This window comes from Paraburkholderia sp. RHO2, assembly GCF_050955445.1.
GTDB lineage: Bacteria > Actinomycetota > Actinomycetes > Mycobacteriales > Mycobacteriaceae > Prescottella > Prescottella agglutinans_A.
Window position 1 is genome coordinate 917,936 of record NZ_CP162617.1, and the last position, 226,909, is coordinate 1,144,844.

Annotated in this window: 224 protein-coding genes, 6 tRNA genes, 4 pseudogenes and 2 riboswitches (2 of these 236 cut by a window edge); of the genes and pseudogenes, 122 read left to right on the forward strand and 112 right to left on the reverse strand. The window is 68.3% G+C overall.

The features are described from left to right. A protein-coding gene (locus ABTV10_RS04085; protein WP_499032739.1) for an ABC transporter permease crosses the window boundary here: on the forward strand, positions 1–232 show its 3' portion. 998 nt of this gene lie to the left of the window's left edge; only the last 232 of its 1,230 coding nucleotides appear in the window; its start codon lies off the left edge, out of view; it ends in the stop codon at positions 230–232. Here the strand turns inward: ABTV10_RS04085 and ABTV10_RS04090 are convergent. The 4 genes from ABTV10_RS04090 to ABTV10_RS04105 form a co-directional block, all read right to left on the reverse strand. After that, positions 222–1,334, reverse strand: a complete 1,113-nt coding sequence (locus ABTV10_RS04090; RefSeq protein ID WP_499032741.1) for a sensor histidine kinase — start codon at positions 1,332–1,334, stop codon at positions 222–224. The genes ABTV10_RS04085 and ABTV10_RS04090 overlap by 11 nt on opposite strands. A 10-nt stretch (positions 1,335–1,344) precedes the next feature. Further along, positions 1,345–2,040, reverse strand: coding sequence for a response regulator transcription factor (locus ABTV10_RS04095; protein WP_499032742.1), 696 nt, complete (start codon positions 2,038–2,040; stop codon positions 1,345–1,347). A gap of 91 nt (positions 2,041–2,131) precedes the next feature. Beyond that, positions 2,132–2,722: a M15 family metallopeptidase gene (locus ABTV10_RS04100; protein ID WP_499032744.1), complete on the reverse strand. Its 591-nt coding sequence runs from the start codon at positions 2,720–2,722 to the stop codon at positions 2,132–2,134. Between the two features lie 210 nt (positions 2,723–2,932). Next, positions 2,933–3,367 carry a MarR family winged helix-turn-helix transcriptional regulator gene (locus ABTV10_RS04105; RefSeq protein WP_499032745.1) on the reverse strand — a complete coding sequence of 145 codons (435 nt, stop codon included), beginning with the start codon at positions 3,365–3,367 and terminating at the stop codon, positions 2,933–2,935. Positions 3,368–3,456: 89 nt separating this feature from the next. On the opposite strand from ABTV10_RS04105, the gene ABTV10_RS04110 reads away from it, so the two are divergent. After that, complete coding sequence (locus tag ABTV10_RS04110) at positions 3,457–5,406, forward strand: ABC transporter ATP-binding protein (RefSeq protein ID WP_499032746.1); 1,950 nt, start codon at positions 3,457–3,459, stop codon at positions 5,404–5,406. Here the strand turns inward: ABTV10_RS04110 and ABTV10_RS04115 are convergent. Further along, positions 5,323–6,765, reverse strand: a pseudogene (locus tag ABTV10_RS04115) (FAD-dependent oxidoreductase); the annotation flags it as partial. The gene ABTV10_RS04110 and the pseudogene ABTV10_RS04115 overlap by 84 nt on opposite strands. A gap of 112 nt (positions 6,766–6,877) precedes the next feature. Then, the gene (locus tag ABTV10_RS04120) at positions 6,878–8,107 is read right to left on the reverse strand and encodes a cytochrome P450 (RefSeq protein ID WP_499032747.1); all 1,230 of its coding nucleotides are present in this window, start codon (positions 8,105–8,107) and stop codon (positions 6,878–6,880) included. A gap of 238 nt (positions 8,108–8,345) precedes the next feature. Here ABTV10_RS04120 and ABTV10_RS04125 point away from each other — a divergent pair, with 238 nt between their 5' ends. From ABTV10_RS04125 to ABTV10_RS04140, 4 genes are all read left to right on the forward strand, one after another. Next, a complete protein-coding gene (locus tag ABTV10_RS04125) occupies positions 8,346–8,900 on the forward strand; it encodes a TetR/AcrR family transcriptional regulator (protein WP_499032749.1) in 555 nt (184 codons plus the stop codon). An 11-nt stretch (positions 8,901–8,911) separates the two neighbouring features. Then, on the forward strand, positions 8,912–9,340 hold the full coding sequence (locus ABTV10_RS04130) for an HIT family protein (protein WP_499032750.1): 429 nt from the start codon (positions 8,912–8,914) through the stop codon (positions 9,338–9,340). Position 9,341: 1 nt separating this feature from the next. Continuing rightward, positions 9,342–10,349 (forward strand): 1-aminocyclopropane-1-carboxylate deaminase/D-cysteine desulfhydrase, encoded by a 1,008-nt coding sequence (locus ABTV10_RS04135; protein ID WP_499032751.1) that lies wholly within the window; start codon positions 9,342–9,344, stop codon positions 10,347–10,349. A 178-nt stretch (positions 10,350–10,527) separates the two neighbouring features. Further along, entirely contained in the window at positions 10,528–11,319 is a 792-nt protein-coding gene (locus ABTV10_RS04140; protein ID WP_499032752.1) for a phosphatidylethanolamine N-methyltransferase family domain-containing protein, read from the forward strand. A 14-nt stretch (positions 11,320–11,333) separates the two neighbouring features. Here ABTV10_RS04140 and ABTV10_RS04145 read toward each other — a convergent pair whose 3' ends face one another. Beyond that, positions 11,334–11,696, reverse strand: a complete 363-nt coding sequence (locus ABTV10_RS04145; protein ID WP_499032753.1) for a PhlB family protein — start codon at positions 11,694–11,696, stop codon at positions 11,334–11,336. 208 nt (positions 11,697–11,904) lie between these two features. On the opposite strand from ABTV10_RS04145, the gene ABTV10_RS04150 reads away from it, so the two are divergent. Then, the gene (locus ABTV10_RS04150; RefSeq protein ID WP_499032754.1) at positions 11,905–12,861 is read left to right on the forward strand and encodes a helix-turn-helix domain-containing protein; all 957 of its coding nucleotides are present in this window, start codon (positions 11,905–11,907) and stop codon (positions 12,859–12,861) included. Here ABTV10_RS04150 and ABTV10_RS04155 read toward each other — a convergent pair. From ABTV10_RS04155 to ABTV10_RS04195, 9 genes are all read right to left on the reverse strand, one after another. Continuing rightward, positions 12,819–13,073, reverse strand: coding sequence for a hypothetical protein (locus ABTV10_RS04155; RefSeq protein ID WP_499032755.1), 255 nt, complete (start codon positions 13,071–13,073; stop codon positions 12,819–12,821). The two genes, ABTV10_RS04150 and ABTV10_RS04155, sit on opposite strands and share 43 nt — an antisense overlap. Beyond that, positions 13,070–13,576, reverse strand: coding sequence for an AMP-binding protein (locus ABTV10_RS04160; RefSeq protein ID WP_499032756.1), 507 nt, complete (start codon positions 13,574–13,576; stop codon positions 13,070–13,072). The genes ABTV10_RS04155 and ABTV10_RS04160 overlap by 4 nt, the downstream gene beginning before the upstream one ends. A 32-nt stretch (positions 13,577–13,608) precedes the next feature. Continuing rightward, entirely contained in the window at positions 13,609–15,027 is a 1,419-nt protein-coding gene (locus ABTV10_RS04165; RefSeq protein WP_499032757.1) for an aldehyde dehydrogenase family protein, read from the reverse strand. A gap of 148 nt (positions 15,028–15,175) precedes the next feature. Further along, complete coding sequence (locus ABTV10_RS04170) at positions 15,176–15,466, reverse strand: Rdx family protein (protein ID WP_499032758.1); 291 nt, start codon at positions 15,464–15,466, stop codon at positions 15,176–15,178. Then, entirely contained in the window at positions 15,463–16,218 is a 756-nt protein-coding gene (locus ABTV10_RS04175) for a (2Fe-2S) ferredoxin domain-containing protein (protein WP_499032760.1), read from the reverse strand. The genes ABTV10_RS04170 and ABTV10_RS04175 overlap by 4 nt, the downstream gene beginning before the upstream one ends. Beyond that, on the reverse strand, positions 16,215–17,024 hold the full coding sequence (locus tag ABTV10_RS04180; protein ID WP_499032762.1) for an ABC transporter ATP-binding protein: 810 nt from the start codon (positions 17,022–17,024) through the stop codon (positions 16,215–16,217). The genes ABTV10_RS04175 and ABTV10_RS04180 overlap by 4 nt, the downstream gene beginning before the upstream one ends. Next, positions 17,021–18,079, reverse strand: coding sequence for a FecCD family ABC transporter permease (locus tag ABTV10_RS04185; RefSeq protein WP_499032763.1), 1,059 nt, complete (start codon positions 18,077–18,079; stop codon positions 17,021–17,023). Before ABTV10_RS04185 ends, ABTV10_RS04180 begins: the two co-directional genes overlap by 4 nt. Then, positions 18,076–19,062 (reverse strand): ABC transporter substrate-binding protein, encoded by a 987-nt coding sequence (locus ABTV10_RS04190; RefSeq protein WP_499032765.1) that lies wholly within the window; start codon positions 19,060–19,062, stop codon positions 18,076–18,078. The genes ABTV10_RS04185 and ABTV10_RS04190 overlap by 4 nt, the downstream gene beginning before the upstream one ends. A 31-nt stretch (positions 19,063–19,093) precedes the next feature. After that, positions 19,094–19,278: riboswitch (cobalamin riboswitch) on the reverse strand. Between the two features lie 12 nt (positions 19,279–19,290). Beyond that, entirely contained in the window at positions 19,291–20,745 is a 1,455-nt protein-coding gene (locus ABTV10_RS04195) for an MDR family MFS transporter (protein WP_499032766.1), read from the reverse strand. A 206-nt stretch (positions 20,746–20,951) separates the two neighbouring features. Here ABTV10_RS04195 and ABTV10_RS04200 point away from each other — a divergent pair, with 206 nt between their 5' ends. Then, positions 20,952–21,836, forward strand: coding sequence for a phosphoribosylaminoimidazolesuccinocarboxamide synthase (locus ABTV10_RS04200; RefSeq protein ID WP_499032767.1), 885 nt, complete (start codon positions 20,952–20,954; stop codon positions 21,834–21,836). 1 nt (position 21,837) lies between these two features. Next, on the forward strand, positions 21,838–23,955 hold the full coding sequence (locus ABTV10_RS04205) for a S9 family peptidase (protein ID WP_499032768.1): 2,118 nt from the start codon (positions 21,838–21,840) through the stop codon (positions 23,953–23,955). A 64-nt stretch (positions 23,956–24,019) separates the two neighbouring features. Here the strand turns inward: ABTV10_RS04205 and ABTV10_RS04210 are convergent, their stop codons facing one another. The 3 genes from ABTV10_RS04210 to ABTV10_RS04220 form a co-directional block, all read right to left on the reverse strand. Then, positions 24,020–25,384 carry an MFS transporter gene (locus ABTV10_RS04210; protein ID WP_499032770.1) on the reverse strand — a complete coding sequence of 455 codons (1,365 nt, stop codon included), beginning with the start codon at positions 25,382–25,384 and terminating at the stop codon, positions 24,020–24,022. 108 nt (positions 25,385–25,492) lie between these two features. Further along, positions 25,493–26,197 (reverse strand): response regulator, encoded by a 705-nt coding sequence (locus ABTV10_RS04215; protein ID WP_499032771.1) that lies wholly within the window; start codon positions 26,195–26,197, stop codon positions 25,493–25,495. After that, positions 26,194–27,831, reverse strand: coding sequence for a sensor histidine kinase (locus ABTV10_RS04220; RefSeq protein ID WP_499032772.1), 1,638 nt, complete (start codon positions 27,829–27,831; stop codon positions 26,194–26,196). The genes ABTV10_RS04215 and ABTV10_RS04220 overlap by 4 nt, the downstream gene beginning before the upstream one ends. Positions 27,832–27,976: 145 nt before the next feature. Here ABTV10_RS04220 and ABTV10_RS04225 point away from each other — a divergent pair, with 145 nt between their 5' ends. From ABTV10_RS04225 to ABTV10_RS04235, 3 genes are all read left to right on the forward strand, one after another. Further along, complete coding sequence (locus ABTV10_RS04225) at positions 27,977–29,395, forward strand: cation:dicarboxylate symporter family transporter (protein ID WP_499032773.1); 1,419 nt, start codon at positions 27,977–27,979, stop codon at positions 29,393–29,395. Positions 29,396–29,481: 86 nt separating this feature from the next. Then, on the forward strand, positions 29,482–29,976 hold the full coding sequence (locus tag ABTV10_RS04230) for a glutathione peroxidase (RefSeq protein WP_433610094.1): 495 nt from the start codon (positions 29,482–29,484) through the stop codon (positions 29,974–29,976). Between the two features lie 104 nt (positions 29,977–30,080). Further along, positions 30,081–30,785 (forward strand): DUF2334 domain-containing protein, encoded by a 705-nt coding sequence (locus ABTV10_RS04235; RefSeq protein WP_499032775.1) that lies wholly within the window; start codon positions 30,081–30,083, stop codon positions 30,783–30,785. Between the two features lie 10 nt (positions 30,786–30,795). Here the strand turns inward: ABTV10_RS04235 and ABTV10_RS04240 are convergent, their stop codons facing one another. Then, positions 30,796–31,542, reverse strand: coding sequence for a TetR/AcrR family transcriptional regulator (locus tag ABTV10_RS04240; RefSeq protein WP_499032776.1), 747 nt, complete (start codon positions 31,540–31,542; stop codon positions 30,796–30,798). 84 nt (positions 31,543–31,626) lie between these two features. On the opposite strand from ABTV10_RS04240, the gene ABTV10_RS04245 reads away from it, so the two are divergent. Then, positions 31,627–32,004: a VOC family protein gene (locus tag ABTV10_RS04245; RefSeq protein WP_499032777.1), complete on the forward strand. Its 378-nt coding sequence runs from the start codon at positions 31,627–31,629 to the stop codon at positions 32,002–32,004. Between the two features lie 13 nt (positions 32,005–32,017). Here the strand turns inward: ABTV10_RS04245 and ABTV10_RS04250 are convergent, their stop codons facing one another. Continuing rightward, positions 32,018–32,665 (reverse strand): MBL fold metallo-hydrolase, encoded by a 648-nt coding sequence (locus ABTV10_RS04250; protein ID WP_499032778.1) that lies wholly within the window; start codon positions 32,663–32,665, stop codon positions 32,018–32,020. A 142-nt stretch (positions 32,666–32,807) separates the two neighbouring features. On the opposite strand from ABTV10_RS04250, the gene purS reads away from it, so the two are divergent. From purS to ABTV10_RS04285, 7 genes are all read left to right on the forward strand, one after another. Continuing rightward, positions 32,808–33,044 carry a phosphoribosylformylglycinamidine synthase subunit PurS gene (purS, locus tag ABTV10_RS04255; RefSeq protein WP_280760017.1) on the forward strand — a complete coding sequence of 79 codons (237 nt, stop codon included), beginning with the start codon at positions 32,808–32,810 and terminating at the stop codon, positions 33,042–33,044. Next, positions 33,041–33,718, forward strand: a complete 678-nt coding sequence (gene purQ / locus ABTV10_RS04260; protein ID WP_499032779.1) for a phosphoribosylformylglycinamidine synthase subunit PurQ — start codon at positions 33,041–33,043, stop codon at positions 33,716–33,718. Before purS ends, purQ begins: the two co-directional genes overlap by 4 nt. A 118-nt stretch (positions 33,719–33,836) precedes the next feature. Then, complete coding sequence (locus ABTV10_RS04265; protein WP_499032780.1) at positions 33,837–34,964, forward strand: NAD(P)H-dependent amine dehydrogenase family protein; 1,128 nt, start codon at positions 33,837–33,839, stop codon at positions 34,962–34,964. Beyond that, positions 34,961–35,449 carry a carboxymuconolactone decarboxylase family protein gene (locus tag ABTV10_RS04270; protein WP_433610108.1) on the forward strand — a complete coding sequence of 163 codons (489 nt, stop codon included), beginning with the start codon at positions 34,961–34,963 and terminating at the stop codon, positions 35,447–35,449. The genes ABTV10_RS04265 and ABTV10_RS04270 overlap by 4 nt, the downstream gene beginning before the upstream one ends. A 32-nt stretch (positions 35,450–35,481) precedes the next feature. Further along, a complete protein-coding gene (locus ABTV10_RS04275) occupies positions 35,482–35,832 on the forward strand; it encodes a VOC family protein (RefSeq protein WP_433610110.1) in 351 nt (116 codons plus the stop codon). Positions 35,833–35,855: 23 nt separating this feature from the next. After that, positions 35,856–37,148 (forward strand): M18 family aminopeptidase, encoded by a 1,293-nt coding sequence (locus ABTV10_RS04280; RefSeq protein ID WP_499032781.1) that lies wholly within the window; start codon positions 35,856–35,858, stop codon positions 37,146–37,148. 165 nt (positions 37,149–37,313) lie between these two features. Further along, positions 37,314–38,036 (forward strand): hypothetical protein, encoded by a 723-nt coding sequence (locus ABTV10_RS04285; protein ID WP_499032782.1) that lies wholly within the window; start codon positions 37,314–37,316, stop codon positions 38,034–38,036. 139 nt (positions 38,037–38,175) lie between these two features. Here the strand turns inward: ABTV10_RS04285 and ABTV10_RS04290 are convergent, their stop codons facing one another. After that, entirely contained in the window at positions 38,176–39,816 is a 1,641-nt protein-coding gene (locus ABTV10_RS04290; protein ID WP_499032783.1) for a class I adenylate-forming enzyme family protein, read from the reverse strand. Between the two features lie 120 nt (positions 39,817–39,936). On the opposite strand from ABTV10_RS04290, the gene ABTV10_RS04295 reads away from it, so the two are divergent. After that, positions 39,937–40,782, forward strand: coding sequence for a TetR-type transcription factor C-terminal domain-containing protein (locus tag ABTV10_RS04295; protein WP_433610117.1), 846 nt, complete (start codon positions 39,937–39,939; stop codon positions 40,780–40,782). Between the two features lie 21 nt (positions 40,783–40,803). Here ABTV10_RS04295 and ABTV10_RS04300 read toward each other — a convergent pair whose 3' ends face one another. The 3 genes from ABTV10_RS04300 to ABTV10_RS04310 are packed head-to-tail and all read right to left on the reverse strand — an operon-like array spanning position 40,804 to position 44,269. Further along, a complete protein-coding gene (locus tag ABTV10_RS04300; RefSeq protein WP_499032784.1) occupies positions 40,804–41,631 on the reverse strand; it encodes an SDR family oxidoreductase in 828 nt (275 codons plus the stop codon). Continuing rightward, on the reverse strand, positions 41,631–43,307 hold the full coding sequence (locus tag ABTV10_RS04305; protein WP_499032785.1) for a class I adenylate-forming enzyme family protein: 1,677 nt from the start codon (positions 43,305–43,307) through the stop codon (positions 41,631–41,633). The genes ABTV10_RS04300 and ABTV10_RS04305 overlap by 1 nt, the downstream gene beginning before the upstream one ends. Then, complete coding sequence (locus tag ABTV10_RS04310; RefSeq protein WP_499032786.1) at positions 43,304–44,269, reverse strand: cyclase family protein; 966 nt, start codon at positions 44,267–44,269, stop codon at positions 43,304–43,306. The genes ABTV10_RS04305 and ABTV10_RS04310 overlap by 4 nt, the downstream gene beginning before the upstream one ends. 208 nt (positions 44,270–44,477) lie before the next feature. On the opposite strand from ABTV10_RS04310, the gene ABTV10_RS04315 reads away from it, so the two are divergent. Next, entirely contained in the window at positions 44,478–44,945 is a 468-nt protein-coding gene (locus ABTV10_RS04315) for a hypothetical protein (RefSeq protein ID WP_499032787.1), read from the forward strand. After that, positions 44,938–45,258, forward strand: coding sequence for a transcriptional regulator (locus tag ABTV10_RS04320; RefSeq protein ID WP_499032788.1), 321 nt, complete (start codon positions 44,938–44,940; stop codon positions 45,256–45,258). Before ABTV10_RS04315 ends, ABTV10_RS04320 begins: the two co-directional genes overlap by 8 nt. Before the next feature lie 141 nt (positions 45,259–45,399). On the opposite strand, the gene ABTV10_RS04325 is transcribed toward ABTV10_RS04320, so the two are convergent. The 4 genes from ABTV10_RS04325 to ABTV10_RS04340 form a co-directional block, all read right to left on the reverse strand. Next, positions 45,400–45,591, reverse strand: coding sequence for a hypothetical protein (locus ABTV10_RS04325; protein WP_499032789.1), 192 nt, complete (start codon positions 45,589–45,591; stop codon positions 45,400–45,402). Positions 45,592–45,988: 397 nt separating this feature from the next. After that, the gene (locus ABTV10_RS04330; RefSeq protein ID WP_499032790.1) at positions 45,989–46,399 is read right to left on the reverse strand and encodes a TPR repeat domain-containing protein; all 411 of its coding nucleotides are present in this window, start codon (positions 46,397–46,399) and stop codon (positions 45,989–45,991) included. Positions 46,400–46,410: 11 nt separating this feature from the next. Further along, positions 46,411–46,647: a hypothetical protein gene (locus ABTV10_RS04335; protein ID WP_499032791.1), complete on the reverse strand. Its 237-nt coding sequence runs from the start codon at positions 46,645–46,647 to the stop codon at positions 46,411–46,413. Continuing rightward, positions 46,644–46,880, reverse strand: coding sequence for a hypothetical protein (locus ABTV10_RS04340; protein WP_499032793.1), 237 nt, complete (start codon positions 46,878–46,880; stop codon positions 46,644–46,646). Before ABTV10_RS04340 ends, ABTV10_RS04335 begins: the two co-directional genes overlap by 4 nt. A 251-nt stretch (positions 46,881–47,131) precedes the next feature. On the opposite strand from ABTV10_RS04340, the gene purL reads away from it, so the two are divergent. The 3 genes from purL to ABTV10_RS04355 are packed head-to-tail and all read left to right on the forward strand — an operon-like array spanning position 47,132 to position 51,861. Further along, positions 47,132–49,411: a phosphoribosylformylglycinamidine synthase subunit PurL gene (gene purL, locus ABTV10_RS04345; protein WP_499032794.1), complete on the forward strand. Its 2,280-nt coding sequence runs from the start codon at positions 47,132–47,134 to the stop codon at positions 49,409–49,411. 3 nt (positions 49,412–49,414) lie between these two features. After that, positions 49,415–51,199, forward strand: a complete 1,785-nt coding sequence (locus tag ABTV10_RS04350; protein ID WP_499032796.1) for an alpha/beta hydrolase — start codon at positions 49,415–49,417, stop codon at positions 51,197–51,199. Next, positions 51,196–51,861: a CPBP family intramembrane glutamic endopeptidase gene (locus ABTV10_RS04355; RefSeq protein ID WP_499032797.1), complete on the forward strand. Its 666-nt coding sequence runs from the start codon at positions 51,196–51,198 to the stop codon at positions 51,859–51,861. Before ABTV10_RS04350 ends, ABTV10_RS04355 begins: the two co-directional genes overlap by 4 nt. A 6-nt stretch (positions 51,862–51,867) precedes the next feature. Here the strand turns inward: ABTV10_RS04355 and ABTV10_RS04360 are convergent, their stop codons facing one another. Then, entirely contained in the window at positions 51,868–52,320 is a 453-nt protein-coding gene (locus ABTV10_RS04360) for a PPOX class F420-dependent oxidoreductase (protein WP_499032798.1), read from the reverse strand. A gap of 69 nt (positions 52,321–52,389) precedes the next feature. Between ABTV10_RS04360 and ABTV10_RS04365 the strand changes: the two genes are divergently transcribed. The 3 genes from ABTV10_RS04365 to purM all read left to right on the forward strand — a co-directional run bounded on the left by ABTV10_RS04365 (position 52,390) and on the right by purM (position 55,698). Next, a complete protein-coding gene (locus ABTV10_RS04365; protein ID WP_499032799.1) occupies positions 52,390–52,776 on the forward strand; it encodes a sterol carrier family protein in 387 nt (128 codons plus the stop codon). 119 nt (positions 52,777–52,895) lie between these two features. Then, the gene (gene purF, locus ABTV10_RS04370; RefSeq protein WP_499032801.1) at positions 52,896–54,476 is read left to right on the forward strand and encodes an amidophosphoribosyltransferase; all 1,581 of its coding nucleotides are present in this window, start codon (positions 52,896–52,898) and stop codon (positions 54,474–54,476) included. Positions 54,477–54,618: 142 nt separating this feature from the next. Next, complete coding sequence (gene purM, locus ABTV10_RS04375) at positions 54,619–55,698, forward strand: phosphoribosylformylglycinamidine cyclo-ligase (protein ID WP_127918058.1); 1,080 nt, start codon at positions 54,619–54,621, stop codon at positions 55,696–55,698. Between the two features lie 171 nt (positions 55,699–55,869). Here purM and ABTV10_RS04380 read toward each other — a convergent pair whose 3' ends face one another. The 4 genes from ABTV10_RS04380 to ygfZ all read right to left on the reverse strand — a co-directional run bounded on the left by ABTV10_RS04380 (position 55,870) and on the right by ygfZ (position 58,995). Further along, positions 55,870–56,082 (reverse strand): DUF3073 domain-containing protein, encoded by a 213-nt coding sequence (locus tag ABTV10_RS04380; protein WP_433610161.1) that lies wholly within the window; start codon positions 56,080–56,082, stop codon positions 55,870–55,872. A 185-nt stretch (positions 56,083–56,267) separates the two neighbouring features. Next, complete coding sequence (locus tag ABTV10_RS04385) at positions 56,268–57,221, reverse strand: asparaginase (protein ID WP_499032803.1); 954 nt, start codon at positions 57,219–57,221, stop codon at positions 56,268–56,270. Beyond that, positions 57,218–57,838: an MOSC domain-containing protein gene (locus ABTV10_RS04390; RefSeq protein ID WP_499032805.1), complete on the reverse strand. Its 621-nt coding sequence runs from the start codon at positions 57,836–57,838 to the stop codon at positions 57,218–57,220. The genes ABTV10_RS04385 and ABTV10_RS04390 overlap by 4 nt, the downstream gene beginning before the upstream one ends. A 26-nt stretch (positions 57,839–57,864) precedes the next feature. Continuing rightward, the gene (gene ygfZ / locus ABTV10_RS04395; RefSeq protein ID WP_499032806.1) at positions 57,865–58,995 is read right to left on the reverse strand and encodes a CAF17-like 4Fe-4S cluster assembly/insertion protein YgfZ; all 1,131 of its coding nucleotides are present in this window, start codon (positions 58,993–58,995) and stop codon (positions 57,865–57,867) included. 112 nt (positions 58,996–59,107) lie between these two features. Between ygfZ and ABTV10_RS04400 the strand changes: the two genes are divergently transcribed. The 6 genes from ABTV10_RS04400 to ABTV10_RS04425 all read left to right on the forward strand — a co-directional run bounded on the left by ABTV10_RS04400 (position 59,108) and on the right by ABTV10_RS04425 (position 67,216). Next, complete coding sequence (locus ABTV10_RS04400) at positions 59,108–59,968, forward strand: aminodeoxychorismate lyase (protein ID WP_499032807.1); 861 nt, start codon at positions 59,108–59,110, stop codon at positions 59,966–59,968. A 156-nt stretch (positions 59,969–60,124) separates the two neighbouring features. Beyond that, positions 60,125–61,642, forward strand: coding sequence for a cytochrome ubiquinol oxidase subunit I (locus ABTV10_RS04405; RefSeq protein ID WP_499032809.1), 1,518 nt, complete (start codon positions 60,125–60,127; stop codon positions 61,640–61,642). Positions 61,643–61,651: 9 nt separating this feature from the next. Next, the gene (gene cydB / locus ABTV10_RS04410; RefSeq protein ID WP_499032811.1) at positions 61,652–62,689 is read left to right on the forward strand and encodes a cytochrome d ubiquinol oxidase subunit II; all 1,038 of its coding nucleotides are present in this window, start codon (positions 61,652–61,654) and stop codon (positions 62,687–62,689) included. Further along, on the forward strand, positions 62,686–64,422 hold the full coding sequence (cydD, locus tag ABTV10_RS04415; protein WP_499032812.1) for a thiol reductant ABC exporter subunit CydD: 1,737 nt from the start codon (positions 62,686–62,688) through the stop codon (positions 64,420–64,422). Before cydB ends, cydD begins: the two co-directional genes overlap by 4 nt. Further along, on the forward strand, positions 64,419–66,146 hold the full coding sequence (gene cydC, locus ABTV10_RS04420; protein WP_499032814.1) for a thiol reductant ABC exporter subunit CydC: 1,728 nt from the start codon (positions 64,419–64,421) through the stop codon (positions 66,144–66,146). Before cydD ends, cydC begins: the two co-directional genes overlap by 4 nt. A 281-nt stretch (positions 66,147–66,427) precedes the next feature. Continuing rightward, a complete protein-coding gene (locus tag ABTV10_RS04425) occupies positions 66,428–67,216 on the forward strand; it encodes a hypothetical protein (protein WP_499032815.1) in 789 nt (262 codons plus the stop codon). Between the two features lie 451 nt (positions 67,217–67,667). Here ABTV10_RS04425 and ABTV10_RS04430 read toward each other — a convergent pair whose 3' ends face one another. Next, entirely contained in the window at positions 67,668–68,375 is a 708-nt protein-coding gene (locus tag ABTV10_RS04430) for a heme-binding beta-barrel domain-containing protein (RefSeq protein WP_499032816.1), read from the reverse strand. 262 nt (positions 68,376–68,637) lie between these two features. Between ABTV10_RS04430 and ABTV10_RS04435 the strand changes: the two genes are divergently transcribed. Continuing rightward, positions 68,638–69,939 carry a cutinase family protein gene (locus ABTV10_RS04435; protein WP_499032817.1) on the forward strand — a complete coding sequence of 434 codons (1,302 nt, stop codon included), beginning with the start codon at positions 68,638–68,640 and terminating at the stop codon, positions 69,937–69,939. 60 nt (positions 69,940–69,999) lie between these two features. Here ABTV10_RS04435 and ABTV10_RS04440 read toward each other — a convergent pair whose 3' ends face one another. The 6 genes from ABTV10_RS04440 to ABTV10_RS04465 all read right to left on the reverse strand — a co-directional run bounded on the left by ABTV10_RS04440 (position 70,000) and on the right by ABTV10_RS04465 (position 73,212). Beyond that, a complete protein-coding gene (locus tag ABTV10_RS04440) occupies positions 70,000–70,305 on the reverse strand; it encodes a DUF1416 domain-containing protein (protein ID WP_280760049.1) in 306 nt (101 codons plus the stop codon). 6 nt (positions 70,306–70,311) lie between these two features. Next, positions 70,312–71,145, reverse strand: a complete 834-nt coding sequence (locus ABTV10_RS04445; protein WP_499032819.1) for a sulfurtransferase — start codon at positions 71,143–71,145, stop codon at positions 70,312–70,314. 95 nt (positions 71,146–71,240) lie between these two features. Further along, on the reverse strand, positions 71,241–71,708 hold the full coding sequence (locus ABTV10_RS04450; protein WP_499032821.1) for a DUF4395 domain-containing protein: 468 nt from the start codon (positions 71,706–71,708) through the stop codon (positions 71,241–71,243). A 142-nt stretch (positions 71,709–71,850) separates the two neighbouring features. Continuing rightward, positions 71,851–71,937: a putative leader peptide gene (locus ABTV10_RS04455; protein WP_350317252.1), complete on the reverse strand. Its 87-nt coding sequence runs from the start codon at positions 71,935–71,937 to the stop codon at positions 71,851–71,853. Between the two features lie 43 nt (positions 71,938–71,980). Continuing rightward, positions 71,981–72,433, reverse strand: a complete 453-nt coding sequence (locus ABTV10_RS04460; protein WP_499032823.1) for a thioredoxin family protein — start codon at positions 72,431–72,433, stop codon at positions 71,981–71,983. Continuing rightward, positions 72,430–73,212 (reverse strand): LmeA family phospholipid-binding protein, encoded by a 783-nt coding sequence (locus ABTV10_RS04465; RefSeq protein WP_433610191.1) that lies wholly within the window; start codon positions 73,210–73,212, stop codon positions 72,430–72,432. The genes ABTV10_RS04460 and ABTV10_RS04465 overlap by 4 nt, the downstream gene beginning before the upstream one ends. Positions 73,213–73,352: 140 nt before the next feature. Between ABTV10_RS04465 and ABTV10_RS04470 the strand changes: the two genes are divergently transcribed. From ABTV10_RS04470 to ABTV10_RS04500, 7 genes are all read left to right on the forward strand, one after another. After that, positions 73,353–74,111, forward strand: coding sequence for a winged helix-turn-helix domain-containing protein (locus tag ABTV10_RS04470; RefSeq protein ID WP_499032826.1), 759 nt, complete (start codon positions 73,353–73,355; stop codon positions 74,109–74,111). Further along, positions 74,111–75,031 carry a mycothiol synthase gene (mshD, locus tag ABTV10_RS04475; RefSeq protein WP_499032827.1) on the forward strand — a complete coding sequence of 307 codons (921 nt, stop codon included), beginning with the start codon at positions 74,111–74,113 and terminating at the stop codon, positions 75,029–75,031. Before ABTV10_RS04470 ends, mshD begins: the two co-directional genes overlap by 1 nt. A 211-nt stretch (positions 75,032–75,242) precedes the next feature. Then, the gene (gene pstS / locus ABTV10_RS04480) at positions 75,243–76,370 is read left to right on the forward strand and encodes a phosphate ABC transporter substrate-binding protein PstS (protein WP_499032830.1); all 1,128 of its coding nucleotides are present in this window, start codon (positions 75,243–75,245) and stop codon (positions 76,368–76,370) included. Positions 76,371–76,427: 57 nt separating this feature from the next. Then, positions 76,428–77,480 (forward strand): phosphate ABC transporter permease subunit PstC, encoded by a 1,053-nt coding sequence (gene pstC / locus ABTV10_RS04485; RefSeq protein WP_499032832.1) that lies wholly within the window; start codon positions 76,428–76,430, stop codon positions 77,478–77,480. A 3-nt stretch (positions 77,481–77,483) separates the two neighbouring features. Next, positions 77,484–78,389 (forward strand): phosphate ABC transporter permease PstA, encoded by a 906-nt coding sequence (gene pstA, locus ABTV10_RS04490; RefSeq protein WP_499032834.1) that lies wholly within the window; start codon positions 77,484–77,486, stop codon positions 78,387–78,389. A gap of 95 nt (positions 78,390–78,484) precedes the next feature. After that, positions 78,485–79,261 carry a phosphate ABC transporter ATP-binding protein PstB gene (pstB, locus tag ABTV10_RS04495; protein ID WP_499032836.1) on the forward strand — a complete coding sequence of 259 codons (777 nt, stop codon included), beginning with the start codon at positions 78,485–78,487 and terminating at the stop codon, positions 79,259–79,261. Between the two features lie 58 nt (positions 79,262–79,319). Further along, positions 79,320–79,928 (forward strand): CHAP domain-containing protein, encoded by a 609-nt coding sequence (locus tag ABTV10_RS04500; protein ID WP_499032838.1) that lies wholly within the window; start codon positions 79,320–79,322, stop codon positions 79,926–79,928. Here ABTV10_RS04500 and ABTV10_RS04505 read toward each other — a convergent pair. Further along, entirely contained in the window at positions 79,913–80,914 is a 1,002-nt protein-coding gene (locus tag ABTV10_RS04505) for an endonuclease/exonuclease/phosphatase family protein (protein ID WP_499032840.1), read from the reverse strand. The genes ABTV10_RS04500 and ABTV10_RS04505 overlap by 16 nt on opposite strands. 273 nt (positions 80,915–81,187) lie before the next feature. Between ABTV10_RS04505 and ABTV10_RS04510 the strand changes: the two genes are divergently transcribed. The 3 genes from ABTV10_RS04510 (at position 81,188) to ABTV10_RS04520 (ending at position 85,953) form a co-directional block, all read left to right on the forward strand. Continuing rightward, positions 81,188–82,411 (forward strand): ABC transporter substrate-binding protein, encoded by a 1,224-nt coding sequence (locus ABTV10_RS04510; RefSeq protein WP_499032843.1) that lies wholly within the window; start codon positions 81,188–81,190, stop codon positions 82,409–82,411. A 69-nt stretch (positions 82,412–82,480) separates the two neighbouring features. Further along, entirely contained in the window at positions 82,481–85,228 is a 2,748-nt protein-coding gene (locus ABTV10_RS04515; protein ID WP_499032845.1) for an ABC transporter permease subunit, read from the forward strand. Continuing rightward, a complete protein-coding gene (locus ABTV10_RS04520; protein ID WP_499032847.1) occupies positions 85,225–85,953 on the forward strand; it encodes an ABC transporter ATP-binding protein in 729 nt (242 codons plus the stop codon). Before ABTV10_RS04515 ends, ABTV10_RS04520 begins: the two co-directional genes overlap by 4 nt. A 51-nt stretch (positions 85,954–86,004) precedes the next feature. Here ABTV10_RS04520 and phoU read toward each other — a convergent pair whose 3' ends face one another. The 6 genes from phoU to ABTV10_RS04550 all read right to left on the reverse strand — a co-directional run bounded on the left by phoU (position 86,005) and on the right by ABTV10_RS04550 (position 93,225). Beyond that, positions 86,005–86,694 carry a phosphate signaling complex protein PhoU gene (gene phoU, locus ABTV10_RS04525; protein WP_433610214.1) on the reverse strand — a complete coding sequence of 230 codons (690 nt, stop codon included), beginning with the start codon at positions 86,692–86,694 and terminating at the stop codon, positions 86,005–86,007. Between the two features lie 81 nt (positions 86,695–86,775). Beyond that, on the reverse strand, positions 86,776–88,755 hold the full coding sequence (locus ABTV10_RS04530) for an LCP family protein (protein ID WP_499032850.1): 1,980 nt from the start codon (positions 88,753–88,755) through the stop codon (positions 86,776–86,778). Positions 88,756–88,894: 139 nt separating this feature from the next. After that, positions 88,895–89,836, reverse strand: a complete 942-nt coding sequence (locus ABTV10_RS04535; protein WP_499032852.1) for a DUF5996 family protein — start codon at positions 89,834–89,836, stop codon at positions 88,895–88,897. Positions 89,837–89,913: 77 nt separating this feature from the next. Beyond that, positions 89,914–91,056 carry a tRNA dihydrouridine synthase DusB gene (dusB, locus tag ABTV10_RS04540; protein WP_499032853.1) on the reverse strand — a complete coding sequence of 381 codons (1,143 nt, stop codon included), beginning with the start codon at positions 91,054–91,056 and terminating at the stop codon, positions 89,914–89,916. 98 nt (positions 91,057–91,154) lie between these two features. Further along, positions 91,155–92,108 carry an acyl-ACP desaturase gene (locus tag ABTV10_RS04545; RefSeq protein WP_499032855.1) on the reverse strand — a complete coding sequence of 318 codons (954 nt, stop codon included), beginning with the start codon at positions 92,106–92,108 and terminating at the stop codon, positions 91,155–91,157. Positions 92,109–92,307: 199 nt separating this feature from the next. Continuing rightward, a complete protein-coding gene (locus ABTV10_RS04550; protein ID WP_499032856.1) occupies positions 92,308–93,225 on the reverse strand; it encodes a LysR family transcriptional regulator in 918 nt (305 codons plus the stop codon). Positions 93,226–93,333: 108 nt separating this feature from the next. On the opposite strand from ABTV10_RS04550, the gene ABTV10_RS04555 reads away from it, so the two are divergent. The 7 genes from ABTV10_RS04555 (at position 93,334) to ABTV10_RS04585 (ending at position 98,127) form a co-directional block, all read left to right on the forward strand. After that, a complete protein-coding gene (locus ABTV10_RS04555) occupies positions 93,334–94,560 on the forward strand; it encodes an MFS transporter (RefSeq protein ID WP_499032857.1) in 1,227 nt (408 codons plus the stop codon). Between the two features lie 158 nt (positions 94,561–94,718). Next, a complete protein-coding gene (locus tag ABTV10_RS04560; RefSeq protein WP_499032859.1) occupies positions 94,719–95,111 on the forward strand; it encodes an MmcQ/YjbR family DNA-binding protein in 393 nt (130 codons plus the stop codon). Then, complete coding sequence (locus ABTV10_RS04565) at positions 95,108–95,707, forward strand: hypothetical protein (protein WP_499032861.1); 600 nt, start codon at positions 95,108–95,110, stop codon at positions 95,705–95,707. Before ABTV10_RS04560 ends, ABTV10_RS04565 begins: the two co-directional genes overlap by 4 nt. A 66-nt stretch (positions 95,708–95,773) precedes the next feature. Beyond that, positions 95,774–96,502, forward strand: coding sequence for an oxygen-binding di-iron domain-containing protein (locus ABTV10_RS04570; RefSeq protein ID WP_499032862.1), 729 nt, complete (start codon positions 95,774–95,776; stop codon positions 96,500–96,502). Positions 96,503–96,884: 382 nt separating this feature from the next. Then, positions 96,885–96,957, forward strand: a tRNA-Lys gene (locus ABTV10_RS04575). 123 nt (positions 96,958–97,080) lie between these two features. Next, complete coding sequence (locus ABTV10_RS04580; RefSeq protein ID WP_499032863.1) at positions 97,081–97,713, forward strand: hypothetical protein; 633 nt, start codon at positions 97,081–97,083, stop codon at positions 97,711–97,713. A 279-nt stretch (positions 97,714–97,992) separates the two neighbouring features. Further along, entirely contained in the window at positions 97,993–98,127 is a 135-nt protein-coding gene (locus ABTV10_RS04585; RefSeq protein WP_499032865.1) for a hypothetical protein, read from the forward strand. 570 nt (positions 98,128–98,697) lie between these two features. On the opposite strand, the gene ABTV10_RS04590 is transcribed toward ABTV10_RS04585, so the two are convergent. Continuing rightward, a complete protein-coding gene (locus ABTV10_RS04590) occupies positions 98,698–100,149 on the reverse strand; it encodes an alkaline phosphatase PhoX (protein ID WP_499032867.1) in 1,452 nt (483 codons plus the stop codon). Between the two features lie 182 nt (positions 100,150–100,331). On the opposite strand from ABTV10_RS04590, the gene ABTV10_RS04595 reads away from it, so the two are divergent. The 7 genes from ABTV10_RS04595 to ABTV10_RS04625 all read left to right on the forward strand — a co-directional run bounded on the left by ABTV10_RS04595 (position 100,332) and on the right by ABTV10_RS04625 (position 103,004). After that, entirely contained in the window at positions 100,332–101,384 is a 1,053-nt protein-coding gene (locus ABTV10_RS04595) for a magnesium transporter CorA family protein (protein WP_499032869.1), read from the forward strand. A 258-nt stretch (positions 101,385–101,642) separates the two neighbouring features. Further along, positions 101,643–102,299: a TetR family transcriptional regulator gene (locus ABTV10_RS04600; protein WP_499032871.1), complete on the forward strand. Its 657-nt coding sequence runs from the start codon at positions 101,643–101,645 to the stop codon at positions 102,297–102,299. A 114-nt stretch (positions 102,300–102,413) separates the two neighbouring features. Continuing rightward, positions 102,414–102,486 (forward strand) — tRNA-Glu (locus ABTV10_RS04605). Between the two features lie 48 nt (positions 102,487–102,534). Further along, a tRNA-Asp gene (locus ABTV10_RS04610) sits at positions 102,535–102,608 on the forward strand. Between the two features lie 55 nt (positions 102,609–102,663). Further along, positions 102,664–102,740, forward strand: a tRNA-Phe gene (locus ABTV10_RS04615). 58 nt (positions 102,741–102,798) lie between these two features. Then, positions 102,799–102,872 (forward strand) — tRNA-Asp (locus ABTV10_RS04620). A 55-nt stretch (positions 102,873–102,927) separates the two neighbouring features. Continuing rightward, a tRNA-Phe gene (locus ABTV10_RS04625) sits at positions 102,928–103,004 on the forward strand. Between the two features lie 82 nt (positions 103,005–103,086). Here ABTV10_RS04625 and ABTV10_RS04630 read toward each other — a convergent pair. After that, the gene (locus tag ABTV10_RS04630; RefSeq protein ID WP_499032872.1) at positions 103,087–103,845 is read right to left on the reverse strand and encodes an IclR family transcriptional regulator; all 759 of its coding nucleotides are present in this window, start codon (positions 103,843–103,845) and stop codon (positions 103,087–103,089) included. A 242-nt stretch (positions 103,846–104,087) separates the two neighbouring features. On the opposite strand from ABTV10_RS04630, the gene ABTV10_RS04635 reads away from it, so the two are divergent. The 4 genes from ABTV10_RS04635 to ABTV10_RS04650 all read left to right on the forward strand — a co-directional run bounded on the left by ABTV10_RS04635 (position 104,088) and on the right by ABTV10_RS04650 (position 108,511). Continuing rightward, entirely contained in the window at positions 104,088–104,714 is a 627-nt protein-coding gene (locus ABTV10_RS04635) for a TetR family transcriptional regulator (RefSeq protein ID WP_499032873.1), read from the forward strand. Between the two features lie 377 nt (positions 104,715–105,091). Further along, positions 105,092–106,267 carry a 3-hydroxy-9,10-secoandrosta-1,3,5(10)-triene-9,17-dione monooxygenase oxygenase subunit gene (gene hsaA / locus ABTV10_RS04640; RefSeq protein WP_499032875.1) on the forward strand — a complete coding sequence of 392 codons (1,176 nt, stop codon included), beginning with the start codon at positions 105,092–105,094 and terminating at the stop codon, positions 106,265–106,267. A 40-nt stretch (positions 106,268–106,307) separates the two neighbouring features. After that, the gene (locus ABTV10_RS04645) at positions 106,308–107,930 is read left to right on the forward strand and encodes an FAD-binding protein (protein ID WP_499032876.1); all 1,623 of its coding nucleotides are present in this window, start codon (positions 106,308–106,310) and stop codon (positions 107,928–107,930) included. Positions 107,931–107,941: 11 nt separating this feature from the next. Next, positions 107,942–108,511, forward strand: a complete 570-nt coding sequence (locus ABTV10_RS04650; protein WP_499032878.1) for a TetR/AcrR family transcriptional regulator — start codon at positions 107,942–107,944, stop codon at positions 108,509–108,511. An 18-nt stretch (positions 108,512–108,529) separates the two neighbouring features. Here the strand turns inward: ABTV10_RS04650 and ABTV10_RS04655 are convergent, their stop codons facing one another. Both ABTV10_RS04655 and ABTV10_RS04660 read right to left on the reverse strand, forming a co-directional pair. Continuing rightward, entirely contained in the window at positions 108,530–109,306 is a 777-nt protein-coding gene (locus tag ABTV10_RS04655) for an SDR family NAD(P)-dependent oxidoreductase (RefSeq protein ID WP_499032879.1), read from the reverse strand. Between the two features lie 108 nt (positions 109,307–109,414). After that, complete coding sequence (locus ABTV10_RS04660) at positions 109,415–110,308, reverse strand: pseudouridine synthase (RefSeq protein ID WP_499032880.1); 894 nt, start codon at positions 110,306–110,308, stop codon at positions 109,415–109,417. Between the two features lie 363 nt (positions 110,309–110,671). Between ABTV10_RS04660 and ABTV10_RS04665 the strand changes: the two genes are divergently transcribed. From ABTV10_RS04665 to ABTV10_RS04675, 3 genes are read left to right on the forward strand one after another with little or no spacing between them, the layout of a single operon-like run. Next, on the forward strand, positions 110,672–111,823 hold the full coding sequence (locus ABTV10_RS04665) for an alpha/beta hydrolase (protein ID WP_499032882.1): 1,152 nt from the start codon (positions 110,672–110,674) through the stop codon (positions 111,821–111,823). Between the two features lie 43 nt (positions 111,824–111,866). Beyond that, positions 111,867–112,748, forward strand: coding sequence for an oxidoreductase (locus ABTV10_RS04670; protein ID WP_499032884.1), 882 nt, complete (start codon positions 111,867–111,869; stop codon positions 112,746–112,748). Positions 112,749–112,753: 5 nt separating this feature from the next. After that, a complete protein-coding gene (locus ABTV10_RS04675) occupies positions 112,754–113,293 on the forward strand; it encodes a VOC family protein (RefSeq protein WP_433610263.1) in 540 nt (179 codons plus the stop codon). Here ABTV10_RS04675 and ABTV10_RS04680 read toward each other — a convergent pair whose 3' ends face one another. Further along, complete coding sequence (locus ABTV10_RS04680) at positions 113,294–114,730, reverse strand: MFS transporter (RefSeq protein WP_499032886.1); 1,437 nt, start codon at positions 114,728–114,730, stop codon at positions 113,294–113,296. A gap of 256 nt (positions 114,731–114,986) precedes the next feature. Between ABTV10_RS04680 and ABTV10_RS04685 the strand changes: the two genes are divergently transcribed. After that, a complete protein-coding gene (locus ABTV10_RS04685; RefSeq protein ID WP_499032888.1) occupies positions 114,987–117,419 on the forward strand; it encodes an ATP-dependent Clp protease ATP-binding subunit in 2,433 nt (810 codons plus the stop codon). Positions 117,420–117,491: 72 nt separating this feature from the next. Here ABTV10_RS04685 and ABTV10_RS04690 read toward each other — a convergent pair whose 3' ends face one another. After that, positions 117,492–118,073 (reverse strand): TetR/AcrR family transcriptional regulator, encoded by a 582-nt coding sequence (locus tag ABTV10_RS04690; RefSeq protein WP_499032889.1) that lies wholly within the window; start codon positions 118,071–118,073, stop codon positions 117,492–117,494. A gap of 174 nt (positions 118,074–118,247) precedes the next feature. Between ABTV10_RS04690 and ABTV10_RS04695 the strand changes: the two genes are divergently transcribed. From ABTV10_RS04695 to ABTV10_RS04705, 3 genes are all read left to right on the forward strand, one after another. Then, complete coding sequence (locus tag ABTV10_RS04695; protein ID WP_499032890.1) at positions 118,248–119,003, forward strand: SDR family NAD(P)-dependent oxidoreductase; 756 nt, start codon at positions 118,248–118,250, stop codon at positions 119,001–119,003. A gap of 103 nt (positions 119,004–119,106) precedes the next feature. Then, the gene (locus tag ABTV10_RS04700) at positions 119,107–119,379 is read left to right on the forward strand and encodes a hypothetical protein (protein WP_433610273.1); all 273 of its coding nucleotides are present in this window, start codon (positions 119,107–119,109) and stop codon (positions 119,377–119,379) included. An 88-nt stretch (positions 119,380–119,467) separates the two neighbouring features. Beyond that, entirely contained in the window at positions 119,468–120,628 is a 1,161-nt protein-coding gene (locus ABTV10_RS04705; RefSeq protein ID WP_499032891.1) for a 3-ketosteroid-9-alpha-monooxygenase, oxygenase component, read from the forward strand. An 87-nt stretch (positions 120,629–120,715) separates the two neighbouring features. On the opposite strand, the gene ABTV10_RS04710 is transcribed toward ABTV10_RS04705, so the two are convergent. Next, positions 120,716–121,486: an IclR family transcriptional regulator gene (locus ABTV10_RS04710; RefSeq protein ID WP_499032893.1), complete on the reverse strand. Its 771-nt coding sequence runs from the start codon at positions 121,484–121,486 to the stop codon at positions 120,716–120,718. A gap of 389 nt (positions 121,487–121,875) precedes the next feature. Here ABTV10_RS04710 and ABTV10_RS04715 point away from each other — a divergent pair, with 389 nt between their 5' ends. Beyond that, positions 121,876–123,318, forward strand: a complete 1,443-nt coding sequence (locus ABTV10_RS04715; RefSeq protein ID WP_499032894.1) for an MFS transporter — start codon at positions 121,876–121,878, stop codon at positions 123,316–123,318. Here ABTV10_RS04715 and ABTV10_RS04720 read toward each other — a convergent pair. Next, positions 123,293–124,726 (reverse strand): aminotransferase-like domain-containing protein, encoded by a 1,434-nt coding sequence (locus ABTV10_RS04720; RefSeq protein WP_499032897.1) that lies wholly within the window; start codon positions 124,724–124,726, stop codon positions 123,293–123,295. The genes ABTV10_RS04715 and ABTV10_RS04720 overlap by 26 nt on opposite strands. Positions 124,727–124,835: 109 nt before the next feature. On the opposite strand from ABTV10_RS04720, the gene ABTV10_RS04725 reads away from it, so the two are divergent. The 4 genes from ABTV10_RS04725 (at position 124,836) to ABTV10_RS04740 (ending at position 129,337) form a co-directional block, all read left to right on the forward strand. Further along, positions 124,836–125,321 carry a PaaI family thioesterase gene (locus ABTV10_RS04725; RefSeq protein WP_499032898.1) on the forward strand — a complete coding sequence of 162 codons (486 nt, stop codon included), beginning with the start codon at positions 124,836–124,838 and terminating at the stop codon, positions 125,319–125,321. Between the two features lie 117 nt (positions 125,322–125,438). After that, the gene (locus ABTV10_RS04730) at positions 125,439–126,425 is read left to right on the forward strand and encodes a DMT family transporter (protein ID WP_499032899.1); all 987 of its coding nucleotides are present in this window, start codon (positions 125,439–125,441) and stop codon (positions 126,423–126,425) included. A gap of 481 nt (positions 126,426–126,906) precedes the next feature. Beyond that, the gene (locus tag ABTV10_RS04735) at positions 126,907–128,349 is read left to right on the forward strand and encodes a DHA2 family efflux MFS transporter permease subunit (RefSeq protein WP_499032901.1); all 1,443 of its coding nucleotides are present in this window, start codon (positions 126,907–126,909) and stop codon (positions 128,347–128,349) included. Positions 128,350–128,449: 100 nt separating this feature from the next. Continuing rightward, the gene (locus tag ABTV10_RS04740; RefSeq protein ID WP_499032903.1) at positions 128,450–129,337 is read left to right on the forward strand and encodes an NAD(P)-dependent oxidoreductase; all 888 of its coding nucleotides are present in this window, start codon (positions 128,450–128,452) and stop codon (positions 129,335–129,337) included. A gap of 71 nt (positions 129,338–129,408) precedes the next feature. Here ABTV10_RS04740 and ABTV10_RS04745 read toward each other — a convergent pair whose 3' ends face one another. Then, positions 129,409–130,371, reverse strand: coding sequence for a YeiH family protein (locus tag ABTV10_RS04745; protein ID WP_499032904.1), 963 nt, complete (start codon positions 130,369–130,371; stop codon positions 129,409–129,411). Positions 130,372–130,562: 191 nt separating this feature from the next. On the opposite strand from ABTV10_RS04745, the gene ABTV10_RS04750 reads away from it, so the two are divergent. Next, complete coding sequence (locus tag ABTV10_RS04750; RefSeq protein WP_499032905.1) at positions 130,563–131,486, forward strand: LysR family transcriptional regulator; 924 nt, start codon at positions 130,563–130,565, stop codon at positions 131,484–131,486. A 27-nt stretch (positions 131,487–131,513) separates the two neighbouring features. Here ABTV10_RS04750 and metE read toward each other — a convergent pair whose 3' ends face one another. From metE to ABTV10_RS04820, 14 genes are all read right to left on the reverse strand, one after another. Beyond that, positions 131,514–133,775, reverse strand: a complete 2,262-nt coding sequence (gene metE / locus ABTV10_RS04755; protein WP_499032907.1) for a 5-methyltetrahydropteroyltriglutamate--homocysteine S-methyltransferase — start codon at positions 133,773–133,775, stop codon at positions 131,514–131,516. A gap of 193 nt (positions 133,776–133,968) precedes the next feature. Further along, the gene (locus ABTV10_RS04760; protein ID WP_499032909.1) at positions 133,969–134,577 is read right to left on the reverse strand and encodes a response regulator; all 609 of its coding nucleotides are present in this window, start codon (positions 134,575–134,577) and stop codon (positions 133,969–133,971) included. Continuing rightward, positions 134,574–135,683, reverse strand: coding sequence for a sensor histidine kinase (locus ABTV10_RS04765; RefSeq protein WP_499032911.1), 1,110 nt, complete (start codon positions 135,681–135,683; stop codon positions 134,574–134,576). The genes ABTV10_RS04760 and ABTV10_RS04765 overlap by 4 nt, the downstream gene beginning before the upstream one ends. Positions 135,684–135,693: 10 nt before the next feature. Then, positions 135,694–136,470 (reverse strand): ABC transporter permease, encoded by a 777-nt coding sequence (locus tag ABTV10_RS04770; RefSeq protein ID WP_499032912.1) that lies wholly within the window; start codon positions 136,468–136,470, stop codon positions 135,694–135,696. Continuing rightward, positions 136,467–137,411, reverse strand: coding sequence for an ABC transporter ATP-binding protein (locus tag ABTV10_RS04775; protein WP_499032913.1), 945 nt, complete (start codon positions 137,409–137,411; stop codon positions 136,467–136,469). The genes ABTV10_RS04770 and ABTV10_RS04775 overlap by 4 nt, the downstream gene beginning before the upstream one ends. Positions 137,412–137,568: 157 nt before the next feature. Further along, complete coding sequence (locus ABTV10_RS04780; RefSeq protein ID WP_499032914.1) at positions 137,569–138,993, reverse strand: NAD(P)(+) transhydrogenase (Re/Si-specific) subunit beta; 1,425 nt, start codon at positions 138,991–138,993, stop codon at positions 137,569–137,571. Next, the gene (locus tag ABTV10_RS04785; protein ID WP_499032915.1) at positions 138,993–139,340 is read right to left on the reverse strand and encodes an NAD(P) transhydrogenase subunit alpha part 2; all 348 of its coding nucleotides are present in this window, start codon (positions 139,338–139,340) and stop codon (positions 138,993–138,995) included. The genes ABTV10_RS04780 and ABTV10_RS04785 overlap by 1 nt, the downstream gene beginning before the upstream one ends. Beyond that, on the reverse strand, positions 139,341–140,408 hold the full coding sequence (locus ABTV10_RS04790; protein ID WP_499032916.1) for an NAD(P) transhydrogenase subunit alpha: 1,068 nt from the start codon (positions 140,406–140,408) through the stop codon (positions 139,341–139,343). Between the two features lie 224 nt (positions 140,409–140,632). Beyond that, positions 140,633–141,466, reverse strand: coding sequence for an SDR family NAD(P)-dependent oxidoreductase (locus ABTV10_RS04795; RefSeq protein WP_499032918.1), 834 nt, complete (start codon positions 141,464–141,466; stop codon positions 140,633–140,635). 6 nt (positions 141,467–141,472) lie between these two features. After that, on the reverse strand, positions 141,473–142,327 hold the full coding sequence (locus tag ABTV10_RS04800; RefSeq protein WP_499032919.1) for an alpha/beta fold hydrolase: 855 nt from the start codon (positions 142,325–142,327) through the stop codon (positions 141,473–141,475). Positions 142,328–142,400: 73 nt separating this feature from the next. Beyond that, complete coding sequence (locus tag ABTV10_RS04805; RefSeq protein ID WP_499032921.1) at positions 142,401–144,269, reverse strand: flavin-containing monooxygenase; 1,869 nt, start codon at positions 144,267–144,269, stop codon at positions 142,401–142,403. Positions 144,270–144,385: 116 nt separating this feature from the next. Continuing rightward, entirely contained in the window at positions 144,386–145,141 is a 756-nt protein-coding gene (locus tag ABTV10_RS04810) for an alpha/beta fold hydrolase (protein WP_499032922.1), read from the reverse strand. A 117-nt stretch (positions 145,142–145,258) separates the two neighbouring features. Next, complete coding sequence (locus ABTV10_RS04815) at positions 145,259–146,089, reverse strand: ABC transporter ATP-binding protein (protein WP_499032923.1); 831 nt, start codon at positions 146,087–146,089, stop codon at positions 145,259–145,261. Between the two features lie 49 nt (positions 146,090–146,138). Further along, the gene (locus tag ABTV10_RS04820) at positions 146,139–147,302 is read right to left on the reverse strand and encodes an ABC transporter substrate-binding protein (RefSeq protein WP_499032924.1); all 1,164 of its coding nucleotides are present in this window, start codon (positions 147,300–147,302) and stop codon (positions 146,139–146,141) included. Between the two features lie 443 nt (positions 147,303–147,745). On the opposite strand from ABTV10_RS04820, the gene ABTV10_RS04825 reads away from it, so the two are divergent. From ABTV10_RS04825 to ABTV10_RS04840, 4 genes are all read left to right on the forward strand, one after another. Then, positions 147,746–148,570 carry an SDR family NAD(P)-dependent oxidoreductase gene (locus ABTV10_RS04825; protein ID WP_499032925.1) on the forward strand — a complete coding sequence of 275 codons (825 nt, stop codon included), beginning with the start codon at positions 147,746–147,748 and terminating at the stop codon, positions 148,568–148,570. Between the two features lie 105 nt (positions 148,571–148,675). Beyond that, the gene (locus tag ABTV10_RS04830; RefSeq protein WP_499032926.1) at positions 148,676–149,506 is read left to right on the forward strand and encodes an ABC transporter permease; all 831 of its coding nucleotides are present in this window, start codon (positions 148,676–148,678) and stop codon (positions 149,504–149,506) included. An 18-nt stretch (positions 149,507–149,524) separates the two neighbouring features. Beyond that, the gene (locus ABTV10_RS04835; protein WP_499032928.1) at positions 149,525–150,223 is read left to right on the forward strand and encodes an SDR family NAD(P)-dependent oxidoreductase; all 699 of its coding nucleotides are present in this window, start codon (positions 149,525–149,527) and stop codon (positions 150,221–150,223) included. A gap of 196 nt (positions 150,224–150,419) precedes the next feature. Next, complete coding sequence (locus ABTV10_RS04840) at positions 150,420–151,322, forward strand: LysR family transcriptional regulator (protein WP_499032929.1); 903 nt, start codon at positions 150,420–150,422, stop codon at positions 151,320–151,322. A 77-nt stretch (positions 151,323–151,399) separates the two neighbouring features. Here ABTV10_RS04840 and ABTV10_RS04845 read toward each other — a convergent pair whose 3' ends face one another. From ABTV10_RS04845 to ABTV10_RS04855, 3 genes are read right to left on the reverse strand one after another with little or no spacing between them, the layout of a single operon-like run. Further along, positions 151,400–152,344 carry a PDR/VanB family oxidoreductase gene (locus tag ABTV10_RS04845; RefSeq protein ID WP_499032930.1) on the reverse strand — a complete coding sequence of 315 codons (945 nt, stop codon included), beginning with the start codon at positions 152,342–152,344 and terminating at the stop codon, positions 151,400–151,402. Positions 152,345–152,400: 56 nt separating this feature from the next. After that, entirely contained in the window at positions 152,401–152,625 is a 225-nt protein-coding gene (locus ABTV10_RS04850) for a ferredoxin (RefSeq protein WP_499035129.1), read from the reverse strand. Positions 152,626–152,680: 55 nt separating this feature from the next. Continuing rightward, entirely contained in the window at positions 152,681–153,532 is an 852-nt protein-coding gene (locus ABTV10_RS04855; protein WP_499032931.1) for a cytochrome P450, read from the reverse strand. 787 nt (positions 153,533–154,319) lie between these two features. Between ABTV10_RS04855 and ABTV10_RS04860 the strand changes: the two genes are divergently transcribed. From ABTV10_RS04860 to ABTV10_RS04870, 3 genes are read left to right on the forward strand one after another with little or no spacing between them, the layout of a single operon-like run. Further along, a complete protein-coding gene (locus tag ABTV10_RS04860) occupies positions 154,320–155,303 on the forward strand; it encodes an ABC transporter substrate-binding protein (protein ID WP_499032932.1) in 984 nt (327 codons plus the stop codon). Further along, positions 155,300–156,097, forward strand: a complete 798-nt coding sequence (locus tag ABTV10_RS04865; protein ID WP_499032933.1) for an ABC transporter ATP-binding protein — start codon at positions 155,300–155,302, stop codon at positions 156,095–156,097. The genes ABTV10_RS04860 and ABTV10_RS04865 overlap by 4 nt, the downstream gene beginning before the upstream one ends. Next, entirely contained in the window at positions 156,094–156,915 is an 822-nt protein-coding gene (locus tag ABTV10_RS04870) for an ABC transporter permease (RefSeq protein ID WP_499032935.1), read from the forward strand. Before ABTV10_RS04865 ends, ABTV10_RS04870 begins: the two co-directional genes overlap by 4 nt. 112 nt (positions 156,916–157,027) lie before the next feature. Here ABTV10_RS04870 and ABTV10_RS04875 read toward each other — a convergent pair whose 3' ends face one another. Beyond that, positions 157,028–157,774, reverse strand: coding sequence for an SDR family NAD(P)-dependent oxidoreductase (locus tag ABTV10_RS04875; RefSeq protein WP_499032936.1), 747 nt, complete (start codon positions 157,772–157,774; stop codon positions 157,028–157,030). Positions 157,775–158,204: 430 nt separating this feature from the next. Between ABTV10_RS04875 and ABTV10_RS04880 the strand changes: the two genes are divergently transcribed. The 10 genes from ABTV10_RS04880 (at position 158,205) to ABTV10_RS04925 (ending at position 170,233) form a co-directional block, all read left to right on the forward strand. Beyond that, on the forward strand, positions 158,205–160,409 hold the full coding sequence (locus ABTV10_RS04880; RefSeq protein ID WP_499032937.1) for an acetate--CoA ligase family protein: 2,205 nt from the start codon (positions 158,205–158,207) through the stop codon (positions 160,407–160,409). Between the two features lie 53 nt (positions 160,410–160,462). Continuing rightward, positions 160,463–162,016 carry an acyl-CoA carboxylase subunit beta gene (locus tag ABTV10_RS04885; RefSeq protein ID WP_499032939.1) on the forward strand — a complete coding sequence of 518 codons (1,554 nt, stop codon included), beginning with the start codon at positions 160,463–160,465 and terminating at the stop codon, positions 162,014–162,016. A gap of 9 nt (positions 162,017–162,025) precedes the next feature. Further along, positions 162,026–163,402, forward strand: coding sequence for an acetyl-CoA carboxylase biotin carboxylase subunit (locus ABTV10_RS04890; RefSeq protein WP_499032940.1), 1,377 nt, complete (start codon positions 162,026–162,028; stop codon positions 163,400–163,402). A 5-nt stretch (positions 163,403–163,407) separates the two neighbouring features. Further along, positions 163,408–163,629, forward strand: coding sequence for an acyl-CoA carboxylase biotin carboxyl carrier protein subunit (locus tag ABTV10_RS04895; protein ID WP_499032941.1), 222 nt, complete (start codon positions 163,408–163,410; stop codon positions 163,627–163,629). Between the two features lie 37 nt (positions 163,630–163,666). Further along, a complete protein-coding gene (locus tag ABTV10_RS04900; protein ID WP_499035130.1) occupies positions 163,667–164,992 on the forward strand; it encodes an MFS transporter in 1,326 nt (441 codons plus the stop codon). A gap of 48 nt (positions 164,993–165,040) precedes the next feature. Then, positions 165,041–166,276: an acyl-CoA dehydrogenase family protein gene (locus ABTV10_RS04905; protein WP_499035131.1), complete on the forward strand. Its 1,236-nt coding sequence runs from the start codon at positions 165,041–165,043 to the stop codon at positions 166,274–166,276. Further along, positions 166,269–167,327 carry a phosphotransferase family protein gene (locus ABTV10_RS04910; protein WP_499032942.1) on the forward strand — a complete coding sequence of 353 codons (1,059 nt, stop codon included), beginning with the start codon at positions 166,269–166,271 and terminating at the stop codon, positions 167,325–167,327. The genes ABTV10_RS04905 and ABTV10_RS04910 overlap by 8 nt, the downstream gene beginning before the upstream one ends. A 56-nt stretch (positions 167,328–167,383) precedes the next feature. After that, positions 167,384–168,367: an NADPH:quinone oxidoreductase family protein gene (locus tag ABTV10_RS04915; protein WP_499032944.1), complete on the forward strand. Its 984-nt coding sequence runs from the start codon at positions 167,384–167,386 to the stop codon at positions 168,365–168,367. 316 nt (positions 168,368–168,683) lie between these two features. Beyond that, positions 168,684–169,760 (forward strand): 3-deoxy-7-phosphoheptulonate synthase, encoded by a 1,077-nt coding sequence (locus ABTV10_RS04920; protein ID WP_433610311.1) that lies wholly within the window; start codon positions 168,684–168,686, stop codon positions 169,758–169,760. Positions 169,761–169,807: 47 nt separating this feature from the next. Next, a complete protein-coding gene (locus ABTV10_RS04925; protein WP_433610313.1) occupies positions 169,808–170,233 on the forward strand; it encodes a VOC family protein in 426 nt (141 codons plus the stop codon). A 6-nt stretch (positions 170,234–170,239) separates the two neighbouring features. Here the strand turns inward: ABTV10_RS04925 and ABTV10_RS04930 are convergent. Next, positions 170,240–171,315 (reverse strand): annotated as a pseudogene (locus ABTV10_RS04930) (alpha/beta hydrolase). Positions 171,316–171,505: 190 nt separating this feature from the next. Here ABTV10_RS04930 and ABTV10_RS04935 point away from each other — a divergent pair. Both ABTV10_RS04935 and ABTV10_RS04940 read left to right on the forward strand, forming a co-directional pair. Next, on the forward strand, positions 171,506–172,117 hold the full coding sequence (locus ABTV10_RS04935) for a TetR/AcrR family transcriptional regulator (protein ID WP_499032945.1): 612 nt from the start codon (positions 171,506–171,508) through the stop codon (positions 172,115–172,117). A 117-nt stretch (positions 172,118–172,234) separates the two neighbouring features. Continuing rightward, entirely contained in the window at positions 172,235–172,600 is a 366-nt protein-coding gene (locus ABTV10_RS04940) for a WhiB family transcriptional regulator (protein WP_499032946.1), read from the forward strand. Here the strand turns inward: ABTV10_RS04940 and ABTV10_RS04945 are convergent. Together ABTV10_RS04945 and ABTV10_RS04950 are read right to left on the reverse strand one after the other, a co-directional pair. Further along, the gene (locus ABTV10_RS04945; protein WP_499032948.1) at positions 172,597–173,613 is read right to left on the reverse strand and encodes an AraC family transcriptional regulator; all 1,017 of its coding nucleotides are present in this window, start codon (positions 173,611–173,613) and stop codon (positions 172,597–172,599) included. The two genes, ABTV10_RS04940 and ABTV10_RS04945, sit on opposite strands and share 4 nt — an antisense overlap. After that, complete coding sequence (locus ABTV10_RS04950) at positions 173,610–174,794, reverse strand: pyridoxal phosphate-dependent aminotransferase (RefSeq protein WP_499032950.1); 1,185 nt, start codon at positions 174,792–174,794, stop codon at positions 173,610–173,612. Before ABTV10_RS04950 ends, ABTV10_RS04945 begins: the two co-directional genes overlap by 4 nt. Positions 174,795–174,926: 132 nt before the next feature. Between ABTV10_RS04950 and ABTV10_RS04955 the strand changes: the two genes are divergently transcribed. Beyond that, positions 174,927–175,520, forward strand: coding sequence for a carboxymuconolactone decarboxylase family protein (locus tag ABTV10_RS04955; protein WP_499032951.1), 594 nt, complete (start codon positions 174,927–174,929; stop codon positions 175,518–175,520). On the opposite strand, the gene ABTV10_RS04960 is transcribed toward ABTV10_RS04955, so the two are convergent. From ABTV10_RS04960 to ABTV10_RS04975, 4 genes are all read right to left on the reverse strand, one after another. After that, on the reverse strand, positions 175,495–176,415 hold the full coding sequence (locus tag ABTV10_RS04960) for a sigma-70 family RNA polymerase sigma factor (RefSeq protein ID WP_499032952.1): 921 nt from the start codon (positions 176,413–176,415) through the stop codon (positions 175,495–175,497). The two genes, ABTV10_RS04955 and ABTV10_RS04960, sit on opposite strands and share 26 nt — an antisense overlap. Positions 176,416–176,468: 53 nt before the next feature. Beyond that, positions 176,469–177,236, reverse strand: coding sequence for a thioesterase family protein (locus ABTV10_RS04965; RefSeq protein ID WP_499032954.1), 768 nt, complete (start codon positions 177,234–177,236; stop codon positions 176,469–176,471). Between the two features lie 161 nt (positions 177,237–177,397). Then, positions 177,398–178,126 (reverse strand): bactofilin family protein, encoded by a 729-nt coding sequence (locus ABTV10_RS04970; RefSeq protein ID WP_499032956.1) that lies wholly within the window; start codon positions 178,124–178,126, stop codon positions 177,398–177,400. A 53-nt stretch (positions 178,127–178,179) separates the two neighbouring features. Then, on the reverse strand, positions 178,180–178,851 hold the full coding sequence (locus ABTV10_RS04975) for a TetR/AcrR family transcriptional regulator (RefSeq protein WP_499035132.1): 672 nt from the start codon (positions 178,849–178,851) through the stop codon (positions 178,180–178,182). Between the two features lie 96 nt (positions 178,852–178,947). Here ABTV10_RS04975 and ABTV10_RS04980 point away from each other — a divergent pair. From ABTV10_RS04980 to ABTV10_RS04990, 3 genes and pseudogenes are all read left to right on the forward strand, one after another. After that, positions 178,948–179,085: pseudogene (locus tag ABTV10_RS04980) on the forward strand (hypothetical protein); the annotation flags it as partial. A gap of 97 nt (positions 179,086–179,182) precedes the next feature. Further along, a complete protein-coding gene (locus ABTV10_RS04985) occupies positions 179,183–179,647 on the forward strand; it encodes an RNA-guided endonuclease InsQ/TnpB family protein (protein ID WP_499032958.1) in 465 nt (154 codons plus the stop codon). Between the two features lie 137 nt (positions 179,648–179,784). Continuing rightward, entirely contained in the window at positions 179,785–180,027 is a 243-nt protein-coding gene (locus ABTV10_RS04990; protein WP_499032959.1) for a hypothetical protein, read from the forward strand. A gap of 415 nt (positions 180,028–180,442) precedes the next feature. Here the strand turns inward: ABTV10_RS04990 and ABTV10_RS04995 are convergent, their stop codons facing one another. From ABTV10_RS04995 to ABTV10_RS05020, 6 genes are all read right to left on the reverse strand, one after another. Continuing rightward, positions 180,443–181,111 carry a DUF3239 domain-containing protein gene (locus ABTV10_RS04995; protein WP_499032962.1) on the reverse strand — a complete coding sequence of 223 codons (669 nt, stop codon included), beginning with the start codon at positions 181,109–181,111 and terminating at the stop codon, positions 180,443–180,445. Positions 181,112–181,123: 12 nt separating this feature from the next. Beyond that, positions 181,124–182,782, reverse strand: a complete 1,659-nt coding sequence (locus ABTV10_RS05000) for a DNA repair helicase XPB (RefSeq protein WP_499032963.1) — start codon at positions 182,780–182,782, stop codon at positions 181,124–181,126. 133 nt (positions 182,783–182,915) lie between these two features. Further along, positions 182,916–183,077 carry a hypothetical protein gene (locus ABTV10_RS05005; protein WP_164877632.1) on the reverse strand — a complete coding sequence of 54 codons (162 nt, stop codon included), beginning with the start codon at positions 183,075–183,077 and terminating at the stop codon, positions 182,916–182,918. Further along, positions 183,074–183,310: a hypothetical protein gene (locus ABTV10_RS05010; RefSeq protein WP_499032964.1), complete on the reverse strand. Its 237-nt coding sequence runs from the start codon at positions 183,308–183,310 to the stop codon at positions 183,074–183,076. The genes ABTV10_RS05005 and ABTV10_RS05010 overlap by 4 nt, the downstream gene beginning before the upstream one ends. An 11-nt stretch (positions 183,311–183,321) precedes the next feature. After that, entirely contained in the window at positions 183,322–183,447 is a 126-nt protein-coding gene (locus ABTV10_RS05015; RefSeq protein ID WP_261340521.1) for a hypothetical protein, read from the reverse strand. Positions 183,448–183,557: 110 nt separating this feature from the next. Then, positions 183,558–185,858: a helicase-associated domain-containing protein gene (locus tag ABTV10_RS05020; RefSeq protein ID WP_499032965.1), complete on the reverse strand. Its 2,301-nt coding sequence runs from the start codon at positions 185,856–185,858 to the stop codon at positions 183,558–183,560. A 60-nt stretch (positions 185,859–185,918) separates the two neighbouring features. Between ABTV10_RS05020 and ABTV10_RS05025 the strand changes: the two genes are divergently transcribed. Then, complete coding sequence (locus ABTV10_RS05025; RefSeq protein WP_031937314.1) at positions 185,919–186,107, forward strand: hypothetical protein; 189 nt, start codon at positions 185,919–185,921, stop codon at positions 186,105–186,107. A gap of 67 nt (positions 186,108–186,174) precedes the next feature. Here the strand turns inward: ABTV10_RS05025 and ABTV10_RS05030 are convergent, their stop codons facing one another. The 3 genes from ABTV10_RS05030 to ABTV10_RS05040 all read right to left on the reverse strand — a co-directional run bounded on the left by ABTV10_RS05030 (position 186,175) and on the right by ABTV10_RS05040 (position 187,963). Further along, complete coding sequence (locus ABTV10_RS05030) at positions 186,175–186,822, reverse strand: transglycosylase family protein (protein ID WP_499032966.1); 648 nt, start codon at positions 186,820–186,822, stop codon at positions 186,175–186,177. 26 nt (positions 186,823–186,848) lie between these two features. Next, a riboswitch (cyclic di-AMP (ydaO/yuaA leader) is annotated at positions 186,849–187,026 on the reverse strand. Positions 187,027–187,307: 281 nt separating this feature from the next. Further along, positions 187,308–187,712 carry a YccF domain-containing protein gene (locus ABTV10_RS05035; protein WP_433610348.1) on the reverse strand — a complete coding sequence of 135 codons (405 nt, stop codon included), beginning with the start codon at positions 187,710–187,712 and terminating at the stop codon, positions 187,308–187,310. 11 nt (positions 187,713–187,723) lie between these two features. Further along, positions 187,724–187,963: a hypothetical protein gene (locus ABTV10_RS05040; protein WP_499032967.1), complete on the reverse strand. Its 240-nt coding sequence runs from the start codon at positions 187,961–187,963 to the stop codon at positions 187,724–187,726. A 114-nt stretch (positions 187,964–188,077) separates the two neighbouring features. On the opposite strand from ABTV10_RS05040, the gene ABTV10_RS05045 reads away from it, so the two are divergent. Further along, complete coding sequence (locus ABTV10_RS05045) at positions 188,078–188,707, forward strand: hypothetical protein (RefSeq protein ID WP_499032969.1); 630 nt, start codon at positions 188,078–188,080, stop codon at positions 188,705–188,707. 297 nt (positions 188,708–189,004) lie between these two features. Here ABTV10_RS05045 and ABTV10_RS05050 read toward each other — a convergent pair whose 3' ends face one another. After that, the gene (locus ABTV10_RS05050; RefSeq protein WP_499032971.1) at positions 189,005–189,601 is read right to left on the reverse strand and encodes an alternate-type signal peptide domain-containing protein; all 597 of its coding nucleotides are present in this window, start codon (positions 189,599–189,601) and stop codon (positions 189,005–189,007) included. 356 nt (positions 189,602–189,957) lie between these two features. On the opposite strand from ABTV10_RS05050, the gene ABTV10_RS05055 reads away from it, so the two are divergent. Continuing rightward, entirely contained in the window at positions 189,958–190,455 is a 498-nt protein-coding gene (locus ABTV10_RS05055) for a hypothetical protein (protein WP_499032972.1), read from the forward strand. 138 nt (positions 190,456–190,593) lie between these two features. Continuing rightward, positions 190,594–190,899, forward strand: a complete 306-nt coding sequence (locus ABTV10_RS05060) for a hypothetical protein (RefSeq protein ID WP_499032973.1) — start codon at positions 190,594–190,596, stop codon at positions 190,897–190,899. Between the two features lie 4 nt (positions 190,900–190,903). Here the strand turns inward: ABTV10_RS05060 and ABTV10_RS05065 are convergent, their stop codons facing one another. The 5 genes from ABTV10_RS05065 to ABTV10_RS05085 are packed head-to-tail and all read right to left on the reverse strand — an operon-like array spanning position 190,904 to position 193,824. Next, on the reverse strand, positions 190,904–191,494 hold the full coding sequence (locus ABTV10_RS05065; RefSeq protein WP_499032974.1) for a signal peptidase I: 591 nt from the start codon (positions 191,492–191,494) through the stop codon (positions 190,904–190,906). A gap of 8 nt (positions 191,495–191,502) precedes the next feature. Continuing rightward, positions 191,503–192,099, reverse strand: coding sequence for a SipW-dependent-type signal peptide-containing protein (locus tag ABTV10_RS05070; protein ID WP_499032975.1), 597 nt, complete (start codon positions 192,097–192,099; stop codon positions 191,503–191,505). 13 nt (positions 192,100–192,112) lie between these two features. Next, positions 192,113–192,751, reverse strand: a complete 639-nt coding sequence (locus tag ABTV10_RS05075; RefSeq protein WP_499032976.1) for a signal peptidase I — start codon at positions 192,749–192,751, stop codon at positions 192,113–192,115. Position 192,752: 1 nt separating this feature from the next. Beyond that, complete coding sequence (locus tag ABTV10_RS05080) at positions 192,753–193,298, reverse strand: hypothetical protein (RefSeq protein ID WP_499032978.1); 546 nt, start codon at positions 193,296–193,298, stop codon at positions 192,753–192,755. A gap of 4 nt (positions 193,299–193,302) precedes the next feature. Next, positions 193,303–193,824, reverse strand: coding sequence for an alternate-type signal peptide domain-containing protein (locus tag ABTV10_RS05085; protein ID WP_499032979.1), 522 nt, complete (start codon positions 193,822–193,824; stop codon positions 193,303–193,305). A 496-nt stretch (positions 193,825–194,320) separates the two neighbouring features. Between ABTV10_RS05085 and ABTV10_RS05090 the strand changes: the two genes are divergently transcribed. Beyond that, on the forward strand, positions 194,321–195,013 hold the full coding sequence (locus ABTV10_RS05090; protein WP_499032981.1) for a DUF6707 family protein: 693 nt from the start codon (positions 194,321–194,323) through the stop codon (positions 195,011–195,013). Between the two features lie 149 nt (positions 195,014–195,162). Continuing rightward, positions 195,163–195,579, forward strand: coding sequence for a cold-shock protein (locus ABTV10_RS05095; RefSeq protein ID WP_433610369.1), 417 nt, complete (start codon positions 195,163–195,165; stop codon positions 195,577–195,579). Positions 195,580–195,651: 72 nt separating this feature from the next. On the opposite strand, the gene ABTV10_RS05100 is transcribed toward ABTV10_RS05095, so the two are convergent. From ABTV10_RS05100 to ABTV10_RS05110, 3 genes are all read right to left on the reverse strand, one after another. Then, positions 195,652–196,152 carry a DUF2771 family protein gene (locus ABTV10_RS05100; RefSeq protein WP_499032984.1) on the reverse strand — a complete coding sequence of 167 codons (501 nt, stop codon included), beginning with the start codon at positions 196,150–196,152 and terminating at the stop codon, positions 195,652–195,654. A 24-nt stretch (positions 196,153–196,176) separates the two neighbouring features. After that, on the reverse strand, positions 196,177–197,865 hold the full coding sequence (locus ABTV10_RS05105; RefSeq protein ID WP_499032985.1) for an MFS transporter: 1,689 nt from the start codon (positions 197,863–197,865) through the stop codon (positions 196,177–196,179). Between the two features lie 89 nt (positions 197,866–197,954). Then, on the reverse strand, positions 197,955–198,773 hold the full coding sequence (locus ABTV10_RS05110) for a glutaminyl-peptide cyclotransferase (RefSeq protein ID WP_499032986.1): 819 nt from the start codon (positions 198,771–198,773) through the stop codon (positions 197,955–197,957). Positions 198,774–198,833: 60 nt separating this feature from the next. On the opposite strand from ABTV10_RS05110, the gene ABTV10_RS05115 reads away from it, so the two are divergent. The 3 genes from ABTV10_RS05115 to ABTV10_RS05125 all read left to right on the forward strand — a co-directional run bounded on the left by ABTV10_RS05115 (position 198,834) and on the right by ABTV10_RS05125 (position 202,998). Then, positions 198,834–199,676, forward strand: coding sequence for a DUF3027 domain-containing protein (locus ABTV10_RS05115; protein WP_499032987.1), 843 nt, complete (start codon positions 198,834–198,836; stop codon positions 199,674–199,676). 128 nt (positions 199,677–199,804) lie between these two features. Further along, positions 199,805–202,438, forward strand: coding sequence for a sacsin N-terminal ATP-binding-like domain-containing protein (locus ABTV10_RS05120; RefSeq protein ID WP_499035133.1), 2,634 nt, complete (start codon positions 199,805–199,807; stop codon positions 202,436–202,438). Then, the gene (locus ABTV10_RS05125; RefSeq protein ID WP_499032988.1) at positions 202,435–202,998 is read left to right on the forward strand and encodes a phosphatase PAP2 family protein; all 564 of its coding nucleotides are present in this window, start codon (positions 202,435–202,437) and stop codon (positions 202,996–202,998) included. The genes ABTV10_RS05120 and ABTV10_RS05125 overlap by 4 nt, the downstream gene beginning before the upstream one ends. Positions 202,999–203,043: 45 nt before the next feature. Here the strand turns inward: ABTV10_RS05125 and ABTV10_RS05130 are convergent, their stop codons facing one another. Continuing rightward, positions 203,044–203,292 (reverse strand): DUF2530 domain-containing protein, encoded by a 249-nt coding sequence (locus ABTV10_RS05130; RefSeq protein ID WP_499032989.1) that lies wholly within the window; start codon positions 203,290–203,292, stop codon positions 203,044–203,046. An 81-nt stretch (positions 203,293–203,373) separates the two neighbouring features. Here ABTV10_RS05130 and ABTV10_RS05135 point away from each other — a divergent pair, with 81 nt between their 5' ends. Beyond that, positions 203,374–204,864, forward strand: coding sequence for an NCS2 family permease (locus ABTV10_RS05135; protein WP_499032990.1), 1,491 nt, complete (start codon positions 203,374–203,376; stop codon positions 204,862–204,864). 35 nt (positions 204,865–204,899) lie between these two features. Beyond that, positions 204,900–205,328, forward strand: a complete 429-nt coding sequence (locus tag ABTV10_RS05140; protein ID WP_433610381.1) for an Rv0880 family HTH-type transcriptional regulator — start codon at positions 204,900–204,902, stop codon at positions 205,326–205,328. Between the two features lie 65 nt (positions 205,329–205,393). Here the strand turns inward: ABTV10_RS05140 and ABTV10_RS05145 are convergent, their stop codons facing one another. Genes ABTV10_RS05145 through ABTV10_RS05155 form a run of 3 tightly spaced genes read right to left on the reverse strand, consistent with a single transcriptional unit; the run spans position 205,394 to position 209,175 of the window. After that, positions 205,394–206,398, reverse strand: a complete 1,005-nt coding sequence (locus ABTV10_RS05145; RefSeq protein ID WP_499032991.1) for a winged helix-turn-helix transcriptional regulator — start codon at positions 206,396–206,398, stop codon at positions 205,394–205,396. Between the two features lie 8 nt (positions 206,399–206,406). Next, entirely contained in the window at positions 206,407–207,939 is a 1,533-nt protein-coding gene (locus tag ABTV10_RS05150) for a carotenoid oxygenase family protein (RefSeq protein ID WP_499032992.1), read from the reverse strand. Between the two features lie 18 nt (positions 207,940–207,957). Beyond that, positions 207,958–209,175 (reverse strand): acetyl-CoA acetyltransferase, encoded by a 1,218-nt coding sequence (locus ABTV10_RS05155; RefSeq protein WP_499032993.1) that lies wholly within the window; start codon positions 209,173–209,175, stop codon positions 207,958–207,960. A gap of 101 nt (positions 209,176–209,276) precedes the next feature. Here ABTV10_RS05155 and ABTV10_RS05160 point away from each other — a divergent pair, with 101 nt between their 5' ends. Beyond that, positions 209,277–210,455 (forward strand): acetyl-CoA C-acyltransferase, encoded by a 1,179-nt coding sequence (locus tag ABTV10_RS05160; RefSeq protein ID WP_499032994.1) that lies wholly within the window; start codon positions 209,277–209,279, stop codon positions 210,453–210,455. A 52-nt stretch (positions 210,456–210,507) separates the two neighbouring features. Continuing rightward, on the forward strand, positions 210,508–212,262 hold the full coding sequence (locus tag ABTV10_RS05165) for a class I adenylate-forming enzyme family protein (RefSeq protein ID WP_499032996.1): 1,755 nt from the start codon (positions 210,508–210,510) through the stop codon (positions 212,260–212,262). Between the two features lie 61 nt (positions 212,263–212,323). Here ABTV10_RS05165 and ABTV10_RS05170 read toward each other — a convergent pair whose 3' ends face one another. Further along, positions 212,324–212,866 (reverse strand): hypothetical protein, encoded by a 543-nt coding sequence (locus ABTV10_RS05170; RefSeq protein ID WP_499032997.1) that lies wholly within the window; start codon positions 212,864–212,866, stop codon positions 212,324–212,326. A 68-nt stretch (positions 212,867–212,934) separates the two neighbouring features. On the opposite strand from ABTV10_RS05170, the gene ABTV10_RS05175 reads away from it, so the two are divergent. From ABTV10_RS05175 to ABTV10_RS05185, 3 genes are read left to right on the forward strand one after another with little or no spacing between them, the layout of a single operon-like run. Next, positions 212,935–213,543 (forward strand): TetR/AcrR family transcriptional regulator, encoded by a 609-nt coding sequence (locus ABTV10_RS05175; RefSeq protein ID WP_499032998.1) that lies wholly within the window; start codon positions 212,935–212,937, stop codon positions 213,541–213,543. 31 nt (positions 213,544–213,574) lie between these two features. Further along, positions 213,575–214,381 carry a TrmH family RNA methyltransferase gene (locus ABTV10_RS05180; RefSeq protein ID WP_499032999.1) on the forward strand — a complete coding sequence of 269 codons (807 nt, stop codon included), beginning with the start codon at positions 213,575–213,577 and terminating at the stop codon, positions 214,379–214,381. Then, positions 214,378–214,653, forward strand: a complete 276-nt coding sequence (locus ABTV10_RS05185; RefSeq protein ID WP_499033000.1) for a DUF2537 domain-containing protein — start codon at positions 214,378–214,380, stop codon at positions 214,651–214,653. Before ABTV10_RS05180 ends, ABTV10_RS05185 begins: the two co-directional genes overlap by 4 nt. 6 nt (positions 214,654–214,659) lie before the next feature. On the opposite strand, the gene ABTV10_RS05190 is transcribed toward ABTV10_RS05185, so the two are convergent. From ABTV10_RS05190 to ABTV10_RS05205, 4 genes are all read right to left on the reverse strand, one after another. Continuing rightward, positions 214,660–215,433 (reverse strand): DUF6928 family protein, encoded by a 774-nt coding sequence (locus ABTV10_RS05190; RefSeq protein WP_499033001.1) that lies wholly within the window; start codon positions 215,431–215,433, stop codon positions 214,660–214,662. Positions 215,434–215,438: 5 nt separating this feature from the next. Next, positions 215,439–216,317 (reverse strand): septation protein SepH, encoded by an 879-nt coding sequence (gene sepH / locus ABTV10_RS05195; protein ID WP_499033003.1) that lies wholly within the window; start codon positions 216,315–216,317, stop codon positions 215,439–215,441. Between the two features lie 243 nt (positions 216,318–216,560). Next, positions 216,561–217,679 (reverse strand): phosphoserine transaminase, encoded by a 1,119-nt coding sequence (gene serC / locus ABTV10_RS05200; RefSeq protein WP_499033005.1) that lies wholly within the window; start codon positions 217,677–217,679, stop codon positions 216,561–216,563. Between the two features lie 44 nt (positions 217,680–217,723). Continuing rightward, the gene (locus tag ABTV10_RS05205) at positions 217,724–218,851 is read right to left on the reverse strand and encodes a citrate synthase 2 (RefSeq protein ID WP_499033006.1); all 1,128 of its coding nucleotides are present in this window, start codon (positions 218,849–218,851) and stop codon (positions 217,724–217,726) included. Between the two features lie 222 nt (positions 218,852–219,073). Here ABTV10_RS05205 and pdxH point away from each other — a divergent pair, with 222 nt between their 5' ends. The 6 genes and pseudogenes from pdxH (at position 219,074) to ABTV10_RS05235 (ending at position 224,089) form a co-directional block, all read left to right on the forward strand. Continuing rightward, positions 219,074–219,775 carry a pyridoxamine 5'-phosphate oxidase gene (gene pdxH / locus ABTV10_RS05210; protein ID WP_499033008.1) on the forward strand — a complete coding sequence of 234 codons (702 nt, stop codon included), beginning with the start codon at positions 219,074–219,076 and terminating at the stop codon, positions 219,773–219,775. Beyond that, positions 219,775–221,055 (forward strand): MFS transporter, encoded by a 1,281-nt coding sequence (locus tag ABTV10_RS05215; protein ID WP_499035134.1) that lies wholly within the window; start codon positions 219,775–219,777, stop codon positions 221,053–221,055. Before pdxH ends, ABTV10_RS05215 begins: the two co-directional genes overlap by 1 nt. After that, a complete protein-coding gene (locus ABTV10_RS05220) occupies positions 221,048–221,968 on the forward strand; it encodes a carbohydrate kinase family protein (RefSeq protein WP_499033009.1) in 921 nt (306 codons plus the stop codon). The genes ABTV10_RS05215 and ABTV10_RS05220 overlap by 8 nt, the downstream gene beginning before the upstream one ends. Before the next feature lie 57 nt (positions 221,969–222,025). Next, a complete protein-coding gene (locus tag ABTV10_RS05225; RefSeq protein WP_433610408.1) occupies positions 222,026–223,324 on the forward strand; it encodes a citrate synthase in 1,299 nt (432 codons plus the stop codon). A 39-nt stretch (positions 223,325–223,363) separates the two neighbouring features. Beyond that, positions 223,364–223,714: pseudogene (locus ABTV10_RS05230) on the forward strand (FKBP-type peptidyl-prolyl cis-trans isomerase); the annotation flags it as partial. A gap of 30 nt (positions 223,715–223,744) precedes the next feature. After that, the gene (locus ABTV10_RS05235; protein ID WP_499035135.1) at positions 223,745–224,089 is read left to right on the forward strand and encodes an FKBP-type peptidyl-prolyl cis-trans isomerase; all 345 of its coding nucleotides are present in this window, start codon (positions 223,745–223,747) and stop codon (positions 224,087–224,089) included. Positions 224,090–224,147: 58 nt separating this feature from the next. Here ABTV10_RS05235 and ABTV10_RS05240 read toward each other — a convergent pair whose 3' ends face one another. From ABTV10_RS05240 to ABTV10_RS05250, 3 genes are all read right to left on the reverse strand, one after another. After that, complete coding sequence (locus tag ABTV10_RS05240; RefSeq protein WP_499033010.1) at positions 224,148–224,543, reverse strand: nitroreductase/quinone reductase family protein; 396 nt, start codon at positions 224,541–224,543, stop codon at positions 224,148–224,150. A gap of 207 nt (positions 224,544–224,750) precedes the next feature. Further along, positions 224,751–225,836, reverse strand: a complete 1,086-nt coding sequence (locus ABTV10_RS05245) for an alpha/beta hydrolase (RefSeq protein ID WP_499033011.1) — start codon at positions 225,834–225,836, stop codon at positions 224,751–224,753. A 154-nt stretch (positions 225,837–225,990) separates the two neighbouring features. After that, positions 225,991–226,909, reverse strand: the 3' portion of a protein-coding gene (locus tag ABTV10_RS05250) for a lysylphosphatidylglycerol synthase domain-containing protein (RefSeq protein ID WP_499033012.1). It continues 1,472 nt past the right edge of the window; 919 of the gene's 2,391 nt are visible here — the last part of the coding sequence; its start codon lies off the right edge, out of view — the gene reads right to left on this strand; it ends in the stop codon at positions 225,991–225,993.

Here is a 226,909-nt window from a genome sequence, read left to right on the forward strand (position 1 = left end):
GCAGTTCCTGACCGAAGCACTGATCTTGTCGGCGCTCGGGGGTGTGGGTGGCGCTGCCTTGGGTAGCGTCGCCACCGCCCTGATTGCGGTCATGAACGGCTGGATCCCCGTCATTCCACCGCTCGCGCTCGCTGCCGGCGTCGGTGCCACCCTCGTCGTCGGTGCCGTGGCCGGTCTCTACCCGGCCGTACGTGCTGCGAGGACGCCCCCGACGGTCGCCCTCAACCTGTGAACGAACGCACCGGCTTCGACGCCTTGGCCGTCGGAGTCGGTGTCGTGGCGGGCAGTGCCACGGTGATGCGGAGGCCACCCGCTGGTCGTGGGGCGATGATGAGTGCTCCGTCGTGCGCCTGCACGATGCTCTTGACGATGGACAGTCCCAGGCCTACGCCGACGTGTTCGTGGGTGCGTATGCGTGCAGTGCCGCGCTGGAATGGTTCGGCGAGTGTCGAGGCCAGCAGCGGGGTGAGTTCCTCGCCGGTGTTCTCGACAGTGAGCGTGGCGGATTCGGGGCCCGCGGTGGTGCTGATCCACACCCACCCTCCGGAGGGAACGTTGTGGACGATCGCGTTCTGCACGAGGTTCATGGTCATCTGCAACAGCAGCGCGGGTGAGCCGAGTACCGGGGTGATGTCGCCGGAGACGCGAATGGCGAGCCTGCGCTCTTCTGAGAGAGGAAGCAGCGTTTCGGCGGCTTCTTCCGCAAGGAGGGACAGGTCGACCGGCTCTTTGGCGAAGGAGCGCTGGTTGGCCTGGCTGAGCAGGAGGAGCGCTTCGGTGAGATCGATCGCTCGGGTGTTCATCTCCTGCAGGCGCACGATGAGTTCGGAGGTGTCCCTGTGCGGGTCGCTGCGGGCCACGTCCAGCATCGCCCGTGAGATCGCTAACGGCGTGCGTAGTTCGTGGGAGGCGTTGGCTGCGAATCTCCGCTGTTCGGCCACGTGAGCTTCGAGGCGAGCGAGCATATCGTCGAAGGCGTCGGCGAGTTCGCGGAACTCGTCGTCCCTGCCTTCCAGCCGGATACGGTGTGAGAGTGTCCCGTTGGCGGCGATTCGTGTGGCGTTCGTGATTCGGGTCAACGGCGTGAGCATGTTCCCGGCGAGGATCCACCCTCCCAGCATTCCGAAGATCAGCAGAAAGACCAGCACTCCGGCAGCTGCCGGGCCGAAGGCTCGCAGGAGGTCGGAGCGGTTGGGGACAGCCCGGTCAGTGGCGTGGATCGTGCTGTCGGGGACGTATCGCAGGAGGAAGACCCACACCGCTGTGAGCAGCAGGGCCCCTGCGAGCATGAGGAACCCGGCGTAGGTGAGGGTGAGTTTGAGGCGGACGCTCAACCCGGGCGCTCTATCCACGATCGCGCTCGACATCTTCGCTGTCTGCTGTGGTGTCGATGCGGTACCCGACTCCGTGCACTGTGGCGATGACCCAGGGTTCGCCGAGTCGTTTGCGCAGTGCCGAGATGGTGATGCGGGGGGCGTTGGTGAACGGGTCCGCGTTCTCGTCCCAGGCCCGCTCGAGGAGCTCTTCGGCACTGACGACACCGCCTTGGGCGGCGACGAGGACTTCGAGCACTGCGAACTGCTTGCGGGTGAGTGCGATGTATCGGCCGTTGCGGTAGAGCTCGCGACGGAACGGGTCCAGCCGCAGGCCCGCGATCTCCCGCACCGGCGGTCTGTGATGAACGCGCCGTCGGTGGAGGGCGCGAAGCCGGAGCACGAGTTCTTTGAGCTCGAATGGTTTCGTGAGGTAGTCGTCCGCGCCGAGTTCGAATCCGGTGGCCTTGTCGTCGAGACGATCGGCGGCGGTGAGCATGAGGATGGGCATCCCGCTACCGGACGCCACAATGCGTCGGGCCACTTCGTCGCCGGAAGGGCCGGGGATGTCGCGATCCAGGATGGCGATGTCGTAGGAGTTGACGCTCAGCAGTTCCAACGCGGACGCGCCGCCGCCGGCGATGTCTGCTGCGATCGCCTCCAGACGGAGGCCGTCACGGATCGCTTCCGCCATGAACGGCTCGTCCTCGACGATCAGCACACGCATGGACTCGATACTACGAGTCGGGGCATATCGTCGGTATATCGAAAATCTTGGGTGCGGAGATCGATCGCGAACGTACCGGGGAAACTGGCTGTCACCGCCACGGAGCGGCCGACGCGTCGGCAACTTGGACCGGGCACGTGCCACCCGGACCCTCCGCCAGTTCGAAGTGCCACATCTCGTTGGCGTAGGTCTGGCACAACCCGTAGTCGGCACCGTGCTGGGAAAGCCAGCTGAGGGCGTCGGTCGGCCCGATATCGACGGCGCGGCCGGAGACGTGTGTCGACCTCTCGGGGGTGTTGACCCACCGCCGCGCTTCGGCCTCGCTGCCGTAGGTCAGGACGGCGTCGTCGAGGAGCTCCTGTTGATAACGCGGGCTGCGCCACCCACTGGTGACGTCCATCCGGACGCCGTCGGCCTCGGCGTCCGCCGCCGCACGCCGGAGTGCGGCGCGCAACGCCGGCTCGAGGTTGGTCAGCGCGGCGTGAGTGTCGTCGAATGGTGACAGCGGCGCGTCGTATCGGATGCGGCCGTCGGCTGCAGCAGTCGGACTGTCACGAAAGGGCATCAGTGGCGTGGCCACGTCGCTCTCCAGCGAACTGCAGGCCGGCAAGGTGGACAGCAGGGCAGCCGCCGTCGTGCCCGCAACGGCGCGGGCAACGAGAGACCGGGAGAACAACGCCATGGACGGACCGCCTTCGCGTGCGCGGCCCGCTGCTCGGGCCTGTCCCGGGCATTCAAACCGGCGTGGTGTCGCGTCGGTATCAGCGGATTTCCACACATTTCGGAAACACGGATCGTCCTGGACTGTGCGGACGGATCCGTCTCCCCGCCGACGCCGGCAAGTGGAGGGTTCGGTCCGTCGACGGATGAACCGAGGCGCACCTCGGCGGCGTCAGCAGGCGGCGTCGGCGGTGAGCTTGTCGAGGATGCGGCTCAGTTCGGCGCGGTCATGCTCGTCGAGCGGAGCGAAGAAGCCGACGGCCCGGGCGTCGCGGGCAGCGGACATCTCGTCCAGAAGCTGGCGACCGGTCTCGGTGAGCCGGACGCACACCGCGCGGCGATCGACGTCGTCGGCGACGCGGTCGACCAGGCCGCGCTTCTCGAGTCGGTCGACCACCTCGGTGGCCGAGCGGGGCGCGATGCGCAGGGCCTTCGCGACGGCGCCGAGCCGGGGACGGCCGTCGGATTCGGTGCCGATGACGCGCAGGGCCCGGAACTCGTGCGGCGACAAATCCCACGGCTCGAGGGCGGCGAACCAGCCCCGACGCAGCGACCGCGACGTCGCCATCACCAGGTCGCGCAGCTCTTCGGCTGATACCTCCCTCATGGTGATGGAGCCTACCTCACTTGACAGCTACCTCATGTTGAGGCAACCTCAGCAATAGGCTTGCCCCGGCATCTGAGAGGGGTGGTTGTATGACAAGCCCTCATTTCGGCGGACCCGGCGGCGGTCCGATGCGTACCCGCAAGGTCGATCCCGCAGACCGCGCCCAGCTCGAGGACTCTCCCGTCAGCCTGCGGCGGATCGGCGCCCTGTTCGCGCCGTACCGCTGGCAGATCGCCGTGGTCGTCGCGCTCATCGTGGCGTCGTCGACGATCTCGCTCGCCAACCCGTTCCTCGTCCGGGAGGTCATCGACCGCGCGATCCCGGAGCAGGACGTGGCGCTGCTGGTGTGGACCGTGGTCGCGATGCTCGCGATCACCGTCGCGACGGCGGTGTTCGGGGTGGTGCAGACATGGATCTCGACAACCGTCGGGCAGCGGATCATGCACAACCTGCGCACCCGGGTATTCACACACCTGCAACGCCAGTCGCTCGGATTCTTCACCCGCACCCGCGGCGGCGAGATCCAGTCCCGCCTCACCAACGACATCGGCGGCATGCAGACGGTGGTGACGTCGACCGCGACGTCGATCGCGTCCAACGTGACGACGGTGGTCGGCACCGCGGTCGCGATGGCGGTCCTCAGCTGGCGGCTGTCGCTGCTCTCACTGATCGTGCTGCCGCCGGCGATCTGGCTCACCCGCAAGGTCGCGCTCATGCGGCGCGAAATCACCACGCGGCGTCAGAAGGCGTTGGCGGACATGCAGACCCAGATCGAGGAGAGCTTATCGATCAGCGGCATCCAACTGGGCAAGACCATCGGGGCCGGGCCGGCGATGTCGGAGCGGTTCGCCGAGACGTCCACGCGCCTGGTCGATCTCGAGGTCCGCTCGCAGCTGTCCGGTCGGTGGCGGATGGCGACGATGAGCATCATCTTCTCGGCGATCCCCGCGCTGCTGTATCTCGCTGCCGGCCTGCCCGCGACGTCGGGCGGCATGACGATCGGCACCCTGGTCGCGTTCACCGGGCTGCAGACGACGCTGTTCCGTCCGCTGATGGGCCTGCTCGACGTCGGTGTGTCCGTGACGAGTTCGCTGGCCCTGTTCAGCCGGATCTTCCAGTACCTCGACCTGCCGGTGGAGATCGACGACCCGGAGCATCCGGTGCCGATGCCGCGGAAGGCCGTCGCCGGTGCGGTGCACTTCGAGCACGTCGGGTTCCGCTACGAGAATGCCGACCGGGACGCCCTGACCGACGTCACGATCGACGTGCCGGCCGGATCGTCGCTGGCGCTGGTCGGCGAAACCGGTTCCGGCAAGACCACTCTGGCGTCCCTCGTCGCCCGGCTGCACGACCCGACGTCCGGCCGGGTGACGATCGACGGTGTCGACCTGCGTGACATCCGGCTCGCCGAGCTGTCCGAACTGGTCGGTGTCGTGTCGCAGGAGACGTACCTGCTGCACGCGACGATCCGGGAGAACCTGCGGCACGCCCGGCCCGACGCGTCGGACGCCGAGATCGAGGACGCGGCACGGGCCGCGCAGGTGCACGAGCTGATCGCGTCGCTGCCCGACGGGTACGACACCGTGGTCGGCGCGCGCGGTCACCGGTTCTCCGGTGGCGAGAAGCAGCGCATCGCGATCGCGCGAACCCTATTGCGGGACCCGCGGATCCTGGTGCTCGACGAGGCCACCAGCGCCCTCGACAACGAGACCGAGCGGGCGGTGCAGGCCGCGCTCGACGTCGTCAGCCGCGGCCGGACGACGATCACGATCGCGCATCGGCTCTCGACGATCCAGGACGCCGATCAGATCGTGGTCCTCGACCGCGGGCGCGGCGCCGAGCGCGGCACCCACGAGGAGCTGCGCGCGCTCGGCGGACGCTATGCCGCGCTACTCGCCCGCGGCGGCGACACCCGCGCGACGGCCGAAGAATGTGCCGTCGCCGAGCGAGGTGCCGCTGATGTAGCCCCACGAGTGCAGGCCCGACGTCGCGCGGCCGGCCGCGAAGAGCCCGGGGATCGCGTTCCCGTCGAGGTCTAGGACCGCGCCGTCGACGGTGGTGCGCAGTCCGCCGATGGTGAACACCTCGGCACCGCCACCACCCGTGCCACCGTCGCCGTACTCCGGCGGGGCCATGCCGCGGCGGACGTCGATCGCCGCGAACGGCGACTGCAGCGGCCGCAGCCAGCGCGCCGACTTGTGGAAGTAGGGGTCCTCGCCCTTCTCCGCGAACCGGTTGTACTCGCCGACCGTGTTCTGCAGCGCGCCCTCCGGCATGCCGATCTCGCGCTCGAGTTCCTCGAGGGTCTCGGCGACGAAATGCGGTTGCACGCCCCAACGCTCCTCGACCGGTACCTCTTCGTACGCCTGCTCGTCGAGGATGACCCACACCTTCAGGTTGTGCTTGAACAGGGCCGCCTGGCCCACCAGTCCGGGGTAGACGTCCTCGTTGATGAACCGGTGGCCGACGCTGTCGACGATCATGCCGCGCACCATCATTCCGGGCACCAGCGAGATCCCGACCTGACCGGCGGACATGTGCTTGACGGCCGCGCCGACGGCCTGCGCGATCACGATGCCGCGGCCGTCGTCGCCGCCGTCGCTGTTGACGCCCAGCCCGACGAGCTGCGGCGCGTGCTGCGCGAGCATCTCCTTGTTGTCGGCGAACCCGCCGGTCGTGATGATCACGCCGCGTCGGGCACGGTAGGTGACGGTGTCGTTGAAATGCCGGGCGACCACGCCGACGACCCGGTCGCCGTCGAGGATCAGCCGCAGTGCGGTGGTGTCGGTGTGGACGGCGACGTCGGTCTTCGTGACGGCCTCGCTGAGCACCGCCATCAGCACCTTGCCGCCGAAACCGTCCGAGGTGACGCGGTGCCCACGGGGCGCCGGTTCGGCGATCTCGTAGAACGGATAGGCGTTCTCGCCCATCCACATCAGGCCGTCGTCGGTCGGCGGCACCCAGGTGGGGGAGTCCCACAGCGACGGCTTGAACGGCACGCCGTGGTCGACGAGCCACCGGTAGTGGGCGACGCTCTCGCGGCTGTAGAGTCCCACCTTCTCCCGGTCGGCGTCCGGGCCGAGCGCGGCGAGCAGGAACTTCTCCATGTCATCGGCGGTGTCGGTGAACCCGCACGCCTCCTGGATGGGCGTGCCGCCGCCCAGGTACATCTCGCCTCCGGACAGCGCCGACGATCCGCCGCCGCCGCTCTGCCGCTCGAGCAGGATCACGTCGGCGCCCGCGGCGTTCGCCTCGAGTGCGGCGGACGCGCCGGCGCAGCCGTAACCGATGATCAGGACGTCGGTCTCGTGGTCGTAGGCGGTTACTTCGGTGGCGTCGATCGGGGTGACCGGTACGCGTGCGCTCATCCGGAACTCCTGTCCTGGGGCTGAACCCATCTGTGGTGTCCGTCACACTAGAGTAGGCGTCCTGGAGTCGGCAGGTGGTTTTCCGGTCAGCGGGACAGCAGGGTGATGTTTCCAATTCGTCTGGGCCGCTGCAGGTCTCCGCTCACGCGGCCGGGACCGTGATCCGCAGTGGCAGGGAGCGGTGCCGGCGCACGAGCAGGCTCGGCACCCACCGGGCACCGTCGGCGATAGTGAACGACGTGGTGCGCTCGAGTAGTGCGGTGATTGCAGCGTGTGCCTCCATCCGTGCGAGTGCCGACCCGACGCAGAAGTGCAGACCCTTGCCGAACGCGAGGTGACCTTTGAGATTCGGGCGGTCCAGCACGACGTCCTCCGGGTTCTCGAACGTGGACGGGTCGCGGTTGGCGGCGCCCCACAGCAGCAGGACGTGGCTGCCGGCGGGCAGGTGCACGCCGCCGAGGGTGGTGTCGGCGACGACATGCCGGTGGTGTCCGCGGAACGGCGATTCCAGCCGGAGTGCCTCGTCGAGGAACGGATCGACCAGCGTCGGGTCGCGGCGTAGCCGTTCCTGCAAGTCGGGTCGGGTGGCGAGGATGCGTGCACCGCCGGCGATCAGGCCGGCCGTCGACTCACCGCCCGCCCCCACCAGTTGGATGAGGACGAGGACCGCGACATCGTCGGTGAGGGCACCCTCGTTGCACGCGTGGGCGAGCACGCCGAGTAGATCGGTCTGCGGATCCGCCTTGGCGGCGGTGAATTTCGCGTGCAGGTATCCGGCGAGTTCGGCGGCGGATGTCACGAGCGCACCGAGTCGCTCGCCGGTCACGATGCCGCCGATCATCTCGGTGCTGTCGTACGCCCACGTCAGCAGTTGCGGGACGTCCTCCTGCGGCAGCCCGATCAGGCTGGCGACCAGCGCGAGCGGCAGCTTGTCGGCCATGGCGCCGGCCCACTCGAACGAACCGTCCGGTCCCAGTCCGCCGTCCCACAGTTCGTCGACGAGCGTGTCGACGGTGGGGCCGAGCGTGCGGATGCGCTTGGCGAGCGCGGCGAGGACGAGCTTGCGGTGCAGCCCGTGCGCGGGATCGTCGGCGGTGGCGAGGACGTGGACGGCCCGGCCGCCGCCGTCCATGTCGAACGTGACGGGTGGACCGTCGGGCTGCTGCACCATCACGCCGGTGAGATTCGACGAGAAGTCCTCCGGTCGCGCCAGCGCCTCCGTCACCAGTGCCCACGACGACACGAGGTGGAAGTCGGTGCCCGGCACCCGGAACACGGGGGCGTGCTCGCGCAGGGTGGCGTACAGCGGATACGGGTCGTCGAGGTGTTCTGGGGCGAAGACGTCGATGCCGTCCACTGGCGTCGTGCTCACTGGCCGATCCTTCCGGGTGGTGGAACGTGTTGCAGTGACTTCACCGTCCCCGGCGTCGGCGATGCGTGTCAAGGCCTCTACGAGAAGTGAGAATCGGCCATCCACCTCGGGTTTCCAGCCGTCTCGGCGTCGTATGCCGTTACGCCCGTCCGCGCTGGTGACCGGGTACATCCGTTGTAGACGAATCGGTACTTGTGTCTCACACTGAGACGAACTGGTGGAGATGATCGGAGGGCGCATGGCCGGGGGAGTGGACGACTGGTTGGCGGGCGGGCGTCGCCGCGCGCTCGCGGTCGAGCGGATCACGGCAGCCGCGACGGAACTGTTTCTCGAGCGCGGGTTCGACCGGGTCAGCGCCCTCGATATCGCAGTGCGCGCGGGGTGTTCGCGGGCGACGCTGTACCGCTACGTCGGAGGCAAGCCCGCGTTGGTGGGGGCGGTCGTCTCGGCAGCCGCGGCGCGGGTAGCCGACCGCGTACTGCGCGCGGTCGACGGGTTGGGCGGCGCGGACCGGGTCGTCGAGGCGATCCTGACGTCGGTGGTTGCGGTTCGCGCGGATCCGACGCTGTCCCACTGGTTCGCGCACACCCGCACCGGCGCGGCCGACGACTACCTCGCGGCCTCACCCGATCTCACCCGGCTCGCCACGACACTTGCCGGAATCGCTGCCGACGACGAGGCGGGGCAGTGGATCGTCCGCGTGGTGCTGATGCTGCTCGCCTGGCCCGCGTCGGACGACGAGGCAGAACGACACATGGTACGAAGCTACGTCGCTCCGGCGTTCGCGACATAACATCGTTCACCATGAGCCACTGCGTCTTCTGCGCCATCATCGCGGGCGAGGCCGAGTCCAGCATCGTGTACGACGACGAACACACGATCGCCTTCATGGACATCCGGCCGTTCACGCCCGGTCATCTGCTCGTGGTGCCCAAGACGCACGCCGCGAACCTGGCCGCGCTCGATCCGGCCGACGGCGGACGCCTGTTCCAGGTGGGACAGCGGATGGCCGCGGCGTTGCGGGCGAGCACGGTGGAGGCGGACGGAATCAACTTCTTCCTCGCCGACGGCGTCGCGGCAGGTCAGGAGGTGTTCCACGTGCACCTGCACGTGGTGCCGCGGACCGCGGGCGACGGGTTCGGGCTGCGGGGTCGGCCCGGTGCGGCGCCGCGGCCCGACCTCGACTACCTGGCCGGTTCGATCCGCGGACGGCTCGGTGTGCAGGATGCGTGACGTGACGACCACACCGCCCCACCTGCATCGGCGCTTCCCGGAACTCGTCGAGTCCCTACCCCATGTCCGCCTCGGCGAATCGCCCACCCCGGTCCGGCGACTCGAAGGGCTCGGAACCCGAAACCGGATCTGGCTCAAGGACGACAGCGTGTACGGCTCCGGCGGCTGGGGCGGCAACAAGGTACGCAAGCTCGAGTGGATCATCCCGGACGTGATCGCCCGCAAGTCCAAGCGGATCATCACCGTCGGTGGTCTCGGCACCAACTGGGGCCTGGCGACGGCGTTGTATGCCAAGCAGTTCGGCATCGAGACGGCCGTCGCGCTGATCGACCAGCCGGTGGACGACCACGTCCGCGCTCAGCTCGGCCGGTTGGAGAGGTCCGGCGCCGCGCTGCACTTCACCCGGAACAAGTTCCGCACGTTCGCGGCCGCGCCGTACCTGATGCTCCGCAATGTCCGCGGTGGCCGACTGCCGTACTACCTGCCGCCGGGTGGTTCCTCCCCGATCGGGGCGGTCGGCTACGTCGAGGTGGGGCTGGAGTTGGCTGCGCAGGTGGAGGCCGGTGACATACCGGAGCCGGCGCAGGTCGTCGCCCCGGTCGGCTCCGGCGGAACCGTCGCCGGCCTGCTGCTGGGGCTGCAACTGGCTGGGCTCCGCACCGGCGTCGTCGCGGTCGTCGTCAACGACACTCTCCCACTCGGTCCGCGCGAGATCCGGGACCTCGCCGGGCGGACCGAGTCCCTGCTGCGTCGCCGCGGGGCGAGATTCGACGACGTCGACCTCGACGCGGCCCAGCTCACGGTGACCCGTGAATACCTCGGTCCCGGATACGGATACGCCACCGCGGAAGGCCGGGCGGCGCAGCGCGTCGGGACCGAGTACGACGTCCCCCTCGATCCCGTCTACACCGCGAAGGCGTTCGCGGGCCTGCTCGAGATCGAAGCGAAGTCGAGGGGTGACGACCGGCCGATCGTCATGCTCGACACCTTCGGGCCGCGGCCGGACTGACGAGCGCGACCGCCGCCGCCTCCGTGCGGACGAAGATGGACGGGTGTTCAGGAAAGCTGCCGAAACCGCCCGGGCATGCGGCGGCTCATGGTAGAACACGTTCCAGTTCGTTGCATGTCCGTGGTGGGTGTGGCCGGTTGGTCAGTGCTGTGCCGACCACGCCCACCGAAGGATCTCGATGCACTGGTACACCGGCAACACCGTCTACGACACCGTCCTGACATGCGCGTTCGCGTTCGCCGCGTTCGTCGTCGTCGGCGGGTTCTTTGCGCAGAGTTCGTACGGGCGCTTCTCGTCGACGAATCTCGGCTTCAATCTGAACCCGAAGCTCGGGTGGTGGCTGATGGAGATCCCCGCGACCGTCGTGTTCGCCATCTTCTATCTCACCGGCCCCAACCGGTTCGAGCCCACGTCGATGGTGCTGGCCGCGGTGTGGCTGCTGCACTACGCAAACCGTGGCTGGTTCTTCCCGCTGTCGATCCGGCAGGTCCCAGGCAAGCGCAGCACGTTCAACGTCTCGGTGATCGCAATGGGCGTCATCGTCACCTCGATGCACGGCTACCTCAACGGCGCGTTCTTCAGCCACGACTACATGCACCAGTACGGCACTGAATGGCTCACCGATCCGCGGTTCCTGATCGGTCTGGTGATCTACCTGTGCGGCTTCGCACTGCTGGTGAGCTCCGAGTCGATCGTCCGCAACCTGCGCGACAAGAACAACCCCGGCGCCGCCGAGTACCGCATCCCGATGGGTGGCGGCTTCCGATTCGTCTCCAGCCCCGCATATCTCGGTGAGCTGATCGCCTGGGCCGGTTTCGCACTGCTGACCTGGTCGCTCGCCGGCGTCGTCATCTTCCTCATCACCGCGGGCAATCTCATTCCCCGGGCGCTGGCCACGCACAAGTGGTACCGGGAGAAGTTTGACGAGTATCCGACCGATCGCAAGGCGCTGATCCCCGGCGTGGTCTGAATCGCATCCGTCGCTCAGCGGAGGCGGAAGACCGGCAGGCCGTCCAGGCCCTGGGACGGTTCGGCCGCCACCCGTGTGGCCGGGGCACAGGCGTCGAAGGTGCAACCGGTGATCCACGCGCAGATCCAGGTGCCGCTCTCGAGTTCCACCACGGCGATCACCTCCGGAAACGAGTCGTCGACCTGTCGACGGGGTGACGTCGGGAGTGTCGGCCGCGCGGAGACGATCGTTCCGGTGTCGAACTCGTAAGTCTCGACGCGGCGAGAGGCGTCCAGGTCGGGGTGGATCGGGTTGATCGGCGGCAGCAGCCTCCGTGCAGGTGCGTCGTAGTGGCAGTCAAAACCGATACGGCTGCGCGACGTGTGAGCCTCGAGCATCGAACTACTTCCCGTGACGTTCCAGTGTGCGTGCAACAACAATCATGGGACAAGGAACGGCTGAGGGATTTGCTTGTGAGCGCCACGTGGTTGTGTTTGAGTGTCAGAAGCGCCTGAACGGCGCAGAACAGACCGGTTGTCTCGTTGCGGTGGAACGATTCTCGATCTGTCTACACGGAATACCACCGAGAAGTGTGAAGCGGTCGCGATGGAGGATCAGGAACTCTCTCTCCGTTCGCCGGCGGACACCCAGAGTGCGTCTGCGGACACTGCAAGTGCGTGGACAGACCTGATTCGCGAATGGTTCGTGTCCGTCGACATCGTCCCCGACGAGCGGGACTCGTGTCGTGGTTACGCCGAGCTCAAGGACATCGGCCACCTGTCCGCAGTCGAGCTGAGGTCCAGTGGGCAGTCGGTAGTCCGGACGAGCCGCATGGTTTCGGCGGCGGAATCGACCCAGCTGTTCCATGTCAGCCTGGTCACGGAAGGCCTCGTGCAGGTCACCCAGGATGGTCGGACCTGCCGGCTCGGCAAGGGCGACTTCGCGGTGTACGAGACCGGACGTCCGTTTCGTTTGGACTTCCCTGGCGCCTGGAACATGACGTGCTTTACCTGGAACCGGGACAGAATCGACTTGGCGGACGGTGAATCAGAGCGTCTCACCGCGCGAACCATGCGCGGCGACTCGGGGCTGACCGGCCTCTTGTCGAGGACGCTGTCCGGGGTCGTCCAGGAGGACGTCGACGTGTCCGCGCGGAACGCGATGCGATTGGCGGATGAACTTGCCGCCCTCACCGTCACAGTGGGGCTCGAGCAGTGCACCGACACCGCGGAGTCGCCGCCACAAGACCTGCTGATGCGGATCCTCCAGTTCATCGAGGAGAACTTGGCGGATCCGCGACTGGGACCCCAGACGATCGCGTCCGAGTTCTACATCTCCACGCGCACCCTGCACCGACTGTTCGCGGGTGAAGGCCACACCGTAGCCCAGTGGGTCCGGGGGCGTCGGTTGGAGCGGTGCCGAGAGGCCTTGATCGCGCGCCCGACGGCGACGATCTCGGAGATCATCCCCCGGTTCGGGTTCGCCGACCTGGCCGCGTTCAGTCGCGCCTTCACCGCCCGCTACGGCATGAGCCCCACGGCGTTCCGTGCCGTCGCGGCGTGAACCGATCGGATCCTCAGCGCGCGTACAGGTGCCTCGATCTCACGTGCGTACTTAGAGTCGATGGGCCCTCGGCGCAGCTTCATCGTCGGTGTGAACTCGTCACCGCCCGGCTCCCAGACCACCGGGAGCAGGGTGAACTTCTTGACCTGTTCGACACGGGAGAGTTGCTCGTTGGACGACGCGACGGCGCGCTCGATCTCCGCGTTTATCAAGGGATTCGACGCGACATCGCCGGGTGAGCCGTCGTCGATGCCGGTGCGGGTCGCGAAGGCGGCCGCGGCGTCGGGGTCCAGCGTGAGCAGGGCGACGACGTAGGCTTGACGGCGGTGCCTTCGACTGCTCTCCGCAGGACAGGCGGGAACTGCTTCTCGCAGAACATGATTCGGTTTCCGGCATTGGTGACCACGTAGTTCAGCTGCTCGGGGGCGAGCGTGTTGTACACCGAGAACGGGGTCGCGCCCGCGTGCAGAGCGCCGGTGTCGACCAGGTGGAACTCGGGCCGGTTGGTCAGCATGATCCCGACGGTGTCGCCGTGGCGGACACCGAGGTTCGCCAGTCCCGCGGCGATCCGGCGGACCCGGTGCGCGTACTGGCGCCACGTGATGACGACGGTGCCGCCGGGGGTGCGGAGCGCAACGGCGTCAGGGTGAGTGGCTGTGGTGGCCTGGAACGCCTCACACAGGGTCCGGGGTGCTGTCGCAGTGCTCGTGGTCATGGATCCTCCTGGATGCGTTGTCGCTGCGCTTCTCAGGCCCGGTACATCCGTCGGATCAACCTGGCGGCTCGCTCCGTGTAGGGAGGGTACGCGAATCGGGGATCGGGCTTGAACGACTTGAGCAGCACACCCTTTCGGTGGCTGAGGGTCTCGAAACCCCACCTGCCGTGGTATCGACCCATCCCACTCGAGCCGACGCCGCCGAACGGGAGTTGGGGCACTAAAAGTTGGTACGAGAGGTGGTTGACCACCGCTCCTCCGGAGCTGACTTCCGACAGCACACGACGGTGAGTCCGTATCGACCTCGTGAAGATGTACGCGGCAAGGGGTTTCGGTCGCGCGTTCACGAAGGCGATCGCGTCGTCCAATGAATCTACGGCGAGCACCGGGAGGATCGGCCCGAAGATCTCCTCCCGCATGACGGGTTCGTCGGGGCTAGGGTCCACGAGCACGGTGGGCTCGAGTGTCAGCGCGGCGGGATCGGAGCCCCCACCGAGCGCAACGGTGGCCTCGGTACTCGTGAGATAGCCGACCAGCCGGTTGAAATGCCGCTCGTCGACTATCCGTATGCCCTGCGCACGCCCCTCGGACTGGAACTCGTTGAGGCTGTGGATGATTTGCCGGACCAGCTCGTCCCGGACCGTGCGTTCGACCAGCACGTAGTCCGCCGCGATGCAGGACTGGCCGGAGTTGACCACCTTCGTCCAGGCGATGCGGCGGGCGGTGACGGCGAGGTCCGCGTCTGCCATGACGATCGCCGGGTTCCTTCCTCCGAGTTCGAGGGTCACCGGCGTCAGCTGCGGCGCGGCACCGGCCAGGATCTTCCGGCCGATCTCGGTGCCGCCGGTAAAGAACACGTGATCGAAGCCGTGCGCGAGCAGGGTCTGGGTGGTGTGCCCGTCACCCTCGATCACGGCGACGGCTTCGGCGTCGAGGTACTCGGGGAGCAGCCGAGCCATCAGCCGCGACGACGCGGGCGCCAGCTCCGACGGCTTGACCACGGCGCAGTTCCCTGCCGAGAGGGCGGCGACGAGCGGTCCCAGGGTGACCGCCAGCGGAGCGTTCCATGCCCCGATGACGAGCACCACCCCGAGCGGCTCGTACTGCACCCATCCCAGAGCGGGCATCTGGTGCAGGGGTAGTGCCTGCGGCCGGCCGCGCATCCACAGGCGCACCCGTTTGCGTGCGTAGGCGGCCTCGAGCTTGGTGACGAGAATGTCGACCAGCCAGGACTCGAAGGAGTCGCGCCCGAGATCCTCGGCGAGGGCACGAGTGATCTCGTCCTCACGCTCGTCGAGCATCCGCTCGAGGCCGCGCAATTGCTCGATCCGCCATCGCGCGGGCTTGGTTCGTCCGCTCGAGTGAGTCGCCTTCATTCTGGCGACGGTGTCGGCGATCGCATCGGTGGTGTCCGAATCGCTTGCGCCGGTTTCTACCTGATCGGTGGTCATGGCTGTCTCAGCTCCATCGTGCAGTCGCACAGCTGTTTCACTGCGGCCGACGCGCGACGGGGGTCGGCCGGTTCACGGGATGTGGTGCACCCGCACATGCCTGTGATCAAGCGTGGTCGCTGGTCGAGCGACCGTCAAGACCTCGAGGTCAGTCGTTACGTGCGCGATCCGCGTGCCCGAGATCGCGGTCCGGTACGACGACGTCGCGCACAAGCTTCTTGAGCGTCACGATGTCGGGAAACCCGCCGTCGCGCTTGCGATCCCATACGAGATTCTCGCCGGCGGTGACCTGGAAGATGCCGCCGGTGCCCGGGACGAGTGCCACCTCGCCGAGGTCGGTTCCGAAGGTGTTCAGCAGTTCCTGCGCCATCCAGCCGGCGCGGAGCAGCCAGTTGCACTGTGTGCAGTAAGTGATGGTGACGCGGGCGGGGGAGGTCATGACTCCAGGATCGCAGATCCGCGCCTGGCGCCGCGCCACTCGGTGATCGACCGACCCGCGACGAGGTGCTCGTCGACGAACCGGTCGACGCGGTCGGCGCTGAGTCCGGCGTACCAGGTGTCGTCCGGGTACACCGCGACGACGGGCGCCTGCGAGCACGGGAACATGCAGCCGGTCTGGGTGACGAGCACGTCGTCGTCGCCCAGGCCGCGTGCCTCGAGTGCGTCGTCCAGGGCCGCCGCGGTTTCCGGGCCGCCGCGGGCCGAGCAGCGCGGACCCCGGCACACCAGGACGTGGCGGGCGAAGCCGGGGACCTCGTCCCAGGCGGGGGAGGTCAGCGGTGCGGTGGTGGTGCGGGCCGGCGTGGTCGGTCCGGTGAGCGCGGCGTCCAGCAGGTCCGTGTAGTTCGCGGTGTCGGTGAGCGGGCCCGCGATCCGGACCTCGGGTGTCGGTCTCCCGGACCGTTCCCGCAGCCAGTGCCCGATGACGCGGCGGAACCACGCGTCGATCTTGCGGTCGAGCACGGTCTGCGCGCTGATCACGACGACCTCGCTCGCCCCCGCGTCGGCCGCCTCGTCGAGGACCACGGCGATCGCGGGCCCGGATCCGCCGAGGACGGCGGTGCGGAACTCGGTGTCCGGGTGACGCTCGCGCAGGGCCTCGAGTGCGGCTCTCAGCTGGTCGCGGGGGTCGTCGCCGCGGTCGGTCGGGGCGGTGAGGATCGCCCACCGGCCGGGTCGAATCGGGTTCATGGCAAAGACCTTTCAGTGTCCGTGGCGGCGCTGCACAGCACCACCAGGGGGCGCCCGGTTCGGGGATGCGTCTGCACCAACGCGTCGAGCCCGTAGACGTCCGCGAGTAGTTCCTCGGTGAGCACGGCTTCGGGTGTGCCCTCGGTGACGACCCGGCCGCGGTGCAGGACCACCAGGTGGTCGCAGTACATCGCCGCCAGGTTCAGGTCGTGCATCGCGGCCACGGTGGTGAGGCCGCGGCGGCGGATCAGGTCGAGGAGATCGAGCGACGCGGAGACGTCGAGGTGGTTGGTGGGCTCGTCGAGGAGCAACACGCAGGGGCGCTGCGCGAACGCTCGTGCGAGCTGTGTCTTCTGCTTCTCGCCACCGGACAGGCTGTGCCACAACCGGTGCCGTAGTTCGGTGATGCCGGCCATGGCAAGGCTCTCGGTGACCACGTCGGCTGTGCCGACCGCGGCCGGTCGGGCCCAGCCGCCGCGGTGCGGAATCACCCCGAGCTCGACGATCTGCTCCACCGTCAGCTCCAGCTCGGTAGCCGAATGCTGTTCCACCAGTGCGACGGTCCGCGCGAACTCGCGACGGTGCATCTCGGCTGCGGGCCGGTCGTCGATCACCACCTGTCCGCGTTCGGGGCGCTCGAGCCGGGCGATCGCGGACAGCAGCGACGTCTTGCCGGAACCGTTCGGGCCGATCAGTCCGGTGAACCGTCTCGACGGCGCACGGCAGGTCACGCCGTCGAGAATCGTGGTTCCGCCCGCCGACCATGTCACGTCCTCGACGCGGATCTCGGGGGAGTGGTGGCTCATGAGCGGGCTCCCCGGCGCCGCAGCAGCAGCACGAACACCGGCACCCCGACGACCGCGGTGACGATGCTGATCGGCAGTTCGCGTCCCGGCACGACGGTGCGCGCCACGATGTCGGCCCACACCAGCAGCAGGGCGCCGAGCAGGGCCACCACCGGAAGCAGGCGCGCGTGCAGGGGACCGACGAGCATCCGCGCGGCGTGGGGCACGACGAGGCCGACGAATCCGATCACCCCGGCCTGCGCGACGAGTGCCGCCGTGCACAGCGACGCGACCGCGTACAGGACCCAGCGCGAGCGTTCGACGTTGGTGCCGAGGCTCGCGGCGGCGCGCTCACCGAATGCGAACGAGTCCAGCACCCGGTTGTGTGCGAGCACGACGGCCAACGTCACGGCGAGGACGATCAGGATTCCGACCAGCCCCGGCCACCGCACGCCGGCCACCGAGCCGAGGGTCCAGGTGAGTACCCGGTGCGCGGCGTCGCGGTCGCCGAACAGCACCAGCGCCGACGTCAGCGCGGCCGCGAGCTGCCCCACCGCGATCCCCGCGAGGACCAGGCGACCGGGCAGAAGCGCACCGGACCGGGACGTCGCGATGACGAACACCAGCAGCAGGCTGCCCAGCGCGCCGAGGAAGGCGGCCGAGGAGACGGCGCCGAAACCGAAGGCGCCCAACGCGCTTGCTCCGGTGCCGAGCGCGATGACCGCCCCCAGTGAGGCGCCCCCGGACATGCCGAGCAGGTAGGGGTCGGCCAACTGGTTACCGGTGAGCGACTGCAGCACGGCGCCGCACACCGCGAGACCCGCGCCGACGGCCGCGGCCGCCAGCACCCGCGGCATCCGCAGGTCGACCACGATGTGCGTGGTCAGCAGATCGGTGCCGGGCCCGATGCCGAGGCGTCCGGCGATGGCGTCGACCACGGTGCCGATCGACAGGTCCGCCGCCCCGATCGCGACCCCGGCCGCGCAGCTCGTCACGAGCAGCGCGGCCAGCACCACCGACCAGCCGGTGGCGGTCGTCGCGGCGCCCCGGAGCGGCGACCGGGCCGGCGCGCTCATGCCCGGCCGCCGCCCAGCTGCTCGCTGACCAGCGTGGCGCCCTCGATCAGGCGCGGGCCGGGCGTGGTGGTCGAGAACGGCACCACGACGAAGGAGTTGTCACGCACCGCCTTCAGATCCTTCAACGCGGGATCGCCCCGAAGGTAGTTCTTCTTCTCCTCCGCGGTATCCCAGGACGCGTCGGCCAGGACAATCACGTCGGGGTCCGCCTTCAGCACCGTCTCCCAGCTGCCGTCCGCCCATGCGCCGTCGAGGTCGGCGAAGACGTTGGTGCCGCCGACCGCGTCGATGATCAACTGCGGTCCGCCGGCGTTGCCGCCGACGAACGGGGTGTCGGTGTTGCTGTCGTACCAGAAGATGCTCTTGCCCCGCGCGGGCGCGGTCGACTCGATGCCGGCGAGCGTCTCGCGCATCTGCGCGACCACCGCATCGGCCTCGGATTCGCGACCGAACAGGGTGCCGTAGTCGGTGATTTCGGTGGCGATCGAATCCCACGCGATCGGCGGGCGCTGCGACTTGTCCTTGCAGCCGAACGGCGAGACATAGGTGGCGACGCCGAGTTCGCCCAGGGACTCCTGCGAGCCGACGGCCTTGTCGTCGAACGCGCTCGAATACGACGACAGCACCAGGTCCGGCTTGGTCTCGAGCAGTGCCTCGCGGCTGGGGTAGTCCTTCTCGTCCAGCGCCGGAACCTGCGCGTACGCGGCCTGCCACTGGGGGGCGATGGTGTCGTCGAGGTACGCGGTGCCGACCATCTGCCCCTCCGCACCTATCGACAGCGCCGACTCGGTGGCGCCCTGGTTGAGGGTGACGGCGCGCTCGGCGGGACCGTCGAGTGTGACGGTGCGTCCGCAGTTCTGCAGGGAGACCGCGGCGGTGTCGGCATCGGAGTTCGACGTCCCGCCGCACGCGGAGAGGAGGAGCGCGGCAGCGATCGAGACCGCCGCGGAGGAGATGACTCGCGGTGCTACTTGGGTGCGCAAAGCGACCCGCCTTCCATGACTCGTGGAAAACGTGCAGGTATGCGTCACGGCCGGTCTCCTGGCTCGGCAGGGATAGCCGCCGACTACGCCTTCCCGGATGCGTGCGCATCCAGTGGCTGGGGCCGAACCCCAGGTAGTCGACGTACCTGCCCACAGTGGCGAGTACCGCGCCGGCTTCTACCGGACTTCCCGAACACCGTGACGACAGTGTGAAGAATAGACGACGGGTTACGCGGCGCGGTGCGCCTTGTCGACCGGCGTCGGGTCCTTGGGCATCAGGGCCGACGACAGCGTCAGCAGCACCGCGACGCCGAGGATGCCGAGGAAGACGAGGTGGATCGCGTCGGCGAGGTCGGCCCGATCCGGCTCGGCGGTGTTGCCGATGCGCGAATTGACGAGGGCGCCGAACACCGCGACACCGATGGCGCTGCCGATCGACCGGGCGAACATGTTGGTCGACGTCACCACGCCGCGTTCGTTCCAGTCGACACTGGACTGTGCCGCGATGAGCGTCGGCGTGGCGATCAGACCCAGGCCGGACCCGATGACGAAGCTGACGGCTCCGACGTGCCACACTGCCGAAGCGGACGACAGCAGCATCAGCAGCACCGATCCGGCGAGTACCAGGACGCTGCCGATCAGCGGGGTGGTGCGGAAACCCACCCGCAGGTACAGCCGTCCGGCCTGGGACGCGGCGAGGGGCCAGCCGACGCTGAGCACCGCCAGTGCGAAGCCCGCGACCAGCGCGCCCGTGCCGAGTGCGCCCTGCACGAAGGTCGGCACATACGACGTCAGGCCCGTCACGATCGCGCCGACCGCCAGCGACGCCAGGCTGCTCGCGACCATCACCCGGCGGGTGAGCATGTGCAGCGGCAGGATCGGATCCGCCGCGCGGCGCTCGACGAGGACGAACGCGACGAGGAGCGCCGCGCCGCCGACGAAGACGCCGATCCCGGCCGGGGACACCCACGCCCAGGCCTGACCGCCCTCGAGCAGACCGAGGATCACCAGCGTGGCGCCGGTCGTGAGCAGGGCCGCGCCGGCGTAGTCGGTCCGCTGCCGGACGCCGGTACCCGATCCGTGCCTCGCGGTCTCGTCGAACCTGCGCTGCAGCGTCCACGCGGCGATCGCGCACAGCGGGAGATTGACCAGGAAGATCCACCGCCAGGACAGGTACTCGGAGAACACCCCGCCGAGCGTCGGGCCCAGCACCGCCGACATGGCCCACACGCTCGCAATGTAGGCCTGAACCTTCGCGCGTTCGGCCACGGTGTAGATGTCGCCGGCGATCGTCATGCTCATCGGCTGCACCGCGCCGGCGCCCAGGCCCTGGATCGCTCGGAACACGATGAGCGCCGGCATGCTCCATGCGACGCCGCACAGCAGCGATCCGACCGCGAACAGCGCGATGCCCAGATGCATGATCGGCTTGCGGCCGAACATGTCGGCGAGCTTGCCGTAGATCGGCACCGACACGGCCTGCGCCAGCAGGTAGATCGAGAACAGCCACGGGAACTGGGTGAACCCGCCCAGGTCGCCGACGATGGTGAGCACCGCGGTCGCGATGATCGTGCTGTCGAGCGCGACCAAGGACGTGCTGAGCATCAGCGACATCAGGATCGGGCCGCGCTCCGAGCGCAATCCCACCGATGCCCGGGCCACGTCGGTCGTGCCGCTCGCCATCCACCCTCCCGCCGATCGATCGCCAACTCTGAACAAGGCTAACTATCTGCGGTCGTCGCGCTGTCGTCGCCACACCCGTCCCGCCGTTTTGCGCACTTGTCGGTCCTCGGGCGGCCCCGCTGCCACCGACAAGTGCGCGAATCGCGAGGGGAAGGCAGCTACATGCTGTGGGGTGCGTCGATTCGCAGGACCGATAGGGTAGCCACGTGCGCCCTTCACTCGAGTCCTACTCCCACCTGGCCGGCGGCAAGGTCCGCGATCTGTACACGATCGACGACGAGCACCTGCTGCTGGTCGCGAGTGACCGGATCTCGGCCTACGACCACGTGCTCTCCACGCCCATCCCGGACAAGGGTCGGGTGCTCACCGCGATGAGCGTGTTCTTCTTCGAGAAGCTCGGCGGCACCAATCACCTCGCGGGCGATCCGCTCGACGAGCGCATCCCCGAGGAGGTCCTCGGACGCGCGCTGGTGGTGCGCAAGCTGAACATGGTCCCGGTCGAGTGCGTGGCCCGCGGCTACCTGACGGGCTCGGGGCTGCAGGACTACCAGGCCACCGGTGCGGTGTGCGGTGTCGCGCTGCCCGAGGGTCTGGTGGAGGCCAGCCAGCTGCCCGAGCCGATCTTCACCCCCGCCAGCAAGGCCGATCTGGGCGATCACGACGAGAACATCGACTTCCAGACCGTCGTCGACAAGGTCGGTCAGGACCTCGCGGTCAAGCTGCGTGACGACACGCTCGACATCTACTTCCGGGCCGCCAGCTTCGCCCGCGACCGCGGGATCATCCTTGCCGACACCAAGTTCGAGTTCGGTCTCGACGCCGACGGCAACCTGGTTCTCGCCGACGAGGTTCTGACGCCGGACTCGTCGCGCTACTGGCCGGCCGACGGCTACGAGCCCGGCAAGGTGCAGCCGAGCTTCGACAAGCAGTTCGTGCGCAACTGGCTCACCAGCGCCGAATCCGGATGGGACCGTGCGTCGGACACCCCGCCGCCGCCGCTGCCGCAGGAGATCGTCGACGCCACGCGCGCCCGGTACATCGAAGCGTACGAACGCATCTCGGGTCTGTCGTTCGAGGATTGGGTGGGCTGAGATGAGCGCGTCGACTCCGCCTGTCGCCAAGCGGGTGCCGTTCGAGCGCACCCATCACGGGGACACCTTCGTCGATCACTACGAGTGGTTGCGGAACAAGGAGGACCCGGAGGTCATCGAGTACCTCGAGGCGGAGAACGCATACACCGCTCAGCAACTCGAGCACCTCGAACCGTTGCGCGAGAAAGTTTTCCAGGAGATCAAGTCGCGCACGCAGGAAACCGACATGTCGGTGCCGACGCGGCTGGGGGAGTGGTGGTACTACTCCCGCACGGTCGAGGGCAAACAGTACGGAGTCCACTGCCGGTGCCCGATCACGGCACCGGACGACTGGACCCCGCCCGAGCTGTCCGCCGACACCGCGATCGACGGCGAGCAGGTCCTCCTCGACGGCAACGCCGAGGCCGAGGGCCACGAGTTCTTCGCGCTCGGTGCGTTCTCGGTGAGCCACGACGGCGCGCTCCTCGCGTACGCGGTGGACGTGATCGGCGACGAGCGGTACACGCTGCGGTTCAAGAATCTCGGCACCGGTGAACTGCTGGCCGACGAGATCCCCAACACCGCACCGGGTGCCACGTGGGCCATCGACCACCGGCACGTCTTCTACCTGACGGTGGACGAATCGTGGCGGCCGGACACGGTGTGGCGGCACAAGCTCGGCACCACCCAGGCCGAGGACGTCCAGGTCTTCCACGAGCCGGACGAGCGCTACTGGGTGTCGGTCGGATCCACCCGCAGCGAGAAGTACCTGATGATCTGGCTCGGGTCGAAGGTCACCACCGAGGGCTGGATCCTCGAGTCGGCGAACCCCGAGGGCGACTTCCGGGTGATCCTGCCGCGACGCGAGGGCGTCGAGTACGCGGCCGAGCACGCCGTGATCGCGGGCGAGGACCGGTTCCTCATCCTGCACAACGACGTCGTCGATGGCGTCAAGGCCGAGAACTTCGTCCTTGCGCAGGCCCCGGTCGCGGATCCGAGCGCGATGGAGATCCTCGTTCCGCACCGCCACGACGTGCGCCTCGAGGACATCGACACGTTCTCCGACCACCTGGTCCTCAGCTACCGCCGCGACGTGCTGACGCGGGTGGCCATCTGGCCGCTCACCCCCGAGGGCTACGGCGAGCTCACCGAGATGGAGTTCGAGGAGGAACTGTTCTCGGTCGGCCTCGGCTCCAACCCGGAGTGGGAGCAGCCGACGCTGCGCATCGGCTACACGTCGTTCATCACGCCGTCGCGGGTGTACGACTACCAGTTGGCGACCGGTGAACTGGTGCTGCGGAAGTCGCAGCCCGTGCTCGGTGGGTTCGATCCGGCCGACTACGAGCAGCACCGCGAGTGGGCCACCGCCGCGGACGGCACCCGCATCCCGCTGTCGGTGGTGCGGCGCAAGGGAATCGGTGAAGACCCCGCACCCACCCTGTTGTACGGGTACGGCTCGTACGAGGCGAGCATGGACCCCGCGTTCTCGGTGGCGCGGCTGTCGCTGCTCGATCGCGGCATGGTGTTCGCGGTCGCGCACGTGCGCGGCGGCGGCGAGATGGGTCGGCACTGGTACGAGAACGGCAAGACGCTCACCAAGAAGAACACCTTCTCCGACTTCGTCGCGTGCGCCCGGCATCTCATCGATGAGGGCCGCACGACGCCGGAGCAGTTGGTCGCCGACGGCGGCAGCGCGGGCGGCCTGCTGGTGGGCGCGGTCGCGAACCTCGCCCCGGAGCTCTTCGCCGGGATCCTCGCGAACGTGCCGTTCGTCGACCCGCTCACGTCGATCCTGGATCCGTCGCTGCCGCTCACGGTGATCGAGTGGGACGAGTGGGGCAACCCGCTCGAGGACCCGGACGTGTACGCGTACATGCGCTCCTACAGCCCGTACGAGAACGTCGAGGCCAAGGACTATCCGGCGATCTTGGCGATCACGAGCATCAACGACACCCGCGTGCTCTACGTCGAACCTGCCAAATGGGTTGCGGCGCTGCGGTCCACCAAGACCGGGGAAGCACCGCTGCTGCTCAAGACGGAGATGAGTGCCGGACACGGCGGCGTCAGCGGACGCTACGAGAAGTGGAAGGAAGTCGCGTTCGAGTACGCGTGGGTGCTCGACACGTCGGGCGCTTCCTGATCGGCGGACACGTTCCGGCGGTGCCACCCGCACCGGATGCGGGCGGCACCGCCGGAATACGTCGTCAGCCGTTGGCGGTCATGCTGTCCACGCCGGTATCCACGGTCTGTGGGCCAGTGGTGCGCCGCCTGTTCAGGGTCTCCTTAGACAGGAAGACCGCGAGAGCGGACACCGCGGTGAGCCCGACGAAGTACCACGCGATGTTGTCGGTGCCGCCGCCGTTGTCCAGGCGGTACAGCCAATTGGCAAGGAGCGGTGCGGTTCCGGCGCCGAGGACCGAGCCGAGCTGGAAGGTCAGCGAGACGCCCGTGTAGCGATCCCGGGTCTCGAACTTCTCCGCGAGGAACGCGCCGATCGGGCCGTACATCGACGCCTGGATGATCGGGTTGCCCACCAGGAAGCCGAGTGCGACCAACCAGTAGCTGTCGGAGTTGAACAGCGCGAACATCGGGAAGACGAGGGCGACGGAGATCGCCGCGCCGGTGAGCATGACCCGTCGGCGCCCGAACCGGTCGGAGAGCGACGCGAAGAACGGAATCGCGAAGATGTGCACGACGCTCGAGAACGTCAGCATGTAGAGCGCGTCCTGGCGGGGGACCACGCCCTGGGCGGCGATGTAGGGAACCATCCACACCGCGAGAAGCGCCTGCATGAACAGCGGTCCGGCGGCCGCGAGAATGCCGTACACGGTGGAGCGGGGGTACTTCCTCAGCACCCGGAGAATCGGTGTGCCGGTATGTACCTCGCCGGCCGCGCGCGCCTTCGCGAAGTCGGGGGATTCGGTGACGCGGTAGCGCAGGAACAGCCCCACGATCACGAGCACCGCGGAGAGCAGGAACGGCACGCGCCATCCCCAGCTGAGGAAGGCGTCGTCGGGAAGCCCGGAGAAGAGGGCGAGAACCAGGGTCGCGAGGACCGATCCGGTCGGCCCGCCGGTGACCGCGATCGAGGCGGCGAACCCGCGTCGTTCCTGGTTCACGTGTTCGGCCGCCATCAGAGTGGCTCCCGCCCACTCGCCGCCGACGGCGAGGCCTTGGACGATGCGCAGCGCGACGAGGATCAGAGGTGCCGCCACACCGATCGTCGCGTAGGTCGGCATCAGGCCGATGACGACGGATACCAGACCCATCATCAGCAACGTGATGACCAGAATGTTCTTGCGGCCGAACTTGTCACCGAAGTGGCCGAAGAGGATGCCGCCGATCGGCCTCGAAATGTATCCGGCGAGCAGGATGACGAACGACAGCGTGGAGCCCAGGACGGGGTCCATCGTGTCGGGGAAGAACAACTTCGGGAAGACCAAGCCTGCCGCGGCGCCGTAGAGCAAGAAGTCGTAGTACTCGACTGTCGATCCCAGGAAGCTGGAGATCAGAGCTCGGCGTGAGTCCTCCGGAGAGGGATCCGGGTGCGTCGTGTTCAGGGGTTGCATTGCGCTCCTTCAGTCGGCGACCACGTCAGTCGCCGACTGAAAGAGTTGATTGTGCCGTGCATCACATCAATCCGGCGTTCCGTACAACGGCACGGTCCACCGCGGCACTCACCGCGGCGCGGACGCCGCCCAGGTGTAGCGCACCTGGGGTCGTCCGGTCCGCCCGTACTGCGTCTCCCGCGCCAGCACGCCGTCGTCGGCCATGCGCTCCAGGTAGCGCCACGCCGTCACCCGCGACACCCCCGCGACGGCGGCCACCTCGGCCGCCGTCACCGGCCCCTCGGCGTCGCGCACGCACGCCCCGATCAGGTCCGCGGTCTGCGGGGCCACACCTTTCGGCGTGGTGGCGCGTTCGTCCGCGCTGCGCAGCACCGCCATCGCCCGATCGATGTCGCGCTGGCTCGCGGCCGACCCGCCCGCGGGCAGCGCGTCCCGGAACTCCCGGTAGTGCTCGAGCTTGTCGCGCAGCGCCGCGAACGTGAACGGCTTGAGCAGATACAGCACCACCCCGCGCGTTACCGCCGTCCGCACGACGTCGAGGTCGCGGGCCGACGTGACGGCGATGACGCCGGGGCTCGGCCGCAGCCCGCTCAGTGCCCCCGCGAGGTCGAGTCCGCTCGCATCCGGGAGGCCGATGTCGAGCAGGACCAGATCGATCGGCTCGTCGGAGCCGGCGGCCTCGGCGACGGCACGCATCGCGTCGCCGGCGGTGTGCGCGACAGTGTGCACCGAGAAGCCCTCGATGCGTTCGACATACGAGCGGTGCGCCTCGGCGATCAACGGTTCGTCCTCGACGATCAGCACGCGGATCATCGGACACCGTCCTTCCCGGCGGCGTCCCGCCGCGTCGCCGTCGGCAGCGGAATCTCGATCACCAGCATGCCCGCCAACGAGGGTTCGGTCCGCAGTCGTCCGCCGTGCCGGGCCACCACCTGGGCCACGAGCGCCAGGCCGAGGCCGCGCTGACGCGCCGGCCGTCCGTCCACCTGCTTGGTCGAGTAGCCCCGGGTGGTCGCCCGCGCGAGCGTCTCGGGATCCATGCCCGGCCCGCTGTCGGCCACGCGGATCACGAGTGTCGAATCCTCCTCCGCCACGGTCACTTCCACCCACGGAGCGTCCTCGTCCGAGGAGCGCGCCGCCTCGATGGCGTTGTCGATCAGATTCCCGACCACGGTCACGAGTTCGAGCGCGCTGAGCGCGCGGGTCGGGCCGAGTGCGGTGTCCTCGGTGACCGTCAGTTCGACGCCCTGCTGTGCCGCCTCGGTCACCTTGCCCAGCAGCAGCGCCGCGAGCGCCGGCTCGTGCACGGCGGCGGTCAGCCGGTCGATCAGCTGCTGCGACGTCGCCAGTTCGGCCGTGGTGAACGCGACCGCGTCGTCGCTGCGACCCAGCTCGACCATCGTCACGATCGTGTGCAGCCGGTTCGCGTACTCGTGGGCCTGCGCCCGCAGCGACTCGGCGACACTGCGGGCGGAATCGAGTTCGCCGAGGGCGCTCTGCAGTTCGGTGTGGTCGCGCAGCGTCACGACCGTGCCGATGCGGCGACCCTCCCACAGCACGGGTGCCTGTCCCACCAGGAGCACCCGGTCCGCCGTCACGTGCACCTCGTCCTGTTCCTCGTCGGCGTCCGGCCCGATGCGACGCAGCGTCTCCGGCAGCTGGTCCGGGGTGATCGGACCGTCCGGCAGCCACAGCAGGCGGCGGGCCTCGTCGTTGATCACGTCCACCCGGACCCGCCCGTCCCGGCCGCGGCCGAACACGATCAAGCCCTCGGAGATCGACCGCAGCACGGCGTCGTGGTGCTCGTAGAGACGACGCAGTTGATCGGGGTCGAGGCCCAGCGTCTGACGCCGCATCCGGTTGCTCACCAGGACCGATCCGACCGCGGCGATCCCCACCGCGATCGCGAACACCCCGATCAGCGGCGGCAGGCCCTTCGCGAACTGCTCGCCGATGCGCTCACGGGTCACCCCGACCGACACGAGACCCAGGAGTTGCCCGTCGGCCTGCACCGGGGCGACCGCGCGGATCGACGGGCCGAGCGAGCCCGAGTACGTCTCGGTGAACGTCTCCCCGGCCAGCGCCCGCTCGATATGGCCCTCGAAGCGCTGCCCGATGAGCGTCGGGTCCGGGTGGGTGTACCGCGTGCGGTCGGGCGCCATGACGACGATGAAATCGGTGCCCGTCGCCTGCCGGATCCTTTCGACCTCCGGCTGCAGGACCGCGGAGGGGTCGGGGGAGCGCAGCGCCGCGATCGTCGAACCGGACAGCGACAGGGTCTCTGCGATGCCGGTCACTTCCCGCCGGGTCGCGTCGTCGGAGTCACGGCGCTCGTCGACGATCGTCAGCGCGGACAGCGCAGTCACGACCAGCGTCAACACCACCAACTGGAGAATCAGCAGCTGCCGCGCGACGCTCAACGGTTTGCGGGACACGGCCCGGGCCATGTCAGTCCTCTCGTGAAACTTATGAACACAAACTTCTCTGGTGCCTGGATCGATACCAACATTCTCTCGGGCGGGACGACGTGATCGCAGTCACTCGACGATCACCGAACTGCCTCCGAGAATCCACCCGACCAGAGGACACCTCATGAGCACGAGTGCAACAGGGACGCCGGGCGCGGTGCAACCTGCCCGGCCCGGGAAACCGCGGGACAAGACGCACTGGCTGTATGTCGGCGTCATCGTCGCCGTGATCGCCGGCGTGCTCGTCGGCTGGCTCGCGCCCGAGGCGGGCAAGTCGCTCGGTGTGCTCGGCACGATGTTCGTGGATCTGATCAAGATGATGATCAGCCCCGTCATCTTCTGCACCATCGTCCTCGGCATCGGATCGGTGCGCGCCGCCGCGAGCGTCGGCAAGGTCGGCGGGCTCGCGCTCGCGTACTTCATCGGCATGTCGACCGTCGCGCTCGGCATCGGTCTGGTCGTCGGCAACCTGCTCGATCCCGGCAGCGGTCTCGAGATCAGTGCCGACGCCGCCAACACCGGTGCGGCCCTTGCCGAGAAGGCCCACGCAGCCGGCGGCACCATGGACTTCATCGCGTCGATCATCCCCACCACGATGCTGTCGTCGCTGACCTCCGGCAGTGTCCTGCAGACCCTGTTCGTCGCGCTGCTCGTCGGGTTCGGCCTGCAGGCGATGGGCAAGCAGGGCGAGCCGGTGCTCCGCGGGATCGGACACGTGCAGAAGCTCGTGTTCAAGGTGCTGTCGATGATCCTGTGGCTGGCCCCGATCGGCGCCTTCGGCGCGATCGCCAACGTCGTCGGCCAGACCGGGCTCGGCGCCGTCGTCCAACTCGGCGCGCTCATGCTCGGCTTCTACCTGACCTGCCTGATCTTCGTCTTCGGCGTGCTCGGAAGCATCCTGCGTGCGGTCGCCGGGGTCTCGATCTTCAAGCTCGTGCGCTACCTGGCCCGCGAATACCTGCTGATCTTCGCGACGTCGTCGTCCGAGTCGGCCCTGCCGCGGCTCATCGCGAAGATGGAGCACATCGGCGTCGAGCGCACCACCGTCGGCGTCGTCGTGCCCACCGGCTACTCGTTCAACCTGGACGGCACCGCGATCTACCTGACGATGGCGTCGATCTTCATCGCGGACGCGATGGGGCAGCCGCTGTCGTTGCCCGAGCAGGCGTCGCTGCTGGTCTTCATGATCATCGCGTCGAAGGGTGCGGCCGGCGTCAGCGGCGCCGGGCTCGCGACGCTCGCAGGTGGCCTGCAGAGCCACCGACCCGAGCTGCTCGACGGTGTCGGTCTGATCGTGGGCATCGACCGGTTCATGTCCGAGGCGCGTGCGGTCACCAACTTCTCCGGCAACGCCGTTGCCACGCTGCTGGTCGGCACCTGGACCAAGTCCGTGGACACCGAGCGCGTCCGCGCGGTCCTCGCCGGTGAACTTCCGTTCGACGAGACGACCATGGTCGACGATCCGCACGCGCCGAGCGAGGCGCCGGACAGACCGGCACCGGCGCCCGCGAAGCCCGTCGAGCGAGAGTTGGTGGAGGCCTGATGTTCGTGGGACGGATGGGATTTCCGACGGACGGAGCCCGCGCATGGGACAAGCACGAGTCCGACGCCTTGGCTAGGTTGGTGCGCATGACGACTCCGCTGCAAGACATCGCGATCAACACCCTCGGCGGCGTGCCGACCAGCCTGGGCGAGTACGGCGGCCGCGCCGTCCTCGTGGTGAACGTGGCCTCCAAGTGCGGCCTGACCCCGCAGTACACGGCCCTCGAGAAGCTGGCCTCCGAGTACGCCGAGCGTGGTCTGAGCGTCATCGGTGTCCCGTGCAACCAGTTCATGGGCCAGGAGCCGGGCACGCCCGAGGAGATCCAGACCTTCTGCTCCACCACGTACGGCGTCACCTTCCCGCTCATGGAGAAGGTGGACGTCAACGGCGAGAACCGGCATCCGCTGTACGCCGAGCTGACGCAGGCCGCCGACGCCGACGGCGAGGCCGGCGACATCCAGTGGAACTTCGAGAAGTTCCTCGTCGCCCCCGACGGCACGGTCGCGAACCGCTTCCGTCCGCGCACCGAGCCCGACGCCCCCGAGGTGATCGCGGCCATCGAGGCCGTGCTGCCCCGCTGAATCTGTCCCCCTCAGGACACCGGACGGCGCCCGCACACATTCGACCACCGAATGTCCGCGCGGGCGCCGTCTGCTATTCACCTGCGGCTGCCACCCTCGAAGTCATGACCGGACAGGTGATCGTGTCGGTGTCGGGGATCAGGGACGAGACGCGCGACCTCGTCGCCGAGTTCGCGGCGGAGATGGACCGCAGATCCGTTCCGCTCTCGCTGCTCGTCGCCCCACGGCTCAAGGACAAGTACCGCCTCGTCTCGGACCACGGCACGCAGGAATGGCTGCGCGAGCGGCGCGACCGCGGCGACGCGATCGTCCTGCACGGCTACGACCAGGCCGCCACCAAACGCCGCCGCGCCGAGTTCTCGGTGCTGCCCGAACACGAGGCCCGGCTGCGCCTGCTGGCCGCCGACCGCGTCCTCGAGGAGGTGGGCCTGCGCACGCGACTGTTCGCGGCGCCCCGCTGGGTCGCGTCACCGGGCGCCGTGTCGGTGCTGCCGAGCAGCGGGTTCCGCCTGCTCGCCGGCATGACCGCGATCCGCGATCTCGCCCACGACACCAGCGTGCGCAGCCACGTCCTCGGGCTCGGCGACGGCTTCCGCGCCGAACCCTGGCGGTGCCGGTCGGTGGTGCTCAGCGCGTCCCGCGGCGCCCGGCGCGGGCGGCTGGTGCGCCTGGCGATCTCCGCCAAGCAACTCGACCGGACCGGACCGCGCCAGGCCCTGCTCGACGCCGTCGACCTCGCGTTGCACCACGGCGCGCAGCCCACCGTCTACCGCTGGCCGCTCCAGGAGGGCGTGCGCGAGGTGGCGTGAGCCGCCGACCCTAGTCGTCCGCCGGTGCGGTCCCTTCGGTGCGGATGAGGGATTCGAGCGCGTCCAGTACGCGGTTCAGCCCGAAGTCCCAGGCGTGCTTGGGGCTGTAGGCCGCATCCATGGCTTCGCCGGCGGCGGCACCGACGCGCTGTGCCAGCGGAAAACTGTCGCCGAGGTACGCGGCGAGCCGTTCGTTCCACGCCGCCCACACCTGCGCGGTATCGGCGGCACTCGGATCGGGGCGGCGGGAGCGCGCCGAGGCCCGAACGAAGTCCTTCACGAACGTCAGTGCGGCGTCGCGGGCGATGTCGGCCAGACCCGTCCCGTCGAACGCATGCAACTCGTGGTCGTAGGTCGCGATCGTGCCGGGCCCGAACGAGGCCCGCTGGTCGGTAACGTCCAGCAGCCACCAGTGCGCCGTGAACAGGGCCGACTCCGCCTCAGCGACCTGTCGCACGCGACCGCGCCAGTCGCCTCCGGGGTACGGCTCGCACGGGTTCCTGCTGCGCACGGCATCGACCATGAGCACGAGGAGGTCGTCGCGCGAGCCCACGTGGGTGTAGAGGGCCATCGCGGAGATGCCCAGATCGGCAGCAAGTCGCCGTACGGTCACCGCCTCGAGCCCCTCACGGTCGGCGATCGCGACGGCGGCGTCGACGGCCTGCGTCGTCGTGACCTTTGCGCGCGGTCCGCGGGTGCCGCCCCGTGGTGCGTCGGGGTGCTCGCGCCAGAGCAGGTCGATCAGTTCGCGGGCCACCGCGCGCCTCCGAGGGCGGGAACAAATGGATGACAGCTATACGTTATACACTGCATAATGTTTCTCTCGTCGATGGAGGTTCGGATGAAGATCACCAGTACGGCACTGTCCCTGAACGTCGCGGACACGCGGGCCTCGGCCGAATTCGCGAAGACCCACTTCGGCTTCACCGAGGCCATGTCGGACGACGGCTTCGTGTCCCTCGCTCATCCGGATGCGGGGATCAACGTGATCTTCCTGCGCACCGGTCTCGGGACGTTCAAGCCGGCGACCATCGCCGGCCCCGCCGGTCAGGGTCTGCTGATCGTCTTCGTCGTCGAGGACATCGATCGCGAGTTCGCGCGCATCGCCGCCGAGGGCGCCAAGGTTGTCACCGCGCCGGAGACCGAGCCGTGGGGTGAGCGCTACTGCCAGTTCGTCGACCCCAACGGGATCGTCTGGCAGCTGGTGCAGTGGGTCTGAACCGCGTGTCGGCTCAGGACACCTCGACGCTCGACTCCTCGGGAAGGACGCGGAATTCCGTTCCGCCCGGTCCCATTTCGGTGAGCCGGCCGTAGTAGATGCCGCGGGCCTCCTTCGCCACCACGCCCTGGTGGATCGGGACCGCGACGCGCGGGTGCACGGCACGCAGATAGTCGACGGACTCGGAGATCTTCAGCCATGGTGCGGCGGCCGGGACTGCGAGGACGTCGACCTTCTGCTCCGGCACGAACAGCGAGTCGCCCGGGTGCATCAGCTTGGCCGGGTTCTCGGCGTCGCCGAGGAGGTACGCGGTGTTGTCGATCAGCGGGATCTCCGGGTGGATCACCGCGTGCGTGCCACCCGTGCCGGTCACCTGCACCTCGCCGACGTTGAAGACGTCGCCCGGGTACACCGCGGTCCATGCCTCGCCGAGCAGTGCCGTCGTCTGCGGATCCGCGTACAGGCCGGCCCCGGGGTTGGCCTCGACCAGCGCGGGCAGCCGCGCAGGGTCGGCGTGGTCGGGGTGCTGATGGGTGATGAGGATGGCGTCGAGCCCGGTGATTCCCTCGAATCCGTGGGAGAAGTTGCCGGGGTCGAACAGGATCTTTGCGCCGTCGAGTTCCACCAGGACACAGGAATGGCCGAAGTGCGTGAGTCGCATGAATCGAGTATGCGCGATCACACCGGTGAGCGGGGGTGACGTCGGAGGTTCACTCGGTGCGGGAGCGGGCCGGGCTGCCCGGTAAACTCCTGGATGCCCGGTGCGATCCCGGGCGGAAACCAGCCATAGCGAGGAGCAGCACGTGGCCCGTGTCGTTGTCGATGTCATGCCCAAGGCCGAAATTCTCGACCCGCAGGGGCAGGCCATTGTCGGGGCCCTGTCCCGACTCGGTCATGCCGGTGTGTCGGATGTTCGCCAGGGTAAGCGTTTCGAGCTCGAGGTCGACGACAACGTCAGCGACGACGAGCTCGCGACGATCGCCGAGTCGCTGCTGGCGAACACGGTGATCGAGGACTGGAAGGTCACGCGAGTCCAGTGAGCGCGCGCATCGGAGTCATCACGTTCCCGGGCACGCTCGACGACGTCGACGCCGCCCGCGCCGTCCGCCTCGCTGGTGGCGAGGCCGTGAGCCTGTGGCACGGCGACGCCGACCTCAAGGGTGTCGACGCGGTCATCGTGCCCGGCGGCTTCTCCTACGGCGACTACCTGCGCTGCGGCGCCATCGCGCGCTTCGCGCCCGTCATGGGTGAGGTCGTCAAGGCTGCCGAGGGCGGCATGCCCGTGCTCGGCATCTGCAACGGCTTCCAGGTGCTGTGTGAGGCCGGTCTGCTGCCGGGGGCACTGACCCGCAACGCCGGCCTGCACTTCGTCTGCCGCGACCAGTGGCTCAAGGTCGAGTCCAACTCGACGGCGTGGTCGTCGCGCTACGAGGTGGGCGCCGAGATCCTCGTCCCGCTCAAGTCCGGTGAGGGTCGCTACCAGGCCTCCGAGCAGGTGCTCGACGAACTCGAGGGTGAGGGCCGCGTGGTGTTCCGCTACGCCGGGGACAACCCGAACGGTTCGCAGCGTGGCATCGCCGGCATCGCGTCGGCCAACGGCCGCGTGGTCGGCCTCATGCCGCACCCCGAGCACGCCACGGAGGCCCTGACCGGCCCGAGCGACGACGGCTTGGGCATGTTCTACTCCGCACTCGAGAGCGTCCTGACGGCCTGATTCGTCGGAACCCACCGAGACCTGAAGGGACCCTTCGGCCGCTGTCCGCGACCGAAGGGTCCCTTCGTCTGTGCGGAAGTGGGTACGAGAACGCCGCGGGTTCGCTAGCGTGCCGCCCATGATCACCACCGTCGTCTGGGGCACCGGCAACGTCGGCCGCGCGGCAATCCGTGCGGTGCACGCGAATCCCCGCCTGGAACTGTCCGCGGTCCTCGTCCACGACCCTGCCAAGGTCGGCCGGGACGCTGGCGACCTGGGCGACGTCGGCGCACATCTCGGGGTTGCCGCGACCACCGACGTCGACGCGGTCCTCGCCGACCGTCCCGACGCGGTCGTGTACGCGGCGTCCGGCGAGATCCGCCCGGACGATGCGGTCGCCGACATCGTGACGGTTCTGCGCACCGGGGCTGTCGTGGTGACGCCGTCGGTGTACGCGCTGTACGACCACCGCAGCGCCCCGCCCGAGGTCCGCGAGCCGATCGTCGACGCGATCAAGGCCGCGGGCGGGTCGCTCTTCGTGTCCGGGGTCGACCCGGGCTGGGGGAACGACGTGCTGCCGCTGCTGATGAGCGGACTCGGCTCGACCGTCGACGCGATCCGCTGCCAGGAGATCTTCGACTACTCCAGCTACGACCAACCGGATTCGGTGCGGTACCTCGTCGGCATGGGGCAGCCGATGGACTACGAGCCGCCGATGATCGCGCCGACCGTGCCGACGATGGTGTGGGGCGGGCAGATCCGGCTGATGGCGCGGGCGCTCGGCGTCGACCTCGACGAGATCCGCGAGACCGTGCAGCGGCGTCCCCTCGACACGGACGTCACGACCGCAACGATGGGCGAGTTCGCCGCCGGGACGCAGGGCGCACTGCGGTTCGAGGTGCAGGGCATCGTCGGCGGGGAGCCGCGGATCGTCGTCGAACATGTCACCCGCATCCACCCGTCGTGCGCGCCCGACTGGCCGATGCCGCCCGACGGCGGAGCCGGGGCGCACCGCGTCGTCATCGAAGGCCGGCCGCGGATCGAGGTCACCGTCGAGGCCACCGACGAGGGCGGTAGCCGCGCCGCGGGCGGCAACGCCACCGCCGTCGGTCGGCTCGTGGGCGCGATCGACTGGCTCGTCGACGGCGAACCGGGCCTGTACGACGCGCTCGACGTCCCGTTGCGTCCCTCGCCGTCACTGGGATTTTCTGCCCCCGGCGCGGTCGCGGCGGGCACACTGGGGGAGACCGGAAGGATCCAGCAATGAGAATCGACATCCCCGAGGGCAAGGACCCCGTCGGCTACGTGTGGGGTGAACTGGTGCCCGCCATCGGAATTCCCGCGTCCAAGTTGTCGCTGGCGGTGTATGCGGAGTCCACTCTGGGACTGCGCGAGTTCGAGGCGGCGCGGTTGCGTATCGCCCAGATCAACGGCTGCATCGTGTGCATGGACTGGCGCACCGAGCGCGACGGCGAGAAGGTCGAGGACACGTTCTTCGAGGCTGTCGAGAACTGGCGCACCACGGACGCTTTCGACGACCGGACGCGCCTCGCCGCCGAGTACGCGGAACGGTACGCGCTCGACCACCACAATCTCGACGACGAGTTCTGGGCGCGGATGGGCGAGCATTACAGCCAGCGCGAGATCGTCGAGTTGAGCATGTGCATCGGGTCGTGGATCGCCTCCGGACGCCTCAACCACGTTCTCGGTCTCGACTCGGTGTGCGCGCTGCCGCCGCTGCCGGAACGCTGACGGCTGTCGTACCCACGCGCTAGCGTCCGGTCATGGCACTGACACTCGGCATGATCACGATCGACTCGACCGACCCCGGCCCGCTGGCGCAGTGGTGGGCCGACCTCACCGGCGGCACGATCGAGCAGGAGAACGACGGCTGGTTCTACATGGTCGGGATCCCCGGCTGGGGCCACAAGCTCGGCTTCCAGAAGGTGGGCGACCCGACCCCCGGCAAGAACCGGCAGCACATGGACCTGTCGTCGCCGGACCTCGACGCCGAGGTGGAGCGGGTGCTGGCGGCGGGCGCCACCGAGGTGCACCGCGAGAGCATGGACGGCTTCCGCTGGGTCGTGTTCGCGGACCCGCAGGGCAACCAGTTCTGCGTCTCGGGAGCGCACTGAGTCCGGTACTGCATGATTGTCGTATGTCATCGATTACGCAGGCCGATGCCCAGGGATTGTGCGCGTTCGTCGACGCGTCGCCGTCACCGTTCCACGTGTGTGCGACGGTCGCGGCCGAACTCGGGGAGAACGGTTTCACCGAACTGCGCGAGACCGACGCATGGCCGTCGGCGCCGGGCCGGTACTACCTGATCCGGGGCGGGTCGCTGATCGCATGGAGCACCGAGGGTCCGGCGGGGGACGGCCCGTCCGCCCCCTTCCGGATCGTCGGCGGCCACACCGACAGCCCGAACCTGCGGGTCAAGCAGCATCCCGACCTGACCTCGGCGGGCTGGCAGCTCGTCGGCCTCGAACCGTACGGCGGCGCGTGGCTCAACTCGTGGCTCGACCGCGACCTCGGCATCTCCGGCCGGCTCAGCGTCCGGTCCGGTGACGCGGTCGAGGAGGTGCTCGTGCGGGTCGACCACCCGATCCTGCGGGTGCCGCAGCTGGCGATCCACCTGTCGGAGGACCGCAAGGGCGTCCAGCTGGACCCGCAGCGGCACGTCAACGCGGTGTGGGGGAGCGGCGGCGAACCGCGCTCGTTCATCGCGTTCCTCGCCGGCGAGGCGGGAGTGGACGCGGGCTCGGTGCTCGGCTGGGAACTGATGACACACGACCTGGCGCCGTCCGCGGTGGTCGGTGTGGACTCGTCGCTGGTGAGCGCGCCGCGCCTGGACAACCAGGGCACCTGCTACGCCGGCACCCAGGCGCTGCTCGCGGCCGTCGCCGAACCGGGGGACGGCACGCCGGTGCTCGCGCTGTTCGATCATGAGGAGGTGGGCAGCATGTCCGATCGCGGTGCCTTCTCGGACCTGCTCAATTCGGTGCTCGAGCGCATCGTGCTGCTGCGTGGCGGTGGGCGCGAGGACTTCCTGCGGGCGATGTCGGGTTCGGTGTGCGCGTCGGGCGACATGGCGCACGCGACCCATCCGAACTATCCCGACCGCCACGAGCCCGCGCACCGCATCGAGGTCAACGGCGGTCCGGTGCTCAAGGTCAACCAGAACCTGCGCTACGCGTCCGACGCGAGCGGTGCCGCGGAGTTCGCGCTGGCCTGCGACCGCGCCGGGGTTCCGCTGCAGCGGTACGTCCACCGCGCCGACCTGCCGTGCGGATCGACGATCGGGCCGATCACCGCGTCGCGGACCGGGTTGTCCACGGTCGATGTCGGCGCGCCGCAGTTGGCCATGCACTCGGCGCGAGAGCTGATGGGTGCGGAGGACGTGCGCATGTATGCCGACGCGCTGGCGGCCTTCCTGACGCCGGGGCGGTAGCACGGATTTTCCCGTTCTCCTGCGAAACTGGACGACAGTCCAGTAAAAAGGCCACGGCTGTACTCGCGTCGACTCGCACGGGTCGACCAGGGCTACGCCTGGGCTGACTGCGGGGATGTTCGGCACACGGCGGCGGCCCTTCACGGACCGAAATGGAGAACTTGCATGTCTCGTACTTCCCTGCGCCGCACCGCGGCCGTTGTCGCCTCCGCCGCACTCGTCGCGGGCGGTGTCACGGTCGGGGTCGGCCTCAGCGCCGGAACCGCGGCCGCCGCGCCCGTGTGCCAGCAGTCGTCGAACACGACCAAGAACGACGTGTCGACCTGGGGCGTTACGCACACCTACAGCAAGACCGTGGACGTCACGGAGGCGGCATCCGGCAACGAGGTCACCTACACGACGGTCGTCGGCACCACCGGCATCGGCAACCCGTACGTCAACCGGATCACCGACTACCCGCCGGCCGGCTTCGGCGCGCCCGTGAAGGCGCGGGTGACGGCCTTCCATGCGCTCCCCGGATCGCAGATCACCGAGACCGTGACCCCGACCAAGAACGGCACCGGCTGGGACGCGACCAGCACCGGGTGGTTCGTCAACTCCGGTAACCCGGTCACTCTCGAGATCACCTACGTGGTCCCGGACGGCGTGAAGGCCGGTGACCTGGTCACCAGTGGTGGCATCTCCACCGGTGGCACCGTCGGAGTCGACGCAGACTTCCCGAGCCTGACGTCGTGCTTCACCGGGCGCGGCAAGAACGCCGGTGAGGCCGTGAGCGGCAGCCTCGACACCGCCGGCCTCGGCTCGGCCGACGGCCAGCTGTCGTCGACCGGATCGATCAGCGACGTGCTCGGTGACGCGATCACCCGGGTGCTGGAGAACGGCAGCTAGCACGTCCGCCGTGCGCGACCGAGGGTGGCGCGCCGGCACGTGACGACGAGGACCTCCGGTTCGATGGTCGTGTCCAGGACACGACCGTCGGCCGGAGGTCTTGTCGTTCACGCGACTCGGGGCCGGCGTGCGCGGCGGCTCACAGTCGGTGGCGGAGCAGCTTTCCCGTGACGGTGCGCGGCAGCGCGCCCACGAACTGAATCTCACGCGGGTACTTGAAGGCGGCCATCGAACGGCGACCGTAGTCGATGAGGTCCAGTTCGCTGAGTTCCGCGCCGTCCCGCGCCACGACGAATGCCTTCACCGACTCGCCGCGGTAGTCGTCCGGAATGCCCACCACCGCAGCTTCTTTCACATCGGGGTGGTTCAGGAGCACCTCTTCGACCTCGCGTGGCCAGATCTTGTACCCCGACGCGTTGATGACGTCGTTCTTGCGGTCGAGGACGTAGAACCACCCGTCCCGATCCATGAATCCGACGTCACCGGTCGGGAACGGGGTCGAACCGGCGGCGCTCTCGCCGGTGTCGGCGCTCGGCCAGTAGCCGTGCACCACCTGCGGGCCCGTCGTCACGAGTTCGCCCACGTCGCCCACCGGAACGTCCCGGCCCGCTTCGTCGACCACACGTACATCGGTGTTGTACACCGGAATTCCCACCGAGAGCACCCCGGTCTCGGGATCCACCGGTGCCCGCCGGCCCAGTGGCACGGCGTGCGACGGCGAACTCGTCTCGGTTTGGCCGTACATATTGTGGACGTACTTGCCGAAGGCGGCTTCGAGTCGACTCAGAACGGTGGGGGAGACCGGCGCACCGCCCGAGTAGAGCGCGGACAGCGAGTCGAGATCGGTGGCGTCCGCTCCGGCGTCGGCGAGTGCGATGTAGGCGGTGATCGCGGCCATCGCGAACGTCGGTCGGTGCTCGCGCACGGAATCGAGCATCACCTCCGGGTGGAAGCGGTGCGACAGCACCAGCGGCGAACCCAGGAGGAACCCCACCATCACGTGTCCGACCAGGCCCGAGATGTGGAACAGCGGCGAGAGTCCGAGCACCCGGTCGCCGGCGCCCAGTCGTGCCCAGTCCCGGTACACCTGTGCGCTGAAGACGAGGTTGCGATGAGACAGCATGGCGCCCTTCGGAACGCCGGTGGTTCCGGAGGTGTACATGATGATCGCCAGGTCGTCCGGAGCCGGGCTGTCGGGCATCGTCGGGCGGCGGCCGCGGTCGTGGGCGGCGACTAGTTCGTACAGGTCCGTGGCGCCTGTCGCGGTCCGGCGGCCTGAGGCGAACAGGCGAGGGTCGTTGCGACTCTGGCCGTCGAGCGCGGAAACGGTGACGATGTTCTGGGCGGGGAGTGCATCGTGCGCTGCCCGACCGACGGTCCCGAACACATCGTCGAGGATCAGGAGTGCCGTGGGACGGCAGTCGCTCACGAAATGGGCGAACTCTCGTTCCTTGCACATGGGGCTGAGTGCCACCGACGTGCCGCCCGCTCGCCACGCCGCGACGACACCGATCAGGAATGCCGGGTTGTTCTGCGTGCACAGCGCCAGCCGGTCGCCGCGACCGAACCCGAGTCCGTGGAGGTGGCACGCCAGAGCGTCGGCCGCCGCGCTCAAGTCGCCGTAGGTGACGGTGCCGTCGAAGTAGTGTATAGCGACTTCCTCGGGCGACCGTTGCACGGCGGCATCGAACATCGCCAACGCATTGTCGAACTCGGGAGTGATCGAATCGGGATGCTCGGCGGGGAAACTAGCCAGCCACGGCCTCTTCGGGGACGTCATCTTCTCACCTCTCTCGATCCCGCACCGCTTGCCGCCCCGGAGGGCGCTCGGCGAGACGCACTGAACCCTACGACACGAGACCTGATCGGACCTGGTGATCCGATCGCTACCATGTTCAGCATGGCTGAACAGGCTGCTGTCGCTGTGGGCGCGAACGTGCGCCGCGAGCGAAACCTCGCGGGCTTGACCCTGCGCGGGCTGGCGGCGCGTATCGGCGTGAGCGTCGGAACGATGAGCGCGATCGAGAACGACAAGGTCTCGCCCACGCTGGCGCGCCTGCAGGAGATTGCCGACGAGCTTCGGATTCCGATCAAACGGCTGCTCAGCGAGCCGGCCGGTGCGACGTCGACGGTCGCGGATCCGATCGCGATCGCCGCGGAGACGTGGCGCGAGTTCACACCGTTGTCCGTCGATGCGGTGTTGCGTTCGGCGATAGACGTATTCACGGAGACCGGCTACCACGCCGCGACCATGCGTATGATCGCCGACGGCGCCGGCATCAGTGTGGCGGGCGTCTATCACCACTACCGCAGCAAGCAGAGCCTGTTGGTCGCCATCGTCGACCTGATCATCGTGGAGCTGCGGGCCCGCATGGTCCGCGCCCGCGACGACGGCGGGACGGATCCGGTGGAGCGCTACTCGAACATGGTGGAGGCGCTGTCGCTGTACTACGTGGTGCGCAGCGACATTGCGGTGGTCGGTACCAACGAGACACGCAGCCTCGAGGAACCGGCGGCGGGCCGCATCGTCGCGGAACGCCGTGCGTTGCAGGAACTGATGGACACCGAACTCGACCGGGCGGCCGCCGCGGGTGCCGTCACGCATCCCCGGCCGTACACGACCGCGCGGGCGATCACGACGATGTGCACGGCGTTGCCGCAGTGGTTCGACCCGTCGGGTCCGCTGTCCCCGGAGCAGATCGCGCGAGAGTACGCCGGTCACGCCCGCGCGATGCTGGGCATGTGACCGGCGTACTCCCCGGTCCCGTCAGTCGACTGCGGCGTCGGTGGCGCGTCGGTGGCGCTGCATGCCGGAGATCCAGCGGTCGATGTCGGCGGCCTTCCGCGCGCGGAAGTCGGCGACCTCGGCGTGGGGGAGGACCAGGAACCGATTGTCGGCGACACCGTCGATCGCCTGGCGGGCAACCTCTTCCGGGGTCATCACTTCACCCGCACGGGTGATCGTGGCGGCTGCCGACCGCATCTGTCGGTCCGCCGATTCGGAGGCGTCGCCGATCATCGCGGTCGCGATGCCCATCGGGCACACGCACGTCACCGACACGCCCAGGTCGCCGTACGTGACGGCGAGCCACTCGGCGAATCCCACGACGGCGTGCTTGGTCACCGAGTATGTCGGCGAACCCAGTTGCGTCAGCAGGCCCGCCGCCGAGGCGATGGACACGAAGCGACCGCCGCCGCGCTGCAGCCACGACGGGACGAGCGTGCGGGCAGCGCGGACGTGGGCCTGTACGTTGACCTCCCACGAGGTGGTCCACTGCTCCTCCGAGGCGTCCAGTCCGAAGCCTTGGAAGACACCGGCATTCGCGACGTACAGGTCCACCGGACCGAACGCCGACTCGGCGAGGGCCACCGATCGCACGATGTCGCACTCGTCGGCGGCGTCGCCGGCGATCCATCGGACTCGATCCCCGTGTTCCCGGCCCAGCGTCTCGCCGGCCACCCGCAGACCGTCCTCGTCCCTGTCGGCCAGCACGACGCGGCATCCACGATCCAGCAACTCGCGCCCGAGGGCGAAGCCGAGGCCGTGCGCGGCGCCGGTCACGATGGCGACCGATCCACTCAGTTCGGGTTTCATCACAGTGCTCCCGCCTTCGGAACTCCGTTGTCGCGCATCGCTCGGCGCAGGATCTTCCCGGTAGCGGTCTTCGGCAGCTCGGAGACCACCACGACCGAGCGGGGGTACTTGTACGCGGCCATGCGCTCGCGGCAGAACTCGATCAGCTCCTCCTCGGTCGCCGACGTACCCGGTGCCAGCGACACGAACGCCTTGACGGTCTCGCCGCGGTACTCGTCGGGGATGCCCACCACCGCGGCCTCCCGGACGGCGGGGTGGCCGTACAGCACGTCCTCCACCTCGCGCGGCCATACCTTGTAGCCCGAGGCATTGATCATGTCCTTCTTGCGGTCGACCAGGTAGAACCATCCGTCCGCGTCCATGAACCCGACGTCCCCGGTCCGCAGCTCACCTCCCGGCATGGACTCGGCGGTCGCCTCTGCGTTGTTCCAGTAGCCGGGTGCCACCTGCGGCCCGGTCGTGGCGAACTCCCCGACCTGCCCGGCGGGCAGCTCGTCGCCGTTCTCGTCGAGAACCCGCACGACGGTGTTGAACACGGGCACGCCGACCGAGAGCGCGCCGGAGTCGGCATCCACGGGTGCACGCATCCCCGCGGGCACCGCGTGCGTGGGGGAACTGGTCTCCGTCAGCCCGTAGATGTTGTGGATGTACGTCCCGAACATCGACTCCAGGCGGTCCGCGACCGCCGGTGCCACGGGGGCGCCACCCGAATAGACCGCGCGCAGCGACGAGAAGTCGTCCGGGCAGGCGCCGTCCGCACCGGCCAGCGCGATGAACGCGGTGATCGCGCCGATGGTGAACACCGGGCGGTGCTCCCGGATCGAATCGAGCATGACCGCCGGTTGGAAGCGGTGCGAGAGCACGACCGGTGACGCCGTCAGGAATGCCACCATGATGTGCCCGACCAGCCCGGAGATGTGGAAGAGCGGGGCGATGCCGAGCACCGGATCGCCGTCGCGCAGATGCGCCCAGTCGCGATAGGTCTGGGCATTGAACGCGAAGTTCGCGTGGGTGTTGATCGCGCCCTTGGGCTTGCCGGTGGTTCCCGAGGTGTAGGTGAGGATCGCGAGGTCGGCGCCCGCGAGGGTCACCGGGTCGGGTCGATGTCCATCGTGGTTGCTGATGATGGTGTACAGGTCGTCGGTGGCCAGGCTCCTCCGCGTCAGTCCGGCGAACAGACGACCGTCGTCGCGTCGCTGCCCGTCGAGCGCCGACGTCGTCACGACCAGCTCGACCGATGTCTCCTCCTGCGCGAGTACGGGTTCCGCCACCGACTCGTACAGGTCGTCGAGGACCAGCAAGGCGCGCGCGCCCGAGTCCTGCAGCAGGTGCGTGACCTCGCGTTGCTTGTTCATCGGATTGACGGCGACTCCGGCGCCGCCGCACTTCCATGCGGCCAGCAATCCGATGACGAATGCCGGGTTGTTCTGGACGAAGAGCGCCAGGCGGTCGCCGCGGCCGAAGCCGCCGCGCTGCAGGTGGTTCGCCAGGGCGTCCGAGGCGGTATCGAGTTCGCCGTAGGTCACCGACCCGTCGAAGTACCTGACGGCGGGCCTGTCCGGGGCGCGCAGCACCGCCGACCGGAACATGTCCAGGCAGTTGTGGAACTCGGGGACGATGTCGGGGCTCTGTCCCTCCGGATAGAGGCGCAGCCAGGGGCGGTCCCGGTAGGTCACTTGATCACCACCGGGTTCACCGGCGCGCCGGTGGCCTGATGGATCTTCAGCGGCGCCGCGACGTAGAAGAACTCGTAGGTTCCGTCCTCGGCGCAGTCGGCGGCGAGACGCTCGAGATCGCAGATCTCCGTGAAGGCCACGCCCAGGTTGCGCATCAGGGCGTTGTGGAGGACCAGTGCCATCCCGTTGTCGGGATCGGTGGTCACCTCGTTGGCGATGGTGTCGGTGACGAGATTGGGAATCTCCTTGTCCCGGAACCACTCGACCAACTCGGGGGAGTAGATCAGGCCCGGCTCGCAGAAGTCCGCGTAGAAGGCGTCCCGATCGCGGAAGAACATCTCGAGATGGTTGGTGCGGATGATGATGATGTCGCGGTTGCGGATCTCGATGCCCTGTCGCTTCGCGCAGGCCTCGAGATCCTTGTGGTCGAAGGTCTCCCGCTGGCCGAGGTACTCCTTGCCGAAGTGGCGGGCCATGTCGAGCAGGACCGCCCTGCCGACGACACCGCGCTGCGCGATCGGTTCCACGCTGGCCTTGGACATGCCGCCGACCGTGGTGCGGGCGTCGTAGCCGTTCCAGATCTTGCCGTCGTACCAGACGTGACCGAGGGCGTCGTACTGTGTCGAGCCCTGCAGGAAGGCCTCGATCTTGTCGTCGGCGTAGTGCAGTCCGCCCGGGAAGCAGGGCCCCGAACCGCCCTCGTCCCAATCGGATTCGTCGTAGATCATCTTGCGCTCGGCAGGCGATCGACCGGGCCACACCGGATCGCCCTTCGGATCACCGATCAGCCGCTGGAGCGTGAAGACCGATCCGCGTCGGATCAGCGCCGCACCCGCGATGACCTGCTCCGCCGTCAGATAGTTGAGGCTGCCGACTTCGTCGTCGGCCCCCCACTTGCCCCAGTTGCTGGGTGATCCGTCGAGCAGATCCGTGAGGTCTGACAGTTCGATGTCGGCGGTCATGCGCTTCCCTTCTCCCAGTGAACTGAACCGAGCGATCGTTCGGGCGGTTCAGTCAGAGAGTGGCAGGCGGAAGGCGAGGTCGTCAACCCCCAATTGGGCGTTCGGCCCCGCGTGGCGGGTGGCGTGTTCAGTGAGGCTGAACCGAGGGGGAGGGACTTCGGGCTGGGGTCTCTTGCCGTTCCGGAAAGCGCAGTGTTAACTTGCCATTGTGGAAAGTCATCTTGATGAGTCATCCCCACGGGAAGCGGTCGGCGCGCTCGATGCCCTGCAGGCGGACCGCGATCGACTCGTCGAGAACGCGCGGGTGCCGTGGCCGCTCCTGGCCGCGTTCGGCGGGGTGGGTGCGTGGTGGGTCGCTGCGGCGGCCTCCGCTCGTCCCGGCGAGAACTACGAACCTCAGGCCTCCAGTTGGTTGGCGCTGGTTGCGGTAATCGTCATCGCCCACCTCGTTCGGCGGGAGACCGGAATTCGCTTCCGCGCAATGGGTGCCGCGGCGGCATGGGCGGTGATCGGGATCGTTGCGACGTGCTCGATCCTGTTCAGCGCGTCGTTGGCGCTGGTGTCCCTCGGCCTTCAGTGGGCGGTCGTGCTCACGAGTCTCGGCGCCTTCGTCGTGACGACTCTGCTGTCCGGGGTCGCGTATCGCTCGGCACTTGCGAAGATTCGCCGTGGCTGACGCTGCGTTCGACGAGCTGATCCACGCACCCATCAGACTCCGGATCTGTGGACTGCTGAGACCCGTCGACCGGCTCGATTTCGCGGTGATGCGTGACGCACTGGGCGTCTCGGATGCCACCCTGTCCAAACACCTCAAGGCATTGGTTGCTGCCGGCTACGTGTCGTCGACCAAGGCGGCTTCCCTGAGGCGGGACGACGCTCGACGGCTGACGTGGCTATCGCTGACCTCGACGGGCCGTTCCGCCTTCGGCGCGCACGTTCGCGCCCTCCAGGCGATCATCGGTCAGCCCGACGGGCGCAGTACCGGGTAGCAAGCCTCGAGCGTCGTCGGGGTGTTCCACTGCACGCCAAGCTGATTCGAATGCGCTGAGGTAGAGGTTCTTCAGGAATCCACAAGCGGGTCGACCGCATGGTCTCATACGGTGTGCCGGCGGAGGCATCGCCACCCCGATTCACAGTCCGCCGGTGGGTGTGGGTGGTCCGGTGAGGAACGGGGCGGGTTGGTCAGGGGCGCAAGCCTCGTCGCGCTTGTCGGTGAGCGTGGGTGAGTTGAGGTATAGCCCGTGTCCTGTCAGGAGCCAGCGTGGTTCGGCGGCGGTGGTTCCGTCGGCGTCCGGTGCGGTGGTCCAGGTGAGTTCGTTCATCGATGCCGCGTACTTGATGTCGGGGTCTTGGGGGAAGCGTTCGAGCGTGCCGGCGTCGTTCGGGGTGTAGATGCCGGTTGAGTAGTACTCGCAGACGGTGACGTCGACCGTATCCGGACCAGTGCGTTCCGCGGCGGTAGCGGTGTAGATAACGGCACCGGTTTAGACCGCGATCCACGATCATCTCCTGGAGTGCGTCGGAGGCGATTGTGTTGGGCTCAATGTCCTTTGCGTTCAACAGTATCCCCTCCACCATGAGATGCGGATCGAGGCCACCGGACCGGTAGGCCGCCTGGATGAGCATGTCCGTGACGTCGTTGCGTGCCCTGGTAAGCGGCCGCGGCCGCGTCGTTGGACTCGCTGACGCCGAGTTGATCGGCATAGGTCGCGGCGTTGACTACTTGGAGGTGGAGAACAGCGATGCCGCACCGAGACCGCCGTCGGTCGCCGACCAGTCGTGCCGGACCAGGCCGCTGACCGTGTACGCCGGGTCGTAGCACTCGGGCATCCCGCCGCCGGTGAGGATCGCGTTGGCGGCGTCGTGGTTTCGGCCGGCCGTGTCGGCAAACCTCGCTGCGGCCCAGTCGTACGCCGGCAGGTCCTCGCTCTGCGAGTACCGCATGGCATCGACTGGGATCTGCATCATGTCGCCGGCCTTCTGATACAGCTCCGTGCCGAACTGCGTTCCCGGGGCGAAGGCTGCGTTAGCCTCCCGCACAAGGCTGCCGAACTTCGAGAGGTCCGAGATGTAGTCGGGGTCGGTCTCCGTCGAGAAGGGTCCGTCCCCGGCCCGGGGCCGCGACGACAACAGACGAGTGCCTACGCAACTTCGTGGACTGCGTCGGCGACCCGGGTGCCGTCGGTGCGTTCGTCGTGTGCCCGGTCCACGGCGGCGTCGTACGCGCGCCCGGACCAGTACTGGGACGATTCCGTCATCGTCGAAAAGACGCGATCCAGTCGGTTGCGGAACTCGACGTCCGTGGTGCGGAGCGCGCTCGCGGCCGAGCGCAGCTCACTCGGCCGCCACGACTCCACCTGCGAGCGTGCGACGGTCACGACTGGATCCCCATGCCGTCCATGCGCTCGGCCATCTCGCTCGAGTTGTATGCATAGTCGGTGTCGGACCGGTCGTAGCGGCCGGCGGTCGCCTCCGCCAGTTCCCCCATGTCGCGCAGGCGCTCGGCCACCCGCAGGTAGGCGTCTTCGACCCGCAGACCGATGTCGGCGAGCGCCTGCTGCGTGGTCGATCCCGGCAGCGATCCGCCGAGCATCGACGTCCCGGTGATCACGTCGAGGTCGCGACGTCGTCGCCCAACGTGCGCAGCGTCGATCCCAGCGCCAGCAGCAAATCCTTGCTGACGCGCAACTCGTCCCCCGTGTGGTCCCCCACGTCTCTGCGGTGCGCGCGAAACGGGGGCCAGGTTAACCGACCGGCGAGCACTGGGTGCACGCCGCGTCGGTGCCCCCGGCTAGACTTCGACCTGGCAGCGCGCCGCCCGGCCTGCCGATTCGATCCCAGAGGGAAGGGACCACACGCCCCGTGTCTCCGCAGGTAGATACCGTCACCAACGCTTCCGCGACTCCCGACGTCGCTCAGCCGTTCAAGGAACTGGGCCTCAAGGACGACGAGTACGCCCGCATCAAGGAGATTCTCGGCCGCCGTCCCACCGACGCCGAGCTCGCGATGTACTCGGTGATGTGGAGCGAGCACTGCTCCTACAAGTCCTCGAAGGTGCACCTCAAGTACTTCGGTGAGACCACCACCGACGAGATGCGCGCCTCGATGCTCGCCGGTATCGGCGAGAACGCGGGCGTCGTCGACATCGGCGACGGCTGGGCGGTTACCTTCAAGGTCGAGTCGCACAACCACCCGTCGTACATCGAGCCCTACCAGGGCGCGGCGACCGGCGTCGGCGGCATCGTCCGCGACATCATGGCGATGGGCGCGCGTCCCATCGCGGTCATGGACCAGCTGCGCTTCGGCGCCGCGGACCACGCCGACACCCGTCGCGTCGTCGACGGCGTCGTGCGCGGCATCGGCGGCTACGGCAACTCCCTCGGCCTGCCCAATGTGGGCGGCGAGACCGTGTTCGACGCCTCCTACCAGGGCAACCCGCTCGTGAACGCGCTGTGTGCGGGCGCGATGCGCGTCGAGGACCTGCACCTGGCGTTCGCGTCCGGCGCCGGCAACAAGATCATCCTGTTCGGTGCGCGCACCGGCCTCGACGGCATCGGCGGCGTCTCCGTCCTCGCGTCCGAGACGTTCGACGACAGCGCCGGCGGCCGCCCCAAGAAGCTGCCCGCCGTCCAGGTCGGCGACCCGTTCACCGAGAAGGTGCTCATCGAGTGCTGCCTCGACCTGTACCGCGAGAAGCTCGTCGTCGGTATCCAGGACCTCGGCGGTGCCGGCCTGTCCTGCGCCACGTCCGAGCTGGCCGCGGCCGGTGACGGCGGCATGCACATCGACCTCGACAAGGTTCCGACGCGTGCCACCGGCATGACCCCCGCCGAGGTGCTCTCCAGCGAGTCGCAGGAGCGCATGTGCGCGGTCGTCGCCCCCGAGAACGTCGACGCGTTCATGGAGGTCTGCAAGAAGTGGGACGTCCTCGCCACCGTGATCGGTGAGGTCACCGACGGCGAGCACCTCGTCATCGACTGGCACGGCGAGACCGTCGTCGACGCCCCGGCCAACACCATCGCTCACGAGGGCCCGGTGTACGAGCGCCCCGTCGCACGCCCCGACACGCAGGACGCGCTGATCGCCGACACCACCGCGAACCTGAAGCGTCCCGAGACGGCGGACGAGCTGAAGGCCACGCTGCTGAAGATGATCGCCTCGCCGGCGCTGTGCAGCCGTAAGTGGATCACCGAGCAGTACGACCGCTACGTGCGCGGCAACACCGTGCTCGCCGAGAACGCCGACGGCGGCGTGGTCCGCATCGACGAGGAGACCGGACGCGGCATCGCGCTGGCCACCGACGCGTCGGGCCGCTACACCATGCTCGATCCGTACGCGGGTGCGCAGCTGGCGCTGGCCGAGGCGTACCGCAACGTCGCCGTCACCGGCGCCACCCCGAAGGCCGTCTCCAACTGCCTCAACTTCGGTTCGCCGGAGGACCCGGGCGTGATGTGGCAGTTCCAGCAGGCCGTGCGCGGCCTGGCGGACGGTTGCGCGCAGCTCGGTATCCCGGTCACCGGCGGCAACGTCAGCTTCTACAACCAGACGGGTTCCACCGCGATCCTGCCCACGCCGGTCGTCGCGGTCCTCGGCGTGATCGACGACGTGCACCGTCGCATCCCCACCGGCCTCGGCCTCGAGCCGGGCGAGACGCTGATCCTGTTGGGGGAGACTCGTGACGAGTTCGACGGCTCCATCTGGGCGCAGGTCGAGCACGGTCACCTCGGCGGCGTCCCGCCGAAGGTCGACCTCGAGCGTGAGCGTCTGCTCGCCGACATCCTGCTGGCCGGCTCGCGTGACGGCCTGATCTCCGCCGCGCACGACCTGTCCGAAGGCGGCCTCGCGCAGGCCGTCGTCGAGGCCGCGCTGGCCGGCGAGACCGGATGCCGGATCCTGCTGCCGGAGGACGCCGACCCGTTCGTCACCCTGTTCTCCGAGTCGGCCGGGCGCGTGCTGGTCGCCGTGCCGCGCACCGAGGAGACCCGGTTCACCGGCATGTGCTCGGCGCGCAACCTGCCGTGGGTCCGCATCGGCGTCGTCGACGAGGGCTCCGACTCGGTCGAGGTTCAGGGCCAGTTCTCGGTCACCATGGCCGAGCTGCGCGAGACGTTCGAATCGACCCTCCCGGCACTGTTTGGGTGATGTGTGACGGACGCAGGGGTCGAACGGGAGGCGGTCGCTGAGCTGCGGGAGGACCCGCAGCCGTCGACCCCTGCCGTCGCCCCGAAGTTCGACGAACGGCACCCGTTCGTCGTGTGGGCGTGGAGCCTGCTGCACCTGGACTTCACGGGCATCGCGTTCGGCACACTGTTCTTCTGCTGGTCGCTGACGCCGTCGCTGCTGCCGCGCGACTGGCTGTACCAGGGCCTGATCGGTGGCATCAGCGCCGCGATCGGCTACGCCGTCGGCACCGCGATCGGCTGGCTCGTCTGGGAATTCGGACTGGCCCGCCGATCGTGGTGGCCTCTGCCCGGCCGGATCATGCTCGCCATCAAGGTGGCGGTTCCGGTGCTCTCGGTGCTCGCCGCGCTGATCATGTTGACCTACTCGGCCGGATGGCAGCGCGAACTGGCGGCGCTCATGAACGCCGAGGGCACCACCACCACCGGCTACATCCGCACCCTGGGGCTGACCCTCCTCGTCGCGGCCGCGATCATCTCGCTGTGGCGGGTGCTGCGCGACCTCGTCCGGTTCGTGGCGCGCCAACTCAACCGTTTGCTCAAGATCCCGCCGCCGGCCGCATCGGCCGCCGGCCTCGCCGTCGTGCTGGTGCTGGTGTTCATGCTGGTCGACGGCATCCTGCTGCGCGTCGGCTACGCGGCCGTCAACTCGGCCTTCAGCCTCCAGAACAACGAGACCCGCCCCGGCGCCGTGCAGCCCCTCCTGCCCGAGAAGTCGGGCAGCCCGATGTCGCTGGCCCCGTGGGACACCCTCGGCTTCGAGGGACGCAACTTCGTCTCCGGCGGCATCCACGCCGACGAGTTGACCGCCGCCAACGGTAGGCCCGCGAAGGAACCCATTCGGGTGTACGCCGGTCTCGAGACCGCCGACGACACCGCCGCCCGGATGGACGTCGTGCTCGACGAACTCGAGCGCACCGGCGCCTTCGACCGCAAGACGCTGGTCATCATCCCGACCACCGGCACCGGCTGGGTCAATCCCACCGCCGCGCAGACGATCGAACTCGTCGCGAACGGCGACAGCGCGCTGGTCGCCGCGCAGTACTCGTATCTGCCCAGCTGGATCTCGTTCATCGCCGACCGCGGCAAGGCCGCGGTGGCCGGCGATGCGCTGATCCGCGCGGTGCACGACCGGTGGCTGACCAAGCCCGAGGACACCCGGCCCCAGCTGTACGTGTACGGCGAGAGCCTCGGTACCCAGGCCGGCGAGGGCGCTTTCGACGGTCTCGCCGACATCCGCGAGACCGTCGACGGTGTGCTGTGGGTGGGTCCGCCCAACGCGAACCCGCTGTGGGCGTCGCTCACCGAACGTCGCGACCCGGGCACCCCCGAGGTCCAGCCCGTGTACGCCGACGGGTTGGTCGTGCGGTTCGCGGACGACGCCGCCGCCATTCCCGGGGCTCCGGGACCGTGGCTCGAGCCGCGCATCCTGTACATCCAGCATCCGTCCGACCCGGTGGTGTGGTGGTCTCCCGATCTGATCTTCGCGCGCCCCGACTGGCTGACCGAGCCACCCGGATTCGATCGGCTGCCGTCGATGAAATGGTTCCCCTTCGTGACGTTCTGGCAGGTCAGCGCGGACCTCGCGAATGCGGCCGGTGTCCCCGACGGGCACGGCCACAACTACGGCACCACGATCCTCGACGGCTGGGTCGCGGTCACCCAGCCCGACGGCTGGACACCCGCCGACACCGAACGGGTGCGCGCCAAGCTGGAGGATCTGCGCGGGCACGACGGGCCAGAGAAGTGAGACGGGCCGCGGCGCTGGGCTTCGGGTCGGCGCTGATCGCCTGGAACAACGGGGTGCTGCCCGCCCTAGGACTGTCGTCGCGGAATCGGGCGACCGCCGGAACCATCATGGCGCTGAGCGCGACCGGGGCGGGGTTGGCGAGCGGTCTGCACCGCGACGAGTTGGGGCTCGGCAACATTCGCGCCGGACTGGTGTGGGGGAGCGCCGCCGCCGCGGTCCCCGTCATCGGCTACACGGTCGCGCTGGCGACGCCGTCGCTGCACGGCATGTTCGCCGTGCCCGACGAGGAGCGCCACGACTTCGCCGAATGGGTCGCCGCCCACATCCCGTTCGGCACCGTCATCACGGAGGAACTGCTGTTCCGCGGTGTGCTGACCGCGCTCACCGACCGGGTGTGGCCCGCCCCGGCGGCGACGGCGGCACGCGCCACCGCGTTCGGTCTATGGCACGTGCAGCCGGCGCGCGTCGCGAACGACTCGGTGCCCGGCACCGTCGCCTTCACGGCTGCCGCATCGCTCGTCTTCGACTGGCTGCGCATCCGCAGCGGCAGCGTGCTCGCACCGGCCCTGCTGCACCTGGCCGTCAACGTCGGTGGCGCGCTCCTGCTTCGCCGCATCCAGGTGACCGCCGGCGTCGACGAAGTGCCGCTGCCGCTGGTGTGATCAGCGTCAAGGCCGGGGCAGCGCGGCCATGCCGTACACCCGGTCGGCGCGGACCCGCAGCACCTGGCGGCGCTCCTCGATCATCGCGCGCCGGAACTCGCCCCAATCCTCGTGCTCGTGTCCGGTGGCGGTGCGGTAGGTCTCGACGAGTTCGTCGACGGCGGCGTCGTGCGGATCGGCCGCGACCGCCGACAACTCCGCGTCGCCCTCGACGACGGCGTAGCTCCAGAAGTCGGGGGCGCTCACGTGCAGGGACACCCGCGGGTCCCGCGCGGCGTTGCGGGTCTTGGCGCGGTCCGCGGTCACCGAGACCCGTGCGGTGCGCGTGTCCGGGTCCCACGCGTAGAGGACGTTGGACAGCTGCGGCCTGCCGTCGCGCTTGACCGTCGCGAGAATCGCCTTGTTCTGTGACGCAACGAGTTCGAGAAGCGGACGCTGCGTGTCGGTGTCGGTGCTCATGGCTCATGTAACCGCGGCGCTCGTGGGGGTTGTTCCCGGGGCAGGTCGAGCTCAGTAGATTCACCGTTCATGCCAGCTCGTCGTGCCGTCGATCCAGCCGAACTCCGCAGCGCCCTGCTCGCGGTCGGGCCATGGCTGCGGGGCGAGGACGACGTGAAGCCCGCCCGCGCCGTGTTGGCGGCCGCGGTCCGGCTCAGTGCCCGCACTCTCGAACAGGTGGCCCCGGGGTCGAGCGTCGAGGTGCGGGTGCCGCCGTTCGTGGCGGTGCAGTGCATCGAGGGGCCCCGGCACACCCGCGGCACGCCGCCGAACGTCGTCGAGACCGACCCCTTCACGTGGCTGCTGCTGGCGACCGGGCTGCTCGGATTCGACGACGCCGTCGCCGCCGGGTCACTCGACGCGTCGGGCGGCCGGGCGGGGGAGATCGGCCACTGGTTACCGCTGCTACGCCTGTGACTTCCCTGTGACATGGGTCGCATCCGCGCACTCCGGTGCACCGACCGTCGATCCTGCGCCGAGTGGTAGTTAGAATGGGGCACGCCCCCCGCACCGAATCCCCTTAGGGAGCGCCTGCCGTGACTCGTGCCGAACTGTCGGTCAACAGTCGGAACCTTCTCGCTACGACCGCACCGGACGAGGACGAGAACGAACCCCGTGAGGAGTGTGGCGTCTTCGGCGTCTGGGCGCCGGGCGAGGACGTCGCCAAGCTCACGTACTACGGGCTCTACGCCCTCCAGCACCGTGGCCAGGAGGCGGCCGGCATCGCCGTCGCCGACGGCTCGCAGGTGCTGGTCTTCAAGGATCTCGGCCTGGTCAGCCAGGTGTTCGACGAGCAGACCCTCGGCGCGATGCCGGGGCACGTCGCGGTCGGCCACTGCCGCTACTCGACCACCGGCTCCACGACGTGGGAGAACGCGCAGCCGATCTTCCGCACCACCGCCGCCGGAACCGGTGTCGCGCTGGGCCACAACGGCAACCTCGTCAACACCGCCGAGTTGGCGCAGCGCGCCCGCGAGGCCGGACTGATCAACGAGAAGCGTCCCGGTGCGGCGACGTCGGACTCCGACGTCGTCGGCGCCCTGCTGGCGCACGCCGCCGCCGACAGCACGCTCGAGCAGGCCGCGATGAAGCTGCTGCCGACGCTGCGCGGCGCGTTCTGCCTGACGTTCATGGACGAGCACACGCTGTACGCGGCGCGCGACCCGCACGGCATCCGCCCGCTGTGCCTGGGCCGCCTCGACCGCGGCTGGGTCGTCGCGAGCGAGACCGCCGCCCTCGACATCGTCGGCGCGTCGTTCGTGCGCGAGATCGAGCCCGGCGAGCTGCTGGCGATCGACGCCGACGGTGTCCGCTCCTCGCGGTTCGCGAACCCGGAGCCCAAGGGTTGCGTGTTCGAGTACGTCTACCTGGCCCGCCCGGACAGCGTGATCGCCGGACGATCGGTGCACTCGACCCGTGTCGAGATCGGCCGCCGCCTCGCCAAGGAGCATCCCGCCGAGGGTGACCTGGTGATCCCGGTGCCGGAGTCGGGCACGCCGGCCGCGGTCGGGTACGCGCAGGGCTCGGGCATCCCGTACGGCCAGGGCCTGATGAAGAACGCCTACGTGGGCCGCACCTTCATCCAGCCGTCGCAGACCATCCGCCAGCTCGGTATCCGCCTCAAGCTGAACCCGCTCAAGGAAGTCATCCGCGGCAAGCGTCTGGTCGTCGTCGACGACTCGATCGTGCGCGGCAACACCCAGCGCGCCCTGATCCGCATGCTGCGCGAGGCCGGTGCGCTCGAGATCCACGTCCGGATCGCGTCGCCGCCGGTCAAGTGGCCGTGCTTCTACGGCATCGACTTCGCGTCGCCAGCCGAGCTCATCGCGAACGGTGCCGAGGGCAGCGGCGTGAACGACACGTTCGACGAGATGCTCGAGGGGGTGCGCCGCTCGATCGGCGCCGACTCGCTCGGCTACATCTCGATCGACGGCATGGTCGCCGCCACCGAGCAGCCGTCCTCCCGTCTGTGCAAGGCGTGCTTCGACGGGACCTACCCGATCGCGCTGCCGAGCGAGGGCATGGGCAAGAACGTTCTCGAGGGGATGTTGGAGTCCGCCGCAGGTGCCCAGATCTCGCACGACAACGACAACGCGGACGCGCTGTCGCGTCCCTAGTTCGCAGGACGCTACCGGTGTGCCCCGGGCACTCCGGTAGCGTAAGGGCGCAATCGAGGTGATTGCGCGTGTACACGTATGCGCGACGACGGCTGGCGCCGAAGTCGACATTCACCGAAATCAAGGCTGGAGCCAGAAACCGATGACCGAGGACAGTACCCGCACGCAGGGCGCTTCGTACGCCGCCGCCGGAGTGGACATCGAAGCGGGCGACCGGGCAGTCGAGCTGTTCGCCCCGCTGGCGAAGAAGGCCAGCCGCCCCGAGGTCATGGGTGGCCTCGGCGGGTTCGCCGGTCTGTTCTCGCTCAAGGGCGACTACAAGGAGCCGCTGCTCGCGGCGTCCACCGACGGCGTCGGCACCAAGCTCGCGGTCGCGCAGGCGATGGACAAGCACGACACGGTCGGACTCGACCTCGTCGCGATGGTCGTCGACGACCTCGTCGTGTGTGGCGCCGAGCCGCTGTTCCTGCAGGACTACATCGCGGTCGGCCGCGTCGTGCCGGAGCGCGTCGCGGAGATCGTCGGCGGCATCGCCGAGGGCTGCATCCAGGCCGGCTGCGCGCTGCTCGGCGGCGAGACGGCCGAGCACCCCGGCGTGATGGCGGACGGCGACTACGACCTGTCCGCGACCGGTGTCGGTGTCGTCGAGGCCGACCAGGTGCTGGGCCCGGACCGGGTCCGCCCGGGCGACGTCGTGATCGGCATGGGCGCGTCGGGCCTGCACTCCAACGGCTACTCACTGGCCCGCAAGGTGCTGCTCGAGATCGACCGTATGTCGCTGACGGGTCACGTCGACGAGTTCGGTCGCACTCTGGGCGAGGAACTGCTCGAGCCCACCAAGATCTACGCCAAGGACTGCCTGGCGCTGGCGGCCGAGACGGACGTGCGCACCTTCTGTCACGTCACTGGTGGCGGTCTGGCCAACAACCTCGCGCGTGTGATGCCCAAGGGTCTCGTCGCCGAACTCGACCGCGGAACCTGGAGCCCGGCTCCGATCTTCACGATGATCGCGCAGCGCGGGCGCGTCGAGCGCGCCGAGATGGAGCAGACGTTCAACATGGGCGTCGGCATGGTCGCGATCGTCGCGCCGGAGGACGTGGACCGTGCGCTGGCCGTGCTCACCGCCCGCCACATCGACTGCTGGACGCTCGGCAGCATCAAGAAGGCCTCGGACGCCGACGCGGCACGCGCGCTGCTCCTGGGCGATCACCCGCGCTTCTGAGACCTGCACGAACTGACGACATCGTCCCCGGGATCCACACGGACCCCGGGGACGATGTCGTTATGCGTCAGTTCCCGACAGGGGACGGCGACAGCCGCATACCACGAAATGAGGGGGAGCTGTCGAGCTCCCCCTCATGTCGAGGTATGTCAGGTGTGTCGGTGAGGACAGTCAACGACGCCAGTCGTCGTAGTCGTCCTCATCCCAGCGCGAGCGAGGCTCCTCGTCGGCGCGCTTGTCCGCGATCACTCCGCCGTTGCGGGGCGAGCCCGATCCGCCGTTCGAGAGCTCTCGTTGCAGGCTGTCGAAATCCGTGGACGGCGAGCTGTACTTGAGCTCCCGTGCAACCTTGGTCTGCTTTGCCTTAGCCCGGCCGCGGCCCATGGCTGACCCCCTCGCGCTTTCGCGGGGCGGCCTGGGGAATTTGGCGGCCCCGCGTGAGTGTTGAATGTTTTCCTGCTCAACACTCTAGCGTGGAAAAGTCACTTCCGCTCCCACGTCCCGTCCCCGGCGGTGTCTGATTTGTCTCACAGGTGCCGTGAACTGGTGTGATGCGCAGTTTCTGCAGGCTAGAACACACCGGGAACGGCGCGGACGGTGCCGACGCGAGCGCCGCCGCCGAGGACCGGCTGTGAGGCCAGCGCGGCGTGATCCTCCGACCACGTGACGCCGAGTCGGTGCAGCAGCGCCGCGGTCAGGGGGAGGCGGGCGCGTTCGTGCCCGTCGTCGATCTTGAACGCGAACGCGGTGCCGTCCGGCAGCGCGCCGGCGTGGATGCCGTCGGCGCCGGCCTTGCACAGCAGTCCCGGCACCGCGGGCATGAGCCGGGCGTCGTCGCGGCCGGTCCCCGAGATCACGTGCGGGTGCGCGCGGATCGCGTCGGCGACGGACCGCTCGGCGGAGCCGGGCTCGGCGGTCACGAGTCGCGAGAACGCGCGCGCCAGATTGGTGAGGGACAGCGGGATGATCGGCAGCCCGCAGCCGTCGATGCCCAGTTCGGTCTCCGGTTCGCCGCTGAGTTCGGTGACCGTCTCGATGACCGTCCGCTGCAGCGGATGTCCGGGTTCGAGGTACGTGTCGGTCGGCCAGCCGCTGGCGGTGCACGCGGCCAGCATGGCGGCGTGCTTGCCCGAGCAGTTCATGTAGACCGTCCGCCGGGGATCGCCGGACGCGAGGACCTGCGCCCGGGCCAGCTCGTTCGCGGGCAGGTCGGGCGGGCACTGCAGATGCGTCTCGTCGAGCCCGACGCGGCCCAGGAGGGCCTCCACCAGCTCGACGTGCGCGGCCTCGCCCTCGTGCGACGCCGACGCGATCGCCAGCTCCTCGGTCGACTGCGGGACGAAGCCGCTGTGGAGGAGCGCCACGGCCTGCATCGGCTTGTTCGACGAGCGCGGGTAGATCGGGGTGTGCACCTCGCCGAGCGAGACGGTGGGCGTGCCGTTCGGGGCGAGCACCACCAGCGATCCGCGGTGCACGCACTCCCGGAACCCGGATCGGACCACTTCCACCAGTTCGACGCTCACGACGACACCTGCTCTTCCAGACGGCTCAGGAACTTCCGGGCGCGGGCGTCGGCCCCGCCCGCGAGATCGGGTTGCTCGACGAGGAGACGGCGCAGCCGGTCGGGGTCGTCGCCGGTGAACACGTCGCGGACGGTCACCCCGTGCGACGGCACCGACAGGACCTCCACCGGGTCACCGGCCTGCAGGTGCCCGGGTACGAGCACCCGCAGGTACGCGCCGACGTCGGCGCGCTCGGTGAAACGCTTGACCCACCGCGGCTCGCCGGACCAGTGCGCGAACGTGCCGCACGGCACGCGCGGTTCGGTGACCTCGAGCTCGGTGGTGCCGATCCGCCAGCGGGTGCCGATCACCGCGTCGGTGGTCGGGACCCCGGCCACACGGAGGTTCTCCCCGAACCAGCCGGGTGCCAGCGGGCGGCCGAGTTCGTCGCCCCACCGCTCCGCTTCCTCGGCGGAGTACGCGTAGACGGCCTTGTCGCGGCCGCCGTGGAACTTGGTGTCGCACACGTGGTCGCCGGTGACCCCGCCCGTCTCGACCCGCACCGGGCCGTCGACGGGCCGCTTGTCGATGGCGGTGCGGGGTGACCGCCGGCTCGGGGCGTCACGCTCGGCGAACACGACGCACACTGCGTCGACCCGCCCCGTCACCGGCGGCCGCGCAACCGGTCGACGGCTTCGCGGCCGGCCTGGACCTCGTCGTGCCGGGGGACGGAGTCCTCGTCGATCGACGCGGCGCACGGTCCGGCCACGAGCGCGGTGTCCGCCGGCACGGTCCGCTTCACGAGGGCAAGCGCGATCGGGCCCCACTCGAAGTGGTCGACGACGGTGCCGAGGCGTCCGACGGCGCGACCGTCCGCCGTCACGGCCTCGCCCACGTCGGGGCGACCCTCGGCGGAGCCGTCGAGGTGCAGCATCACCAGGTGCCGCGGCGGCTTGCCGAGGTTGTGCACGCGGGCCACGGTCTCCTGCCCGCGGTAGCAGCCCTTGTCGAGGTGCACGGCGCCGTGCTCGGCGGGGCCGCCGATCCAGCCGGCCTCGTGCGGGATGGTGCGGTCGTCGGTGTCCACGCCCACACGGGGCCGGTACGCGGCCACGCGCAGGGCCTCGAACGCCCACGATCCCGCAGGTCGTGCCCCGGCGTCGGTGAGCGCGGTCCACCACCGGGTGAGCTCCGCGCGCGGCACCAGGAGGTCGAACGAGTCCGCGGTGGGCCACGGCATCCGGCGCAGGAATCCGCCGCCCGCCAGTGGCACCGCGGCGTAGACGCCAGGCAGCTCGGTGACGCCCAGCGCCGCGAGCATCGCGGGCGAGTTCGCGTCGGGCCCGATCAGGCCGAGCACGGCCATGTCGTTGCCGTCCCGGGGTTCGGCCTTGGACCAGAACACCATCTTCTGCAGGAAGCCCAGCAGATCGGGACCGCGGCCGGCCTCGGTGTCGATCCACGTGACGCCGTCGATGTCGGTCTGTACCCAGTGATGCTCGATCCGGCCGTTGATGTCGAGGCTGAGGTTCTCGGCGCTCGTGCGGTCCGGCAGGGCCGCCACGTGCTGGCTGGAGATGGTGTGCAGCCACGTCAGGCGCTCGTCGCCGGTGATCGCGACGACGAACCGGTTGGACCGGTCGACGACGGCGACGGCTCGGGTCGCGGCGCGTTGCTCGGCGAACGGGTCGCCGTAGTGCCAGGCGACGCCGGCGTCGGGTGATCCCTCGGGCGGCGGGACGGCGCCGGGCGTGGAGAGAAGTGGGCTAAGTGCAACGAGCGGATTGTCGGCCACGGCCCCATTCTATGAGGGGTAGTCGGGCATACGTCGCGGGCGGCAACCGGGCATGCCGCGCGAAGCGGCCCTGGAACTGCAGGTAGTGCCAGGTTTTGGCTATGGTGGGCGCATGGCAGAGCAGGTGCTGGTGACGCTGGACGGGCAGGTGCGCGACGCGGGCACGCCGCTCCTGCACGTGGACGACCTTGCCGTGGTTCGCGGCGACGGCGTGTTCGAGACGCTGCTCGTGCGCGACGGCAGGGCGTGCAAACCCGCGCTGCACCTCGACCGGCTGGAGTCGTCGGCGCGGGCCCTCGAGCTGCCGTGGCCGGGACGCGGGCTGTGGTCCCGCGCGATCGACACCGCGGCCCGGGAGTGGGGCGGTGACCACGAGGGGTGGATGCGGCTGGTGCTCAGCCGCGGGCGCGAGGGCGGTGGGCCGCCGACCGCGTTCATCACGGTGGGTCCGGTGGCGGAGCGGGTGTTGCACGCCCGCCGCGACGGCGTCTCGGCGATGACCCTGCACCGCGGCTTCTCGGTCGATCTGTCGGCGACCGCGCCGTGGCAGCTGTTGAGCGCGAAGACCCTGTCGTACGCGACGAACATGGCGGCCCTGCGGCACGCGCAGTCGCACGGCGCCGATGACGTCGTCTTCACGAGCAGCGAAGGCCGGGTCCTGGAGGGTCCGCGCTCCACCGTCGTGATCGCCCGGGGTAAGACGTTGATCACTCCGCCGCCGGAGCAGGGCATCCTCCCCGGCACCACCCAGAAGGCACTGTTCGAGGTGGCCCCGGACAAGGGGTACACGTGCGAGTACGCACCCCTCTTTCCGTCCGATCTCATTGCGGCCGAGGGCGTTTGGTTGATATCGAGTGTCACGCTCGCGGCCCGGGTGCACACCCTGGACGGGCTGAGGTTGCCGGTTCCTCCGGTGGCCGAGGACGTGACCTCGCTCGTGGAGTTGGCGGTGGAGACGGTCGGCTCGAACTGACCCTGGCTAGGTTTCAACCGGGCGGTCTACTACATTCCGTAGTAACAATCCGCTGCGGGGACGTTCGCCCCGCAGTAGCTTTGTGAACAGGGATCGAGCGGACGCCCACGTCTCGACCCCGAAGCCTGTCCTACGGGCCGAGTTTTCGGAGTAGCCATGGATGTCTTGGATCTCTCCCGGTGGCAGTTCGGAATCACCACCGTCTATCACTTCATCTTCGTTCCGCTCACGATCGGACTGGCGCCGCTGGTCGCGATCATGCAGACCATGTGGGTGGTGACCAAGAAGGACCACTGGTATCGCCTCACCAAGTTCTTCGGCAAGTTCTTCCTGATCAACTTCGCGATCGGTGTCGCGACAGGCATCGTGCAGGAATTCCAGTTCGGCATGAACTGGAGCGAGTACTCCCGCTTCGTCGGCGACGTCTTCGGTGCACCACTCGCGCTCGAGGGCCTCGTCGCGTTCTTCCTGGAGTCGACGTTCCTCGGCCTGTGGATCTTCGGTTGGACGCGGCTGCCCAAGGGCATTCACCTCGCGACCATCTGGCTGGCCGCGATCGGCGTGAACGCGTCGGCGTACTTCATCATCGTCGCGAACTCCTTCATGCAGCATCCGGTCGGTGCGCGCTACAACCCCGAGACCGGACGCGCGGAACTCGAGAGCATCTGGGCGTTGCTCAGCAACAACACCGCGATCGCCGCCTACTTCCACGCGGTGGCGGGCGGATTCCTGACCGCGTCGACCTTCGTCGTCGGCATCGCCGGTTGGTGGATGGTGCGCAACATGCGCAAGTCCAAGACCGCCGCGCCGGAGGAGTCCGAGACCCTCGTCCGGGACGCGCGCGGGATGTTCCGGCCCGCGGCGCGGCTCGGCATGCTCGTGATGATCATCGCCGGCATCGGCCTGATCTACACCGGTGACGTCCAGGGCAAGCTCATGTTCCAGCAGCAGCCGATGAAGATGGCGTCGGCGGAGTCGTTGTGCCACACCGAGACCGACCCGGACTTCTCGGTCCTCACGGTCGGCACCCACAACAACTGCGACAGCGTCAACCACGTCATCAAGGTGCCGTACGTGCTGCCGTGGCTCGCCGAGGGCAAGTTCAGCGGTGTGACGTTGCAGGGTGTCGAGGACCTGCAGGCGCAGTACGTCGACAAGTTCGGCCCCGGCAACTACCGCCCCAACCTGTTCGTCACGTACTGGTCCTTCCGTGCGATGATCGGCCTGGCGGCCGGGTCGTTGGCGCTGGCGCTGGCCGGACTGTGGGGCACCCGCGCTGGCCGTGTCCCGGACCAGAAGTGGTTCAAGTGGCTGTGCCTCATCGCGATTCCCACGCCGTTCCTGGCGAACAGCGCGGGCTGGATCTTCACCGAGATGGGCCGCCAACCATGGGTCGTCGTCCCGAATCCGACCGGTGTCGACATGATCCGGCTCACCGTCGACCAGGGCGTCTCGGATCATTCGGCCGGACTGGTCCTGACGTCGCTGATCGTGTTCACGCTGCTGTACGGCGCTCTCGGTGTCGTGTGGTTCTACCTGATCCGCCGGTACGCGATCGAAGGCCCGTCGCCGCACGATCTGCATCCGCCGGTCGAGAAGCCGACCACGAAGGCCGGTGGGCCGGGCGAGCCGGGCGAGCCGGAGCCCGAAGAGCAACTGTCGTTCGCGTACTAGGAGACCGTCATGGGACTGCAGGAATTCTGGTTCATCCTCATCGCGGTGCTCTTCACGGGCTACTTCGTGCTGGAGGGCTTCGACTTCGGTGTCGGCATGCTGATGCCGACCTTGGGTAAGACCGACACCCGTCGCCGCGTGCTCATCAACACGATCGGACCGGTGTGGGACGGGAACGAGGTGTGGCTGATCGTCGGAGGCGGCGCGATGTTCGCGGCCTTCCCGCACTGGTACGCCACACTGTTCTCCGGGTTCTACCTACCGCTTTTGATCATTCTGGTGGCGTTGATTCTTCGGATCGTGGCGATCGAGTGGCGCGGCAAGATCGACGACGACAAGTGGCGCTGGCGGGCCGATCTCGGCATCATGATCGGCTCGTGGGTGCCGGCGGTGCTGTGGGGTGTGGCGTTCGCGAACATCGTGCGCGGTGTCGCGATCAACGCCGACAAGAAGGTCACCGCGAGCTTCTTCGACCTCCTCAACCCGTACGCGCTGCTCGGCGGCATCACCACCGCGCTGGTCTTCGCGTTGCACGGCGCCGTCTTCATCGCCCTCAAGACCGCCGACGACGTCCGCGTCGATGCCGCGGACCTGGCCAAGAAGCTGGCCATCCCGACCGTCCCGATCGCCGGTGGGTTCGTGCTGTGGACCCAGATGGCGTACGGCAAGGGGTGGACGTGGATCCTGGTGGCGATCGCCGCGGTTGCCGTCGTCGCCCTGGTGGCGCTCACCCGGGCGGAACGAGAAGGGCGGGCCTTCGCGCTCACCACGATCGCCATCATCGCGACGGTGGTGCTGCTGTTCGCGTCGCTGTACCCGAACGTGATGCCCTCCACGACGGATCCCGCGTACAGCCTCACGATCGAGAACGCGTCGTCCAGTCCGTACACGCTGAAGGTGATGAGTTGGGCGGCAGTGATTCTCACGCCGATCGTGCTCGTCTACCAGGGCTGGACGTACTGGGTCTTCCGGAAGCGGTTGTCCACGAAGCAGATCCCGCCGTCGATCGGCCTGCCGCGTAAGCCGGGATCGATGAACGCTGTATGAGTGTCGAGGTCGATCGCCCCGCCCGCTCGCGACGACGGGCGGGGCGACGCGCAACAGGATCCAGGGGGCCCGTCGACCCCCGGCTGTGGAAGTACTCGGAATCGGCGCGGGGCTACCTGATCCTCACGGTGGTGCTGTCGGCGGTCAACGTCGCGATGGTGATCGTCTCGGCCGTCCTGATCGGCACGATCCTGGCCGGCGTCATCACCTCGGACCGACGCAGCATCGCGGACTGGCGGACCGACCTGATGTGGCTGGCCGGCGCCGTGGCGGTGCGGGTGCTGGCGTCGTGGCTGCACGCGCGCTACGCGCACCGGTCCGCCAACCGCGTCGTCTCGGAACTCGAGGTCGAGGTCCTGCAGGCCGCGGTCCTGATGCCGCCGCGCACGCTCGATCCGCGGCGCGACGAGATCGCGACCGTGCTCACGCGTGGCGTGCGCGCCATCGCGCCCTACCTCACCGGTTACGTGCCCGCGCTGATCCTGGCGGCCACGCTCACGCCGGCGACGTTCGTGGTGATCGCCTTCCAGGACCTCACCGCCGCGATGATCGTCGTCATCACACTTCCGCTCATCCCGGTGTTCATGATCCTGATCGGGCTGCTCACCAAAGGGAAGTCGGAGCAGACGCTCGCCGCCCTCACCCGGCTGTCGGGGCAATTGCTGGACCTGATCGCCGGCCTGCCGACGCTGCGCGCCCTCGGCCGTGAGCACGGACCGGCCGCGCGGGTTCGTGAACTCGGCGACGCACACCGCAAGACCACGATGTCGTCGCTGCGGGTGGCGTTCCTGTCGTCGATGGTGCTCGAGCTGCTCGCGACGCTGTCGGTGGCGCTCATCGCCGTCAGCATCGGCCTGCGCCTGGTGTTCGGCAACATGGAGCTCGAGCCCGGCATCGTCGCGCTCATCCTCGCCCCGGAGGTGTATCTGCCGCTGCGCATGGTCGGCACACAGTTCCACGCCGCCGAGGACGGGCTGGCCGCCGCCGGCAAGGCTTTCGGTGTGCTCGACGAGGCGCCGCGCCGGGACGCGTCCGGCACCGGCGTGGTCGTGGCGGACGGCGCCGTCGTCGAAATCGCCGGGGTGAGTGTGCGGTCCCGGTCGGGGACGGCCCCGTACCGACTCGACGCGTGCTGCGCGCCCGGTGAGGTGACGGTGCTGACCGGTGCCAACGGGTCGGGGAAATCGACTGCGTTGCAGACGGTCCTGGGGTTGACCGCGCCCGACGAGGGGTCGGTTCGCGTGGCCGGGGTGGACGTCGCGGACCTCGACCCGTCCGGTTGGTGGGCACAGATCGCCTGGCTTCCGCAGCATCCGGTGATCGTTCCGGGAACGCTGGCAGAGAACCTCGCGCTCGCGGGCGACGTCAGTGTCGTTGCTGCCGACTCCGAGTTGGTCCGGCAGGCGTGCCGGGCAACCGGATTCGACGCCGTGCTCGAGGAGTTGTCCCGCGGCTGGGACACCGTGGTCGGCGCCGGGGGACTGGGCCTGTCGCTGGGCCAGCGTCAACGGCTGGCCCTCACCCGTCTGCTCGCGTCGCCGCGGCCGGTGTTGCTGCTCGACGAACCGACCGCACACCTCGACGATGACACCGAACGGACGGTGCTGACGTCGTTGCGGGCACTCGCCCGCACCGGGCGCACGGTCGTCGTGGTGGGTCACCGGCCGAGCGTGCTCGCCGCCGGTGACCGGGTGATCGAGGTCGAGGCCCGTCAGGAAGTCGGTGCCCCATGAATCGTGGTCTGTTGCGGGCGATCCGCCTCCTGGATCTGCAGCCCCGGCGGGTGCTGGCCGCGATCGCGGCCGGTGTCGCGACGCTCGGCAGCGCGCTCGCGCTGGCGGCGCTGTCGGCATGGCTGATCACGCGCGCGTGGCAGATGCCGCCCGTGCTGGACCTGTCGGTCGCGGTGGTCGCGGTGCGCGCCCTCGGCATCTCCCGCGGCATCTTCCGCTACCTCGAGCGCCTGGCGACGCACGACGCGGCGCTGCGCGGCACCACGTCCGCGCGGACGATGATCTACCGCCGCCTCGCCGACGGGGATCCCGCCGCGGCGGCGGGTCTGCGTCGCGGAGACCTGTTGGCGCGCACCGGCGCCGACGTCGACGCACTCGGCGACGTGGTGGTGCGGGCCATCGTCCCGATCGCCGTCTCGCTGATCCTGGCCCTGTCCGCCGTCGTGCTGCTCGGGTTGATTTCCCCGGCCGCCGCGATGGTGCTGGCGGTGGCGCTCGCGGTGTCGGGGGTGCTGGCACCGTGGCTGTCGGCCCGGGCCGCGAGCCTGGCCGAGTCGGAGAGCGCCACGGCGACGGCCCTGTTCAGCGAGACCGCGGTGACCGCCCTCGACCACGCCGCCGAACTGCGGGTGGCCGGGCGGTTGGACGACGTCCTGGCCGGCGCCGAGGCCGCGAACCGGGACGCCGTCCGAGCCACCGACCGGGCCACGATGTCGGCGGCGTTCGCGGCGGCCGCGACGCCGCTCGCGATCGGGGCGAGCGTGCTGGGGTCCCTGCTGATCGGCATCACCCTCTACGGACCGGCCGGCGGGAGCCCCGGGGCGATGACGCCGATGTCGCTGGCGATTCTCGTCCTCGTTCCGCTCGCGGCGTTCGAGGCGACGAGCGTGCTGCCCGCGGCGGCGATCGCGCTGACTCGGGCGCGGATCGCGTCGGGGCGGATTCTCGCCCTGGTCGATCGCGCCGGTGAACCGCAGCCCGGGGGTACCGAGGTGCCGTCCGGGCCCGGTCACCTCCGGGCCCGGGACCTGCGGTGCGGCTGGCCGGGCAGCGACCGGGTGACAGCAGCACTCGACCTCGACGTCGCGCCGGGCAGCCGCACCGCCGTCGTCGGTGCCAGCGGCGCCGGGAAGACGACGCTCCTGATGACCCTGGCCGGGCTGTTGCCGCCGGTCGACGGGACCGTGTCGGTCGACGGTGTGCCGATCGAGCGCAACCGGCCGGACGACCTGCGCCGCCGGATCGGCTTCTTCGCCGAAGACGCCCACGTGTTCGACACGTCGGTGCTCGAGAACCTGCGTGTCGCCCGTGGAGACCTCACCGAGGACGAGGCCATCGACGTCCTGGGGACCGTGGGGTTGGGGGAGTGGGTGTCCCAACTCCCGCGCGGGGTGCACACGTCGCTCGGCGGCGGGGCCCGGGCGATCTCGGGTGGGCAGCGCCGACGGCTGCTGTTGGCGCGCGCGCTGGTCTCGCCGGCGCGGGTGCTCCTGCTCGACGAGCCGACCGAACACCTCGACGCCGTCGACGGTGCGGCGATGCTGCGCGCGCTGCTCGACCGGGACTCCACCCTCGTCGACGCGGACCGCACAGTGGTTCTCGTCACGCATCAACTGCCGCCGACAACCCGCGCCGACTGGGTCGTGACGGTCGGCGACGGCGCGGGCGTACCCGTGGACCGTGTCAGCGAACGTGTCGGGTCCGACTCGGCGCGCCACTCCTGACCACTGCTAACGGGGCAGTCGGTCTCGAACGACTGGACTGTAACGCGTTCTAATTGTTGGCGGCGATCGTACGAATCGCGTCCGGCGTTACATCCGGTGACGGCTGAAATATGGCACTACCTGCTGTCCCGCATCTTTGGACGAACGTCCGAATTGGTGGCATCATGTGATCGCATTCACCGAAATGTGCGTGTTATGCGCAGTTCGGCGAGTCGATTCTGGAACGTGTTCTACCTGATCCTGATTTCCCCCTCGTCAGGACGAACGAAGGAGATTGGTACATGTCTCGACCTCTGTCTCGCCGCATCGCGGCCTCCGTTGCCGCCGCGGCCGTCGTCGCCGGTGGTATCGGCCTCGGAGCGGGTACGGCCTTCGCCGCACCGGCAACCGGTTCGCTCGGTTCGCTCGGTTCCCTCGGTAGTTCGGATGGCGTCGCGCCCGAGACCTATCCGCAGGAAGCCACGCGTGACACGTCCAACATCCGTGTCACGAAGCGCGTTGTCGGCGACGGCACGGTGGCCCCCGGGCAGGTTGTGACCTACCGGACCACGATCTCCACGACCGGTCATCCCGAGCGCTACATCAACAAGATCACCGACTACCACCCGGCCGGGTTCACCTACGTGCAGGGCAGCGCCCAGGTCACCGCGTGGCACCTGTTCGGTGGCCAGACGACCGAGAAGGTCACTCCCCAGGTCGACGCGAACACCAACGCGGTGACGGTGTCCGATACGGGCTGGCTGATCTCGCCCACCGGCAGCAAGACGCTGACCTACGAGGTGTCGTACCTGGTGCCGCGCGATGTCACGGTCGGCAGCGTGCACGACAGCGGTGTCGCGTTCGACGTATCGCTCTTCGGGTCGACGCAGAACTTCAATCCCATCGGCGCCTGGGTCAAGATTCGCTCGCAGAATCCCGGTGAGGCCGTTTCCACTGGTTCGGCGGACCTCGGCTTCGGTTCGTCCAACCCGGAGGGCGGCACGACCGGTTCGGCCGGCTCGGCGATCATCAACGACCCGGCCGGCTTCATCGGCGACATCATCGGCAACGTTCTCAAGAGCGCCAGCTAGTACCGCCGAACGGGAGTTCACGGCACGGTCCGACCGCGAAAACGTGCCGTGAACTCCCGTTCAGGTCATCGCGGCGAGAAATGAGCCCCGTTCTGGAAGTGTCCAGGGCGGGGCTCGTTCGTCCGTGGGTCACTTCCACCCGAAAAACCCGTTGCCGAGTGTTCGGGCCGGGCGTAGCTTCGGGCGTACACGAGGAAGGAGGTGGTCTGAAGTTGAATGACAAACGGACACGTGAGGTGGCTGTCAGCTAGCCACGATGCTCTCGGAATTCGCGTGAGCGGAGCCTGCGGAGTGAGCCCTCGGCTCTGACCGCACCGCGGCTGGCGAATCCCAGGCAGCTACCCGACCCCCGAGCCCTCCGGTCACGTCCAGACCGGAACTCCACAAAACGAAGCCCCCGGGCGTCGTCAGTGGACGGGCCCGGGGGTCGCTGCTGTGTATGGGGTGGTGCTCAGCCGATGTAGCGCTGCAGACGCGCCGAGAAGCGCGGCTCGAGGGGGCCGTCGGCGACGACACGCTCCTCGACGTACGCCAGGTCGCCGCCCTCGACGATGCCGTAGAGGCGCTTGGCGCCACCGATCAGCTCGCCGGACTCGCTGCGGATCACCACGTCGGTCGCGAGTTCCCACGACGACTGCGTGAGCGCCTGGCCGTAGAACAGTTCGACGACGCCGGACGCGTGGGTGAGGAGGAGTTCGACGACCTCTTCGTTGGTGCTGCCGGGGATGCCGTCGCCGGCGACCCGCCAGTAGCCGCTCTCACGCTGATCGGGGCCCACGTACCCGCCGTCGGCGTCGAGGCGCCACGAGCGGGACTCCCAGGTCAGGTAGTTGCCGCCGTCGTGCGAGACGATGATCTGCTGACCGAAGGGGTAGTCGCCGGTTTCCGGATCGTTACCCTCGCCCTCGCCGCGCCACACGCCGACCAGCGGCAGCAGCGCGAGCATGCCGGGGTGCAGGTCGGGCCCGAACCGCAGATTCGCGGTGTCGTCGGGCAGCGGCAGATCGGGCAGGTTCGCGATGTTGCGACCCGCCGTCTCCTTCGCACGCTCTTCGGCCGCCGCGACAGCTCGGTCGCCGCTGCCTCGGGCAACGTGCGACTGGGAGTCGTCAGGCTGCGCAGGCGTCGAATCGGGGCCCGCGTCCGGATCCTGGCTCACGGCTTGTCGGTGACCAGCCGGTACACCACGTACAGCGAGAACCAGGTGATCAGGATGGCGGCAAGGACAAGGAGAACCTCGAAGAAAATGACCACGAGGGTCATCTTAGACCGGACCCCTGGATCGTCCGAAATCGGTGCTTGACCCGGCGATCTCGACGAATGCCGATGGATGCCGCGATCGCGGTAGTACGGTGCTCCCGAAATAACGTGAGAATCGCGAACTGTCACGCCTGCGGGGGTGCGCACGGTCGGAGGTGCCGATGGGTCGTCGTGGGTTGGTGGCCGGACTTGCCGGGGCGGTCGCCGCGGCGTCACTGTTCGTATCGGTGGCGCCCTCGGCCGCCGAGAGCGCCGGCTCGTCGGGCTCGGGTTCGGGTTCGCAGCACGGTCCGGTGAAGAGCCCCGACAACTACGGCGACGGATGCCCCGACATCCTCGTGCTCGCGGTGTCCGGGGCCACCGACTCGAGCGTCGACCGCGACCCCTTCGACGACAAGGAACGGGTGCCGTGGGCCAACTGGCTCTCGAACGTCACCGTTCCGCTCGGCGAGGCCAACCGGGACCAGCCGGGGACCGTCGGCTGGATGTATGTGCCGTACCCGTCGACGTACGGCGTGGGCGTGTTCGCGGACGTGCCCACCTATCAGGACTCGGTGGCGGCGGGCGTGGCGTCGACCAATCACATCCTCGACGAGAAGAAGACGCAGTGCGGCGATGCCACCCGGTTCGTCCTGCTCGGGTACAGCGTCGGCGCCGAGGTCACCGAACGGGTCGCCCGCGAGCTCGGCCATCGAGACGCCTCGGCGACGGTCACCGCCGACGACATCGCAGGAGTGGCCCTCGTCGGCGATCCCTACCGCCCGGCCGGCACCCCGTCGCTGGGGGAGCCGGGACCGCGCGGTGGCGGGTTCATGTCGTCGGAGCCGGTCGACTACGGCGCCCTCGAGGGCAAAATCCTCTACGACTGCCGTCCGTACGACATCGCGTGCGACGCCCCGCCGGACATCGCCGTCCTCGAACTCGCGCTCGGGGTCCTCGGGCAGATGCGGTTCACCCTCCTGAACCCGGTGCAGACCTTCGCCGACTTCGGTCGTGTCGTGTCGGACATGTCGGCGCGGGCGATCGCGCACATCGTCACGCGCGAGGACTGGTTCACGTCCGACGAGTCGCTGCTGGACGTGCTGCGGATGGTCGCCGACCAGACGTATCGCGACGACGCGGCGACGGCCACGGCGACACCGGAACGCATTGCAGCACTGGATGCCTGGGCGCGCGGCCCGGGTGCCGACGTCGTCCGCGCCAAGCTGGCCGCGGAGGGGGTCGGGTTCGTCGAGGACAACCGCGGCATCGTCGACCTGATCCTGGGGCCGTACATCTTCCTGGGTGCTGTCCAGCACCTGTTGTACTGGCTTCCCGGCCCCGAGCCGTTGTTCGGGGACAGCGACAGGCTCGTCGACTGGATCAGCGGTCTCGCACGCGACGACGCCCTGCAGCCGCCGGCCGCAGCCGGTTCGGCAGGATCGACCGGATCGTCCGGCTCGGGCGGCTCGGGCGGCTCCTGACACAACGACGTGGGGCCCACTCCGTATCGGAGTGGGCCCCACGTGTTTTCGAGTGTCGGACTACTTGGCGACCGTCACGTCGACGTTGTGGACGCCGGCGCTCGACGGGTTGATCCGCACGTCGCCGTTGCCGGAGCTGGACAGTGCACGCACCTTCCAGTCGCCGGGGGCGGCGAAGAAGCGGAAGTCGCCGGTCGCGGACGCGACGACCTCGGCCGTGAACTCGTCGGTGCCGTCGAGCAGGCGGACGAACGCGCCGCCGACGGGCTGGCCGTCAGCGGTCAGCACGCGGCCGGTGATGACGGTCTCCTTCTCGACGTCGATGCCGGCAGGCAGGGTCTGGGTCTGAACAGGTGCTCCGCACATAGCTTTTTATGCTCCCAACTCGATCGGTGCGCCGACCAGCGAGCCGTACTCGACCCAGCTGCCGTCGTAGTTCTTCACGTTCTGCTTGCCGAGGATCTCCTGCAGCACGAACCAGGTGTGGCTCGAGCGCTCGCCGATGCGGCAGTAGGCGATCGTCTCCTTGGAGTCGTCGAATCCCTTGTCCGCGTACAGCTTTGCGAGGTCGGCGTCGGACTTGAAGGTGCCGTCCTCGTTCGCAGTGGTGCTCCACGGGATGTTGATCGCGCCGGGGACGTGGCCGCGCTGCTGCGCCTGCTCCTGCGGCAGGTGCGCCGGCGCGAGGATCTTGCCGGAGTACTCGTCGGGGGAGCGCACGTCGACCAGGTTCGCGGAGCCGATCGAGGCGATGACGTCGTCACGGAACGCGCGGATCGAGGTGTCGGGCGCGGCGGCCGTGTACTCGGTGGCCGGGCGGGTGACGGTCTCCTGCGACAGCGGACGGCCGTCGAGTTCCCACTTCTTGCGGCCGCCGTCGATCAGCTTGATGTCCTGGTGGCCGTACAGCTTGAAGTACCAGTAGGCGTAGGCGGCGAACCAGTTGTTGTTGCCGCCGTAGAGCACCACGGTGTCGTCGTTGGCGACGCCCTTCGCGGACAGCAGGGCGGAGAACTGCTCCTGGTTGAGGAAGTCACGGCGGACGCCGTCCTGCAGGTCCTTGCGCCAGTCGAGCTTGATCGCGCCCTCGATGTGGCCGCCGTCGTACGCGGCGGTGTCCTCGTCGACCTCGATGAATACGGTCTTGGGGGCGTTGAGGTTCTGCTCGGCCCAGTCTGCGGAGACCAGGACGTCGGAGCGAGCCATGGGTTGTCCTTTCGGGTTCGTGAACGGCGTGCGAAACGAGCGTGGGAATGCTGCGCGGATGCGGGACCCGTGCGGGTGGAGATGTCGTGGTGCGGTCAGGCCGGGTGCGGCGTCGCGCCGCGGAACCGCGCGACCAGCGGGTAGATCTGGCAGCCGAGGCAGATACCGAATGCGGCGTTGAGCAGTGCCGCGAACAGTGCGAAGCCGGTGGCGACGCCGCCGACCAGGCCGGCGCCCAGGAGAAACGCGACCGTGCCGACGGTCGCGAAGACCAGGCCGACCAGCTGCGCGAACCGCAGCGGCGGGACGGGCTCGCGTTCGACGGTGGGGCCGAGCCGCGGTGCGACGACCCGTGCGAACAGCAGCCCGTACGGGCTGCGACGGGGTCCGGCGACGGCGCCGACGGCGAACATGACGGCCTGGACGGCCAGTAACACCCCGGCCGCGAGGGTGGAGACGGTGGACAGGACCAGCACGACGACGAGGACGGCGGTGGTGATCCACGCGGCGAACCGCGGGCCGCGCACGTCGACCTGCTGAATCTCGAGAGTGGGGCTGGACATGGGAAGTGCTCCTGCGGGTTACCGAGTGCTGTGACATGCCGGCGCGGCGGCGCGGCAAGGACCGGAATTCGGGATTTCACCGACCACGGACGGGCCCGTCAGCGAGAACGCTGATACAGAGAGGAATCGACCGTCTGCGTGATCAACAGCAGGGACAGCAACAACCACCGAGGCGGCACAGGTCGACTGCGCGGCGACGGGTGAGCATCAGCTCATGGTTGGCGTACACGTGGTGCAGCGTACCTGGTTTTCGAGGATTTGGGATGCCCCGGTCAGAGAAGGGGAGCGAGGGCCGACTCGAGGTCCCCGGCCGACGGCACTCCGGAGATGCGGAAGCGTTCGGTCAGCTCCCCGTCGAGGATGAACGTCGTCGGCAGCGACAGCACGCCGAGAGTCTTTGCCAGGGAGGGGTTCTCGTCGATGTCGAGCTCGATCTCGGTGGCCGTGTGACCCTCGGAGCCGTCGGGGGAGTTCGCGGCGAGCTTGGTGAGGACCTGCCCGATCACGCGCCGCACCGCGGCGCACGGACCGCACCAGTCCGCGGAGAAATGGAGCACGATCGGTCGCCCGGTCGCGGTGACACCGGCCTCGGCGAGGTGGGTGAGGCGCTCGTCGTCGACCGTGGCCGGGGCGGACTCCCGGACCTTGCCCGAGCGGTTGCGGAGGGCGAGTCCGACCACGAGCGTGGCGACGAGCGCGACAACCAGGACGACGAGCGCGGTCACAGCTTCGCCTGCAATTCGTCCAGGTTGATGATCACGTTGTCGCCTGTTCCTTCGATCACGATCTGCGAGCCCTCGGCGTACACGTCGGTGGGCATGACCCCGAACGGCAGCGCCTGCGGGTCGATCGTCTTGGTGAAGAGGTCGAGCACACCCTGTTTCAGCGGGGTGGGCACCGTGAAGTCGGCCTCGCCTTCGGGCCCGAAGTAGAAGTCGGTCGCCACGATCATCAACTGCTCACCGCGCAGCACCAGGTCGGCCTGCACGCTGACCGACTTCTGCAGCGGACCCACCGGCACGGTTCCGGTGAACACGATGCCGCCGGTGGTCGGGGAGCCGGATCCGCCGGATCCTCCGGTGCCGTCGGACTTGTCCGCCGGCGGTGCGGAAACCTGCAGATCGGGGATACCGAGGAACTTGCCCAGGTCGGTGGCGTCGATCATCATCCGACCCTCGAGGTGCTCCACCGGAACGTCGCGGACCGACCCGTCGAGCAGCGACGACGCCGGAACGGACACTCCGTTCAGTGTCGCCTCGATCGTCACGTCGCCGATCATCTCCTGCGGCACCTGCCCGGCGCGGACCTCGATGTTGTCGTACTTGCCGTTCCACGCCTGGGTGAGGAACGGGAAGCCGTGGATGGTGACCTCGGGGTCTGCGGGCAGTGAGCCGCCCTCGCGCAGCGCACGCGAGACGCGGTACTCGGAGTAGGCGGCGGCGCCGAAGTCGACGACGACGGCGAGTCCGATGAGGCACACCAGTCCGATGATCAGTTTCCGCACCACACCATTCTTACCGGCCCCGCCCGGTACCGGTGCGGCGGTAAGGTGCGATCTCGCGCTAATCTGTGCGCGAACAAGAACGTCGGTCCACTCGGTGTCGGCCCTTCGCCGGCATTCGCGGCGCAAGAGAGGGAGGTTGAGTGGAGCTGCTGCTTCTGACCTCCGACCCCAATCCGGAGACGGTGCTGCCGTCATTGGCCCTGTTGGCGCATTCCGTGCGCCCGGCGCCGACGGAAGTCTCGTCCCTGCTCGAGGCAGGGTCCGCGGATGTGGCACTCGTCGACGCGCGCGCCGATCTCGCGGCTGCCCGCGGCCTGTGCCGGCTGCTCGGCAGCACCGGCTCCGCCGTGCCGGTCGTCGCAGTGCTCACCGAGGGCGGCCTGGTCGCCGTCAACTCGGACTGGGGTCTCGACGACATCCTGCTTCCGACCACGGGACCGGCCGAACTCGATGCGCGACTGCGGTTGCTGGTCGGCCGCAACGGTGGTGTGGCCAGTCCGGAATCCGCCGGCAAGATCACGCTCGGTGAGCTGGTGATCGACGAGGGGACGTACACCGCACGACTGCGGGGTCGTCCCCTCGATCTGACTTACAAGGAGTTCGAACTCCTCAAGTACCTCGCGCAGCACGCCGGGCGGGTGTTCACCCGTGCGCAGCTGCTGCAGGAGGTGTGGGGCTACGACTTCTTCGGCGGCACCCGCACCGTGGACGTCCACGTGCGACGACTGCGCGCGAAGCTCGGCTCGGAGTACGAGTCGCTCATCGGGACCGTCCGCAACGTCGGATACAAGGCGGTGCGCCCGGCGCGTTCGTCGGGTCGCTCCGGCGGTGCCGTCGAACCGGACGAGACGGATTCGGACGACCCTGACCTGACACCCACCAACGGATCGGCATTTTGATGGATACGCAGCAGCTCGACTGGATCGATTCACCGCCGGTCGAGGCCGTTCGCGGCGTCATCGCACGGGCCGCGACGGCCGACGGCACCGCTCCGGTTTCCGAGCAGGCCGTGCACGCGGTCGCCGGCGCCGGCGCGGCCCGGCACCTCGTGTGCACCGCCCGCGGTTCGGTGGTCGGCTACGCCCAGCTCGAGCCCGGCCACGGCGATCACCCGGCGATGGCGGAGGTCGTCGTGGACCCGGAGGCGCGCGGAGCCGGAATCGGTACCCGGCTCGTGGCGGAGGTGCTGCGGGCCGGCGGGCCGGGGACCCGCGTGTGGGCGCACGGCAACCTGCCCGCGGCAGCCGCCGTCGCGCGACGGCTGGGCCTCGCCGGGGCGCGGGAGCTGCTGCAGCTGCGGCGATCGCTGACGACCCCCGACCTGCCCGACCTCGTGGTGCCCGACGGGGTCACGCTGCGGACGTACCGGGGCCCCGAGGACGACGCGGAACTGTTGCGGGTCAATGCCGCCGCGTTCGAGTGGCACCCGGAGCAGGGCTCGTGGACGCAGCGCGAGATCGACGAGCGCCGCGCCGAGTCGTGGTTCGACCCGCAGGGGTTGTTCCTCGCGTTCCCGTCGGAGGACGCTGCCGCCGGGGACCCGAACCGTCTCCTCGGCTTCCACTGGACCAAGGTGCACGCACCCGAGAACGGCAACCCCGCGCTCGGCGAGGTGTACGTCGTCGGGATCGACCCCGGCGCGCAGGGCCGCGGCCTCGGTCGCGTGCTCACCCTCGCGGGGCTGCACCATCTGCGCGACCGCGGTCTGGGGACCGTGCTGTTGTACGTCGAGGGCGACAACACCGCCGCGCTGCACACGTACGAACGGCTCGGATTCGCACGCTTCCACGTCGACGTCGCGTACGCCGCAGGGGCCTGACCGGTCCCGGTTTCGTCCGGTGTGACCCACACCTCGGGAGATTTCTGCTGGGAGTTCATCTGCCGTTCACCGAACGGGGTCCAGTTGGCTACCGGGCACCCCTACCTTTCTGGCCTGGGTGGCAGAGGGCCACTCGGCGCGACCCGGCAAGGAGCCGCGCCTCCCATGCCGCCCGATCACGGGCGAGACGCTAGAACAGCGGAGGACAAGGGTGAATCTCGAGCGTAAGGGCGCACTGCTCGGAGTGGTGGCCGTAGGTGCCGTGACTGCCATGTCCCTGACGGCATGCGGCAGCGACAACAACGCCGCGTCCTCGACCGTCGACACGTCGGCTTCGACCGCGTCGTGCGAGGGCAAGGACAAGCTCTCCGGCGCAGGCTCGTCCGCCCAGAAGAACGCGATGGACGAGTTCACCTCGACCTACATCGCTGCATGCCAGCAGAAGAGCAAGTCCGTCAACGTCGCGTACAACCCCAGCGGCTCGGGTGACGGACGCACGCAGTTCATCGCGAACCAGATCGACTTCGCCGGCTCCGACTCGGCGATCAAGGGTGACCAGGCCGAGCAGGCCAAGCAGCGCTGCGCCGGCAACGACGCGTGGAACCTGCCGCTCGTGTTCGGCCCCGTCGCGATCGCGTACAACCTCGCCGGCGTCGACGACCTGGTGCTCAACGGCGAGACCACCGCGAAGATCTTCAACGGTGGCATCACCAAGTGGAACGATCCCGCCATCGCGGCACTGAACCCCGGTGCCTCGCTGCCGGACGAGAAGATCAACCCGATCGTGCGTTCGGACTCGTCCGGCACGAGCGACAACTTCCAGCAGTACCTGGAGGCCTCGTCCAACGGTGCGTGGACCCAGGGCGCCGGCTCCGACTTCAAGGGCGGCGTCGGTGAGGGCGCGAAGGGCTCGGCGGGTGTCGCGCAGGCCGTCGCGTCCGCGCCCGGCTCGATCACCTACGTCGAGAAGTCGTTCGCCGATCAGCAGAAGCTGCCGGCCGCGCAGATCGACACCGGTTCCGGACCGGTGGAGCTGTCGCAGGAGACGGCCTCCAAGGCCATCGCGAACGCGTCCTTCAAGGGCTCGGGCACCGGTGACCTCACCCTCGATCTGAAGTCGATCTACGGCACCAAGGAGGCCGGCGCCTACCCGCTGGTCCTGGCGACCTACGAGATCGTCTGCTCCAAGGGCTACGACGCGGACACCTCGGCCGCTGTGAAGTCGTTCCTGACCAGCGCCGCGAACGAGGGCCAGCAGACGCTCGCCGACCAGGGCTACGTGCCGCTGCCGGAGTCGTTCCGCGCCAAGATCAACGAGTCGATCTCCGCGATCGCCTGATCGGACCCATCGCCCTCGGACCGCCCATCTATATTCAGACAGAGAATGTGAGCGCAGATGACTGACGCGAGCACACGGTCGACACCACGCGCCTCCGGCCCCGCGGACGGCGGGGCCGGGGTGGGCGGTCCGAATGGCATTCCGGAGGCCCCGATCACTTCCCCACAGGCAACGAAGAGCAAGACGGTCACTCGTCCGGCGGACCGAATCTTCGGGTCGCTGGCGTCCGGGTCCGCGGTCTTCATCACGCTGCTCGTCGCGGCTGTCGGCATCTTCCTGATCTGGCGCGCGGTTCCCGCGTTGCAGCGCAACGAGGCCAACTTCCTCACCAGTCGGGTGTGGGACACCACCGACATCGACAACATGGCGTTCGGTGTGCTGGACCTGTTCATCACGACGGTGAAGGTCTCGGTGTTCGCGCTGATCCTCGCGATGCCGGTCGCACTGGGCATCGCGATCTTCCTCACCGAGTACGCGCCCAAGCGGTTGGCGCGTCCGCTCGCGTACGTCATCGACCTGCTGGCGGCGGTGCCGTCGATCGTCTACGGCCTGTGGGGCCTGCTGGTATTCGCACCCGCCGCCGCGCCGGTTGCCATGTGGCTCAACGAACATCTCGGCTGGATCCCGTTCTTCGCGGACGGCACCGGCTCGATCCGCGGCGGTGGCACCGTATTCACGGCCGGCATCGTGCTGGCGGTGATGATCCTGCCGGTCATCACGGCGGTCACCCGTGAAGTGTTCGCGCAGACCCCCAAGGCTCACGTCGAGGCGGCGCTCGCGCTCGGCGCGACCCGCTGGGAAGTGGTGCGTACCACGGTCATTCCGTTCGGCAAGTCCGGCTACATCAGTGGTTCGATGCTCGGTCTCGGTCGTGCCCTCGGCGAGACGATGGCGCTCTACATGATCCTGCGGACCACCTCGGCCTCGGCCTCGTGGCTCTCGCTCAACGACTCCGGTTCGACGATCGCGTCGAAGATCGCGCTCGGATACGCCGAGTTCAACAACGACATCCAGGCGGGCGCCTACATCGCCGCCGGTCTGGTCCTCTTCGTGCTCACCTTCGTGGTCAACGCGGCCGCTCGCGCCGCGATCGCCGGAAAGCGGGACTGACCGATGACCAGCGTTCTCGACAAGCCGATCAAGGCGCCCGCCTTCCAGGGCGTCGGGTTCCGCCGCCGTTTCACCGACCTCACCGCGACGGTGCTGGTCACCCTGTCCGTGCTCGTCGCCCTGGTGCCGCTGGTGTGGGTGCTGTGGACGGTGATCTCGAAGGGTCTGCCGGCGATCACGTCGCAGACGTGGTTCACGCACTCGCTCAGCGGACTGTCCGCCTCCGCGGAGGGCGGCGGCATCTACCACGCCCTCATCGGCACGCTCATGCAGGGACTCGTGTGTGCGGTCCTGGCCGTTCCGCTCGGGCTGTTCGTCGCCGTCTACCTCGTCGAGTACGCCGGCAACTCGCGACTCGGCAAGCTCACGACCTTCATGGTCGACATCCTCTCCGGCGTCCCGTCGATCGTCGCGGCGCTGTTCATCTACGCGCTGTGGATCGCGACGTTCGGCTTCCCCAAGTCGGCGTTCGCGGTGTCGCTCGCGCTGGTGCTGCTGATGGTCCCGGTCGTGGTCCGCAGCACGGAGGAGATGCTGCGGATCGTGCCGAACGATCTGCGCGAGGCGTCGTACGCGCTGGGTGTGCCCAAGTGGAAGACCATCGCGCGCATCGTCGTTCCCACCGCGCTGCCCGGCATCATCACCGGCGTCATGCTCGCCCTGGCCCGCGTCCTCGGGGAGACGGCACCGCTGCTCATCCTGGTGGGGTACGCGCCGTTCATCAACTTCAACCTGTTCGGTGGAGAGATGGGCACGCTGCCCGGCGTGATGGTCGCGGAGATGAACAACCCCACCGACGCCGGCTCCAACCGGATCTGGGGTGCGGCGCTGACCCTCATCCTGCTGATCGCGATCCTCAACATCGTCGCGAAGGTGATCGGTCACTTCACCACGGTGCGCAACAAGTGAGCACCGAAAGCGTGGCGATCGACGCAATCACCACACCCCCCGAACCTCGTAAGCAGATACTCGAGCTGACGCTCACACCAGTAGGGAGCCGTTGAATGGCCAAGCGTCTGGATCTCAAGGACGTCAACATCTACTACGGCAAGTTCCACGCCGTCGCCGATGTCGGGCTGTCGGTGCCCCCGCGCAGCGTCACCGCGTTCATCGGGCCGTCGGGCTGCGGTAAGTCCACTGTGCTGCGGTCGCTCAACCGCATGCACGAGGTGACGCCGGGCGCCCGGGTCGAGGGCTCGGTTCTCCTCGACGGCGAGGACATCTACGGCTCCAACGTCGATCCGGTCGGCGTGCGCAAGACCATCGGCATGGTGTTCCAGCGGCCCAACCCCTTCCCCACGATGTCCATCCGCGACAACGTGGTGGCCGGACTCAAGCTGCAGGGCGTGCGCGACAAGAAGAAGCTCGACGAGATCGCGGAGCAGTCGTTGCGCGGCGCGAACCTGTGGAACGAGGTCAAGGATCGACTCGACAAGCCCGGCGGCGGACTGTCGGGTGGTCAGCAGCAGCGTCTGTGCATCGCCCGCGCGATCGCGGTGTCGCCGGACGTGCTGCTGATGGACGAGCCGTGCTCGGCGCTGGACCCGATCTCCACGCTGGCGATCGAGGACCTCATCACCGAACTCAAGCAGGACTTCACGATCGTCATCGTCACGCACAACATGCAGCAGGCAGCGCGTGTGAGCGACCAGACGGCGTTCTTCAACCTCGAGGCGACCGGCAAACCGGGCAAGCTCATCGAGATCGACGACACCGAGAAGATCTTCTCCAACCCCACCCAGAAGGCCACCGAGGACTACATCTCCGGCCGCTTCGGCTGATCGTCCGCGCCGCCGGTCGGTCTACCCTGTCGGGAAGGGTCGATCGGAGGGGTGGGCGATGACGGATCGGGACGGCTCGGCAGGGCTCGCGACGAGGCGGCGACGACGGTCGCTGGGTGTGGCGGCGCTCGCCGCGGTGATTCTCGTCGCCGTCGGCGTGGCGTGGTGGTCGCCGTGGCGCGGCGGGGCGATCGTCGGTACCGAACTGACGTCCTTCCCGGCCGCCGGAACGGATCTCGAACCGACGCAGGAACGAATCCTCGACGTGCTGCGCACCGAATTCGACGCGCAGCCGCCCGGCACCAAGTACGCCGAGGGCGTCCGGGAATCGTGGTGTGCCGACTTCGTCAGCTGGACGCTGCGCGAGGTGGGGGAGCCGCTGTCGAACCCGAACTCGGGATCGTGGCGGATTCCGGGCGTGTACACGCTGCAGGAGTTCTACGAATCAGCCGGGCGGTTCCGGCCCGTCGATTCCGGGTACGTCCCTCGGACCGGGGACGTGGTGCTGTATGCACCGGGTAGCCCGTTCGGTCAGCACACCAACTTCGTGATCGATTACGACGCAGGCACTCTCACCACGGTCGGCGGCAACGAGGCCGACGCGATCAAGGCGCACCGGTTCGCCGTCGCGGACGTGCCGGAGGTCGTCGGCTACGGGGTGCTCTGACCGGCAAAAGGATTCGTCAGCCGGATGTCGACCAGCAGACCGTGGTGGTCGGAGCCGGCGATGTCGATGCGTTCGAGGCTCGTGGCGGCCGCTCCCTTGGTGATCATCCGGTCGATGCCGATCAGCGCGGGGATCCGCCGACCGGCCGGCATCGTGGGCACCAGCCCGGCGCCCAGCTGGTCGGCGACGTCGGCGTATCCGCCGGTGAGCAGCGCCCGGTACTGGCGCTGGCTGTAGCCTGCGTTGAAGTCCCCGCTCGCGACCACGTTGTCCCGCACCGCGCTCGACTCGAGCTCCGAGTGCAGTTCGCGTAGCTCGGCCGCCCACACGGGCGCGGGGAACAGGTACGCGGGTGCGGGATGGACGGCGAAGAGGGCCAAGGGTTCTCGCAGTCCGACATCGAGGTCCGCGGAGAGGTTCGCGGACACGAAGCCGTCGAGAATGCGGGTATTCGACAGTGGGAAACGACTGTAGATCCCGCCGCCCTCGCCGCCGGGCCCGTACGACACGACGAACCGGTGCGGCAGTAGGTCGTCGAGCCCCGCGGCGTGCAGTCCAGCGATGGACTCGTCGGTGAGCTCCTGGACGGTGAGGACGTCGACGTACCGATCGCGAACCGTGCGCACCAGAGCCGACGGATCGGCCTGTCCCACTTTGAGATTGGCCTGCATGACGCGCACGGTCGGTCCGGTTGCGTCGTCGGGTGAGATGTCGGCCGCGCCCGGGATGTAGAGCGGGCTGAGCAGGACGGCGCCCAGCGCGCAGACGACGAGGCATGCGGACTCGGCGATCCACCGCTCGGCGAACGCGGCGACCACGGCGCCGAGCAACGCGATCACGAGCAGCACCGGTGTCTGCGCGGCCAGCAGGACGACGAAGCGGTTCTCCACGTTCGCGCCCGAGGCCGCGAGGCCCGCCGCACCCAGCCCGCAGCAGACCGCGGCGAATACCCAGGCCGTGGTCCGGGCTGTCCGGCGATCGATCACCTCTCGATCATGCCCGTTTCCGGACCGCGGGGCGGGTCTCGTGGGTAGTGAATTGACAGTTAGCCAGTCGGGTGTCAACCAGCGTCTTCCTTGCATGTCGGGGCCGTTTACCCGGACTTTCGCTCGATTGCCGGAATCGCCCAAACTTTGCTCAATCTTTGATTACGCTCCTCCTTCAGGTCGGACGGGACCCTGGGCGACGTCTGGGGGCGTTCCGGCTCGGGCAGTGCCGCTGTCCGGAATGTGCAGCGCCCACCGAGGAGGACACCTCACGTGAAACTGAAGACTCTTGCTCCGGCCATCGCAGCCCTCGCTGCCGTCGGCCTCGTCGCCTCGGGATGCAGCGACGACAGCTCCGCCGACCCGGCCCAGAATCCCGCGACCGGCGAGCCGATCAAGGTCGGTCAGATCCTGTCGATCCAGGCCGGTGGCCTGTCGGTGGCGAACATGGGTGCCGGCATGACCGCGTCGATCGACGCGTTCAACAACCGCGGTGGTGTCAACGGGCGTCCGCTCGAGCTGATCCAGTGCGACACGATGGGCGACCCCAACAAGGAGGTCGACTGCGCCAACAAGATGGTCAGCGAGGGTGTAACCGCCACGCTCGCGGACTTCACCGTCGCCTCACCGGAGTCGGTGTCGCAGATCCTCGCGACGGCCGGCATCCCGCGGGTCGGCATGAACCCGATGAACATGGCCGACTTCACGTCGCCCAACGTGTTCACCCCGTTCGCGGGTTCGCTGCTCACGCTGTTCGCCAACGTGGACGCACTGGTCGCCGAGGGCAAGACCAAGCTGTCGGTGATGCGCCCGGACGTCCCGGTCACCGCGATGCTGACCCAGATGCTCACCCCGGCCGTGCAGGCTAAGGGCGCCGAGATCGTCAACGAGGTGGCGGTGGGTCCAGGCGCCACCGACTACACCCAGTTCGTCGCCGCGGCCGAACGCAACGGTGCGCAGGGCGTGCTCATGGCGTTGACGGCCACCGAATCCAACCAGATCGCGGACGCATTCGAACAGCTCGGCTCGAAGCTGTCCTTCGCCATGCCCGCCACCAATTTCACGCAGGCCGACCTGCAGAACCTGGGGACCTTCGCGACCTCGTCGATCTACACCAGCCCGGTTCCGGCGCCGTCGTCGAGCACCGACCAGTTCCCGGGTCTGGTTCCGTTCCTCGACGACATGTCGGCGTCGGGTCAGGAGGATCTGGAACGCCAGAACCTCAACGGCACGGAGCTGTTCTCCTGGCTGTCGGTTCGGGCGTTCGGTGAGGTCGCCGAGACCCTCAGCGGCACCATCGATGCGCCGGCGGTCATGCAGGGCTTCCAGAACGCCAAGGACATCGACATGGCCGGGCTCGTGCCCGCATGGACGCCGAACGCCGTGCAGCCGGTGGGCATGTTCCAGCGCGTGTCGAACTCGATGATGTACAAGATGACGTTCGACGGTGACGTCGTGGTGACCGATCCGAACATGTTCGACCTGCGCACCCAGTAGTAGTAGTCCCGTCCGTGCGGGGTCCGGCTCCGTCAGCCGGGCCCCGCTTCGGTCTCCCCGGAGGTTCACATGACGGAACTACTGCAGTTCGCCATTCTCGGTCTCGGTGCCGGATCGGCGTATGCGCTGCTCGCGCAGGGCGTCGTCCTCGTCTACCGCGGCTCGGGCGTGGTCAACTTCGCCCAGGGTGCGATCGCGATGGTCGCGGCCTACGTCTGCCTGGAAACCCTCCAGCGCAAGCAACATTGGTCGCTGTTGCCCGCGTTCGTGGTGGCTGTCCTGGTGGCCGCCGCAATCGGATTCCTGTTCCAACAGCTCGTGTTGCGCTGGTTGGCGACGGCAGCCCCGATCGTTCGGCTCGCTGCCACCCTGGGTCTTCTCGTGATCCTGCAGGCCGGAGTCCAGCAGTACTACGGATCGAAATCCATTCGAGTGCGGGCCTTCCTGCCGAACAGCGCCTACCACTGGGGTGACATCGTGGTGCAGCAGGACCGGTTGATCCTGCTCGGCATCGCGGTGGCGACGACGGTGGTGCTGTGGGCGGCCACCCGGTTCACGCGGGTCGGACTGGCGATCACCGCCACCGCCGAGAACGAACGTGCCACCGCCGCTTTGGGCTGGTCGCCGCAGCGACTCGCGTCGCTGACGTGGACGGTCGGCGGCGGCCTCGCGGGTGCCGCGGGCGTCCTCGTCGCGCCGCTCACAGGCCTGACGCCCAACGCGTTCGTCGTCATCGTCACCGTCTCGTCGCTCGCGGCGGCGCTCCTCGGTGGCTTTCGTTCCTTCCCGCTCACCCTGCTCGGGGGACTGGTCCTGGGTGTGGGGGAGAGCGTGGTCGCGCTCTACCAGGACGACATTCGAGACCTGCTGGGGATGGAGACGCTCACCGGCGTCAACCGAGCGGTGCCCTTCCTGGTGATCCTGGTGGTGCTCGTCGTCCGCGGTAAGGGCCTGCCGTTGCGGAGCCACGTCGCCGATCGACTCCCGCGGTTGGGTACCGGCCGCATCGACTGGCCACTGCTCGCCGTCGCGGTCGCTGTGGTCGTGGTGGTGGTGCTCGTCTCCGGTGGCGACTGGCTGAGATCCTTGACGGCCACACTCGCCGCGGCCGTGTTCCTGCTCTCGATCGTGGTCCTGACCGGATTCGCAGGTCAGCTGTCGTTGGCCCAGTACACCGTCGGCGGGCTCGGCGCCCTGGTCGCCGCGAGACTGGTCGGGCAGGCCGGTTGGCCGCTGATCCCGGCCGCCCTCGTGAGCGTCATCGGTGTGACGCTGGTGGGCGTGCTGTTGGCCCTCCCCGCGCTGCGCACCCGGGGGGTGAACCTGGCGGTCGTCACGCTCGGACTCGGATTCACGGTGCAGGAGATGGTGTTCAACAACCCCACCTTCACCGGTGACAAGCTGCAGGGAGCGGTGCGGATCGACGAGGTGAGCCTGCTCGGCCTCGATGTCTCGGCCACCCGCCATCCGGAGCGCTGGGCGTTGCTGTGTCTCGTGGTCCTCGTCGTCGCTGCGTTGATGGTGGCCAACCTGCGGCGGTCGCGTACCGGCCGGCGCCTGATCGCGGTGCGGACCAACGAACGCGCGGCCGCATCGCTGGGCATCAGCGTGTTCGCGGTCAAGCTGTACGCCTTCGCCTTCGCCGCCGGACTCGCAGCGGTTGCGGGAATCCTGTTGGGATTGCGCAACATTGCGGTCACCTACTTCGAATTCAACGTCTTCTCGTCCATCAACGCCGTCGTCCAGGCCGTCACGGGCGGTCTGGGATTCGTCATCGGCGCGGTGGTCGGTGCTCTGCTGGCTCCCGGCGCAGTGCTCAGCCGACTCATGGAGAGTGGTGAGGCAACCGGGGTGATCTCGACGCTGATCGGCGGCGTCGTGTTGATCGTGATCCTGCTGACGAACCAGAACGGCCTCGCGGACATGCTCTCCCGGCTGCGTGGCGCGCTGGCGCGCCGGCTGCGTCCGAACCGGCCGCACCGCCACCGCCGCGCACACGAACTGTCGCCGGTGCGGGACTTCGACCTCGAGCCGGTGCCGGCGCTCGCCCTGTCGGTGCGCGACCTCACCGTGCGGTTCGGCGGTGTGACGGCAGTCGACGGCGTGTGCCTGGACGTGGAACCGGGTCAGGTCGTCGGGCTCATCGGCCCCAACGGCGCCGGTAAGACGACCGTGATCGACGCCGTGACAGGGTTCGTCACCCCGGCGAGTGGCCAGGTGCTGCTGGGCGACGACGACGTCGTCGGATGGAGTGCAGCACGACGGTCCAGGGCGGGACTGCGGCGGTCGTTCCAGTCGCTCGAACTGTTCGAGGACATCACGGTTGCCGAGAACATCCACGCCGGCGCGGACAACGCCGGTTGGCATACGTGGGTGACCGACCTGATCCGCCCGGGACGACATCCGTTCTCGCCGACGGCGTCCGCCGCCGTGACCGACTTCGAGCTGTCCGAGGATCTCGACGCATTCCCGAGCGAACTGTCCTACGGCAGAAGGCGACTCGTCGGCATTGCCAGGACCGTCGCGTCTGGACCGTCGGTGGTGTTGTTGGACGAGCCCGCGGCGGGGCTGGACGAGGTGGAGAGCCGCGAACTGGCGGACGGCATCCGGATGCTCGCCGATCGACGTCGCGCGGGGGTGCTGCTGATCGAGCACGACATGGACCTGGTGATGTCCGCGTGCGACCGGCTCGTGGTCCTGGAGGCCGGCCGTGTGATCGCCGACGGGACGCCGCAGGAGGTGGCCGCCGACGAGCGCGTGCAGGCGGCCTACCTGGGAACGCATGCCGACAGTGCAACGACGGAGGCGACGACGTGACGACGACCGTGCAGACGGATACCGAGAACCGGACGACGGTCCTCGAATACGACGGTGTGAGTGCCGGATACAGCGGCGCCGCGGTGTGCCGGGACCTGAACCTGACGGTTCGGGCGGGCGAGGTGGTGGCATTGATCGGCGCCAACGGGGCCGGGAAATCCACGACGATGCTCACCGCGGCGGGCGAGCTGGCCCCCATCTCCGGGAGCGTCCGAGTGCTCGATCAGCCGAAGCGGATGTCGTTGGCGCAGTTGTCGAAACGTGGACTGAGCTATGTCACCGAGGAGCGTTCGGTGATCATGGGCCTGACGACCGCGGAGAATCTGCGACTGGCCGGAGTGTCCGCGGACGACGCATGCGCTATCTTCCCGGAACTGCGCCGTCTGCTGCGCCGGCAGGCGGGCCTGCTCTCGGGTGGCGAGCAGCAGATGCTCACGCTCGCCCGCGCATTGGCCCGCAAACCGAAACTGCTACTGGCCGACGAGTTGTCACTGGGCCTGGCGCCGCAGATCGTCGCCCGCCTGCTCGAGGTCGTGCGGGACGCCGCGACCACCGACGGTGTCGGAGTGTTGTTGGTGGAGCAGCATGTTCGTCAGGTGCTCGAGGTGGCAGACCGGGTCTACGTCATGCGGCGTGGGCGCGTCATCCTCGAAGGTCCGGCCGCCGACATCGCGGCCGATCTGGACGCCGTGCAGCGCGCGTACCTCTCCGGTGAGGGCGCCTGACACCTCGGGAGCTGGGGTATCGCCGGGGGCGCGCACGCCCCCGGCGAACCGTCACAGCTCGGGGTAGGACGTGAGGTCGTCGGACTCGTTGCGCGGGTCTTCGGGCATCTTGCCGGTGACGAGGAAGATGACCCGGCGCGCGACCTCGACGGTGTGGTCGGCGAAGCGCTCGTAGAAGCGGCCCAGCAGGGTCACGTCGACGGCCGCGGCCACACCGTGCTTCCACTCGCGGTCCATGAGGACGCTGAACAGGTGCCGGTGCAGGTCGTCCATCGCGTCGTCTTCTTCGCGGAGCTTCGCGGCGCGCTCGGGGTCCCGAGTCTCGAGAACCTCCTTGGCACCCGCGCCGAGCGAGACGGCGATGCGACCCATTTCGGCGAAGTAGCCGTTGACTTCCTCGGGGAGGACATGGTTCGGGTGGCGGCGGCGCGTGATCTTGGCGACGTGCAGCGCGAGCGCGCCCATGCGGTCGATGTCGGAGACGATCTGGATGCCGCTGACGACGGAGCGCAGGTCACCGGCGACGGGGGCCTGCAGTGCGAGCAACGCGAAGGCGCGCTCCTCGGCCACCACGCTGAGCTCGGTGATCTTCTCGTGCTCTCCGATCACCTGCTCAGCCAGCTCGAGATCGGCATGCAGGAGCGACTGGGTGGCCTTCTCCATGGCCGCCCCGGCCAAACCCGCCATCTCGCCGAGGAGATCCGCGAGCTCGGTCATCTGTTCGTTGTAAGCGACGCGCATGAGGTCACAGCCTACGGCGTGGCGGAAACCAAGTCACCACGGTCAGATGAACGCCGGGTGAATGCCCGGCGCAGTTCAGGGCTACGCGCAGGGATTGTCGGTCGCGTTTGTCACGGCGAGGTCCGCGGGCAGCTCGACGTCCTCGGCCGCACCGATCCGCGCGGAGCTGATGTCGAGCGGCGAACCGGCTTCGGCGGGGGCCGTCAGCGTGCGGTCGAACTCGCTCCCGAGGACCACCTCGACGATGGTGCCCAGTCCCGACGCCTGCTCGAGCACCGCCCCGGGAATCGACGATGCCACGGTCGCCGCCTCGGCCTCGAGCCCGGGGGCGAACCGCACGATGGTCTGGGTGCTCGTGCCGCTGTAGTTGCCGACGCTGTAGATCTGGAACCCGTACGCGGCGAACCGGTCGGCGGTGGTCGCGGCCAGCCCGGAGACACCCGAGCCGTTCGAGACCTGCACGCTCACCTCTTCGGGGCTCACCGCGGACTGGCTCGGCGCCGCGGGCGGGGGCGGGGTCGACGTGTCCTGCTTGTCGTCGGTCCGCTTCTCTCCCGGCAGCGGTTCGTCGTCGATGATCGCCTGGAAGATGTCCTTGATGTCGTCGAGTCGGGGGATCTCGTTGCCCCAGTCGTTGGTACCGGCCGTCGGGACGGTGATGAAGGTGACGGCGCCGGCGTCGACGTTGCGGAGCGACTGACCGAGCGTGATCAGCGACTTGGTGTCGATGTTCTCGACGAACGTGGACTGGGTGAACGCGTTGATGAAGCTGTTGAGCTTGCCGGGATCGAACAGCACCTTGCTCGACATCGCCTCACGCAGCAGCGCCGACAGGAACAACTGCTGTCGCTTGATCCGGCCGTAGTCGCCGTTCCCCTCCGCCTCGACGTGGCGGGCGCGCACGTAGTCGAGCGCCTTCTTGCCGTCGAGGGTCTGGGTGCCGGCGGTCGGCAGGATCGTGCCGAGTTCGCCGTCGACCAGGGGCTGCGGGACGCACACCTCGACGCCGCCCACGCCGTTGACCATGCTCTCGAAACCGGCGAAGTCCATGCCGACGAAGTGACGGATCTTCACGCCCGACATCTTCTGGATGACCTTCACCAGGCACTTCGGTCCGCCGAGCGCGTAGGTGGCGTTGAGCTTGTCGCCATCGGCCGCCGGATACGTCTCGTCGGTGTACGTGCCGGTCTCGTTGTCCCAGCCCTGACACTCGGGGCGCTCCACGTCGAGGTCTCGCGGGAAGGACACCGCGACGACCCGGCTGCGGTCGGCCGGGATGTGCACCAGCATGACGGTGTCCGAACGGGCGCCCTCGGCGTCCTCGACGGTGCCCGCCCCGACCGCACCGGCCGCGCCGGCACGCGTGTCGGTGCCGACGATCAGATACGTCTCGTCGCCGGTCTGGCCGCCGGGGTCGACGATATCGGTGGAGTCGGTGTCGAGCGCGGCGATCTGCGCGAAGCGGCCCTCGGTCGTGCGCAGGTAGCCCCACACTCCGCCGGTCACGACCAGCGCCATCACCGCGACGAACGCGACCGCGGACCGCCCGATCGTCAGCAGCTTGCGGCGTTTGCGGTCCTTGCTCGCGGCCAGCCGCGTCCGGCTCGGGCTGCCGACGGCCTGCGGTGACGCGGTCACCGCCTCTTCCACCCAGTTCGGTGGGCCGGGTTCGGGCGCGTCGTCGTAGCCGTCGTCGTCGTAGTAATCGTCGGTGACGGCGGGAATGATCTCGGTCGCCGCGTCGGGACCGGTCGGGGGTGGGCCGGCCGCCTCGTACTCGGGCTTGTACCCGTACTCGGGCTCGTACCCCTGTTCGTATCCGTACCCGTATTCGGGCTCGTCGGAGCGTCCGCGCTGGTCGACGGCCGGCGGCACCGGCCGTCCCATCTTCTGCATCAGTTCGGCGACGGACAGGCGTTCGCTGGTGTCGACGGGTTCGGGCTCGGATTCGTGGCGGCCCCGTCGGGCCTGCTCCTCGCGGTAACGACGATCGGCTAGCGGGCGCTCCCAGGGCGCTCGGCCTTCCGGCGCGGCGTGACTGGGATTGTTCTCGTCACCCACCGATTCGCCCTGACCTCTCCGCCTCCAAATAAGTACCGTCGCTCGACGACGTCGCCATGATACTTACCGACGCCCCCGGCGGCATCAGTCTGCGCGCTGGAGAAGTGTTGTCGCACTTCACCCCGTGACGTGTCGCGGGTCACCGCGCGGTGTGCCACCGATGCGGATCGCATTCGAGCGCAGCGCGGTCCCAACCCGCGTTCTGGGCTGCGGCCTCGTAGGTGGACTGCAGGAACCGCAGCAGGGTCGCGTCGGGATCGGGGGCGGTTCGGACCGCCTCGTAGGGGAGCAGGAACTGCCGGAACTCGGCGCTGTAGAACGCTTGTTCGGGCTCGACGGGGTGGGTGGCGAAGCCGTCCGGCTCGGGATAGGCGTACGCGTAGAAGGCGCCCTCCTCGCCGCCTCCCGGCCAGAACCCGCAGCTCGAGAGCTCGTGCGAGTAGCCCTCGATCATCACCCAGTCGCCGCAGTTGGGGGCGCCGCCCGGATGTGCGGGCGCCGTCCGGCCCGAGAACCGGGTGCAGGCCAGGTCGAACGACCCCCAGAAGAAGTGGACCGGGCTCACCTTGCCGATGAAGCGGGACCGGAACTCGTGCAGGACGCGATCGGCCTGGATGAGCTGCTTCCAGAACAGGCTCGCGGCCGACGGGTCGTACGACGCGTGGACGGTGTCCTCGGCGAACGGGATCGCGGTGGCCACCTCGTTGGGCGTCGGCTGGATGTGCGTCTCGATGCCGAGTTCGTCGAGGGACCGCATCACCCGGGCGTGGAAGTCCGCGACCGTCATCGGCTCCAGCGGAAACTCGCGGTGGGCGCCGTTGCTGTCGCGAATCACCAGCTGATGGCCCGACAGGTCGAATTCGATGTCGAAGACGCGAGTGCGGTACGAGATCGCCGATGTCGTGAGCCCCCGTGCGCTCACGTAGAACGGCACCTGCCACCAGTGGTTGATCAGCGGCGCATGGGCCAGACGCACCTTCCCGACCACCTGCGTCCACATGTGCAGGGTGTCGCGCGTCGGTTCCCAATCGGCGACCCGAAGCGTGGGCCAGGTGTCCGAATGGGCTGGTGAAGAGGCCACGGCGTCTCCCTCCGGAAGAATCCTCGAGGAACTGCAGCTTCTTCGGAGTCTAGGCGCGGCCCGCGGTCGGTCCGGTGCTATCCGCCGGAATGCATGATGTCGGCCCCGGCCGGCACGAGAGTGTCCTCGGGATCGTCGAGCCAGCCGTCGGGCAGTGCGACGGTGCCGGGCGAGCCCTGGCGGCCGCGCGGGCCCTCGGCGTCCTTCGGGAACGGCACCGTCGGGTCGAGCTGGTCGAGGAAGCCCTGGAGCTCGGCGAGCGACGACACCCGGGCCATCCCGTTGCGCAGCTCCGAGCCGGCCGGGAATCCGCGCATGTACCACGCGATGTGCTTGCGCATCTCGCGCATGCCGCGGTCCTCGCCGTGGTGGTCGGCCAGCAGCCGGCCGTGCCGCATCATGATCGCGGCGACCTCACCGAGGTTCGGCGGAGTGGGCATCTCCTTGCCGTTGAGGGCGGCGCTGAGCTCGGCGAACAGCCACGGCCGGCCCAGGCAGCCGCGTCCGACGACGACGCCGTCGCAGCCTGTCGCGGCCATCATCTTGGCGGCGTCCTCGGCGGCGAAGATGTCGCCGTTGCCGAGTACCGGGATGTCGGTGACGTGTTCCTTGAGGCGGGCGATTTCGGTCCAGTCCGCGGTACCCGAGTAGCGCTGGGCGGCTGTGCGTCCGTGCAGCGCGACGGCCGCGGCGCCCTCGGCGGCGGCGATGCGGCCCGCGTCGAGGTGGGTGTGGTGGTCGGCGTCGATGCCGATGCGCATCTTGACCGTGACCGGGATGTTCGTGCCCTCGGTCGCCTTGACGGCGGCCGCGACGATCTGCCCGAACAGCCGGCGCTTGTACGGCAGCGCCGACCCGCCGCCCTTGCGGGTGACCTTCGGGACCGGGCAGCCGAAGTTCATGTCGATGTGGTCGGCGAGGTCCTCGTCGACGATCATCTTGGCCGCGGCGTACGTGACCTCCGGGTCCACCGTGTACAGCTGCAGCGACCGCGGCGTCTCGGTGGGGCCGAAGGTGGTCATGTGCATCGTCACCGGGTGGCGCTCGACGAGCGCGCGGGCCGTCACCATCTCGCACACGTACAGACCCGACGTGCTGCCGGCGCGCTCGAGTTCGAGTTCGCGGCACAGCGTGCGGAAGGCGACGTTCGTGATGCCCGCCATGGGGGCGAGAACGACGGGGCTGCCCAGCTCGAGCGAACCGATGCGCAGGGGTGACATGAAGACCTCGGGATAACTTCTTCGGGAGAAAAGACTGTGCCCGGTACCGAATCCGGTACCGGGCACAGGATAGCTGCAACGGGGCAGGTGGCGACCCGTCAGGAGGCCTTCTCGGCGCGCGCGGCGTCGCGGGCGAGCGCGCGGTCGCGCATCTCCTCGAACTTGGTGGCCTGCTTCTCGAGATCCTCGAGGAACGCGGCCAGCTCCTCGCGGATGTTCTCGCCGCGTGCGGTGAAGTCGGTGCGGTCGAACACGTTCCACTTGCGCAGCACCGGCTGCACGACCTCCTCCAAGTGCTGGCGCAGGTCGTAGATGCCGTGCTTGGCCATGAGCACGCCGTTGCGGCGGAAGTTCGGCATGCCGGCGCCGGGCATCTCGAAGTTCTTGATGATGTCGGTGACGGCCTTGAGCGTCTGGTCGGGTGCAATGTCCATCGCCGCCCCGCAGATGTTCCGGTAGAAGATCATGTGCAGGTTCTCGTCGGCGGCGATGCGCTGCAGCATCCGGTCGGCGATCGGGTCCTGGCAGGCCTTGCCGGTGTTGCGGTGCGAGACGCGGGTCGCGAGTTCCTGGAACGTCACGTACGACACGGAGTGCAGCAGTCCCACGCTGTCGCCGACCGGTGAGCTGTAGCCGTTCGTCATGTGGATCATGCGGGCGTTCTCGAGTTCGACCGGGTCGACCCCGCGGGTGACGACGAGGTAGTCGCGCATCACGATGCCGTGGCGGTTCTCCTCGGCCGTCCAGCGGCCCACCCAGGTGCCCCAGGCGCCGTCCCGTGAGAAGTTCTCGGCGATCTCCCGGTGGTACGACGGCAGGTTGTCCTCGGTGAGGAGGTTGGTGATCATCGCGGCCTTCGCGACGTCGTCGAGCTGGGACTGCTCGGGATCCCAGTCCTCGCCGCCCATCGCGGCGAAGTTACGGCCCTCGTCCCACGGAACGTAGTCGTGCGGATGCCAGTCCTTGGCCATGGAGAGATGCCGGTTCACGTTCTCTTCGGCAACAGGCTGCAGCTCCTGCAGCAGCTCGAGCTGAGTGAGATCCCTCGACATCTGTGTGTGCCTCCATGAAAGTCGGTGACGCTGAATGACGTTGATGTGCTCTTCGGGGCGTGCTGCAAACCTACGCTACCGTAGGTTTGAAGATCGAGGGCAGGCTTCGACTGGCGACGCCGCCTCAGGTCCCCCCCAGTCCCCGCTGTCCGCGGGCTCGGCAGTTGCGATGCGCACACCGCGCCGAGTGTGGCGCACGTTACACGTCGGTGACCTTCGGGGGAGCTGTTTCTCCAGGTTCGATCGCCTGTGAATCGGTTGTGAATTTCAGGAAGCGCTCCGCGGCGGGCGGCAGTGTCCGGCCGGTCGCCCAGACGAGGCCGATGTCGCGCCCGGCGCCGCGCAGTGGGACGAGGCTCACGCCGTCGGGCCAGCTGTGAGGCTCCTGCCACGGCATCACCGCAACGCCCAGCGACGCGGACACCAGGCCGCCGATCGTGGCCAGTTCGCTGGACTCGAAGACGACGTTCGGCACGAAGCCCGCCTCGGCGCACAGTTCGTCGAAGATGCGGCGCATCCCGTAGTCCTCGTGCATGACGATGAACGACTCGTTCGCCGCGGCCGCGAGATCGAGCGACGTCCCCTCGCCGAGCGGGTGTCCGGTCGGGACCGCCAGCGCGAGCCACTGGTGCGTGATCGGCTCCCACCGCACCAGTGCGGTGCGGGGGCGGGGGGAGACGAACGCGAGGTCGTCGCGGCCGTCGACGACCCGCTCGACGAGGGCCTGCGCGGCGTCCTGGTACAGCGTGAACGACACTCGCGGCCGCTGCTCCCGATAGGCGCGCAGGACCCGCGGAATCAGCCAGGTTCCGAACGAGTGCAGGAAGCTCAGCCGCACCGTCCCGCGGTCGGGGCTGTCGAAGGACGCGATCTCGTGCTGCGCGGCGGACAGTTCGGCTGATGCACGACGCGCGTGTTCGAGGAGCACGCGGCCACGGTCGTTGAGTTCGAGACGCCGGCCGTGCCGGTCGAACAGTTCCACGCCCAGATCGCGCTCGAGCCGGGCCAATCGCCGCGACAGCGTGGGCTGGGAGATGCGCAGCATGTCCGACGCGGCGGTGACCTGTTCTGTCTCGGCCAGCGCGATGAACCATCGCAGGCCGTCGATCAATTCCACGGTCCCAGCTTATGCACATCGTGCATCAATAGCTGTGTATAGATGCATTTCCTTTCTCTCGGGCGACTCGCAAAGATGGCTGACGGAGGCAGCAGCGGAGGCAATGGCATGAATCGCACAGTCGTCGATCGCGCGGGCGAGGGTCTCGACGAACGGACCACCCGGGGTTCGCGCGCGTACCGCGCCGTCACCGTGGCACTGTTCGCGGCCGGACTCACCACGTTCGTGTCGATGTACTCGGCGCAGGCCCTGCTGCCGGCGCTGACCGACGCATTCGGGGTGGCGCCGGCGGTCGCGGCGCTCGCCGTGTCGGTGACGACCGGGCTGGTGGCGATCGCCATCATCCCGGCGAGTGTGCTGTCCGAACGGTTCGGCCGCACCCGCGTGATGGTCACCTCCGCGGCGGTGTCGAGCATGCTCGGGGTCCTGCTGCCGCTGAGTCCGAACATCGGCGTGCTGCTGGTCGGGCGGGCGCTGCAGGGCATCGCGCTCGCCGGCATCCCGGCGGTCGCGATGGCGTACCTCGCCGAGGAGATCCATTCCCGCGACCTCGGCTCCGCGATGGGTCGCTACGTCGCGGGCACGACGATCGGGGGGCTGGTCGGCAGGCTCGTACCGTCGGCGGTCCTCGACGTCGCCTCGTGGCGCTGGGCGATGGAGGCCGCGTCTATTCTGGCGCTGGTGCTCGCGGTGGTGATGACCCGCACGCTGCCGCCGTCGCGGCACTTCCGACCGCAGCATGTGCACCCGCGCATCGTCGTCGCGAATCTCCTCGGCCACCTGCGGAACCCGGCCCTCGCCACACTGTTCGCGTTGGGCTTCCTGCTGATGGGCGGATTCGTCTCGGCCTACAACTTCCTCGGCTTCCGCCTCCTCGAGGCGCCGTTCTCCCTGCCCGAGGCGCTGGTGGGCCTGGTGTTCCTGATGTACCTCGCCGGCACCTACACCGCGGCGGCGGCGGGATCCGCCGCCGACCGCTTCGGCCGGGCCGTCGTGCTCCTCGGCGCGGTGGTGACGATGGTGCTCGGGTTGACGATCACGCTGGTTCACGTGCTGCCGCTCGTGCTGGTCGGCATGCTGCTCTTCACCGGGGGATTCTTCGCCGCCCACTCGGTCGCCAGCGGCTGGGTGGGCCGGCTCGCGACCGAGCACCGGGCCGAGGCGTCGTCGATGTACCTGTTCGCCTACTACCTCGGTTCGAGTGTCGCGGGCGCGTGTGCCGGTATCGCATACGCCTCGGGCGGGTGGCCGGCGACGGTCGCCTTCATCGGGGCGCTGCTGGGTGTTGCGCTCGTGTCGGCGTCATGGCTGTTCGGCAAGTCGCGCCGCCTGTGACGAGTGCCGCCGCAGCCTCGATGATCGGGGTGACACCTCGGGTTCGGTTGTCGGGGGGGCGCAGGCGCCCGGGTCATCGCACAATCCAAACATCGAAGTTCGTCATCGGCTCGCCGAAAGTCTTGCGGCTGCGGAAGACAGATGCACACAATCGCGCCATGGTCGCCAACATGAGTCGGTTGGAGCGGATCGTCGACGAACTGCCGGAAGCGCAGCGTGTCGACATCGAGGAGTGGGGCGGGCACCCCAGTTTTCGGGTGCGTGGCAAGAACTTCGTGTTCTCGGATGCCGACGCGACCAGTCTGTCCTTCAAACTCACCAAGGACGAGGCGGCGGCGGTCCTCGCGACCGAATCCGGCGCCGAACCGGTCGGCTACGGGCTCGGTCGGCACGGGTGGGTATCGGTGCCGGTGCCGCGCGCCGGGACCGACGACTGGTGGGCGCAACTGCGTGAGTGGATACGGACCTCGTACACCTTGATCGCGCCGAAAACCCTGGCGCGTGTTGTCCTTGCAGAGGACGGAGTGTCCACGACGGGAGGACGACCATGAGCAACGCATCCATGCCCGCAGCACACAGTGCGCCGGCGTCGCAGAAAGCGGGAATGCCGGTTTGGGTGAAGAAGGCGATCTGGGCCGCCGTGATTCTCGTGGCGCTCGTCGTCGGGTACTTCGTGCTCGCCGCGTTCCTGCCGCGGTGGTGGTCGCAACGCGTGGGGTCGCTGTCGTCCGGCAGCTTCTCGCTCGGCATCACGTGGGGTCTGCTCTACGGCATCGCGTGCACGACGATTCCGTTGCTGCTGTTCTATTTTGCGTGGCGGTCGCGTCGGCGCGAGCACGCGAAGGTCTGGGTGATCGGGAGTGTGATCCTCGGCCTCGTCATTGCGATCCCGAATCTGCTGACCCTCTCGGTGGTGCTCGGAACCAACAGCGCCGCCCATGCCGGGGAACGCACCATGGACGTCGACGCACCCGGTTTCCGCGGCGCCTCGCTGTGGGGCGCGATCATCGGTGTGCTGATCTTCGCCGCCGCGGTCTTCCTGCAGCGGCGGTACCGCAAGCGCGGCGAGGAACTGCACCGGCTCCGCAACGATCTTCACCAGCGGGAGCCTCAGTCGCCGGGGGAGTCGCCGGCCCCCGAGATGTGACGGGTCTTGTCACGGCGCCGGATGCCGGCGCACTCTTGGGCAAGGGCTGCATTTCCGAGGTGAACCGTGGACACCGACGTCACAGAGATCGCACCCGACATCTTCCGGCTCTCGACCTTCGTCGCCGAAGCCAACCTGCCGATGAACCAGTTTCTCGTGCTCGGTGAGGAGCCCCTGCTCTTCCACACCGGGATGCCGATGCTGTTCGAGTCCGCCTCCGCTGCGGCATCCCGCCTGATGCCGCTCGACCGGCTGCGCTGGGTCACGTTCGGGCACGTCGAGGCCGACGAGAGCGGAGCGATGAATCGTTGGCTCGCCGCCGCCCCCGCGGCCGAGGTCGCGCACGGGGCGATGGGATGCGTCGTCCAGATCGGGTTCCTGGCCGACCGGCCGCCGCGCCCGCTGCAGGACGGCGAGGTCATCGACATCGGGGGACGCCGGGTGCGGCACATCGACACCCCGCACATTCCGCACGGCTGGGACGCGGGGCTGATGTTCGAGGAAACGACGTCGACACTGCTGTGCGGCGACTTCTTCACGGCGTTCGGCAAACCGCCCGCCGAGACCGATAACGACATCGTCGAACCGGCATTGGACGCGGAGGATCGCGGTCATGCGACCGCCCTCACCCCGGCGCTCGGCGCGACGCTGCGCTCGCTGGCGGACCTGGAACCGAGCGTTCTGGGGCTGATGCACGGGCCGGCGTTCCGTGGTGACTGCCCCGCGGCGCTGCGGGAGCTCGCGGCCGAGTACGACCGGCGCCTGGACGCCGAGCTCGAGCGGTGGCGGCCCTGAGTCGAGATCGTCGGAGAGCGAGGGGACCTTCGTCCTCCGTTCGGAGGCCCTTGCTCCTGACATCGCGTCGAACCCTTTCGCGCGCAGACGCATTGTGGTGATCTGTTGGTGCCTCCTTGCGCGGGGGTGGGCCGTCGGTTCCGGGTGCTGTCGACGGTTCCGCTGGACGCCCCGTCAGTCTGGAGGCGGGGCGTCCACCAAGTTCGTCCGACCGTTCGTCGGGCCCTTCGGGGGAGGGCGGCTGTCGGCGCACCGGTATCACACCCCACCCCTCGCCGGTGCGCCGACGGCCGGACACTCCGGCGAATCCCGGTCCGCGACGGGCGTTGTCGGGGGCGAGGTTTCCACGATCGTCTCGATCCCATTAGACTGCTGGCCGCACGCCCCTATAGCTCAGTTGGTAGAGCTACGGACTTTTAATCCGCAGGTCGTAGGTTCGAGCCCTACTGGGGGCACCGTGCACACCCCCGTCAGGTCCATCCTGGCGGGGGTTTCGCGTTTCCCGAACGTCGAGGTTCGCTTGTCGCCGCGTACCGCTACTCTCCAGCCGACTCCGATCGCCGGGGTCGGACTCGCGGATGAATGGAGCGATGATGGGCGTCCAGGGATGCAACGAGGGCGGAACTCTCAACGGTGGGGGACGGGCGGCCATTCCTGCACCTCTGCTTCGGGATTACCGTCACATCGGGGGAATCGAATCGATCGAGGTCGACGGCACTCGGTACTTCTTCGGGTACGACTACAGCGAAGACCTGGTCCTTTCCCCACTCATCGACGACAACGAACTCATGGCGGCCTTCGCGGAGATCCACATGGAGCAGCGGGACGGCCTTCACGATCGTGCGTACTGGCGGGACCTCGTCGACGTATCACTCGAAGAGTCGGGTTTGGCGGAGCCGGAATCGTGCTCCTTCGAGTCGGAGCAGCTGCGCTCGATCATCGCCTCGCTGAAGAACGTTGCAGAAACCGGGGTGCCGGTGCCTGACTTCGCCTACCCGTACCACCTCAGGTTCCTGCTGGCGTCCGCCGGGCGCTGGGAAGAGCAGTTCACCGCAGCGGACGAGGGCATCAGGGTTATCCGGGGCGCCGAAGGGCCGGCCGGCGAGGCCACGCTCGAGCAGATCGCTCAGGACGTGCTCCGTGAGACCCGGAATGCGTTGAATGTTGCCGGGGGTAACTGGGCGGAGGTCTTCAGCGCCCTGGCCCACTGACACCGCGGGTGTCGCCCGACGTGATGACGAGGTAGCGGGCGTGCCTGAAGTGCGAAACCCTAGTCGTGTACCGACGGTGATCGTCCGATCGAGTTTTACCCGAAATGGAGCAATTCGGCGAATATATCTACAATGGAGGAAATGTCCGACCTGGGCGGATTGGCGGAATAGCGGCAGCGCGGTGTTTATGCATTCGTTATAAAAGTCGGTGATGTGGGGACTGTGTCGGTGTTAGCGTGGCGCAGTCAACATCCATCGAATCTATTTCGGGAGGCTCGAATGTTTAGTCACGACATGAACCTGATCCTCAATCTCCTCAACTTCGCGCACAACAATTTCAGCTCCGAGCTGGACTTCAAGTCCGTGACGGTCGGCAGCCACGAATTCCTCACCTCGGTGGGCAGCTCCAAGTAGGGCGCCCTCCGGTCGTCGAGTTATCCGGCATCTCTGAACTGCGGTGATTCGAGCGACACTCCGCCCTGGCAGCGGACCGACGATCCGTGTGGACCTACTCGATTGGGTCCACACGGATCGTTTTTGCGCGGTATGCATGTCGAATGATGTCCACTCATTCGGTGGTGTGGAATTACATGCTCGAAATTCCATTCGGCAATACGGATCTGGCGGGTGCGGAATGGGGACGCGCGCTCGGGTCGAGGTCCACCTTCCGGTTCGGCAGTCCCGATCGGCGTACCGCCCTGGCCTGCATGTGTGGCAGTGAACTAACGGTCGTATGGCGCGTGTTTCGAAGAGTTTACCTAGGCGATATATGTTGATAGTAAAGAGTGATGCGACGCTTCCGCGACTGATGTCGGGCAATTGACCTGGGCCGTCGCATTCACATTCGCTCGGTCGTTTGTTTCCGACCCGTCCTCGGGGCGGCTCATCGGTGCGCCTCCGAACGCGCGCTCCGGCGTTCCGTCCCGCCCCCGGCATCGAACGTCGTCACCGCCGACATCGGGGGCAGGACGGTCCGGCCCTCTCCTACGAGCCGAAGGGCAAGTTCGCCGAGCCGGACGGCAGGCTCGTCGGACGACGCCACGGTCCGCGGATCGCGAGGGTCAGTCCGGGGGACTGGATGTTCACGTAGAGCGTCTTCCCGTCGGTGCTGAACGCGGGACCGCAGAACTCGCTGTCGTTCATCTCGTTCCGCGCGATCGGGAACGGCTCGCCGTTGTCCGTCACCCCGATCAGGTGGTTGATCCCCTCGCCGTCCTCGGCGAGGATCACGCCGCCGTGCGGCGACACGGTGATGTTGTCGGGGCCGTCGTAGTTGCCGGTGTCGACGGACGGATCCGGGTTGACGCCGAAGAGGGTCTTCAGCTCGATGGTCTGCGCGACCGGGTCGTGGAACCACACCTGTCCGTCGTGTTCGGCCACGCTGCCGTCGCTGGTCCGGGCGTAACTGGCGACGAAGTAGACGCCGCCGTCGCCCCACCACTGCCCTTCGAGCTTGCGACTGCGGGTCACCTGGTCGTTCGTGAACTGCTTGCGCACCGACGTGGTCTGCGCGTCGCGGTCGGGGACGTCGACCCAGCGCACGGTGTAGCGGACGCCCGGCTCGGTTGCCTGCGACAGATCCGGCACGTGCACGTCACCGGCGAAACACGTCATCGCCTGCAGGACGCCGGCCGTGTCGCCGCCCGCCGACTGGGCGAGGGCGTGCAGCGCGCCGGGGCCGCCCTGGAAGCCCGTCGGCGGGGTCCACCGGTAGTACAAGCCGTTCGGGCCGGACGCGTCCTCGGTGAGGTAGATCGCGTTCGACGCCGGGTCGACGGCGACCGCCTCGTGCGCGTACCGACCAAGGAACTTCAGCGGGACCGGGCTCTTGCCGACGTTCGCCGCCGGCCCGGCCGGATCGACCTCGAAGACGTATCCGTGGTCCAGGGTGAAGCCCTTCGACCCGGCGCGGGCCTCGGTCTCCTCGCAGGTGAGCCAGGTGCGCCACGGGGTGGTGCCGCCGGCGCAGTTGTTCACCGTGCCGGCGACACTCACGTACTGGCCCTGACGCGAGCCGTTCGGCGCGATCGTGGTCGTGGTGGTGCCGCCGCGCGCTCCCGGGTCGTAGGTGAGCCCGTCGACGACCGGGACGCCGAAGGGTTCGTCGCTGCCGATCTCGTGGTTGGTCACGATGACCGTCGTGCCGTTGCCGTTCGCGAACACGCCGTTCGCGTCGGGGTCGCCCGGGGCAGGGGAGCCGTCGTCGAGCTTCGACTCTCCCGAACGGGACAGGATCGTGTAGGAGAAGCCGGCGGGCAGCGAGAGGATCCCGTTGGGGTCGGGAACGAGCGGTCCGTAGCCGATGGCCCTGCCGGGCGCTGCGGACGCGAGCGCGGGCCGGAACGGGGTGCCGACACTGCCCGCGAGCGTCACCCCGAGCCCGGCGAGGGCGGTGCGTCCGAGGAACGTGCGGCGATCGAGCGGTGAGCTTGTCACTGTGGATACCTCCGTTGGTGGGCAGGACGCGAGGAGGGTAGGCGCGCAACCACAACGACAGAGCGCCTTCGAATGTCCTGCCGGTGAATCGGTTCGGAACTTCTGCGGTTCCGCGCCGAGTCGGTCGACGGTTAGGCAGACGCTTCCCGCCGCGATGACGGATGTAGGCCATGATCGAGGGCGTGAGTGAGACCGCGCAGCAGGAGGGCGACCGCGTCGATCGGCAGGACCGGGACGCGCAGGTGCGCTGTGCGCACCGCAGCCGGCTCTATCGGGGCGGTGTCCTCGCCGCGTCCGATCTTCCGCTCGTCGAACTGTCGCGGCATCGCGGCGAGCCCGACGCGCTGATCTGGGTGGACCTGCTGGCGCCGACGTCGGCCGATCTGCAGGCGCTCGCACCGCTCGTCGGCGGGGAGGTGGAACTGCATCCGTTGGCGATCGAGAACGCCGCCGCGGGGAGCCAGCGGCCGCGCCTGGTGCGCTATCGCGACCACAACTTGCTGCATGCCCGTGCCGTCCACGTCGATGCCCGGACCGGAACGCTCGTGCCGACACGGGTGGCCGCGTTCATCCTCGACCGGGTGCTGATCACGATCCGCTCGGACGACGGTTTCCCGCTCGAGCCGCTCCTCGCGGAGTGGGACGACATCGGTGCCCTCTCCGAGCGCGGTGTCGGGTTCCTCGTCCACTCGCTGCTGGACCAACTGGTGGACGGGTACTTCGAGGTACTCGACGACCTCGACGAGCGGATCCAGTCGCTCGAGGACGAACTACTCGAGGGGACGGGGCCGACGCGGACCATTCAGCTGCAGAGCTTCGCGCTGCGCAAGGACGTGGTGCAGTTGTCGCGGGTGGTGTTGCCGATGAACGAGGCGCTCAGCGCCCTGCTGCGGCCGGGTGTGCACGGCGCGTACGCCGAGATCGTCCCGTACTACCAGGACGTCTACGACCACGCGTTGCGGGCGACCGAGCGGATCGACGGGTTGCGGGACACGATCGAGTCGATTCTGTCGACGAGTCTGGCCATGCAGGGCAATTCCCTGAACGAGATCATGAAGAAGCTCACCGCGTGGGCTGCGATCATCGCCATCCCGACCGGGGTGACGGGGTACTTCGGGCAGAACATTCCGTTTCCCGGGTACGCGGAGCCGTGGGGTTTCTGGCTCAGCGCGGTGATGCTCGTGGGGCTCGCGTCGGGGCTGTGGGTCAGCTTCAAACGTCGCGGCTGGCTCTGACGAGCACCCGAAATCGGGAGGCCCCGTTAGCCGAGGATGCTCACTCGAAGTGCTGAGGCTCGGGTGCGCACCCCCTGCAGCACACCCGAGCCGCGTAAATATACCACTTGGTGTGTTTTAGTTCGCGCGGTGTCGAAAGTCGAGGTCAGCGCTTTGGTGTTTCGGGGAGTACGACAAGGGGACTAGTCTGGTTTTCGGGCGGGTGGCAGCTGGCCGAGTGATCGGCGAGTGTTACGGCTTTCGGAGGCGACTAGCGCAATGGCACGTCAACAGGAACGTGCGCGTCGGACCCGCGCTGCGATCGTGGAAGCGGCTGCAGTCGAGTTCGGTAAGCGCGGATACGCGGCAGCGTCCGTCAACGCGATCCTCGAGGGGTCGCACGCGACCAAGGGCGCGATGTACTTCCACTTCGAATCGAAGGAGGAACTCGGGCGCGCGGTGCTCGCCGCGGCGCTCGAGAAGTTCAAAGAGGTGACGGAACGGTGGATGTCCCGCACCGACCTCGACCCGTTCGAGATTCTGCACGGGCTCATCGACGACGTCGCCAGGATGTTCCTGTCCGACGCGATCGTCCAGGCCGAGTTCCGTCTGATCATCGAGCCGGAGTTCTACGCGGATGTCCAGAACGGCGGAGCGCGTGTGTGGGGCAGTTCCGCACGTGAGCTGATCCAGCGGGCGGGCCGTGAGGGCTTGGTGCGCGACGGCGTCGACACCGAGAAGTTCACCCGGGTGCTGGCCGCCAGTCTCGCCGGCCAGCGCTACATGTCTGATCTGACGGCGCAGCAGGTCGATCTGCGGGCCCGGTTCGAGGAGTCGCTCGAGGTGGTACTCGCGGGGATGGCCTCGGACGAGTGGCTGGCGAAGTGGCGGCGCGAGGGGTGGCCGGCGCCGCCTGCGGCCACCGAGCCCGAGTGATTCCGCCTTTATGTGCTCTGATCAGGCGATTTGTGGTTTGTGAAATCGGTGCCCTAAGCTATCCAAGCTCCCAACGGAACGCCGTTGAGGGTACTGGCCGGAGCAATTCGGCGGGCCCCCTTCGTCTAGCGGCCTAGGACGCCGCCCTTTCAAGGCGGTAGCGCGGGTTCGAATCCCGTAGGGGGTACGCTTCACTCGTTGAAGTAGCAGTACAGTTTAATAGCAGTAACAGCAAGGCCCTGTGGCGCAGTTGGTTAGCGCGCCGCCCTGTCACGGCGGAGGTCGCGGGTTCGAGTCCCGTCAGGGTCGCTTTGCTTCGCCGGAAACGGTGAAGCGCGATAGGCATTCGGTTCGGGTGCCGTCCGGCCAGGTAGCTCAGTTGGTACGAGCGTCCGCCTGAAAAGCGGAAGGTCGCCGGTTCGATCCCGGCCCTGGCCACCACATGAAGCCGATTCGGCTTCGGTGAAAGCAGTACAAGCTCCACATGTAGTAACAGCAAGGCCCTGTGGCGCAGTTGGTTAGCGCGCCGCCCTGTCACGGCGGAGGTCGCGGGTTCGAGTCCCGTCAGGGTCGCTCTCTCGAGTCGGAAACGTCTCGATGCGACAGGCATTCGGTTCGGGTGCCTTCCGGCCAGGTAGCTCAGTTGGTACGAGCGTCCGCCTGAAAAGCGGAAGGTCGCCGGTTCGATCCCGGCCCTGGCCACCACGGCCCCGATGCCATTTTCCTTCTTCTCGCGCTCTCATCGGCGGCGCCTCCGGCAGGTCCGGCGGGCTCCGGTTCCGTCGCGTCAGTTCTCGGCAAGCCGCTCCGACATCATCCGGGTGGCGCCCGCGAGCAGCGGGATCACCCTGCGCAACTGATCGGTGGGCACCCGGCCGCGCAGCGAGACGCAGCTCAGCTGAATCTGATCGCCCTCCCCGGAACGAACGGCCGCGGCCGCCGACGAGACGCCTCGCGCGTCGGTCTCCCACGTTCGGCCGCTCCGGGTGCGGACCTGCGCAAGCTTCCCGTGGAGATCCGTCATCGACTCGGTGGAAAGTACGTCGCGAAACAGTAGATCGACGTGCTCCGGCGGGACCAACGCGAGCATCGCCCGGCCCTCCGTCGTCAGATCCGCCCGGCTGCGTCCGCCCACCCGCGTCGCGATGGTGTCGGCACACCGCCCGCCGATCTTGTCCAGCCACACGATCTCGCGGCCGTCAAGGACTGCGAGGTGCGCGATGAGGCGGGTGCGGAGATGGAGTTGGTGCAGGTGAGGGGCGGCGACCGCCCGCAGTTCGTCTCGCTCGGTGCTGCGGCCGAGGGCGATCGCACGCCATCCGAGCCGGTACCCGAACCTGTTGTGGCGAAGCCAGTTCAGCTGGGTCAGCTGGTCGAGAATGCGGTGGGTCGTGGACCGCGGGATCCGGGTCAGCTGCACGAGGTCTTCCGCAGTGAGCTGGGTGCCGGCACCGTCGAACTGGTCGAGGATCAGGGTTATCCGCTCGGCCATGGTCGGCGGCACGGCCGCGGCCGCGACGTCCAGGTCGTTGTCGATGACGGTCACCGGCCCTCCAATCCCCGGCGGAGTCGCTGCCGGTCCACTTCGGTTATACCCACCGCACAGCTGCCGCAACAACCCCACGGGGGCGCATCCGAGTGCCGGGTCGACTTACTCACTGGTACGAAGTGGATTCGAAACATGCTTCGAGAAGGTGCCTTTCATCAGGAATGAGAATGATGTTTCCATTCTCTCATCGGCGGTGAACCGCTGCCTCGAAACGGCGGACCCCGGGTATCGTGGTCGCGGTGCGAGCCGGTTGCGACACCCCGAAGGCGATCACGGACATGACCGCGAGTCAGCGGGAACGCCGTGCGGCGCTCACCGACGCGGTGATCGCGATGCTGCACGAGATGGAGCCCGACCGGATCCAGATGCGCGAGGTCTCGGAGCGGTCCCGGGTCGCGCTCGGCACCCTGTATCGGTACTTCCCGACCAAGTCGCACCTGCTCGCTGCGTCGATGGTGGCGTGGAACGATCGGTTGTCGCGGAAGCTCGAGGCGGAGCGGTGCCGCGCCCGGGAGACCGGCGTGGTGGATGGCAGAAGCGTCCGCGACCGCGTGCAGGCGCTGTACCGGCGGCAGCTGAGGGCGTTCCAGCGTGGCCCCAACTTCGCGCGTCTCGATCTCGAACTCACCGCGTCGTCGGACCCCTACGTTCGCGCATCGCTGCAACAGCGTGCCGCGGCCAACCAGGCCGCGGCGCTCGCTCTGATGGACGGCGTGCCGGACGACGTTGCGCGGGTCGCGTTGCTCGCGATCGACGGAACGATGCTCGCGGCGCTTGCGCACTGGACCTCCGGGCGCCTCAGCTATGCAGGGGCGGTGCGCAACGTCGACGACGTCGTCGGGTTGGTGCTCGCCGACTTTGCGTGACGGGAGTGCGGGGGAGGGGCCTGGAAGCCGAGCCGGCGTTGGTCGGCCGGGCGGAGTCTGCTCGGGGGCCGCAGTGCTTCCGAAACTGCCCGACCGGGGCTGACGACTAGAACAGATTCTATCTGTGGTCGGAGGGTGATCGCGGGCGTCGTGGGTGCATCCGCGGCGTGCTGGGTGTTCGGTGGATGAGCGATGCGGGATTGCACCTTTCGGTCACCGGGCGGAGAGGTCTCCCGTTGTGGGCTCCCCGCGGAGGAGGCTCGAGCATCGACAAAATCTGCACCCTGTTCTAATCTCTGCTCGATCGGGATCCGTATGGATCGGGTGGGTGCGGAATCGGCCGTGAGAATTGCTCCTGGCTGGGATAGGGGCGTTCGATGGGCGACCGACGAGTGACGGACGTGCTCGACGACGTCGCGAGCCTGCTGCCGGACGTGCGGAGTCGGGCACGCGACGTCGAGGACGCCCGGCAGGTATCGGTCGGGACCATGCAGGCGCTCATGGAGGCCGGTCACTTCCGGTTGCTGCAGCCCCGGCGCTTCGGGGGATTCGAGGCGGACCCCGCCGACTTCTACAGGTCGGTGCGTCTGCTCGCGAGCGCCTGCGGGTCCACCGGCTGGGTCTCGTCGGTGGTGGGTGTGCACCCGTGGCATCTGGCGCTGTTCGACGTCCGCGCCCAGCAGGAGGTGTGGGGCGACGACCCGGACACGTTGATCTCGTCGGCGTACGCTCCGATGGGCCGCGCCCTCCCGTCGGACGGTGGTTACTTCTTCTCCGGCCGGTGGAGTTATTCGTCGGGATGCGCGCATGCCGACTGGGTCTTCGTCGGTGGTTTCGTCGTCGACGACGCGGGCGATCCGATCGACTTCCGGACGTTCCTGGTGCCGGCCCGGGACTACCGTGTCGAGGACGTGTGGGACACAGTCGGCCTCCGCGGCACGGGCAGCAACGACATCGTGGTCGAGGACGCGTTCGTACCGGAGCACCGGACGCTGAGCTTCGCCGCGACGGTGCAGTGCCGGGGCCCGGGGCAGGACGTGAATACGGCTCCGCTGTATCGGCTCCCGTTCTCGGCGGTGTTCTCGACGGCCATCTCCGCACCCCTGGTCGGGATGGCGGACGGTGCCTACGCCGCGTTCACCGCACACCAGGCCGAGCGGGCGGAGACGGTGAGCGCGTTACGGGTGCCGGACGATCCGTTCATGCACGTCGCGATGGCCGAGTCCGCCCGTGACATCGAACTGGCGTGGACGCAGCTGAACAGGAACCTCGCCGAGATGCTCGAGTCGGCGTCGGCGGATCGGCGCATACCGGTGTCGCTGCGGGTCAAGACCCGCCGTGACCAGGTGAGTGCCTCGGGAATGGCGGTCGCGGCGATCGACCGGCTCTTCGATCACGGCGGTGGCGGCGTCCTTCGGAGTCGCAATCCGATCCAGCGCTTCTGGCGCGACGCGCACGCCGGCCGTGCGCATGTCATCAACGACCCGCACCAGACCCTCGCCCTGTTCGGGCGTAGCGAACTGGGCCACGACATCAGGGACGCCTGGGTGTAGCGTGCCCACCCCGAAATCCGATCGAGGAGGAGACCGACACATGAACTCGCGCAACGGGTCCGAAAACTGGGATGGTGAAGCCGACGTCGTGGTCGTCGGATTCGGTGCGGCCGGCGCAAGCGCCGCCATCGAGGCCGCGGACCACGGCGCGCAGGTGCTGGTGGTCGAACGGTTCGACGGCGGCGGAGCCACGGCGATCAGCGGCGGCATCTACTACGCGGGTGGCGGGACGACGCAGCAGAAGGAGGCCGGCGTCGACTACGACACCCCGTCGGCGATGTTCGACTACCTGAAGCTCGAGACGTCGGGCGTGGTGTCGGACGACCTGCTCGAGGACTTCTGCGATCGCAGTGTCGAGAACCTGCAGTGGCTCGAGGCGCTCGGGGTGCCGTTCGAGGGCAGCATGGCGCCGCGCAAGACGTCGTACCCGACGAACGACTACTACCTGTACTACTCCGGCAACGAACTGGCCCCGCCGTACAAGGACGCGGCGAAGCCGGCCCCGCGCGGGCATCGCACCAAGGGGCGCGGAACCTCTGGCAAGGTGTTCTTCGCGGCCCTCGAAAAGGCCGCCCGCAAGCGTCGGATCGACGTGCGTCGGCAGACGATCGTGACGTCGCTGATCACCGACGACTCCGGCACCGTGATCGGCGTCGAGTGCCGGGAGGTGGATCCGCGGGCGAAGGCGCTGCGGCTCCTGCATCGGGTGCTCGGGTCGTCGAACCGCAAGTGGAACCTCTACTACCGGCCGATCGGCCGGCTCATGGACGCGCCGATCCGCCGGATCGAGAACGGGCACTCGGTGGTGCGGCGGTACCGGGCCCGCAAGGGTGTGATCCTCGCGGCGGGTGGGTTCGTCTTCGACCGGGAGATGCTGAAGCAGCATGCCCCGCGCTACCTGAACGGCACCGGACTCGGCACGATCGGCGACGACGGCAGCGGCATCCGTCTGGGGCAGTCGGTGGGTGGCGCGACCGATCGGATGGAGCGGGTGTCGGCGTGGCGGTTCTTCAACCCGCCGATCGCGATGACCGAGGGGGTGCTCGTCAACAAGGAGGGCGAGCGCATCTGCAACGAGACGTTGTACGGCGCCAAGATCGGTGAACACATCGCCGAGCAGACGGACGTGTCGGCGTATCTCGTCGTCGACTCCCGGGTGCTCGCCGACGCCAAGCGCCAGGTTCCCGAGCAGACGCTGTGGTTCCAGCGCCTGCAGACCACCTATCTGTTCAGCGTCGGCCACAAGAAGGGCGCGACCGCCGAGGAACTCGCGCGGCGCACCGGCATCGATCCGGCGGGCCTCGCCCGCACGCTCGAGCAGTACAACGAGGACCGACGGGCCGGCCGTCCCGACGCGATGGGCAAGGATTCCGCGCATGTGACCCCGTTGGTCGACGGACCGTTCTACGCGATCGACTGCTCGATCCGCATCCAGGCCGGTTTCCCGTGCCCGGTGCTCACCCTCGGCGGGCTGACGGTCGACGAGTGGACGGGCGCGGTGACCGGCGAAGACGGCACCCCGATCCCCGGTCTCTACGCGGCCGGCCGCAACGCGGTGGGCGTCTGTTCGGAGTCGTACGTCAGCGGCCTGTCGATCGCGGACTGCGTGTACTCGGGCCGTCGGGCCGGGGCCGTCGTCTCACGGGATCCGGGAGTCGCGTAGCCTCCGGACATGTGTCTGGCAACTACGAATCGACTCGCCGCCGTCTGACGAGCAAGCAGGCGGAGACGGTGTCGCGGCTGACCCGCTGCGCCGTCGAGGTCCTCCGTGAGAAGGGGTTCGCCGGGCTGACCGTCCGTTTGGTGGCGGCGCAGGCCGGGGTCGCGCCGGCGACCGCGTACACCTACTTCTCGTCGAAGGAGCACCTCGTCGCCGAGGTGTTCTGGCGTCGGCTGTCGGTGATGCCGCACGACGAGGACTCGACGGACGATCGCACCACCCGGGTGGTCGGCGTGCTGCGCAGCGTCGCCCTCCTGGTGTCCGACGAGCCCGAACTGGCGGGCGCGGTCACGACGGCCCTGCTGGGCCGCGATCCCGACGTCGAGCATCTGCGTGCGCGGATCGGTCTCGAGATCCGGCGACGCCTCATCGCGGCGCTCGGCTCCGATTCGCCCGACCAGGACCTGCTCGAGGCCCTCGAGATGCTGTATGCGGGTGCGCTGCTGCGCGCCGGAATGGGCTACGACTCGTACACCCACATCGCGGACCGGCTCGAGCGTTCGGCGCGGATGATCCTGCCGTGACCTCGAGCCGGCATCGGCTCAGACGGTGTATCCGCCGTCGACGTTGAGCTTCTGGCCGGTGACGAAGCCGGCCTTGTCGCTGGCGAGGAAGCACACGGCCTCTGCGATGTCGGCCGCGGTGCCGAACTTCTGCAACGGAATTCGGCTCATCGTGACGTCGAGCGCGCGCTGGTCGAGGTTCTGTGAGCTGATCAGCCGCTCGGCCATCCCGTCGGTGAGCATGCCCGGGCCGACCGCGTTGAAGCGGACGCCGTATCGCCCCTCCTCGGCGGCGAACCCGCGGACGAGCGCCTCCACCGCTCCCTTCGTCCCCGCGGACAGACCGTCGCGCACCGGGTACCGGTCGGTGGCCGCCGTGGTGACCGCGACGACGGATCCCTTCGCTGCGCGCAGTGCGGGAAGGCATGCCTGCGCGACGGTGAAGAACGCGGTGGCCTCGTCGTTCAGATGCTGTGCATACGTGGACGGTTCGACGCGCGACAGGTGCACCATCGGGATGTGCGGGCCGGCCGCGTGCACGAGGACCGACAGGTCACCGAAGTCGCGGGTGGTCGTCTCGACCAGCCCGGCGAGCCCCTCGGCGTCGCACAGGTCGACGGAGTGGGCGGCCCCGCGCCCGCCGAGCTCCTCGACGTCGGTGACCAGCTTCGCGGCGGCCTCCGAGTTGGAACGGTAGGTGAGGACCACATTGTGGCCCTGTGCGGCGAGCTGGCGGACGACGGCGGCGCCGATGCCCCCGGTCCCGCCCGTGACGAGGGCGGTGGTGCGGGCCGTGTTCGAGGATGTGGTGCTCACTGCATGCTCCCTGGGTCGGTCGTTCCGTGCGGAGGTTCGTGGGCAACCTAGCACTTGCTTGGTTGGCTTTGTCGGGGTTCGACCCACGGAGCGGGAAGAACGGACCGATCAGGCCGCGAGCGCACGACGGCTCTCGAACCGGCGCCGCACGCCGGTGAGCGGGTCGTCGAATTCGATGCTGCGCGCGAGGAGTTGCAGCGGCGTCGAGTAGTCGTCGGGGGCCACGTCGTGGAACGTCGGATAGAAGTTGTCGCCCAGGATCGGGATCCCGAGCGAGCTCATGTGCAGACGCAGTTGGTGCGTCTTGCCGGTGCGCGGCAGGAGTCGGTACCGCCCGATACCGTCGCGCACGTCGAGGAGTTCGATCCGGCTCTCCGCGTTCGGGGTGCCCGGAACCTCGATGGCCTGTAAGACGCCGCGCTCCTTGATGATTCGGCTCCGGACGGTACGGGGGAGGGCGAGTGTCGGGTCGTGGGGTGCGAGTGCCTCGTACTCCTTGGTCACCCGGCGCTCGTCGAACAGGGATTGGTACGCGCGGCGTGCCTCCCGCCGGACGGTGAACAGGAGGACGCCGGCGGTGATCCGGTCCAGCCGGTGCGCGGGGGTCAGTTCGGGCAGATCCAGGTCGCGTCGCAGCCGCACCAGTGCCGACTCGACGACGTAGGCCCCGCGCGGCGTGCTGGCGAGGAAGTGCGGCTTGTCCACCACGAGGAGGTCCTCGTCGCGGTGGAGGATGTCGATCTCGAACGGCACCCGCTGTTCGATCGGCGGGTCGCGATAGAGGTACACAAAGCCGTGGGGCCGGTACGGCGTGGCCGCGGTGATCGGGGTGCCGTGCTCGTCGACCACCTCGCGCGCGGCGACTTTCTCGCGGAGCCGGGGGTGGTCGGACGGAAACCGCTCGAGCAGGTACTCGAGGGCGGTCGCCCACGTGCCCGGGTGGGGAAGTCGGAGTCGCGTCGGGTTGAGACCGTCGCGGACGGGCAGCGGAGCAGCGGGCACGTTCCGACGGTACCCGGCGTGTTCCGCGCACGCGTGCGCCGTGAGGCGTTGACGTGCGAACATCCTTACCTTACCCTTCGGTAAGTTACAGCGTCCGCCGCCCTTCGAGGGGTGGGTGGTGGACGCTGTCTTGGTTCCGGGCAAATCGCCCAGGCTGCGTCAAGTTTCTGCGACCGGGCGTGTCGCCCCGGCCGTCCTTCCCGATCGGTGTCCGGCGCTCGTTCGGTGCGCGGGTGGGACCTCTTGTCGACATCGAATCGATTACCGGCCGCCGTCGTTGCTGGTCCCGTCGTCGCGCGACCGACTTCGGCGAACTAGCACGAAAAATGCGTTTCCAGTGAAACTCTCAGAGAACGCTCATAATTGTCGATTTCGAGATATTCGACACACCATTCTCTTGTTAACGGTCCGCCAGGGTTCCGGGATGACATCGATGATCGATTTGACCGCAGAGTCGACCCGAATTCGATGACGGAATTCGTCTGCCGTGGTGCGGTGGCTCGTGTGAAGAAAGAAGTTTCGATGTATTTCTCTGGAGGGCGACAGGGGGTTCGAGCGAACCCGGTGGCGATGGTCCTGGTGGCGGTGATCTCGGCGATGATCGCGTTGCTGGCCGCGCCGGTCGCGTCCGCCGAGGCGGGGACCCCGCGTGCGGTCCCGCGGGGCGGCTACGAGGAACTGTGGGTGCCGTCGTCGATGGGGAACATCAAAGTTCAGGTTCAATGGGCCGCGCGGGGCGGCAGCGCGTCGCTCTACCTGCTCGACGGATTGCGCGCTCGCAACGACTACAACGCGTGGAGTTTCGAGACGAATGCGATGGAGCAGTTCGCTCTCGACAATGTCACCCTGGTGATGCCGGTCGGTGGTGAAGCGAGTTTCTATTCGGACTGGTACAACCCCAGTAACTTCAATGCGCAGCCCATCACCTACAAGTGGGAGACTTTCCTGACCCGGGAACTCCCGGATTTCCTGGCCAATTACGGTGTGGACCGAACGAATACCGGAGTGGTGGGATTGTCGATGGGCGGAACGGCGGCCATGACGCTCGCCGCCTATCATCGGGACCAATTCCGATTCGCGGGATCTCTGTCCGGATACCTCAACACGACGGCTCCCGGAATGCGCGAGGCGATCCGCCTCGCCATGTACGACGCGGGACGCTACAACGCGGATTCGATGTGGGGCTTCCCGTGGGATCCGGCCTGGTTGCGCAACGATCCGTTCGTGTCGGCTCCGCAACTGCGCGGCCTGTCGCTGTACGTCTCGGCCGGCAACGGAATACCCGGTGTGTACGACCGGCCGTCGGATCCGGTCGGGTACTGGAATACCGCTATGGGCATGGGGCTCGAGTTCGTGTCGATGGTGACCACGCGAGCGTTCCAGGTGCGACTGAACACCCTCGGTGTGCCGGCGAATTTCCAGTTCCACAACACCGGGACGCATTCGTGGCCGTACTGGTCGGCGGAACTGTGGCAGGCGCGACCGCAGATCCTGAACGCGCTCAACGCGTGGTGAAAAGCGATCTCGGGAGTCGCCCCGCCTTCCGTACGCTGTGACCATGACCACATGGACGGCGGGGGACATCGTCGATCAGCACGGCCGGACGTACATCGTGACCGGCGCGAACAGTGGCCTGGGGGCGGAAGCCGCCAAGGCGCTGACCAACGCGGGCGCGCACGTGATCCTCGCGTGCCGGAACGTCGACAAGGGCCGCGCGGTGGCCGCGCCCCTGGGCAAGCGAGCCGAGGTGCGCCGGCTCGATCTCGCCGACCTCGCATCGGTGCGTGAGTTCGCCGACTCCGTCGACGCGGTCGACGTGCTCGTCAACAACGCGGGAGTGATGGCGGTGCCGCTGAGTCGCACGGCGGACGGGTTCGAGATGCAGATCGGCACCAACCACCTGGGGCACTTCGCGCTCACCGGACTGTTGCTCGCCAAGGTCACCGACCGCGTGGTGACGATGGCCAGCAACGTGCACAAGATCGGCTCGATCGATCTGGACGACCTGAACTGGGAACGTCGGAAGTATCGGCGCTGGCTCGCGTACGGGCAGTCGAAGCTGGCCAATCTCCTGTTCACGTACGAGTTGCAGCGCCGCCTCGCGGCGTCGGGCTCGAAGGTGAAGGCGCTCGCATCGCATCCGGGATACGCATCGACGAACCTGCAGTCGCACACGGAGTCGATCTCGAGCCGCATCATGGCTCTTGCCGACCCGTTCATCGCGCAGCCGGCTGAGATGGGTGTGCTGCCGGTGCTGTACGCGGCCACCGTGCCCGACGCTGTCGGCGGCAGCTACATCGGCCCGTCCTCGATGTTCGAGATGCGTGGCTATCCCGAAGTGGTTTCCTCGAACCGGAAGTCGCACGACGACAGCGTTGCGCGACAATTGTGGTCGCTGTCGGAACAACTCACCGGCGTCAACTACAACTTCGGAGGCTGACCGCGTTGGCGATCGAGCGACTCAACCACGCCGTCCTGTTCGTGTCCGACCTGCAGCGCAGTCTGGCCTTCTACCAGGACGTGCTCGGGTTCAAGGCGTTGCCGGGCGGGTTCCCCGGCGCCGCGTTCCTGCAGGCGGCGGACTCGGCGAACGATCACGACCTGGGCCTGTTCCAGAGCCCGAACCCCGGCAGCGGAGTCACACCGGGCAACGTCGGGCTGTACCACCTGGCCTGGGAGGTCGACACGCTTGCCGGGCTCGCCGAGATGCGTGACCGCCTGCTCGCGGCCGGCGCGCTGACCGGTGCCAGCAACCACTGCTCCACCAAGGCGCTCTACGGGTGCGACCCCGACGGGATCGAGTTCGAGGTGTGCTGGCTGGTGCCCGACGCGCTCGCGATCGACGAACTGGTTCCGGCCCAGCCGCCGACGCGTCCGCTCGACATCGGTGCCGAGATCGCGCGGTACGGCGCCGAGACCCGTGGTGGTCCGCGTACCGATCGTCATCTCTGGGATCGGGTGCACGCGGCGCGCGCTCGAGGCTGATCAGCCCGCGGTCACCTCCGCGGCGCGACGGGTCGCCCTGTTCGGCCGGGCGTCCCGCTGCGCGCCCCGCCACGCTGTCCACGCGCCGACCAGCGCGAGTGCCGCGAACCCGAACAGCAGCAGCTGCGCCGAGCGCATCTCGGACTGTCCGCCGAGATTGACCAGCACGCCGGCCAACGCGGTGCCGAACGCATTGGCGATCAACTGCACGGTGTTGATCGCGGCGGAGGCGCGGGCGCCCTCGGCGGGACCGGCGGCGGCGTTCATGGCGCCGACCGCCAGGTGTGGCCACGCGACGCCGATGCCCGCGCCGGCGATGATCAGCCCGGCCGCCCAGACCGCGACCCGTGCGGTTCCGGCCTGCTCGGCCAGGGCCACCGCCATGATCGCGAGCCCCGCCGCGACGAGGATCGGTCCGGACCGCACGATCCGGCGGACCACCCGAGGCGCGGCGGCCGATGCGCTCGGGATCTCGCCCACCGTCCAGCCGAATGCCAGTGCGGCACCGAGGAATCCGGCCAGGACGGGGGTCAAACCTGCGAGTTGCTGGCCGAACAGCGGGACGAATGTCTCGACCGTCGACGTCATCGCGAGGACCGCGATGGTCAGGTAGACCCACCTCAGGGTCGACGGGGTGAATGTCGACGGTGGCAGCACCCCGTGCGGGCTGCGCCGGTCCGCCGCGACGAACCACACGACCAGCGCCGTCGCGCCGGTGACGGCGACACCGGCGGTCGCGGCATCGGCCGACAGGCCGGCGACGCTCACCAGCAAGGTGGCCGTTGTGAGGAGCGCCAGTGGGACTACCGGCACGGGCGCGACGACGCTGTCGCGTTCACCCGTGCGCGGTGGCAGGACTATCGGCACGAGGACGGCGACCGCGACGGTGCACACGATCAGCGTGCCGAAGGCCCAACGCCACGCACCGAACTGCGCGAACACCCCGCCGACAGCGGGACCCACCAGGGTGCCGACACCCCACATCGTGGAGACCAGCGCGGTCGCGCGGGTCCAGAGGTGCCGGGGCAAGGTTGAGTTGATCACCGCGTAGCCGAGTCCGGCGAGCAGACCGCCGCCGAAACCCTGCACGGCCCGTCCGGCCAGCAGCACTTCCATCGTCGGGCTCATCGCACACACCGCGGTTCCGAACGCAAAGAGCGCGAGGCCGATCAGATACGCGCCGCGGGGGCCGCGTGCGGCGAGCGTGCGGCTGACGATCATCGAGGAGAACACCGATGCGATGAGGAAGACGGTCGACGTCCAGGCGTAGAAGCGGAGCCCGCCGATGTCGACGATGGCGGTGGGTAGCAGGCTGCTGGTGAGGTAGACGTTGATCGCGTACAAGGCCTCGCCGCCCGCCAACACGGTGGCGACACCGAGGTGTCGTCCGGTCAGCAGCTGACCCCAGGTGCCGGAGGCCTCGGTTCGGGCGTTCATGGGCCCGAAGGTAGAAGCTCGAGTGCGCTCGAGGTCAAGGCGGATGCGTCGCCGCTGTGTCCGGTGTCACAGCGCCCCGCATCGAAGTCGCGGCGGGCGACGAATGTCGAGGTCAGGGCGTCGGGAGGGGTGGGCGCACCGGTGCGCGGGTGAGGTTACGGGGCTGTCTCGGAAAGAAACCTGGACGGTCGGGAATTGAATCCTCCCGAGGCATGTTCCATGAGTCGGTAAGACTCAACTTTGGAGGAGGCTGCGAATGCCGGCATTCTTCGGGCCCGAGGGGCCCGGGCGCATCGATATCACCCGTCTCATGAGCAGCGACACGCAGCAGCTCATGGCCGAGGCTGCGCAGTTCGCGGCCCGACGCGGTGACACGGGCCTGGACGCACTGCACATCCTGCACGTGGCCGCGGTCAAGGACCCGGTGCGCGACATGGTCAAGCGAGTGGGCGGGGACCCGGAGGCGATCTCGAAGGACGCGGAGGCGCACCTGCCCCGCGGTCGCGAAGCGGTCTCGATCGCGCCGACGGTCACGGCCGCCGGACGTCGGACGCTGCTCGACGCACACCAGATCGCGCGCGCACTCGGATCGACCTACATCGATCCCGAACACATCTTCCTGTCGCTGGTCTCGAACGGGGACTCGACGACCGGACGCATCCTCGCGTCGGCCGGCGTCACCCCCGAGTCGATGCAGTCCGCGGTCAATGCGGGTTCCGCAGAGCCGCAGCAGGAGTCGGCCACCCCCACCCTCGACAAGTACGGCACGGACCTGACCGAGCGGGCCCGCTCCGGCGGGGTCGACCCGGTCATCGGCCGTGCCGACGAGATCGAGCAGGCCATCGAGATCCTCGCCCGACGGACCAAGAACAACCCGGTCCTGGTCGGTGAGGCCGGCGTCGGCAAGACCGCCGTCGTGGAGGGGCTGGCGCAGCGGATCGTGGACGGTGACGTTCCGGAGGTGTTGGCGGACAAGAAGATCATCCAGCTGGACCTGGCCGGCATGCTGTCCGGCACCCGCTACCGCGGCGACTTCGAGGAGCGGTTGACCAAGGCCGTCGACGAGATCGTCGCGCAGGACGGCCGGCTGATCGTCTTCATCGACGAGGTGCACACGATCGTCGGTGCGGGCGCCGGTGGCGAGGGCGCGATGGATGCCGGAAACATCCTCAAGCCCAAGCTGGCTCGGGGCGAGCTGCGCATCGTCGGCGCGACCACGCTCGACGAGTACCGCAAGCACATCGAGAAGGACCCCGCGCTCGAGCGGCGGTTCCAGCCGGTGACGGTGAACGAACCCAGCCGCGACGACGCCAAGGCGATCCTGAGCGGGTTGCGCGAGCGGTACGAGGACCATCATCGTGTCCGGTACACCGACGAGGCCATCTCGGCGGCGGTCGAGCTGTCGTCGCGGTACATCGCCGACCGGTACCTGCCGGACAAGGCGATCGACCTGCTCGACCAGGCCGGCGCACGGAAGCGCCTGCAGCTCGGCGCATCCAACCCGGATGCCAAGGCGCTGCAGCAGCGGATCGCGCGGCTGGAGAAGGCCAAGGAAGATGCGGTGAGCGCTGAGGACTACGAGCGCGCGTCGCAGCTGCGTGACGAGATCGCGGGAGCCGAGAAGCGACTCTCCGAGACTCGCGCAGGTGAGCCCGCCGCGGTGGAGACGCCGTCGGTGACCGCCGAGGACATCGCCGAGGTGGTCTCTCGGGCGACCGGTATCCCCGCCAGCCAGATGACGCAGAAGGAGAAGGAGCGTCTGCGTCGACTGGAGGACGAGCTGCACCAACGGGTCGTCGGCCAGGAGGATGCGGTGAAGGCGATCGCACGCGCCGTGCGGCGCAGCCGGACCGGTATGGGCGATCCCCGTCGTCCCGTCGGCAGCTTCCTGTTCCTCGGTCCGACCGGTGTCGGCAAGACGGAACTGGCGAAGGCGTTGGCGCAGTCGCTGTTCGGTGACGAGAGCAAGATGCTGCGGCTCGACATGAGCGAGTTCGGCGAGCGGCACACCGCGAGCCGGCTGGTCGGGGCGCCTCCGGGCTACGTCGGCTACGGCGAGGCCGGTCAGCTCACCGAACAGGTGCGACGCCACCCGTACTCGGTGATCCTGCTCGACGAGATCGAGAAGGCGCACCCGGACGTGTTCAACGTGCTGCTGCAGGTGCTCGACGACGGACGGCTGACCGACGGTCAGGGCCGTACGGTGGACTTCAAGAACACCGTGCTGATCATGACCAGCAACCTCGGCTCGGACATCATCTCGAGCAAGGGCGGGGCGCTGGGCTTCACCACCGGTGACGCCGCGGCGGCCGAGAAGCCGTTGCGCGACAGGGTGATGGGCCGGCTGCGGGAGTCGTTCCGGCCGGAGTTCCTCAACCGGATCGACGAGATCGTGATCTTCCGCAGGCTCGAGGCCGAGCAGTTGCACCGGATCACCGATCTGCTGCTGGGCGAGAGCCGTGACCGGCTGCGCGCGCAGGACATCGACATCGAGTTCACTCCCGATGCGGTGGACTGGATCGCCGAGCACGGGCACCAGCCCGAGTTCGGTGCGCGACCGCTGCGCAGGACCATTGCGCGTGAGGTCGACGACCGGATCGCCGATCTGCTGCTCGACGACGTCCTCGACGCCGGCGGGCGGATCACCGTCAAGGTGACCGACAACGAGCTGGATCTCGTCGTCAGCTGATCCGGCAAGTGTGAAAGGGCGGGGCAGGCGAAATCGATTCGTCTGCCCCGCCCTTCGTCGTGAGCGCGGGAGTCAGCGCACGCGGAGACCGTCGATGTAGATCGACGTGATCTCGTGCGCGAAGTCGGCGTTCGACTTCTTCGGGGACGCGCGGAACCATCGGCTGGTGAGCCACACCGAGTCGCGCATCAACTGGTAGAAGGTGGTGGCGTCGATGTCGGAGCGGAGTTCGCCGTCGGCCTGGGCCTCCGTGATGCACTGCATCCATAATCCCGCCGCGAAGTCGCCCTTGTCGCCGAGACTTGCCTCGAGCATCTTGTCGCGCATGTAGTCGGTCTCGACCTGCCAGATCGCGGTCGCGTGGCGATGGTTCTCGGCCGCGTCGATCGCCACGAGGACGAGGGCCTCGAGTCGCTCGATGGGCGGAAGCTTCCGGTCGATCACCTCGGTGCAGCGTTCGTAGAGCTCGTCCACGTAGACCCGAATGATCTCGGTGACGATGGCGTCCTTGGACGGGAAGTAGTGGTACAGCGTGCCGGAGTACACCCCGCACGCGTCGGCGATCTCCCGCACGGTAGTCGCCGAGATGCCCTTGGTCGCAAAGATTTCGCCGGAACGCTCGAGTATCTGGCGCCGTCGTTCCTGCGGATCCATGTGGATTTCCCCCTGTACCTGGGTCGATTCGGTGGCGCCTCATGCTACCCGCGCCGTTCACCGGCCACCGGTGATGGCAAGGCAATCCTATATTGATTGATCGTTTGCTCAATGCGGTGTCTTGGATCACAATGGTCCGCGTCTTGTCACCGGGAGAGCAGGGGTAGAACAGGCATGGGTGTACTCGAGGGCGACGTGGCGCTGGTGACGGGTGCCGGCCAGGGGATCGGGCGCGGAATCGCCCTGGCGCTGGCCGCGGCGGGAGCGCGCGTCGCGGCGGTCGGACGGACGCTGTCGAAGGTCGCCGACACCGCCGACGAGATCGCCCGCCGGGGCGGCGAGGCCGTCGCGCTGCAGTGTGATGTGACCGATCCCGGGCAGATCGAGGGGGTGGTCGCGGATGTGGTCGGGAAGTACGGAAGTCTGTCGATCCTGGTGAACAACGCGCAGACTCCGGCCCACGGCAGCCTCCTGGACGTCAGCGAGGACGACTATCACGGCAGCATGAACTCGGGGCCCTTGGCAACGTGGCGCCTGATGCGTGCGTGCCATCCGCATCTCAAGGGGCGCGGTTCGATCGTCAATCTCGGCTCCGCGGCCGGAATGAAGTGGGACCCGACGGGAACAGGCGCCTACGCGGCCGCCAAGGAGGCCGTGCGAGTGCTGACCCGGACAGCGGCCTGCGAGTGGGGCGCGGACGGGATCCGGGCGAACGCGATCCTGCCGTTGGCGTCGTCCCCTTTGATGGACGAGTGGGCCGAGCTCAATCCCGAAGCGTACGAGGAGTATCTGAGCACGGTGCCGCTCGGCCGCCTGGGTGACGCCGAGACCGACATCGGACCGGCCGTGGTGTTCCTCTGCAGCCCAGCGGCCAGGTACATCACCGGCCACTCACTCCCGGTCGACGGAGGGCAGGCCTTCCTGAGGTAGCGGCGGGTCCGAATTCTTTACCGCTCAACGGAAATGGGCCAGAAGGAGCGACCGCATTGGTCGTACGCTGGCCGAACACAGTTCCGAACGGAAGGATCGCGCAATGCAGCCGATCGAATGCGGATCGTGCGGTAACCGCGTACTCGTCGAGAAGTACAGCTCGACGCACACCAGTACCCAGTGGCTCGAGGATGCGGAGACGGCGTGCGCCGAATTCCGTGCGGCCGCGGCGAACGGAACGCACAGCATGTATGTGCGGACGTGCAGCGCACTGAACAACAGCATCGATGAGGCCGTCGCCGTGGGGCGGCTCGGCGAGTCGTACCGCACCGTGCCGGTCGCGGGGTCGACCGAGGACGTCCGCCCCTACGCGTAACCGGCGGAGTCAGTTTCTCTGCAGTTCCGGAATTTTCACGCGCTGCCCGCGCAGGGTGGGAAGCGCTCACTTTTTCGAAGGAGGCAAGATGACCGAGATCGCCGACGACGTCGAGGTCCGGGAGATCGTGGCGGGCAGCAACCCCGACCGCTTCGCGCGTGGCTGGCACTGCATCGGCCGGGCGCAGGACTTCCGCGACGGAAGGCCGCACCAGGTCAAGATCTTCGGCACCGACCTGGTCGTGTTCGAGGACAGCAAGGGCGAGCTGCAGGTCCTCGACGCGTTCTGCCGCCACATGGGCGGCAACCTCGCCATGGGCGAGATCAAGGGCGACACCATCGCCTGCCCATTCCACGACTGGCGCTGGAACGGCAAGGGCAAGTGCACCGAGATCCCTTACGCCCGTCGTGTTCCCCCGGTCGCCAAGACCAAGGCGTGGGTCACGCTCGAGCGCAACGGCCTGTTCTTCGTCTACAACGATCCGCAGGGCAACCCGCCGCCGGCCGACGTCACGATCCCCCAGATCGAGGGCTACGACGAGGGCGGTTGGAGTGACTGGAGCTGGAACACCTACGTCGTCGAGGGCTCGCACTGCCGCGAGATCGTCGACAACGTGGTGGACATGGCGCACTTCTTCTACGTGCACTTCCAGATCCCGACGTACTTCAAGAACATCTTCGAGGGTCACGTCGCGACGCAGGTGATGCGCTCGGGTGGCCGTGACGACATCCAAACCGGCGTCCAGCTGGGCATGGCCGAGGCCGAAACGATCTCGGACGCTTCGTACTTCGGTCCGTCCTTCATGCTCGACACCGTCTACACCGTTGCAGGCGACATCAAGGTGGAGACCAAGCTGGCGAACTGCCACTACCCGATCACGAACAACTCGTTCATCCTGCAGTGGGGCACCATCGTCAAGCGGACCGAGGGGCTCTCGGACGAGGAAGCCAAGGCGATGGCGGACCAGTTCACCGAGGGTGTCGAGCACCAGTTCAAGCAGGACATCGCGATCTGGAACCACAAGAGCCGGATCGAGAACCCGCTGCTGACCGAGGAGGACGGTCCGGTCTACCAGCTGCGTCGCTGGTACCAGCAGTTCTACGTGGACGTCGAGGACGTCACCGAGGACATGACCAAGCGCTTCGAGTTCGAGGTCGACACGACCCGTGCGCAGCAGAACTGGCGTGACGTCGTCGCGGACAACGTGGCGAACGGCGTCACGCCCGTCGAACTGGTGGCGGACGTCTGAGTCTGCCGCTGATACGACTGTGCCCCTACCGATCTGTTCGGCAGGGGCACAGTCGTTTTCGCTCCGACCGGTCGTGGGGCGGTCGTGTCAGGCCGGAATCGGGCGCAGCGCGCGGCTGTTGGCCATGTGTCGCCACGTCGCCAGTGCGGCCATCCGCACGGGCGCGGCCAGCGCCGAGCTGTTCATCGCCTTGGTCGGTCCGCACACCGAGATGGCGCCGACGGTGTTCTTGCCGTCGCCGATCGCGGCCGCCACACAAGACACTCCGACGGTCGTCTCGTCCCGGTCGTGGGCGATGCTCTGCTCGCGGATGCGGGCGAGTTCGACGCGCAGCCGGGCGGGGTCGCAGATCGAGTTCTGGGTCGGGCCCACGGTGGGTTCGGGGAGCACCGTCTCGGCGTCCACCCGCGAGTGCGCCAGGAGCGCCTTGCCGATGGCGGTGCGGTACGCGGGCTGTCGTCCGCCCACTCGGGAGGGGACCGCGAGCGTGAATCGGCCACCCAGCTTCTCGAGGTAGACCACATCGGTGCCGTCCAGTACGGCGAGGTGAACGACCAGCCCGGTCGCGTTGTGCAGTTCGTGCAGAACCGGGAGGGCTGCCTGGTGCACCCGGTCGTGGTGCTGGGCCAGGGACCCGAGCTCGAGCATCTTCATGCCGAGCTCGTACGCGTGTCCGTGGCGACGGATCCAGCCGATCCGAACCAGCTGCAGCAGCATCCGGTGCGTCGACGACCGGGGGAACCCGGTGCGGCGTGCCAACTCCGACAGCGTGAGCCGCTCCGCCTCCCGGAACGCGTCCAGCAGGATCGCAACGCGGTCGATGACTGCGATCGGTGAGCTTGCCTCTGTCGTCGTCATGACCTTTCGAACCTCCATTGGTGCGTCGTTCCGATCTGATTGAGCAAGCGTTCAATCAAGTGGTGAGACTGTATCAGCGTGAGCCGCGTCGCTCCAGCACCGGCGAGAATTCGTTTCGGAGGGCGTTGCCTGGCGGAACCTGCGGATCCGTGCAAGGTGATTCGGCCCAGCGGTACGCGGCTGCACGATTCTCGAAAAGCGCTTGCGGGCATCGAGTTTCCGGTCGGCTGACGGCACGCGGCGCCGATCGGTACCCGGGCGAGGCGGGGGTGCGCCGTACGATTCGGGACGGATTTCCGCTCACCGGGAAACGATGGAGGTGAGTCGCGTCTCACCTCCTAATGTGCTTCCGGTCACTGTTGGGCACACGACTGGAATGTAGGTAGGAAATGTCAGTCTCCGTCTCCCAGGGCGACGCGACCCCCGTCCGGGGCACCGGTGATGCCGGCGGTTCGACCGGCTACTGGATCCGGGTCCTGTTGATCCTCGTTCTGCTCACCGAGCAGGCGGCGCTGGCGTTCGCCCTCTTCACCCCGGCGTTGCCGAAGATCGCCGCGAAGTACGAGACAACGCAGGTCGTCTGGGTCATGACGGCACTCGTGCTCGCGGCGGCCATCGCGTCGCCGATCCTCGGCAAGCTGGCCGACGTCTACGGCAAGAAGCGGATCCTGGTGATCACCGCAGCCGTCGCGAGCCTGGGTGCGCTGATCTCCGCGGTCGCGCCGACGTTCCCGATCCTGCTGGTCGGCCGGTTCTTCTCGGGCGTCGGCTTCGCCTTCACGGCGCTGGGCTACTCGCTGATCCGCGACGTCTTCCCGGCGCGCCTGCAGGCGATGTCGATCTCCATCGCCAACACCGGCGTCGGCGTGGTCACCGTGTTGGCGCCGCTGATCTCCGGATACATGCTCGACCACACCGGCGTCTCCTCGGTGTTCTGGTTCTCCTTTGCGTTGTGCGCCGTGGGTGGCCTGCTGACCCTGATCTTCGTGCCTGAAACCCCGGTTCGGGCACGGGTTTCGGTCGACTGGCTGGGGGCCTTCCTGCTCACCGTCGCGCTGTTCACCGTGATGCTCGCGCTGTCGCTCGGCGCCGGCTGGGGCTGGCTGAGCGGCAAGACCGTCGGCACGCTGGCCGTCACCGCCATCTTCGCGGTCGCCTGGGTCGTGTGGGAGCGTCGCTGCCCCGAGCCGCTGATCAGCATCGAGGTGCTGGCCAGCCGCAAGGTTGGCATCACGCTGCTCGCCGGTGGTATCGCCTACGGTGCAACGACGCTCACCGCGACGCTGATCCCGATGCTACTGCAGACGCCGAAGGAGGCCGCCGACTACGGCTTCGGCCTGTCGGTCACCGACATGGCGCTGTGGATGCTGCCCGGTGGCATCCTCATCGTCCTCGGTGGCGTGTTCGTCGGTGCCACGTCGAAGCGAGTCGGCTTCCGCCAGCATCTCATCGGTGGCTCCCTCCTGATCGCCGCCGGTGCCGCGATGCTGGCGACGACACCCGACCAGGCGTGGCTGGTCGTCTTCGCCTACGGCCTCATCGGGTTCGGCTCGATGATCTACGCCGCCATCCCGAACCTGGTGATGATGGCGCTGCCGGAAGACCAGCGCGCGATCGGCGCCAATTTCACCGGCCTGTCGCAGTCTATGTTCGGCGGCATGCTCTCCTCGGTGGGCTTCGCCCTCCTGGCACAGCACGTGCTCGCGGTGGGTCCGGCCGGTCCGGTCTACAGCTCGGACGGATTCTTCGTCGGCTTCATGGTGGCCGCCGGCGCCGCGCTGGTCGGCGCGATCCTCGCCTTCGGTATCACGGTCGGACGCCGCGAGCGCTAGACGGCATGGGTGCCGCAATTCGTTGCGACGAACCGCTCGTCGATCGCGCTCGATTCGGTGAGTCGGCGCTCCCGGTGGGGAGGGCGCCCGAACTGGTGACGGTCGTCCGGAGCAGTGCCAGTGCGTGTGCCAGGTCATCGCGGGTTGGGCCGGCGAGCGCGATGCGCAGCGCGTTGGGGATTTCCGGTGTCACTGCGAAGGCATCGGCCGTGGACACCAGGACGCCCTGGGCCGCGAGTTCCCGCACAATGATGTCGGCTCGGGTGTCAACGGGCAGCTGAATCCAGCCTGAGAACGAGCCGGGATGAGCGCGGTAGTCGAGGCCGGCCAGTTCCCGTCTCGCGATCGCCTGGCGTAGGCGGGCGTCGTCTCGCCGGGCGCGTTCCACGCGGCCGACAGTACCGTCGGCGATCCACCGGGTGACGATGGTGGTCGTGAGGTTCGGCGTACCCCAGCTCGCGGCGCGCAGCGCCCGGACCAGCTGCTGTCGATCTGCTGCCGGTCCGACGACGTAGCCGACACGCAGCCCGGTTGCCAGGTTCTTCGACATGCTGCCGACGTGGAAGGTGCGTTCGGGCGCCAGGTTCTGGAGCGGTGGCGGGGCATGAGGGTCGAGGAACGCGTACGTGGCGTCCTCGACGATGCGGAAGTCGTGCCGGTGTGCGAGTTCGGCTATCCGACAGCGTGCTTCGGCGTCGAGGACGAACCCGAGCGGATTCTGGATCGTCGGCATCAGGTAGACCGACGAGATCGGGCGGTGTCGGCACAGCCACTCGAGATGGTCGACGTCGGTTCCCTCGGCGCCGACACGGATCGGGGCGAGGTCGATGCCGCGAAGGGCAGCAATCGGTTTGATCCCGGGATAGGTGAGCGCGTCGACGGCGACGACCGTCCCGGGCGGAGCGAGCGCCGCGAGAACCACGTCGAGCCCCTGCTGAGCGCCCGAGGTCAGGATCACCCTGTCCGGTGGCACGTCGATTCCCCGGTCCAGCAGGTGGGTTGCCATCGCGGCCCGATCGGCGGTTCGACCACCGGGAGGCTGTTGCGCCAGAAGCGAATCGAGGTCTCCTTCGGCAGCGATCTGCCGCAGCACGTGTCGGAGGGTGTCTCCCTGCTCGGGCGAGAGTGGCTGGTTGAACGACAGGTCCGCCGCGCGCGCACCGCGTGGCATCCGGCGCGGGTCGATGCCGGCGAAGCCGCTCAGCTCGCGAACGAAGGTCCCGCGCCCCGGCTCGCCGACCACGAGTCCGGAGGTTGCCAGCTCGCGGTACACCTTGGTCGCGGTCGCGAGCGCGATGTGGTGTTGTTTCGCGAGTTCGCGATGAGTGGGCAGTCGTGTACCAGCGGGAACGGCACCACTCCGGATCGCCTGGGCGATCTCGTCGGCCACCTGCCTGTACCGGTCCACTCGCACGGCGAAACCTCCTCCGCACAGATCCTGTATCTATGACAATTTGTTGATTGCACCATTATCGCCCCTCTAGCGTCGAGCCGAACCCGATGACAAGGAGGCTCACGTGGTCGATTCCGCACCCTCGTTCCCCGTACTGGATTTCTTGCGGCGCAGGCTCGCCGGCGACTCCGCGCCCGCGGTGGAGATCCATATGCGTTATCCGACAGCGATATCCGAGCTCCTGAACTTCGACATCGCGGCCGTCGGCGAGGGCACGGCCGCGGTGGCCGTCAACGTGGACGCATCCCGGCACGGCAACCAGCAGGGCACTGTGCACGGCGGGTTTCTGGTCGAGTTGGCGGATGCGGCAATCGGTACGGCGCACTCCACGCTCATGCAGCCGGGCGAGACGTTCACCAGCATCGACATCCGGGCGGCGTTCCTCCGTCCGGTGTGGACCGGCACTTTGACCGCGACGGCGAGGCCGAGCCACTCGGGACGGACCATCACGCACTACGAGTGCGACATCGTGCGGGACGACGGCACGAGCGTCGCGTCGGTGACCAGCACCGTGATGACCCTCCGCGACGAGCGTGCCCACGGGCGCTGACGCGCGTCTGCGCGTCAGCTCGACCCGCGGGCCACCGGCACCGCGATAGGCGGAGTCGACTCCCTGTCGGCAACCGTCCCGCCCGAAACGTCACCCACTTCGAAGGGCCCCACGGATATGAACCTCTCGACCTCCGCCCGTGGCGTCATGCTGTGTCTCATTCCGCCCCTGATGTGGGGCGGCATGTTCTCGATCGCGAACGATCTGTCCCGCACGGTCAACGCCTTCCATATGACGCTCGTCCGATACGTGCTGGCGGGTGCAATCCTCGCCGTCGTGCTCCTCTGGACCGAGGGGCCGAGGGCCTTCCGCCCGGAGGGTGCTCTCGTCCGCCTCTTCTTCCTCGGCGCAGCAGGATTCGCCGGCTTCGGTCTGCTCGCGTTCACGGCGTTGAGGTACACCTCCTCTCCGAACGTGAGCCTCGTGATGGCGATGATGCCGGCTATCGGTGCGGTGGTCGGTGCGGTAGCGACACGTCAACTGCCCGCCCCCTACACGGCGGCGTCCATCGTGATCGCCTTCGTCGGTGTCTTGTTGGTCATCACTGACGGTGATTACGGAAAACTGCTCAGCGGCGAGCTGGGTCTGGGGGAGCTGCTGGGGTTCCTCGGGGCGATATGCTGGGTCACCTATACGCGGGGCGCCGCAGGATTCCCCGGGTGGTCCGCCCTGCGCTACACCACCCTCACCACCGCGCTCGGCTGCATCAGTATTTTCATCGCCGTTCTCGTCGCAACCGAGGTCGGCTACGTCACCGCACCGACCGTGAGCGCCGTGGCCCACGGTTGGCCCCACCTTGCGTACCTCATCGTGTTGGCTGGCGTCGTGGCGGTCTTGGCGTGGAACAAGGGAATCGGGCTCCTCGGCTCACTCAACGGAACCTTGTTCATGAATCTTGTTCCCGTGGTGGCATTCTCGATCGCCATGATCCGTGGGTACACCCCGAGCGTCATGGCCCTGATCGGTGCCGCCATTGTGGTCGGTGCACTGTTGACCAACAACTACTTCTCGCGACGTGCCACGGAAAAGTCGAGGCCCAGTGCTGCGCCCGCACCGGAAGCCGTTGCCGAAACGCCTGCCGCGCGCCCTGCAGCCAACGGATGACGATCCGGCCTCCACGAGAGTCCGTCACACTTCCGAAAGAAACCGAACCAGCTACCGCCCAGGTAGGACGCACGCCATACCGCGGTCCGGCCGATCAGGGTGGCCGGGGGCACGCCGAGCGCGGTCGCCGGCGTCAGGCCGGTGAACTCGAACCCAGGGCCGAGCGATCGTCGGCAACTGTTCGAACTCCGAGGTGATGGACTGCTACCTCGACGGACTCGCGACGTCCGGCTGATCCCGCGTGAGGGACCGGCGTGCGGTTCACGCGTCGGGTCGACGCACTCGATCCCGGTGCCGCGAAGCGTCTTCCGAGGTGTGCCAGGTCGTCGTCCATCCGACCACAGTGCAGCCAGGCACCGGTGTGCGGACGGTTCCGTAGTGCCCGCGGCCATCGAACCATGGACATACCCTACCCCCCTAGGGTAATAATCCTTCTGTGTCGATCGATGCCTCATCGATCCGAATGCGATTGGAGGAGAAGATGTCCAACCACGGTTCATCGCCGGCCTCGCGTCGGTGGTTAGGTCTTGCGGTCATCGCCGCCGCTCAGTTCATGGTCATCATGGACACCTCGATCATTGGCGTCGCGTTGCCGCAGATGCGTGATGACCTCGGATTTTCTCAGGAGAACCTGTCGTGGGTGTTCAACGCCTACGTCGTGGCGTTCGGCGGCCTGCTACTCCTGGGCGGCAAGCTGTCCGACCTGTTCGGTGCGCGCAGGATCTTCACGACCGGATGGGTGGTGCTGATCGCCGGCTCGATCGCGGCGGGGGTGGCGTCCAGTGTCGGCGTCGAACTCGCCGGTCGTGCAGTCCAGGGCGCGGGCGCCGCGTTGATCGCCCCGTCGGCCTTGACCCTGTTGATGATGCTCTTCGGCGACAATCCACGCGAACTCACCAAGGCGTTCGCGTTGTACGGTGCGGCCGCGCCCGCAGGAGGAACGGCCGGCGTCTTCCTCGGCGGCCTGATCACGGAGTACGCCAGTTGGCCCTGGGTGTTCTACATCAACATCCCGATAGCGCTGATCATCCTCGCCGTCACCCCCGCGCTGATGCCCGCCGGCGGTCCCGCGACGCGCGGCAGGATCGACGTGCTCGGTGCCGTCACGGTCACCGGAGGTCTGGCCGCGCTCGTCTACGCGATCGTCCAGGCGCCCGAAGTGGGTTGGGCCTCGGCCCGGACGTGGCTCGTCCTCGCGGGTGCAGTCGCACTGCTCGTGGGCTTCTTCGTGTCGCAGGCCGTCCGACGTGACCCACTGGTGCGGCTCGACATCTTCCGGGTTCCGAATTTGGGCGCAGCCAACCTCGCCCAGTTGCTTCTGGGCGGCGCGTGGATCCCCATGTGGTTCTTTCTCAACCTCTACCTGCAGCAAGTCCTCGGATACACGGCCTTCCCCAGTGGCGCGGCCCTGCTGCCCATGACGATCCTCATCATGATCGGGATGGTCGTGCTCGCGCCTCGGGCGATCGCTCGATTCGGGCCGAAAGCCCTGACGGTCGCCGGGTTTCTGCTTCTCGCTGTCGGGATGGCCTGGCTCTCGTTCATCCGTCCCGACGGTTCGTTCGTCGCCGACGTGCTTCCTGCATCCCTCGTCGCGGCCCTGGGCATGTCACTCGCCTTCATTCCGACTCTCGGCACCGCGATCTCGTCGGCTCCACCCGAAGAGGGCGGACTCGCGTCCGGCATCGTCAACACGAGCTATCAGATCGGCTCGGCCGTCGGTCTGGCCGTGATGACGGCCATCGCGGCCGCCTACGGTGCGGACCGGATCGGCAACGCCGTGGCCCTGACCGACGGATTCTCCGCGGCCTTCCTCGGTGCCGCGGCCGTCGCGGTGATCGGTGCGGCCGCCGCCGCACTGCTCCTTCGGGGACCGGCGAAGACGGAGACCGTCGGCGAACCCGCCGAGCACAACCTCGCCTGACGCGCCGCTGGTTGTAGGAGAGGGGAGCGGGTGGCGTCCGTCGGGCGTTACAGTGCATCGAGCCCTGTGACCGCGTTTCTCCGATCGTGAGGAGCCTGCTGTGGACATCGGATTTCTGGGCATGGGCACGATGGGCCGCCCGATGGCGCGCAATCTTGTGCGTTCCGGCTACGACGTGACGGTGTGGAACCGCAGCCCGGGAAAGGCGGCGAGCGTCGTCGACCACGGCGCGTCGGAAACCTCCGACCTCTCCGAGGCGCTGCACAGGTCGGTCGTGTTCAGTTCGCTGGCCGACGATCGTGCATTCGCGGACTCGGTGCTGTCGGCGTCGTCGCTGCAGGCCGCGAAACCCGGATCGGTCCACGTCAATCTGGGCACCGTCAGCCCGGGAGCATCGGCTGCGGCGGAATCGCTCCTGGCCGAGAAGGGTGTCTTCTACGTGGCCGCACCGGTCTTCGGTCGCGCCGAGGTGGCGGAGGCCGGCCAACTCACCGTCCTGGTGGCGGGCGACTCGGGGGCGATCGACGAGGTCGCGCCGCTGCTCGACGTCATCGGACGCCGCACGTGGCGTGTCGGAGACGATCCGAAACAGGCGAACGTCGTGAAGATCCTCGGCAACTACCTGATCGCCAACGCGATCCAGGCGATGGCGGAGGCAACGACGGTGGCGGAGAAGGTCGGTGGTTCGCCCCAGTTGCTCATGGAGATCATGAACGACAGCCTGTTTCCCGGAGGGGTCTACGAGGGGTACGGCAGGATGATCGCGCAGCGCCGCTACGAGCCGGCCGGGTTCCGTCTACCGCTGGGGCTCAAGGACGTCCGGCTCGCGCTGTCGCAGGCCCACGACGTGAACATGGGTCTCCCCTTCGGCAGCGTCCTCGAGGATCTGTTCCTCGACGCGCTCGCGCACGGTCAGGCCGACCAGGACTGGTCCGCGATCACCGAGGCCACCCGGCGTCGTGCCGGACTGGACGAGCACCGCCGGTAGTCGGTGCACGGAAAACGGGCCTGCCACGCGATGGATCGCGTGGCAGGCCCGTGGTTCGCCGCGGGAGTCGCTCAGACCAGCAGGACTCCGACGAGTGCGATCAGTACCACCCAGACCGTCGAGGCCGCGGCCAGGATGAAGGGCCGGATACCGACCTTCTTGATCGTCGCGATGCGAACACCGGCACCAAGGGCGAACATCGCGGCCGTCAACAGCGCGGTCTGCAGCCAACTCGCTACGGAAAGGACTTCTGCCGGAACGATTCCCGTCGAACGGATGACCACGAACCCGAGGAACGCGACGACGAAGAACGGAACCAGCGGGGGCCGCTTGGCGGTGGTGCTCTGTTCGACCGACCGCCGGCGCTGCATCACGCTCAGGACGGCCATCACGGGTGCCAGCATGAGGACGCGGGCCAGCTTGACGATCGTCGCGACGGTCAGGGCCGCGGTACCGATGATCCCGCCGGCGGCGACGACCTGCGCGACCTCGTGGATCGATCCTCCCGCCCACAGTCCCGCCTGCCTCTCGTCGAAGCCGAGGGCGTTCGAGAGCAGGGGGATGGTCGGGATCATCAAGGTGCCGAAGATCACGACGAGCGCCACGGCGGTGAGGACTTCTTCCTCTTCCGCCTCCACGACGCCGTCGGCTGCGGCCACTGCAGCCGCACCGCAGATGGAGAATCCGCAGGCGATGAGCACCCGTTGGGTCCAGGAGAGACCCAGCAGACTGCCCACGAACATGGTGCCGACGATTCCGAGGACGACGATCGCGACGACCATCGCGATGACGCCCCAACCGAGTCCCAGGATGTCGCTCAGGACCAGCTGCAGACCGAGCAGTGCGATCCCGACGCGCAGAAGCTTCTTGGACGAGAACGTGATTCCCGTACTGAAGCTCGCGGGCAAGACAACCAGGTTGGCCACGAGGGCGCCCATCACGATCGCGATCAGGAGCGGGCTCAGCGTCGGGACGAAGTGCCGGATGCCCATCGCGATACCGGCCGCGGCGGCCGACAGTGCAACGCCCGGCACGTAGGCGCGGACTCCGTCCAACCGGGACGCAGCAGGCGGGGGAGGGGGTGTAGCGATTTGTTCGTCTTGCTGCCCCAGTTCGGATTTCACACGACAACGATCCTCCATCGAACGTTTGGCCGGTAGGGCCCGATTGGGCAACACCTCATATCGAATTGATATGATCTTGGCTGCCGCCATACACTCGGTGCATGTCTCCCCGCTCGCTGGACCTCACCGCCCTCGAACTGTTGGTCAATGTCAGTGATTGCGGAAGTCTCAGCGCTGCAAGTCGACTCGTGGGAATGGCTCAGCCCAATGCGAGTCGTTGCATCAAACAGTTGGAACGCCGGTTCGGGATGACGTTGCTGCGGCGCAGCACCACCGGATCGGTCCTGACGCCCAGCGGAACCGTGGTGGCGTACTGGGCTCGAAAGATTCTGGACGACACCGAGAAGCTGCTCGAGGTGGTCGACGGGCTGCGGGCGGAGCGGTCGCGGGGACTACGGGTGAGTGCCAGCATGACCGTCGCCGAGCATCTGATGCCGCTGTGGCTGGGTCGCTTTCGTCAGTCGCATCCGGCGCTGACGATCCATCTCGAGGTGCACAACTCGCTGCGGGTGTTCGAGCAGATTTCCGACGGCTCGTGCGAGCTGGGCTTCGTCGAGTCGCCGACGATTCCGAAGCAGCTCAGAAGTACGCCCGTCGCGCGGGACCGCTTGGTGATCGTCGTCCACCCCGGTCATCCGTGGGTGACCCGCACCAGGCCCGTCACGGCGCCCGAGCTGGCGATGACACCGTTGATCGTGCGCGAGCCCGGTTCCGGCACACGGACGACGCTGGACCTCGCGCTCGAGCCGCACCCGCGTGCCGCGCCGCTCCTGGAACTGGGCAGCTCGGGCGCGATCCGGAGCAGCGTCCTGGCGGGGGTGGGGCCGGCGGTGTTGAGCACTCTCGCCGTCGCGGACAGCGTCGCGTCCGGTGATCTCGCGGTGGTCGAGGTCGAGGGCCTGAAGCTCGATCGGACCCTGCGAGCAGTATGGAGCGCCCAAGGCCCACTGCACCCCGCGGCGGACGAATTGGTGGGGCTGGCCCGCGATTTCGGGAGCCAACGGCCTGTAAAGCGGCGAGCGTGAGACCGGCTGGCGCCCGGTCTCGATCTTCTAGATCTCCGCACGCACCAGGTGTGCGGCCTCGACGAGGTTCCGCAGTGACGCCGCGACTTCGGCATTGCCCCGCGTCTTGAGGCCGCAGTCGGGGTTGACCCACAGCCGCTCGGCAGGGACTGCCTCCAGCGCCGCCCGCAGCGACGCGGCGATCTCGTCGACCGACGGCACCCGCGGCGAGTGGATGTCGTAGACGCCGGGACCGACGCCCAGATCGAAGCCGACGGCATTGAGGTCGTCGAGAATCTCCATGTGTGACCGGGCCGCCTCGATGGACGTGACGTCGGCGTCCAGGCTCGCGATGGCGCCGATCACCTCACCGAACTCCGAATAGCACAGGTGGGTGTGGATCGCGGTCGAGTCGTCGATGCCTGACGTCGCGAGGCGGAAAGCGCCGACGGCCCAGTCCAGGTAGGCCGGCTGGTCTGCAGTCCGCAGCGGCAGCAGCTCCCGCAGCGCCGGCTCGTCCACCTGGATCACTTTCGTGCCGGATGCTTCCAGGTCGATCGTCTCGTCACGGATCGCGAGGGCGACCTGGTCGGCCGAGTCCGCGAGCGGCTGGTCGTCGCGCACGAACGACCACGCCAGGATCGTGACCGGCCCGGTGAGCATGCCCTTGACCGGCTTGTCGGTGAGCGACTGGGCGTACGAGATCCAGTCGACCGTCATCGGCTTCGGGCGCCGTACGTCGCCGAACAGGATCGGCGGGCGGACGCAGCGGCTGCCGTACGACTGCACCCAACCGTTCGCGGTCGCGAAGAACCCGTCGAGCTGCTCGGCGAAGTATTGGACCATGTCGTTGCGTTCGGGCTCACCGTGGACGAGCACGTCCAGACCCAGCTTCTCCTGCAGCGCAATCACATCGGCGATCTCGGCCCGCATGCGGCGCTCGTACTCGGCCTGGTCGATCTCACCCCTGCGCAGCGCGGCGCGCGCCACGCGGATCGCGGTGGTCTGCGGGTAGGAGCCGATCGTGGTGGTCGGCAACGGCGGCAGGGTCAGTTCGGTGGTCTGCACGACGCGTCGTTCCGCCGCCGGAATACGTGTGCGGTCGGCGGTTGTCAGAGCCGCGAGGCGGCCGCGGATCGTGTCGTCGTGCAGGCGCGGATCGGCGGCGCGGGTCGCCGCGGCCGCGCGCGACTCGGACAGCTCGTCGCCGATTACCTCCCGCCCTGCGCGCAGTCCTGTTGCGAGAGTAGCGACCTCGCGGATCTTCTCGGATCCGAACGCCAGCCACGACCGCAGCGCATCGTCGAGTCCGTCCTCGCCGTCGAGGCTGTACGGGGCGTGCAGCAGCGAGCACGACGTCGAAACGGACACGGAACCGGCACGCTCCCGGAGGTTCTCGAGGTCGGCCAGTGATCCGTCGAGATCGTTCCGCCAGACGTTGCGGCCGTCGACGACACCCGCGACGACGTGCTTACTCTCGATCCCCGGCATCGCGACGACGGGGTCGAGGGCACCCGCGACGAGGTCGACCGCGATGCCCTCGACCCCGGTGCCGACGAGTGCCGGCAATGCTTCCCCGATATCACCGAAGTACGACGCGACGAGAATGGCCGGGCGGTTGTCGAGCGTGGCCAACCGGTCGTACACCGAACGGGTCGCGGCCAGTTCGGCGCCGGTGCGGTCGGCGACCAGCGTCGGTTCGTCGATCTGGACCCACTCGATACCGGCGTCGGCGAGCCTGCCCAGCAGGTCCGCGTACAGCGGAACGATGTCGTCGAGCCGGTCCAGCGGCGACTGGTTCTCGAACTTCGAGAGCAGCAGGAAAGTGACCGGCCCGATGACCACCGGGCGGGCCGGAACGCCCAGAGCGCGGGCCTCCGCGACCTCGCCGAGCACCTTCGCCGGGTCGAGCGTGAACGTCGTCGAGGGGGTGATCTCGGGGACGAGGTAGTGGTAGTTGGTGTCGAACCACTTCGTCATCTCGAGAGGAGCCACGTCGGTGTTGCCGCGGGCGGCCGCGAAGTAGCGGTCCAGTTCGTCGGCGATCCCGGCGACCCGCTCGGGCAGCGCCCCGAGCATCACGGCGGTGTCGAGCATCTGGTCGTAGTACGAGAAGACGTTGACCGGGACGGAGTCGATGCCCGCCTCGAGCAGTTCGGTCCACGTCTGCCGGCGCAGTTCCTTGCCTACCGATTCGAGTGCCGAGGCATCGAGGTTCCCCGCCCAGTAGGACTCGACTGCCTTCTTGAGTTCGCGACGGGGCCCGATGCGCGGGGAGCCCAGCACGGTTGCGGTGAAAGCGGATGTCACAGTGTTCTCCAGTGGCTCACGGCGTGGATGGTCACCGCGGGACAGTCCCGGACTTCCATCGGGTTCCCTCTCGCACTCGTCGGCCTCGCGACCGCGAATGCTCCGACGCCGGGGCGCTCTTCGGGGCGGCTCCTCACGACCACGCCAGACGAACAAGCTGCACCGTCCAGCATAGGACGTCCACGGAGAACGTCTAGAGCCAACCGTTGGCGTCCGCTATTCGCACGGCCTCGGTGCGGTTCTCCGCGCCGGTCTTGCCGATCGCGGACGACAGGTGGTTGCGGACCGTACCGGCGGACAGGAACAACGTGGCCGCGATGGACGCGACGGATGCGCCGTCGCGGGCGGCCAGGAGCACCTCGGTCTCGCGGTCGGTGAGCGGTGATTCTCCGCTGACGAGGCTGTCGGCGGCCAGCGCCGGGTCGACCACGCGCAGTCCCGCATGCACGCGCCGTACAGCATCGGCGAGCTGCCTTGCGGGGGTGTCCTTTACGACGAATCCCGATGCGCCGGCCTGCAGCGCGCGTCGGAGATACCCGGGCCGACCGAAGGTCGTCACGATCAGGACTCGGGTGTCCGGCGCGGCTGCTCGCAGTGCAGTGGTCGCCGAGATTCCGTCCATACCTGGCATTTCCACGTCGAGGAGCGCCACGTCGGGGCGGTGCTCGACGGCTGCCGTTGCCACTTCGTCGCCGCGGCCCACCTCGGCGACGACGTCGAGGTCCGGCTCCAGATCCAGCAGGGCGGCAAGGGCGCCGCGTACGAGCGCCTGATCGTCGGCCAGTAGCAGGCGAATCGTCACGGTGCCTCCTCGGCGACGACTTGGACGGAGAATCCCCGAGGCAGCGGATGCGTGACGATCACGCGGGCGCCGACCGCTGCCGCACGCTCCCGGAGTCCGGTGAGCCCGTTGCCCGCGAGCAGTGCGTCGGTGCCCACACCGTCGTCGGCAACCGACACGTGGCGGTCGTCGATCGTCACCGTGCAACGTTGAGCACCGCTGTGCCGCACGACGTTCGTCACCGACTCGCGCACGGTCCAGGCGAACAGCTCCCGCAGCGGGGTGGGGACGGCGTCGGTGCTGTTCGGCAGGTCGGCCTCGATCCCGGCGGCGCGCAGCGCCTCACGGGCGCGGGCGATCTCGACAGGCAGGGACACGCCGCGGAACCCCTCGACTGCGGAGCGGACGTCGGCGAGCGCGTCCCGGGACAGCCGCTCGAGGTCGTCGAGTTCGGTGCGCGCCCTGTCGATGTCGACGTCGAGGAGCCGGTTCGCGAGCTGGGCCTTGACGGTGATGACGGTGAGCGAGTGGCCCAGGATGTCGTGCAGGTCGCGCGCCATGCGGGTGCGCTCCTCCTGCACAGCGCGCCGCTCGTCCTCCTCCCGGCGGTTCAGCAGGTCGATGTTCCGGTTCATCAGGGCGGTGACGCCGGCCATCGCCATCGCGGCCGCGCAGATCGCGAGCGGCAGGCTCGACACGTTCCAGCCGGCGCGCGTCGCCAGTAGTTCGACCACCCCGGCGACGCCGAGGGCCACCGCGCCGCCGGCGATCGTGGGCAGTGACATCACCGCGGTCACCGCGATGAACACGGTGGACGCCAGCCCCGCCTCGCCGAGCGTGATGGTCATGATCACCGCGAGACCGACGAGCACCGCCACGTCGACGATCGCCCGTCGGAGCGGGGGCCGCAGTTCGCGCCGCATTCGGCCGTGCCGGGCCGCGGAGAAGACCCGCAGGAAGTACACCGCGAAGATCAGGGTGGCGGCTGCCCCGATCCAGCCGTTCGGCTGATCCCGCTGATCCCACCCCGCGGCGAGGGGTTCGTACAGGAACACCAGCCAGACGGCGGCGAAGACGATGCCGAAACGGCCCCACCGCTGTACGGCGGGCCGTTCGGTGCTGTTCACGTCGAACACGCTATACGCGGGCGGTGTCGCGCTGGAACCGCCACACGGCTCCGCCGACGAAGATCGCGAGCCACGCGACGATGTTCAGGATCCACCTCCACTGGACGGTGTCGCCCGTCAGCGGGGCGTGCACCAGGTTGCCGATGCCGTACATCGGAGTGAACTGCGCGATCGTCGCCCATACCGAGCCGTCCTGCAGCGGAATGAACAGACCGCCGCCGAACGCGAGCAGCGCCAGCCCGGGTCCCAGGATCTGCATGACGTTCTCGCTCGGCAGCAGGTAGCCCGTGAACAGGCCGAAGGCCGCGAAGATCGACGATCCGAGCCACGCGATGACCGCCGTCGTCACCCACAGCGAGCCGTCCATGTCGGCGGACGTGAACGCACCGACGGCGTACACGACCGCCAGCGCGACGAGTCCGAGCGTCATCGCGACCACGAGCTTCACCGCGATGTACGCGATGGGGGACAGCGGCGTGAGCCGCAACTGCCGGCTCCAGCCGGAGGCCCGCTCCACCGACACCATGGCGCCGCCACTGGTGGTAGCGATCATCGCGCCGTAGAGCGCCATGCTGATCATGATGTATGCGGTGACGTTGCCCCGGCCGGCGCTCTCGTACCGGTAGCCCTGACTCAGACCGAAGATCAGGAAGAACACCACCGGCATCACGAGGGTGAAGATGACGGTCCGCCGGTTCCGGAGCAGGCGGCGCAGCTCGAGTCGCAGCAGCGTGGTGTTGAACCCGCCCCAGCGGACGGTCGGACGGGCGGCAGCGAGAGTGGTCATCGGACCTGTCCTTCGGTGTGGTCGGTGGTGAGGACAATGAAGGCGTCTTCCAGTCCGCGCGAGACGATTTCGAGATCGCGGGCCGCGGTGTGGGTCAGCAGGTGCCGGGCCACGGCATCGGTGTCCGACGAGTGCACGACGAGGGTCTCGCCGCGCAGCTCGACGGCGTCGGCGTGTGGAATGGACTGCAGCAGTTCGGTGTCCGCGCCGGGCACCGTCGCGCGTAGGGTGCGGCCAGCGGACATGGCCTTGACCTCGGCGGTGGTTCCGTCGGCCACGACCTGCCCGCGGCGCACCAGCACGATGCGGTCGGCGTACGCGTCGGCCTCCTCGAGGTAGTGCGTCGCGAACACGACGGTGCGGCCGGCGTCGGCGTCGGCGCGGATCGCCGACCAGAACTCGCGCCGGCCCTCGACGTCCATTCCCGCCGTGGGCTCGTCGAGCAGGAGCAGCGACGGGTCGGGCAGCAGCGCCATCGCGAACCGCAGCCGTTGCTGCTGGCCACCGGAGCACTTTCGGACCGGCCGATCCGCGATCTCGTGGATGCCGGCGCGGCGCAGCGCCTCGTCGACGGGGCATGCGTCCGCGTAGAGGCTCGCGGTGAGCTGCACGGTCTCGCCGACGGTCAGCTCGGGCAGCAGCCCGCCGGTCTGCATCACCGCCGACACCAGACCGCGGCAGATGGCCTCCCGCGGGGACATCCCGAACACCCCGACCGTGCCCGAACTCGGTTGGGAGAGACCGAGGATCATGTCGACGGTGGTGGTCTTGCCGGCACCGTTCGGGCCGAGGAACGCCACCACCTCACCGGGGCGGATCGTCAGATCCAGGCCGCGGACGGCGTGCACCTGACCGAAATGCTTGTGAACCCCGGACAGGAGCACCGCGTCCCTGTTGTGCGGGTCCCGGTGGAGTAGGGGAGTCGGCTGCGCTGTTGTCATGCTTCGAATCTGCCCGCTCGCGGGTCCACTTCCCTCGCCCGTCCGTCACGACCTCGGCATGACAAATGTCAGGGCTGCGGGAGGAGAGCGGAAGGGACCCTTCACGGGCCGTGAGCGCGTGAAGGGTCCCTTCGACTGTCAGTAGTCTCGTCGCGATCTAGAGGGCTTTGAGTTCCTCGGTGACCTCGGAGACCATCTTCTTCGCGTCGCCGAACAGCATGGAGGTCTGGTCGGCGGTGAACAGTGGGTTGTCGATGCCGGCGTAGCCCGAGCTCATGGACCGCTTGAGGACGATGACGGACTTGGACTGGTCGACGTTGAGGATCGGCATCCCGTAGATCGGGGAGCTCGCGTCCTCGCGGGCGGCGGGGTTGGTGACGTCGTTGGCGCCGATGACGACGGTGACGTCGGTGCGGGAGAACTCGCCGTTGATGTCGTCCATCTCCTTCATCGCGTCGTACGCGACGTCGGCCTCGGCGAGCAGGACGTTCATGTGACCGGGCATGCGGCCGGCGACCGGGTGGATCGCGTACTTGACCTCGACACCCTTGTCCTCGAGCAGGGCCGCCATCTCCTTGACCGCGTGCTGGGCCTGCGCGACGGCCAGACCGTAGCCGGGCACCACGATGACCTGGTTCGCGTACGCCATCTGGATCGCCGCATCCGACGCGGAGGTGGCCTTCACAGTCCCGCCGGTGCCTCCGCCTACCGCGGCGCCGGCGTCACCGCCGCCGAACGAGCCGAAGATGATCGCCGGGATCGACCGGTTCATCGCCTTGGCCATCAGGTTCGTCAGGATCGAACCGGACGCGCCGACGATCATGCCGGCGACGATCATCGCCTGATTGTTCAGCGCCAGACCCGCCGCCGCCGCGGACAGACCGGTCAGCGCGTTGAGCAGCGAGATGACGACGGGCATGTCGGCGCCGCCGATCGGCAGCACCACGAACAGGCCCATCACACCCGCGGCGACCAACAATCCGACGATCAGCCACGGGGACTGCGGGTCGCCGTCGGCGCCGATACCGATGTAGACCGCGAGACCGACCGAGACGAGCGCGAGGACGATGTTCGCGAGCTGGAACGCCTTCGCCGCGGCGACGACCTTGCGCTCGAAGCCCTTGTTGAGCAGTTCCTGCAGCTTCGCGAACGCCACCAGCGAGCCCCAGAACGACACCGAACCGATGATCGCCGCGAACAGCGACCCGACGATGAACGGCGCCGACGGCACCGACGCGACCGTGGTGAAGCCGTCGGAGTTGAGGAACTCCGCCCACGCGATCAGCGCGACCGTGCCACCACCGACACCGTTGAACAGGGCGACCAGCTGCGGCATCGCCGTCATCTTCGTCCGCAGCGCCGGCGGCACCCCCAGGACGACGCCCACGGCCAGACCGCCGACGATCAGACCCCAGTTGTCGGTGTCGCGGATGTCGATCAACACCGCGACCACCGCGACGACCATGCCGACCGCGGCGATGTAGTTGCCGCGCACCGCGGTCTTCGGGCCGGTCAGACCCATCAGACCGTAGATGAACATCGCGAACGCGACGATGTAGAGGATCGTGACGAGGTAACTCATCAGGCGTCAGCCCCCTTCTTCACCGCTGCCCCGCTCTTCCGAGCTCCTGCGGCGTCCTTCTTCGGCTTGAACATCGCGAGCATCCGGTCGGTGACCACGAACCCACCGACCACGTTCAAGGTGCCGAACACCAGCGCCACGAACAGGATCACCTTGATCGACCACGGGGCATCCCCGGGCAGATGCCCGAGCACCACCAGCGCGCCGAGCACCACGATGCCGTGGATGGCGTTGGTGCCCGACATCAGCGGCGTGTGCAGCGTGTTCGGCACCTTCGAGATCACCGCGAAACCCACGAACCCGGCCAGCACCAGGATCGCGATGTTCGCCAACAATTCGGTGTACATCTACGAGTTCTCCTTCGATCCGGTCACGCACGCACCGGCGAGGATCTCGTCCGAGAAGTCCGGCGCCAGGGCGCCGTTCTCGTCGAGCATCAGCTCGATCAGGGCCGCAACGTTCTTGGAGTACAGCTCCGAGGCGTGCTCGGGCATCGTCGCCGGCAGGTTCAACGGGCTGCAGATCGTCACACCGTGCTTGACCGCGGTGCGGCCGGGCTCGGTCAGCTCGCAGTTGCCGCCGGTCTCGCCGGCCAGATCGACGATCACCGAGCCGGGCTTCATGCCCTCCACCGCGGCGGCGGTCACCAGCCGCGGCGCCGGACGGCCCGGCACCAGCGCGGTCGTGATCACCACGTCGAAGCCCTTGATCGCGTCCTCGAGCGCCTGCTGCTGCTGGGCGCGCTCGGCGTCGGTCAGCTCACGGGCGTAGCCGCCTTCGCCAGCCGCGTCGATGCCGAGGTCGAGCCACTGCGCACCGACCGAGCGGACCTGGTCGGCCACCTCGGGACGCACGTCGTAGCCGGTGGTGCGGCCGCCGAGACGCTTGGCCGTGGCCAACGCCTGCAGACCCGCGACACCCACGCCGAGGACCAGGACGGTCGCGGGCTTCACGGTGCCGGCCGCGGTGGTCAGCATCGGGAAGAAGCGGGTGGACTCGGACGCCGCGACGAGGACGCCCTTGTAGCCGGCCACGTTCGCCTGCGACGACAACGCATCCATCACCTGCGCACGCGAGATACGCGGGATCGCCTCCACCGCGAACGCGCGCACCCCCGCCGCCGACAGCGCACCGATCTGGTTCTCGGCGTTACGCGGCGCCAAAAACCCGATCAGCGTCTGCCCCGCACGGAGCCTGCCGACCTCGGCGTCCGACGGCGGCGCGACCTTGACGACCACATCCGAGGCCCACGCGTCACCGATCGTCGCGCCGGCCTCCTTGTACAACTCGTCCGGAATCAACGCCCCCAACCCCGCACCGGGCTCGACGACCACGTCGACCCCCTTCGCGGCCAACGACGCCACAACCTTCGGCACCAGCGCCACCCGCCGCTCGCCGTCGCTCGTCTCCCGCACCACACCGATTCGAACCACGTCTCGGCGGCCGCCGGTATCTCTCGAAGTGTCGACTGAACTCACATTCTTACCTCTATAATCATGGGGGACAAAGACTTCCGGGCGACGGGCAACGCAAGTGGCGCACCGTTGTCGACGAAACGAGTCGACAACGGTGCGCTGTGTTCGCTGCTTCGGGCGGACGTCGAGTCGCGCTCAGCTCGAGGGCGTCCCGCCTCGGAACGTCATCGCACTACCTGTGCGAATCCCAGCGGATCTCGTGACGTTGCGCCACCCTCGACGGGGAGGACACTGCCCGTGATGTACCCGGATGCCGGCGTCAGCAGGAACGCCGTGGCGGCGGCCACCTCGTACGGCTGGCCCAACCGCTCGAGCAGCGGCTGCCGCGAGATGGATTCCGTTGCGACGGGACCGACCGCATCGAGGTTCTCGACCATGCGCGGCGACAGGAAGAATCCCGGAGCGACGCCGTTGACCCGCACGCCGGACGGGCCGTACTCCTCGGCGAGCTGCTTGATCCAGATGTTGAGCGCCGCCTTCGCCGGACCGTATCCCGGAGCGGCCTTGCTCGCGTACGCGGACCAGACGCTCGAGACGAAGACGATCGACCCGCTGCCGCTGCGCGCGACCAGGGGCGCGAGCTGCTGGCCGAGCAGGAATGCGTGTCGGGTGTTGACCCGAAAGTCGTCTTCCCAGTCGTCCAATGTGAAGTCGGACAACGGCTTTGCGGTCGTCCTACCGACTACGTCGACGAATCCGTCGATCTCGCCGAACTCGCGCTCGACGAACTCGACGACGCTCGCGACCCCGGATTCGGTGGTCACGTCGGCGTTCAGGTGCGGCGCCGAGAGAGTGCTGCCGATCGACTTCGCGCTCACCTCGTCGAAGTCGACACACAGCAACTCGGCGCCCATCGAGGCCAGCAGGCGACTGGTGTGCTCACCGATGCCCCCGCCGGCTCCGAGCACGACGATCCGCTTCCCGTCCAATCTGAACAGCCGACCGTAATCGACATCGGTCGCCGCCGTGGGTTTGGTGGCTTGGAGTGCTTCGGACATCACTGATCACCTTTCGAGTGAGGTGAGTGAGGCGCCGACATTGGCGAGGAAGCCGGCCAGTGCCTGCCACGTCTCCACCGGATGGGAGATGTTCGGTGCGTGCATGAGCGGCATCGTCACGATCGTTGCGTGGGGGATGAACTCGGCCAGCCGTGTGGACCAGCCACTTTCGACGAGCACGTCCTTCTCGCCCTCGATGAGCAGGATCGGTGTCGTCACGCCCGCCAGGCTCGCGGGGTAGGGGTCCGCCGGCCGCGGCGACTGAGCGGCCTCGGGCACGGGGATGTGCGGTGCGAACATGCACTGGTAGTGCCCGGGCTGGGTCGCCCACTTGTGCCGAAGCTCGACCTGCTGATCGAATCCGGCGAAGTTGTCGCACAGCAGCGTGACGATGCGACGGGCGTCGTCCGTGGTCCCGTCGAAGGAACCGATCTGCTGCATGGTCTCGGTCTTCCACGGCCCACCTGTGCCGTTGATGGTCGTCGCGGACGCGATGCGGTGTGCCACCGCGGGGTCGGTCAGGGCGCGCAACGCGATGGATCCACCGAACGAGTTGCCGACGAGGTGGACCGGGGTGTCGATGCCGAGCTCGTCGAGGAGCCGGAACAGATGGGTAGTGCGGAAGGCGAACGGTGAGGTGTCCAGCGACACCGTCTTCGACGTACCCCCGAAGCCGAGCATGTCGGGCGCGATCACGTGGTAGTCCGCGGCCGCGAGCGGAATCATGTCCGTCCACGTCACATCTGCGCTACCGCCCCACGCCCCGTCGTGCAGAAACACGACGACGGGATTGCCGGGGGTTCCCGCCGACAGGTAGCGCGTGTTGGCTCCATCGACCGTGACGAAGTTCTCGATTGTCATGTCATCCTCTCAATTCGATAGCCAAACAAAGGGTTGTTCGGCAGTGGTGTCCCGTCGTCGGTTTCAGGAACGCTCAGGTCAGTGCGTAGTGCTCGGGTCGGACTGCGCGGGTGCCTTCCCAGTACTCCTTCGTCGTGAAGGGCCACATGATCGGCGATCGACCGTTGGCGTCCTTGTACCAACTGTTGACGCCCGACCACCCCCAGGCGCGCATGCTGTTCGCCTCGTCCATCCTCCGTTGGTAGCGGTCGTAGATCTCCGGACGAAGATTCATCGCGGCGTGCTTGCCCTCGAGTAGCAGTCGAATCGAGTCGGTGAAGTAGGCGGCCTGGCACTCCATGAAGAAGACGACGTTGCCGTGGACGACCAGATTGGTGTTGGGGCCGTACATCAGGAAGAAGTTCGGGAATCCGGGAACCGTGAGGCCCATGAAGGCGCCCGCGTGGCCGTTCCACGTCTCGTGCAGATCTTGGCCGCCGCTTCCCTCGACGGTGATCGTGCTGAGGAAGTCCGACGCGTTGAATCCGGTTCCGAACAGGATGACGTCTGCGTCGATGTACTCGCCTGTGTCGGTCCACACCCCTCCACGGTCGACGCGCGCAACACCACCCTTGACGATGCTCACGTTGTCGCGCTTGAGGGTTCGGATCCACGTGCCGTCGTCGCGGATGATTCGCTTGGCGCCCGGAGGGTAGTCCGGCATGACGTGCTCCACGAGCCAGTCGTCGTCACCGACCTGATCGAGCAGGTACGCCTCGAGCATCCCGCGGACTTCTTCGCCGGGTGCGGAGACCGCACGCTCGGTCGGTGGGTAGTGCGGATCCACGGTGGCCGCGTCGAGCTGGCCGACGACCCGCGGGAGGAAGATCGTCAGACGGTAGTACGCCCGGTACAGCGGAAGGTGTCGGAGCAGCCACCGATGCTCTTCGTCGATGTCGCGGCGCAGTTCCTCGGTGGGCATCAACCACGGGGGAGTCCGCTGGACGATGGTCACGTGCTCGGCGCTCCGCGCGGCCGCCGGACCGAACTGCAGAGCGCTGGCACCTGAACCGATGACGACCACCCGTTTCCCGGTCAGGTCGACCGAGTGATCCCACTCCGCCGAATGGAAGGCGGGGCCCTCGAAAGTATCGATCCCGGGGAGATTCGGAATGCTCGGTCGATTGAGCTGACCCACCGCACTGACGACCGCATTGAACTCTTCGGTGTCGAACTGACCCGACCTGTCCGCGGTGGTGATCGACCAGTGCTGGGCCGTATCGTCCCACCGCGCGCCTTCGACCTGTACGCCGAACCGGATGTGCTCGTAGAGTCCGAAGTGCTTCGCGAAATCCCTGAGGTAGTCGAGAATCACCGACTGCCGGCAGAAGTACGACGGCCAGTCGTACGGGAAGAACGAGTACGCGTAGATGTGGCTGTGCACGTCGGTGCGGCAGTCGGGATACGTGTTCTCGTACCAGGTCCCACCGACTTCGTCACCCTTCTCGAAGATGACGAAGGGAATGTTCGCCTGCTTCATGCGCAGGCCGGCGAGCAGACCCGAGATCCCCGCGCCGATGATCGCAACCCGAAACTCCCTTTCCGGGTCCACGCTGTCGATGGTCCAACTCGGCGCGCGGCGGTCCTCGTGGTCGGTGACGAGCGCCTGGTCGAGCAGTGCGGTGACCTCGTCGCTGAGACCGTCCAACCCCCACGCGCCGATCGCTCGGAGAACTCGCTCACTGGGACGCGGCGGTACGGGTGCGCCACTCGCAGCGAACTCCTCGATCTTGGCCAGGCAGAACTGGCGCACTTCCGATTCTGTTGCCGCGTCGAGGTTTCCCTGCGGAAGCCGATTGGCGTCGGGGCGCCACTCGTCGCGCAACACGTCGACGTCATCCGTCAGGTGCGCCACCGTCATCAGCAGGGCCGGAGTCTCCGCGCTGTCGATGAATGAACGCAATTGTTCGATATTGGGAAGAGTCACAGAACTCTCAGCCATTTGCTTCTCCGATTTCTTGTGTCAAGCACCGCCGCATCCACCACGCGCGGGCGAAGACAAGTTCGTCCACGGCTGACTCAGCCGGTCTTCCCGACGCCGACCTGTCGGCATTCGAGGAATTCGTTCACGAGAGCGGCGACCTGCTCGGGGTTTTCGAAGGCCGTGAGGTGGCCTCCCGGGGTCATGCGCAGCTCCGCCCCGGGGATCGCCGAGGTCAAGGCTTCGATCACCGGTGGGGTGGCGCTCGTATCGCTCTCGCCCCCGATCACCAATGTTGTTGGCGGGGAGTTCCATTCCGGCGATGAACCAATGTAGTCCAATTCGCGCATGGCGTCGAGGAAAGCTCCGTGTACGCCGCCGCGTGTCGCCGCGAGGCTTGCACGCGCGCGTTGTACGTGCGGCCCGTTCTCGGTGATGGTTGCAGCGTCGAACCAACGCTGCAGGGTGGGTTCGAGAAGCTGTTCCATCCCGCCCTCGCTGCGCGCCGTATCGGCCCGCTGTGCCGTGTGCCGGCGTCCCTGATCGTCGAATCCGCCTCCGGTACCGATCAGTACGAGGGACTCCACGCTCTGCCGGTGCAGCGTGGCGAGGGCCTGCGCCACCATGCCTCCGAGGGAGACTCCGAGAACGGCGCTGCTCTGTATGCCGAGCTGATGCCATAGTGCTGCAACATCTTCGGCGAGAAGATCGAGAGTGATCCCGGACGCGCCGTACTCGGTATCGCCGTGCCCGCGGAAGTCCGGGCAGAGGTAGCGCCGGTCCCGACCCAACTCGCCGGCGAGCTGCTCGTACCAGGATCCGTCAAGTGCGAGGGGGTGCAGGCACGTCACCACATCGCTTCCGCGTCCGTAGATTCGGTAGTTGAGCAGTGTGCCGTCGACGGTGTGGACTTTGCCGCGAATCACTAGCCATTCTCCTGTTCAAAGCTACTGCAACGTTTACAGATTGAATCAGCTCGACCGCTCGAGCTCGGCGGCGCGCACGGCGTCCTTCAGTAGATCGGCGAGCTGATTGTAGTAGCCGTGGAACATGTCGGAACCGAGCCGCATCTCCTGGTTCCGGGGACGCTCCAGTTCGATTCGGATATCCGCCACGACCCGGCCGGGCCGGCTCGCCATCAGGAGCACCCGGTCACTCAGAAGGATCGCTTCCTCGAGGTCGTGGGTGACGAACAGGACTGTCGGACGTTCAGCTTCCCACAGTCGGAGAAATTCTTCCTGCTGGATCGCCCTTGTCTGCGCGTCGAGCGCAGCAAAGGGTTCGTCCATCAGGACCACCCGGGGGCTCTGTGCGAGCGTACGGGCGATCGCGACACGCTGCCGCATGCCCTGGGACAGGTGCGTGATGTCGGAATCGGCGAACTCCTCGAGTCGTACGCGACGGAGCCACTCGTCGCTCCGTTTCCGACGTTCGGCACGATCCATGCCTCGGACCTCCAGTCCGAGTTCCACATTCGCTCGCACGCTCCGCCACGGGAGCAGTGCGTCGCGCGCGAACAGGAAGCTGACGTCCTCGGGGGAGGAGGTCACCTCCTGTCCGCCCAGCCGCACCGATCCGCTTCGCGGCCGAACCAGGCCGCCCGTCATCGAGAGTGCGGTCGTCTTACCGCATCCCGAGGGGCCGACGATGCTCACGAACTCGGAGGGTGCGATCGCGAGATCGAAGTTCTCGAGTGCGCGTACCGGGCGGTTGCCGTGGATGAAGCTGTGATTGATGTTGTCGAACTCTACGGATAACCCTGGTTCGACTGTGATGTCCGCAGTCGTGGTCAGCGTTGGCATCGAAAGGACCTCGTTCGGTTCGGAATCGTGGGGTGGGCTGGTGCAGGGCTCAGCTGGCTCGTGCGTAGTCCGGGACCAGGTCTTCGTAGCGGACTGATCCAGCGGGGACGAGCCCCTGCTTCTCGGCAATTCCCACCATCATCTCGATCGACTCCCGGGGGGCCGCGAACATCGGCTTGGTACTCGGGAAGACGGTGTCCCGGAAGAACTGGATCGACTGTTCGGCGGCCTCCTGCATCTTTCCGTCGAAGCTGGTCTTGTTCAGGAGCGTCGCCGCCGCTTCGGGGTTGGCTTCGATCCATGCCTGGCCGTCCCACTGGGCGGCGAGCCAGGCCTTGACGACCTCGGGGTTCGCCGCGGCGAAGTCGTCCCGGACCACGATCGCGCCGACCACCTGCTTGTTGAGCGACGTGGGTGCTGAGGCATCTGCGAAGTTCACGAGAAGTCGACCGTTGGTGGGGGTTGCGACTGCAAGATTCGCGCCGCGGCTGTATCCCACGTAGGCATCGAGTCGGCCGGCCTTGAGTTGCGCGATGGCCGGCGAGATCTGTCCCACCCCGATTCGCGTGACATCCCGCTCGGGTATCCCCGCCGATTCGAGAGCCATGAGGAGCTGATGATCGTTCCCCGCGCCGAGCGCGGTGACACCGATCCGCTTGCCCCGCAAGGCGTTCATCTTCTCGTCGAACGACGCGGTGTCGTCCGGCCAGGAGCCCGGACCGACGACGACCGAGTACGTGTTCGACGGTACCCGCATCCCGACGATGGCGGGACGCTGGCCCGGAGTGGAGTTGGCGAATGCGGTGATCGCGAGGGTGATGTCGGTCATGCAGCCGGTCATGGCACCGGATGCGAGTAGTTGATTGGCCTGAACTGCGCTCGACGGGAAGAGCATGTCCGGCACGTCGAGGTTGTACGCGGCGAACTGGTTCTGTTCCTCGTTCACGACGTCGATCAGGAAGTTGTCGCCGGGCGCGGACCCCACCACGAACTTCGTCTGCTCGGCCAGCGCTCCCGGCGCCAAGTCTGCCGCGGATGCGGCCGTTGCCGCTCCTGAGCCGGCATCGCTGCAGCCGGTGAGCAGCGCGCCCGCGCCCGCGGCCGTCAGTCCGAGACCGGCCATCGCCAGGAACTCGCGCCGATTCGGTCCGGTGCCGGCGGCGGATGCCGGGGAGCGTCGTGCGGATCGGTGCAGTTCGAAGGGGAACTTCATGTATGTGGCTCCTGATTCGGAATCGGGTCGAGCGACGACGGCGTGACGGCATTCGGCGTATCCGGATGAGAAAGCTTCCGGGAGTGCAGGTTCGGGTGGGATAGTTCAGAAACGATCCTCGAAGTGCTGCTCCGACATTCGTGCGGAGAGCATAGGCCCGGGGGGTGTGACCTCCGTTACACAAATACTCACGCCGGACGGACCGCACGTCAAGAAGTGCGACCCCCTGCGCCTGTTATCACCCTGATAGGCGGGCTGCCCTTGTGCTCCGCCTGGGCAAACCCCAGCCTCTTGAGAGCAGCCGTCGAGCTCTGAGTCCGGCCGCCGGCCGCACGCGAGGCGGGAACGAAGCGAGATTCCTGCCCTCGAAGGTGCGGTGCGCTTTTCGAGCGTCTATGCGATGTGCACGGCTGCTCACCATTGGAACAGTGAAGGAACGACACATGCGCCAGTCCCCACATTCGCCCGCCGGAACCGTCCGCTACGACTTCTCGTCCCGTGTCGCCATCGTGACCGGTGCTTCACGAGGCATCGGTGCGCAGGTTGCTCTCTCGCTCGCGGAAGCCGGCGCCAAGGTCGTGCTGCACGGCCGTGATTCCGAGAGTCTCGCCTCGGTCGCCGACCAGGTCCGTGCTCTCGGTAGTGAGGCGGTGACCGTCGCGGGCAACATCCGACTGGAGGAGACCGCAAACGATCTCGTCGCCGCGGCGACGGACGCATTCGGTCGCGTCGACATCCTGATCAACAACGCGGGTGGCAACTTCGCCAAGCGACTGGAGGAGCTCTCCACCAACGCGTGGAACGCGACGGTCGAGACCAACCTCGGCGGTGCATTCCAGTGCGCCAAGGCATGCTGGCCGGTGTTCGCCGCTCAGCAGGGGGGCGTCATCGTCAACATCGGTTCCGTGTCGAGCAGCTACGCGCACCCCCAGCGTGGCGCGTACGCGGCCGCCAAGGCCGGACTGGTGTCGTTGACTCAGACGATGGCCTGGGAATGGGCCGCCCAGAACATTCGAGTCAACTGCGTTGAACCCGGCGCGATCCTGACGGACGCATCCCGGTTCTCCTCGTCGGATACGGCCGACAAGATCGCGGCGTACATTCCCCTGGGTCGACTTGGACACCCGACCGACATCGCCAATGCCTGCATGTTCCTCTGCTCCGACGCCGCCTCGTACATCACGGGGGAGGTCCTCACCGTCGCGGGTGGTCCGTTGGCGTCGTCCCCGGCGGAGCTGCCTCCGAGGCAGCCGCTCGAACGCGTTTGATCTCACCGGTGTTTCGACCCGAAGGTGGTGCGCCAACCGACGGGTAGTCCGATCGCACCCGGCAGACGGGATGCGAACCAACACACTCGAGTCAGGGAGTTGAAGATGACCACTGTGCAGGAGTCGAAACCGCAAGTCCTCGAGATGGAGCGCGAGATCTTCGTCGAGCGGGACCGTGCCCGCCGCAAAGCGTTCTGCGCCACCTGGGGGCTGCGCATCGTGTGGCTCGCGCTGTTCCTGGGCGCGTGGTACCTGGCATCCCACAAGGGCATCGTGGACCCACTCTTCATCTCCACACCGGAGGATGTCGGAGCCGCGTTCGTGGAGCAACTCGGAGACCGCACGTTCTGGATCGACGTGCGAAGCACCTTCGGCGGCGCGATGGCCGGACTCGTGATCGGTGCGACGCTCGGCGTCCTGAGCGGCGTGATCCTGTCGCGGAGCGAGGTGTTGAATCGCGCCGCCGCACCGTTCCTGACGCTCCTGAACAGCCTTCCTCGGCCGGCCCTGGCGCCGATCTTCATCCTCTGGTTCGGGCTCGGGATGGTCCCGAAGGCGATGGTCGCCGCCAGCATCGTGTACTTCGTACTGCTCACCAGTACCGCGAGCGCGCTCCGCGGCATCGACCACGACATCGACCTGTTGTCGCGTTCGATGTCCATGACGCCCTGGCAGCGATTCGTCAAGATCGAGTTCCCGAGCGCACTGCCTGCCATTGCGGGTGGGCTGCGCCTCGCCGCGGTCTACTCGGTGCTCGGTGCCGTACTCTCCGAGATGGTCGGCGCGTACACGGGGCTGGGGCAGCGGCTCGTCACGATGACCAACAACTTCCAGGTCGCCGAGTCTTTCGCCGTGCTCCTGGCGATGGGTTTGATGTCGATGGTGCTCGACGCGGGAATCTCGTTGTTCCAGAGATTCTTCCAGAAGCGTGGATGACGCGGAGAAGGGTGAGTCGTGAATCCTCCGATCGTGATCACCGGTGGTGCGAGCGGCATCGGCGAGGCCTTGTGTGAGGCGCTGGCGGCGGCTCACCCGGTCGTGGTGGTCGATCTCCAGGTCCCGAGCAACCGCGTCGCCGGCGTGACGTACCTCGTCGGTGACGTGGCCACCGAGGAGGGCGTCGGCGACATCGTGGACCAGTTGCGTTTGCGCGGTGTCGACCGCATCCGCGGGCTGATCCACTGTGCTGCGGTCGGTCACTTCGAGCCGTTCGCGCAGACTCCGCGGGCATCGTGGGAGAGGGTCCTCCACATCAATCTGCATGGTGCCCTGGCGATTACACAAGCGCTGATGCCACTGGTCGTCGACGGTGGACGAATCATCCTGTTCTCGTCCGGAACCGTGTTCAAGGGCCCGGGTGCCGCCGCCGTCTACGCCGCGTCGAAGGCCGGGGTCATCGGATTCGCGCGATGCCTGGCCGAGGAGCTCGGCAGCCGCGAAATCACGGTCAACGTCGTCGCGCCGGGCCTCGTCATCACCCCGCTGGCGGCGTCGATCGCGGGCACCGAGCAGCGCAACATCGAAACGCGTGCGATAAAGAGGGCTTCCACCACCGCGGATTTCGTCGAGCCGGTTCGCTTCCTTCTGTCAGCGGGTGCGTCCTTCGTGACTGGTCAGACTCTTGTGGTGGACGGTGGATCGATCCGGCGCTGAGGATTCCTCCGGCCACCGCAGGCAAGAACTGAACAAATGACCAACTGATGTTGTGCCCACCCGGATTTCGACACCGATTTCGCAGGCACTAACCTGACGCCGACCCCTCCGTTGTGTGCCACGACACATCGCGGTGGGGTCGGTGAAGGCTTTCATCCGGCTCCGGCCACGACAATGCGACACGAGGTCCATCGTTATGAGATTCGAGCAGTTGCGGTACCTCGAGGCTGCGGTCCGGACCGGTTCGTTCCGCCAGGCCGCGAAGGAACTCGGCGTGACCCAGCCGACGATCACGACGCAGGTGCAACGCCTCGAGGAGGACCTCGGAGTCGTTCTCGTGCTCCGCGGAGCGCACGGTGTGCGGGCGACGTACGCGGCCGAGCGAATTCTGCCTCACGCGCTCGCTGTGATGAGGGCGGAGAACGCGCTGCGTCAGGAGGCCAGCGCCATAGACAATCTCAAGATCGGCAGCATCAGGCTTGCCGCCGTTTCCACGGCCAGCCTGACCGTGCTCCCGGACGTCGTGAAACTGCTTCACCGCGAACACCCGAACATTCGCTTCGAGGTGACCGAGGGTGGATCCGAAATGGTCCGGCGCGGCGTCTCGACCGGACATTTCGACATGGGGCTGCTCAGTACGCTCAAGAGCGACGATCGAGACTCCGACAGTCTGCAGTACATCGATCTGCTCACGGGCCGGCTCGTTCTGGCGATACCGCAGGACAATCCGTTGGCGTCCAGACAGTCGGTGCACGCGGCCGACCTCGCAGGCCAGCCGTTGATCTTCTTCTCGAAGGGCAGCGTGCTGCGTGACGCGTTCGAGCGGTTGGTCGACGGGATCGAGATTCGTCCGGTCTACTTCACGGACAGCGCCGAGACGTCGATCCGAATGGTCAGGGCTGGGGTGGGCATCGCGATCGCCAATACCCTCGCGCCGTCGACGGTCAGCGGCGACGGAATAGTGCTCTCTCCGATCTCCGCGGAGTGGGCTGAGACGCGACTCGCAGTGGTGGTGCGCAAGGGTGAGATGCGCAGTCCGGTCGTGCAGACGCTCCTGCGGTTGATACGCCAGCAGATCGCCGGGATGCGGAACACGTAGCCACCCGGGCGATCGGACGCTGCCGCGCGGTGGTTCGACGGTCGAAACCCGTCGAACCACCGCACGTGGGCATGGCGCTAGAGATCCAGAACCAGGCGCGAGCCCACCGCTCGCGACACGCAGATCAGCATCGTGGCGTTGGCCTCCCGCTCGCGCTCGGTGAGGACCGAATCGCGATGATCCGGAATGCCTTCGAGTACCGGTACCTCGCATGTCCCGCAGGTGCCCTCCATGCACGAAGACAGGATCGGCACACCCGCATCCTCGACCACGTTCAGGATGCTCTCGCCGGCCTCCACCAGGACGGTCAGCCCGCTTTGGGCGAGTTCGACTTCGAACGCCTCGTCCGCCTCGCCGGACATGACGTCTCGCGGGGCGAAACGCTCGACGTGCAACGCCTCGGCCGGCCACGACGTTCGACACCTCTCCTCGACCGCTGCCAGGAGAGGCTCCGGCCCGCAGCAGTAGATCAGGGTATCGGGATCGGGAGCGCCCAGTGCCGCTGCGAGATCGATGTGCCCGACCTCGTCCTGCGGGTAGAGTCGAACGTCGCCTCCCAGGCTCCGGGCCCGGTCGGTGAACGCCATCGAACGCAGTGAGCGGCCGCCGTAGTGGAGCGACCATCGTGCTCCCGACCTCGCGACGGTCGAGATCATCGGCAGCAGGGGAGTGATTCCGATCCCGCCGCCGATGAAGACGTAGTTGCGGGACTTATGCAGCGGGAACAGGTTTCGAGGCCCGCGCACCGTCACCAGCGCGCCCTCGTGGAGCTCGTCGTGGATGCGGCGCGAGCCTCCCCTGCCGTTCGACTCGCGGAGGACCGCGACCCTCCAACAGCTGCGGTCGCCGGGATCGCCGCACAGCGAGTACTGCCGAACCACATCCCGGGACAGCACGAGGTCGACGTGCGATCCCGGATCCCACGGCGGCAGAGGCGAGCCGTCGGCGTTCCTGAGCTCGAGCTCCACGATCTCGTCGGTGAGCTGTGTCCGCCGGGCCACGACGACGGTCGATTCGCTCACCTCGTGTGAACTACCGTGCATAGGAGTCTGCTTTCTTGCGATGTGCTCAGACTGCATCAATCTTCTTGCACCGCAATTGCACCGGACGGGCAGATGCGTGCCGACTCGAGGACGCCGTCGCGCTGGTGGGGCGAGACGTCGCTCCGGAGCACGCGAACGAGACCGTCGTCCTCGCCTTGATCGAAGATCTCCGGTTCACGCCCGACGCACAGTCCTGCGGCAATACACTTCGCACTGTCGGCCACAACTCGAATCACAACCACTCCTCGTCTTCGTTTCACTGGATCTGTGCGGGTTCGCGTGAGCAATACCCGAAGTTGACTGAATGTCTCTGCGCTACCACGAAACCGGTAGCTCGTGGACGCCGTAGAACGCCGAGTCGTGCTTGAAGCGAAGCTCCTCGACCGGAGTCGCCAACTCGAGCCCCGGCAGGACGTCGAACAGGGTCTCGAAGACGACCTCGAGCTCCATTCGGGCGAGAGCCTGTCCGAGGCACTGATGTGCGCCGTTACCGAAGGTCATGTGTTGGCGGGCTTCCGGCCGGCCGACGTCCAGTACGTCGGGCTCGGGGAAGATCGTCTCGTCCCAGTTCGCGGAGGACACCGCGGCGATGACGCCGTCGCCCGCCGGGATCGTGCGTCCGCCCACTTCGATGTCCTCGGCGGCTACGCGCATCGCATTGCTCTGCGTGATCGACGTGAAGCGGAGCAACTCCTCGATCGCGTTGGTGACCGACACCTCGCCCGACGTCAGCCGTGCCAGCTGCTCCGGATGTTCGAGAAGGACGAGTGTTCCGAGTGCAATCACGTTTGCCGTCGTCTCGTGACCGCCGAGGAGGAGCAGATTCGCATCCATCACCGCCTCGTCCCGCGTCAAAGCGCCGCTCTCGACTTGTTCGGCCAGGAAGCTGATCACGTCGTCGCGCGGGTCACGCGCCCTCTCGTCGAGCAGCCCTCCGAGGTAGTCGAGCAACTTCTCGGTGGCTTCTCCGACCTCTGCGGGGGACGCCGTGCGGGAGATGCGTACTGCGCTCTGGACCTGGAAGAACTCGTGGTCTCGATAGGGCACTCCGAGCAGCGTGCACGCCACCGTCGACGGCACTGCCAACGCGAACTCGTTGTAGAAGTCGACGGGCGCCGTCTTGGCCGACATCCCCTCCAGTAACTCCCTGACCAGTGTTCTCACCATGGGTCGCATCTCTTCGACACGGCGAACGGTGAAGAAGGGGATGACCATCCGGCGATGCCGGCTGTGCTCGACGCCATCCATCCGCTGGAAGGATCCGTCGTGAACCTTGGCGGCCCGATCGGCTTCCGAGAGGAACGGGTAGTTCGGTCGCGTGGGCTGGGCACTGAGCGCGGAGGACCGGAGGACCGTACGAATGTCTTCGTATCGCGTGAGCAGCCATGCCGATCCTCCGTCCCACAGGTTGACCCGTGTAATGGGCTGTGTCTTACGTAGATCCGCGTACTCCGCTGGTACCTCGAAAGGGCAACGCCGCTGCATCGGAAACTCGGGTGCCGGGCCGGATGGCGCCATGTCTTACCTCCACGATGAACGAGACTGTGTGACGACGGTCTCATTGATGCTTGCCTCGACAGGAGAGCCGGTCAAGCGGCGGCGGCGCCGAGCGTGCTATCGCCGCGATAGGTCTCGTGCCCTTGCGTCGCGAGAAGCGCGTCCCGGTAGACGTTCTCGGCGATAGTGGCCGGGTATCACGGGCCGGCGTGTCGGTGCGCGAGGTTCGGACGTTGTCGGCCGTCGGGTAGGCGTGTGAAGTGGATTCGGTCGCGCGACTCACGAAGGTGAACCGATTCCGTCTCTGCTGCAACATTGTTCATCGTGACGATGGTGAAAGATGTTGGTTATCACCGTTGAAGGTTGCATTCCCTTTCGCGCTCGACTCGCAGCCGTGAGACTGCACGCGTCACCATTCGTTGTGACGACAGTCACTGTGTCTCCAGGAAGGCTTCAGATGATTCGCCTGAGGAAGTTGGCGGGCCTCGTTCTCCTGTCGACCGCCATCACTGCTTGCAGTGGCGCGTCGACCCAGAACACCGACGGCTCACCCGCCGAGATCCACATCACGATCGGCTCCGGTCTCCCATACGCTCCGTTGACGATCATCAAGCATCAGCGCACCCTGGAAACGGCTTTTCCCGGGACGCGGATCGTCTGGGACGAGGGGGTCAGTGGGGGAGCGGCGACCCGCGGCGGCATCCTGTCGGGCAAGGTGCAGGTCGGTGTCACGGGAATTGCACCCTTCGTCATCGGTGTGGACAAGGGCGTTCCTTGGAAGGTGTTGGGGTCCATGGGCCAGATCGGGATCAGCATGGTGTCCCGTGATCCCGGGATCCGCACACTGGAGGATCTGGACGCTTCCGGTCGGCCGATCTCGGTGCCATCGCCGGACTCCGGGCAGGCGATGGCGCTGAAGTCGCTCGCCGAGTCGAAGCTGGGAGACGTCAAGGCATTCGACGACCAGCTGTCGCCGATGCCGCACCCGGACGCTTACCAGGCACTCGTGACGGGGACGACGGGTGCCGCGTTCATCGCGCCACCGTTCCAGTACCGACTCCTGGCCGACGGCGACGCACACGAGGTGGCCTCGGCAGCGGACACCTTCGGGCCCATCACCTACTCGGCAATCGTGATGTCGGAGAAGTTCCACGACGAGAATCCGGTGTTCGCCGACACTCTCTACGCGGCTTTGTCCGATGCCCTGGCGGTTCTTCGTGAGGATCCCGACGAAGCGGCCGAGGTGCTCGCGAGCGCCGATGCCGGACACGAGTCGGCTGCGTCGTACTCGGAGTGGATCCAACTGCCCCAGAACCATTGGGAGGTGGCCCCTCGCGGATTCGAGGCGACCGCCGAGTTCATGAAGTCTGTGGGCCTGATCAGGTCGGTTCCCTCGACCGAACAGATGATGTTCCCCTCCGTCAGCGAGGTCGGTCAGTGACCGCGCCGGTGATCTCCGCCGACGGCGTCAGTATTCGATACCAGCCGCGGGATCGGGACTCTCACCTCGCCGTCGACGACGTCACGTTCGAGGTACGTCAGGGTGAACGGTTCGTTCTGCTCGGACCCTCCGGTTGCGGGAAGACATCGCTGCTCATGTCGATCGCGGGATTCATCAAGCCGGTGTCGGGCCGTCTCCGGGTTCGAGGCGAGGACGTCGTCGGCCCGGGGCCCGACCGGGCCGTGGTCTTCCAGGACATGGATCAGCTGTTCCCGTGGCGGACCGTCGTCGGAAACCTGAACTTCGCGGAGAAGTTGGCACTCGGTCTGCGGGGGAACGAAGCTCGGGAGCGAAGTCTTCGATACCTCGAGTTGGTCGGCATCCGCGATGCGGCTGACCGCTATCCCCACCAGCTGTCGGGCGGGATGAAGCAGCGCGCAGCCATCGCCCGGGCACTGTCCGTAGAGCCGGCATTGCTGCTGCTCGACGAGCCGTTCGGCGCGGTCGACGAGATCACCCGCACCGGCCTGCAACGTGAACTCGTCAGGATCTGTGACAGCGAATCGATGACCGTCATCATGGTCACGCATTCCATCCCGGAGGCCGTCTACCTGGCCGATCGGGTCATGGTCATGTCGACGGGCCCGGGTCGGATCCAGAAGATAGTCGACACATCGAAGATCGACAGCTTCGGCCATCCGGACTTCGGATCGACGGTCGAGGATCTGAGACTCCTGCTCGAGAAGGGTTCGAAGTCGACCGGCCGACCAAGTGCACAAGGAGTCGAATCATGACCGCGGCAACGCTCACCCAACCCGTGCGTCGGAAGGGGGCACTCCGCCCGAGCACCACCGTGCGGCGTGTGATTCTCGCAGTGGGACTCGTCGCGGCATGGCAGGCCGCGATTCTCGTCTTCCGGCCCTCGCCACTGCTCTTTCCCTCGCCGGCCGACGTGGCGCGTGCGATCGTGGAGGGATTCCGGAGCGGAGCGATTCTGGAGGCGACGGGTTCCACTCTCCGGATCCTGGGAATCGGCACGGGGTTGGGCCTGGTGATCGGTCTGACCCTGGCTACGCTCGCGGTGCTCTCCCGATGGATGGACGATCTGTTGTCCCTCATCGTGTCGATCATGAATCCGCTGCCCTCGATCGCGATCCTGCCGCTCGCGATGATCTGGTTCGGACTCACCCCCACCGCGATCGTGGTGGTGATTCTGAACTCGACCATCTGGCCGATCGCGCTGAACGCCAGCATGGGTTTCCGAATGGTCAGCACCACGCTGCAGCGATCCGCGCGGACGATGGGCATCAGAGGCGTTCGGATGGTCGTTCAGGTGCTCTTCCCAGCTTCGCTCCCGCACCTGTTGACGGGTGTACGCATCGCGTGGGCTTTCGGGTGGCGCACGGTCGTCGGCGCCGAACTGGTCTTCGGCGCGGCGGGCGGTACTGCCGGCCTGGGCTACTTCATCAACCAGGCCCGGTACTTCCTCGACACCGACATGGTTTTCGCCGGCCTCGTCGTGATCTCTGCGCTCGGGCTCGCGATCGAGTTCGCGTTCTCGCAGATCGAGCGTGTCACGATCGAGCGTTGGGGAATGGCAAAGTCCAACTGATGCAGTTCATCTCGTGATACCCGGGCCATCGGGGCCGGTGGACGTGGCAGGGGTCGGAATCTCCGTGCGGAGATTCCGGCCCCTGCCACCTGGCGTTCATCGTCCAGAGATCTCACAACGCCCGACGTGCGAGACTGAAGACCTGTCCGGTCGGGCCGCCGACCCGTTGCCGCGTCAGCCACCCCACCAACTCCGCCACCTCGGCGGGCGACTTCACACGTTCACTCGGCAGTCCCTCGGGCGCCTCGCCCTCGTGGAGGAGGCCCTCGGTGAGGCGTGTGGCGACAGGTCCGGGAATCACTTCGTTCACGTCGATTCCGTACTCCCACACTTCCTCGGACAGCGTCTTCGCCAGGTAGCTCATTCCGGCCTTGGACGAGCCGTAGGCCGACATGCCGGCGACAGGCGAATGTCCCAGGCCCGACCCGATCAGGATGATCCGACCGCCACCCGCGTCGACCATGTGCGGGATCACCGCGCGGGCAATGTTGAACGGCCCTATCAGATTGACCGCGATGACGTCGGCCCACTCGGCGGGTTCGGACTCCAGAAACGGCGTCGGCGCGCCCTTTCCGGCGCTGTTGACCAGCACATCGATTCGGCCGAATGCGTCCACCGCCGTACGGACAACCCCGTCGCACGCGTCATAGTCGGAGACGTCGCACGGGAGGGCGAGTGCCTTCGATCCGAGTGCTCGCACCTCGTCGGCCACGGTCTCCAGTTCCGCCGAGGTCCGGGAGAGCAGGACGATGTCCGCGCCCGCTGCTGCGAGCTCGAGTGCGCACGCACGGCCGATTCCTCGTCCGCTCCCGGTCACCACCGCGACCTTGTCGGATAGGTCAAACGGCTGATTCGTCATAGTCTGACTGTGCATTTCGAAGTCCTTTGCTGGGTTGCGGATTCGTGCGATGTCGGAACGGGAAGACGCTCTAGTGACCCTGCCGACAGCGAGATTCGGTGTGACGACGGTCTCGTCGATCGTTCACGGCGGCGGGCGAACCGGCAAGGATCGGTATGAGTGAGTTCGCTATCGCAGTGATAGCCGCGGGGCACCTGGATCACCCGCACTCTCGTGCGGCCGGCCGACGATGCGGATACCTCGGGAGTTCGTTTTCCCGCAACGGTATTCGGATAGCCGATAGGAGCTGGATATCACAGGGTTAGGTTGTTCGGGCTTCCCGGAAATGTGATCTCGGTCAACACTGGGTTCACGCGAGTGCGGTTCCAGATCTGTGGTGCTCGTGGTCCATGTCTATCGAGCAGGGGAGCCCTCCTTGTCAGTCGATTCGATGCAATCAACTTCCGTCGCCGTGCAGATCCTGACGGCGATCGGTGAGACTCGCGCAGCGGGTGGCGTGGTACTTCCCGAGGCAACGGCGAAGTACATCCTGCGGCAGTTCGGAGTAAATGTTCCGCGGGGCGAGAGCGTTGAGGACGTCGAGTCCGTGCCGTCGGATCTGCATCCTCCGCTCGTACTGAAAGCGGTGTCGCCGACGCTCGTTCACAAGTCGGACGCCGGCGGCGTTCGACTGGGACTGCACAACCACGAACTTGTCGCCGCCGCCGAGGACATGCGGCGTCGACTGGCCGAGCTCGGCCACGCGACGACGGGATTCCTGGTCGAGGAAATGGCGCCGAAGGGCTCCGAGGTCGTCCTCGGCGCCGTTCGCACCGAGGGCGTCGGCTGGGCCGTCATGGTGGGGCTCGGCGGTGTCTTCGTCGAGCTTCTCGAGGACGTGTCCTTCGGGCTTGCGCCGCTCTCGCGTCATCAGATCCGCACCATGCTCTCGGAGTTGCGTGGACGGGCTCTCCTCGAGGGCGCTCGGGGCGGCGAACGCGCCGACATCGAAGCCCTGGTGGACGTCGTGCATGCCATGGCCGGGCCTGGCGGGCTCCTGGAAGCGATGCCCGACGAGGTGGTCGAGATCGACCTGAACCCGATCATCGTGTCCTCTCGGGGCGCGGCGGCCGTCGACGCCCGCTTCGTCCTGACCCAGGTGCCTCCGGCGACCGTCGGCGACCTCCCCGATGTGTCGGCGGCAGGAGGAGATACGCAGTACGGCAGGGGATTCGATCGCCTGCTCGAGCCTCGGGCTGTGGCGGTGCTGGGTGCGAGCGGCCGCGGATCGAACGGCGGAAACCTCTTCATCCGCAACCTCCGTCAGTTCGGATTCGAGGGACGGATCATTCCGGTCCATCCGAGTGCCGAGACCGTCGAGGGCTTGCCCGCGATCCCGTCTCTCGCGGACCTCGACTGCGACGTCGACTATGCGTATGTCGCCCTCCCCGCTGCTGCGGTCGCGTCGTCGCTCGCCGAAGGCCGCGGCCGAGTCGCCTTCGCGCAAGTCGTGTCGAGCGGGTTCGGAGAAACGCACGAGGGTGTGGAGCTCGAACGCGAGCTCGTCGCCACCGCCCGTGAGGCGGGAACACGGGTGATCGGCCCGAACTGCCTCGGGACGCATTCCACGTCGGGACGACTGTCCTTCGTTCCGGAGGCCCCGGCAGTTCCCGGCTCGGTCTCGGTCGTGTCGCAGAGCGGCGGACTGAGCGTCGACATCCTGCGGCTGGGCGAGGCTCGAGGTGTCGGGTACCGCAGTGTGATCAGCATCGGAAACGGTGCCGACGTGTCGGCGGCGGAGCTGGTCGAGTTCTTCCTGAACGATCCGGAGACGAAGGTCATCGGTCTGTACCTCGAGTCTCTCGCCGCAGGAAGGGAAATCCTCGACGTGCTGAACGGCAGCGACGTCGACAAGCCGGTCGTGCTGCTGGCCGGTGGACGCACGGCCGACGGTGCCCGCGCGGCGACCAGTCACACCGGGGCGCTCAGCGGCAACCACCGGCTGTGGCCCGCGCTCGCCAGGCAGGCCGGTGTCGTCCTCGTCGACACGCTCAACGAGTTCGTGAATGTGCTCCACGTCTTCGACATGGCCGATCCGTCGGTGACCGAGACGGCCGGCGACGTGGTGCTCTTCGGAAACGGCGGGGGCGCAAGTGTGCTGGCTGCCGATACGCTCGATCGGGTCGGGCTGGCCACACCGCCGTTGCCGCAGGTCGCGATCGACGAACTCAACGGCCTCGGACTGCCTCCCGGTAACGGGCTGGCGAACCCCGTCGACGCGCCGGCAGGAACGCTGGCCGTCGAGGGCGGTGCGATCGCGGAGAAGATCGTGGGCACCATCCTCGCTCACAGCACCCCGTCGGTGATGATTTCCCACTTCAACGTCGGCATCATCGTCAGAAATCTCGCCGCGACGCACGGAGACGTGCCGGCCGCGATCATCGACGCGATCGTGCGGGCCCGGGACGCGGCCGCACGTCGATGCCACCACATCCTGGTCCTCAAGTCCGACGGCAAGGCCGATACGGACGAGCAGATCACGCAGTACGAGATGCGTGCGAGGTCGGCAGGAATCCCGACATACCGCGAACTCGAGGACGCCGCATGCGCAGCGCGGGCTCTGCTGCAGCACCGACGCCTCGCGGACGCGAAGTAGACACGCAACAACGCTCGGATGCCTATCGCATCGGCCGGAAAGGGCAACACCAAATGACGATTGACAGTGTGGGTGCACCGTCGTCCACCCTCGAGGAACGACATGCCGAGCGCCGGAACGCCGCGCTGGCGATGGGCGGACCGAAGAAGCTGAAGCAGCGTGCCGACGCCGGCCACCTGAATGCTCGCGAACGGGTCGCGCTGCTCTTCGACGAGGGCACGTTCCGCGAGACGGGGCTGTTCGCCACGTCGGCGGTTCCCGCCGATCACGACCGCACGCCCGCGGACGGCAAAATCACCGGTACCGGCGACATCTCGGGCCGTGGCGCTGCAGTCATCGCCTACGACTTCACGGTCAAGGGCGCCTCCAGCAGCTCGGTGAGCAACAAGAAGATGCAGCACATGAAGGACCTCGCGCTGCGCACCGGGGTGCCCGCCGTCTACCTGGCGGAGTCGACCGGCGTGCGGATGCCGGACGTGATGGGCGGCATGGGCATGGGTGGCGGAAACGACCGCACCCGGTTCCTGAGACGACGTGAGAGTCCGTGGGTTTCGGCCGTGTTCGGGTACGCATTCGGCTCGGCCGCGTGGCATTCGGTGTCGTCGGACTTCGTGGTCTTCCGCAAGGGCGCCGTCATGGCCGTCTCGAGCCCGGGCCTCGTCAGCCGGGCGACCGGCCAAGAGGTGGACGGGCAGGACCTCGGCGGGTGGAAGACCCACGCGCAGATCACCGGCATCGCCGACGCGGTCGCGGACACCGACGAGGAAGCCATTGCGTTGGTCCGGAAGTTCCTGTCCTACCTGCCGTCCAACAACCAGGAGGCACCGCCGCTCGCCCCGGTTCCCGAGGGCTCGGGATCGCGAACGGCGGAACTCCGGGACCTCGTCCCGGAATCGCCGTCGAAGGTCTACGACATGCGGAAGGTCATCCGCTGTATCGCGGACGACGACAGCCTCTTCGAGCTGAAGTCGCAGTACGGGAAGAGTCTCATCACCGGCCTCACCCGTTTCGGTGGCCAGACGGTCGGCGTGATCGCGAACAACCCGATGTTCAAGGGCGGCGCGATCGACGCCGATGCGTGCGACAAGGCGACGAGCTTCCTGGTGTTGTGCGATTCGTACAACATTCCGATCCTGTTCCTGGTCGACCAGCCCGGGTTCCTGATCGGCCTCGAGGCCGAGCGGAACAAGATCGCCGGCAAGGTCATCAACTGGATGAACGCACTCTCCCTCGTGACCGTCCCCAAGGTCACCGTGATGCTGCGCAAGAACTACGGCCAGGCGTTCGTGAACATGGGTGGGTCGGAGACGGCCGACGCGGTCGCCGCATGGTGGACCTCGCAGGTCAGCTTCATGGATCCGCGGTCGGCGGTCGGCGTGGTGTACGGAGTCGACGCCGATTCGGATCCCGAGACCTTCCAGGCCCGGTACGACGAGATGGCCCGCGAGTCGACCGCGTACGACATCGCACGTGTGTACGGCGTCCACGAGGTGATCGACCCGACGGACACGCGCGACTTCATTCTCCATGCTCTTCGTTCGAACTTCCGGCACCGTACGAACGGCGTCGGCGAACACCTGCTGAGCAACTGGCCCACCAGCTACTGAGGTGACGACATGACGCAGTATCCGACCAGCGTGCTGATCGCCAATCGCGGCGAGATCGCCCGCAGAATCATCAAGACCGCTCGCCGACTCGGCGTGGAGGCGGTCGCCGTCTACCACCCGGTCGACGGTGAGCTTCCCTTCGTCAGGGAGGCGGACCGGGCCATCTGTCTCAAGGGAGCGAAGCCGCTCGAGACCTACCTCGACGGCGCGCGGATCATCGAGGCGGCACTGGCCGCGGGTGTGTCCGCGATCCATCCCGGCTACGGATTCCTCGCCGAGAACGCGCAATTCGCCCAGGCCGTGAGCGACGCCGGCTTGCTGTGGATCGGTCCCAGTCCCGACGTCATCGACGTCATGGGGGACAAGGTCAGGGCCCGGCACGCGGTCTCTGCCGCAGGGGTTCCGGTCAGCGGCGGTACCGCCGACGCGCTCTCGTCCGTCGACGACGCGATCCTCCAGGCCGAGGCCATCGGATTCCCCGTCATGCTCAAGGCGGCCGCCGGCGGAGGCGGTATCGGCATGGTCGTCGCGCACGACGCGGAGCAGTTGCGCAAGATGTTCGCCGGCACGCAGTCGATGGCCGAACGCAGCTTCGGATCCGGGAAGGTCTTCCTCGAGAAGTACGTGGCCTCCGCGCGCCACGTCGAGGTTCAGGTCCTGGGCCTGGCCGACGGCCGGGTGGTCGCGCTGGGCGAGCGGGACTGCTCGGTGCAGCGCCGCCACCAGAAGGTTGCCGAGGAATGCCCCGCTCCACACCTCGATGCAACGGTGCGCACGCGCCTGAGCGAGGCCGCAGTCCGTGCCGCCGAGGCGGTCGGTTACCGGAACGCAGGCACGGTCGAGTTCTTGTTGGACACGAGCACGGGCGACTTCGTCTTCCTCGAGATGAACACCCGGATTCAGGTCGAACACCCCGTCACCGAACTGACCTACGACGTCGACCTCGTCGAGCAGCAGTTGAGTATCGCGGCCACGGGCAGCACGACGGCCGACCTGAATACCACCCCTCGCGGGCACTCGATCGAATTCCGTGTGTGCGCCGAGGATCCGGTTCGGTTCTTCCCCGCGCCGGGAACGATCGAGCAGTGGCAGCCCCCGTCCGGACCCGGCATTCGAGTCGACAGCGGGTACGGCCCCGGAGACATCGTCACTCCGCACTTCGATCCGATGATCGCCAAACTGATCGTCACGGCGTCCGATCGGACCGAGGCGATCACATTGGCGCAGAGGGCGCTCGACGAATTCGAAATAGGCGGAATCGTGACGAACCTTGCGTTTCTGCGGAAGCTCGTCCGGGCGGACGAGTTCGTCGCAGGCGAGTACGACACCACCATCGTGACAGTCATCAACAGCCGTGAAGGCTCGAAAGTTGCAGCAGGAGCGTGACGAACATGCCAGAGACGATTCAATCCGACCTCGCCGCCAACGTGTGGAAGATCCTGGTCGCCGTAGGTGACCCCGTCGAGCCGGACGAGCCGCTCATGATCCTCGAATCCATGAAGATGGAGATCCCGGTGATCCACGGGGAGGCGGGAACGGTCGTGGCCCTGCACGTGGAGGAGGGCGACAACGTCGGACTCGGACAGCCGTTGATCTCCGTCTCGGAGCGGTAGAAACGAAAGCTCGCGCCGATAGGAGAAGCCTGTGACACTGCGCTCTACCGTGGGGCAAGACAGCTCGTCCCGCGCCGGTTCCAGCCCATCGCGGATTTTCCCGTGGGTCGTGTTCGCCATGGTGTTCGCGTTGATGCTGTCGGACTACATGTCCAGACAGGTCTTGAGCGCGGTCTTCCCGATGCTCAAGTCCGAGTGGGACCTGTCCGATACGCGCCTCGCGTCGCTCAACAGCGCCGTGGCACTGATGGTCGGACTGCTGACACTGCCGTTGTCCGTCCTGGCTGACCGATGGGGCCGGCTCAAGAGCGTGGTTCTGATGGCGGTCGTCTGGAGCCTTGCGACACTGCTGTCGGCGGTGGCGACCAGCTACGGTCAGATGCTGGGCGCGCGGTTCCTCGTCGGGGTGGGCGAGGCCGCCTACGGCAGCGTCGGTCTCGCGGTGTTGCTCAGCGTCTTCGCGCCGCACATGCGAGCGACGCTGAGTGGCGCGTTCCAGGCGGCCGGGTCCTTCGGCTCGGTAATCGGCGTGGCCCTCGGCGGCTACGTGGCCCTCCATCTCGGCTGGCGGTGGGCGTTCGCGGCCATGGCCGTGCTCGGCCTGCTGCTCGCGGCGATGTTCTCTGCCGTCGTCACGGAGAAGCGGATGGCTCAGCACCGCATGGACGGTGTCGCCGAGGAATCGGCAGACGACGCACCGGACGGGTACAAGGCGCCGCTGCGGACTCTCTTCGCCACTCCGTCCGTCGTCTGCGCCTACCTGGTCGGTGGGCTGCAGATGCTGGTCGCGGGGGTCCTCCTGGCTTGGCTGCCGAGCTATTTCAACCGCTACCACGACATGGATCTGGGCAGGGCCGGCGCGACGGCGGCGATCTACTCGCTGCTGATCGCAGTCGGGATGATCTGCTGCGGAATGATCACCGACCGGGTCAGCCGGCACCGTCCGGCGGCGAAATGGACGACGGCCATGGTCTACTGTGCCGTGTCCGCGGTTGCTCTGATCGCGGGATTCCAAGTGGCACCCGGAACACCGCAGATGATCCTGCTCGGTGTCGGAGCGTTCTTCGCCGCCGGCTCGTCCGGGGCGGCATCCGCAATGGTCGCGAACCTCACCCACCCATCGTTGCGTGCATCCGGCTTCGGCACGCTCACCCTCGCATACAGCATTGTCGGAATGGCATTGGGTCCCTTCGCGGTCGGCATGCTTGCCGACCGGATCGGACTGCTGGGAGCGCTGCAGGTGGCGCCGTTCGTCTACGGCGCTGCCATCGTGGTCCTCCTGGTCGGGCGGCGCTGCTACCCGGCAAGCCTCCGGAAGCTCGCTGCGCTGAGCGGATCGCACCCGAATCACGACGATCGCTGATCGATCACCCTCACGAGTCAAGGAGACTGTCCCGTGGTCCTTTTCGAGATGACGGATCGGGCAAAGCAGTACCATGCCGATCTGCTGGAGTTCATGGACTCGCACATCTATCCCGCCGAGGCGGTATACGAAGAGCAGATGCGTGCGTCCGGCGACCCCAACTTCCAGCCGCCGATCATGGACGAGTTGAAGGAACTCGCCCGCGCTCGCGGACTGTGGAATCTCTTCCATCCGGATCCGCAGTGGGGTCCGGGCCTGAGCAACCTCGAGTACGCGCCGCTCGCCGAGATCATGGGCCGGTGCCACTTCGCTCCGGAGGTGTTCAACTGCAACGCACCCGACACCGGCAATATGGAGGTGCTCACGCAGTTCGGTACCGCGGAGCATCACAAGAAGTACCTCGAACCCCTGCTCGCCGGGACCATGGCATCCGCCTTCGCGATGACCGAGCCACGGGTCGCGAGTTCCGACGCCACCAACATCGAGCTGTCGATGAAGCGGGACGGCGACGAGTACGTCCTCAACGGGCGGAAGTGGTTCGCCTCCAACGCCTTGCATCGGGACTGCAAGGTCATGATCGTCATGGGCAAGACCGATCCCACTGCGGCGCCGCACCGCCAGCAGTCGATGATGGTCGTGCCCATCGATGCGCCCGGCGTCACCGTGATGCGGGGCCTGCCGGTGTTCGGGTACCAGGACCGTGACGGCCACGCCGAGATCGACTTCGAGAATGTCCGAGTGCCGGCGACGGACGTACTCGTCGGTGAGGGTGAGGGCTTCGCGATCAGCCAAGCTCGACTCGGACCCGGACGCATCCACCACTCCATGCGCTCGATCGGAGTGGCCGAGCGCGCGCTGGAACTGATGTGCCAACGGGCCACGTCGCGAATCGCCTTCGGCAAGCCGATCAGCGACCACAGCAATATTCAGGACTGGATCGCCGAGTCGCGCATCAAGATCGAGATGGCTCGACTGCTCACGCTCAAGACCGCCCACCTGATGGACACGGTGGGGAACAAGCACGCCCTCACGGAGATCGCGGCGATCAAGGTGGCGGCCCCCAACATTGCGCTCGAGGTGCTCGATCGGGCCATCCAGGTGCACGGCGGCGGTGGTATCACCGACGACTTCCCCCTGGCGATGGCGTGGGCGCACCAGCGCGCCCTCCGTCTCGCCGACGGTCCGGACGAAGTGCACAAGCGCACGATCGCCCGACAGGAGTTGCGCAAGTACCGCGACCGAGCGCCGGTCGCGGCCCGAGTCGGGGACGAGACTCGTGCCTGAGGTCGAGGACAGGACTGCGGGCACGGAACAGCCGGTCGGGGTGGACCGGACCGCAGCGACGTCGTGGATTCGATCGCTCGGCGTCGAGGTCTCCGGTGCCCTGAACTTCGACCGGATCGGCCTGGGGCAGTCGAACCTGACCTATCTGGTCACCGATGAGGACCGGCGACGGTGGGTGCTGCGCCGGCCGCCGCTGGGACACCTGTTGGCATCGGCGCACGACGTGGCTCGCGAGGCGCGCATCCTGACCGCGCTGGCTGACACCGAGGTGCCGGTGCCGCGGGTGTACGGGTTGACGCAGGACCTCCGGCACACCGACGTCACGCTGCTGCTGATGGAGTTCGTCGACGGACTCGTGGTGGACCGGATGCCCGTTGCGGAGTCGCTCACGCCGGAACGTCGCCGGGAGATCGGCCTTTCGCTGCCGCGGACCCTGGCGAAGATCCACGCGGTCGACCTGAATCGGAGCGGTCTGATCGACCTGGCCAGCCACAAGCCGTACGCGGCGCGTCAGCTCAAACGGTGGAGTCGGCAGTGGGAACAGTCCAAGACCCGTGAGCTTCCCGAGCTCGACGCGCTTACGAAGCGCTTGACGTCGGCGATGCCGGAACAGCACGAGGTGTCGCTCGTGCACGGCGACTTCCACCTACGCAACGTCATCACGTCCCACACGACCGGCGACGTCGCCGCGGTGCTCGACTGGGAGCTGTCCACCCTGGGAGATCCGTTGGCGGACATGGGCAGCATGCTCGCGTACTGGCCCGAGGCCGGCGAAGACACCGTGGGCGACTTCGCCGCCACTGCACTGGAGGGATTCCCGAGCCGGGACGAGCTGGCGTCGGTGTACCTCGAGGAAACCGGCCGAGATCCCGCGGCCTTGAAGTACTGGCACGCCTTGGGGCTGTGGAAGGTTGCGGTCATCGCCGAAGGCGTCATGCGCCGGGCCATGGACGAGCCGCAGAACAGGGCCGCGGACGGAACACCCACCGTGGAAGCCATCGATGCGTTGGTTCGGTCCGCCGCTCGGGTAGCCGACGAGGCCGGCATCTGAGTGGTCGTCGAACGATGCAGCCGCGCAACAACTTTTCGAGAAAGGACTGAGACACTATGAGGGCATGGCGCGTAAATGAACTCGGGGAGCCGAGGGATGTCCTCCGCCTCGAGAACGTCGCGGACCCGACCGCAGGTCCGGGTCAGCTGCTGGTGAAGGTGCTGGCCGTGCCGGCGAACTTCCCGGACGTGTTGCTCTGCCGCGGTGAGTACCAGATCAAGCCGCCGCTGCCGTTCACGCCGGGTGTCGAACTGTGCGGCGAGGTCGTCGCAGTCGGCGCCGGCGTCACCCGGTTCGCGGTCGGCGACCGTGTGGTCGGCAACCCGGAACTGCCCGACGGCGCCTTCGCCGAACTGACGGTGATGGCCGAGGAGAACGCCTACCCGGCCCCGGCATCGTTGGACGACGCCGAGGCGTCCGCGCTGAGCATCGGCTATCAGACGAGCTGGTTCGCCCTCCACCGCCGCACGCAGTTGCAGCCGGGGGAGACGCTCCTGGTCCACGCGGCCGCCGGTGGTGTGGGCAGCACCGCCGTCCAGCTCGGCAAGGCTGCGGGGGCCAAGGTGATCGGCGTCGTCGGCGGCGCGGACAAGGCCGAGTACTGCCGTCAGCTGGGTGCCGACCTGGTTGTCGATCGGCGTAGTGAGGACTTCGCGGCCGTCGTCAACGACTACACGAACGGTCGCGGCGCCGACGTCGTCTACGACCCGGTGGGCGGCGACGCGTACGCGAAATCGACCAAGTGCATCGCGTTCGAGGGGCGGATCCTCACCATCGGCTTCGCGAGCGGAACGATCCCGACACCCGGCCTCAATCACGCGTTGATCAAGAACTACTCGATCATCGGACTGCACTGGGGCCTCTACAAGCGATACAACCAGCAGGCGATCTACGACTGCCACGACGAGCTGACCCGAATGGCCGACGCGGGCGAGATCAAGCCGCTGATCAGCGAACGGCTCGCGCTCGAGGACGTCGCGGACGCGGTGGGACGGCTCGGCGACGGAAAGAGCATCGGCAGGATGGTCTTCCTGCCCTGACCACGGAATCGACCGACAGCAGAACGAGGACGGCTTCCCCGTCCTCGTTCTGCCGTGTGCGGCGAGACCCACCGCGGGAGCGCCGCGACTGTGATCGTCGTCTCGTCGGAGGGGGAGGTGGTGCGCTCCGGGAAGAGACCCGTTACCCTGGAGCGCGTGTCAGCTACCTATTTCTGGTTTAGCAGGCCGGCCCTGGGTGGGTCGGTCGGCGTAACCACGCGCTGACAATCTTCCACCCTAGAGCCGGATGACAGACCGGCTCACTGGGATTCTTCAGTCTTCGAGGGTCGGCCTGAGAACAGGAAACCGAACCCAGATGACCGTTATCGCCAATGACCAGCGCCTCGACGATCAGCGCACGGTCAGTATCAGTCCGCTCGTCGCGCCGTCCGTCGTGCGCACCGAGCACACCCCCGACGAGGTTGCGGCCGCGACCGTGCGTTCGGGTCGCGCCGACACCGTCAACATCCTGAACGGCGACGACGACCGCCTCGTCGTCGTGGTCGGCCCGTGCTCGGTGCACGACCCCGAGGCCGCGATGGACTACGCCCATCGGCTCGCCGCGAAGGCCGAGGAACTGCGCGACGACCTGCAGATCGTCATGCGCGTCTACTTCGAGAAGCCGCGCACCACGCTGGGGTGGAAGGGCCTGCTCAACGACCCGCACCTGGACGGCACGTACGACATCAACACCGGTCTGCGGATGGGCCGCAAGCTGCTGCTCGACATTTCCCGCCTGGGTCTGCCGGTGGGCTGCGAGTTCCTCGACCCGATCATCCCGCAGTACATCGCCGACCTGGTCACCTACGGCGCGATCGGTGCCCGCACCGCCGCCAGCCAGGTGCACCGTCAGCTGTGCAGCGCGCTGTCCATGCCGGTCGGCATCAAGAACTCCACCGAGGGCGACATCCAGGTGGCGGTCGACGGCACCCGCGCCGCCGCGGCGAGCCACGTGTTCCCTGGCACCGACCTCGAGGGTCAGGCCGCACTGATCCACACGGTCGGCAACCCGGACTGCCACGTCATCCTGCGCGGCGGCACCGACGGCCCGAACTACGACGCCGAGACCGTCGCCGACACGATGGCGCGGCTGCGCAAGTCGGGCCTGCCTGAGCGTGTCGTCATCGACGCCAGCCACGGCAACAGCCGCAAGGACCACAACAAGCAGGTCGACGTCGCGGCCGACATCGCCGAGCGCATCGCGGCCGGCGACCGGAGCGTCGTCGGCATCATGCTCGAGAGCTTCATCGAGGCCGGACGCCAGGATCTGACGCTGGGGCACGCCGACGAGCTCACCTACGGGCAGTCGATCACCGACGCGTGCATCGACTGGAACACCACCGCGGAGACGCTCGATCGTCTCGCCGCAGCGGTCGCCGAGCGGCGGCGCTAGGGCCGGGCTGCCGGGCACCTGTCGGTGCCCGGCAGTAGCGTCGGCGCATGGGATACGAAATTCAGATCACCGTTGACGCGAAGGACCCGCACGAACAGGCCAAGTGGTGGGCGAACACGCTGGGCTGGCAGGTCGAGCCCAGCGACGAGGAGTTCATTCGGGGCCTCGTCGCGGCCGGACACGCGCGGGAATCGGACACTACCGTGTTCGAGGGCACGCTCGTCTGGCGCGAGGGAGCGGCCATCCGGGACCCCGAGCATCCGCAACGCCCGCGCGTGCTGTTCCAACTGGTGCCGGAGGGCAAGTCCACCAAGAACCGGCTGCACTTCGACGTCCGGGTGGGGGATCGGCGCGAGGACGTGGCCGCCGAACTGGTCGAGGTCGGGGCGTCGATCCTGCACCGCGGGCAGCAGGGGCCCAGCATCTGGATCACCATGACCGACCCCGAGGGCAACGAGTTCTGCGTGTCCTGACCGGGATCACTCGACGGCGCGGTGGGCGAACGCCAGCCCGACGCGTAGCGCCCCCGCGGCCTCGAGCAGTGCATCGGTGCCGGCGTGCCCGTAGCCGGTGAGATTGACGAAGGCGTGGACGAGTCCGCGGTGGACTCGCAGCGTCGTCGGGACACCGGCCGCGCGCAGCCGCTCGGCGTACTCGACGCCCTCGTCGCGCAGAACGTCGAACCCGGCGAGGGCGATGTATGCGGGCGGCAGTCCGCTCAGATCCCCGGTGAGAATGGGTGACGCCCGGGGATCGGTCCGATCGCTCGCGGACGGGGCGTAGTGCTTTGTGTACCAATCGATCTGGGCCTCAGTGAGGAAGAACCCGTCGCTGAACAGCGTGTAGGACCGGCGCTTGGCGGTCAGGTCCAGCCACGGGAAGAACAGCATCTGGAACGCGGGACGAGGTCCGCCGTCGCGGGTGAGCTGGGCCACGACGGCGGCGAGATTGCCGCCCGCGCTGTCGCCGGCGACGGCCACCCGGTCGGGATCGATGCCGAGCGTGTCCGCGTTGTCGACCGCGAATCGGAACGCCGCGACCCGTCGTCGACGGCCGCGGGGAAGGCGTGCTCGGGTGCGAGTCGGTAGTCGACGGCGAGCACCGCAACGTCCGCGTGCCGGGCGAGGAACCGGCACACGCTGTCGTGGCTGTCCAGGCTGCCGAGCACGAACCCGCCGCCGTGGAAGTAGACGAGCAGCGGCGCGGAAGTGGGAAGTCCTCGGGGCCGGAACATGCGGGCGGGGATCGGCCCGGCGGGACCCGGGATCGAGAGCGTCTCGACGGACGCCATCGGGATGGGACGGCCGCTGACGAGCCGCGACTCCATATCGATCTGTGCGCGGGACCGCTCCAGCGGCAGTTGTTCGAAGTCGGAATCCGGCAACAGCGCCAGCATCTTGAGCATCAGCTGGACCTCGGCGTCCAGCACCTGGCCGTCGCTGCGGATCGGCCGGCCGGCGAGCGCGCGCTTGAGCGCTGCGGGAAGCGATCCGGCGACGGTGGCCGCAGCGCGGACGACCGACTCGAGCGCCGCGTCCAGTCCCTTGTTCCCCATGATCCTCGTTCCTTCCACCGGTCGGCCTTCGCGATGAAGTGTGTCAACCGACCGACTTGGAAACAAGGGTGAATCCGCGGCCTGTCCACTCACTGAGTTCAATCCTGGTCTCGGCCAGGTTCCGGCACTACGCTGCCGACGAAGCGTTCCACATCATCCATGCCTTCGGGACTGTTCGGGAAAGGTTGCGATGCCATACGTTTCGGCGCAACAGCGGCGTAGGGAACTCATCGATGCCGCGATTCGAGTGACGGCGGACGTCGGGTTGGCCGCGGCGAGTACGCGAGCCATCTGTGCGGAGGCGGGCGTGCAGCAGAGCGTGTTCCACTACTGCTTCAGTTCCAAGGAGGAGTTGCTCCGGGAACTCACCCGTGAGGTGGTGGCGGGCGTGGTGGAGACCGCGGTGGGGAACCTGAAGCCGGGGGCCGACGTCGAGGAGTCACTGTTCAGGGGGCTCATGGGGTTGTGGGAGACGGTGAGCCGCCAGCCGGAGAAGCAGTTGGTGTTCTACGAACTCACGGTCGGGGCGCTGCGTGCGCCCGACCGCAGTGATATCGCGGAGTGGCAGTACCGGGAGTACTTCGCCTCCACCGGAACATTTCTCGTGCGCCTCGCGGAGACGGCCGGTGTCGAGTGGACGGTGCCGATCCCGGTGCTCAGCCGCATGGTCACCACCGCCATCGACGGGCTCATCCTCGGTTGGCTGGCCGACGGGCGAGTGGACGAGGTGGAGGCGTCGCTCGCGTCCTTCGCGAAGGTGTTCGCGGGCCTGGCGGCCGTCGCGCCGGCGGCCGTGGCGTAGCCCGTCCCCGTGCTCCGGCGCCTCCGTCGACGCGCGCGATGAATTCCGCGCTCCATCCCGGTCTGTATCGAGGGCGCGGATTCCGCCGTGCCACCGATCGAGGAGGAGCACGTAGCCATGAGCACCGTTGCGGGTCACAGGGGAGTCGAGCGCGGCGCGTCCGCCGCCGCGTTCCGAACACGTCACGGCAACTGTTCTCTTCCCATGGGGCGGGCCCGTGTCGATGCGGCGGGTCGGGGATTGCCCTGCCGGATCGGCGGCGACCCGGATCTGTGGTTCTCGCACGCTCCGTTCGACCTCGAACGGGCCAAGCAACTCTGCGGCGGGTGCGCGATCAGATCCCGGTGCCTGAGCGAGGCGCTCGATCGGTGTGAGCCGTGGGGTGTGTGGGGCGGCGAGATCTTCCAGCGCGGGGTCGTCGTTGCCCGCAAGCGTGCACGCGGCCGCCCCCGAAGCAACGCCACCACCTGTGGGGCGTCCTAGCGATAGGCGCCCGGGGTGGCGCCGGTCCACCGTTTGAACGCCCGACGGAACGCGCTGGGTTCGGAGAAGCCCAGCCGGGTCGACAACTCGTCGACCGGTTCGCCCCGGCGCAGCGCGGCCGTCGCGGCATCGCGCAGGACCTCCTCGCGCAGGTTGTTGAGCGACGTCCCCTCCTGTCGGAGCAGGCGGCGCAGGTGCGGCACGCTGATCGAGAGCATCTCCGCGATCTCCTCCGCGGTGCAGGTGCGACCCCGGACACCCATCTCGAGAACCCGACGCACCTGTGCGGAGGCGGTGCTGTCGTAGTCTCGTTCGGAGAGAAGGAGATTGGGAGACTCCCGCAGGTACTCGGCCAGGCTCTGCTCGTCCTGGATGATCGGTGCCCGCAGGATCGCGTTGTCGAACTCGAGCGACGCCGCCGGGGCGCCGAACGTCACCGGAACCCCGAAGATTGCGTCGTAGTGCTTCGCGAACCGCGGCTCCGGTTCCGGGTAGGGGATCAGCACCGACCGCAGCTTCACCCGTCGACCCACGAGCCAGGCCGCGAACCGGTGCAGCAGGATCAGTTCGAAGTCGGTGACGAGTCGGAACGCCTCGTCGACGAACTCCGGTGCGTAGTTGTCGTCGCGCACGTCCACCCGCACCTCGAGGCGGGTCGAGTCGTCGCCGGGGACGAGTGTGAGCGGCGGGACCGGCAGCGCGCGCGTCACGTCCGCCATCCGCTCCAGTGCGCTGCCGAGGTCCGGGCGGTGGATCAGCGACAGACAGATCAGCCGGAACGTCCCGCGGGGGACGGGTGCCGTGCCGAGTCCGAACAGTTCGTCGTCTGTCAGGTGCCAGGTGGCCTGGGTGAAGACGGTGACCTGTTCCGGGGTCAGCCGGGCCCGGGGGTCGTCCAACGTGGCGACGTCGATGCCCGACGCCTCGAGCGTCGTCGTCAGGTCGGCGCCGGCTGTCTCGGCGAGACGGAGAGCGCGGCGAAGGAAGTCCGCTGGGATCGTCGCCCGGCTCACCCGGACACCTCCAGTCGGCGCAGCCTCGCCGCGGCCTCCGTTAGCACCTCGTCACGCTTGCAGAAAGCGAAGCGCACCAAATGATTCCACTTGTCGGGATGGTCGGTGAACACGCTGACCGGAACCGCGGCCACCCCGATACGCGCGGGCAGCGTCCGACAGAACTCGACACCGTCGCGGGTGCCCAGCGTGGTGATGTCGGCGCACAGGAAGTACGTGCCGCCGCCGGAGTACACGCCGAACCCGGCGTCGCGCAGCGCCCCGGCGAGCTGGTCGCGCTTGCGCTGCAAATCGTTCCGCATCTCGGCCACCCACGCCTGCTCGTGCTCGAGCGCGTGCGCCACGGCCGGCTGGAACGGCCCACCCGCCACGAACGACATGAACTGCTTGGCCGCGCGGACGGCGTCGACCAGTTCGGCCGGGCCACAGGCCCAGCCGGTCTTCCAGCCGGTGACGTTGAACGTCTTCGCGGCGCTCGACACGGTGACCGTGCGTTCGTACATGCCGGGCAGCGACGCCATCGGGGTGTGCGCGCGGCCGTCGAACACGAGATGCTCGTACACCTCGTCGCTGAGGACCAACAGATCACGCTCGCAGGCCAACTCGGCCACCGCGTTCAGCTCCGCATCGGTAAGTACCGTCCCGGTCGGGTTGTGCGGTGAATTGACCACGAGCATCCGTGTCCTCGGGGTGACCGCGGCGCGCAGGGCGTCGAGGTCGAGCGCGTACCGGTCGCCGTCACGCACCATCGGTACGGACCGTCGGGTCGCGCCCGCCAGCGCGACCGCCGCCGCGTACGAGTCGTAGTACGGCTCGACGAGCACCACCTCGTCGCCCGGTTCGACGAGTCCGAGGATCGCGGCGCTGATGGCCTCCGTCGCGCCGACGGTGACGAGCACCTCCCGGTCCGGATCGTGGACGATCCCGTACCGCGCGGCGCGGTCGGCGGCGATCGCGTGGCGCAGGACCGGCATGCCGGGGCCGGGCGGGTACTGGTTGAGGCCATCGGCGATGGCCCGCCGCGCGGCCTCGAGCATCGACGCCGGACCGTCGGTGTCGGGGTATCCCTGGCCCAGATTGATCGCGCCGTGCTCGGTGGCGAGCGCCGTCATCTCGGCGAAGATCGTCGACGCGAACGGTTGCAGTCGCGAGACCGTACGGGAGTGTGGCGCGGCGGGCATTTGTCCAGCGTAGCGGGGGCGTCGGTGTCCCCGGAATTCGGCTGCATCCGGCCTTGTCACGTTTCCCGCTGCTGTCTCGTCCCATGGGTAGACGGCGCGCGGACGGCGTGCCGACCGAGAACGGAGGACGTCATGGCTCGCATTCGTTCGGTGACCCCGCAGGAGGCCGGCCCGCTGGTGAAGGCCGGATACTGGTTCGCGCGTCGGCGGTACGGCGAGGTCCCTGAGCCGTTCGCGGTGCTCGCGAACCATCGCAAGCTGTTCACCGTTGCCGCGGGCCAGGAGTTGGGGGCCGAGAGGGCGTCGACGGTATTGCCGCCCAATGTCCGCGACATTGCCGTGTACCGGGTCGCGTGGACCATCGGGTGCTCCTGGTGCGTCGACTTCGGGTCCATGCTGTTGCGCCTCGAGGGGCTCGACATCGATCGGCTGAAGCACATCGGCGAGTACGACACGTCGCCGCTCTACAGCGACGACGAGCGCGCCGCGATCGCGTACGCCGATGCGATGACCGAGACACCGACCACCGCGACCGACGAGCAGGTGGCCGACCTCGAGCGGCGCTTCGGCCGCGACGGCGTCGTCGAACTGACCTATCAGATCGCGCTCGAGAACATGCGGTCGCGGATGTACACGGCGCTCGGCATCCACGAACAGGGATTCAACTCGGGCGACGCGTGCCGGGTGCCGTGGGACACGACTACGGAGGCGGAGCGGAAAGCCTGATCCCGCAGAGCTTTTCGGGATTGGCGATGTCGTAGGCCGCCCACACGCGGCCGTCGCGGACGGTGAACGCGGTGACCCGCCCCGGGAAACCGGGGTGGGTCGCGTCGCCGGGGGAACCGTGGCTGAGGAAGCCGAGTCGGCCGTTGACGAGCACCGGGGTAGCCGCGAGGAACGTCTCCACGCCGTACTTGCGGGCCAGGCCGAGGAAGAACCGGGCCGAGTGGTCGGCGCCGGTGATGACGTTGACCGCGGTGCGGGTGGTGCCGTTGGCGTCGCCGATCGTGACCGCATCCGGGTGCAGCGCGGCAATCACCGCGTCGAGGTCGCCGCTGGCCAGCGCCGTCACCAGTCGCGTGACGGCCTCGGTGTGCTCGGCCTCCGGGACCGGTGGCGGTGCATCGGCCACCGCGCGTCGGGCGCGGGACGCGAGTTGCCGGGCACTCGGGACGCTCACCGACAGGACGTCCGCGATCTCGTCGAACGGGACCGCGAAGCCGTCGTGCAGGACGAAGGCGACGCGCTGGTCGGGGGAGAGCGTGTCGAGGACGACCAGCGCCGCCATGCGGTTGTCCTCGTGCCGGACAACCGATTCCAGTGGATCGGGCGCCCTCGACGGCGTCAGGTCCGTCACGATCGGCTCGGGGAGCCACTGCCCGACGTAGCGCTCGCGCCGGACGGTCGCGGACCGCAGTCGGTCGAGGCAGATGCGTCCGACGACCGTCGTCAGCCACGCCCGCAGGTCGCGGATGGCGTCGGTATCGGTGTCAGCCAGTCGCAGCCACGCCTCCTGCACGGCGTCCTCGGCGTCGCTCACGCTGCCAGTGAGCCGGTACGCAGCGGACAGCAGGTGTCCGCGATGCGCTTCGAACGAGTCCGCCAATGTCGCGACGCCCATGGTGTGATCCTAGGACCGCCGGGGCTGCTCGTCGTCCGCGCCGCGCGCAGACCTCAGGGGCGCACGGTGAGGATCTGGTTCACCGTCCCGATCGGTCCGTGCACGTCGTGGACGACGCTGCTCGTCAGACCGAGCCCGGTGGGCCCGAACGAGACGGTGGTGTCGAAGCCGAGCCATTCCCCGTACGGCTCGGTGAACAGGTGCGCCGTGAGATCGATGTTGGGGAACGCGACGTCCCGCGGGTTCGCTCGTGCGGCCATCCCGTTGGCGAAGTCGAACATGCCGGCTGCCCGGGCCAGGGCACTGACCTGCTCGCCGTCGACCAGCGGCAGCGGCGTGCGGATCCAGTACGTGGCCCGGCCCGGCTCGGCCTGGACGCGACGCACCTCGATGGTGGCGATGCAGCCCCCGGCCCACACCTCGGTCGGGTCCCAGGGCGACATTTCTTCCGGCCGCGGGATTCGGGGGAACGACGTCCCCTGCAAGCTGCCGGTGTCACCCGGCTGCATCAGCCAGGCGCGCATCCGCACGGCCGGTCGGTCGCCGTGGGACAGCGTGGCCTCCACCAGTTCGATGGTGCGGCCGGGCCGGACGACGCTCACCGACGTCTCGACCGTGTCCATCGGGAGCGTGCCGAGGATGTCGTAGGACAGTCGCCCGATCACGAGACCGTCGTCGCGGCGCTGATCGCGGTCGCGCTCGACCATGTGCGTCAGCAGACCGATGGCGGGGGCGATGTGCTGCTCCTGCTCGTTCCACGCGCCACTGACGTGGCTGGTGGGGTGGAACGCGTGGGCGCCCTCCCTCTTGAAGTAGGCCATTTCGCCGCCTCCTGCTCGTCCCGGGGGCGTCCGGCGCCCGTCCCGACGGGACGGTAACACGAAAAGCCGACCATCAGGACGCCTGATCGACCAGAAATTTCAATGTTCGACCGATGGGTCGAACATTGGGGCGGCAGTCGTCGGCGTGGAGATCGTGCCGGTCATCGGGTCTCCCATCCCGCGATCCGTGCCTCGCACAGTGCCCGCAGCGCCCGGTACTCGGCGCGCCACCGGTCGTGGTCGGCCGGCGAACCACGCCAGGATTCGGAGCGTCGTTCGACCTCGGCGTCGAGTTGGTCGATCGTGCGGTCACGCCAGCACCAAACCGAGAGTTGGTGTCCGTCCCGGGTTCGGGTGAGGGTTGCGGTGGCGGACTCGGAACCGATGGGGTGGACGACCAGAATGTCCTGGCCTTCGGTGACGACGGCCCCGCCGGACACCCACGCGTTGCCCGACACGGCCGCGTCGCCGGACACCTCCGCGTTGCCGAACACCCGTGCGTCGCCCGACACCTTCGCGTTTCCCGACACCTCTGCGCTTCCGGACACTTCGGCGTTTCCGGACACCTCCGCGTCGCCTGACACCCGCGCGTCGCCGGACACTCCCGCGTTGCCCGACACCTGTGCGTTGCCGGAGACTTCCGCGTCGTCGGACACCTGCGCGTTGTCGGAGACTTCCGCGTCGTCGGACACCTTCGCGTTCCCGAACACCCACGCGTTGTCGAACACCCACGCGTTGCCGGACAGGTTGTCGGCGGTCTCCACCCAGCCGCCGAGATCACCTTCGACGACTCCGTGTCGAGGGAGGGCCGTCGTGGCCCGGATGCGGTGCAGGGTGCGCCCGATGTGGTCGTGCGTTTCGTCGGTCAGCTCGAAATGTCTGTCGCTCATCGGGTCTCCTTCGGTGTGGCACAGGTGCGTCCGTTGGCGCACATCGCGCGGCCCTAGACGAACAGGCGGAGCGCGCAGGCGACGACGGCGGCGCGCACGTCCGCCAAGTCGCCGGCGTGCGCGTCCGGGCGCATCCAGACCGACGACTGGTTCAGGATGCCGTGCAGGCACTGCATTGCGACATCGACGTCCGGGCATGTGAACTCGCCGTCGGAAACGCCACGCTCGACGACGCGGCGGAAGACAGCGTCGTGTCGGCGCCGCATTTCCTTCATGGACTCCTGGAACGTCGGCGGCCACGGGCGGGGCCAGGAGAAGACGGTGGCGACCTCGGGGGCGGTCTCGGTGAGGATGCGGACCTGTTCGTCGACGAGTGCGCCGAGCAGGACGGTGGCCGTCGAGTCCTCGACCCCCGCCGCGCGCTGCGCGAGTCGCGTCAGCACCTCCTCGGTCAGGACCTCGAGGGCCGCCGCGACGAGTTCGTCCTTGGACCGGAAATAGTGGTAGAGCGTGGCCTTGGCGATGTCCGTCTTCTCTGCGACGTCCTCGAGGTTCATGCCCTGGTAGCCGTTCACGGCGAGGACCCCGATCGCCGTCCTGACGATTTCCGACTTGCGGCGGTCGCGCCGCCTGGCGACCCGGCTCGACCGCGCCGCGGAATCCGAGTCCGAATCGCTTTCCGCTGCAACGGCACCGGAGCTGCCGTCGCGCCCCCTGCCGGTCATCCGTCCTCCGTGCACGCCGTCGCAGCGTGTTTCGTCTCCCGTGCCGCCGCTGTCATCGGCGAGGCTGTCGTGCCAGCATAGCCACCGCGGCCCCGCGTGACGCGAAAGGCGAGCATCTGGACATTTTGTCCGCGGCTGGCCAGGAGGCAGCTCGGTGCGTTCGTCGCGCTCGTCGACACCGAACCGCTGCCGCCGGTCGAGCGGGAGGCGGGGATCGACCTGGGCCTGACGACGTTCGCTGTCCTGTCCAACGGCAAGGTCGTCGATTCCCCGAAGTTTCTGCGCCGCGCGGAACGCAAACTCCGCAAAGCCCAACAAGCCCTGTCCCGCAATGAGAAAGGCAGCAACAAACCGGGCCAAGGCGCGCCTGCATGTCGCCAAGGCCCACGCCGCAGTGGCCAAAGCCCGCAGGGACTTCGCGCACAAGCAGTCCACGACGGTAATCCGCGAGAACCAAGCGGTGTATGTCGAGGACTTGTGCGTGACCGGGCTGGCGCGGACACGGTTGGCGACGTCGGTCCACGATGCCGGGTGGGGCATGTTCCTTCGCATGCTGGAGGAGAAGGCCGCCCGGTACGGGCGGACGCTGGTGAAGGTGAACCGGTTCTTCCCGTCGAGCCAGATGTGCTCGCCCTGCGGGCGGGTCGACGGGCCGAAACCGGTGTCGGTTCGGGAATGGACGTGCCTGTGCGGGGCGCATCACGACCGGGACCGCAACGCAGCGATGAACATCCTCGCCGCCGGACGGGCGGAGAGGCTGAACGCCTGTGGAGGGGCTGTCAGCCTTTCCACCTAGCGGGAAGCTGGCCCCAGCGAAACAGGAACCCACCGGAGCGGCGATGAACAGCGCCGCAGGAGGAATCCCCGTCGTTCACGGCCGGGAGGACGTCAAGAGAGCACGTACCGGACCCCCCAACCCTACGCCTCGACGAGATGAAGCAGCGCGACCCGAACTTCGACGACAGCCGCGACGACTTCCCGTTCGCCACCGACGTTCGCTGCCTCGTCCCGCAGGGCAACCCCACCGGCGTCCGCAGCGCGGAACGGGCGACCCTCGCCGATCCCACCGTGCCGCAGCCGTGGGACGACACGCCCAAGCGGGCTCCGGATGCGTTGAACCTCAACCCGATCGCCACCCAGCTCGCCACGCTCATGGGCGTCGCGCCGTTGTGGTGAGGTGTCCGATTCGCGAACACGACCGCGAACTGGGCACACCGGGCAATGCGGATCCAGTGGGGTCTGGGGATGCAAAACCCGTCGAAGTGCGAGAGACTGGGGCGACCCCAAACAGGAGGTCACCAGGAATGGAACTCCGAACGAACGGGTCGATTCCCCAGGCGATGCCCAGCAGTATTCGGCCGAGTGGGTTGCAGGACTTGGATCTTGGTAGGTCGAGCTCGCTCTGGACAGTGCTGTGCTGGTCCACCCTCATACTCGTGGTCGCAGCGGTGCCTGCCTTCGCGGCGCTCGTGTTGATGGGGTCGGTGTCCCTCGCGGTCCTGACTGCTCTGATCACCATCGGTGGTATCGGCCTTGCGGCGCTGATGATCTGACGACCCGTCGTCGCCCCCCGCGGGCACGACGAATCCCGTCAATGCAATTCGTCGGGCAACTCGGCCGGATCGAGCAGCACGAACTGCTTGTCCGACGTGCGCACCTTCTCCGCCATCGCGATGTTCTTGCGCAGCAGATTCCACTCGGCGTCACCGATCTTCGCGGTCGCCTGCGTGATCACCTTGCTGTCGCGGGTGCCCCACGAGATCGGCATGAAGCTGACCATCTGCCACGTCGGGCCGTCCGCGTTGGACGAGCGGTCGCCCAACACCGACACCGACGGAATCTTGTTGCCCACCGAGTGCCCCTTGCCGGGCAGCGCCCGGACGGTGCGCGTGGCCAACGCGTAGTGCGGTTCGGTGACACCCGGCTTGGCGATGTCCACCAGCGCCAGCAGCGTGTAACCGCGGGGATGGGTCTCCGCGACGACCGCGGGCACCAGGTCGCCCTTGGCGTACAGATCCTCGATGCTGCCGACCTTGCGGGGCGTCCACACGACCATGAACAGCGACGTCAACGCGAACAGCGCCAGCACGACGCCGAGGATGTACGACCACGGCTGGGCGAGGTAGAACAGCCCCGCCGCGCCGGCGCCCAGGACGACGGCCATCAGCACAGCCGACCACTGCAGTCGTCGGATGTCCGAGAGCGTCTCGTTGACGGCCTTGGCGTGGAGCTTGTCGACCGGGAACTCGAAGGGTCGCACGGGTGTGAAGTCCTATCCGATGGTCGGGCCGAGCAGGTCGTCCGCGTCCGTGATGCGGTACGCGTAGCCCTGCTCGGCGAGGAAGCGTTGGCGGTGGGCGGCGTACTCGGCGTCGAGCGTGTCCCGAGCGACCACCGAGTAGAAGTGTGCCTGACCGCCGTCGTGCTTGGGGCGCAGGAGTCGGCCCAGCCGCTGCGCCTCCTCCTGCCGGGACCCGAAGGTGCCCGACACTTGCACCGCCACCGACGCCTCCGGCAGGTCGATCGAGAAGTTCGCGACCTTGCTCACCACCAGGGTCTGGATCTCACCGGCGCGGAACTTGTCGAACAGCGCCTCGCGCTCCTTGTTTCGCGTGGAACCCTGGATGACGGGCGCGTCGAGGGCAGCGCCGAGTTCGTCGAGCTGGTCGAGGTACGCGCCGATGATGAGGGTGGGCGCGTCCGGGTGCCGGTCCAGGATCGACTTCACGACGGCGATCTTGGTGTGCGCCGTGGAGCACAGCTTGTAGCGCTCGTCGGGCTCGGCCGTCGCGTACGACATCCGTTCCGCATCCGTCATCGTCACCCGCACCTCGATGCACTCGGCCGGCGCGATCCAGCCCTGCGCCTCGATGTCCTTCCACGGCGCGTCGTAGCGCTTGGGGCCGATCAGCGAGAACACGTCGCCCTCGCGGCCGTCCTCGCGGACCAGCGTCGCGGTGAGCCCGAGGCGGCGGCGGGACTGCAGGTCCGCCGTCATGCGGAACACCGGTGCGGGCAGCAGGTGCACCTCGTCGTAGATCACCAGGCCCCAGTCGCGGGAGTCGAACAGCTCGAGATGCTTGTACTCGCCCTTCGACTTGCGGGTGATCACCTGGTAGGTCGCGATCGTGACCGGGCGGATCTCCTTCTTCTCGCCCGAGTACTCGCCGATCTCCTCCTCGGTGAGCGAGGTGCGCGCGATCAGCTCGCGCTTCCACTGGCGTCCGGCGACGGTGTTGGTGACGAGGATCAGCGTCGTCGCCTTCGCCTTCGCCATGGCCGCCGCGCCGACCATCGTCTTGCCCGCGCCACACGGCAGCACCACGACACCCGAGCCGCCGGCCCAGAACGATTCGGCGGCCATCTCCTGGTAGTCGCGCAGCTGCCAGTGGCCCTCGTCGAACGCGAGGTCGATCGGGTGCGCCTCGCCGTCGACGTAGCCGGCGAGGTCCTCGGCCGGCCAGCCGACCTTCAGCAGCATCTGCTTGAGGTGGCCGCGCTCGCTCGGGTGCACGACGACGGTGTCGTCGTCGATCCTCGCGCCGAGCATGGGGGCGATCTTCTTGTGCCGCATCACCTCGGTGAGCACGGCGCGGTCGAGGCTGACCAGCGTGAGGCCGTGGACCGGGCTCTTGACCAGCTGCAGGCGACCGTAGCGGGCCATGGTGTCGACGATGTCGACCAGCAGCGGCTGCGGGACCGCGAACCGCGAGAACGAGACGAGCGCGTCGACGACCTGCTCGGCATCGTGCCCGGCGGCGCGGGCGTTCCACAACGCGAGCGGGGTGATCCGGTACGTGTGGACATGCTCGGGGGCGCGCTCGAGCTCGGCGAACGGCGCGATCGCCTGCCGCGCGTCGTTCGCGCGCTCGTGCTCCACCTCGAGCAGCAGGGTCTTGTCGGACTGGACGATCAGCGGGCCGTCGGTCACGTGCGCCTCCTAGCAACGGTAACCAGACCATTGTCCAGACGACGGCGACGTCCCGCCATGTGGCGTCCGTCGGCGGGGTGGAGCGATCGTGAAGGGTTTCCGCCGGCAACCACGGAAACCCTTCACGATCGGGTCAGCGAGGGGTGAGGGATTTCTTGGTTTCCATCACCTGCATGAGCGCCTCGGAAATTCCGGCGCGATAACCGACCTCCCTCTCGGAGAGTCCGGCGGTGGTGTCGAGTTCGTTTTCCAGTCGCGCCTGAATTCTGTCCAGGGCGAGCAGGGTCCGCTTCACAGTCGGGTCCTTGTCGTTTTCTGCGCGGGGTTTTTCGGGGCGTCGGCGTCGATCGGAATTCCGGAATGCTGTGCGCGTTCGTCGAGGACGAAGATTTTCGCGGACGCGATTCCGGACCGGTAGCCGTCGGACCGGGGTTCCGGCAGGGTGCCGCCGGTCAGCAGGCGGTCGATCTTGCGGTGCAGGTGGTCCAGGATGTCCGGGGTCGCGGGTTCGACCGGCTCGCGGGTCACGGTGCGTCCGCTCAGTGGCGCTTGCGCTTCTTGATCAACTCGCCCGCGTCCGCGGCGCGTTCCCTCTTTTCCGCACGCTTTTCCTTGATGGACTGTGCGGACTTTTTCAGACTCTTGCCGGGTTTTCGGTCGGCCATTGTCGCTCCTGAATTCGAAGTGGCAATCACTCGTTCGAGACCATAGCCCATTTGCAGAAAAAAGCCAGTCGTGCAGTTGGGGGCGTTTCTGCTCGCGCCTTCGTCGGCGGTCAGTCGACCAGTGCGACCGACGTGATCCGGTGCAGCGTGAATCGCTTGACCTCGCCGGTCGCCGGGTCCAGGGCGTCGAGTTGCCCGCCGCCGACGCTCACCGGTTCGACGATGCGGTGCGACGCGATGCCCTGGGCGTCGACGTAGCCGATCGTGACGGCGCGACGCACCTGGGCCGCGGTCTGCAGCAGCGTCATGGTCGCCGCGGTGGAGGCGCGGGTGCCGTCGCTGCGCAGCCCGACACCGCTCGACGCGGCCGCCCGGTCCCCGGCGCGCAGCGACCGCACCAGCGTCCCGAGTTGTTCGTCGGTGGGGACCGCCGGCACCCGCGGGCGCGGCACCCGGGCGGCGGGGACGCGCGCCCCGCGCGGGCGCAGGTCGACGATCGTGCCGCTCGAGTCCTCACCGGCCGGGGCGAACCCGACGGCGCGCAGCTCGGCGAGGACCTCCTTGAGCGGGGCCTGCGAGATCACGACCGTCGGGGCCAGCGCGCGCAGCGCGAGCTGGTCGGCGACGGGGGAGGAGAGCACCTCCGCCAGCAGGGCCGGGTCCTCACAGCGGATGAACGACGCCGCGACCCCGGCGCGGAGCCGGCCGTGGCGGCGCGCGACGTCGTCGATGAGGTAGGTGAGCGACTGCGGGACCGGGGTCTTGGACCGGGTGGCGAACAGTGTCTGCAACTCGGCTGCGGTGAGCCCGGCGTCGAGTGCACGCCGGATGCTGGCCTCGCTGATCCGGTACATCGACGCCGCACCCGCCGACTCGATGTCGGCGACGAGCGTGATCTGCTCGAGCAGTTCCGGGATCAGGGGACCGGGTGCGACGACGGTGAGATCGGCCTGCACGAGCACGTAGTCGATGGCCTCCGGTAGCGCCGCGTCCATCTCCGCCTCGGGGTCGCCGCCGTGCAGCAACGCCTTGCCCGGGGAGCTGAGGACGCCGTGTGCCACGAGCCCGAGCGCGCGCGCCTCGTCGAGCGTCCGTTCGACGACGTGCGGGGCGAGCCGGCCCGCCCAGCGGGGCCGCCGCCACGCCAGCAGCCGGCCGGCCTCCGGCGCCGACATCTCCCGACCGCCGGCCTCGGCGAGCAGCTCGAGCAGCAGCCGGCGCTCCTGCGCGGCACCGGGGGCGCGCACCTCCTCCGAGAGCGCGGAGATCGGCTTGTCTGCGGCGTCGCGGCTGCCGATGATCCACGGCCGGCGCGGCAGCGTCAGCCACGCGCCCGCGAGGGTGGCCCAGCGGCGGGAGGTGCCGGCGTTGAGCCAGCCGTCGACCGCCACCGTCGGGGACCAGTAGTCGTCGATGTCGGTCAGCGGTGCCGGGTCGGGGGTGCCGCTCGCGATCAGCCCCGCACCGGCGAGCAGCTCGAGCAGCAGACCAACCCGCGCCTCGTCCACCCCGACGGCCTTCGCCAGCCGCCGCAGTTCCCGGACGCCGAGACCGCCGGCCTTGAGGGCGGGTGCCGGGGCGTCGCCCAGCGCGGCCACGAGGTCCTCGCAGTGGCGGACCAGTTCCAGCGTCTCGCCGGCCGCGGCCGCGTTCACGTCGGCGAGCTTCTGCTTGCGCCCGGACAGCGGTGGCGGCGTGGGGGACGCCGGATCGAACACGGCCTCCCCGCGCAGCACCTGGCCCACCTGGGCCGGCAGCTCCACCGTCTCGGCGTCGATCCAGCGCAGCAGCCCGCGCGCGAGCAGGCGCTGGACCGGACGGTCCGGTGACGTGCCGGGCGCGGCGTCGCGGGTGCGGCCGATCGGGGAGGACCGGGCCAGCGTCGTCAGCAGGTCCCGCTCGTTCGGTTCGATCCCGTCGAGCGCGGACCGGACCTCGTCCTCGCTCAGCGCGTCGGACTCGGCGTGGATGCGTCCGATGCGCCACGGGATCGCGTCGGACGCGGCGCGGACCATGCGGAGGTGCTCGTCGTCGCCCCACACGAGCGCCAGGCCCCGCAGACGGGTCAGGGCCTTGTCGATCGTCTTCGCCGGTACGCGGTCGGCGAAGGCGTCGTCGAGATGTCGGCGCGACACCGGCATCTGGTCGGCCTGCTCCAGCGCCAGCACCTCGAGCAGTCCGAACTCCAGGGTGTTCAGGGTGTCGGCAGCGCGCATCACCGACGCGCGCTGTTCGGCGCGTCCGGCCAGCACCGCGCACGTCGCGGGCGGCGGCACCGCCAGGTCGGGGCGCAGCCGCAACAGGGCGGTCAGTTCGGCGTCCTTGCGGTCGGCGAGCCAGCCGGTCAGCGTCGGTGCTACCACAGGGTTCGCGGTTTCGGGGGCGCCCTCGGTGCCATGCGTGGAGGTCATCGTCTATGAGATTAGTGACCTGGGGTGTACCCCGGCGTGAGCTCCTGTCAAAATGGGCGCGTGGCTAACAATTCGAAGAAGCGCTATGTCGATCCAGGGTGGCCGGAAACTGCGGATGGAGATCACGCGGTAACCGAGTTGTCGTCCAGCCGTGCCGGGAACCTCTCGCCGTTCGGCGAGGAGACCGAGTTCCCGCTGCCGGTGGACTCCCTGCCCTACGTGCACCCGCACACCGTGATCAACCGCTGACGCGCATACGACGAAGAGGGCCCCTCGCCATCGGCGAGGGGCCCTCTTCCTTGTTCGGGTGCGCGGATCAGCTCTGCGCGAGGCTTCCGGTGCCCGGGAGCACGGGAGCCGCGATGTCCTGCAGGTTCAGCTTGGTGAAGTCGTAGGACTTGGCGGCGTGGTAGGCGTCGAGGACACCCTGGTCGATGACGACGCCGCTGGCCTTCGCCTGGGCGATGAGCGCATCGAGACCGCCGACGACGGCCTGGACGCTCGGGTGCAGCTCGGGAGCGGCCGGGGCGGCTTCCTGTGCCGGGGTGACGGGCGCCGCCGGAGCCGGGGTGGCCGGGGCGGTGCGCTGCGTGGCACCGCTCGACAGGCCCAGCTGCGACGAGCAGGACGGCCAGGCCCCCCAGCCCTGCGAGGCGAGCACGCGCTCGGCGACGACGATCTGCTGCTCACGGGTGGCCTGGTTCGCGGTCGAGGCGAACTCGCCGCCGCCGTGCGCGGTCCACGTGGTCGGTGAGAACTGCAGGCCACCCTGGTAGCCGTTGCCGGTGTTGATGGCCCAGTTGCCGCCGGCCTCGCACTGCGCCAGACGGTCCCAGTCGGAGTCGGGGGCCGCGCTTGCGGTGCCGGCGAAGGCGACGCCGCCCACGCCCATGATGGCGCCGGTGACGGCGACCTTGGCGACGGTGCGGCCGGTGGTGGTGGGCTTGCGATGGCGTCCGGTCATGTCGGTCGGTTCCTCTCCGCACGCGCCTGCGAGGTCAGCTGTCGGGTTCGGGCTGAGAGGTCGCCCGGCCTCGCCGCTCATGGCTGGAGCGGGTCTGGCTTCACCCCAAGGGAGATCGCTCTCCCGATGCCTGCGGGGTGTCCCTGAAGGGACTTGCTTCCCCGGAGGACCTTGGGTCCCCCGTCCCCGTCCATGGATGGTTCGTGGGTGCGTCCGGAGCCACTGGACGGGGTTTGGCGCGGTGGGTCCGGATGTGGCCGAGGTGCCGGCCGGGAATGACGGTACGACGATCGGGCGCCGAACGTCACCAGTTGATAACGCGGCGCGTCTTGTGTTGTTCGAGAGTCGAATTCGACGGGAACGGCGTAGCCCCAGCTAGTCGCCCTGTCGGCCTTTCGATCACGGTTCGACACCGCCCCGTTATCGGCGCGTTATGTGAGGGAGATCACACTCAGGTGGGGCGTTCGTCCCACTTTTCGGAACGGTCAGAAAGCGGTCTGCTGCGCCTGATTGCGGCTGTCGACACTCACGATGTCCTTGCCGAGCGGCAGCAGCGAGACCGGGATCATCTTCAGGTTGGCGATCGCCAGCGGGATCCCGATGATGGTGATCGCCATCAGGAACGCCGAGACGATGTGGCCGATCGCCAACCACACGCCCGCCAGGATCAGCCAGATGACGTTGCCGATCAGCGACATGACGCCCGCGGTGGGCTTGTCGACGACGGTCTTGCCGAACGGCCACAGCGCGTAGAGGCCGATGCGGAAGGACGCGATGCCGAACGGGATCGTGATGATCAGGATGCACATCACCACGCCGGCCACGAAGTACCCCAGCGCGAGCCACAGGCCGCCGAAGATCAGCCAGATGATGTTCAGCAGAATCCGCATGATGGCCCCTTTCAGCGGCTCCGACGTCCGGAGCGGAGAGCGTATGCGATGGCGAGGACGAATCCGAGCGGGCACGCCAGGGTGAGGAGATAAAGGACCAGGCCGGGATCACCCTCGGACAGCGAGTGGACGAAGAAGATGGCGACGATCGCCGCGATTCCGATCAGGAAGCTGACGACTGCCGCATAGAACAGTCCCTTGCCGGGCTGGGTGGAAGCGCCGGCGCCGTTGCGGTTGGATTCGTTCGTCACAAGACAACGGTAGGCCACCGCGGCGGAGTGGTGTACGGCAGCGTGGATCCGGAGGTCAGCCCAATATCTCCAAATTGGACGCTTGATCGGATTTGCTCCTCTAGGCTCCGCGAAATGACCGATCTCACCCCCGTGGCCAGGGGGCTCTCGACGCCGACCAAGATCCTGGGCGCCGTGTTCCTCGCCCTCTTCCTCGCGGCCGTCGCCGTGATCGCCGGCCCCGCCATGGCGCGCGCCGACGAGCCCGCGCCGGCCGTCGAGTACTCGTCCGACGGCGGCGCCACGTGGGGTGGCCCCGAGAAGATCGTCTGGAACGAGGGTGAACTCGTTCCCGGGCAGGAGCTGAAGACCAGGTTCCAGGTGCGCAACGCGTCCGGCGTGGAGGGCTTCGTCGGCTTCGCGGTGGGCGACTACACACTCACGTCGGGGATGGTCGCCACCGCTCGTGTGGACATCGACGGCAAGGCCGGAAACCCGGTGACGCTCACGGAGGCTCGTGCGGTGGCGCCGGACACCTTGGTCGGCTCGGTGCACCTCGCGGCCGGCGGTGTCGCGACGATCGACCTCGTCGTCGGCATGCCCGCCGACGCCGGCAACCAGGCGCAGTCCGGACACGTGGACCCGAGGTGGGCTGTCGGCTTCACCCCGGGAGCGGTGCCGCAGCCCGGCTGCGTCGGCACAGGTTCGCTCGGCTCGCTCTCCTGCGCATTCGGTTCCCTCGGAACGGGCAGCCTGGCGTCCTGATCCCTCTGCCCCGATCCACGAACGGGCGGTTATCGGACTCGGCACTCGGCCGATGTTCCGATAACCGCCCGTTCGGCCTTTTGCGTAAGGCAGGAACGACGCGGCGCCGGTTGTCCTCTCGGCCTCGTGGAGGGCAACCGGCGCCGCATGGCGTGCATGACCCGGGCACGCTCGGGCCCGTTCCCCGTGCGATGTCGCTCACCCGATTTCCGGTGCGGGTCGGGGGCGTAGGGGGAGTGGGAATCAGGGCCACCGGTCGGGAGGGGGGACCGCCGGTGGCCCTGCGCTTGTGGGGGGTTAGTTGAGCGTCTGTTCCAGGCGGACTCTGAAATCGGCGAAGTTTGCCGAGTCCGACTGCCCGACGACCCCCGACGTCTGCGGATCGAAGGTGAACTTGGCGGCCACATCGACGACCGCGTTGTTCTGCGCGGGCGTGACGACGATGCCCGTGGGGCCGCTGGGGACGACGGTACCGCCGATGGTGGCCGTCACCTGAGGCTGCAGTTGGCCCTTGAGCTGGCCGCCCCCGGTGAAGGTGATGTTGTCGGCGGTGAGCCTGGCCGTCAGATCCGTTCCGGTCAGGGTGATCCGGTAGCTCCCCTTGTAGGTAAGGACGTCACCCGGGACGATGCGGAACGTCGAGATGTCGATCGACCCGTTCTCGTCGCTCCACGTCGGCGCCGTCACCTCGGTGAGCGCAAGTGATCCCGAACCGTTTCCGCCGCCACCGATGGTCGTCGGAGGGGCAGTCGTGGTGGGCGCGGTCGGAGTAGTGGTACCACCGCCGGCGCTTCCGCTGCCGAGGCTGCCGAAGTCGCAGGCGGTCAGCGTCAGCGTCGTGCCGAGCGCCGCCGCGACGAGCGCGACCTTGAAGCCCTTGGTCTGTGTCTTCATCGGACTGTCTTCCATTCCCCTCGCGCGAGATTCCTCGCACTCGACGGTGATTGGGCTGCACCCGTACGAACGCAGGTGCAACGTGGCGTTATTCGACCAATGCCGCGATCTCGGCCGGAACGTCGCTGGACGACGGGTCGACCACCGTCTTCGTCCAGCTGCCCTCGGTTGCCTTGTACAGCTGGCCACTATCCACAATCCACAGCGTGTCTGTGGATGAATCCCACTCGTACCGAGCCGAAGCCGACGCCGGAATCCGCTTCAGCTCTTCGCCGTTCGTGTCCTCGATGAGGATTGCCGTCTCCGCCGTCGCGGACGACTGCAGAGTCGCGGTGTAGCCGCTGGACGACGCCTGAGTGACACCGAGCGGTGTCTCGGCCTCGGTGGTCGTAGTCGTCGGTGCCGTCGTCGTGGTGGTGGAGGGCGGAGTTGTGATGCTCGGCGTTGTGGGCGATTCTGTGGTGCTGGTGCTGGTGCTGGTGCTGGTGCTGGTGCTGGTGCTGGTGCTGGTGCTGGTGCTGGTGCTGGTGCTGGTGCTGGTGCTGGTGCTGGTGCTCGGGCTGGGCTTCGACGGTGAAGTCGTCGTGGTGGTAGCGCCCGGTGTCGACGTGCTGGTGGTCGACGGTGCCGAGGTGTTCGTGGTCGTAGGCGCAGGGGTTGTAGTGGGCTCAGCAGTCGCTGCCGCTCTGGCGTTCATCGAATCGGGGTTGACCGGCAGGCTTGCGCCACTGACACCACCGACATTGGAAACTGGGGATCCGCAGGTGACGTGCCAAGAACTCGCGCCTTGCCTCGTCACGGAGTATCCGCGCCAGTCTGACCCCTCCTCGTTGGTGATCCGGTTCACGGTGTGAATCTCGACGTCGTACGTCTGGCCACTTCCGAGAGCGTTGGGGGTATTGTCTCTCCAGACGTCGGTCGAAACTTGCTGTCCCGCTGCAATGTTGTCGGCGGTAGGGTCGACGAACCAATTGTTGGATGTACCCCTGACGATGACGTGGTACTTGAACGCGGAATTTGTGTGTGTCCAAGTCAAATGGCACTGCTTGATATCCGATAGCGCCCAGCGCCACGTCGTCGTCGCACCTGTGGGGCTTGCTATTGCCGGCAGGACGTTTGATGCCACGGTCATTCCGCCGCTGGTGGCGGTGTTGTTGGTGTCCTGCCAGGCTGCGCTGGTTCCGCTGACCTGGGAGAGCCCGATGGCGGACAGCACGACCGCACTGAGAGTGAGTGCGGGGCGGACCGACTTCAGCGTGAACCGGCGGGTGGTTGGCTTTGCGTCGCGTCGAAGCTGATTGGTCACGGCGTCTGAGTCCTTCCCCCATGGGGCGATTCGTCGTTCAGGTCGGAGGGGTGGTCAGAGGCGGTGTCGCGGCGGCCGGATGGCCTGGCGACGATCATGAGAAGCGCACCGACGAAAACGCCGCCCAGGAAGATGGCCGTCGAACTCGAGAGCCATGCGGCGACGTACCCGAGACCGCCTGTACTCCAAAAGACGCGGTCCGCCTCGGCGATCGAATACGGTTCGACGTCCGGGTCGGCGTTGGCATCACCCTTCAGTGTGGCCACAACCGCATCGCCGTCCTGCGGCTGAATCGCATACACGCGGTGGGTGATCCGGGTGCCCTGGGAGTTCTCGACGCTCACTACGTCCCCGACCGCGAGATCGCCGGCGGGAACCGTGCGTGCGAGCGCAAGCGACCCGGTCGTGATCTCGGGTGACATCGACCCCGACCGGAAGATCAGCGGCTTGACGTCGAACAGAAGCGCCGCGACGGTTGCGACGATGCAGATCAGTCCAGCGATGGCGCCGATGGTGAGGGCGACTTCACGAGCTTTGTGAGCTGTGGTCGACGACGTGTTGGGCTTGGCCATGGTGTTCTCGGACATGGTCGACCTCACACCGATGTGGCCGTCAGAGAGAAGACCACGTTGATCGACTGGTTCTGCATTGCCTTGGTCAGACTGTTCCCCGCCGTCGCCCGGATGCAGATGGTATCGACGCCACTAGTCGCTGCGACCTGGCCCTTGTTGGCAATCAACGTTTGGTCGGTGGTGGACATTGTGACGGGGTTGCCGAGAGCGTTTCCGGAGCAGTTCGAGTTCGGAAACACTGTGAGCGCTATCTGCCCTGCGACGTTGGAGCTTCCTGTAGCCCTCGCCGTCATCGAGTAGTTGAACGCCAAGTCGCCGGCGTTCCGAACCTCGAGGGGGGCCTGGACCGTGCTTCCGGGAAGCAGGCCCGACCCGCTGAACGCACTGAAGGTGTAGCTGTCGGTGCCCGGGGCTGGTCCCAACTTCAGATCGATTGCTGCGGTCTTGAATACGCCTGAGGTGGCGCTGGCGGTATCGCTCCACGCGGCGAGAGTTCCAACTGACCCGAGGCCGAGCACGATGCCGAGTGAGAGGGCGGCTCGCACCCGGCCGCCACCCAGCGTCTTGCGCATACGCGCGCCGACGGTGGGGGTCGAGTTCGAGATCTCGTCGCGAGACATGAAGAGGCCCTTCTTACTTCGTTGTGGTCGGTGCGTCGGCATCGACCACGGGGATGACGGCGGTGACAGCATCGTCGTCACTGGCCGCTGCGGCTGCCGTCGGTGCGCGTCGATTGTCGCGGCTCGAACTGACGAACATCGCCACCGCGTAGATCAGCAGGCCGCCGACAACGACCACGAGGAGCGCCGAGCGTTGCTTACCGGTGATGAAGTTGTTGACATACCCGACGTACGGCACCGAGTACCAAACCTTGCCGCGCACCTGTTCGGGCACAACGGGTCTCTCGTCGGGGACCGGATTCGCGTCGCCCTGCGTGGTGAACCGCAACTCACCCTTTGCCGAGTACTGCACCGAAACGATGCGGTGGGTCACTACGTCGGTCTTGCCGGATTCCCACTGGTAGGTGATCGCGTCGCCGACGGCGAGAGATCCGGCGTCCGTCGGCTTGACGACGACGAGCGTGCCCGGCGGATAGGTCGGTTCCATCGAGCCCGTCAACACGGTGAAGGGCGTGGATCCTGTGATCCGCGGAATCACGATGGTGACGGCCAAGATTCCGACCATCGAGATGAGCAGCAGCCAAGACACGACCGACTTGACCCACCACCAGAGGGTGGTCGGCTGATCGTCGGGTTCGGCTGTTTCGCTCACGTCAGACTTGGCTCGCGTCGAACTTGAACTGTGCCGTGGAACTGACGCCTGCCCCAGCTCCCGTGCCAACCGTGCCGCGTAGGCAGAGCACCTCGGCGGCGTTCGGTTGCACCGTCTGCCATGCCGCGATGCTCGCACCGTTCATGTTGCCGGAATACAGCGACGTTCCCGCCGGCGTTCCAGTTGCGGCGCATGCCGCTTCGTTCGCGACCCGCCACACGTCCAGCGTCAGCGGAAGCGTGGTGTTGGATTGCGTGACGCTCGACAGGCGATACTGCATCGGCACATTGCCAGAGTTCTTGACAGTCAACGGGGTCTGCGAGAAGCCGCCCTCGAGCAGTCCGGTCTTGCCGAAGCTGCTCAGGGTGTACGCAGAACTAGTGGTGCCACCGGCACCGACGCCGATGTCCAAGGTGCCGGCGGTGATGGTTCCGCCGGAGAGATTCTCAGTGTCACTCCACAGCGCGCCGGTCTGCTGGGCCGAAAAGAAGATCAGCCCGACGACCGGCACCGCTGCGAGTGCCCACCAACGGTGGTTCTTGGACAAGGCTCTACTGCTGCTGAAGCTTCAGCTGGACGCCGTTGAGCTCCGCGGTTGCGCCCTGGGAGGTGGTGCCGCTGGTGGCGCTGTCGAACGTGACCGTTGTCTCGACGGTCGCGGAGCGTGGGCCCGCCTGCGATGAGATGACGCCGGTCGTGGAGTCGACGCCCGGCGCAGTCACGGTGGGCGTGCCCCAGGTCAGACCGGTGAACGTACCCGCGGTACCCGGATCGAGCGTCAGCTTCGCATTGAGATTGTTGCCTTCGGCGATGAACTGGGTGGTCGCCTTGTATGTAAGGGTGTCGCCGGGAACAACCTTGAAGGTCGCCAGATTGATCTCGTTCCCAGCGGTCGCGGGTCCCTTGTACCAGGTGCCGCTGGTGCTGCCGTCGACGAACTGGAGCGTGCCTGCGGTGATCGTGCCACCAGTGAGGGCCTCGCTGTCGTTCCACGCTGCGAATGTGCCGGCACCACCGGCGAGGAGCAGAGCCGCGGCACCGGCGGCGATTGCGCCCTTGGTCTTCTTGTTCATGCGGGTGTTCTCGTTTCTTCTGGCCCCGCTTCGGGGTCGTTGCAAGGGTGGTGCGTCGGCACGAGACACCTCGACCAGTCAAAACCTTGTTTCACGCGAGCATCTGGTCAGCGCTGTGCGGCGCGGCAAAGCTGGGTGGAAACGTTGTCGCAGCCCCCGTGCTGCGCCGAGTAGTTTGTAGCACTTTCGTGACCTGATTGAAGGCAAAACTGGTCAATCGTCCAAAAGGGAGTTGCTACGTGATCGGTTCAGTCCGGGAGGCGTGCCGATTCGATATCGAATACGTGCAACGTCGGCGTCCCCTGAACGCCTCCGCGAGTCACCAAGCGCCGCTGGAGGCACTCGATCAGCGGCAGCCGAATCCGCGGGGCCCCACCCACTTCGGTGGTCGAGATTGCGCACCGACCGTACCGTGACGGCCTCGGCGGAGTAACCCCGGGCACGCGGTGACATCAATTTCGGGGAGAAGCACGGACGCGCCCGTACGGTTGGCGCCATGGTGCTTCTTCGAGACTTCCCGGAAGGCTGCCGGATCGACGATCCCGGCACGCCGGACGGCGTCGTCTATTCGGTCGACTGGTTCGACGAGGACGGGGCCGAGGTGCGCCTCATCTTCGAGGACGGCAGTGTGCGCAACGGCGACGGCGCCCAGGAATTGGTCTGGCCGGGGCACGGTGCCCGAGAGGTTCCCGCGGAGAACCCTCCCGCCGTCCCTGCGGTACCGGTGAGCCGACCGCTCGTGTGGGGGCCTCCTCGGTGGGACGAGCGGGTCGACGACGCCTGGGACAGCTATGTCGCCGGGGACGCTGCTGCCGCCATGGCTGCGATCGCAGATGTCGACGAGGTCGAGTTCGTCGGCGACTACGACGTGTGGTCCTTCGTCGAGTCGGGACTCGCACTGTCGGCGCTGATCCTCGACGGCCGGGGTGCGGCGGAACGATCTGCGGCGCTGCGGGCCCGGCTGGACGTCGAGGACCGCGCCAAGAACCCAGACCTGGCGAGGAAGGTGCTGCTCCGGGGACTCCGCGAGGAGCTACCCGGCGAGCCGTACTTCCGACTCCGGGAGACGGCGCGCCGCTGGGCCCGGGCCGAGGTCGCCGGACTCGACCGAGCCTGGCTCTTGCGTGCACACGCGGAGGCACTGTCGGTGCTGCGGGCAGGAGACGGTAACGGGTACAGCGCCAGCTGACGACCGGGAAACGTGGGTGCCGGGCATCGGTTCCGGCGGGTACACTCGGGCATTCACGCGTCCCGCACTCCACGTGGGGCGCGTTGTTTTGCATTATCCACGCGCGCGCTCAATGGAGAGCGCGGCAGGCAGATGAGCAGGTGAACGCGGTGCCTACCGGCAAGGTGAAGTGGTACGACGTCGAGAAGGGGTTCGGCTTCCTGTCCCAGGAGGAGGGGGAGGACGTGTACGTGCGCGCGGCCGCGCTGCCCGACGGCGTCGAGGGCCTCAAGGCCGGCCAGCGCGTCGAGTTCGGCATGGCCGCCGGTCGCCGCGGACCGCAGGCGCTGAGCGTGAAGGTGCTCGACCCGGCGCCGTCGGTGCGGCAGGGCGGCGGCGCCCGCCGCGATGCTGCCGCCACCCGCAAGCACACGCCGGACGAGCTGCACGGCATGGTCGAGGACATGATCACGCTGCTCGAGGCCAAGATCCAGCCGGACCTGCGCAAGGGCAAGTACCCGGACCGCAAGACCGCCCAGCGGATCTCCGAGGTGGTGCGCGCCGTCGCGCGCGAGCTCGACAGCTGAGTCGCGGCACGAACGAGAAAGGGAGCCCTCCGGTGATCATCGGAGGGCTCCCGTCGTTCGTCGGGGCGTCGGCTACGACGCCGGGGCGACCACGCCGCCGCCGGGCAGCGGCATCGTCTGGATCGCCCAGATGGGGGCGAGGCCGCCCTTCGCGGGAAGCTGGATGATCGCGCTGATCAGCTGCTCACCCGGGTTGCCGGGGACCGTCACCGCGTACGCCTCACCGGGCTTGTAGTCGCGGTAGCCCTCGAAGATTTCGCCGGTCTTCGGGTTGCCGATCTGGACGTTCAGCCGCCAGTCCGAGTCGGCAACCTCCGTCGGCAGCGACAGCTGCAGCGGGTAGCCCTCGGGCACGTGCAGTTCGACGATCTCGAGTCCCGCGCACTGCAGCGACGGGTCGCAGACACCGGGATGGACCTCGGCGGTGTTCTGCTTCGAGTACGCGGTGATGGTCGGCAGCTTCTCCGGAGCCTGACCGACGAGGTAGGCCACGACCCCGGCGAGACCGGCCGCGACCACCACCACCGCCGCCGCGATCAGCGCAAGAATCTTCTTCGTCCGGGCTTCCATCATCGTTTCCGTTTCTCGCTCGGTGGATCAGTCGGCACGAGGGCTGTGGCCGACGGTGGTCTCGGGGTTGACGTGCTCCGGGCGCCTGCCACCCAGGCCCGGGAGCAGGGTCGCCCCGCGGGACGTCAGGATCGTCTGAACCAGACCGATCGTAAGCACCACGGACACGACGGTGAAACCGATCCACAGTTCGGTGGGCAGCAGCACACCCAGCGCACCGCCGACGACCCAGCTGAGCTGGAGGACGGTCTCGGAGCGGCCGAAGCCGGACGCGATGGACTCCTCGGGCAGGTCCTGCTGCAGCGAGGCGTCGAGCGACACCTTCGCCAGCGCGCTCGCCCCGGACGCGACGAGCGCCGCGAGCGCCGCCGCGAGGAGGTTGCCGGTGATCGCCACGAGGATTGCCACGACCGTCACCGCGATGGTGCAGCGCACCACCACCACCGCCGGGCGGCCCAGTTCCAGGCGCGCGCCGGTGGCGTTGCCCGCGAAGTTGCCGATGCCCGCGGCCGCGCCGACCAGGCCGAGCATCGCGGCCTGCATCAGTGCCTCGTGGTTGGTGTTGGCCTTCGCGACGAACGCGATGTACAGCGTGAGGAAGCCCGTCAGCACGCGGATGGTGCCGTTGCCCCACAGGCCCGTGACCACCACACGTCCGAGCGGTTGGCGGCGCTTGGTCCCCTTGCCGTCGCCCGCCGCGGCGCGTCCCTTCCCGCTCACGTCGATCAGTTCGGTGGGGGAGTCGTCGCCGTGGAAGGTCAGCGTCGCCGGGACCTCGCCCTCAGTGACCTCGACCCACGCCGGGATCCGCATGCTCAGGTAGGCGCCCAGCGCGGTGATGAGCGCGGCCAGCCACAGCGCGCCCGTCGACCCGGTCACCAACGCCAGCGCGCCGGCCAGCGCGCCGGCGCCGATGGTGCCGCCGATCAGGCCGAACACCGTGAGCCGGGAATTGACCCGCACCAGGTCTATCTCGGGCGGCAGCACGCGGGGAGTCACCGCGCTCTTGAGCACCGAGAACGACTTGCTGAGCACCATCATCCCGAGCGCACACGGATACAGCGCCCAGCTGTCGAAGTTGAAGACCAGCACGATCGCCAGCACCGTCCGCAGCGCGAACGACGACGCCAGCGCGATCCGCCGGCCCCGTTGCAGGCGGTCCAGGGCCGGCCCGATCAGGGGCGCGATCACCGCGAACGGCGCGATCGTGATCAGCAGGTACAGCGCGACCTTGGTCTTGTCCTCGCCCGTGGCGGCCGAGAAGAACAGCGTGTTGGCCAGTGCGACGGCGATCGCGGCGTCGGTCGCGAAGTTCGCCATCACCGCGTACGTCAGCGCCGTCAGGCCGGACTTGTCGGCGCCGTCGGCGGTCGCGGCACGGCGGAACGTGGCGATGCCCTTGTTCGTCAGTTCGCGGCTGCGCATCGCCGCGACCCGTGTGACGGTCAGCTTGCGGGGCATCGGCGGCGGCTTCGGGGCCGCGGCGTCGGTGCCGGGCGCAGTGGGCTCCGGTTCCGGGATCGGGCGCGTCGGCGGCGGGATCCGCTCGGTGGGCGTCGACCGGTCCACCGGGTGCAGCGGCGGCAGCGGCGCCCGGCGCGCGGCCGTGCGCTGGGACGGCGGGTAGTTGTCGTACCCGGGATGTCGCCGGGGCGCGGGATCACGCGGCTGCTGCCCACGCTGGGAGGCGTCGTGGGGTTCGCGGGGTCCGGTCACCCCTCAATTCTGTCCTAGTCGCCCAACGAAGCACGACACGGGCGGTCCGTTCCTGCTCGCCCGGACGTGTCGGATCGCTGCGGGGGCCCTCAGCCCACGAAGCGGACCTCGAACATCCGCGGCCACAGCTTGCCGGTGACGAGGAACCGGTCGGTGCCGGGAATCTGCGCGATCCCGTTGAGGACGTCGATGTCGCTGCGCTCGCCCGCGGGCAGCGCGTCCTTCAGGTTGTCGGCGTCGATCCGCCCCACCACGGCCCCCGTCTCGGGGTCGACCTTCACGATCAGGTCGGTGGTCCACACGTTGGCGTACACGAAACCGTCGCTGCCGCATTCGAGTTCGTTGAGCCGGTCGAGCGGCCGGCCGTCCAGCGTGACGGCCACCGTGCCGGTCGCGTCGAACGTCGCCGGGTCCCGGAAGGTCAGGGTGTCCGAGCCGTTGCTCATCACCAGCCGGTCGGCCTGCGTGCACAGCCCCCAGCCCTCGCCGTCGTACTCGACCTGCCGCTGCGGGGCGAGGGTGGCGCGGTCGCGGGCGATCGCGACCCCGTCCTTCCAGGTGATCTGCCAGACGGTGTCGCCGGCGACGGTGATGCCCTCCCCGAACATCGGCCGCGCCAGGTCGGCGCGGGCGATCTCGGTGCCGGAGTCGAGCGACGTGGACCGCACCCACGACCGGCCGGCCCGGCCGGTGCTCTCGAAGAGCGTGCCGTCGGAGATCTCGAGGCCTTGGGTGAACGCGTCGGGGTCGTGCGGCAACTCCCGGACGATCTCCGGCCTCAGCTGCTCGGCGATCACGGCGCCCTCGGGTGGGGCGGTGGAGGCGTCGGAGGAACACCCGGCGAGCAGCGCGACGGCGAGAACGGACACTCCGATTGCGGTGGGTTGCGGGGTGTGACGCCGATTCACGGGACCAGCATGACAGCCCACACGCGCACACACGGGACCGAGTGCGGCAAGATGGACAGCGTGAGTGTTGCGTCGTCTCCAGAGAGCGCCGTCGTGCGCCCGGTCCTGGCTCGAGCCGTCGAACGCGCCCGCGAGGCGCTCGTCGAGCTCCATGAAGGCGGCGTGGGTAGGCACCTGGGTGTCACCGCGGAGGACCAGTGTTCCGCCACGCACCGGTTCGAGGCCGACCTGCCCGGCTATCACGGCTGGCAGTGGGCCGTCGTCGTGGCCGCCGCCCCCGATTCCGAGCACGTGACGATCAGTGAGCTCGCGCTGCTGCCCGGCCCGGACGCGCTCGTCGCGCCCGAGTGGTTGCCGTGGGACCAGCGCGTTCGGCCCGGTGATCTGTCGCCCGGCGATCTGCTCGCCCCCGCGCCGAACGACCCCCGGCTGGTGCCGGGCTATGTCGCGACCGGCGACCCCGAGATCGACGAGGTCGCCTTCGAGGTGGGCCTGGGCCGCAAGCAGGTGATGAGCCGTGAGGGCCGGATCGAGTGCGCCGAGCGGTGGTACGAGGGCGACTACGGGCCCGACTCCGAGATGGCGAAGGCCGCGCCGTCCACGTGCGAGCTGTGCGGCTTCTACCTGCCGCTGGCCGGTTCGCTGCACGCCGCGTTCGGCGTGTGCGGCAACGAGATGGCGGCCGACGGGCACGTCGTGACCGCCAGCTACGGCTGCGGCGCGCACTCCGACACGACGCTGCCGACCGGCGCCGGCACCCCCCGCTACGACGCCTACGACGACGCCGCGGTCGAGATCGTCGAGATCACCGACCAGCCCGCCGCCCCCGCACCGGAGGCACAGCCGGAGCCGGAGACGCCCACCGATCCCGAGCCACCGCTGGATCCGGCATCGGACAGCTGACGGATCCCTTCGACACCGCCGCGCTGCGCGAGGGGACGCTTCTCGCGTGGCGCAGCTCTCCCACGCGTCTGCGGGAGGACGCCGCAGCCGAGGCGGACCTGGTCCGTGCCGGCTACCGTGACCGGCTCCTGACCGAACTGGCCCAGAACGCGGCCGACGCCGCCGCGAAGGCCGGTGTGCCGGGGACGCTGCGGGTGCAACTGCACGGCGACGTGCTGCGCGTCGCGAACACCGGCGCGCCGCTCGACCGGGAGGGCGTGCACGCCCTGACCGCGCTGCGGGCGTCCGGCAAGACCGGAACATCGGGGGGAGTGGGGCAGTTCGGCGTCGGCTTCACCTCCGTCCTGGCGGTCAGCGACGACGTGGAGCTGCGCTCCACCAGCGGATCGCTGCAGTTCTCCGCCGACCGGACGCGCGCCGAACTCGCCGCGGCCGGGCTGGAGGTGCCGACCGTCGGCGCGCCGGTGCTGCGCCTGGTGTGGGCCGGCGAGGAGCGTCCGCCCGCCGGCTTCGACACCGAGGTGGTGCTGCGGCTGCGTCCCTGCATGCGCGGCCCCGACGCGATGGCCCTTCTCGTCCGCTTCGCCGCCGAGGCCGTCGACCTGCTGCTCGAGCTGCCGGCCCTCGAGTCCATCGAGATCGACGGGACGGTGCTGCGCCGCACCGAACGCGACCTCGGTGACGGACTCGTCGAGATCACCGTCGGCCACACCACGTGGTGGCAGTACGCGACCGAGTCGGCGCGCTGGCTGGTGCCCGTGCTCGACGGGCGTGTGCGACCGGTGACCGGCGACGTGCTGCGGGCGCCCACCCGCTCCGACGAGGAACTGTCCATCCCGGCGGTCGTGATCGCGGACGTCCCGATGCAGCCGGACCGGCGGCGCGTCCTGCCCGGGGCACCGCTGACCGGTGTCGCCCGGGGCTACGCGCGGTTCGTCGCCGCGCTGCCGCGCGACCAGCGCCTCGAACTCGTCCCGCAGCCCGGCTTCGCCCGCAGCGAGGTCGACGCCGCGCTCCGCGAGGCGCTGCTGCACGAACTGCGCACGCAGCCATGGGTGCCCGCCGCCGAATCCGACGCCGACGACCTGGTCCCGACCCGGGCCACGGTCGTCTCCGGGCTCACCGCGGAGCTGGCCGACGCCCTCGCCGACGTCGTGCCCGGCCTCGTCGACCCGCAGCTGTCCGGGCCGCGGTACGCGTCGGCGCTCGCGGCCGTGGACGTGCACCGGATCGGGTTGGCGCGCATCGCCGAACTGCTGGGCGGGCACGAGCGGGAACCGTCGTGGTGGCGCGCCCTCTACGCCGCGCTCGAACCGCTCGTCGTCGACGCGCTGGCCGCGGAAGAGCTTGCCGCCGTTCCCGTTCCGCTCGCCGACGGGCGCACCGTCACCGGGCCGCGGACCACCGTCACCGGCACCGACCTGGGGCACGTGCTCGGTGACGCCGCGTCGGCCCTCGACTGGGTGCGGCTGGTCCACCCCGACGCCGTGCACCCCCTGTTGAACCGGCTCGGCGCCGAGCACGCGACCCCCGGCGACCTGCTGTCCGATCCGGCGCTGCGGGCACGGATCGAGGACATCGACTACGACGACCCCACCGCGGCAACCGAACTGGCGTCCGTCGTGCTTGCGCTCGTCGGGTCGGCCGTGCCCGACGCGCGGCCCGCGTGGCTCGGTGAACTGCCGCTGCCGGACACCGACGGCGAGCTGGTGGCGGCCGACGAGCTGCTGCTGCCGGGGGCGCCGCTCGCCGACATCCTGGCCGAGGACTCGCCGTTCGGCACCGTCGACGCCGCCCTCGTCGAACGGGTCGGGGAGGAGCCGCTGCGCGCGCTGGGCGTCGGCTGGGGCTTCGCGGTGCTGCGCGCCGAGCTGCCCACCGGGCCGGAGCACGACCTCGACGACGAGGACGCCTGGTGGGACACCCTCGCCGACGATCCGGAGACGCTCGTCGCCGTCCGCGACCTGGACCTGGTCGATCCCGCCCGCTGGCCGCAGGCTCTGACGCTGCTGGCGGACGACCCGGACACCGCGGCCGCGCTGGCCGACCGCGACGGCTACACCGCGTGGTGGCTGCGCCGGCACGCGGCGATCGACGGCCGCCGCCTGGGCCTGCTGCGCGCGCCCGACGACGACACCTTCGCCGGTCTGCTCGACGTCCTCGACCACCCGGCGGCGCCCGCGCTGGCCGCGGCGCTGGCGCCGACATCCGTCGACGACACCGCGCTGGCCGGGGTGCTGCTCGACCGGCTCGCCGATCCCGAGCGCGCCGCCACCCCGGACGTCGTCACCCGCACGCACCGGCAGCTGGCCGCGGCCGCCGCCCGCGGGGTGCTCGACCTCGACGAACTGGGCCTGCCCGCGCGCGTCCGCAGCCTTGCCGGCACCGTCACGGACCCCGACGTCGCGCTGGTCCTGGACCGCCCGCACCTCGGGACCGTCGTCCCGCCCGAGCGGATCGTGCTCGGCGCGTTCGACACCGCCGCCGCGCTCGCCGACCTGCTGGACCTGCCGCTCGCGTCCGCCGCGATCCGCGCGCAGATCCTGGGCGACGGCGACGTCAGCGCGTGGGACCGGGAACCCGACGCGGTGCTCGCGTGCGCGACGCTGGGGCTGCCGCTGCCGACCGGTCCCGTCGTCGTGCACGACGACCTCGTGGTCCGGCTGACCGGTGCCGTCGAGGCCGATGTCGCGGTCCCGTGGTGGGTGGACGACTCCGGTTGCACGCACATCCGGCGGCGCTGGATCGGGGGAGGCGCATGACGAGCGTGAACGTCGACCAGTCGGTGCTGGACTGGATGCTCGATCTGCGAACCCCGTGGCTCACCGACACGTTCACGGTGATCACCCACAGCGGCGGCACGGTCGCGGCGTTGGTGATCTCCACCGTGGTCACGATCGCGCTGCTGACCCGGCACCGGACCGCGGAGGCCGTGATGGTCGCCGGAGCGATGCTGTCCGGGTGGGCCGCGATGAGCCTGCTCAAACATTTGTTCGCCCGCGATCGGCCGCCACTCCCGGACCGGCTCGTGAACCTGGACTCGTACGCGTTCCCGTCCGGGCACGCCATGATGTCCGCGATCCTGGCGTGCGTGCTGGGCGCGGTGGTGGTGCGGATCGTCGCCCCCGGGCTGCGCCGCGCGGGGCTGCTGGTGCTGCTCGCGTGCTACACCCTCGCGGTCGGGATCTCGCGGGTGTACCTGGCCGCGCACTGGCTCACCGACGTCCTCGCCGGATGGGCGTTCGGTGTGGCGTGGGCCGCACTGTGGATCTGGGCGATCAGCCGCCGAAATGCACGCACAACACGCATGAACAGCGTGTGAAATCCCTCACCGGACGGACCGGGCCGGGGTGACCGGTCGCTTCCCTCAGCCGAGTCCGCGCTGCGCGCCGCGCTTCCCGCGCCGGGCCGCGCTGCGCTGGACGAGGAACAAGCCGAATCCCAGGAGGCCCAGGGCGGTTCCGGCGTAACAGATCGGTAGCGCGTCGCTCCACCGATCCCCCGACAGGAGGACCACGACGGTCGCCACAACCCAGGCCGCGGTGCCCACCGCGACCACCGGACGCGGGTCGGACAGGCGTTCCACGAGCGTCGGCGTGCTATGGATTTCGGTCACACGATTAAGTTACCCGCGCGTCGGTGCCCTAATCTGCCAGGTGCGAAACCCCACTTCCCGGCGATTGGACCGAAATACGACATGGCGGTTACCGAAAAGACCCCGGAGCCCACAAGGCAGTCGGCGCCCTCGCGACTGCTGGACAACTACTTCAAGATCACCGAGCGGGGCTCGACCGTCAGCCGGGAGGTCCGCGGTGGCCTCGTCACGTTCGTGGCGATGGCCTACATCATCGTCCTCAACCCGCTGATCCTCGGTAGCTTCTCGGCCGACGACGCGGCCGCCAAGACCGACGTGCTCGGCAACATCCTGCCGATCAGCCAGGTCGCCGCCGTCACCGCGCTCGTCGCGGGCCTGATGAGCATCCTGTTCGGCATCATCGCCAACTACCCGTTCGGCATCGCCGCGGGTCTGGGCATCAACAGCCTGCTCGCGGTGTCGATCGCGCCGCAGGTGACCTGGCCCGAGGCGATGGGCCTGGTCGTCATCGACGGCCTGATCATCGTCGCGCTGGCCGCGACCGGGTTCCGCACCGCCGTCTTCAACGCGATCCCGCGGGAACTCAAGGCCGCCATCGTCGTCGGTATCGGCATGTTCATCACGTTCATCGGATTCGTCGACGCCGGATTCGTGCGCCGCATCCCCGACGCCGCCGGCACCTCCGTCCCGGTCGGCCTCGGCATCAACGGGTCGATCTCGTCGTGGCCGACGGTCGTGTTCGTCTTCGGTGTCCTGCTCATGGGCATCCTCATGGTGCGCAAGGTGCGCGGCGGTCTGCTGATCGGCATCGTCGTCACCACCGTGCTTGCCGCGGTCCTCGAGGCGGTCTTCGACATCGGCGCCTCGAAGGGCGTCGACCCCAAGGGCTGGAACCTCAGCGTCCCCGCCGCCCCGGACGTCGTCGCGCAGCTGCCCGATCTGAGCCTGGTCGGCGACGTCAGCCTGTTCGGCGCGTTCTCCCGCATCGGGGTCCTGGCCGCCAGCCTGCTGGTCTTCACGCTGGTGCTCGCCAACTTCTTCGACGCGATGGGCACCATGACCGGCCTCGGCAAGGAAGCCGACCTCGCCGACAAGGACGGCAACCTGCCCGGCATCGGCAAGGCGCTGATCGTCGAGGGCGCCGGCGCGGTCGTCGGCGGCGGCGCGTCCGCGTCGTCGAACACCGTCTTCGTCGAGTCCGCGTCCGGTATCGCCGAGGGCGCCCGGACCGGCCTCGCCAACGTGGTCACCGGTCTGCTGTTCCTGGCCGCGATGTTCCTCACGCCGCTGTACTCGGTGGTGCCGATCGAGGCGGCCGCCCCGGCTCTGGTCGTGGTGGGTGCGTTGATGATCGGGCAGGTGCGCGAGATCGACTTCAGCAAGTTCTCGATCGCGTTGCCGGCGTTCCTGACGATCGTCACGATGCCGTTCTCGTACTCGATCGCCAACGGCATCGGCGTCGGCTTCATCTCCTACGTGGTTCTCGCGGCCGCGGGTGGCAACGTCAAGAAGGTGCATCCGCTTCTGTGGATCGTTGCGGCACTGTTCGTCGTGTACTTCACGGTCGGCCCGATCACCGACGCCGTTACGTGATTGACAGGGCGCGAGTTCCCGTATTGTTTGATTCTGTGACATCGGATACTCGCGCCCTGGCCAGCGACCTGTCCCTAGCGGTGGTGCGACTGACGCGCCACCTGCGGGGACGGCGAAGCGAGGCTCAGGTGTCGCTGACACAGCTGTCGGCGCTGGCGACACTCAGCGCCGAAGGTTCCATGACGCCGGGTGCGCTGGCCGCACGGGAGAAGGTCCAGCCGCCGTCGATGACCCGGGTCATCGCGTCGCTCGCGGATCTCGGACTGGTCGATCGCACACCGCATCCCACCGACGGACGCCAGATCATCGTCTCGCTGTCCGACGCCGGGCACGCGCTCATGGAGAGCGAGACCCAGGCCCGTGAGGCGTGGATGACCGAGAAGCTGTCGCACCTCGAGGGCAAGGACCTCGAGACCCTGCGCGACGCCGTCGCCATCATCACCTCACTGGTCGAGAACGACTGAACGAGAACCGGAACCTGGACCCGAACACGTTCGGGTCCAGGTTTTTTCGTATGCGACCGGCGGGGTCAGTACGTCCCGGGCAGCCCGGCCTGGCGGGTGCCGGCGGTCCGTTCCTCCACCGACACCGTCCGGGATTCCAGTTCCGTACCGCACTCGCTGCACGCGAAGCGTGGGGTGAAGGCGGAGCCACATGTGGTGTGCGTGAACGCGATCGCATCGCCCTCGGGGGCGGGGAACCATCGCTGGCCCCACGCGATCATGGACACCACGACCGGGAAGAACGCCCGCCCCTTCTCGGTCAGGTGATAGGTCACCCGGTCGACGCGTTCGGTGCTGGGACATTCGCGTAGAACACCGAGTTCGGTGAAGGTGCGCAGTCGATCCGCCACGATCGTCGGAGACGACTGCATCCGCTCGGCGAACTCGCTGTAGCGGTGCGCGCCGAACAGTGCGGAACCGAGCATCGCCGCCGACCACCGGTTGCCGATGAGGTCCATGGTCTGCGGCAGCACCCGCGGCGGACGCGCGGCGCCGCTCGACCGCCGTCGGCTCGAGGCCGCGGGCACACTGCGGGTCCAACCGCCGCTCGGTCCCATCTCGGCGACCACGTCGCGGGCGCCGGCGGGACGACCGCACGAGGCGCACTCCAGGCGCGGGGTGAAGTGCCGGTCGCACGCGGTGTGTCGCATGAGCGGGAGCACGCCCTGATCGGGCGCCCACTGCAGTTCCCACGACCACACCGACAGCAGGACGGGCCACAGTTCCTGGCCGCAGGCGGTGCGGCGGTACTCGTAGCGGGCCGGCCTCTCCTGATAGCGGAGACGGTCGAACACCCCCGCGTCGGTGAGCGCGGCCAGCCGCGAGGACAGCACGGCGTGCGAGATGCCGCCGGCGCCCATCCAGTCGCGGTACCGCTTCGCGCCCTGGAAGGAGTGGCGCAGGATCCACAGGTTCCACTCGTCGCCGAGGAGGCCGAGGGCCACCGCGATGGAGTTGTCGCCGCCCGGGGCGAGCATGCGCCCGGCCGTCGGAGTCGCGGACTCCGCGTCGGGTGCATGCTCGTCGGACATCCCCAGAACTATAGTCCGGGGCGGTCGAGGCCCATCGCCTCCGCGGGGTCGTCGCTCGTCCGCCAGCGGGGGAGCGCGGAACCCGGTGCCCACGTCGAATGCGTGCCGCTGGAGATGCGCTCCGGCAACCGGATCCGGGCCACCGGCCCGTCCGCGACGCGGGCGGCGTCGAACACCAGGCACTCCGACAGGTCCTCCTCGACGTTCGAGACGATCGTCACCAGGTATCCGTCGTCCTCGCCGTCGGCGCCGACACGGGGGGCCATCGCGGTCTCGCTGCCGAAGACGCCGTCGCCGAACGCATAGCGTTCCTCGTTGCCGGTGACGGTGTCGTGCTTGACGAGGCCGTCGAACAGGAACCAACCGGGGAGACCGGTCGCGGCGTAGGTGTAGCGGTGGGGGCGACCGCCGTGACGGGGGTTGATCATCCCGAACTCGGTCACGGTCTCGGACAATCGTTCCTCCCGGACCTCACCGGTGCGCAGGTTCAACCGCCACCGGTGCAGGTGCGTGCCCATCCGGTCGAGTGCCAGGAAGCGGAACATCCGCTGGTAGACGCCACCTTCGCCGGTGTCCTCGGGCTCGGGGTTCTCCTGGTGGAATCCCTCGAGGACGATCTCGTCACCGGTCTCGTACGCATTGGTCCAGTGCAGAACGTAGGTGGGATCGGCCTCGAACCACCGGATCTGGTCGGAGGTTCCCCGACGCGGGATCACGCCCAGCCGCAACGGGATGTCCGGGTGGAAACGCGAGACGTACCGGCCCGCCTCGAGGGCCTCGGGCAGCCAGAACAGCGGGCAGTCGTTGAGGATCGCGTAGTTCTCGGTGAACGCCATGTCGTGCGGTAGGCGCGCCCCGGGCAGTTCGACGTCCACGTAGTGGGCGAGGCGGTCGTCGGCGTCGACGACGCCGTAGTGCATGAACGGGGCCTCGGTGCTGTAGTTGAAGAACAACAGTTCCCCGGTGCGGTCGTCGACCTTCGGATGCGCCGACACCCCGAGGCCCGACGGGAACTGTCCGCCCCACGTCGCCTTGCCCGCCGGCTCGAGCGTCGTCGGGTCGAGTCGGTAGAGGTCACCGCACTGCCAGAAACTGGTGAGCGCCATGCCGTTGTGCACGACGACGTCGGTGCTGGAGGCGTCCTTCATCCGACCGCGGGCGCCCCAGCCGTCCTGGCGGATCGAGCGTTCCGGGTGTTCGGCGATGCCCGCCCACAGCGGACCGGCGGCCGCCTGCTCGGCCAGGAAGCCGTCGGTCTTGACGAAGCGGTTGCGGTAGAACGCTTTTCCGTCACGGAAGCCGACCGCATGGATCATGCCGTCGCCGTCGAACGGGTGGTAGCGGCCCTCGAGGGCCGGGTGCACCGGATTCTCGGTGTTGCGCAGGTAGACCCCGTCGAGGTCGGCGGGCAGTTCGCCGATCACGTCCAGGTCGTCGGCGCTGCGCTCGACGCTCTGCGGTCGCCACGCGCCGGTGCGGTAGGGATGGTCGTCGTCCGCGGGCAGTGTCGTCAGGGCGCGCCCGAGCACCTCGATGTCCATGTTCTCCTCCTCTTCCGATCAGTGTCCGACGACGAAACTGGCTGTCGTCGAGGTGCTTCCGCCGAAGTTCAGCATTGCCGCACGGCGTGCGCCGTCCACCTGGTTCGCGCTCGCGCGGCCCGTCACCTGGCGGTGGCAGTCCAGCAGCATCCGCACGCCGGTCGCGCCGACCGGGTGCCCGACGCCGAGTAGGCCGCCGCTGGGGTTCATCGGGATGCGGCCGCCGACCTCGAGATCGCCCTCCTCGACGGCGCGCCAACTCTCGCCGGGCGGCGTGATCCCGAAGTGGTCGATGGCGACGTACTCGCTGACGGTGAAGCAGTCGTGCGTCTCGATCAGGTCCAGGTCGTCGACGCCCGAGACGCCGGCGCGGGCGAAGGCGTCGGCGATCGTGTCGCGCACGTGCGGGAACACGAACTTGTCGCCGGCGCTGCGCGCGAACTTCTCCGCCAGGGGAAGCCCCACGGTCCGGTGACCCCAGCCGAGGATGCTCGACTGCCGGGCCCGGTCGCGCTGCGCCGCCGGGTGGTCGGCGCGGACCAGGACGACGCCGGCGCCGCCGTCGGTGAGGGGCCCGCAGTCCGCCTTGCGGAGTCGGCCCTCGACCGGCGGATTGGCCACCGGGTCGGCGCTGAACGACGCCGTGGTCCGATCCCAGGAGCGGGTCTGCGCGAGCGGATTGCGGGCGGCGTTGCGCGCATTCAGTTCCGCGATGGCCCACAGGTGCCGGTCGTCGAGGCCGAAACGCCGGTCGTACTCGTCGGCGACCTTGCCGAACATGTACGGCCACATGAACTTTGCGTCCGTACCCTCGCGTCCGGCCCAGGCCGCCGTCCCCATGTGCCGTGCTCCGAGGTCGCCCGGCACGGTCTTCTCGAGTTCGGCTCCGAGCACGAGGGCGCAGTCGTAGCGGCCGGACTCGAGGTCCGCCATGGCGGCGAGCACGGCGAGCGATCCCGACGCGCAGGCGCCCTCGTGCCGGGTGGCGGGCACGCCCCACAGATCCGGGACCACCGACGCGGGCATCGCGCCCAGGTGCCCCTGGCCCGTGAAGAGCTGGCCGAAGGCGTTGCCGACGTGGACCACGCCGATGTCGCCGGCGTCGAGTCCGGCGTCGGCGAGGGCGCCCTCGACCACCTCGCGGACCAGGTCCGCGACGTCGAGTCCCTCCCGGGTGAGGTTTCGTGCGAAATCCGTTTGGTAGCCGCCGATTATTCGGATCGAGTCAGTAGTCATGTAAGCCGCTCTCTGCTGAAGGTCTTGCGGTTCTGCGGGGTCCAGACTACAACTAGCAGAGTGATGCAGACCACTCAACCGTTCGGAAGGCCGGTGGTGACATGACGCGGGCGTTGGTCTTCGACGCGGTCCGACTGCCGCGGGGACGGGTGCGCCGGGACGGCGGCACCCTCGCGCAGATCCCGCCGCACGCGCTGTTCGCGCAGCTCCTGAACGCGCTCGAGCGGCGCGGTCTGCCGACCGCTGTCGTGGACGACGTCGTGCTCGGGATCAGTACGGTCACCGGCGAGCAGGCGGGCAACCTGGCCCGTGCCGCCGCGCTGGCCGCGGGATGGCCCGACGCCGTCGGCGGAGCGGTGGTCTCGCGGCTCTGCTGCTCGGGGATCGAAGCGCTCGGCACCGCCGCGGCGAAGGTCGTTGCGGGACAGGCCGACGTCGTCGTCGCCGGCGGTGTCGAGTCGATGTCGCGCGTCCCGATGCTCTCCGACGCCCCCGCGATCGCCACCGACGACGACCTGGGCGAGCGCACCGGATTCGTGACCATCGGGGTGTCCGCCGACGCGATGGCCGCCGCATTCGGATTCACCCGTGACCGACTGGACGAGTACGCGGCCGAGTCGCACCGGCGGGCCGCGGCGGCTCCGCCGTCGGATGCGGTGGTGCCCGTGACGAGATCGGGGGAGGTGGTCCTCGCGGCCGACGAGGGCGCCCGCCCCGACGCGACCGCGCAGCAGTTCGCGCAGCTTCCGGCCCTGTTCGGCGACGACCCGGCGTGGGAGCGAGTGCTCCGACGTCTGCCCGAGCTGACGAAACCCGAACGGGGTCTGCACTCGATCGCGACGGCGCCGCAACTCGCCGACGGGGCCTCCGCCGCCGTCGTCGCGGCCCCCGGCGCCGCGCACGGTTGCGAACCTATCGCCGAGATCCTCGCCGTCGCGCACCGGTCCGTCCGATCTCCGCTACTGAGCGCACCCGTCGACGCGGCGCGAGATGCGTTGCACCGAGCAGGGATCGGTGTCGGGGACCTCGACGTCGTCGAGGCCAACGAGTCCTTCGCGGTGAGCCCACTGCTGCTGATCCGCGAACTCGGCCTGGACCCGGCCCGCGTCAATCCGAACGGCGGCGCTCTCGCCGTCGGCCACCCGCTGGGCGCAACCGGCGGCAACCTCCTCGTCTCCGCCCTCGACGGCCTCCGTCGCGTCGACGGCGAGCACGCCCTCGTCACCATTCCGGCCGCGCTGGGCCTGGGCTCCGCGCTGGTCCTGCGCCGGTTGCGGTGACGCGTTCCGCCTCCACCCCTCCAGACCCCCGTCCGCCTCCAGGAAGGTAGCCATGTCCGAAGTGTTCACCGCACCCGAGGTTTCCGGCCCGCACCCGCGTCGCGCCGTGCCCTGCCACCCGGAAGAGAAGATCCGTGAGTACGTGGCCAGGGGGTGGTGGCGGGAGACCACCCTGCTGGACGCCTTCGACGGCTGGGTCGGCGCCCGACCCGACCACGACGCGGTGTCGGACCCGACGAACCTGCCGGACCTGACGGGCATCGAGGCCGAGACGCTGAGCTGGAAGGCGATGTCCGACCGGGTCGAACGGCTCGCCGCCCGGTACTACGAGGGCGGGATCCGGCAGGGCGATGTGGTCGTGGTGCAGCTGCCGAACTCGATCGCGCTCGTCGCGACCTATCTGGCGCTGTGGCGTCTGGGCGCGGTGGTCAGCCCGGTACCGGTCGCGTACCGACAGCACGAGCTGTCGAACATCTGCCGCGTCACCGCCGCGAAGGCGGTCGTCACGGTGACCCGGTTGCTGGACCGCGACCTGGCCGCCGACGCGCTCGCCCTCGCCGACCCGGCCGATGGTGTCGAGAGCGTGTTCGCGTTCGGGCCCGATCCGGACCCGCGTGCGGTGCCGATGGACCTCGCGGCGTCGTCGGTCGCGGTGGAGGAGACGCGACGCTATCTCGACGGCGTGGTCCTCACGATCGGTGACCGGATCACGATCTGCTGGACCAGCGGGACGGAGGCGGCCCCCAAGGGTGTGCCGCGTTGTCACGCAGACTGGTTCGCGAGCGCGCAGGCGGCGCAGGACGGGCTCGAGACCGACGAGTCGTCCGTCATCCTCAACCCGTTCCCCATGGTGAACATGGCGGGCTTCGCGGCGGCTTTCCTGCCGTGGCTGGTCGGCGGCGGGCACCTCGTCCAGCACCAGCCGCTGGACCTGGCCGTCTTCCTGGCGCAGATCGCGCACCACCGTGTCACGCACACCTCGATGCCCCCGGCGATCCTGGCGATGCTGCTCCAGCAGGACGCGCTCCGGGAGTCGGTGGACCTGTCGTCGCTGCAGCGGGTCGGCTCGGGTGGTGCGCCGTTGCCGCCCAGCGTGGTTCGTCGTTGGCAGGAGGAATTCGGCATCGAGGTCCTCAACTTCTTCGGATCCAACGAGGGGGTGTGCCTGCTCGGCGCGCCCGCCGACATCCCGGATCCGGCCGTCCGCGCCATGCACCTGCCCAACTACGGTGCCCCCGACCGGGAATGGGCGACGCGGGTCGCGAAGATGACGTCCGTGCGGCTGGTCGACCCGGTGACCGGCGCCGACGTCCACGCCGTCGGCGAGCGGGGCGAGCTGCGGCTGAAGGGGCCCAGCGTCTTCGGCGGCTACCTCGAGGGGACCGCGGCGTCGAGCCCGTTCGACGACCAGGGCTACCTGTGCAGCGGTGACGTGTTCGAGCTCGGCGGCGAGCGCGGCGAGTACATCGTCTTCGTCGACCGGATCAAGGAGATTATCATCCGCGGTGGCATGAACATCGCGCCGGCCGAGATCGAGGGCCTGCTGATGGAGCATCCGGGGGTGAGCGACGTCGCGGTGATCGGCTACCCGGACGAGGTGCTGGGGGAGAAGTGCTGTGCCGTGGTCGTTCCGGCGCCGGGGGCCTCGGTCGAACTCGCCGACCTCGTGAACCACCTGCGGGAGCGGCAGGTCGCGTCGTTCAAGCTGCCCGAGCGGCTCGAGATCGTCGAGAGCATTCCCCGCAACCCGGTGGGCAAGATCGTGCGCCGGGACCTCCGCGAGACCTTCGCGCCGCCGACCGCCTGAGCGCGCCGAGCCGGGCCCGGTCACGGATGACCGGGTCCGGCTCGGCGTGTCCGTTCCGGCGCTACCCGGCCGACTTGGCCCGTGCCGGGAACACCGTGTAGCTGAGGGCGATCACACCCCACACGCCGAGCGCCGTGCTGAGCGTCCGGATCCAGTTCGACAGCGCCTCGGTTCGGGACGGATCGTCCACCATGACGATCGCGGCCACCAGCAGACCGCACGCGATGGCCCACGCGACGACGGCCTTACCGAACTCGCGCCACTCGCGCGCGGCGCGTGCCATCCCGTGCCGGGGCGGCTTCACCGGCGCCGGGCCGCCCGCGAACCGATGCGCGAAGCGGGCGTCCGCCCAGCGGATGATGCTGTGGCCGAATGCCACCGAGAACCCGATGTACGCGGCGGCGAGGCCGTGGCTCCACGACGCCACACCGCCGCTGCGGAGGTCGACCGTGGTCGCGGCCAGCAGCACCACGTCGACCAGCGGCGCGCCCACGAGCAGTGCGGTGCCGAGCGCGGGCCGGCGCAGCAGATAGCGGGCGACGAGGCCGGCGCCGAGGAACACCCAGAACAGGACCTCGCACACGACGATCAGTTGAACGATCACGTCCACCCCTTTCTAGTACAACTGTGTTAGCTATCGGAAACTAGCACAGTCGTGTTAGATTTGGCCACGTGGTGAAACGACCCGACCCCGAGCAGCGACGCGAGGAGATCGCCGACGCGGTGCTGCGGGTGATCCGGCGCGACGGCGTCGGCGCGGCGAGCGTGCGGACCGTCGCCGACGAAGCCGGCATGTCCACCGGTTCGCTTCGGCACTTCTTCGGCACCCAATCCGAGTTGCTGCTGTTCGCGATGGAACTGGTGACCCGGCGTGTGTACGACCGCATCGCCGGCATCGAGTTCACCGGCGACGTGCGGACCGACGTCCGGGTGCTGACCGAGCAGTTCGTCCCCCTCGACGCCGACCGCCGCGGCGAGATGGACGTCTGGCAGGCGTTCGTCGTCGCCGCGCGGACCGACCCCACTCTCGCCGAGGTCCGCGACCGCACCGATCGGGAGATGTACGACGGGTTCCTGCGGTCCACGACGGCGCTGCAGGACGCGGGTCTGCTGGCGCGGGGCACGTCCGCCGAGGTGGAGGCGATGCGGCTGCACGCCCTGGTCGACGGCCTCGCCGCGCACGGGGTCAACCATCCCCGCCGGATGAGTGCCGACCGGATCCGCGCGGTGCTCGACGCGCATTTCGGCTCGCTGCTGCCCGTCGGCGGGAGCGCACGCTAGCCCGACGACCGGCATACGGCACGATGGATCCGTGGTTCACGTCATCGACATCGCAGACCCCGCAGATCCCAGGCTGGACGACTACCGCGACCTCAACTCGTCGGACCGCCGGCCCGACCTGCCCGGCGGTAAGGGGCTGGTGATCGCGGAGGGTGTGCTTGTGGCGCAGCGCATGCTCACGTCCCGGTTCACACCGATCAGCCTGCTCGGTGTCGACAAACGGCTGGGGGAGCTGTCCGAGGACCTCGAAGGCATTGACGTGCCCTTCTACCGAACCTCCGCCGAGGTGATGGCCGAGGTGGTCGGGTTCCATCTGAACCGGGGCGTGCTCGCCGCGGCCCACCGGCCCCCCGCGCTGGACCTCGAGGACCTCCTGCGCGACGCCCGCACCGTCGCGGTGCTCGAAGGCGTCAACGATCACGAGAACATCGGCTCGATGTTCCGCAACGCGGCCGGGCTGGGTGTCGACGCAATCCTGTTCGGTGCCGCGGTGGCCGACCCGCTCTACCGCCGGGCTGTGCGGGTGTCGATGGGGCACGTGCTGCGGGTGCCGTTCGCGCAGGTTCCGGACTGGCCACGGGGACTGAACATCGTGCGGGACAGGGGCTTCCAGCTCATCTCGCTGACCCCCCACCCGTCGGCACTGCCTCTCGCGCAGGCCATGACCGGCGACAAGGTCGCGGTTCTGCTCGGCGCGGAAGGTCCCGGGCTGACCGAGCACGCCATGCGCGTCACCGACGTTCGCGCCCGGATCCCGATGGCGCCGGGTACCGACTCGCTCAACGTCGCGACGGCCGCCGCGATGGCCTTCTACGAGCGCATCCGGACGGCGTCGTGATCGCCGCCGGCACCGCGCCGACCCCGTGGTCCACGGGCCTGCTCGTCAGTGGCTTCGCGGCGGTCTTCACCCTCGTCGCGGTGGTCGGCTTCGGATCCGCCCTGACGAACATCCACCCGCTGCTCGCGGTGGGCTTCAACCTCGTGGTGGTCGGCGGTGCCGCACCCACCGTGTGGCGTTGGCGGCGCGTCCCGGTGTGGCGCTGGGTGGTGTACGGGGCGACCGCCGGAGTCGTATCGGGTTGGGCGGCACTGCTTCTCGGCGCGTTCTGAGGCCCGTCAGTTCTCACGCCGGAACAGGCGCGCGAACAGTGACCGCCGGGGTGGAGTCGGCTGTTCCTCTTCCGGCTCCGGCTCCGGCTCGGGTTCCCGTTGCTGTCGGTCCTGTTCGGCGCGGCGTTGCTCCTCGAGTCGCTGCACCGACTCCGGGACCTGGCCGGCGGGGTAGACGGCGAACCGCGACACCGTGATCGACGCCGGGTCGAGGTCCTCCCCGAGCCAGGCGTAGGGCGCGGCCTCGGCGAATTCGCCCGGACTGAACGGCAGCGTCTGGGGATCGGGCAGCACGTCGAGGGACGGCTGCGCCGGGTGCGCACCCGCCCAGAACGGCCGCTCCCACACCTCGGGGAGTCCCAGGTCCTCGATGATGTGCACCGGCGTCGCGCTGAACGACCGCTTCAGCTCCGCCTCGTCCCAGTGCGCGAACGCGCCCCAGGAACCCGCCTTCGTCACCGGACTCGACGAGCACAGGTAGGTGTGGCGGAAGCCGGTCGGGTGAATCCAGTGCTCCACCAGCGACGAGGGGACCGGCGGCAGCGACTCGCCCGTGCGAACGATCGACACCCCGGGAAAGCACCCGACCGCGATCTCGCCGTCATCGAGTGACGTCGCCTCGGACAGGGATTCATCGCCCAGGTGCGTCGCGACGAGACCCGGGTGCAACTGGACGACGAGTGCCTCCGCGGCGTCGTGGTCGGGCGCCGCGTCCCGCAGCGTCGCGGCGGGATCGGCGGCGTCGACGTACCAGAGCGTGGAAGTGTTGACCCCCGACACCGACGTCAGCCGCGTCCGTTGCTCCGAACGCCCAGCAGAACGTCGTCCCACGAGGGCAGTGCCGGCTTGCCGCGCTTGTCCTTGCCGGGGGTGTGCTGCGGTGCCGGCTTGTGCTCGTGCTCGTCGTGCCCGTCCAGCTCGTCGGCCTCGCTGTACTCCGTAGAGACGTCGTCGATCTCGTTGTCGGTCAACAAGATCGAGGAATCGTCGGCCGTGTAGTGGTCGTGCTCGTGGTCCTGCTCGACGTCCGCCGGGCCGTACACGCCCTCGCTCGGCACGGGAGCCAGCCCGCGGAGCGGGCGACCGTGATCCGGGTCGACGAGTTGGGACGCGGTGTCGTCGAGCGCAGTGATGATGCCGCCGTGCGCGTCCGGCTGGTACCGCCAATGCGCGGCATTGGTGGTACGTCCGGCCTGCCACTGCAGCTGCGCCACCCAGTGGCCGTCCTCGTCCTTCCACGCGTCCCACGTCGCGACGTCCAGGTCGTGGCCCCGGGCGCGGAACGCCTGCGCCACGATCTCGGCGAGCGTGTGGACGGTGGGGCCGTCCGGGCGGACCGGGTGACCGGCCTGCGCCATCTCTGCCGCCCGGGAGCGTTCGAGCAGAACCGGATACGCGAAGCGCTCCACCTTGGACTGCGGGACGCCCGCCTCCTCGGCGACCTGCTCGACGGAGGCGCCGGCGCGGATCCGGGCCTGGATCTCTCGGGGCCGCATCTGGCTGTCCGTCTCGATCTCGATCTGGCCCAGGCGCGCGATGTCGCCGCGGGACGCGGCGCGGAGCTTGTCGTCGGCCGGGATCCGGAATTTCTCACCGGAATCGGGATCCGAACACACCACATGCGCGCCGCCAGGTTCGAGTCCGATCACTCGCAGCTCTCGCACGTTGTCCTCCTCATCGCGCCGACTCGCGATCATGTCAAGATCGACTGTAATTCATCTGTGACCCCTGCGCCTGGAAAGACACGCGCGCCGTATATCACCATCGTCGAGCGTTCGGCGCCGTTATCGCGGCGCGGTGAGGTGTGATGAGGGCTACACATCCGGAAACGTGCAGGTGCGGCGCCAGACACGACGAGGGGCGGGCACGCAACGCGCACCCGCCCCTCGTTTGGGGAGCCGGGAGAACTAGCCGAGCTGGGAGACGACCCAGTCGATGCTCTTGGTGAGCTGGCTGATGTCCTCGGGATCGATCGCCGGGAACATGCCGATGCGCAGCTGGTTGCGGCCCAGCTTGCGGTACGGCTCGGTGTCGACGATGCCGTTGGCGCGCAGGACCTTCGCGACCGCGGCGGCGTCGACCTCGTCCTTGAAGTCGATGGTGCCGACGACCTGCGAGCGGTACGCCGGATCGGCGACGAACGGCGTCGCGTACTCGGACGCCTCAGCCCACGAGTACAGGCGCTCCGACGAATCCTTGGTGCGCGCCGTGGTCCAGTCCAGGCCACCGTTGCTGTTCATCCATGCGATCTGGTTCTCGAACATCAGCAGCGTCGCGAGCGCCGGGGTGTTGTACGTCTGGTCCTTGGTGGAGTTGTCGACCGCGATCGGCAGCGACAGGAAGTCCGGGGTCCAGCGGCCGGAGTCCTTGATCTCGGCGACGCGCTCGAGCGCGGCCGGGCTCATCAGCGCGATCCACAGGCCGCCGTCGGCCGCGAAGCACTTCTGCGGCGCGAAGTAGTAGACGTCCGCGTCGGTGGCGTTGACCGGCAGACCGCCGGCGCCCGAGGTGGCGTCGATCGCGATGAGCGCGTTCTCCGACCCGGCGGGACGCGACACCGGCACCGCGACACCAGTCGAGGTCTCGTTGTGCGCCCAGCCGATGAGGTCGACGGAACCGTCGGCGACGATCGCCGGCGCGGTGCCCGGCTCGCTCGAGACGACGATCGGATCGCCGATGAACGGGTTGTTCTTCGCGACGGACGCGAACTTCGACGAGAACTCGCCGTAGGTGAAGTGCTGCGAGCGCTCACGGATCAGACCGAATGCGGCCGCGTCCCAGAACGCGGTGGATCCGCCGTTGCCGAGAACCACCTCGTAGCCCTCGGGCAGCGAGAACAGGTCACGCAGACCCGAGCGCACGCGCGCGACGACGTCCTTGACGGGCTTCTGCCGGTGGCTGGTGCCGAACACCGAAGCGCCGACGTCGACCAGGGACTGCAGCTGCTCGGGGCGGACCTTCGACGGTCCGCAACCGAAGCGGCCGTCTACGGGCTTGAGGTCGGCGGGGATGATCGGGGTGCTCATCGGTGCGAGTTGTCCTTCTCCGTTGTGGTGACGTCCAGCTGTTTCTAGCTGTGCGAGATCTGGTCCCAGCCCTCGACGGACTCGGGTGTGCGGGGTTCGGGGCCGGTGTAGATCGCCGCCGGGCGGACGAGCTTGCCCAGGCGCTTCTGCTCCATGATGTGCGCGCACCAGCCGGCGGTGCGGCCGCACGTGAACATCGCGGGCATCATGTGCGCCGGGACCTCGGCGAAGTCGAGGATCACCGCCGCCCAGAACTCGACGTTGGTCTCGATCGCGCGGTCGGGGCGACGCTCGCGCAGCTCGGCGAGCGCGGCCTGCTCGAGCGCCGCGGCCACCTCGAAGCGCGGGGCGTTCAGCCGCTTGGCGGTCGCACGCAGCACCCGGGCGCGCGGGTCCTCGGCCCGGTACACCCGGTGGCCGAAGCCCATGAGCTTCTCCTTGCGGTCGAGGATGCCCTTGACGAGCGCGCGGGCGTCGCCGGTGCGCTCGGTCTCCTCGATCATCGGCAGCACGCGGGCCGGGGCGCCGCCGTGCAGCGGGCCCGACATCGCGCCGATCGCACCGGACAGCGAGGCCGCGACGTCGGCGCCGGTGGACGCGATGACGCGGGCGGTGAACGTCGAGGCGTTCATACCGTGCTCGGCGGCCGACACCCAGTACGCGTCGATGGCCTCGATGTGCGCCGGATCCGGGTCGCCCTTCCAGCGCGTCATGAAACGCGCTGTGACGGTGGGGCATTCGTCGATGAGCTTCTGCGGGACGGCCGGCTGGTAGATACCGCGCGCGGACTGCGCGACGTACGACAGCGCCATCACCGAAGCGCGGGCCAGGTTCTCCCGCGCGGTCTCGTCGTCGATGTCGAGCAGCGGCTGGTAGCCCCAGATCGGTGCGAGCATCGCCAGGCCGGCCTGCACGTCGACGCGCACGTCGCCGGTGTGGATGGGGAGCGGGAACGGCTCGGCCGGGGGCAGACCCGCCCCGAACTGGCCGTCGACCAGCAGCGCCCAGACATTGCCGAAGGTGACCCGGCGGCCCACCAGATCCTCGATGTCGACGCCGCGGTACCGCAGCGCACCGCCGTCCTTGTCCGGCTCGGCGATGTCGGTGGTGAAGGCGACGACGCCTTCGAGACCGCTGACGAAATCCTCGGGTACTGCAGCGCTGGGTGCCATTGCTCCTGGACTCTCCTCATCCGAGTGCCGCCCGTCGGAGCAGCACTTTCTTGCACTGATTCAGCCTTCGACTACTCGGTCCTTCGATCCGTCCGACTTGTCCGCGCTCGTGTGCTCGGTCCGTCTCCGGCGCGGGGAACTGCCGCCGGGTCCGCTATCCAGACTCTAGCCGGTCGCACCGGCCGCCTGGTCAGCGCATACCCGGTAGTAGCGTCTGCATCTGTGTCGTCAGATTCCCACCGCGAGGGCTCCCGGAAGTCCGATCTGTCCGCGATGCGCGTGAGCTACGGCGAGATCGGGCCGCAGCGAGCCGTCGTCGAACCCGATCTCGAACCGTCCTGGCTCGACGACGGCTGGGCGGCGTTGGCGCGGCAGTGGGTCGAGGACGCCGTCGAGGCGGGCCTGCCCGAACCGAACGCGATGGTGCTCGGCACCGTCGACGCCGATGGGCACCCGTGCACGCGGACCGTGCTGTGCAAGGGGCTCGGCGAGGACGGCGTGCTCTTCTTCACCAATTACGAGTCCGACAAGGGGCGGCAGCTCACGACGACGCCGTACGCGTCGGTGACGTTCGCGTGGATCCCGTTGGCGCACCAGATCACCGTCCGCGGGCCCGTGGAAAAAACAAGCAAGAACACGACGGCCGAGTACTGGAACAGCCGTCCACGCGGATCACGGTTGGGGGCGTGGGCGTCGCACCAGTCGCGTCCGATCGCCTCACGCGCGGACCTCGAGGCCCAACTCGTGGATGCGGGACAGCATTTCTCGGTCGACGGCGCCGTCCCCGTCCCGGAGCACTGGGGCGGCTTCCGGATCCGGCCCGAGTCAGTGGAGTTCTGGCAGGGTCGCCCCAACCGCATGCACAACCGGATCCGCACCCGCCTCGTCGACGGGGCGTGGATCGTCGAGCGCCTCCAGCCGTGATGCGCGGACTGCTCGCCGACGTCACGCCGCTGCGCAACCCCGACTACCGCCGGCTGTGGACGAGCGGCATCGTCACCGTCATCGGCGGCCAGCTCACGGTCGTCGCCGTGCCGCTGCAGATCTTCGCGATCACCCAGAACTCCGCCTACGTCGGGCTCGCGGGCCTGTTCGGGCTCGTGCCCCTCGTGGTGTTCGGCCTGTGGGGCGGCGCACTGGCCGACGTGATGGATCGCCGCAAGCTGATCATCATCACGACGCTGGGGCTGATCGGCACGTCGCTGCTGCTGTGGCTGCAGGCCGCCGCGAACGTGAACAACGTCTGGCTGCTGCTGTGTCTGTTCTCTCTGCAGCAGGTGTTCTTCGCGGTCAACTCGCCCACCCGCAGCGCGATCATCCCGCGACTGCTGCCGTTGAAGGACCTGCCGGCCGCGAACTCGCTGAACATGACGGTGATGCAGTTCGGTGCCATCGCCGGGCCGCTGCTCGCCGGCGTCCTCATCCCGGTGGCCGGGCTGTCGACGGTCTATCTCCTCGACTCGATCGCGCTGCTCGCGACGCTGTGGGCGGTCATCCGGCTGCCGGCCCTCCCGCCGACCGGCCCGGCCCGGCGCGCCGGGCTGCGGGTCGTGGGGGAGGGCTTCGCCTACCTCGCGACGCAGAAGGTGCTGCTGGCGTCGTTCGTCGTCGACATCGTCGCGATGGTCTTCGGCATGCCACGCGCGCTGTTCCCCGAGATCGCCCACGACTCGTTCGGTGACCCGCTCGACGGCGGTGTCGCGCTGGGCCTGCTGTTCGCCGCGATGTCGGCCGGCGCGGTGCTGGGCGGCGTGTTCTCCGGGTGGCTGCCGCGGATCCGCTACCAGGGACGCGCGGTCGTCATCTGCATCGTGCTGTGGGGCCTGGCGATGGTCGGGTTCGGCGTCGTCGTCGGAGTCGCGAACCCCGACGGTCCGGCGGTGCTGTTGTGGCTCGCGCTCGCCTTCCTCGCCTTCGGCGGCGCCGTCGACATGATCTCGGCGGCCCTGCGCAGCACCATGCTGCAGCAGGTGGCGACCGACGACATGCGCGGACGGCTGCAGGGCGTGTTCACCGTCGTCGTGGCCGGCGGCCCCCGCATCGGCGACGTCCTGCACGGCGCCGCGGCGTACTACTTCGGGACGGCCGTCGCGTCCGCGGGCGGCGGCGTGCTGGTGGTGATCGGCGTCGTCGTCTCCGTCCTCGCCTTCCCCGCATTCGTGCGTTACCGCGTCGGCCGGACGGGGGTGCCCGAACATGCCTGACCCGCGAATCCTGGTGTGCGGCGAGGCCCTCGTCGATCTCGTCCCGACCGGGGACGCGGCGTTCGACGCGCGCCTGGGCGGCGGTCCGTTCAACGTCGCTGTCACGCTTGGCCGCCTCGGCAGCCCCGTCGGATTCTGCTCGCGCATCTCCACCGACCCGTTCGGGGACCGGCTGCTCGCGACGCTGACCGCGTCGGGCGTCGACGTCGGGCTGGTCCAGCGCGGACCGGAACCCACCACGCTCGCGGTCGCGGGACTCGGATCCGACGGGGGCGCCCGCTACACCTTCTACGCCGACGGCACCGCCGATCGGCTCGTCAGCGATCCTGGGCCGCTGCCGGCGGCGGTGGCCGCGGTGTCGTTCGGGACGCTGTCGCTCGTGTTCGAACCCGGCGCGAGCGTCTACGCGGACCTCCTGCGGCGCAGCCACGACGAGGGACACCTGACGGTCGTCGACCCGAATGTCCGTCCGGCCGCCTTCCCCGACAGCTACCGCCGCCGGTTCACGGATCTGCTGCCGTCGATCGACGTCGTCAAGGTCTCCGACGAAGACGTCCACTGGTTGGGAGAGGGGGTGGACGGCTCGACGCCCGCGCAGTGGCTCGAGGCCGGTGTCGCGGCCGTCGTCACCACACACGGCGCCGCCGGACTGAGCGTGCGGACGCGTCGTGTCCACGTCCATGTGCCGGGTCGCCAGGTGGCCGTTTCGGACACCATCGGCGCAGGTGACACCGTCCACGGTGCGCTACTGCACGGACTGGGTGCGCGTGGACTCCTCGGTTCGAGTTCGGTTGCCGCGCTCGAGGGAGGACAATGGCGAGAGGTTCTGGAGTTCGCTGCTCGCGCGTCGGCTATCACCGTTTCAAGGCCCGGGGCGGACCCTCCGTGGGCAGTGGAGCTCACGGGCGACTAGTTTCTACTTGAATGTTACAAAGTTACTCACTGGTCTGAGTTTGAGAGGGATCCTTCCGTGCCCGCTGAGAATGACAACAAGCCCACACTCAGCTACCCCGGTGGCGAGCACACGATGTCGATCGCCAAGGCGACTGAAGGCAACGACGGTATCGAGCTTGGAAAGCTCCTTGCCAACACTGGTTACACGACGCTCGACCCGGGCTTCGTGAACACTGCGTCCACCAGTTCTGCCATCACGTACATCGACGGCGAGAAGGGCATCCTGCGGTACCGCGGATACCCGATCGAGGAGCTGGCGAAGCACTCGACGTTCATCGAGGTCAGCTACCTTCTGATTTATGGGGAGCTTCCCACCGAGGCCCAGCTCGAGGTGTTCACGGACAAGATCCGTCGCCACACCCTCCTGCACGAGGACCTCAAGCGGTTCTTCGACGGCTTCCCGCGCAACGCGCATCCGATGCCGGTGCTGTCGAGCGCCGTCAACGCGCTGTCGGCGTACTACCAGGACTCGCTGGATCCGGACGACCCGGAGCAGGTCGAGCTGTCCACCATCCGACTGCTCGCGAAGCTGCCCACGATCGCGGCGTACGCGTACAAGAAGTCGGTCGGTCAGCCGTTCCTGTACCCGGACAACTCGCTGAGCCTGGTCGAGAACTTCCTGCGCATGACGTTCGGCTTCCCGGCCGAGCCCTACGAGGTCGATCCCGAGATCGCCAAGGCCCTCGACATGCTGCTGATCCTGCACGCCGACCACGAGCAGAACTGCTCCACGTCGACGGTGCGCATGGTCGGCTCGTCGGACGCCAACCTGTTCACGTCGGTCTCCGCCGGCATCAACGCGCTGTGGGGCCCGCTGCACGGCGGCGCCAACCAGGCCGTGCTCGAGATGCTCGACGAGATCAAGGCGAACGGCGGCGACGCCAAGGAGTTCGTCCGCAAGGTCAAGAACAAGGAAGACGGCGTGAAGCTCATGGGCTTCGGGCACCGCGTCTACCGCAACTACGACCCGCGTGCCGCGATCGTCAAGGAGACCGCGCACTCGATCCTCGGCAAGCTCGGCGGCGACGACCAGCTGCTCGAAATCGCGATGACCCTCGAGGAGACGGCACTCACCGACGACTACTTCGTCGAGCGCAAGCTGTACCCGAACGTCGACTTCTACACGGGCCTGATCTACCGCGCGATGGGCTTCCCGACGCGCATGTTCACGGTTCTGTTCGCGCTCGGCCGCCTGCCCGGCTGGATCGCGCACTGGCGTGAGATGCACGAGGATCCGGCCACCAAGATCGGCCGTCCGCGTCAGATCTACACCGGCTACACCCAGCGCGGCTACGTGGACCTCTCCGCACGCTGAACCGTTCTGCCCGACTAACTACCGATCGGACGAAAAACCATGAGCACCAAGCCCGAGATCGAGTTCCAGGAAGGCCCCGCGCCCACCGAACTCGTCATCAAGGACATCGTCGTCGGTGACGGCCCCGAGGCCACCCCCGGCGCCAAGGTCGAGGTCCACTACGTCGGCGTCGAGTTCGACTCCGGCGAGGAATTCGACTCCTCGTGGGGCCGTGGCGAGTCCATCACCTTCCCGCTGCAGGGCCTCATCGCCGGCTGGCAGGAGGGCATCCCGGGCATGAAGGTCGGCGGTCGTCGTCAGCTGACGATCCCGCCGGAGCTCGCGTACGGCCCCGCCGGTGGCGGCCACCAGCTGTCGGGCAAGACGCTGGTGTTCGTCATCGACCTGCTCGACGTCGTCGTCCCGCCGCAGCCCCCGGTCATCGAGCCCGCCGAAGGCCCGGCCCCGACCGAGCTCGTGATCGAGGACATCACCGTCGGCGACGGCGCGGAGGCGCAGCCGGGGTCGGTCGTGGACGTGCACTACCACGGCGTCGAGTACGACACGAACCAGGTGTTCGACTCGTCGTTCCTGCGCGGTGATTCGGTTGCGTTCCCGCTGAACCGGCTGATCCCCGGCTGGCAGGAGGGTATCCCGGGCATGAAGGTCGGCGGTCGCCGCAAGCTCACGGTTCCGCCGGAGCTCGCGTACGGCCCCGCCGGTAGCGGCCATCAGTTGTCGGGCAAGACGCTGGTGTTCATCATCGACCTGCTCGGCACCAAGTAGTCGGCAGCACAGCAACGCTCGGGCCCCGCACCGCGAACGGTGCGGGGCCCGAGCTGTCTCAGGACCGTCGCGTCAGCTCGATGACGGGAAGCTGCCGGTCCGTCTTCTGCTCGTACTGGGCGAACCGTGGCGCCGCCGCCGTGATCGTTGCCCAGGTGTCGTCCCGTTCCGTGTCGTGCAGCTCGCGTGCCGTCACCGGAATGGACTCGCCGGCCAGCTCGATCGTCACCCGGTCGGGGTGCGCGGCCAGGTTGAGATACCAGGCCGGGTTCGAACGGGCACCCGCCGCGGACGCAACGATGATCCAGCGGTCGTCGTCGGGCCCTGCGAACCACCCCACCGGCGTCGAGCGCGGCTGCCCGCTCTTGCGGCCGACGGTGGTGAGGATCAGTGTGTTCATGCCCATGAACGTGCCGCCGCTGCGGCGGATCCGACCCATGGCGAACCTGTTCACCCAACGCACCACTCGTCCGTGCGGCGGCCGTGAACCACGGGTGCCTCGGGGGTGGCTGAAGGTCATGACCGGATCCCCTCGTTCGGTTCGGGCCGGACACGAACAGTATGAACCGAGTCGGCGAGTCGCCGGGGTGAGACGAGAAAGGGCGCCCCGACCGAAGTCGGGGCGCCCTGTGCTCAGCGTGGTGTGACTACCGCCGGACGACTACCGCGGGGTGCCCATCGCGTCGGCGAGCATCGGCCACGAGTTGTTCAGATCGTCCTTCCAGTAGCCCCACGAGTGGGTGCCGGCCGGCTTGAAGTCGAACTTCGCCTGACCGCCCATGCCTTCGCGGTTGACCGCGTCGAACAGACGGTGGGTGCACTCGTTGGTTGCGGCCTCGATGACACCGCCGACGATCACCTGGTTGGCGAGGGTCTTGACGTCACCGTTGATGCCCTGGCTGTCGAGGGTGTCGTGCGGGCCCGGCAGGCCGGACGCGTTGGAGACGTACAGCTGCGGGCCGCCCTTGAGCTTGCCGATGTTGATGATCGGGTCGTGCTTGATCCAGTCCTCGCTGCCGATCGGGCCCCACATGTTCTCGACCTCGGCGCTACCGCGGGCCGCGATGACGATCTGGATGTAGGTCTGGCCGATCGGGGTCGCGGTGTCCGCGCAGCCGCTGTAGGCACCGACGGCCTTGTAGAGCTGCGGATCCTTCAGCGCCAGGTTGAACACCGACGTGCCCGACGTCGAGATGCCGGCGAGGCTGTTGACGCCGGTGGTGCCGAGCGCGGAGTCGATGACCGGCGGCAGCTCCTGGGTCAGGAACGTCTCCCACTTGTTCTGGCCGTGGAGTGCCTCGTCGGGCTTCTGCCAGTCGGTGTAGTACGTGAACGCACCCTGCATCGGGGTGACGACGTTGACCTGCTTGTTCTGGAAGAACGTGCCGATGTCGGCCTGCTTCTGCCAGGACGCGGAGTCCTCGCCGCCGCCGGCACCGTTGAGCAGGTACAGCGTGGGCGCAGGCTTGGACGTGTCGGCCGGGCGGATCACCTCGAGCGGGATCTCGCGGCCCATGGACTCCGAGTAGACGCGCAGCGACATCTTGTTGCCGGCGCCGGCCTTGGCCGACACCAGGTAGGTGCCGCCGTTGTCCTTGGCGGCCTCCTCGATCTTCGCGGCATCGACCTTGCCCGGCGTCTCCGCCGAGGCGGTTCCCACGCCGACGAAGACGGGCAGTGCGGCAACCGTCGCCGTCGTGGCGCCGATCAACGCTTTGAGCCGGCGGGACTTCCTGGTAACACGCATGCTTACTCGCCTTCGATGGTCGGCCGAGGAGACCGGTCTCGACTCCTCGGTGTTGATCGTGTGTATATCACTTTCGCTATCGGTACTACGTCTCGCTTCGCTACCGGTTCGTCGAAAATTCTCGCGACGTTCGAGAATTATCGGGCACAAACCGTCAGACCATGTCGTTTTTCTGCAACCAACGCAAAGTCGGCCAGCCGCAGAACACAGGCAACCAACAGGTCAGTACGCGGTACAGCAGCACCGACGGTACCGCGATGCCCACCGGAAGGCCGAACGCGGTGAGGCCACCGATCAGGGCGGCCTCCACGGCGCCCACGCCGCCGGGGGTCGGCGCCGCCGACGCCAGGGTGCCGCCGATCATCGTCACGATCGTGACGGTCACGAACGTCGTACCGCCGCCGAACGCCTCGACGCTGGCCCACAGTGCCAGCGCGGCGCCGAGCGTGGTGCCGGCGCTACCGAGGACGATCAGCATGAAGCGGCCGGGGCTGCGGGCCAGTTGTGCCAGCGACGCCAACACCTCGGTCAGCTGCGGACGGACCTCGTTGCGCAGCCAGCGGCGCGCCTTCGGGATGAACATGAAGGTGCCGACCGCCCCGAGCGCGACACCCGCGATGAGATAGAGGATGGTGCCCTTCGGGACGAAGTGCGACAGGTCGGCCTCGCGTCCGGCCGCGATACTGAAGAAGATCAGGAGCCCGACGTGGGTGACCACCTGGACCGTCTGCTGCAGAGCCACCGCGGCGGTCGCGCGGACGGCTCCGAGACCGCCCTTCTGGAGGAACCGCACACTGAGCGCGAGTCCGCCCACTCCCGCCGGTGTCGTGGTGGCGGCGAAGGTGTTGGCGACCTGCATGATCACCAGGTGCCGGTACCGCACCAGTTCGGACGCGCACGCCCACAGCGCGGCCGCCGCCCCGACGTAGGTGAGCGCGGAGACGATCAGCCCGCCCAGCGCCCACCACCAGTTCGCCGTCTTCAGCTCGGTGACGAAGGTGGGGACCTGGCTGATGAACGGGTACGCCACGTAGACGAGGCCGATCAGCAGCACCAATTGGATGATCTGGTTC

Bases quoted from the DNA above. Each gene is read 5' to 3' on its own strand.
- ABTV10_RS05220 (WP_499033009.1), top strand. From the start codon at position 221,048: ATGCCTGACCCGCGAATCCTGGTGTGCGGCGAGGCCCTCGTCGATCTC.
- ABTV10_RS04915 (WP_499032944.1), top strand. From the start codon at position 167,384: ATGAGGGCATGGCGCGTAAATGAACTCGGGGAGCCGAGGGATGTCCTC.
- ABTV10_RS04885 (WP_499032939.1), top strand. From the start codon at position 160,463: ATGACGATTGACAGTGTGGGTGCACCGTCGTCCACCCTCGAGGAACGA.
- ABTV10_RS04270 (WP_433610108.1), top strand. From the start codon at position 34,961: ATGAGAATCGACATCCCCGAGGGCAAGGACCCCGTCGGCTACGTGTGG.
- ABTV10_RS04445 (WP_499032819.1), bottom strand. From the start codon at position 71,145: ATGGCTCGCTCCGACGTCCTGGTCTCCGCAGACTGGGCCGAGCAGAAC.
- serC (WP_499033005.1), bottom strand. From the start codon at position 217,679: ATGAGCACCCCGATCATCCCCGCCGACCTCAAGCCCGTAGACGGCCGC.
- ABTV10_RS04095 (WP_499032742.1), bottom strand. From the start codon at position 2,040: ATGCGTGTGCTGATCGTCGAGGACGAGCCGTTCATGGCGGAAGCGATC.
- cydD (WP_499032812.1), top strand. From the start codon at position 62,686: ATGAGTGTCGAGGTCGATCGCCCCGCCCGCTCGCGACGACGGGCGGGG.
- ABTV10_RS04860 (WP_499032932.1), top strand. From the start codon at position 154,320: ATGATTCGCCTGAGGAAGTTGGCGGGCCTCGTTCTCCTGTCGACCGCC.
- ABTV10_RS04820 (WP_499032924.1), bottom strand. From the start codon at position 147,302: ATGAAGTTCCCCTTCGAACTGCACCGATCCGCACGACGCTCCCCGGCA.
- ABTV10_RS05050 (WP_499032971.1), bottom strand. From the start codon at position 189,601: ATGAAGACACAGACCAAGGGCTTCAAGGTCGCGCTCGTCGCGGCGGCG.
- ABTV10_RS04100 (WP_499032744.1), bottom strand. From the start codon at position 2,722: ATGGCGTTGTTCTCCCGGTCTCTCGTTGCCCGCGCCGTTGCGGGCACG.
- ABTV10_RS04990 (WP_499032959.1), top strand. From the start codon at position 179,785: ATGAAGCAGCGCGACCCGAACTTCGACGACAGCCGCGACGACTTCCCG.
- cydC (WP_499032814.1), top strand. From the start codon at position 64,419: ATGAATCGTGGTCTGTTGCGGGCGATCCGCCTCCTGGATCTGCAGCCC.
- ABTV10_RS04825 (WP_499032925.1), top strand. From the start codon at position 147,746: ATGCGCCAGTCCCCACATTCGCCCGCCGGAACCGTCCGCTACGACTTC.
- cydB (WP_499032811.1), top strand. From the start codon at position 61,652: ATGGGACTGCAGGAATTCTGGTTCATCCTCATCGCGGTGCTCTTCACG.
- ABTV10_RS04705 (WP_499032891.1), top strand. From the start codon at position 119,468: ATGACCGAGATCGCCGACGACGTCGAGGTCCGGGAGATCGTGGCGGGC.
- mshD (WP_499032827.1), top strand. From the start codon at position 74,111: ATGGATACGCAGCAGCTCGACTGGATCGATTCACCGCCGGTCGAGGCC.
- ABTV10_RS04715 (WP_499032894.1), top strand. From the start codon at position 121,876: ATGTCAGTCTCCGTCTCCCAGGGCGACGCGACCCCCGTCCGGGGCACC.
- ABTV10_RS04400 (WP_499032807.1), top strand. From the start codon at position 59,108: ATGGCAGAGCAGGTGCTGGTGACGCTGGACGGGCAGGTGCGCGACGCG.
- ABTV10_RS04935 (WP_499032945.1), top strand. From the start codon at position 171,506: ATGCCATACGTTTCGGCGCAACAGCGGCGTAGGGAACTCATCGATGCC.
- ABTV10_RS04150 (WP_499032754.1), top strand. From the start codon at position 11,905: ATGGAGGATCAGGAACTCTCTCTCCGTTCGCCGGCGGACACCCAGAGT.
- ABTV10_RS04920 (WP_433610311.1), top strand. From the start codon at position 168,684: ATGACCGTTATCGCCAATGACCAGCGCCTCGACGATCAGCGCACGGTC.
- ABTV10_RS04160 (WP_499032756.1), bottom strand. From the start codon at position 13,576: ATGACCACGAGCACTGCGACAGCACCCCGGACCCTGTGTGAGGCGTTC.
- ABTV10_RS05035 (WP_433610348.1), bottom strand. From the start codon at position 187,712: ATGCGGATTCTGCTGAACATCATCTGGCTGATCTTCGGCGGCCTGTGG.
- ABTV10_RS04585 (WP_499032865.1), top strand. From the start codon at position 97,993: ATGTTTAGTCACGACATGAACCTGATCCTCAATCTCCTCAACTTCGCG.
- pstA (WP_499032834.1), top strand. From the start codon at position 77,484: ATGACCAGCGTTCTCGACAAGCCGATCAAGGCGCCCGCCTTCCAGGGC.
- ABTV10_RS04940 (WP_499032946.1), top strand. From the start codon at position 172,235: ATGAGCACCGTTGCGGGTCACAGGGGAGTCGAGCGCGGCGCGTCCGCC.
- ABTV10_RS04360 (WP_499032798.1), bottom strand. From the start codon at position 52,320: ATGAGCACCGACACCGACACGCAGCGTCCGCTTCTCGAACTCGTTGCG.
- ABTV10_RS04245 (WP_499032777.1), top strand. From the start codon at position 31,627: ATGAAGATCACCAGTACGGCACTGTCCCTGAACGTCGCGGACACGCGG.
- ABTV10_RS04130 (WP_499032750.1), top strand. From the start codon at position 8,912: ATGAGCCACTGCGTCTTCTGCGCCATCATCGCGGGCGAGGCCGAGTCC.
- pstC (WP_499032832.1), top strand. From the start codon at position 76,428: ATGACTGACGCGAGCACACGGTCGACACCACGCGCCTCCGGCCCCGCG.
- ABTV10_RS04785 (WP_499032915.1), bottom strand. From the start codon at position 139,340: ATGTACACCGAATTGTTGGCGAACATCGCGATCCTGGTGCTGGCCGGG.
- ABTV10_RS04925 (WP_433610313.1), top strand. From the start codon at position 169,808: ATGGGATACGAAATTCAGATCACCGTTGACGCGAAGGACCCGCACGAA.
- ABTV10_RS05045 (WP_499032969.1), top strand. From the start codon at position 188,078: ATGACCGATCTCACCCCCGTGGCCAGGGGGCTCTCGACGCCGACCAAG.
- ABTV10_RS05015 (WP_261340521.1), bottom strand. From the start codon at position 183,447: ATGGCCGACCGAAAACCCGGCAAGAGTCTGAAAAAGTCCGCACAGTCC.
- ABTV10_RS05215 (WP_499035134.1), top strand. From the start codon at position 219,775: ATGCGCGGACTGCTCGCCGACGTCACGCCGCTGCGCAACCCCGACTAC.
- ABTV10_RS04730 (WP_499032899.1), top strand. From the start codon at position 125,439: ATGAACCTCTCGACCTCCGCCCGTGGCGTCATGCTGTGTCTCATTCCG.
- ABTV10_RS04180 (WP_499032762.1), bottom strand. From the start codon at position 17,024: ATGAGCCACCACTCCCCCGAGATCCGCGTCGAGGACGTGACATGGTCG.
- ABTV10_RS04560 (WP_499032859.1), top strand. From the start codon at position 94,719: ATGGTCGCCAACATGAGTCGGTTGGAGCGGATCGTCGACGAACTGCCG.
- ABTV10_RS05100 (WP_499032984.1), bottom strand. From the start codon at position 196,152: ATGATGGAAGCCCGGACGAAGAAGATTCTTGCGCTGATCGCGGCGGCG.
- ABTV10_RS04735 (WP_499032901.1), top strand. From the start codon at position 126,907: ATGTCCAACCACGGTTCATCGCCGGCCTCGCGTCGGTGGTTAGGTCTT.
- phoU (WP_433610214.1), bottom strand. From the start codon at position 86,694: ATGCGCGTCGCTTACAACGAACAGATGACCGAGCTCGCGGATCTCCTC.
- ABTV10_RS04210 (WP_499032770.1), bottom strand. From the start codon at position 25,384: ATGCAACCCCTGAACACGACGCACCCGGATCCCTCTCCGGAGGACTCA.
- ABTV10_RS05245 (WP_499033011.1), bottom strand. From the start codon at position 225,836: ATGCGTGTTACCAGGAAGTCCCGCCGGCTCAAAGCGTTGATCGGCGCC.
- ABTV10_RS04840 (WP_499032929.1), top strand. From the start codon at position 150,420: ATGAGATTCGAGCAGTTGCGGTACCTCGAGGCTGCGGTCCGGACCGGT.
- ABTV10_RS04105 (WP_499032745.1), bottom strand. From the start codon at position 3,367: ATGAGGGAGGTATCAGCCGAAGAGCTGCGCGACCTGGTGATGGCGACG.
- ABTV10_RS04380 (WP_433610161.1), bottom strand. From the start codon at position 56,082: ATGGGCCGCGGCCGGGCTAAGGCAAAGCAGACCAAGGTTGCACGGGAG.
- ABTV10_RS05030 (WP_499032966.1), bottom strand. From the start codon at position 186,822: ATGACCGGACGCCATCGCAAGCCCACCACCACCGGCCGCACCGTCGCC.
- purM (WP_127918058.1), top strand. From the start codon at position 54,619: ATGACCGAGGACAGTACCCGCACGCAGGGCGCTTCGTACGCCGCCGCC.
- ABTV10_RS04565 (WP_499032861.1), top strand. From the start codon at position 95,108: ATGAGCAACGCATCCATGCCCGCAGCACACAGTGCGCCGGCGTCGCAG.
- ABTV10_RS04710 (WP_499032893.1), bottom strand. From the start codon at position 121,486: ATGACGACGACAGAGGCAAGCTCACCGATCGCAGTCATCGACCGCGTT.
- ABTV10_RS04870 (WP_499032935.1), top strand. From the start codon at position 156,094: ATGACCGCGGCAACGCTCACCCAACCCGTGCGTCGGAAGGGGGCACTC.
- ABTV10_RS04225 (WP_499032773.1), top strand. From the start codon at position 27,977: ATGAGCACGAGTGCAACAGGGACGCCGGGCGCGGTGCAACCTGCCCGG.
- ABTV10_RS05125 (WP_499032988.1), top strand. From the start codon at position 202,435: ATGACGAGCGTGAACGTCGACCAGTCGGTGCTGGACTGGATGCTCGAT.
- ABTV10_RS04230 (WP_433610094.1), top strand. From the start codon at position 29,482: ATGACGACTCCGCTGCAAGACATCGCGATCAACACCCTCGGCGGCGTG.
- ABTV10_RS05070 (WP_499032975.1), bottom strand. From the start codon at position 192,099: ATGTCTCGCGACGAGATCTCGAACTCGACCCCCACCGTCGGCGCGCGT.
- ABTV10_RS04165 (WP_499032757.1), bottom strand. From the start codon at position 15,027: ATGACCACCGATCAGGTAGAAACCGGCGCAAGCGATTCGGACACCACC.
- hsaA (WP_499032875.1), top strand. From the start codon at position 105,092: ATGGGCGACCGACGAGTGACGGACGTGCTCGACGACGTCGCGAGCCTG.
- ABTV10_RS04365 (WP_499032799.1), top strand. From the start codon at position 52,390: ATGCCAGCTCGTCGTGCCGTCGATCCAGCCGAACTCCGCAGCGCCCTG.
- ABTV10_RS04295 (WP_433610117.1), top strand. From the start codon at position 39,937: ATGGCTGAACAGGCTGCTGTCGCTGTGGGCGCGAACGTGCGCCGCGAG.
- ABTV10_RS05090 (WP_499032981.1), top strand. From the start codon at position 194,321: ATGGTGCTTCTTCGAGACTTCCCGGAAGGCTGCCGGATCGACGATCCC.
- ABTV10_RS05150 (WP_499032992.1), bottom strand. From the start codon at position 207,939: ATGGACATCGAGGTGCTCGGGCGCGCCCTGACGACACTGCCCGCGGAC.
- ABTV10_RS04580 (WP_499032863.1), top strand. From the start codon at position 97,081: ATGAATGGAGCGATGATGGGCGTCCAGGGATGCAACGAGGGCGGAACT.
- ABTV10_RS04890 (WP_499032940.1), top strand. From the start codon at position 162,026: ATGACGCAGTATCCGACCAGCGTGCTGATCGCCAATCGCGGCGAGATC.
- ABTV10_RS04310 (WP_499032786.1), bottom strand. From the start codon at position 44,269: ATGACCGCCGACATCGAACTGTCAGACCTCACGGATCTGCTCGACGGA.
- ABTV10_RS04770 (WP_499032912.1), bottom strand. From the start codon at position 136,470: ATGACCACTCTCGCTGCCGCCCGTCCGACCGTCCGCTGGGGCGGGTTC.
- ABTV10_RS04600 (WP_499032871.1), top strand. From the start codon at position 101,643: ATGGCACGTCAACAGGAACGTGCGCGTCGGACCCGCGCTGCGATCGTG.
- ABTV10_RS04265 (WP_499032780.1), top strand. From the start codon at position 33,837: ATGATCACCACCGTCGTCTGGGGCACCGGCAACGTCGGCCGCGCGGCA.
- ABTV10_RS04700 (WP_433610273.1), top strand. From the start codon at position 119,107: ATGCAGCCGATCGAATGCGGATCGTGCGGTAACCGCGTACTCGTCGAG.
- ABTV10_RS04905 (WP_499035131.1), top strand. From the start codon at position 165,041: ATGACGGATCGGGCAAAGCAGTACCATGCCGATCTGCTGGAGTTCATG.
- ABTV10_RS04775 (WP_499032913.1), bottom strand. From the start codon at position 137,411: ATGACAACAGCGCAGCCGACTCCCCTACTCCACCGGGACCCGCACAAC.
- ABTV10_RS04250 (WP_499032778.1), bottom strand. From the start codon at position 32,665: ATGCGACTCACGCACTTCGGCCATTCCTGTGTCCTGGTGGAACTCGAC.
- ABTV10_RS04300 (WP_499032784.1), bottom strand. From the start codon at position 41,631: ATGAAACCCGAACTGAGTGGATCGGTCGCCATCGTGACCGGCGCCGCG.
- ABTV10_RS04855 (WP_499032931.1), bottom strand. From the start codon at position 153,532: ATGGTGAGAACACTGGTCAGGGAGTTACTGGAGGGGATGTCGGCCAAG.
- ABTV10_RS04125 (WP_499032749.1), top strand. From the start codon at position 8,346: ATGGCCGGGGGAGTGGACGACTGGTTGGCGGGCGGGCGTCGCCGCGCG.
- ABTV10_RS04545 (WP_499032855.1), bottom strand. From the start codon at position 92,108: ATGTCGAGGGATCTCACTCAGCTCGAGCTGCTGCAGGAGCTGCAGCCT.
- ABTV10_RS05145 (WP_499032991.1), bottom strand. From the start codon at position 206,398: ATGTCCGACGAGCATGCACCCGACGCGGAGTCCGCGACTCCGACGGCC.
- ABTV10_RS04515 (WP_499032845.1), top strand. From the start codon at position 82,481: ATGACGGAACTACTGCAGTTCGCCATTCTCGGTCTCGGTGCCGGATCG.
- ABTV10_RS04875 (WP_499032936.1), bottom strand. From the start codon at position 157,774: ATGACGAATCAGCCGTTTGACCTATCCGACAAGGTCGCGGTGGTGACC.
- ABTV10_RS05060 (WP_499032973.1), top strand. From the start codon at position 190,594: ATGACGTGGTACTTGAACGCGGAATTTGTGTGTGTCCAAGTCAAATGG.
- ABTV10_RS04985 (WP_499032958.1), top strand. From the start codon at position 179,183: ATGAGAAAGGCAGCAACAAACCGGGCCAAGGCGCGCCTGCATGTCGCC.
- ABTV10_RS04175 (WP_499032760.1), bottom strand. From the start codon at position 16,218: ATGAACCCGATTCGACCCGGCCGGTGGGCGATCCTCACCGCCCCGACC.
- ABTV10_RS04690 (WP_499032889.1), bottom strand. From the start codon at position 118,073: ATGGATCCGCAGGAACGACGGCGCCAGATACTCGAGCGTTCCGGCGAA.
- ABTV10_RS04215 (WP_499032771.1), bottom strand. From the start codon at position 26,197: ATGATCCGCGTGCTGATCGTCGAGGACGAACCGTTGATCGCCGAGGCG.
- ABTV10_RS04195 (WP_499032766.1), bottom strand. From the start codon at position 20,745: ATGGCGAGCGGCACGACCGACGTGGCCCGGGCATCGGTGGGATTGCGC.
- ABTV10_RS04280 (WP_499032781.1), top strand. From the start codon at position 35,856: ATGTCATCGATTACGCAGGCCGATGCCCAGGGATTGTGCGCGTTCGTC.
- ABTV10_RS04975 (WP_499035132.1), bottom strand. From the start codon at position 178,851: ATGACCGGCAGGGGGCGCGACGGCAGCTCCGGTGCCGTTGCAGCGGAA.
- ABTV10_RS04965 (WP_499032954.1), bottom strand. From the start codon at position 177,236: ATGGCCTACTTCAAGAGGGAGGGCGCCCACGCGTTCCACCCCACCAGC.
- ABTV10_RS04780 (WP_499032914.1), bottom strand. From the start codon at position 138,993: ATGAGTTACCTCGTCACGATCCTCTACATCGTCGCGTTCGCGATGTTC.
- ABTV10_RS04110 (WP_499032746.1), top strand. From the start codon at position 3,457: ATGACAAGCCCTCATTTCGGCGGACCCGGCGGCGGTCCGATGCGTACC.
- ABTV10_RS04440 (WP_280760049.1), bottom strand. From the start codon at position 70,305: ATGTGCGGAGCACCTGTTCAGACCCAGACCCTGCCTGCCGGCATCGAC.
- ABTV10_RS04895 (WP_499032941.1), top strand. From the start codon at position 163,408: ATGCCAGAGACGATTCAATCCGACCTCGCCGCCAACGTGTGGAAGATC.
- ABTV10_RS04645 (WP_499032876.1), top strand. From the start codon at position 106,308: ATGAACTCGCGCAACGGGTCCGAAAACTGGGATGGTGAAGCCGACGTC.
- ABTV10_RS04425 (WP_499032815.1), top strand. From the start codon at position 66,428: ATGTCTCGACCTCTGTCTCGCCGCATCGCGGCCTCCGTTGCCGCCGCG.
- ABTV10_RS05205 (WP_499033006.1), bottom strand. From the start codon at position 218,851: ATGGCACCCAGCGCTGCAGTACCCGAGGATTTCGTCAGCGGTCTCGAA.
- ABTV10_RS04680 (WP_499032886.1), bottom strand. From the start codon at position 114,730: ATGAACGCCCGAACCGAGGCCTCCGGCACCTGGGGTCAGCTGCTGACC.
- dusB (WP_499032853.1), bottom strand. From the start codon at position 91,056: ATGTCACCCCTGCGCATCGGTTCGCTCGAGCTGGGCAGCCCCGTCGTT.
- ABTV10_RS05155 (WP_499032993.1), bottom strand. From the start codon at position 209,175: ATGACTACTGACTCGATCCGAATAATCGGCGGCTACCAAACGGATTTC.
- ABTV10_RS04955 (WP_499032951.1), top strand. From the start codon at position 174,927: ATGGCTCGCATTCGTTCGGTGACCCCGCAGGAGGCCGGCCCGCTGGTG.
- ABTV10_RS04795 (WP_499032918.1), bottom strand. From the start codon at position 141,466: ATGTCCGAAGCACTCCAAGCCACCAAACCCACGGCGGCGACCGATGTC.
- ABTV10_RS04290 (WP_499032783.1), bottom strand. From the start codon at position 39,816: ATGACGTCCCCGAAGAGGCCGTGGCTGGCTAGTTTCCCCGCCGAGCAT.
- ABTV10_RS04170 (WP_499032758.1), bottom strand. From the start codon at position 15,466: ATGACCTCCCCCGCCCGCGTCACCATCACTTACTGCACACAGTGCAAC.
- ABTV10_RS04960 (WP_499032952.1), bottom strand. From the start codon at position 176,415: ATGGGCGTCGCGACATTGGCGGACTCGTTCGAAGCGCATCGCGGACAC.
- ABTV10_RS04205 (WP_499032768.1), top strand. From the start codon at position 21,838: ATGAGCGCGTCGACTCCGCCTGTCGCCAAGCGGGTGCCGTTCGAGCGC.
- ABTV10_RS04235 (WP_499032775.1), top strand. From the start codon at position 30,081: ATGACCGGACAGGTGATCGTGTCGGTGTCGGGGATCAGGGACGAGACG.
- ABTV10_RS04970 (WP_499032956.1), bottom strand. From the start codon at position 178,126: ATGAGCGACAGACATTTCGAGCTGACCGACGAAACGCACGACCACATC.
- ABTV10_RS05020 (WP_499032965.1), bottom strand. From the start codon at position 185,858: ATGACCTCCACGCATGGCACCGAGGGCGCCCCCGAAACCGCGAACCCT.
- ABTV10_RS04880 (WP_499032937.1), top strand. From the start codon at position 158,205: ATGCAATCAACTTCCGTCGCCGTGCAGATCCTGACGGCGATCGGTGAG.
- ABTV10_RS05135 (WP_499032990.1), top strand. From the start codon at position 203,374: ATGGCGGTTACCGAAAAGACCCCGGAGCCCACAAGGCAGTCGGCGCCC.
- ABTV10_RS04500 (WP_499032838.1), top strand. From the start codon at position 79,320: ATGACGGATCGGGACGGCTCGGCAGGGCTCGCGACGAGGCGGCGACGA.
- ABTV10_RS04555 (WP_499032857.1), top strand. From the start codon at position 93,334: ATGAATCGCACAGTCGTCGATCGCGCGGGCGAGGGTCTCGACGAACGG.
- ABTV10_RS04220 (WP_499032772.1), bottom strand. From the start codon at position 27,831: ATGGCCCGGGCCGTGTCCCGCAAACCGTTGAGCGTCGCGCGGCAGCTG.
- ABTV10_RS04950 (WP_499032950.1), bottom strand. From the start codon at position 174,794: ATGCCCGCCGCGCCACACTCCCGTACGGTCTCGCGACTGCAACCGTTC.
- ABTV10_RS04450 (WP_499032821.1), bottom strand. From the start codon at position 71,708: ATGTCCAGCCCCACTCTCGAGATTCAGCAGGTCGACGTGCGCGGCCCG.
- ABTV10_RS04145 (WP_499032753.1), bottom strand. From the start codon at position 11,696: ATGCTCGAGGCTCACACGTCGCGCAGCCGTATCGGTTTTGACTGCCAC.
- ABTV10_RS04670 (WP_499032884.1), top strand. From the start codon at position 111,867: ATGACCACATGGACGGCGGGGGACATCGTCGATCAGCACGGCCGGACG.
- ABTV10_RS04185 (WP_499032763.1), bottom strand. From the start codon at position 18,079: ATGAGCGCGCCGGCCCGGTCGCCGCTCCGGGGCGCCGCGACGACCGCC.
- ABTV10_RS04405 (WP_499032809.1), top strand. From the start codon at position 60,125: ATGGATGTCTTGGATCTCTCCCGGTGGCAGTTCGGAATCACCACCGTC.
- ABTV10_RS04685 (WP_499032888.1), top strand. From the start codon at position 114,987: ATGCCGGCATTCTTCGGGCCCGAGGGGCCCGGGCGCATCGATATCACC.
- ABTV10_RS05160 (WP_499032994.1), top strand. From the start codon at position 209,277: ATGACGCGGGCGTTGGTCTTCGACGCGGTCCGACTGCCGCGGGGACGG.
- ABTV10_RS05165 (WP_499032996.1), top strand. From the start codon at position 210,508: ATGTCCGAAGTGTTCACCGCACCCGAGGTTTCCGGCCCGCACCCGCGT.
- ABTV10_RS05085 (WP_499032979.1), bottom strand. From the start codon at position 193,824: ATGAACAAGAAGACCAAGGGCGCAATCGCCGCCGGTGCCGCGGCTCTG.
- ABTV10_RS05065 (WP_499032974.1), bottom strand. From the start codon at position 191,494: ATGTCCGAGAACACCATGGCCAAGCCCAACACGTCGTCGACCACAGCT.
- ABTV10_RS04285 (WP_499032782.1), top strand. From the start codon at position 37,314: ATGTCTCGTACTTCCCTGCGCCGCACCGCGGCCGTTGTCGCCTCCGCC.
- ABTV10_RS04275 (WP_433610110.1), top strand. From the start codon at position 35,482: ATGGCACTGACACTCGGCATGATCACGATCGACTCGACCGACCCCGGC.
- ABTV10_RS04815 (WP_499032923.1), bottom strand. From the start codon at position 146,089: ATGCCAACGCTGACCACGACTGCGGACATCACAGTCGAACCAGGGTTA.
- ABTV10_RS04800 (WP_499032919.1), bottom strand. From the start codon at position 142,327: ATGACAATCGAGAACTTCGTCACGGTCGATGGAGCCAACACGCGCTAC.
- ABTV10_RS04750 (WP_499032905.1), top strand. From the start codon at position 130,563: ATGTCTCCCCGCTCGCTGGACCTCACCGCCCTCGAACTGTTGGTCAAT.
- ABTV10_RS04435 (WP_499032817.1), top strand. From the start codon at position 68,638: ATGGGTCGTCGTGGGTTGGTGGCCGGACTTGCCGGGGCGGTCGCCGCG.
- ABTV10_RS04140 (WP_499032752.1), top strand. From the start codon at position 10,528: ATGCACTGGTACACCGGCAACACCGTCTACGACACCGTCCTGACATGC.
- ABTV10_RS04695 (WP_499032890.1), top strand. From the start codon at position 118,248: ATGGGTGTACTCGAGGGCGACGTGGCGCTGGTGACGGGTGCCGGCCAG.
- ABTV10_RS04325 (WP_499032789.1), bottom strand. From the start codon at position 45,591: ATGAACGAACTCACCTGGACCACCGCACCGGACGCCGACGGAACCACC.
- ABTV10_RS04830 (WP_499032926.1), top strand. From the start codon at position 148,676: ATGACCACTGTGCAGGAGTCGAAACCGCAAGTCCTCGAGATGGAGCGC.
- pstB (WP_499032836.1), top strand. From the start codon at position 78,485: ATGGCCAAGCGTCTGGATCTCAAGGACGTCAACATCTACTACGGCAAG.